This is a genomic window from Massilia sp. P1_C10 (assembly GCF_056406475.1).
The window spans coordinates 57,312-287,997 of sequence record NZ_JBFUAC010000003.1; the positions used below are offsets into that span (position 1 = coordinate 57,312).

196 protein-coding genes, 3 tRNA genes, 1 pseudogene and 1 riboswitch (2 of these 201 only partly in view) are annotated in these 230,686 nt (G+C 63.9%); of the genes and pseudogenes, 101 read left to right on the forward strand and 99 right to left on the reverse strand.

Annotation, left to right across the window (positions count from 1 at the left end):
• From gspE to gpmA, 14 genes are all read right to left on the reverse strand, one after another.
• On the reverse strand, positions 1-430 hold the beginning of the coding sequence (gene gspE / locus AC1D02_RS07915; protein WP_477315470.1) for a type II secretion system ATPase GspE. The gene continues 998 nt to the left of window position 1, outside the view; only the first 430 of its 1,428 coding nucleotides appear in the window; its start codon is at positions 428-430; the stop codon falls past the left edge of the window.
• 2 nt (positions 431-432) lie between these two features.
• Positions 433-2,667 carry a type II secretion system secretin GspD gene (gene gspD, locus AC1D02_RS07920; RefSeq protein ID WP_477315472.1) on the reverse strand — a complete coding sequence of 745 codons (2,235 nt, stop codon included), beginning with the start codon at positions 2,665-2,667 and terminating at the stop codon, positions 433-435.
• Entirely contained in the window at positions 2,667-3,440 is a 774-nt protein-coding gene (gspN, locus tag AC1D02_RS07925) for a type II secretion system protein N (protein WP_477315474.1), read from the reverse strand. The genes gspD and gspN overlap by 1 nt, the downstream gene beginning before the upstream one ends.
• Positions 3,437-3,958, reverse strand: a complete 522-nt coding sequence (gene gspM, locus AC1D02_RS07930) for a type II secretion system protein GspM (protein ID WP_477315476.1) — start codon at positions 3,956-3,958, stop codon at positions 3,437-3,439. Before gspM ends, gspN begins: the two co-directional genes overlap by 4 nt.
• On the reverse strand, positions 3,955-5,169 hold the full coding sequence (gene gspL / locus AC1D02_RS07935) for a type II secretion system protein GspL (protein ID WP_477315478.1): 1,215 nt from the start codon (positions 5,167-5,169) through the stop codon (positions 3,955-3,957). The genes gspM and gspL overlap by 4 nt, the downstream gene beginning before the upstream one ends.
• Before the next feature lie 16 nt (positions 5,170-5,185).
• Positions 5,186-6,187 (reverse strand): type II secretion system minor pseudopilin GspK, encoded by a 1,002-nt coding sequence (gene gspK, locus AC1D02_RS07940; RefSeq protein WP_477315480.1) that lies wholly within the window; start codon positions 6,185-6,187, stop codon positions 5,186-5,188.
• Positions 6,184-6,807: a PulJ/GspJ family protein gene (locus AC1D02_RS07945; protein ID WP_477315482.1), complete on the reverse strand. Its 624-nt coding sequence runs from the start codon at positions 6,805-6,807 to the stop codon at positions 6,184-6,186. Before AC1D02_RS07945 ends, gspK begins: the two co-directional genes overlap by 4 nt.
• Positions 6,804-7,193, reverse strand: a complete 390-nt coding sequence (gspI, locus tag AC1D02_RS07950; RefSeq protein WP_477315484.1) for a type II secretion system minor pseudopilin GspI — start codon at positions 7,191-7,193, stop codon at positions 6,804-6,806. Before gspI ends, AC1D02_RS07945 begins: the two co-directional genes overlap by 4 nt.
• A 2-nt stretch (positions 7,194-7,195) precedes the next feature.
• On the reverse strand, positions 7,196-7,675 hold the full coding sequence (gspH, locus tag AC1D02_RS07955) for a type II secretion system minor pseudopilin GspH (protein WP_477315486.1): 480 nt from the start codon (positions 7,673-7,675) through the stop codon (positions 7,196-7,198).
• 20 nt (positions 7,676-7,695) lie between these two features.
• Complete coding sequence (gene gspG, locus AC1D02_RS07960) at positions 7,696-8,157, reverse strand: type II secretion system major pseudopilin GspG (RefSeq protein ID WP_477315488.1); 462 nt, start codon at positions 8,155-8,157, stop codon at positions 7,696-7,698.
• A gap of 167 nt (positions 8,158-8,324) precedes the next feature.
• A complete protein-coding gene (locus AC1D02_RS07965) occupies positions 8,325-9,092 on the reverse strand; it encodes a HesA/MoeB/ThiF family protein (protein WP_477315490.1) in 768 nt (255 codons plus the stop codon).
• On the reverse strand, positions 9,089-10,597 hold the full coding sequence (locus AC1D02_RS07970) for a S41 family peptidase (protein ID WP_477315492.1): 1,509 nt from the start codon (positions 10,595-10,597) through the stop codon (positions 9,089-9,091). The genes AC1D02_RS07965 and AC1D02_RS07970 overlap by 4 nt, the downstream gene beginning before the upstream one ends.
• Positions 10,598-10,607: 10 nt before the next feature.
• The gene (locus tag AC1D02_RS07975; RefSeq protein WP_477315494.1) at positions 10,608-11,960 is read right to left on the reverse strand and encodes a murein hydrolase activator EnvC family protein; all 1,353 of its coding nucleotides are present in this window, start codon (positions 11,958-11,960) and stop codon (positions 10,608-10,610) included.
• 65 nt (positions 11,961-12,025) lie between these two features.
• Positions 12,026-12,772: a 2,3-diphosphoglycerate-dependent phosphoglycerate mutase gene (gene gpmA / locus AC1D02_RS07980; RefSeq protein ID WP_477315496.1), complete on the reverse strand. Its 747-nt coding sequence runs from the start codon at positions 12,770-12,772 to the stop codon at positions 12,026-12,028.
• A 113-nt stretch (positions 12,773-12,885) separates the two neighbouring features.
• Between gpmA and AC1D02_RS07985 the strand changes: the two genes are divergently transcribed.
• From AC1D02_RS07985 to AC1D02_RS08005, 5 genes are all read left to right on the forward strand, one after another.
• Positions 12,886-13,287, forward strand: a complete 402-nt coding sequence (locus AC1D02_RS07985; RefSeq protein ID WP_477315498.1) for a rhodanese-like domain-containing protein — start codon at positions 12,886-12,888, stop codon at positions 13,285-13,287.
• An 18-nt stretch (positions 13,288-13,305) separates the two neighbouring features.
• Complete coding sequence (gene grxC, locus AC1D02_RS07990) at positions 13,306-13,575, forward strand: glutaredoxin 3 (protein ID WP_477315500.1); 270 nt, start codon at positions 13,306-13,308, stop codon at positions 13,573-13,575.
• 132 nt (positions 13,576-13,707) lie between these two features.
• Positions 13,708-14,181 carry a protein-export chaperone SecB gene (gene secB / locus AC1D02_RS07995; protein ID WP_477315502.1) on the forward strand — a complete coding sequence of 158 codons (474 nt, stop codon included), beginning with the start codon at positions 13,708-13,710 and terminating at the stop codon, positions 14,179-14,181.
• Positions 14,182-14,260: 79 nt separating this feature from the next.
• Entirely contained in the window at positions 14,261-14,704 is a 444-nt protein-coding gene (locus AC1D02_RS08000; protein ID WP_477315504.1) for an SH3 domain-containing protein, read from the forward strand.
• A 4-nt stretch (positions 14,705-14,708) separates the two neighbouring features.
• Positions 14,709-15,722 (forward strand): NAD(P)H-dependent glycerol-3-phosphate dehydrogenase, encoded by a 1,014-nt coding sequence (locus tag AC1D02_RS08005; RefSeq protein WP_477315506.1) that lies wholly within the window; start codon positions 14,709-14,711, stop codon positions 15,720-15,722.
• 39 nt (positions 15,723-15,761) lie between these two features.
• Here the strand turns inward: AC1D02_RS08005 and AC1D02_RS08010 are convergent, their stop codons facing one another.
• From AC1D02_RS08010 to mscL, 4 genes are read right to left on the reverse strand one after another with little or no spacing between them, the layout of a single operon-like run.
• Positions 15,762-16,112 carry a cupin domain-containing protein gene (locus tag AC1D02_RS08010; protein WP_477315508.1) on the reverse strand — a complete coding sequence of 117 codons (351 nt, stop codon included), beginning with the start codon at positions 16,110-16,112 and terminating at the stop codon, positions 15,762-15,764.
• A gap of 15 nt (positions 16,113-16,127) precedes the next feature.
• Positions 16,128-16,823: a DUF2461 domain-containing protein gene (locus AC1D02_RS08015; protein WP_477315510.1), complete on the reverse strand. Its 696-nt coding sequence runs from the start codon at positions 16,821-16,823 to the stop codon at positions 16,128-16,130.
• A 37-nt stretch (positions 16,824-16,860) separates the two neighbouring features.
• Positions 16,861-18,009 (reverse strand): Do family serine endopeptidase, encoded by a 1,149-nt coding sequence (locus tag AC1D02_RS08020; protein WP_477315512.1) that lies wholly within the window; start codon positions 18,007-18,009, stop codon positions 16,861-16,863.
• Between the two features lie 15 nt (positions 18,010-18,024).
• Complete coding sequence (gene mscL / locus AC1D02_RS08025) at positions 18,025-18,432, reverse strand: large conductance mechanosensitive channel protein MscL (protein WP_477315514.1); 408 nt, start codon at positions 18,430-18,432, stop codon at positions 18,025-18,027.
• 286 nt (positions 18,433-18,718) lie between these two features.
• On the opposite strand from mscL, the gene petA reads away from it, so the two are divergent.
• The 13 genes from petA to AC1D02_RS08090 all read left to right on the forward strand — a co-directional run bounded on the left by petA (position 18,719) and on the right by AC1D02_RS08090 (position 26,564).
• Positions 18,719-19,333, forward strand: a complete 615-nt coding sequence (petA, locus tag AC1D02_RS08030) for a ubiquinol-cytochrome c reductase iron-sulfur subunit (protein WP_477315516.1) — start codon at positions 18,719-18,721, stop codon at positions 19,331-19,333.
• 1 nt (position 19,334) lies between these two features.
• Positions 19,335-20,747 carry a cytochrome b gene (locus AC1D02_RS08035; protein WP_477315518.1) on the forward strand — a complete coding sequence of 471 codons (1,413 nt, stop codon included), beginning with the start codon at positions 19,335-19,337 and terminating at the stop codon, positions 20,745-20,747.
• A gap of 23 nt (positions 20,748-20,770) precedes the next feature.
• The gene (locus AC1D02_RS08040) at positions 20,771-21,532 is read left to right on the forward strand and encodes a cytochrome c1 (RefSeq protein ID WP_477315520.1); all 762 of its coding nucleotides are present in this window, start codon (positions 20,771-20,773) and stop codon (positions 21,530-21,532) included.
• Between the two features lie 90 nt (positions 21,533-21,622).
• The gene (locus AC1D02_RS08045) at positions 21,623-22,234 is read left to right on the forward strand and encodes a glutathione S-transferase N-terminal domain-containing protein (protein WP_054265664.1); all 612 of its coding nucleotides are present in this window, start codon (positions 21,623-21,625) and stop codon (positions 22,232-22,234) included.
• An 88-nt stretch (positions 22,235-22,322) separates the two neighbouring features.
• Positions 22,323-22,814, forward strand: coding sequence for a ClpXP protease specificity-enhancing factor (locus AC1D02_RS08050; protein WP_477315522.1), 492 nt, complete (start codon positions 22,323-22,325; stop codon positions 22,812-22,814).
• Between the two features lie 18 nt (positions 22,815-22,832).
• Positions 22,833-22,908: transfer RNA gene (locus AC1D02_RS08055), tRNA-Thr, on the forward strand.
• Between the two features lie 138 nt (positions 22,909-23,046).
• Complete coding sequence (locus AC1D02_RS08060; protein WP_477315524.1) at positions 23,047-23,421, forward strand: cupin domain-containing protein; 375 nt, start codon at positions 23,047-23,049, stop codon at positions 23,419-23,421.
• 154 nt (positions 23,422-23,575) lie between these two features.
• Positions 23,576-23,947, forward strand: coding sequence for a hypothetical protein (locus AC1D02_RS08065; protein WP_477315526.1), 372 nt, complete (start codon positions 23,576-23,578; stop codon positions 23,945-23,947).
• A 200-nt stretch (positions 23,948-24,147) separates the two neighbouring features.
• Positions 24,148-24,417 carry a hypothetical protein gene (locus tag AC1D02_RS08070; protein ID WP_477315528.1) on the forward strand — a complete coding sequence of 90 codons (270 nt, stop codon included), beginning with the start codon at positions 24,148-24,150 and terminating at the stop codon, positions 24,415-24,417.
• 111 nt (positions 24,418-24,528) lie between these two features.
• Positions 24,529-24,816 carry a hypothetical protein gene (locus AC1D02_RS08075; RefSeq protein WP_477315530.1) on the forward strand — a complete coding sequence of 96 codons (288 nt, stop codon included), beginning with the start codon at positions 24,529-24,531 and terminating at the stop codon, positions 24,814-24,816.
• Positions 24,817-24,928: 112 nt separating this feature from the next.
• Positions 24,929-25,327, forward strand: a complete 399-nt coding sequence (locus tag AC1D02_RS08080; protein ID WP_477315532.1) for a YXWGXW repeat-containing protein — start codon at positions 24,929-24,931, stop codon at positions 25,325-25,327.
• 220 nt (positions 25,328-25,547) lie between these two features.
• Positions 25,548-25,751, forward strand: coding sequence for a hypothetical protein (locus AC1D02_RS08085; RefSeq protein WP_477315534.1), 204 nt, complete (start codon positions 25,548-25,550; stop codon positions 25,749-25,751).
• Positions 25,752-25,787: 36 nt separating this feature from the next.
• Positions 25,788-26,564 carry a GIN domain-containing protein gene (locus AC1D02_RS08090; RefSeq protein ID WP_477315536.1) on the forward strand — a complete coding sequence of 259 codons (777 nt, stop codon included), beginning with the start codon at positions 25,788-25,790 and terminating at the stop codon, positions 26,562-26,564.
• A 74-nt stretch (positions 26,565-26,638) separates the two neighbouring features.
• Here the strand turns inward: AC1D02_RS08090 and AC1D02_RS08095 are convergent, their stop codons facing one another.
• The 12 genes from AC1D02_RS08095 to AC1D02_RS08150 form a co-directional block, all read right to left on the reverse strand.
• Entirely contained in the window at positions 26,639-26,950 is a 312-nt protein-coding gene (locus tag AC1D02_RS08095; RefSeq protein WP_477315538.1) for a BON domain-containing protein, read from the reverse strand.
• Positions 26,951-27,044: 94 nt separating this feature from the next.
• On the reverse strand, positions 27,045-28,169 hold the full coding sequence (locus AC1D02_RS08100) for a LytR C-terminal domain-containing protein (protein ID WP_477315540.1): 1,125 nt from the start codon (positions 28,167-28,169) through the stop codon (positions 27,045-27,047).
• Positions 28,170-28,189: 20 nt separating this feature from the next.
• Entirely contained in the window at positions 28,190-29,134 is a 945-nt protein-coding gene (locus AC1D02_RS08105) for a type II secretion system F family protein (RefSeq protein WP_477315542.1), read from the reverse strand.
• Between the two features lie 8 nt (positions 29,135-29,142).
• Positions 29,143-30,123, reverse strand: coding sequence for a type II secretion system F family protein (locus AC1D02_RS08110; RefSeq protein ID WP_477315544.1), 981 nt, complete (start codon positions 30,121-30,123; stop codon positions 29,143-29,145).
• A 16-nt stretch (positions 30,124-30,139) separates the two neighbouring features.
• Positions 30,140-31,486: a CpaF family protein gene (locus tag AC1D02_RS08115; RefSeq protein WP_477315546.1), complete on the reverse strand. Its 1,347-nt coding sequence runs from the start codon at positions 31,484-31,486 to the stop codon at positions 30,140-30,142.
• Between the two features lie 21 nt (positions 31,487-31,507).
• The gene (locus tag AC1D02_RS08120; protein ID WP_477315548.1) at positions 31,508-32,674 is read right to left on the reverse strand and encodes a CpaE/TadZ family protein; all 1,167 of its coding nucleotides are present in this window, start codon (positions 32,672-32,674) and stop codon (positions 31,508-31,510) included.
• Positions 32,675-32,757: 83 nt separating this feature from the next.
• A complete protein-coding gene (locus tag AC1D02_RS08125) occupies positions 32,758-33,033 on the reverse strand; it encodes a hypothetical protein (RefSeq protein ID WP_477315550.1) in 276 nt (91 codons plus the stop codon).
• Between the two features lie 9 nt (positions 33,034-33,042).
• Entirely contained in the window at positions 33,043-34,572 is a 1,530-nt protein-coding gene (locus tag AC1D02_RS08130) for a type II and III secretion system protein family protein (protein WP_477315552.1), read from the reverse strand.
• A 32-nt stretch (positions 34,573-34,604) separates the two neighbouring features.
• Complete coding sequence (cpaB, locus tag AC1D02_RS08135) at positions 34,605-35,462, reverse strand: Flp pilus assembly protein CpaB (protein ID WP_477315554.1); 858 nt, start codon at positions 35,460-35,462, stop codon at positions 34,605-34,607.
• Positions 35,462-36,868, reverse strand: coding sequence for a P-loop NTPase family protein (locus AC1D02_RS08140; RefSeq protein WP_477315556.1), 1,407 nt, complete (start codon positions 36,866-36,868; stop codon positions 35,462-35,464). Before AC1D02_RS08140 ends, cpaB begins: the two co-directional genes overlap by 1 nt.
• 110 nt (positions 36,869-36,978) lie before the next feature.
• Complete coding sequence (locus AC1D02_RS08145; RefSeq protein ID WP_477315558.1) at positions 36,979-37,512, reverse strand: A24 family peptidase; 534 nt, start codon at positions 37,510-37,512, stop codon at positions 36,979-36,981.
• A gap of 64 nt (positions 37,513-37,576) precedes the next feature.
• A complete protein-coding gene (locus AC1D02_RS08150; protein WP_477315560.1) occupies positions 37,577-37,756 on the reverse strand; it encodes a Flp family type IVb pilin in 180 nt (59 codons plus the stop codon).
• Between the two features lie 415 nt (positions 37,757-38,171).
• Here AC1D02_RS08150 and AC1D02_RS08155 point away from each other — a divergent pair, with 415 nt between their 5' ends.
• Together AC1D02_RS08155 and icmF are read left to right on the forward strand one after the other, a co-directional pair.
• Positions 38,172-41,738 carry an indolepyruvate ferredoxin oxidoreductase family protein gene (locus AC1D02_RS08155; RefSeq protein WP_477315562.1) on the forward strand — a complete coding sequence of 1,189 codons (3,567 nt, stop codon included), beginning with the start codon at positions 38,172-38,174 and terminating at the stop codon, positions 41,736-41,738.
• A gap of 92 nt (positions 41,739-41,830) precedes the next feature.
• Entirely contained in the window at positions 41,831-45,121 is a 3,291-nt protein-coding gene (gene icmF / locus AC1D02_RS08160; RefSeq protein WP_477315564.1) for a fused isobutyryl-CoA mutase/GTPase IcmF, read from the forward strand.
• Positions 45,122-45,208: 87 nt separating this feature from the next.
• On the opposite strand, the gene AC1D02_RS08165 is transcribed toward icmF, so the two are convergent.
• The 4 genes from AC1D02_RS08165 to AC1D02_RS08180 form a co-directional block, all read right to left on the reverse strand.
• Positions 45,209-47,056: a GtrA family protein gene (locus AC1D02_RS08165; RefSeq protein WP_477315566.1), complete on the reverse strand. Its 1,848-nt coding sequence runs from the start codon at positions 47,054-47,056 to the stop codon at positions 45,209-45,211.
• 17 nt (positions 47,057-47,073) lie between these two features.
• Positions 47,074-48,111, reverse strand: a complete 1,038-nt coding sequence (locus AC1D02_RS08170; RefSeq protein WP_477315568.1) for a glycosyltransferase family 2 protein — start codon at positions 48,109-48,111, stop codon at positions 47,074-47,076.
• Positions 48,112-48,188: 77 nt separating this feature from the next.
• The gene (locus AC1D02_RS08175; protein ID WP_477315570.1) at positions 48,189-49,277 is read right to left on the reverse strand and encodes a WD40/YVTN/BNR-like repeat-containing protein; all 1,089 of its coding nucleotides are present in this window, start codon (positions 49,275-49,277) and stop codon (positions 48,189-48,191) included.
• Positions 49,278-49,547 (reverse strand): MoaD/ThiS family protein, encoded by a 270-nt coding sequence (locus tag AC1D02_RS08180; protein ID WP_477315572.1) that lies wholly within the window; start codon positions 49,545-49,547, stop codon positions 49,278-49,280.
• A gap of 77 nt (positions 49,548-49,624) precedes the next feature.
• Here AC1D02_RS08180 and AC1D02_RS08185 point away from each other — a divergent pair, with 77 nt between their 5' ends.
• The 7 genes from AC1D02_RS08185 to AC1D02_RS08215 all read left to right on the forward strand — a co-directional run bounded on the left by AC1D02_RS08185 (position 49,625) and on the right by AC1D02_RS08215 (position 58,283).
• The gene (locus AC1D02_RS08185; RefSeq protein WP_477315574.1) at positions 49,625-49,930 is read left to right on the forward strand and encodes a hypothetical protein; all 306 of its coding nucleotides are present in this window, start codon (positions 49,625-49,627) and stop codon (positions 49,928-49,930) included.
• Positions 49,931-50,093: 163 nt separating this feature from the next.
• Entirely contained in the window at positions 50,094-52,874 is a 2,781-nt protein-coding gene (prsT, locus tag AC1D02_RS08190) for an XrtA/PEP-CTERM system TPR-repeat protein PrsT (protein ID WP_477315576.1), read from the forward strand.
• A 120-nt stretch (positions 52,875-52,994) separates the two neighbouring features.
• A complete protein-coding gene (locus tag AC1D02_RS08195; protein ID WP_477315578.1) occupies positions 52,995-53,762 on the forward strand; it encodes an N-acyl amino acid synthase FeeM domain-containing protein in 768 nt (255 codons plus the stop codon).
• An 86-nt stretch (positions 53,763-53,848) separates the two neighbouring features.
• Positions 53,849-54,724, forward strand: a complete 876-nt coding sequence (locus AC1D02_RS08200) for a ThiF family adenylyltransferase (protein WP_477315580.1) — start codon at positions 53,849-53,851, stop codon at positions 54,722-54,724.
• Complete coding sequence (locus AC1D02_RS08205; RefSeq protein ID WP_477315582.1) at positions 54,721-55,791, forward strand: nitroreductase family protein; 1,071 nt, start codon at positions 54,721-54,723, stop codon at positions 55,789-55,791. The genes AC1D02_RS08200 and AC1D02_RS08205 overlap by 4 nt, the downstream gene beginning before the upstream one ends.
• Positions 55,792-55,857: 66 nt before the next feature.
• Entirely contained in the window at positions 55,858-57,069 is a 1,212-nt protein-coding gene (locus tag AC1D02_RS08210) for a glycosyltransferase (protein WP_477315584.1), read from the forward strand.
• 341 nt (positions 57,070-57,410) lie between these two features.
• Positions 57,411-58,283 carry a PEP-CTERM sorting domain-containing protein gene (locus AC1D02_RS08215; protein WP_477315586.1) on the forward strand — a complete coding sequence of 291 codons (873 nt, stop codon included), beginning with the start codon at positions 57,411-57,413 and terminating at the stop codon, positions 58,281-58,283.
• Positions 58,284-58,371: 88 nt separating this feature from the next.
• On the opposite strand, the gene AC1D02_RS08220 is transcribed toward AC1D02_RS08215, so the two are convergent.
• The 8 genes from AC1D02_RS08220 to AC1D02_RS08255 all read right to left on the reverse strand — a co-directional run bounded on the left by AC1D02_RS08220 (position 58,372) and on the right by AC1D02_RS08255 (position 65,626).
• Positions 58,372-59,166 carry an SDR family NAD(P)-dependent oxidoreductase gene (locus AC1D02_RS08220; protein WP_477315588.1) on the reverse strand — a complete coding sequence of 265 codons (795 nt, stop codon included), beginning with the start codon at positions 59,164-59,166 and terminating at the stop codon, positions 58,372-58,374.
• A gap of 28 nt (positions 59,167-59,194) precedes the next feature.
• A complete protein-coding gene (locus tag AC1D02_RS08225; protein WP_477315590.1) occupies positions 59,195-60,835 on the reverse strand; it encodes a GMC oxidoreductase in 1,641 nt (546 codons plus the stop codon).
• A 78-nt stretch (positions 60,836-60,913) separates the two neighbouring features.
• Complete coding sequence (locus AC1D02_RS08230; protein ID WP_477315592.1) at positions 60,914-62,002, reverse strand: nucleotidyltransferase domain-containing protein; 1,089 nt, start codon at positions 62,000-62,002, stop codon at positions 60,914-60,916.
• On the reverse strand, positions 61,999-62,916 hold the full coding sequence (locus tag AC1D02_RS08235; RefSeq protein WP_477315594.1) for an HprK-related kinase A: 918 nt from the start codon (positions 62,914-62,916) through the stop codon (positions 61,999-62,001). Before AC1D02_RS08235 ends, AC1D02_RS08230 begins: the two co-directional genes overlap by 4 nt.
• Positions 62,913-63,185 (reverse strand): HPr-rel-A system PqqD family peptide chaperone, encoded by a 273-nt coding sequence (locus tag AC1D02_RS08240; protein ID WP_477315596.1) that lies wholly within the window; start codon positions 63,183-63,185, stop codon positions 62,913-62,915. The genes AC1D02_RS08235 and AC1D02_RS08240 overlap by 4 nt, the downstream gene beginning before the upstream one ends.
• Before the next feature lie 21 nt (positions 63,186-63,206).
• Complete coding sequence (locus AC1D02_RS08245; RefSeq protein ID WP_477315598.1) at positions 63,207-63,764, reverse strand: hypothetical protein; 558 nt, start codon at positions 63,762-63,764, stop codon at positions 63,207-63,209.
• Between the two features lie 290 nt (positions 63,765-64,054).
• Entirely contained in the window at positions 64,055-64,675 is a 621-nt protein-coding gene (locus AC1D02_RS08250; protein WP_477316257.1) for an XrtA/PEP-CTERM system exopolysaccharide export protein, read from the reverse strand.
• A gap of 171 nt (positions 64,676-64,846) precedes the next feature.
• Positions 64,847-65,626, reverse strand: a complete 780-nt coding sequence (locus AC1D02_RS08255) for a S1 family peptidase (RefSeq protein ID WP_477315600.1) — start codon at positions 65,624-65,626, stop codon at positions 64,847-64,849.
• Between the two features lie 125 nt (positions 65,627-65,751).
• On the opposite strand from AC1D02_RS08255, the gene AC1D02_RS08260 reads away from it, so the two are divergent.
• From AC1D02_RS08260 to AC1D02_RS08320, 13 genes are all read left to right on the forward strand, one after another.
• Positions 65,752-67,641 carry a hypothetical protein gene (locus AC1D02_RS08260; protein WP_477315602.1) on the forward strand — a complete coding sequence of 630 codons (1,890 nt, stop codon included), beginning with the start codon at positions 65,752-65,754 and terminating at the stop codon, positions 67,639-67,641.
• A 280-nt stretch (positions 67,642-67,921) separates the two neighbouring features.
• The gene (locus AC1D02_RS08265; RefSeq protein ID WP_477315604.1) at positions 67,922-69,460 is read left to right on the forward strand and encodes an XrtA system polysaccharide chain length determinant; all 1,539 of its coding nucleotides are present in this window, start codon (positions 67,922-67,924) and stop codon (positions 69,458-69,460) included.
• Between the two features lie 21 nt (positions 69,461-69,481).
• Positions 69,482-70,495, forward strand: coding sequence for an XrtA-associated tyrosine autokinase (locus AC1D02_RS08270; RefSeq protein WP_477315606.1), 1,014 nt, complete (start codon positions 69,482-69,484; stop codon positions 70,493-70,495).
• On the forward strand, positions 70,488-72,065 hold the full coding sequence (locus AC1D02_RS08275; RefSeq protein ID WP_477315608.1) for a TIGR03016 family PEP-CTERM system-associated outer membrane protein: 1,578 nt from the start codon (positions 70,488-70,490) through the stop codon (positions 72,063-72,065). Before AC1D02_RS08270 ends, AC1D02_RS08275 begins: the two co-directional genes overlap by 8 nt.
• Positions 72,066-72,081: 16 nt before the next feature.
• Complete coding sequence (locus AC1D02_RS08280) at positions 72,082-73,098, forward strand: XrtA/PEP-CTERM system-associated ATPase (RefSeq protein ID WP_477315610.1); 1,017 nt, start codon at positions 72,082-72,084, stop codon at positions 73,096-73,098.
• On the forward strand, positions 73,095-73,970 hold the full coding sequence (locus AC1D02_RS08285) for an XrtA system polysaccharide deacetylase (RefSeq protein WP_477315612.1): 876 nt from the start codon (positions 73,095-73,097) through the stop codon (positions 73,968-73,970). Before AC1D02_RS08280 ends, AC1D02_RS08285 begins: the two co-directional genes overlap by 4 nt.
• Positions 73,967-75,052 carry a FemAB family XrtA/PEP-CTERM system-associated protein gene (locus AC1D02_RS08290; protein ID WP_477315614.1) on the forward strand — a complete coding sequence of 362 codons (1,086 nt, stop codon included), beginning with the start codon at positions 73,967-73,969 and terminating at the stop codon, positions 75,050-75,052. The genes AC1D02_RS08285 and AC1D02_RS08290 overlap by 4 nt, the downstream gene beginning before the upstream one ends.
• 5 nt (positions 75,053-75,057) lie before the next feature.
• Positions 75,058-76,251: a TIGR03087 family PEP-CTERM/XrtA system glycosyltransferase gene (locus AC1D02_RS08295; protein ID WP_477316259.1), complete on the forward strand. Its 1,194-nt coding sequence runs from the start codon at positions 75,058-75,060 to the stop codon at positions 76,249-76,251.
• Positions 76,242-77,783 carry an exosortase A gene (xrtA, locus tag AC1D02_RS08300; RefSeq protein WP_477315616.1) on the forward strand — a complete coding sequence of 514 codons (1,542 nt, stop codon included), beginning with the start codon at positions 76,242-76,244 and terminating at the stop codon, positions 77,781-77,783. The genes AC1D02_RS08295 and xrtA overlap by 10 nt, the downstream gene beginning before the upstream one ends.
• Before the next feature lie 22 nt (positions 77,784-77,805).
• Complete coding sequence (locus AC1D02_RS08305) at positions 77,806-79,419, forward strand: polysaccharide deacetylase family protein (protein ID WP_477315618.1); 1,614 nt, start codon at positions 77,806-77,808, stop codon at positions 79,417-79,419.
• Complete coding sequence (locus AC1D02_RS08310) at positions 79,416-80,591, forward strand: TIGR03088 family PEP-CTERM/XrtA system glycosyltransferase (protein WP_477315620.1); 1,176 nt, start codon at positions 79,416-79,418, stop codon at positions 80,589-80,591. The genes AC1D02_RS08305 and AC1D02_RS08310 overlap by 4 nt, the downstream gene beginning before the upstream one ends.
• Positions 80,576-82,474, forward strand: coding sequence for an XrtA/PEP-CTERM system amidotransferase (locus tag AC1D02_RS08315; protein WP_477315622.1), 1,899 nt, complete (start codon positions 80,576-80,578; stop codon positions 82,472-82,474). Before AC1D02_RS08310 ends, AC1D02_RS08315 begins: the two co-directional genes overlap by 16 nt.
• Before the next feature lie 186 nt (positions 82,475-82,660).
• The gene (locus AC1D02_RS08320; RefSeq protein WP_477315624.1) at positions 82,661-84,370 is read left to right on the forward strand and encodes a hypothetical protein; all 1,710 of its coding nucleotides are present in this window, start codon (positions 82,661-82,663) and stop codon (positions 84,368-84,370) included.
• Positions 84,371-84,440: 70 nt separating this feature from the next.
• Here AC1D02_RS08320 and AC1D02_RS08325 read toward each other — a convergent pair whose 3' ends face one another.
• The 3 genes from AC1D02_RS08325 to AC1D02_RS08335 are packed head-to-tail and all read right to left on the reverse strand — an operon-like array spanning position 84,441 to position 89,158.
• Positions 84,441-86,282 carry an asparagine synthetase B family protein gene (locus tag AC1D02_RS08325; RefSeq protein ID WP_477315626.1) on the reverse strand — a complete coding sequence of 614 codons (1,842 nt, stop codon included), beginning with the start codon at positions 86,280-86,282 and terminating at the stop codon, positions 84,441-84,443.
• 57 nt (positions 86,283-86,339) lie between these two features.
• Positions 86,340-87,575 (reverse strand): pyridoxal-dependent decarboxylase, exosortase A system-associated, encoded by a 1,236-nt coding sequence (locus tag AC1D02_RS08330; protein WP_477315628.1) that lies wholly within the window; start codon positions 87,573-87,575, stop codon positions 86,340-86,342.
• The gene (locus AC1D02_RS08335) at positions 87,572-89,158 is read right to left on the reverse strand and encodes an acyl-CoA ligase (AMP-forming), exosortase A system-associated (RefSeq protein ID WP_477315630.1); all 1,587 of its coding nucleotides are present in this window, start codon (positions 89,156-89,158) and stop codon (positions 87,572-87,574) included. The genes AC1D02_RS08330 and AC1D02_RS08335 overlap by 4 nt, the downstream gene beginning before the upstream one ends.
• A gap of 294 nt (positions 89,159-89,452) precedes the next feature.
• Here AC1D02_RS08335 and AC1D02_RS08340 point away from each other — a divergent pair, with 294 nt between their 5' ends.
• From AC1D02_RS08340 to AC1D02_RS08385, 10 genes are all read left to right on the forward strand, one after another.
• Positions 89,453-90,760: a putative O-glycosylation ligase, exosortase A system-associated gene (locus tag AC1D02_RS08340; protein ID WP_477315632.1), complete on the forward strand. Its 1,308-nt coding sequence runs from the start codon at positions 89,453-89,455 to the stop codon at positions 90,758-90,760.
• 5 nt (positions 90,761-90,765) lie between these two features.
• Positions 90,766-91,794: a polysaccharide deacetylase family protein gene (locus AC1D02_RS08345; protein WP_477315634.1), complete on the forward strand. Its 1,029-nt coding sequence runs from the start codon at positions 90,766-90,768 to the stop codon at positions 91,792-91,794.
• Positions 91,795-92,008: 214 nt separating this feature from the next.
• Positions 92,009-93,124 carry an aminotransferase class I/II-fold pyridoxal phosphate-dependent enzyme gene (locus AC1D02_RS08350; protein ID WP_477315636.1) on the forward strand — a complete coding sequence of 372 codons (1,116 nt, stop codon included), beginning with the start codon at positions 92,009-92,011 and terminating at the stop codon, positions 93,122-93,124.
• The gene (locus tag AC1D02_RS08355; protein WP_477315638.1) at positions 93,121-94,206 is read left to right on the forward strand and encodes a GNAT family N-acetyltransferase; all 1,086 of its coding nucleotides are present in this window, start codon (positions 93,121-93,123) and stop codon (positions 94,204-94,206) included. Before AC1D02_RS08350 ends, AC1D02_RS08355 begins: the two co-directional genes overlap by 4 nt.
• A gap of 2 nt (positions 94,207-94,208) precedes the next feature.
• Positions 94,209-94,460 (forward strand): acyl carrier protein, encoded by a 252-nt coding sequence (locus AC1D02_RS08360; RefSeq protein WP_477315640.1) that lies wholly within the window; start codon positions 94,209-94,211, stop codon positions 94,458-94,460.
• Positions 94,457-95,299 (forward strand): hydrolase 2, exosortase A system-associated, encoded by an 843-nt coding sequence (locus AC1D02_RS08365; protein WP_477315642.1) that lies wholly within the window; start codon positions 94,457-94,459, stop codon positions 95,297-95,299. Before AC1D02_RS08360 ends, AC1D02_RS08365 begins: the two co-directional genes overlap by 4 nt.
• Positions 95,296-96,150 (forward strand): hydrolase 1, exosortase A system-associated, encoded by an 855-nt coding sequence (locus tag AC1D02_RS08370; protein WP_477315644.1) that lies wholly within the window; start codon positions 95,296-95,298, stop codon positions 96,148-96,150. Before AC1D02_RS08365 ends, AC1D02_RS08370 begins: the two co-directional genes overlap by 4 nt.
• An 11-nt stretch (positions 96,151-96,161) precedes the next feature.
• Positions 96,162-97,451, forward strand: coding sequence for a glycosyltransferase (locus AC1D02_RS08375; RefSeq protein WP_477315646.1), 1,290 nt, complete (start codon positions 96,162-96,164; stop codon positions 97,449-97,451).
• Positions 97,452-97,453: 2 nt separating this feature from the next.
• Positions 97,454-98,095, forward strand: coding sequence for a tetratricopeptide repeat protein (locus AC1D02_RS08380; RefSeq protein WP_477315648.1), 642 nt, complete (start codon positions 97,454-97,456; stop codon positions 98,093-98,095).
• Complete coding sequence (locus tag AC1D02_RS08385; RefSeq protein WP_477315650.1) at positions 98,092-100,545, forward strand: hypothetical protein; 2,454 nt, start codon at positions 98,092-98,094, stop codon at positions 100,543-100,545. Before AC1D02_RS08380 ends, AC1D02_RS08385 begins: the two co-directional genes overlap by 4 nt.
• Here AC1D02_RS08385 and AC1D02_RS08390 read toward each other — a convergent pair.
• The 7 genes from AC1D02_RS08390 to AC1D02_RS08420 all read right to left on the reverse strand — a co-directional run bounded on the left by AC1D02_RS08390 (position 100,491) and on the right by AC1D02_RS08420 (position 110,006).
• Positions 100,491-101,864, reverse strand: a complete 1,374-nt coding sequence (locus AC1D02_RS08390) for a right-handed parallel beta-helix repeat-containing protein (protein ID WP_477315652.1) — start codon at positions 101,862-101,864, stop codon at positions 100,491-100,493. The genes AC1D02_RS08385 and AC1D02_RS08390 overlap by 55 nt on opposite strands.
• Positions 101,865-101,887: 23 nt before the next feature.
• A complete protein-coding gene (locus AC1D02_RS08395) occupies positions 101,888-102,643 on the reverse strand; it encodes a YdcF family protein (RefSeq protein WP_477315654.1) in 756 nt (251 codons plus the stop codon).
• A 16-nt stretch (positions 102,644-102,659) separates the two neighbouring features.
• Positions 102,660-104,018: a PEP-CTERM-box response regulator transcription factor gene (gene prsR / locus AC1D02_RS08400; protein WP_477315656.1), complete on the reverse strand. Its 1,359-nt coding sequence runs from the start codon at positions 104,016-104,018 to the stop codon at positions 102,660-102,662.
• 18 nt (positions 104,019-104,036) lie between these two features.
• Positions 104,037-106,112, reverse strand: a complete 2,076-nt coding sequence (gene prsK, locus AC1D02_RS08405; protein WP_477315658.1) for an XrtA/PEP-CTERM system histidine kinase PrsK — start codon at positions 106,110-106,112, stop codon at positions 104,037-104,039.
• 31 nt (positions 106,113-106,143) lie between these two features.
• The gene (locus tag AC1D02_RS08410; RefSeq protein WP_477315660.1) at positions 106,144-107,544 is read right to left on the reverse strand and encodes a TIGR03013 family XrtA/PEP-CTERM system glycosyltransferase; all 1,401 of its coding nucleotides are present in this window, start codon (positions 107,542-107,544) and stop codon (positions 106,144-106,146) included.
• A 70-nt stretch (positions 107,545-107,614) separates the two neighbouring features.
• Complete coding sequence (locus AC1D02_RS08415; protein WP_477315662.1) at positions 107,615-108,652, reverse strand: SDR family oxidoreductase; 1,038 nt, start codon at positions 108,650-108,652, stop codon at positions 107,615-107,617.
• A gap of 64 nt (positions 108,653-108,716) precedes the next feature.
• A complete protein-coding gene (locus AC1D02_RS08420; RefSeq protein ID WP_477315664.1) occupies positions 108,717-110,006 on the reverse strand; it encodes a nucleotide sugar dehydrogenase in 1,290 nt (429 codons plus the stop codon).
• A 520-nt stretch (positions 110,007-110,526) separates the two neighbouring features.
• On the opposite strand from AC1D02_RS08420, the gene AC1D02_RS08425 reads away from it, so the two are divergent.
• Positions 110,527-111,027 (forward strand): hypothetical protein, encoded by a 501-nt coding sequence (locus AC1D02_RS08425; RefSeq protein WP_477315666.1) that lies wholly within the window; start codon positions 110,527-110,529, stop codon positions 111,025-111,027.
• Between the two features lie 83 nt (positions 111,028-111,110).
• Positions 111,111-112,376 carry a hypothetical protein gene (locus tag AC1D02_RS08430; protein ID WP_477315668.1) on the forward strand — a complete coding sequence of 422 codons (1,266 nt, stop codon included), beginning with the start codon at positions 111,111-111,113 and terminating at the stop codon, positions 112,374-112,376.
• 23 nt (positions 112,377-112,399) lie between these two features.
• Here AC1D02_RS08430 and AC1D02_RS08435 read toward each other — a convergent pair whose 3' ends face one another.
• Positions 112,400-113,842, reverse strand: a complete 1,443-nt coding sequence (locus AC1D02_RS08435) for a lipopolysaccharide biosynthesis protein (protein WP_477315670.1) — start codon at positions 113,840-113,842, stop codon at positions 112,400-112,402.
• A gap of 387 nt (positions 113,843-114,229) precedes the next feature.
• Here AC1D02_RS08435 and AC1D02_RS08440 point away from each other — a divergent pair, with 387 nt between their 5' ends.
• The 4 genes from AC1D02_RS08440 (at position 114,230) to AC1D02_RS08455 (ending at position 121,597) form a co-directional block, all read left to right on the forward strand.
• Positions 114,230-115,546, forward strand: a complete 1,317-nt coding sequence (locus AC1D02_RS08440) for a nucleotide sugar dehydrogenase (RefSeq protein ID WP_477315672.1) — start codon at positions 114,230-114,232, stop codon at positions 115,544-115,546.
• Positions 115,546-116,793, forward strand: a complete 1,248-nt coding sequence (locus tag AC1D02_RS08445) for a glycosyltransferase family 4 protein (RefSeq protein ID WP_477315674.1) — start codon at positions 115,546-115,548, stop codon at positions 116,791-116,793. The genes AC1D02_RS08440 and AC1D02_RS08445 overlap by 1 nt, the downstream gene beginning before the upstream one ends.
• A 154-nt stretch (positions 116,794-116,947) precedes the next feature.
• The gene (locus AC1D02_RS08450; RefSeq protein WP_477315676.1) at positions 116,948-117,490 is read left to right on the forward strand and encodes a PEP-CTERM sorting domain-containing protein; all 543 of its coding nucleotides are present in this window, start codon (positions 116,948-116,950) and stop codon (positions 117,488-117,490) included.
• Between the two features lie 396 nt (positions 117,491-117,886).
• Positions 117,887-121,597 (forward strand): hypothetical protein, encoded by a 3,711-nt coding sequence (locus AC1D02_RS08455; protein WP_477315678.1) that lies wholly within the window; start codon positions 117,887-117,889, stop codon positions 121,595-121,597.
• Positions 121,598-121,660: 63 nt separating this feature from the next.
• Here AC1D02_RS08455 and AC1D02_RS08460 read toward each other — a convergent pair.
• Positions 121,661-122,434, reverse strand: a pseudogene (locus tag AC1D02_RS08460) (IS1595 family transposase); the annotation flags it as partial.
• 542 nt (positions 122,435-122,976) lie between these two features.
• Between AC1D02_RS08460 and AC1D02_RS08465 the strand changes: the two are divergent.
• Positions 122,977-124,320 (forward strand): tyrosine-type recombinase/integrase, encoded by a 1,344-nt coding sequence (locus tag AC1D02_RS08465; RefSeq protein WP_477315680.1) that lies wholly within the window; start codon positions 122,977-122,979, stop codon positions 124,318-124,320.
• Positions 124,321-124,478: 158 nt separating this feature from the next.
• Here AC1D02_RS08465 and AC1D02_RS08470 read toward each other — a convergent pair whose 3' ends face one another.
• Both AC1D02_RS08470 and AC1D02_RS08475 read right to left on the reverse strand, forming a co-directional pair.
• Positions 124,479-128,048 (reverse strand): DUF3987 domain-containing protein, encoded by a 3,570-nt coding sequence (locus AC1D02_RS08470; RefSeq protein WP_477315682.1) that lies wholly within the window; start codon positions 128,046-128,048, stop codon positions 124,479-124,481.
• Between the two features lie 433 nt (positions 128,049-128,481).
• The gene (locus AC1D02_RS08475) at positions 128,482-129,516 is read right to left on the reverse strand and encodes a hypothetical protein (protein WP_477315684.1); all 1,035 of its coding nucleotides are present in this window, start codon (positions 129,514-129,516) and stop codon (positions 128,482-128,484) included.
• A 385-nt stretch (positions 129,517-129,901) separates the two neighbouring features.
• Between AC1D02_RS08475 and AC1D02_RS08480 the strand changes: the two genes are divergently transcribed.
• The gene (locus tag AC1D02_RS08480; RefSeq protein WP_477315686.1) at positions 129,902-130,522 is read left to right on the forward strand and encodes a hypothetical protein; all 621 of its coding nucleotides are present in this window, start codon (positions 129,902-129,904) and stop codon (positions 130,520-130,522) included.
• 672 nt (positions 130,523-131,194) lie between these two features.
• Positions 131,195-131,812, forward strand: coding sequence for a hypothetical protein (locus AC1D02_RS08485; protein WP_477315688.1), 618 nt, complete (start codon positions 131,195-131,197; stop codon positions 131,810-131,812).
• 17 nt (positions 131,813-131,829) lie between these two features.
• Here the strand turns inward: AC1D02_RS08485 and AC1D02_RS08490 are convergent, their stop codons facing one another.
• The gene (locus AC1D02_RS08490) at positions 131,830-132,711 is read right to left on the reverse strand and encodes a hypothetical protein (protein WP_477315690.1); all 882 of its coding nucleotides are present in this window, start codon (positions 132,709-132,711) and stop codon (positions 131,830-131,832) included.
• 529 nt (positions 132,712-133,240) lie between these two features.
• Here AC1D02_RS08490 and AC1D02_RS08495 point away from each other — a divergent pair.
• Positions 133,241-133,477: a hypothetical protein gene (locus tag AC1D02_RS08495; RefSeq protein WP_477315692.1), complete on the forward strand. Its 237-nt coding sequence runs from the start codon at positions 133,241-133,243 to the stop codon at positions 133,475-133,477.
• A gap of 60 nt (positions 133,478-133,537) precedes the next feature.
• Here the strand turns inward: AC1D02_RS08495 and AC1D02_RS08500 are convergent, their stop codons facing one another.
• The 4 genes from AC1D02_RS08500 to AC1D02_RS08515 all read right to left on the reverse strand — a co-directional run bounded on the left by AC1D02_RS08500 (position 133,538) and on the right by AC1D02_RS08515 (position 139,236).
• A complete protein-coding gene (locus AC1D02_RS08500) occupies positions 133,538-135,010 on the reverse strand; it encodes a recombinase family protein (protein WP_477315694.1) in 1,473 nt (490 codons plus the stop codon).
• Positions 135,011-135,098: 88 nt separating this feature from the next.
• Positions 135,099-136,634: a recombinase family protein gene (locus tag AC1D02_RS08505; protein ID WP_477315696.1), complete on the reverse strand. Its 1,536-nt coding sequence runs from the start codon at positions 136,632-136,634 to the stop codon at positions 135,099-135,101.
• Positions 136,635-136,784: 150 nt separating this feature from the next.
• On the reverse strand, positions 136,785-138,320 hold the full coding sequence (locus tag AC1D02_RS08510; protein WP_477315698.1) for a recombinase family protein: 1,536 nt from the start codon (positions 138,318-138,320) through the stop codon (positions 136,785-136,787).
• A gap of 103 nt (positions 138,321-138,423) precedes the next feature.
• Positions 138,424-139,236, reverse strand: a complete 813-nt coding sequence (locus tag AC1D02_RS08515) for a hypothetical protein (protein WP_477315700.1) — start codon at positions 139,234-139,236, stop codon at positions 138,424-138,426.
• Positions 139,237-139,607: 371 nt separating this feature from the next.
• Between AC1D02_RS08515 and AC1D02_RS08520 the strand changes: the two genes are divergently transcribed.
• The gene (locus AC1D02_RS08520; protein WP_477315702.1) at positions 139,608-140,171 is read left to right on the forward strand and encodes a recombinase family protein; all 564 of its coding nucleotides are present in this window, start codon (positions 139,608-139,610) and stop codon (positions 140,169-140,171) included.
• Positions 140,172-140,233: 62 nt separating this feature from the next.
• Positions 140,234-141,265, forward strand: coding sequence for a PIN domain-containing protein (locus tag AC1D02_RS08525; RefSeq protein WP_477315704.1), 1,032 nt, complete (start codon positions 140,234-140,236; stop codon positions 141,263-141,265).
• A gap of 1,720 nt (positions 141,266-142,985) precedes the next feature.
• On the opposite strand, the gene AC1D02_RS08530 is transcribed toward AC1D02_RS08525, so the two are convergent.
• The 4 genes from AC1D02_RS08530 to AC1D02_RS08545 all read right to left on the reverse strand — a co-directional run bounded on the left by AC1D02_RS08530 (position 142,986) and on the right by AC1D02_RS08545 (position 150,234).
• Complete coding sequence (locus AC1D02_RS08530; RefSeq protein WP_477315706.1) at positions 142,986-147,950, reverse strand: DEAD/DEAH box helicase; 4,965 nt, start codon at positions 147,948-147,950, stop codon at positions 142,986-142,988.
• 285 nt (positions 147,951-148,235) lie between these two features.
• On the reverse strand, positions 148,236-148,616 hold the full coding sequence (locus AC1D02_RS08535; RefSeq protein WP_477315708.1) for a hypothetical protein: 381 nt from the start codon (positions 148,614-148,616) through the stop codon (positions 148,236-148,238).
• A gap of 141 nt (positions 148,617-148,757) precedes the next feature.
• Complete coding sequence (locus tag AC1D02_RS08540) at positions 148,758-149,960, reverse strand: LAGLIDADG family homing endonuclease (RefSeq protein ID WP_477315710.1); 1,203 nt, start codon at positions 149,958-149,960, stop codon at positions 148,758-148,760.
• Positions 149,961-149,967: 7 nt separating this feature from the next.
• Positions 149,968-150,234 carry a hypothetical protein gene (locus tag AC1D02_RS08545; protein ID WP_477315712.1) on the reverse strand — a complete coding sequence of 89 codons (267 nt, stop codon included), beginning with the start codon at positions 150,232-150,234 and terminating at the stop codon, positions 149,968-149,970.
• 87 nt (positions 150,235-150,321) lie between these two features.
• Here AC1D02_RS08545 and AC1D02_RS08550 point away from each other — a divergent pair, with 87 nt between their 5' ends.
• A complete protein-coding gene (locus AC1D02_RS08550; protein ID WP_477315714.1) occupies positions 150,322-150,648 on the forward strand; it encodes a helix-turn-helix domain-containing protein in 327 nt (108 codons plus the stop codon).
• 188 nt (positions 150,649-150,836) lie between these two features.
• Here AC1D02_RS08550 and AC1D02_RS08555 read toward each other — a convergent pair.
• A tRNA-Arg gene (locus tag AC1D02_RS08555) sits at positions 150,837-150,912 on the reverse strand.
• A gap of 189 nt (positions 150,913-151,101) precedes the next feature.
• Between AC1D02_RS08555 and AC1D02_RS08560 the strand changes: the two genes are divergently transcribed.
• Complete coding sequence (locus AC1D02_RS08560; protein WP_477315716.1) at positions 151,102-151,956, forward strand: c-type cytochrome; 855 nt, start codon at positions 151,102-151,104, stop codon at positions 151,954-151,956.
• 248 nt (positions 151,957-152,204) lie between these two features.
• Complete coding sequence (locus AC1D02_RS08565) at positions 152,205-154,421, forward strand: hypothetical protein (protein ID WP_477315718.1); 2,217 nt, start codon at positions 152,205-152,207, stop codon at positions 154,419-154,421.
• Between the two features lie 58 nt (positions 154,422-154,479).
• Here the strand turns inward: AC1D02_RS08565 and AC1D02_RS08570 are convergent, their stop codons facing one another.
• Positions 154,480-155,529 carry a glycosyltransferase family 2 protein gene (locus AC1D02_RS08570; protein ID WP_477315720.1) on the reverse strand — a complete coding sequence of 350 codons (1,050 nt, stop codon included), beginning with the start codon at positions 155,527-155,529 and terminating at the stop codon, positions 154,480-154,482.
• Positions 155,530-156,466: 937 nt separating this feature from the next.
• On the opposite strand from AC1D02_RS08570, the gene AC1D02_RS08575 reads away from it, so the two are divergent.
• The 3 genes from AC1D02_RS08575 (at position 156,467) to AC1D02_RS08585 (ending at position 158,699) form a co-directional block, all read left to right on the forward strand.
• Positions 156,467-157,570: a sugar-transfer associated ATP-grasp domain-containing protein gene (locus AC1D02_RS08575; RefSeq protein ID WP_477315722.1), complete on the forward strand. Its 1,104-nt coding sequence runs from the start codon at positions 156,467-156,469 to the stop codon at positions 157,568-157,570.
• 120 nt (positions 157,571-157,690) lie between these two features.
• The gene (locus AC1D02_RS08580) at positions 157,691-158,440 is read left to right on the forward strand and encodes a class I SAM-dependent methyltransferase (RefSeq protein ID WP_477315724.1); all 750 of its coding nucleotides are present in this window, start codon (positions 157,691-157,693) and stop codon (positions 158,438-158,440) included.
• Between the two features lie 182 nt (positions 158,441-158,622).
• Positions 158,623-158,699, forward strand: a tRNA-Thr gene (locus AC1D02_RS08585).
• 219 nt (positions 158,700-158,918) lie between these two features.
• Here AC1D02_RS08585 and AC1D02_RS08590 read toward each other — a convergent pair.
• From AC1D02_RS08590 to AC1D02_RS08605, 4 genes are all read right to left on the reverse strand, one after another.
• Positions 158,919-160,955: a M13 family metallopeptidase gene (locus AC1D02_RS08590; protein WP_477315726.1), complete on the reverse strand. Its 2,037-nt coding sequence runs from the start codon at positions 160,953-160,955 to the stop codon at positions 158,919-158,921.
• Positions 160,956-161,075: 120 nt separating this feature from the next.
• Complete coding sequence (locus AC1D02_RS08595) at positions 161,076-163,118, reverse strand: M13 family metallopeptidase (RefSeq protein ID WP_477315728.1); 2,043 nt, start codon at positions 163,116-163,118, stop codon at positions 161,076-161,078.
• A gap of 79 nt (positions 163,119-163,197) precedes the next feature.
• Positions 163,198-165,405, reverse strand: a complete 2,208-nt coding sequence (locus tag AC1D02_RS08600; RefSeq protein WP_477315730.1) for a TonB-dependent receptor plug domain-containing protein — start codon at positions 165,403-165,405, stop codon at positions 163,198-163,200.
• A 123-nt stretch (positions 165,406-165,528) separates the two neighbouring features.
• On the reverse strand, positions 165,529-166,071 hold the full coding sequence (locus AC1D02_RS08605) for a hypothetical protein (RefSeq protein ID WP_477315732.1): 543 nt from the start codon (positions 166,069-166,071) through the stop codon (positions 165,529-165,531).
• 307 nt (positions 166,072-166,378) lie between these two features.
• Between AC1D02_RS08605 and AC1D02_RS08610 the strand changes: the two genes are divergently transcribed.
• The gene (locus AC1D02_RS08610) at positions 166,379-167,152 is read left to right on the forward strand and encodes an FkbM family methyltransferase (RefSeq protein WP_477315734.1); all 774 of its coding nucleotides are present in this window, start codon (positions 166,379-166,381) and stop codon (positions 167,150-167,152) included.
• Between the two features lie 65 nt (positions 167,153-167,217).
• Here the strand turns inward: AC1D02_RS08610 and AC1D02_RS08615 are convergent, their stop codons facing one another.
• Positions 167,218-168,270, reverse strand: a complete 1,053-nt coding sequence (locus AC1D02_RS08615; RefSeq protein ID WP_477315736.1) for a bifunctional UDP-4-keto-pentose/UDP-xylose synthase — start codon at positions 168,268-168,270, stop codon at positions 167,218-167,220.
• 286 nt (positions 168,271-168,556) lie between these two features.
• Here AC1D02_RS08615 and AC1D02_RS08620 point away from each other — a divergent pair, with 286 nt between their 5' ends.
• From AC1D02_RS08620 to AC1D02_RS08630, 3 genes are all read left to right on the forward strand, one after another.
• Complete coding sequence (locus AC1D02_RS08620) at positions 168,557-169,786, forward strand: glycosyltransferase family 4 protein (RefSeq protein ID WP_477315738.1); 1,230 nt, start codon at positions 168,557-168,559, stop codon at positions 169,784-169,786.
• A gap of 106 nt (positions 169,787-169,892) precedes the next feature.
• A complete protein-coding gene (locus AC1D02_RS08625) occupies positions 169,893-171,314 on the forward strand; it encodes a S41 family peptidase (protein WP_477315740.1) in 1,422 nt (473 codons plus the stop codon).
• A 21-nt stretch (positions 171,315-171,335) separates the two neighbouring features.
• Complete coding sequence (locus AC1D02_RS08630) at positions 171,336-172,457, forward strand: beta-ketoacyl-ACP synthase III (protein ID WP_477315742.1); 1,122 nt, start codon at positions 171,336-171,338, stop codon at positions 172,455-172,457.
• A 57-nt stretch (positions 172,458-172,514) separates the two neighbouring features.
• Here the strand turns inward: AC1D02_RS08630 and AC1D02_RS08635 are convergent, their stop codons facing one another.
• The gene (locus AC1D02_RS08635; protein WP_477315744.1) at positions 172,515-174,545 is read right to left on the reverse strand and encodes a 2,4-dienoyl-CoA reductase FMN-binding domain-containing protein; all 2,031 of its coding nucleotides are present in this window, start codon (positions 174,543-174,545) and stop codon (positions 172,515-172,517) included.
• Between the two features lie 102 nt (positions 174,546-174,647).
• Between AC1D02_RS08635 and AC1D02_RS08640 the strand changes: the two genes are divergently transcribed.
• Positions 174,648-175,202, forward strand: a complete 555-nt coding sequence (locus AC1D02_RS08640; RefSeq protein ID WP_477315746.1) for an SRPBCC family protein — start codon at positions 174,648-174,650, stop codon at positions 175,200-175,202.
• Here the strand turns inward: AC1D02_RS08640 and AC1D02_RS08645 are convergent.
• The 7 genes from AC1D02_RS08645 to AC1D02_RS08675 all read right to left on the reverse strand — a co-directional run bounded on the left by AC1D02_RS08645 (position 175,199) and on the right by AC1D02_RS08675 (position 181,350).
• Positions 175,199-175,657, reverse strand: a complete 459-nt coding sequence (locus AC1D02_RS08645) for a hypothetical protein (protein WP_477315748.1) — start codon at positions 175,655-175,657, stop codon at positions 175,199-175,201. The genes AC1D02_RS08640 and AC1D02_RS08645 overlap by 4 nt on opposite strands.
• A 32-nt stretch (positions 175,658-175,689) precedes the next feature.
• Complete coding sequence (locus AC1D02_RS08650) at positions 175,690-176,136, reverse strand: DUF2721 domain-containing protein (protein WP_477315750.1); 447 nt, start codon at positions 176,134-176,136, stop codon at positions 175,690-175,692.
• A 46-nt stretch (positions 176,137-176,182) separates the two neighbouring features.
• Positions 176,183-177,139: a prolyl aminopeptidase gene (gene pip, locus AC1D02_RS08655; RefSeq protein WP_477315752.1), complete on the reverse strand. Its 957-nt coding sequence runs from the start codon at positions 177,137-177,139 to the stop codon at positions 176,183-176,185.
• A gap of 50 nt (positions 177,140-177,189) precedes the next feature.
• Positions 177,190-178,512 (reverse strand): amino acid deaminase, encoded by a 1,323-nt coding sequence (locus AC1D02_RS08660; RefSeq protein ID WP_477315754.1) that lies wholly within the window; start codon positions 178,510-178,512, stop codon positions 177,190-177,192.
• The gene (locus AC1D02_RS08665; RefSeq protein ID WP_477315756.1) at positions 178,509-179,243 is read right to left on the reverse strand and encodes an AAA family ATPase; all 735 of its coding nucleotides are present in this window, start codon (positions 179,241-179,243) and stop codon (positions 178,509-178,511) included. The genes AC1D02_RS08660 and AC1D02_RS08665 overlap by 4 nt, the downstream gene beginning before the upstream one ends.
• Before the next feature lie 145 nt (positions 179,244-179,388).
• The gene (phbB, locus tag AC1D02_RS08670) at positions 179,389-180,129 is read right to left on the reverse strand and encodes an acetoacetyl-CoA reductase (RefSeq protein ID WP_477315758.1); all 741 of its coding nucleotides are present in this window, start codon (positions 180,127-180,129) and stop codon (positions 179,389-179,391) included.
• A gap of 42 nt (positions 180,130-180,171) precedes the next feature.
• Positions 180,172-181,350, reverse strand: coding sequence for an acetyl-CoA C-acetyltransferase (locus AC1D02_RS08675; RefSeq protein WP_477315760.1), 1,179 nt, complete (start codon positions 181,348-181,350; stop codon positions 180,172-180,174).
• Positions 181,351-181,824: 474 nt separating this feature from the next.
• On the opposite strand from AC1D02_RS08675, the gene minC reads away from it, so the two are divergent.
• The 3 genes from minC to minE are packed head-to-tail and all read left to right on the forward strand — an operon-like array spanning position 181,825 to position 183,681.
• Complete coding sequence (minC, locus tag AC1D02_RS08680) at positions 181,825-182,586, forward strand: septum site-determining protein MinC (RefSeq protein ID WP_477315762.1); 762 nt, start codon at positions 181,825-181,827, stop codon at positions 182,584-182,586.
• Between the two features lie 26 nt (positions 182,587-182,612).
• Positions 182,613-183,428 (forward strand): septum site-determining protein MinD, encoded by an 816-nt coding sequence (minD, locus tag AC1D02_RS08685; RefSeq protein ID WP_477315764.1) that lies wholly within the window; start codon positions 182,613-182,615, stop codon positions 183,426-183,428.
• Between the two features lies 1 nt (position 183,429).
• Positions 183,430-183,681, forward strand: a complete 252-nt coding sequence (gene minE, locus AC1D02_RS08690) for a cell division topological specificity factor MinE (RefSeq protein ID WP_477315766.1) — start codon at positions 183,430-183,432, stop codon at positions 183,679-183,681.
• Positions 183,682-183,709: 28 nt separating this feature from the next.
• On the opposite strand, the gene AC1D02_RS08695 is transcribed toward minE, so the two are convergent.
• On the reverse strand, positions 183,710-184,216 hold the full coding sequence (locus AC1D02_RS08695) for a hypothetical protein (RefSeq protein ID WP_477315768.1): 507 nt from the start codon (positions 184,214-184,216) through the stop codon (positions 183,710-183,712).
• Positions 184,217-184,458: 242 nt separating this feature from the next.
• Here AC1D02_RS08695 and AC1D02_RS08700 point away from each other — a divergent pair, with 242 nt between their 5' ends.
• The 9 genes from AC1D02_RS08700 to AC1D02_RS08740 all read left to right on the forward strand — a co-directional run bounded on the left by AC1D02_RS08700 (position 184,459) and on the right by AC1D02_RS08740 (position 194,241).
• Complete coding sequence (locus AC1D02_RS08700) at positions 184,459-185,148, forward strand: response regulator transcription factor (RefSeq protein WP_477315770.1); 690 nt, start codon at positions 184,459-184,461, stop codon at positions 185,146-185,148.
• 322 nt (positions 185,149-185,470) lie between these two features.
• On the forward strand, positions 185,471-186,745 hold the full coding sequence (hemA, locus tag AC1D02_RS08705; RefSeq protein ID WP_477315772.1) for a glutamyl-tRNA reductase: 1,275 nt from the start codon (positions 185,471-185,473) through the stop codon (positions 186,743-186,745).
• 68 nt (positions 186,746-186,813) lie between these two features.
• Entirely contained in the window at positions 186,814-187,890 is a 1,077-nt protein-coding gene (gene prfA / locus AC1D02_RS08710) for a peptide chain release factor 1 (protein WP_477315774.1), read from the forward strand.
• A gap of 48 nt (positions 187,891-187,938) precedes the next feature.
• On the forward strand, positions 187,939-188,409 hold the full coding sequence (locus AC1D02_RS08715; protein ID WP_477315776.1) for a disulfide bond formation protein B: 471 nt from the start codon (positions 187,939-187,941) through the stop codon (positions 188,407-188,409).
• On the forward strand, positions 188,406-189,224 hold the full coding sequence (gene prmC, locus AC1D02_RS08720) for a peptide chain release factor N(5)-glutamine methyltransferase (RefSeq protein WP_477315778.1): 819 nt from the start codon (positions 188,406-188,408) through the stop codon (positions 189,222-189,224). The genes AC1D02_RS08715 and prmC overlap by 4 nt, the downstream gene beginning before the upstream one ends.
• Positions 189,225-189,287: 63 nt before the next feature.
• Positions 189,288-191,042: a DUF885 domain-containing protein gene (locus AC1D02_RS08725; protein ID WP_477315780.1), complete on the forward strand. Its 1,755-nt coding sequence runs from the start codon at positions 189,288-189,290 to the stop codon at positions 191,040-191,042.
• Between the two features lie 90 nt (positions 191,043-191,132).
• Positions 191,133-192,725, forward strand: a complete 1,593-nt coding sequence (gene gshA / locus AC1D02_RS08730; RefSeq protein WP_477315782.1) for a glutamate--cysteine ligase — start codon at positions 191,133-191,135, stop codon at positions 192,723-192,725.
• Positions 192,726-192,727: 2 nt separating this feature from the next.
• Positions 192,728-193,771 (forward strand): histone deacetylase family protein, encoded by a 1,044-nt coding sequence (locus AC1D02_RS08735; RefSeq protein ID WP_477315784.1) that lies wholly within the window; start codon positions 192,728-192,730, stop codon positions 193,769-193,771.
• A gap of 17 nt (positions 193,772-193,788) precedes the next feature.
• The gene (locus tag AC1D02_RS08740) at positions 193,789-194,241 is read left to right on the forward strand and encodes a GNAT family N-acetyltransferase (protein WP_477315786.1); all 453 of its coding nucleotides are present in this window, start codon (positions 193,789-193,791) and stop codon (positions 194,239-194,241) included.
• On the opposite strand, the gene AC1D02_RS08745 is transcribed toward AC1D02_RS08740, so the two are convergent.
• Positions 194,238-195,464 (reverse strand): sensor histidine kinase, encoded by a 1,227-nt coding sequence (locus AC1D02_RS08745; protein ID WP_477315788.1) that lies wholly within the window; start codon positions 195,462-195,464, stop codon positions 194,238-194,240. The genes AC1D02_RS08740 and AC1D02_RS08745 overlap by 4 nt on opposite strands.
• Positions 195,454-196,776, reverse strand: a complete 1,323-nt coding sequence (locus AC1D02_RS08750) for a sigma-54-dependent transcriptional regulator (protein WP_477315790.1) — start codon at positions 196,774-196,776, stop codon at positions 195,454-195,456. Before AC1D02_RS08750 ends, AC1D02_RS08745 begins: the two co-directional genes overlap by 11 nt.
• A gap of 181 nt (positions 196,777-196,957) precedes the next feature.
• On the opposite strand from AC1D02_RS08750, the gene AC1D02_RS08755 reads away from it, so the two are divergent.
• Genes AC1D02_RS08755 through AC1D02_RS08765 form a run of 3 tightly spaced genes read left to right on the forward strand, consistent with a single transcriptional unit; the run spans position 196,958 to position 201,369 of the window.
• On the forward strand, positions 196,958-198,244 hold the full coding sequence (locus AC1D02_RS08755) for an efflux RND transporter periplasmic adaptor subunit (RefSeq protein WP_477315792.1): 1,287 nt from the start codon (positions 196,958-196,960) through the stop codon (positions 198,242-198,244).
• 16 nt (positions 198,245-198,260) lie between these two features.
• Positions 198,261-198,941 carry an ABC transporter ATP-binding protein gene (locus AC1D02_RS08760; RefSeq protein WP_477315794.1) on the forward strand — a complete coding sequence of 227 codons (681 nt, stop codon included), beginning with the start codon at positions 198,261-198,263 and terminating at the stop codon, positions 198,939-198,941.
• A gap of 7 nt (positions 198,942-198,948) precedes the next feature.
• Positions 198,949-201,369: an ABC transporter permease gene (locus tag AC1D02_RS08765; RefSeq protein ID WP_477315796.1), complete on the forward strand. Its 2,421-nt coding sequence runs from the start codon at positions 198,949-198,951 to the stop codon at positions 201,367-201,369.
• Between the two features lie 99 nt (positions 201,370-201,468).
• Here the strand turns inward: AC1D02_RS08765 and AC1D02_RS08770 are convergent, their stop codons facing one another.
• The 3 genes from AC1D02_RS08770 to AC1D02_RS08780 all read right to left on the reverse strand — a co-directional run bounded on the left by AC1D02_RS08770 (position 201,469) and on the right by AC1D02_RS08780 (position 205,996).
• Positions 201,469-201,858 carry an FKBP-type peptidyl-prolyl cis-trans isomerase gene (locus AC1D02_RS08770; protein WP_477315798.1) on the reverse strand — a complete coding sequence of 130 codons (390 nt, stop codon included), beginning with the start codon at positions 201,856-201,858 and terminating at the stop codon, positions 201,469-201,471.
• 95 nt (positions 201,859-201,953) lie between these two features.
• Positions 201,954-203,831 (reverse strand): potassium transporter Kup, encoded by a 1,878-nt coding sequence (locus AC1D02_RS08775; RefSeq protein WP_477315800.1) that lies wholly within the window; start codon positions 203,829-203,831, stop codon positions 201,954-201,956.
• Between the two features lie 89 nt (positions 203,832-203,920).
• On the reverse strand, positions 203,921-205,996 hold the full coding sequence (locus AC1D02_RS08780) for an HzsA-related protein (protein WP_477315802.1): 2,076 nt from the start codon (positions 205,994-205,996) through the stop codon (positions 203,921-203,923).
• Between the two features lie 124 nt (positions 205,997-206,120).
• On the opposite strand from AC1D02_RS08780, the gene AC1D02_RS08785 reads away from it, so the two are divergent.
• The 4 genes from AC1D02_RS08785 (at position 206,121) to AC1D02_RS08800 (ending at position 211,302) form a co-directional block, all read left to right on the forward strand.
• A complete protein-coding gene (locus tag AC1D02_RS08785) occupies positions 206,121-207,716 on the forward strand; it encodes a hypothetical protein (RefSeq protein ID WP_477315804.1) in 1,596 nt (531 codons plus the stop codon).
• A gap of 125 nt (positions 207,717-207,841) precedes the next feature.
• Entirely contained in the window at positions 207,842-208,717 is an 876-nt protein-coding gene (rarD, locus tag AC1D02_RS08790; protein ID WP_477315806.1) for an EamA family transporter RarD, read from the forward strand.
• A 268-nt stretch (positions 208,718-208,985) separates the two neighbouring features.
• Positions 208,986-210,653 carry an energy-dependent translational throttle protein EttA gene (gene ettA / locus AC1D02_RS08795; protein WP_477315808.1) on the forward strand — a complete coding sequence of 556 codons (1,668 nt, stop codon included), beginning with the start codon at positions 208,986-208,988 and terminating at the stop codon, positions 210,651-210,653.
• 172 nt (positions 210,654-210,825) lie between these two features.
• The gene (locus AC1D02_RS08800) at positions 210,826-211,302 is read left to right on the forward strand and encodes an REP-associated tyrosine transposase (RefSeq protein ID WP_477315810.1); all 477 of its coding nucleotides are present in this window, start codon (positions 210,826-210,828) and stop codon (positions 211,300-211,302) included.
• 78 nt (positions 211,303-211,380) lie between these two features.
• Here the strand turns inward: AC1D02_RS08800 and AC1D02_RS08805 are convergent, their stop codons facing one another.
• From AC1D02_RS08805 to AC1D02_RS08850, 10 genes are all read right to left on the reverse strand, one after another.
• Entirely contained in the window at positions 211,381-211,935 is a 555-nt protein-coding gene (locus tag AC1D02_RS08805) for a porin family protein (RefSeq protein WP_477315812.1), read from the reverse strand.
• Positions 211,936-212,129: 194 nt separating this feature from the next.
• Positions 212,130-212,723, reverse strand: a complete 594-nt coding sequence (locus tag AC1D02_RS08810; RefSeq protein ID WP_477315814.1) for an alpha-ketoglutarate-dependent dioxygenase AlkB family protein — start codon at positions 212,721-212,723, stop codon at positions 212,130-212,132.
• A gap of 94 nt (positions 212,724-212,817) precedes the next feature.
• A complete protein-coding gene (locus AC1D02_RS08815) occupies positions 212,818-213,180 on the reverse strand; it encodes a hypothetical protein (RefSeq protein ID WP_477315816.1) in 363 nt (120 codons plus the stop codon).
• A gap of 233 nt (positions 213,181-213,413) precedes the next feature.
• Positions 213,414-213,935, reverse strand: coding sequence for an N-acetyltransferase family protein (locus tag AC1D02_RS08820; RefSeq protein WP_477315818.1), 522 nt, complete (start codon positions 213,933-213,935; stop codon positions 213,414-213,416).
• The gene (locus AC1D02_RS08825) at positions 213,932-214,747 is read right to left on the reverse strand and encodes a Rossmann-like and DUF2520 domain-containing protein (RefSeq protein ID WP_477315820.1); all 816 of its coding nucleotides are present in this window, start codon (positions 214,745-214,747) and stop codon (positions 213,932-213,934) included. Before AC1D02_RS08825 ends, AC1D02_RS08820 begins: the two co-directional genes overlap by 4 nt.
• A 1-nt stretch (position 214,748) precedes the next feature.
• Positions 214,749-215,327, reverse strand: a complete 579-nt coding sequence (locus AC1D02_RS08830; RefSeq protein WP_477315822.1) for a DUF924 family protein — start codon at positions 215,325-215,327, stop codon at positions 214,749-214,751.
• A 14-nt stretch (positions 215,328-215,341) separates the two neighbouring features.
• Positions 215,342-216,085: an MgtC/SapB family protein gene (locus AC1D02_RS08835; RefSeq protein WP_477315824.1), complete on the reverse strand. Its 744-nt coding sequence runs from the start codon at positions 216,083-216,085 to the stop codon at positions 215,342-215,344.
• Positions 216,072-216,338 (reverse strand): hypothetical protein, encoded by a 267-nt coding sequence (locus AC1D02_RS08840; protein ID WP_477315826.1) that lies wholly within the window; start codon positions 216,336-216,338, stop codon positions 216,072-216,074. The genes AC1D02_RS08835 and AC1D02_RS08840 overlap by 14 nt, the downstream gene beginning before the upstream one ends.
• Positions 216,338-218,155: an aminopeptidase P family protein gene (locus AC1D02_RS08845; RefSeq protein WP_477315828.1), complete on the reverse strand. Its 1,818-nt coding sequence runs from the start codon at positions 218,153-218,155 to the stop codon at positions 216,338-216,340. Before AC1D02_RS08845 ends, AC1D02_RS08840 begins: the two co-directional genes overlap by 1 nt.
• Before the next feature lie 79 nt (positions 218,156-218,234).
• Positions 218,235-218,921, reverse strand: a complete 687-nt coding sequence (locus tag AC1D02_RS08850) for a Crp/Fnr family transcriptional regulator (protein ID WP_477315830.1) — start codon at positions 218,919-218,921, stop codon at positions 218,235-218,237.
• Positions 218,922-219,039: 118 nt separating this feature from the next.
• Here AC1D02_RS08850 and AC1D02_RS08855 point away from each other — a divergent pair, with 118 nt between their 5' ends.
• From AC1D02_RS08855 to AC1D02_RS08895, 9 genes are all read left to right on the forward strand, one after another.
• A complete protein-coding gene (locus AC1D02_RS08855) occupies positions 219,040-220,998 on the forward strand; it encodes an AMP-dependent synthetase/ligase (RefSeq protein WP_477316261.1) in 1,959 nt (652 codons plus the stop codon).
• Positions 220,998-221,816 carry an ABC transporter ATP-binding protein gene (locus tag AC1D02_RS08860; RefSeq protein ID WP_477316263.1) on the forward strand — a complete coding sequence of 273 codons (819 nt, stop codon included), beginning with the start codon at positions 220,998-221,000 and terminating at the stop codon, positions 221,814-221,816. Before AC1D02_RS08855 ends, AC1D02_RS08860 begins: the two co-directional genes overlap by 1 nt.
• Positions 221,813-222,709, forward strand: a complete 897-nt coding sequence (locus AC1D02_RS08865) for a branched-chain amino acid ABC transporter permease (RefSeq protein ID WP_477315832.1) — start codon at positions 221,813-221,815, stop codon at positions 222,707-222,709. Before AC1D02_RS08860 ends, AC1D02_RS08865 begins: the two co-directional genes overlap by 4 nt.
• The gene (locus AC1D02_RS08870; protein ID WP_477315834.1) at positions 222,710-223,768 is read left to right on the forward strand and encodes a branched-chain amino acid ABC transporter permease; all 1,059 of its coding nucleotides are present in this window, start codon (positions 222,710-222,712) and stop codon (positions 223,766-223,768) included.
• A 50-nt stretch (positions 223,769-223,818) separates the two neighbouring features.
• On the forward strand, positions 223,819-225,123 hold the full coding sequence (locus AC1D02_RS08875; RefSeq protein WP_477315836.1) for an ABC transporter substrate-binding protein: 1,305 nt from the start codon (positions 223,819-223,821) through the stop codon (positions 225,121-225,123).
• Positions 225,124-225,195: 72 nt separating this feature from the next.
• Positions 225,196-226,011 carry an ABC transporter ATP-binding protein gene (locus AC1D02_RS08880; protein WP_477315838.1) on the forward strand — a complete coding sequence of 272 codons (816 nt, stop codon included), beginning with the start codon at positions 225,196-225,198 and terminating at the stop codon, positions 226,009-226,011.
• An 11-nt stretch (positions 226,012-226,022) separates the two neighbouring features.
• Entirely contained in the window at positions 226,023-226,370 is a 348-nt protein-coding gene (locus AC1D02_RS08885) for an MmcQ/YjbR family DNA-binding protein (protein WP_477315840.1), read from the forward strand.
• Positions 226,370-227,623, forward strand: a complete 1,254-nt coding sequence (locus AC1D02_RS08890; RefSeq protein WP_477315842.1) for a phenylacetate--CoA ligase family protein — start codon at positions 226,370-226,372, stop codon at positions 227,621-227,623. Before AC1D02_RS08885 ends, AC1D02_RS08890 begins: the two co-directional genes overlap by 1 nt.
• 90 nt (positions 227,624-227,713) lie before the next feature.
• A complete protein-coding gene (locus tag AC1D02_RS08895) occupies positions 227,714-228,274 on the forward strand; it encodes a hypoxanthine-guanine phosphoribosyltransferase (protein ID WP_477315844.1) in 561 nt (186 codons plus the stop codon).
• 13 nt (positions 228,275-228,287) lie between these two features.
• Here AC1D02_RS08895 and AC1D02_RS08900 read toward each other — a convergent pair whose 3' ends face one another.
• From AC1D02_RS08900 to AC1D02_RS08910, 3 genes are all read right to left on the reverse strand, one after another.
• Entirely contained in the window at positions 228,288-228,761 is a 474-nt protein-coding gene (locus tag AC1D02_RS08900; RefSeq protein WP_477315846.1) for a 6,7-dimethyl-8-ribityllumazine synthase, read from the reverse strand.
• A gap of 175 nt (positions 228,762-228,936) precedes the next feature.
• Positions 228,937-229,096, reverse strand: a riboswitch (FMN riboswitch).
• A 108-nt stretch (positions 229,097-229,204) separates the two neighbouring features.
• Entirely contained in the window at positions 229,205-230,158 is a 954-nt protein-coding gene (locus tag AC1D02_RS08905; protein ID WP_477315848.1) for an NAD(P)H-dependent flavin oxidoreductase, read from the reverse strand.
• Positions 230,159-230,227: 69 nt separating this feature from the next.
• Positions 230,228-230,686: the 3' portion of an MBL fold metallo-hydrolase gene (locus tag AC1D02_RS08910; protein ID WP_477315850.1), read on the reverse strand. 453 nt of this gene lie beyond the right edge of the window; the window shows 459 of its 912 coding nt (coding positions 454-912); its start codon lies beyond the right edge, outside the window; it ends in the stop codon at positions 230,228-230,230.

Sequence of the window (230,686 nt, forward strand, 5' to 3'; positions counted from 1 at the left end):
TGCGAAAGCGCACCACCGACGTCTGCTCGAACGGCTCGATGTGGATGTCGGACGCGCCTTCGCGCAGCGACTGCGTGAGCAGCGCGTTGATCATGCGGATCACGGGCGCGTCGTCGGACGATTCGAGCAGGTCCTCGATCGCCGGCACGTCCTGCAGCAGCTTGGTCAGGTCGAGGTCGGCGTCGAATTCGTCGACCACCTGCGAGGCGTCGCCGCCGGCGCCGGCGTAGGCGGTGGCGATGGCCGCCTCGAGGTCGGCGCGCTCCATGCGGCGCAGCGCGATGCGGCCGAAGCGGCGCGACACTTCCGCGATCGCGGCCGGCGCGGTGGCGCCCGAGATCCACACCTCGACCGGATCGGCGCCGCCGTCGACGCTCTTGGCCAGCACGCCGAAATCGCGCGCGAATGCGTAGGGCAGCAGGTTACTCATGACTATTTCTGCACCGGGCGATACAGCGGTGCCTCGGCCGGCACCGGCTGTTGCTGTTGTTGGCGCGGCGCCGTCGCACCCGGACGCGCAGGCGTCGGCGCCACGACCGGCTTGGGCGGCATCGCGACCATGGTGCCGCTGGCCGGCGGCTGCCCATCGACCAGCGGCGGCAGCACCGGCGCACCGAGTTCCTTGACCAGGCCGGTTGTGTCGTGCGGCTGGGCCTGGAGGCCGGAAGAACGCATGTAGTCGTAGCGGTTCAGCGAGATGGCGTTGCTGTCGTCCTTGCTGCGCACGATGACGGGACGCAGGAACACCATCAGGTTGGTCTTGGTGCGCTTGCGGGCCTGGTACTTGAACAGGTTGCCGATCACCGGGATGCTGCCCAGGCCAGGCACGCGCTCCTCGTTGCTGGCCGCGTCGTCCTTGATCAAGCCGCCGAGCACGATGATCTGGCCGTCGTCGGCCAGCACGTTGTTCTCGATGATGCGGATGTCGGTGGTCACGCCGGCCGGGTCGGTGCGGCTGGCCTGCACCACGCTCGAACTCTCGTTGTAGATCGCCAGCTTGATGGTGCCGCCTTCGGAAATCTGCGGGCGCACCTTGAGCGTCAGGCCGACGTCGCGCCGGTCGATGGTCTGGAACGGATTGGCGTTGGCGCCGCCGGCCGCGGTGGTGAACTGGCCGCTGATGATCGGCACGTTCTGGCCGACCTTGATGGTCGACAGTTCGTTGTCGAGCGTGAGCATGTTCGGCGTCGACAGGATGTTGCCGCCGTTTTCGTTTTCCAGCGCGTGGGCGACCGCGCCCAGGCCCAGCGCGCCGTTGATCTGCTTGAACACGCCGACCGAAATGCCCGGCCCCGGCGTCTTCGAGGCGATCAGCGCGGCCAGGCCGTTGGCCGGCGTGACGGCGCTGGCGTTGAAGTTCTGCACGCCGCCGATGCGGTAGCGGCTGGTTTCGTCGCCGCTGGCGCCGAGCCACTGCACGCCGAATTCGGAGGCCTTGTCGGAGTTGACCTCGACCACCAGCGCTTCGATGTAGACCTGGGCGCGGCGCACGTCGAGCTGGTCGATGACGGCGCGCAGGTTGCGGTAGACCGCTTCGCTGGCGGTGATGATCAGGGTGTTGGTCGAGGCGTCGGCCTGGATGAAGCCGGCGCCGGCCGCGCCGCTGCCGCCGCCGACCGTCTGGCCGGGGCTTTGCGCGCTCATGGTGCTGGTCGGGCCGCCCAAGGTGCCGCCCGGCTGCTGGCCGCCGCCCGCGCCTTGCGTGCCGGACGCGACCGAGCCGCCCGCGGTGCCCTGCTGGGCCTGCGGCAGCGAGGTGTCGGACGAGACCACCGCGCGCAAGGTCTGCGCCAGCTTGGTGGCGTCGGCGTTCTTCAGGTAGATCACGTGGATGTTGCCCGCTTCCGCGGTCGGCTGGTCGAGCTTGGCGATCAGCGATTTGGCCAGGTTGGCGCGCGCGGCCGAGGGCGCGCGCACGATCACCGAGTTGGTGCGCGGATCGGCCAGCACGGACACGCGGCCCGAGTCGCCGCCCGGCGCCGGCTCCATCATGCGCTGGACCATCACGGCGACGTCGCTGGCGACGGCGTAACGCACCGGCACCACGTCGACGCCGGCGCCGACCGGCGCGTCGAGCGCGGCGATGATCTTGGCAAGGCGCGCCAGGTTGTCGGCGTAGTCGGTGATCACCAGGCTGTTGTTGCCCGGGTTGGCCATGATCGAGTTGTTGGGCGCGATCAGCGGACGCAGCACCGCCGTCAGGTTGGCGGCCGACTCGTAATTGAGGTGGAAAATCTGGGTCGCGATCTGGTCGCCGGCGACGCGCTTGGCGCCCACGCCGACGCGGGTCGGCGACGGCTGCAGCTTGGCTTCCGCTTCCGGCACCACCTTGGCGAAGCCGTCGCCGGTGACGACCGCGTAGCCCTGCAGGCGCAGCTGCGAGGTCAGCAGGCTGAACGCCTGCGACTTGGTCAGCGGCTTTTCCGACACCAGCGTCAGGGTGCCCTTGACGCGCGGATCGACGATGAAGGTCATGCCGGTGTAGTGGCCGACCGCCTTGATCACCGATTCCATGTCGGCGTTGACGAAGTTCAGCGCGGCGCCGGCGCCCGGCTCCTGCGCGAGGGCCGGGGCCACCACGGTGGCTGCCGCGCAGCACAACATGACGCCGGCGGCGAGCCGGCGCAGCGCCGGGACGGGAGAGGTGTTGCCTGCAGGTTTTTTCATTATTTGAACTCTAACGCGATAATATTCTTGCCGCCCACCATACGGCGCTGGCCCAGCAAATTAAGCAGGTTGCCCAGCGTCTCTTCATATCCGTTGGCCGCCGATGCCTGGCCGGAAAACTGCAGCCGGCCCTGGTTCAGCGATCCATTACCCGACAGCAGCAATGCCCCGCGCACCGTCGTCAAATTCAATTGCGCCTGCTGGCCCTGCCAATCCATCGCCAGCCGGTAGCTGCCGAGGGGATTGACCGGCGTCATGCGCGAGCCCATGTCGTCCAGCGCCAGCGTGGTGCGGCCGATCACTTCCACCGCCTGCTGCCGGCGCACCAGCTCCAGCGAGGTCCACGACAGCCGCATCACCCCGCTTGGCGCGAGCGTGTTGAGCGGCGCGCCCAGGCCGGCCAGTCCGCCGGCCGGCAGCATCAGCTCGCCCGGGCTGACCTGCCAGTGCGACCAGTTGCCTTCCGCGTGCACCGGCTGCGCCAGCGCCTGCGGGTTTTCCAGCGACAGCGCCACATGGCCCAGCAGCACCAGCGGCGACAGGCGCCACGTGAAGCGTCCCGGCAACAGCGGCGTGACCGATCCGCCCTCGCCCGGCGCGCCGCCGATGAAGGCCGAGCCGCGCCACAGCGTACCTTGCGCATCCCCGAGAGTCAAACGTCCGCCGGTCTGCCGCTCGACCATCGGCCCCAGCCATGCCGCAGGGAAAAACACCAGCACCGTCAGCGCTACCGCCAGCAGGATGGCCGCACACCATAGCACGAGTCGCTTCACCGCGGCCCCGCGCCCGCATCCTGGCGCAGCGTTAATGTGGCGTCGACCTGGCCGAGCGCGCCCTGGGCGCCGATCACGGCGTCCTGCACCGAAATGCGGTTCTCGCGGCGCTGCGCGTCAAGCCACATGACCAGGCTGGAAAAGGCCACGCCGTTCAGCTGGACCTTGGCGAATTCGCCGGTCATGGCCACCGTCGCCGGCGTCATCGACAGCGCCGCCAGGCTGGTGGTGAGGCTTTGCGGCGACATCGGCGAGACCGCGCTTTGCGGCGCGCGCGCCAGTTCGCCCGCTTCGAGCGCCATCGCGCGCAGCTGGGCCGACTGCTGGCGCAGCACCGGCAAGTCCTTCTGCAGGCGCGCGCGGCCGGACAGCGCCGGGTCGACGAACAGTGAATAGACGATGGCGGCCGCGGCCACCGCGAAGCCGATCGCCAGGTACTTGCGCTCCTGCTCGGTGCGCGCCATCCAGGCCACGGTGGCGCGCTCCCTCCATTGTGCTACGGTGCTGACGGCGCTCATGGCTTGCCTCCTGTGCTGCGGATCTGCCACGTGGCGGGGGCGGTTTCGGTCAGGCTCAGGCCGCGCGCGGCCAGCGAATTCTTGACCATGGACAGCGCGCCGGGATCGGCTGACTCTGGTTTGACCTTGACGGTCAGCGCATGTTCCCGGTATTCGAGGCCGATCACGCCAAGCGGACGCGGCAGGATGCGCGCGGCCTCGCCGAAGGCGGCGGCCAGCCAGTTGAACTCCTCGGGACCGAGCTCGCCGCTGGCGGCGCGGGCGCGCGCGTTGTTCATGCGCATTTGCGCGATCGGGTCCTGGATCACGGTTTCCTTCGGGTACGCGTTCTTGAAGGTCTGCAGGTTGGACTGGCGGATCGCGTCGGCTTCGCGCTTCATGCCCAGCCACTGGATGTTCAGGCCGGCCAGGTTGACCACCAGCGCCAGCAGCGCCAGGCGCAGCGGCCATTTCCAGCGCTTCCAGTCGGCGGCGCGCGCGCCGGCCGCGCCGAGCGAGGGCACCAGGTCGAAGGCGGTGGTCTTGGCGCCGGCCAGCCAGTGCGGCCACTGGTCCGCTTCGAGCGCGATGGCGGGACCGGCGTCCTGCGCCAGCGCCTGGTACTCGCCCAGTTCGTCGGCCGGCACGAACAGCGTCAGCGGGGCGTCGCCGGCCAGCGATCGGACGGTCTGCAACGCCAGCTCGGGCGTCGTGGCCATCGCCAGGCCGAGGCCGTGGTACAGGCCGTCGCGCAGGGTGATGTCGGAATGGCCGACCGCGGCGCTGACGTGGCCCGGCTGCAGCGGCAGGCACAGCTGCGCGGGCAGCGCGGAGACGGAGCGCGCGCCGAACGCGAGGATGGAACGCACCAGCGGCTCGAGATAAGCGCGCTGGACCACGGCGACGCTGCGCAGGCCGTCGGCCGACAGCGCCGGCGCGGCGGTCAGCACGCAGTCGGCCGGGTCGCCCAGCACCTGTTCTTCGACCAGGCCCGGCAGCGCGGCTTTCAGGCGCGCGCCCGACAGCGGCGGCGCCTTGACGTGCAGCATCGTGACGTCGGCGGCGGCCAGCAGCAGCACCACGCGGCGCGCGGCGGCAACGATGTCGCCCATGCCGCGCAGCGCGCCCTCGCCCTGCTGGTCGATGGCGCCGCTGTCGGCCACCAGCGCGAAGCGCGACAAGGCGGCATCGCCGTCGGCCCGCGCCGGCAAGCGGATATATAAAGTAGTCAAACGGTCTCGCTTTCTTCTAGTTTTGCCGTACCCATTCCAGCGTCGTCTTCGGCTGTCCGCCCGGCCGGTTGATCAGCGCCTCGGCGTCGAGCGCGGCGCGATCGAGCCGGATCCGGCTGTGGATCAGAAAGTAATCGCTGCGCACCCCCACCGTGTCCGGCAGCACAATCGCCGGCGCCACCTCGGTCGTGAAGATGCCGATGTCGCGCCACGGCACGTTCTTGCGGCGCGCCACCAGCGAGCTGGCCGCGCCCATCGACAGGTTCTGCACCACCGCCGCCAGCACTTCCGGCGCCGCCGTGTTCACGTTCACCATGGTCCGCTCCGGCAGGACGATGACGAACTCGCGCAGCCGGTTGACCACCTCCAGTGTATAACCCGGAATCGCCAGCAGGTCATCCACTTGCATCATGCGTACCGGCGCTTCGGTGGCGGAGACCGGGATCGGCGCCGCCGGCGTGCCGGTTGCGCCGCCCTGCCCGCCGCCCTGCGCGCCGCCCGCCGGCGGCCCCGCGTTCGGCTGGATCACCTGCGCCCTGGCCACGGCCTGCGCGGTGCGCAGCGCCAGGTTGGGATCGAGCCGCAGGTTGGTGAGCAGTTGCTTGTAGATGCCCAGCTGGGCCTGGTCGACGGTGCGGTTCTGCGCCAGGTTCGCCAGATTGTACCGCGAGGTCGCGTCGATAATGTTTCCCGACAAGGTGGCGTCAAACACCTCGCCCTGCACCCGCTCGCGTTCGATGTACTGGTCGAGGCGGGTCTCGGCCAGCGGCGTGGCCCAGACGTGGGTCAGCGCGGTGTAGTTCGGGTTGTCGGCGCCGTCCTGGCGCAGCACCAGGCCGGCCCAGTCGAGCGCGCCGCGCAGGATCCACTTGGTCTGCAGGTGCAGGCGCTGGTTCTCCATCGAGCGCACCTGCACTTGCTGGGCCCAGAACAGGCTGGCGACGATGGTGATCGCCAGCGTGGTCAGCAGCAAGGCGGTGATCACGGCGACGCCGCGCTGGCGGTGCAGCTTGCTCATAGGCCTCCCAGCAGGAAGGCTTTGATCATCGGCGCCTCGACGCCGCGCACCGCCAGCGCCACCTGCAAGCCGGTCGGCTCGAGCGCCGCGGCGGCCACGGCGCCCGCGGCGACTGGCTGGGCGGGCTGCGGCTGCTGGCGCCACTGGTTCACTTCGAAGGTCTGGATCGTCATGCCGGTCACGCCGGCCTGCAGCGCGACCGGCGCGGTGGTGTCGGCGTCGGACGTGGCCGCGGTCCACAGCACGTCGAGCTGGACCAAGTCGCGCGTGCCCATCGACTCGCGCCGCGACAGCACGCCGTCGCGGATGCGGTAGGACACCACCTGCAGCCGCATCGGCTCGTTTTCCACAAAGCTCTGGCGCACCAGGGTCAGGCGGTCGTTGGCAGCCTGCAGGTAGGGCCGCCTGTCGAGCAGCCGGCTGCTGGCCATGTGCTCGCAGTCGCTTTGCATCTGGGCGAACGCGAGCTGCATGCCGCGCGTGGTTTCCATCTGCTCGGTCAGCGACACGCGCGCGCGCACGATGCCGTCCAGGCCGCGCCAGCCGAGCACGGCGACCATCGCCAGGATGCTGATCGCCACCAGCAACTCGATCAGGGTGAAACCGCGCGCGCGCTTCATAGCTGCCTCATGACCAGTTGGACCAGTTTGAGGATGCGGCGTTCCGGGTTGGCGCTGTCGACCACGCTGACCTCGACGCGTCGCAGCAGCGGGTTCGGGCTGGACAGCACTTCTTCCTCGCACATCAGCTTGAGGTCGCCCTGCGGGCATTCGAAGCTGCGCTTGCCGACGGCGGGAAACTCGCGCGACAGGCGAATCTGGACCAGCCGGTTTTCGGCCGACCAGGTGGCCATCATCGCGGTGCGCAGGCCGGCGCTGTTCGAGGCCAGACTGCCGACCGCGCGCAGCGAGGCGCCCAGCGCGGTGCCGACGATGACCAGCGCCACCAGCACCTCGAGCAGGGTGAAGCCGGCGGATCCGGCGACGGGGCGCGAGCGCATGGTCATCGTCATTCGACCACGAAATGGCCGACCCCGTCGGCGCGGATCGCCACGCGGGCGTCTCCGCTGGCCAGGGTCAGCACGAAGGGTTTGTCGACCGGCTCGCGGCCGAAGGTCACGCGCAGCGGCACGCCGGCGCCGGCGCCCGGCGGGTCGATCAGCACCGCCACCGGGGCGTTGTTGAAGGGGCGCTCGCGCAGCAGGTCGTCGCCGGCCACGGGATCCCAACGCGTCTCGTTGCGCACCAGGAAGCGGTAGCGTTCGCCGTCGGCCTCAAATGCAACCAAACGGTTGCGTACGATCGCTTCGTCACGCGCCAGCTGCAGCAGCAGGGCGAGGCGCTGGGCTTCCTTCTGCAGGTTCTGCTGCGGACTGGGGATCGCGTTGAGCGACACCATGCCCAGCGTGATGCCGATGATCACCATCACGATCATGATCTCCACCAGGGTGAAGCCACGTTCGCGCTGGCGGGCAGGAAGGACGGGCACGCAACCCTCCGTGGCTGAGATTATTCCCAGGAACCGATGTCGGCGTCTTCGCCGGTGCCGCCAGGCTGGCCGTCGGCGCCCAGCGAGAACAGGTCGACTTCGCCGTGCAGGCCGGGCGACAGGTACTGGTAGGCGTTGCCCCACGGGTCTTTCGGCAGCTTGTCGATGTAGCCGCCGGCCTTCCATCCCTTGGCGGCCGGGCCGGCGGTCGGCGCGGTCATCAGCGCCTGCAGGCCCTGCTCGGTGGTCGGATAGCGCTGGTTGTCCAGCTTGTACATTTTGAGCGCGCCCATCAGGGTCGAGATGTCGACCTTGGCGGCGGTCACGCGCGATTCGCCGGTGCGGCCCATCAGCTTCGGCACGACCAGCGCGCCGAGGATGCCGATGATGACCACCACCACCATGATCTCGACCAGGGTGAAGCCGCGCGCGAAGCGCCGGCGCAGGGTGGGTTGGGACTTGCTGCGGGAAACAATTTGCATGGTCATGTCAGTCAGGACGGAAAGATTGCAGAGTATATGACGGTTTCACGGGCCGGGGCCAGTTTGTCATTGTAAGGCAGGGGCGCGGACGATGGCCACGCATCCCCGAAGTCGTTCCCACCATTGGCGGGAACGACTTCCAGCGGAGGCTGGAACCTAGGGTGCGCTCAGCATGGGTTCCAGCCTTCGCTGGAACGACATACGGGACAGTCGGGATTGCGGGCGATGCCGATGCTGGTCCATTCCATCGCGCGGCCGTCGAGCAGCAGCAGCCGGCCGGCGAGCGAGGGCTGGATGCCGATCAGGAGCTTCAGCGCTTCGGCCGCCTGCGTCGCGCCGATCACGCCGACCAGGGGCGCGAACACGCCCATGCTGCTGCACGCGACGTCCTCGAAGCCGCCATCCTCGGGGAACAGGCAGGCGTAGCAGGGAGATGCGTCGCTGCGCGCGTCGAACACGCTGATCTGGCCGTCGAAGCGGATCGCCGCGCCCGACACCAGCGGCACGCGCGCGGCCACGCAGGCGCGGTTGACGGCGTGGCGGGTGGCGAAGTTGTCGCTGCAGTCGAGCACCACCGAGGACGCGCGCACCAGTTCGGCCAGCCGTTCGCCGGCGGCGCGCTCGCGCAGCGCGACGATTTCGATGCCCGGATTGATATCGAGCAGCGCCGCGCGCCCCGACACCACCTTGGGCTGGCCGATGCGGCTGGTCGCGTGCATGACCTGGCGCTGCAGGTTGGTCAGGTCGACCTCGTCGTCGTCGACCAGCACGATGCGGCCGACGCCTGACGCGGCCAGGTACATCGCAGCCGGCGAGCCGAGGCCGCCGGCGCCGATCACCAGCGCGCTGGCGTCGAGCAGGCGCTGCTGGCCCTCGATGCCGATTTCGTCGAGCAAGATGTGGCGCGAGTAGCGCAGCAGCTCGTCGTCGGTCACTGCTTGAGGGCTTTCGCCTTCAGTTCCGGCGGCGCCTGCGGCGGCACCACGCCGGGACGGGCGACGTCGCCCTCGGCCACTTCCATCGCCGGCCCCTGCGCCAGCTTCACCGGCAGGCCCTTGAAGTGGTTGATGGCCTGGGCCAGCTGGAAGTCGTCCTTGCCGCCGAATTCGAGCGGCTTGCGGTTCTTCAGCGCGGCGGCGATGCGACGCTCTTCTTCCAGCTCGTCGCGCTTGGCCGCGGCCGGCGCCGCCTTGTCGCCCTCGGTGCCGAGGTGGCGCTGAAGGTCGGCTTCGCGCACGCGCAGCGCGTTCAAGCCGTCGCCGTCGGCGTTTTCGTCGACCAGGATGTCGGGCACGATGCCGGTGGCCTGGATCGAGCGGCCCTTCGGCGTGTAGTAGCGCGCGGTGGTCAGCTTGACCGCGGTGTCGGCGCTGATCTGGCGCAGCGTCTGCACCGAGCCCTTGCCGAAAGTCTGGCTGCCCATGATGATGGCGCGCTTGTAATCCTGCAGCGCGCCGGCGACGATTTCCGAGGCCGACGCCGAGCCGGTGTTGACCAGCACGACCATCGGCACGGTCTTCAGGCCCGCCGGCAGCTTGGCCAGCGGATCGCGGGTGCCGCGGCCGATGTAGAACTCCTTGCGGCCGTAGAAGGTCTGGTTCGAGTCCGGCAGCTGGCCGATGGTCGAGACCACCACCTGCTCTTTCGGCAGGAAGGCCGAAGTGACGCCGATCGCGCCCGGCAGCAGGCCGCCCGGGTCGTTGCGCAGGTCGAGCACCAGGCCCTTGATGTTCGGATCCTGCGCATACAGCGCGTTGGCCTTCTGCGCCAGTTCGTCCAGCGTGAGTTCCTGGAACTGGCTGATGCGCAGCCAGGCGTAGCCCGGCTCGACCAGTTTCGCCTTGACGCTGTGAACCTTGATCTCTTCGCGCACCAGCGCCACCACCAGCGGCTTGTCCTCGCCGCGTCGGGCGATGGTCAGCGTGACCTTGCTGCCCGGCGCGCCGCGCATTTTCTTGATCGCTTCGTCCAGCGCCATGCCCTTGATCGGGGTGGCGTCGATGCGGGTGATCAGGTCGCCCGGCTTGATGCCGGCGCGGTAGGCCGGCGAATCCTCGATCGGCGAGACGATCTTGACGTAGCCGTCCTCGGTCGACACTTCGATGCCGAGGCCGACGAAGCGCCCCTGCATGGTTTCGCGCATTTCGCGGTAGGCCTTCTTGTCGAGGTAGACCGAGTGCGGGTCGAGCGAGGCGACCATGCCGGTGATCGCTTCGGACAGCAGCTTCTTGTCTTCGACCGGTTCGACGTAGTCGGACTTGATCAGGCCATACACGTCGGCCAGCTGGCGCAGCTCGTCGAGCGGCAGCGGCGCGCCGCCGGCCTTTTGCGCGACGGCGGGAAACTGCAGCGACAGCGCGATGCCGGCCACCATGCCGACGGCGACCAGGCCCGCGGTGCGGACGCCCTGGCGGGTCTTGCCAGAATTGAATTGCTTCATGTGCTCAACCTCAGAATTTGATCCAGCTGGCCGGGTCGAACGCCTGGCCCAAGTGCCTCAGTTCAAAGTATAGACCCGATTCCTCGCGACCGCCTGTGTTGCCGGCGCTGGCGATCGGATCGCCGCCTTTGACGGCGTCGCCCTCGTGTTTCAGCAAGGTCTGGTTATTGCCGTAGATCGACAGGTACTGGCTGCCATGGTCGACGATGATCAGGTTGCCGAAGCCGCGCATCCACTTGGCGAACACCACCCGGCCGGCGGCCACGGCGCGCACGTCCGACCCCTCGGGCGCCTGGATGAACACGCCCTTCCAGCTCGCTTCGCCGCGCTTGGCGCCGAAACGGGCAGCCAGCTTGCCGCTGACGGGCGCACGCATCTGGCCCTTAAGGCTGGCGAAGGCGCCTTCCGGCGCGGCCGGCGCCAGCGCGATGTCGGCCGGTTTGGCGGCTGCGGGATCTGGCTTCGTGGCCACCTTCGGCGGCGCGTCGTCGTCGATCGGATCGGGCTTGAACACCGGCTTGGCGCCCGGCTTCTCTTTGGCAAGACGCTCGCGCTCGGCCTTCTTGCGCGCGTCGGCCAGCGCCTTCGCCTCGGCGTCGGCCTTGGCCTTGGCGGCGGCAACGGCGGCCAGGCGGCGCTGTTCGGCGGCGGCCGCTTCGGCCTGCTGGCGGATCAGCTTCGCCAGGTTGTCGACCAGCGCGTTCATCCGTTCCTCGTCGCGCGCCAGCTTGCCCGCTTCCTTGCGCTGCGCGGCCAGTTGCTGCGACAGCGTGCCCAGCAGGGCGGCGCGCTTGGCCTTCTCTTTTTCCAGCGCGACCTTCTGCTGCTTCTGTTCCTCGGCGATTTCTTCCAGTTCGTCCTTGGCGTTCTGGGCCTGCTCGCGGTTGGCCTCGACCGCGGCCAAGTTGCCGCGCAAGGACGCGAGCAGGCGCGCCTGCGCCTGCGACAGGTAGGCCATCAGCTGCAGGTCGCGGTTGATGCGGTTCGGGTTGTCGCCCGACAGCAGCAGCTTGATGCGGTCCTCGTTGCCGGCGACGTAATGCTCGCGCAGCAGCTTCGCTATCTGCTTCTTCTGCGCCTCGATGGTGGCGGCCAGCTTCTCGCGCTCGGCGTCGAGCCCAAGCAGCCTGGCGTTGGTGTCCTGCTGCTCGCCGGCCAGCTCGCGCAGCGCGCGGTTGGCGTCCGAAATCGCCTCTTCCGACTCGGCCAGCGTGTCGGCCACGTCTTCCTTCTGGCTTTCGGTGCGGCTGATGTCCTTCTTCAGCGCCTGCAGTTTCTGCTGGATGCCGGCGCGGCTCGCTTCGGCCGCGGCCTTCTGCTTGCTGCGCTCGGTCGGCTTGGTCGCGCCGTGCGCGCCGCCCATGGCAAACGCCAGGACGAGGCAGCACAGCGCCCGGCTGGCGCCCTTACTCGATGCTGGATGCAAAATTACTTGGCCTTCCCTTGATTCGCGACCGCGGCGGTGGCGGCGGCGATCGCATCCTGGTCGCCCAGGTAGTAGTGGCGGATCGGCTTCAGGTCGGCGTCCAGTTCATACACCAGCGGCTGGCCGTTGGGGATGTTCAGGCCGACGATGTCTTCATCGCTGATGTTGTCGAGCATCTTGATCAGCGCGCGCAGGCTGTTGCCGTGGGCCGAGATCAGGATCTGACGGCCGGCGCGGATCGCCGGGGCGATTTCGTCGTCCCAGGCCGGCATCACGCGCGCCACGGTGTCTTTCAGGCATTCGGTCAGCGGGATCGCCTCCTTCGGCAACTGGGCGTAGCGCGGGTCGTGGAACGAGGTGCGCTCGTCGTCGGCGGCCAGCGGCGGCGGCGGCGTGTCATAGCTGCGGCGCCAGACCAGCACCTGGGCGTCGCCGTACTTGGCGGCGGTCTCGCCCTTGTCGAGGCCCTGCAGGGCGCCGTAGTGGCGCTCGTTCAGGCGCCAGTCGTTGACCACCGGCAGCCACATCATGTCCATCTCGTCCATCGTCAGCCACAGCGTGCGGATCGCGCGCTTGAGGACCGAGGTGTAGGCCAGGTCGAAGGTGAAGCCGGCGTCCTTCAGCACCTTGCCGGCGCTCTTGGCCTCGGCCACGCCCTTGGCGGTCAGGTCGACGTCGGTCCAGCCGGTGAAGCGGTTTTCCAGGTTCCAGGTCGATTCGCCGTGGCGCATGAAGACAATTTTGTACATAAGCTCTTGAATAGTGGGTTCAACAGGGCGCGCTGGGCAAAAACGCGGCGGAATGTGAGGCTGTCAGCTTCTATTTTATAATGCGCGAGTTAACTTAGCCCATTGGATCCTTTGTGAAATTTATTATTGACCATATTTTTACCGTCGCCGTGGTCGTTCTGTCGGGCGCCTACCTGCTGATTCCGGCCCTGATCCCGCGCGGCAAGCGCGCGTCGGCGCTGCAGGTGACCCAGATCATCAACCGCGGCAAGGGCACCATCGTGGACGTGCGCAGCGCTGAAGAATTTGCCAAAGGGCATTTGCGCGACGCGAAAAACATTCCGCTGGCAGACTTGTCGTCGCGGATCGGCGAACTGGAGAAATCGAAGGCGCGTTCCGTGGTCGTCGTGTGCCAGACCGGCGCGCGCGCCGACAAGGCGGTCCGGCAACTTGCCGCGGCCGGATTTTCCGACGTGGTCGCCCTCGATGGCGGCGTCGCAGCGTGGCAGGCCGCGGGCCTGCCGATCGCGAAATAAAGAACAAGGAGTCTATTTATGGCTAACCAGGCCCATGTAGTGCTGTACCACACCGCCGCCTGCCCCTACTGCGTGCGCGCCGAGCGCCTGCTCGAAGCGAAGGGCGTCACCAACATCGAGCGCATCCGGGTCGACCTCGATCCCGAGCAGCGCGTCGTGATGATGCAAAAGACCGGGCGCCGCACCGTGCCGCAGATTTACGTGGGCGCCACCCACGTCGGCGGTTTCGACGACTTGTATGCGCTCGATCAGGCCGGACGGCTCGATCCCTTGTTAAATGGGGCTTGACCGGATTTAACCGGGTCAATCGAAGGCTATTGCAAGCAGGTTGGTTTTGATACAATTGCCGTCGCGTTTGATCATAAGCCCATATGGAACGGCGAAAAAGCCGTTCTTCATTTCATACAACGAAAGCGTTCCATGTCTGACGAAACCCTGCAACCCGTATTTCAAATCCAACGCGTCTACCTGAAGGACATGTCGCTGGAGCAGCCGAATTCCCCGGCCATCTTCCTCGAGCAGGAAGCGCCGACCATCGAAGTGTCGCTCGACGTGGGCGCCGAAGCCATCGCCGAAGGCATCTACGAGTCGACCGTCACCATCACCGTGACCGCCAAGGTCAAGGACAAGGTTGCTTTCCTGGTTGAAGGCAAGCAAGCCGGTATTTTCGAAGCGCGCAACATCCCAGCCGACCAGATGGATCCGCTGCTGGGCATCGGTTGCCCGAACATCGTTTACCCTTACCTACGTGGCAACATCGCCGACGTGATCACCCGTGCCGGCTTCCCGCCAGTGCACCTGGCCGAGATCAACTTCGAAGTGTTCTACCAGCAGCGCCGCCAGGCGATGGCAGACGCGGCGGCCGCAGCGCCCGCCACCGATGCCGTCAACTAAGTACTAGTACGTAGAAGTAGTATCATCAGCGGGACGGGCCATCGGCCTGTCCCGTGTCACTTCCAGACCAAGGTTCGCGATGCACCTTTCCCGTTGTTGCGCCGCCGCGCTGCTGTTGGCCGCTTCGGCCTGTGCATCCGCCATCGATTTCAAGACCGTCGGCGCGGCTCCGGCCATCCTGTACGACGCGCCTTCCGCCAAGGGCGGCAAGCTGTTCATCGCGCCGTCCGGCATGCCGGTCGAAGTGGTGCTCGGCTACGGCGAATGGGTCAAGGTGCGCGACGCCAACGGCGACATGGCCTGGACCGAGGCGAAAGCGCTTTCCAGCAAACGCAATGTGGTGGTGCGGGTCGCCGGCGCCAAGGTGCGCGCCACCAGCGACGACGCCGCCCCGGTCGTGATGACCGCCGACAAGGGCGTGCTGCTCGAATTGGCCGATCCGCAGGCAAGCGCCTGGCTCAAGGTGCGCCACAAGGACGGCATCTCCGGGTTCATCAAGGCCTCCGACGTCTGGGGCATCTGATTCAATGAAAACAACGAACTCCAAAATTACCGTGCTGGGCGCGGGCGCCTGGGGCACCGCGATGGCGATCACGCTGGCCGCGCGCCACGACGTGCTGCTGTGGGGCCGCGACGGCGCCGCCATGCGCGAAGTCGACGCCGTGCGCGAAAACACCCATTACCTGCCGGGCTTTCCCCTGCCGCCGGCGCTCAAGGTCAGCGGCGATTTCGACGCCGCGCTGGCCCATCTCGATGGCGACCAGCCCTTGCTGATCGCGGCCTGTCCGGTGGCGGGACTGCGGCCGCTGCTGGGACAATTGAAAGCGCATGCGATTCCGAACGTGGTCTGGCTGTGCAAGGGCTTCGAGTACGGCACCGGCATGCTGCCGCACCAGGTGGTGCGCGAGGTGCTGGGCGACGCGGTGCCGGGCGCCGCGCTGTCAGGCCCGTCGTTCGCGCAGGAAGTGGCGCGCGGGCTGCCGTGCGCGCTGACCGTGGCGTCGGATTCGAAAGCGCTGTGCGAGCGCGTCGTCAAGCTGGTCCACGGCGGCAACCTGCGGGTCTATTCGAGCGACGACGTGGTCGGCGTGGAAGTGGGCGGCGCGGTCAAGAACGTGCTGGCGATCGCCACCGGCGTGGCCGACGGCCTGGGTCTGGGACTGAACGCGCGCGCGGCGCTGATCACGCGCGGGCTGGCCGAAATCACGCGGCTGGGCGCCGCGCTGGGCGGCAACCTGAATACCTTCATGGGGCTGACCGGGATGGGGGACCTGATCCTCACCTGCACCGGCGATTTGTCGCGCAACCGGCGGGTCGGGCTGGAACTGGCGCAGGGCAAGAAGCTCGAGCAGGTGGTCGCGGAACTGGGACACGTGGCAGAAGGCGTGCCGTGCGCGCGCGCGGTGCGGGAACTGGCGGCCAGGCTGGGAGTGGACATGCCGATCACCAATGCGGTGGCGGAGGTGCTGTTCGACGGCGCCGATGCGAAGGCGAGCGTGGTGCGGCTGCTGGCGCGCGATCCGCGCGGCGAGTCAGCGTAGCGCACGATGGGGTCAGGTCCGACGGACCTGACCCCATTTTTACGCGACCGCGGTTTCGTCCTGGTGCGTCAGCAGGATTGTCATCAGCGCAACCGCATCTTCCACCGCGCGCACCGAATGCGGCACGCCGCCATCGAGGAACAGCATCTCGCCCGGCGCCAGCGCCACCGTCCGTCCGTGCGCATCGACCTCGATCTGCCCTTCCAGGCATTGCAAGGTGACTTCGCCGTCGACCTTGTGGGTCGGCATCGGCCGCTCCTTCGGCAGCACCAGCCGGATCAGTTCCATGTGCGGTGTCTTGGCCAGCGCCACCGAGGTGAAAAAGGCGATGTCGCCGTCGTCGCGCGCCAGCGGAATCTTCTGTCCCGATACTGCGTGTTGTAATGCCATAGTGTCCGTTCCCGTTTAAACGTCTGCCTCTTCGGCGTTATCCTTTACGCCGCGCAGCCAGGTGACCAGCGCGAACGCATCCTTGAACCCGCTCGCCAGCGTCGGCACCAGCTTCTCCGGTGCGTTCAGCGGCAATTTGACCTCGGTCCACACGAAGAAACTTTTCATCTTCAGGTAGTCGATGTGCTGGTGCTCCGGGTCGAATCCCTTCGGCGGGCGCTGCAGCGCGCCTTCCAGGTCGAATCCATCGAAGGTCTCGCGCAAGGCTTTATTTTTCAACACTTTCGCAAAGCCTGTCGCATCGTTGACCACGTGCTGGCGAATCGCCTTCAGGCGCGCCGGCGGCGGGATGTATTCGCCCACGCCGAAACCGAGCGTGCCGTCGCCTTCGATGTGGAAATAATAGGTCGGGCCGGCGCCGGCGCTCGGACGCCGCTTGTCGTTCGGCGCGAAGCCGGCCGAGAAGCGCGTCTTGTACGGGCTCTTGTCGTTGGCGAAGCGGATATCGCGGTTGATGCGGAACATCGCTTTCTTCGGGTTGCAGGCCGCGACCTGCTTGTCGAACCTGGACAGCTCGGCGATCAACTGCGTGACCACGTCGAGGAACTCTTCGCGCAGGATGTCGTAGCGCGGTTTGTTCATGATGAACCAGGGACGGTTGTTGTTGGCTTTTAGCTCGGTGAGGAACTGCGTCAGGTCGCGCAAATGCATTCGGATCACTTCCAGTCAATTGAATATGGGCGCTAGTTTACTCGGTTGCGCGCGGACGCTTGCCGACCATCACGTCGAGCGTGGACTGGCGGTCCTTGCGCATCACCGTCATTTTGGCTTTTTGCCCCGGCGGCAGTTGCGCGATCAGCCCGAGCATCTCGTTGGTGTTGGCCACCGCCTTGCCCTGTACCGCCAGCAGGATGTCCCCCGGCTTGATGCCGGCGCGGTCGGCCGGGCCGTTGCGCACCACGCCGGCGATGATGGCGCCGGACTCGCGCGACAGGCCGAAGCTGTCGGCCAGCTCCGGCGTGATGTCCTGCGATTCGATGCCGATCCAGCCGCGCACCACCTGGCCGGACTTGATGATTTCTTCCATCACCGATTTGGCGGTGGTGACGGGAATCGCGAAGCCGATGCCGACCGAGCCGCCGGTCTGCGAGTAGATCGCAGCGTTGATGCCGATCAGGTTGCCGCTGGTGTCGACCAGCGCGCCGCCCGAGTTGCCGAAGTTGATCGCGGCGTCGGTCTGGATGAAGTTCTCGAACTGGTTGATGTGCAGGTTGTTGCGCCCGACCGCGGAGATGATGCCCATGGTGACGGTCTGGCCGACGCCGAACGGGTTGCCGATCGCCAGCACGACGTCGCCCACGCGCGCCTGGTCGGCCCGGCCCAGCACGATCACGGGCAGGTTTTTGGCGGCGATGCGGATCACCGCCAGGTCGGTCTCGGGATCGGTGCCGACCACCTTGGCCGGCGCCTTGCGCCCGTCCGCCAGCACCACTTCGATTTCGTCGGCCGCTTCGACCACGTGGTTGTTGGTCAGGATGTAGCCGTCGGGGCTGACGATGACGCCCGAACCGAGGCTGGAAAGCTGCTCGTCGCGCGGCAGGCGGTCGCCGAAAAACTTGCGGAAGAAGGGATCGCGCAGCAGCGGGTGGTTTTGCCGCAGCGCCTTGCTGGTGAGGATGTTGACCACCGCCGGCATCGCGCGCCCGGCCGCCTCGCGGTAACTGCCGGCTGCGGGGAGCGCGGGCGCCTGCAGCACGGCGACCGGAGTCGCCGCGCCGACGCTCTCGAGCCGCGGCGCCGGCCGGGCCAGCCAGTCGGGACGCATGGCGTGCACCACCGCGTACAGCGCCAGGGCGACCGTGACGGTTTGCGCAAACAGCAGCCAGAGGCGTCGCATGGTGTCCTGCCGGCGCTATCGCTTCAGCGAGTCGCGGATTTCGCGCAGCAGCACCACGTCTTCCGGCACGACGACGGCCATCGGCGCCGGCCGGTGCAGACGGTTGATGAAGCGCACCATCAGGAAGACGACGAAAGCGAGGATGATGAAGTTCAGCAGCACGGTGAGGAAGTTGCCGTAGGCGATGACGGCGCCGCCCTTCTTCGCTTCCGCCAGCGCCAGCCCGTAGGCCTGGTTGTTGAGCGGAACGTAATAGCTGGCGAAGTCGAGGCCGCCGAACAGCTTGCCGATCGGCGGCATGATGACGTCGGACACCAGGGAATCGACGATCTTGCCGAAGGCGGCGCCGATGATCACGCCCACCGCCAGGTCCATCACGTTGCCCTTCAGCGCAAACTGCTTGAATTCGCCCATCATGCTCATCGCTCTCTCCCGGAAGGTTAATTTGCAAAAATTGCTTCTCAATCATACATCCAAATGTTCGAAACCCGCCCTGACTTGCGGTTCCCGCCTGGTCAAAATTCTCGGTTAGCGCCATTTTGACCGGCGTTAACACGGTTTTCGCGACGGAAACATGCAAATTGCCCGCCTCAATAGGGGAACAGCAACATTTTTGTTTAATTCGCTTTCCTGTTCACCTATAATCGACGGTTGCTAGGAGCTCTGCACGGCTTCTGGGATTTCGATTTTTGACTGATTGGGGTTGGGTATGAGTAACGGAAAACAGGTCGATCCAGGCCGACGCGTGTTGCTGTCCGCCACATGTGCGGCTGGAGGAGTAGTCGGGCTTGCCACGGCAGGCGCCTTGGTCAGCACATTTCAGCCGTCGGAGCGGGCCAAAGCCGCCGGCGCGCCGGTAGAAGTTGATATCTCGGACGTTGCGCCGGGCACGATGAAAGTAGTGGAATGGCGCGGCAAGCCCGTGTGGATCCTGCGCCGCACGCCGGAGATGATGGCCTCGCTGGCCAAGAACGACGACAAGGTCGCCGATCCGAAATCGGACAAGTTCTACCAGCTGGAGGTGCCGTCCTACGCCAAGAATGAAGCCCGCGCCCGCGCCGAGCACAAGGAAGTGCTGGTGGTGGTCGGGATCTGCTCGCACCTGGGCTGCTCGCCGTCGTCGCGCTTTGCCGAAGGCGCCCAGCCATCGCTGCCGGACGACTGGACCGGCGGCTTCCTGTGCCCTTGCCATGGTTCGACCTTCGACCTGTCCGCGCGCGTGTTCAAGAACAAGCCGGCGCCGACCAACCTCGACGTGCCGCCGCATATGTATCTGTCGGACAACCGGATCGTGATCGGCCGCGATGAGAAAGGCGACGCATAACATGGCAGCTTTTAAAGAGACCAAATTCCCGGCCAACGCGCCGGCCACCGTCAAGGCGGTCGGCTGGATCGACGACCGCTTCCCGCTGACCAAGCTGTGGAACGACCAGTGGGGCAAGTACTACGCCCCGAAGAACTTCAACTTCTGGTACATCTTCGGCATCCTGGCGACCCTGATCCTGGTGCTGCAGATCGTCACCGGCATCTTCCTGACCATGCACTACAAGCCGGACGCCAACCTGGCCTTCGGTTCGGTCGAATACATCATGCGCGAAGTGCCGTGGGGCTGGCTGGTGCGCTACATGCACTCGACCGGCGCGTCGGCGTTCTTCATCGTGATCTACCTGCACATGACGCGCGGCCTGCTGTACGGCTCGTACCGCAAGCCACGCGAACTGATCTGGCTGTTCGGTTTCGCCATCTTCCTGGCGCTGATGGCCGAGGCGTTCTTCGGCTACCTGCTGCCATGGGGCCAGATGTCGTACTGGGGCGCCCAGGTGATCGTCAACCTGTTCGGCGCGATTCCGTTGATCGGGCCTGACCTGTCGCTGTGGATCCGCGGCGACTACGTGGTGTCCGACGCCACCCTGAACCGCTTCTTCGCCTTCCACGTGATCGCCATTCCGCTGGTGATCCTGGGCCTGGTGGTCGCGCACCTGATCGCGCTGCATGAAGTGGGCTCGAACAATCCGGACGGCATCGAAGTGAAAGACACGCTGGGACCGGACGGCCATCCGCTGGACGCTGTGCCGTCGCATCCTTACTACACCTTCCACGACCTGTTCGGCGTGTCGGTGTTCCTGGTGATCTTCTCGGCGGTGGTGTTCTTCGCGCCGGAGATGGGCGGCTACTTCCTCGAGTACAACAACTTCATCCCGGCCGATTCGCTCAAGACGCCGCTGCACATCGCGCCGACCTGGTACTTCACGCCGTTCTACTCGGTGCTGCGCGCCACCACGGCCGACTTCATGTACGTGCTGATGGCCGCCATCGCCGCCTATGTCGTGTTCATCTGGCTCAAGTCGCGCCTGTCGTTCCTGACCAAGATCATCATCGCCGTGATCGGCCTGGTGATGATCATCGGCATGCTGCCGCAGATCCTCGACGCCAAGTTCTGGGGCGTGGTGCTGTTCGGTTCGTCGGTGGTGATCATCGCCTTCCTGCCGTGGCTGGACCACTCGCCGGTCAAGTCGATCCGCTACCGTCCGGACTGGCACAAATATGTGTACATCCTGTTCGGCCTGTCGTTCGTGACGCTGGGCTACCTCGGCACTCAGCCGCCGAGCCCGATCGGCGGCATCGTGTCGCAGGTCTGCACCTTGCTGTACTTCAGCTTCTTCCTGCTGATGCCTTGGTGGAGCGCAATGGGTACCTTCAAGCCGGTCCCTAAACGCGTGACGTTCCATCCGCACTAACTGACGACATCAAGGACCATTACATGAATTTTCCGAAGAAGATGATTGCACTGCTGGCGTTGCTGCCGGCGTTGGCCTTCGCCAGCGAAGGCGGCATCCCGCTCGACAAGGCGCCGGAGCGCGCCAGCCTGGCGTCGCTGCAAAACGGCGCCAAGCTGTTCGTCAACTACTGCCTGAACTGCCACTCGGCGTCGGCGATGCGCTACAACCGCCTGAAGGACCTGGGCCTGAGCGACGACCAGATCAAGGCCAACCTGCTGTTCTCGGGCGAGAAGGTGGGCGACATGATGACGACGGCGCTCAAGCCGGCCGACGCCAAGGCCTGGTTCGGCGCGCTGCCGCCGGATCTGTCGGTGATCGCGCGGGCCAAAGCGTCCGGCGCGGGCAGTGGCGGCGACTACCTGTATACTTACCTGCGCAGCTTCTACAAGGACGACACCCGTCCGACCGGCTGGAACAACATGGTGATGCCGAACGTGGCGATGCCGCATGCGATGTGGCAATTGCAAGGCGTGCGCACGGTCAAGATGGTGGAAGAAAAAGACCCGCACGATCACACGAAGACCGTGCACAAGTTCGGCGGCTATGACATGGTGGCGCCTGGCACCATGAGCCCGACCGAGTTTGACACCGCGACGGCCGACCTGGTTGGCTATCTCGAGTGGATGGCCGAGCCGGCCCAGGGCACGCGCAAGCGCCTGGGCGTCTGGGTGCTGCTGTTCCTGTCGCTGTTCTCCGTGTTGTGCTGGCGCCTGTCCGCGTCTTACTGGAAAGAAGTCAAGTAAGGTTTTCTCGCCCGCAGCGGTTGCGCGGGCGATCATTTTGGGGTGAGCGCTGGTCGTGTCACCCCCTTTGTTTCTAAGGAACTATAAACCATGATGGTTCTATATTCAGGCACCACGTGCCCATTCTCCCAACGCTGCCGCCTGGTCCTGTTCGAAAAGGGCATGGACTTTGAGGTGCGCGACGTCGACCTGTTCAACAAGCCGGAAGACATCTCGACGATGAATCCGTACGGCCAGGTGCCTATCCTGGTCGAGCGCGAGCTGATTCTGTACGAATCGAACATCATCAACGAGTACATCGACGAGCGCTTCCCGCATCCGCAGCTGATGCCGGCCGACCCGCTGATGCGCGCGCGTGCCCGCCTGATGCTGTTCAATTTCGAGAAAGAGCTGTTCGTGCACGTGCACGTGCTCGAGAGCGAGCGCGCCAAGGCCAACGACAAGAGCCATGACAAGGCGCGGGCGGAAATCCGCGATCGCCTCACCACGCTCGCGCCGCTGTTCCTGAAGAACAAGTACATGCTGGGCGACGAGTTCTCGATGCTCGACGTGGCCGTTGCGCCGCTGCTGTGGCGCCTGGACCACTACGGCATCGAGCTGTCGAAGACGGCCGCGCCGCTGATGAAGTACGCCGAGCGCATCTTCTCGCGTCCGGCCTACATCGAAGCGCTGACGCCGTCCGAAAAGGTCATGCGCCGTTAATTGCAGCATGTTGCACGCCAGCGGGCGACGCCGAACGGCGAATCGCAGTAGACTGGCGTGCAAATCCGTAACACTCTCCACACAGAACATGCCTGAGATCTCAACCAAGCCCTACATGCTGCGCGCCATTTACGAGTGGTGTACCGACAGCGGCTTCACGCCCTACCTGGCGGTGAAGGTCGACGCCGCCACGACGGTGCCGATGGAGTACGTGAAGAAGGGCGAAATCGTGCTCAACATCAGCTTCGGCGCCACCTCGGGACTGAAGATGGACAACGACGCGGTGCGTTTCAACGCGCGCTTCGGTGGCGTGTCGCGCGAAATCTACGTCCCGGTGCAAAACGTGCTGGCGATCTATGCAAACGAGAACGGCCAGGGCATGGCGTTCGAAGTGACGACGACGGCGGCCGAGAGCCCCGCTGCTTCGCCTGCGGACGCGCCGGCGGCCCCTGCGCCGGCGCTCGCCGCGGTGCCGAGCGCCGCGCCCGAGAAGCCTGCCGCCGAGCTGTCGCAGATTCCCGACGATCCCAACGAACCGCCCAAAAAAGGCGGCCGGCCAACGCTGACGGTCATCAAATAGCGGTATAATCCTGCCCACGCCGACTTAGCTCATTTGGTAGAGCAGTTGATTTGTAATCATCAGGTGGCCAGTTCGAAACCGGCAGTCGGCACCATAGAATCAAGCACTTGGCCCAACCCTCATCGGTTGGGCTTTTTGCTTTCTGCTAGCGTCCCAAGAGTAAGATGGAAACGCGCATACCGCGCCCTAACTCACCTGCGGGGTCTCCATGACAATGCACAAGCCATCCATCATGTTCGCCACCTCATCGCTCTCGCTCGGCATTCTGGTCTCAACTGGCGCCTCGGCCCAGATCAAGCGCACGCCGATATTGACGGCGGACGTGGCGGCGCCCGGCCATCAGGCCGTCGTGGTCCGCGGAGAAATCGATCCCGGCGTCAGCGCGCCCCGTCACACGCATCCCGGCGATGAAATCAGTTATGTGCTGGAAGGCGAAGCCGAGTTGCTGATCGATGGCGAACCGCCACGCCTGGTCAAGGCCGGTGAGGCGTTCGTAATTCCGGCAGGGAAAGTGCATGGCGCGCGCAACCCGGGCGAAACGCCGCTGCGCTTCATCGGTGTCTATGTGGTCGAAAAAGGCAAGCCGTTGGCCGCTCCGGCCAAGTGATTCAGGCGCCGGCCCGCAGCGCATTTGCCGCCGTGTTCGTTGTCGCAGAAAAATTTTCGGTTCGCCGAATCCGGCGGGTTAATTGACTAGCGGAAATGAACTCAGGTAAATTCGTAAATATGACATGATGCGGAAAAATACGGTGGAGGCGGCCATGTCAAATTACAGTTACGAAGAAGTTACCGCCATGGTGGCACGCACCATCCGAGCGCTGACTCAACGATCCTCCGAGGAATCGGATGACCTCGATCTGTCCTTCTGGGACATGGCCCGCGGCGCGGCACACCTGTGGGAGTCGCTGGCTGGAAATGCGGCGACAGTTTCCGATCGGGCGATGCTGCACAAATTGCTTGCAGACATGCCGGGCTACCACGAAACGGACCTGGCTTCTGACGGCATGCTGTATGACTACCGTGTCCCGGCTTACTGGTCGGTGGAAGACTCCAATTACCATCGGCGCGCTAGTGACAACACGACCGAAGCCTTCCCGCACCATCGCCGTGCGGCTGGGGCCGACGCCCACTAACGGCGCACCGAAGCCTGCAGGAGATCCCGCCAACGGCGGCGCCGGCGTGCGCGCGCCCCATTTCTCATTCTTTGCAGTCCGGAAAAAACGTGAGCCCATCCCTACATGCAGGGTAGGAGTTGGCTTACTCCGGCTTGCGCAGCAGTCCTTCTTTGCATAAGCGGTCTCATCTCTATACTCGAACCGAGTTTAACCACGAGATGATCACCATGAAACCTTCCGATTTGCAAAACCAAGTTGACCTGACCCAAATCGCCAGCGCGCTCGGCGTGACCGAAGTATCCGTGTTTCTCACCGGTGTGGAAGATGGCCTGTTGCAAGGCACGGAGCCCGCGGTGGTGATGATGTATGACGAGCCGGCCCTGCAGTGGGAATACGACACCGGCTGCCACGTCGGCGCCTGCCTGGCATTGCGCGAGCCCGCCGAGCGCCGTTCGTTTTACCTGCCGGCCGGCGGACTGATCCACTAAGCATCCCGCCGGAAACTCCGGCGTGTAACGAAGTGTGTAATGGGATGGCGGAATGCCGAAGATGCACTAATGTGAATTTAGTGCTTCTTCGTTTTTTGGCATCAGAGCGCCATGAATACCATCCTGAAACGCGCGGCGAAACGCCTGACATTTTCGCTCATCATCGCAAGCTCCCTCGGCGGCTGCGCCGTGTACGACCCCGGCTACTACTCCGGCTATTCGGCCTACGATCCCAACTATGCATATGGCGCGCCCGCGTATTCCGGCGCGCCATATTACGTCGGGCCGCCGATCTCGCTCGACCTGTGGTGGGTCGGCGGCGGCGGACACCGGCACGGTTACGGCCATCACGGGTTCCGCGGCGGACATCGCGGCGACTGGGGCGGCCGGCACCGCTGACGCCAGCGCGGCGATTGTGGCGAAATGTATATCCTGTAAGCGCAGGCATCATTTCCGCATGCGCCCGCTGCAAACTCTATAGTGAAGTCACATCAACTTCATTTGGAGAACCATGATGAAAGCTACGATCCTCGGTACTGCGGCAGCGTTGCTGATCGGCTCGGCCGCACTTGCTCCAACCCAGGTGTTCGCACGCGACGTCGTTGTCGTGCGCACCGCGCCGCCGGCCCCGCGCCATGAAGCGGTGCCGCATGCGCGACGCGGCTACGAATGGGTACCTGGCTACTGGAACTGGAACGGCCATCGCTACATCTGGATGCGCGGACATTGGGAGCGCGTGCGCCATGGCTATGTCTACCATCGTCCCGAATGGCGCCAGGAGGGCGACCGCTGGCAGATGGAGCGTGGCGGCTGGCGCCGCGGCGAGCGCGCCGACGGCATGAGCGATCGCGATCGCGATGGCGTGCCGAACCGGTACGACTCGCGGCCGAATAATCCGAACCGCAACTAGGCGCTACGGAATCTTGCGCGGCGACGTCTCTGTCGCAGTGCAAGGCGGGGTCAGGTCCAGCAGATCTGACCCCTAATCACATCTGCATCGCGCGCTTTACCGCGTTTCTTGCACTCCATCCCGTCATTCATGCAGTCTGTCGCAATCCGGTATGGTTGCGAATGGCACCTGGCTATAGTTCACTCAACCCAACGAACTTATCGCGCCAAGGAGCCACAAAATGAACATCGCAAAAAACATGGAAGTCATCTTCATCGCCGCCCTCGCACTGGCATCGGCAACCAGCCTGGCGCATGCCGCCGTGCCCGCACATCGCGTCATCAACCCAGTCGTGCAGCAGGCCGTTTCAGTCGCGCCGATGGCGGTCGTGACCATCACCGGAAAACGCCTCAGCGCCGCACAAAAAGCAGCGCTGGGCAACTAATCGACGCATCGATCCACGACCTTCGGAGAACAGAACATGAATAAATTTTTCGGCGCGGCTTGCATGGCCATCACGATGTCGGCAAGCGCCGGCGCAGCGCTCGCGGCGGAACCGCAAGCGAGCGAAACGCGCGCCGTCGATGCGCGTGTGATGAAAGTGAAGCTGGGCGGCATCATCGACCTGCGCGTCAAGCAGGGGCCGACCGCCTCGCTCGTCATCGCCGGCGACCAGCGCTACGTGCCGAAGGTGGTGACGACGCAGCAAGGCGACACGCTGCTGATCGATATCGAACGCAACCGCCACATCCACTTCGGCACCAACAACAAGGAGCAGCTGCGCGCCGAACTGACGCTGCCGAACTTTAACGAGCTGGTATCGCAAGGCGTCGGTTCCACCGAAATCAGCGGCTTCTCCGGCGAGCAGATTCGCCTGGCGCTCGACGGGGCCGGCGCCGTCACCTTGACCAGCCGCTATCGCAACATCGACGCCAACCTCGGCGGCGTGGGCAGCATGACGCTCAACGCGCCGGACAGCGATCGCGTCGAGCTGAGCCTGCGCGGCGCCGGCCGCATCGAAGTCAATGGCACGAGCAAGCTGCTGCGCGCCAAGCTCGGCGGGGTCGGCAGCCTCGAAGCGCGCGAGCTGCGCGCCGATGCGGTCGACCTGAACATGACGGGCCTGGGCAGCGCAACGGTGTATGCAAAGACCAGCGCCAACCTGAACCTGAACGGCCTGGGCTCGGCCAGCGTGTACGGCAAGCCGGCCAATCGCAAATCCACCGCGAGCGGACTGGGCAGCGTCAGCTGGGAATAAGGCGCACGCAAGATCCCCGCAAAGCCGTCCGCATCGGACGGCTTTTTTGTGTCCGAGAACGGCGCCTCCCTGCCCTACTTCACGGTCATGTCGTTTTTCACGCCCTTCACGCCCGACACGCCGCGCGTGATCGCCGCCGCCTTGTCGATCGCCTCCTTCGACGAGACGAAGCCGCTCAGCTGCACCGTGCCCTTGAACGTCTCGACGTTGACCTCGGTCGCCTTGACATCGGGATCGGCGGCCAGCGCGGCCTTGACCTTGGTGGTGATCAGCGCGTCGTCGATGAATTCGCCGGTGCCTTCGCGCTTGGCGGTCGGCGCGCAGCCGGCCAGTGCGAGGACCAGCACGCTGACAATTGCGGATTTGAGGAAGTGAGCGAGGCGCATGGCGGTACTCCGGTAGAGTTGGATGACCGCCCCATTTTCGCGTGGCGCCCCGGCGCACGTTTGATATGCGACAAACGTGTCCGATGCGGCGCCGTCAGCCCGCCCGCGCCGCGCGCGCCAGCGCGGCCTTGATGATGCGGCGCGCCTCGGCCTTGCTGCGCAGCAGGTCGCGCCCGATCACCAGCCGCACGTCGGCGCCGCTGCCGGTGTCGACTTCGCGCACGTCGGCGCCGCCGAAGCGCTCGGCCAGCCGCGCCGCCGCTTCGCGGAACGGGGCCTGGTATTCGACCCGCGTATGCGCGACGTTGAAGCCCCTGTGATTCGACAGCCGCACCACGCGCAGCCGCGGGTCGTCCATCTTTTGCGCCAGCGAGCGCGCCATGCCGGCCACACCGTTGCCATTGCGAATTTCAAGCCTGGCTTCTTCCGCCGTCGCGTCCGCGCTCTCGGCCGTCACGACCTCGGGCGCGGCGACCGGGACCGTGGTCAGCGCGCTCGACCCTTGTTCCGGCTCGGGCTGGGGCGCGGCCGCAACCGGCGGCGGCGCGGCGTGGCGCAATTCGAAGGTGCCGCTGCCGGTCTGACGCACTTCGGTCCTGGCAAAGCCGTCCTGGGCGGCGACCGCCTTGTCGACCGCGGGTCCGGCCGAGCGCTTGGCCAGCGTGTAGTCGCTGTTGAAATCGTGTTGCTCGAGGGCGCTGGCCTGGCGCGCCATCAGCCTGGCCCGATCGTGCTGGCCCAGCTTCTCGAGCGCGCTGCCGAGATGGCTCCAGGCGCGGGGGTTGAGCGGGTCGAGCACGCAGGCGCGCTCCAGCGCGGCGACCGCTTCCTGGTAATCGCCATTGAGCAGGTGCGCGTAGCCGAGATTGGAGAACAGGAAGGCGCTGCCGGGACCGGCCTGGGCCGACGGCGCGCTGGTCAGGTCGCGCCACAGCGCGATCGCCTTCGGCAGGTTGCCCTGCTCGGCGTACAGCGTGGCCAGCCCGTTGGTGGCGTTGACGTGGCGCGGATCGGCGCGCAACGCGGCATGGTAGTTGTCGATCGCCGCCGGATAGCGGTTGGCCAGGTGCTGCTGGCGCCCGAGCAGGTAGGCGTCGTCGGCCGATCCGGCCTGCGCCGCCGGCGGCGCAGGCAATTCGCCGCGGTGGCCGAGGTCGGCGCAGGCGAACAGCAGCGCGCTGGCGCAGGCGGTGGACAGGGTCTTGACGATCGGACGCATGGCAGTCTCCGGTGACGCGGTTAGTGGGTTCCGGCCATCGCCGGCATCAGGGTGCGCACGATCTGGATCACGGCCGGGCCGATCAGCACCATCAGCACGGTCGGGAAGATGCAGAAGATCAGCGGGAACATCAGCTTGAGCGCGATCTTGGCCGCGGTCTCCTCGGCCGCCATGCGGCGCTTGGTGCGCAAATTGTCAGAGTGGACCCGCAGCGACTGGCCCATGCTGGTGCCGAAGCGCTCGGACTGGATCAGCATCGCGACCAGCGTGTCGACGTCCTCGACCCCGCTGCGCAGCGCGAAATTGCGCAGCGCCTTTTCCTTGGTGAAGCCGGCGCGCATCTCCATCAGCACCAGCTGCAGCTCCTGCGCCAGCACCATGCTCTTGATGTGGATCTCGCCGGCCACCTTGATCAGCGCGCGCTCGAGCGACAGGCCGGCTTCGACGCACACCGTCAGCAGGTCGAGCGCGTCCGGGATGGTTTCGAATATCTCCCGCTGGCGCCGCCGCGCGATGCGGATCAGCACCAGGTTCGGCAGGTAGTAGCCGAAGGCGGCGCAGGCGAACAGCAGCAGCATCAGGCGCTGGCCTTCGAGCTGGCGGTCCGACAGCACCATCGCCAGCGCCGCCCCTGCCGGCACGCCCAACGCCAGCAGCGTCTTGGACGCGAAGTACAGCGTCGGCGCGGCCGGCGTGCGCCAGCCGGCGTTCATGAAGCGGGTGCGCAGCGCCGATTTTTCCCATCCTTCCTCGGGCAGCGACAGCTTGGTGAAGGGCTGCGCGACCTTGGCCACCTTCTCGACCCAGCCGCCGGTTTCGAGCTGGCTGGGAGCGGTCGGCGCGCCCATGAAGCCGTCGAGGCGCTCGCGGATCGTGCGCGGCGAGAATACGACCATCGCCAGCGCCGCGAGGCCGCCGACGATCGCGAACACCAGCAGCAGGAATAGCAATTGCGATGCGGTCATGGCGGCTCCTAGATGCGAATGTGGATCAGCTTGCGCAGCCACAGCACGCCGACCAGCAGCATGCCGGCGCCGTACCACAGCAGGCGCACGCCGGTCGGATCGGTCCACAGCACCTCGATATAAGCCGGGCTGCTGATCACCATCATCGTCATCACGCCGAACGGCAGCAGGCCGAGCACCCAGGCCGACATGCGCCCTTCGGCCGACAGCACGCGCACCTGCGCCACCAGTTTCAAGCGCTGGCGGATGATGTGGCTGATATTGCCGAGGATTTCGGCCAGGTTGCCGCCGGCCTCGCGCTGGATCAGCACCGCGATCACCAGGTAGCGCAGGTCGGTCAGCGGGATGCGCGCGGCCAGGTTGGTCAGCGCCTCGTGCATCGGCACGCCGTAGTTGATCTCTTCGTGGGCAATGCGGAATTCGCCCGACAGCGGCTCGGGCAGTTCGCTGCCCACCATCTGCAGCACGTTGGTGAACGAGTGGCCGGCCCGCATCGCGCGCGCCAAAAAATCGGCCGCCTCGGGCAGCTGCTCCTCGACCTTCTGCAAGCGCAGCCGGCGCGCGCGCCGCAGCATCCCGTACGGGATCGTCATGAATAGCAGCGCGATCATGCAGCGGATCGGCAGCGGCGCCGCGGGCCACATCTGCGCCAGCAGCAGGCCGGCGCAGGTCAGGCCCGCGGTCCAGGCGCCGAACTGCGCCACCGACCATTTCACGCCGGCCTGTTGCAGCAGCGCGTCGATGCGGCGCGCCGGCGGCAGCCGGTGCAGCACCGCGTCGAGCCAGTCGATCTTGCTGTAGCGGCGCTGCTTGAGGATCGAGATGCGCTCGCTGCCGCGGCTCTGGCTGTCCGACATCAGGCGAAGGCGCCGCGCGATGCGCTGGGCGCCGCCGCCATGGGTGTCGGCCCACCACAGGTAGGCGCCTTCGACCAGCAGGATCACCGCGGCGAACATCAGCACCGCGAAGCCGTAAAAGACACTGTCCATCGAGGCCTCCTGGTGGCTATTCGAACGTGCGGTCGGGGTCGAACGCGGCATCGGCCACCGCGGCGCCGAACAGGCGCAGGCGATCGGCGAAGCGCGGCCGCACGCCGGTGGCGCAGAAGTGGCCCAGCACCTTGCCGTCCTGGCTCACGCCGGTCTGCTCGTAGCGGAAGATCTCCTGCATCGCGATGATCTCGCCTTCCATGCCGGTGATCTCCTGCAGGCTGACCAGCTTGCGCGCGCCGTCGGTCAGGCGCGTCACCTGCAGCACCACCGTGATGGCCGAGCAGATCTGCTGGCGCGTGGCGCGCGCGGTCAGGTTGGCGCCGGCCATGCCGACCATGTTCTCGAGCCGCGCCAGCGCGTCGCGCGGCGAGTTCGAGTGGATCGTCGCCAGCGAGCCTTCGTGGCCGGTGTTCATCGCCTGCAGCATGTCCATCGCCTCGGCGCCGCGCACCTCGCCCAGGATGATGCGGTCGGGCCGCATGCGCAGCGCGTTGCGTACCAGCGCGCGCTGGGTGACCTCGCCCTTGCCCTCGATGTTGGGCGGGCGCGTCTCGAGCCTTACCACGTGCGGCTGGCGCAGCTGCAGTTCGGCCGCGTCCTCGATCGTGACGATGCGCTCGTTGCTGGGAATGAAGCCCGACAGCAGGTTGAGCAAGGTGGTCTTGCCGCTGCCGGTGCCACCGGAAATCAGGATGTTAATCTTGGCCATGCCGAGCGCCTGCAGCACCTGCACCATCGGCGGCGTCAGGCTTTTGTAGTCGAGCAGGTTCTGCACCGTCAGCGGATTGACGGAAAAGCGCCGGATCGACAGCAGCGGTCCGTCCACAGCCAGCGGCGGGATGATCGCGTTCACGCGCGAGCCGTCCGGCAGGCGCGCGTCGACCATCGGGCTCGATTCGTCGACCCGGCGCCCGACCCGCGAGACGATCTTCTCGATGATCTTCATCAGGTGCGCGTTGTCGTGGAACGAGACGTCGGTCAGTTCCAGCTTGCCGCGCCGCTCGACGTAGACCTTGGCGTAGGTGTTGACCAGGATGTCGGACACGCTGGGATCGGCCAGCAGGGTTTCGAGCGGGCCGAAGCCGAGCATCTCGTGCTGGATGTCGAGCACCAGGTTGTGGCGCTCGCTCTGGTTCAGGACGATGCGCTCTTCCTCGATGATGCGCTGGATCAGCAGCGCCAGCTCGTGCTTGAACTGTTCGGCAGTGAGGCGCTTCAGGCGCTCCAGGTCGATCCGGTCGAGGATCATCTGGTGCATGTTCTTCTTCAGTTCCTGGTAGGCCTGGTTGACCGCTTCGACCAGCGCCGGCGGCGGCGCCAGCGCTTCGTCGGCCACGGCCAGGCGTTCGCGTAAAGTCATGATACACGCTCCATGTGATTGCTATTCGGGCTCGCCGCGCCCGAACAGGCGGTCGAACAGGCCCTTGTTTTCCGGCGCGCGGCGCGCCGTCACCAGCTCGACCAGTTCGGCCAGGCTGCGCGCCACCGCGGAAGAGCGCGACAGCTGCAGCACCGGCACGCCCTGGTTGACCGAGTCGGTCACCGCCATGTAGTCGTTCGGGACGGTGTGCAGCACCTCGGCGCCGAGCGCGGACTGCAGGTCCTGCAGGCGCAGCTTGCCGCCCTTTTCGTAGCGGTTGACGATCAGGCGCGTGTTGTCGGCCGAGTAGCCGAGCGAGCGGAAGATGTCGAGCAGGCGGCGGCCGTCGCGGATGTCGGGCAGCGCCAGCTGCAGGATCGGATAGATCGCGTCGGCGTTGTCGAGCGCGCGCAGCGAGATCGCGTCGATCTGGCGCCCGACGTCGAGCACGATGAAATCGTAGTGCTGGCGCGCCACGCGCAGCAAGGTGTCCATCTGCTCGGGCTTGAGGTTGACCGCGTTGCCCGGATCGTCGGCCGCGGCCAGCACGCCGAAGCCGGGCGCCACGTGCACCAGGCACGATTCGAGGAAGGGGCCGTCGACCCGCGCGATCTGGCTGCACACGTCCGACAGCGTCATCGCCGGCTTCTGGTCCGACACGTACAGCGCGGCATCGCCGAACTGGCCGTGCAAGTCGATCAACAGCACCTTCTTGTCGGCCAGCGTGGCCAGGCCGTAGCCGAAGTTGGTCGAGATGAAGGTGGCGCCGCTGCCGCCCTTGCAGGAGATGAAGGCCAGCACCTTGCCGTCGCGCATGGCGACGAAGCCGGCGGTGTTGGCGATCCGGTCGAGCGCCTCGTGGAAGGCGGCGTGCACCAGCGGCAGCTGCAGCACCTCGCGCACGCCGGCGCGCATCGCGCGGATCAACAGGTCCTGCTGCGCCGACCCGGTGAGCAGGATGAAGCTGGCCGACGAATACTGCTTGCACAGGCGGTCGAGCAGGTCGGCGTCCTCGCCGTCGCCGGCGTCGATGATCACCAGCGCGGGCGAGTCGGTCGGGAGCCGGTCGAGCGCCTCGCGCAGGCTGGCGCGGATCGCGCCGACGTTCAGCGGCGGCACGCGCGCGGCGCCCTGCGACGCGATCTCGGCGTGCAGCTGGCTGTCTCGACTAATCAGTAAGGCTTTCATTGCGCATCCTCTGGGCATAACACTGGCAAGACTTTACGGAGCGATGACGCCAGGCTTGCCGAGGGCCGGCGCGGCATGCTGGCTCACCGGGTCCCGAGCATGCTGGGCGGCGCGGCCGCCGCTTCCGGCTTGGCGAACGAGCGCTCGTAGCGCTCCTGCGCGGCGCGCGCGGCCTGGCCGTCGACCCCGGACACCGGATTGGCGTTGCGCACCGCGGCCGGCTGCGCCACCTGCGCCGCCAGCGCCGCGCGCACCGACTGGCCGAAGCGGGCGTCCGCCTGCGGCGTGGTGGCGGCGCAGGCAGACAGCAGCAGCGCCAGCGCCGCCGGCGTCAAAACACGAAGCGAGAACGTGATCACGGGACCTCCCTATTTGAGTTCGAAGCCGCGCGCGGTCTCGGGCGAGAGCGCGGCGCCTGACGGGGCGGCGGGCGGCGGCGCGCGGCCTTCCAGGCGCCCCATCAGCATCAGATCGGTGCGCGACGGCGCCGCCGCGGCGTCGGTCGGCAGCGAGTAGTTCGGCGGCAGCGGCTTGACCAGGCGCGCGGTGACGACGAACAGCAGCTCGCTGCGGTCCTGCTGGTAGTCGGTGCTTCGAAACAGCGCGCCGAGGATCGGCACTTCGCCCAGCACCGGCAGGCCTTTCAGGCTGGTTGTCAGGTTGTTCTTGATCAGGCCTCCGATCGCGAAGCTCTGGCCGTCGTACAGCTGCACGGTGGTGCTGGCGCGCCGCGTCGTGATCAAGGGCAGGATCGCGGCGCCGGGGATGCCCGAGGCGGTGAAGCCGGCGCCCTCGCGCGACAGCTCCGACACCTCCGGCGCCACCTTCAGGTTGATGCGCCCGCCGGCCAGCACGGTCGGGGTGAAGCGCAACCCGACGCCGAACTCCTTCTCTTCCAGCGTGACCTTGTTGTTGTCCTGGGCGACCGGGATGAAGATGCGCCCGCCCGCCAGGAACGAGCCCTCCTGGCCGCTGATCGCCATCACGTTCGGCTCGGCCAGGATGCGCACCAGGCCGTCCGTCTTCTGCGCTTCGAGCGTGAGCTGGTTGCCGTTCGACTTGCGCGCGTCGAACAGGCCGCCGGCGCTGCCGGTCAGGAAGTTCGACAGCAAGGTGGTGGCCCAGCTGCCCGACGCATATTTCAGCGTCGCGCCGGCCTCGAGTTTTTCCAGCAGCGTCTTCGACACTTCGGCGATCTTCACTTCCAGCATCACCTGCTGCGGCGCGCTCACGGAAAGCATGTTGATGACGCGGCTGCCGGCCTGGGCCGACCCCGGCGCGCTCGATTTGTCGGCCTGCGCGCCAGGATCGGCCTTGCCGATCGCGTTCAAGGGCTGCACCGGGCGGCGCACGAAGGCCTGCGCCAGCTCGCCGACCCGCGCCAGGGTGCCGGCGTCGGACACCGTCCCGGTCAGCACCAGCGAATCGGCGGCGGCGGCCACGTGGACGTTCTTCTCGTCGGGCAGCACCGCGGCCAGGCTGGCCTGGAAAGCGCCCGGATCCATCGCCACCACGATGTCGACGATGCTGCATGCGCCGCTCTTGCCCTGGATGATCATGTTGGTGCTGCCGACGTCGATGCCGGCGATGTACAGCGTGTCGGGCGAGACCAGCATGGCCTGCACCACGCCGGGATTGCCGACACTGCGGTGCAGCACCGGCTCGGGCATGCGCATCATCGCCGACTTGCCCAGCTGGAGCTGCAGGTTGCCGGGGCGCGCGCCTTCGCCGCTGCAGCGCGGGCCGACGTCGCCGCGCTGGGCCACGGCCGGGCCGTGCGCGACCGGCTTGTCGGCGGCCGCGGCGGCGAAGGCCGAGCCGGCCGTGGCCGCCAGCGCGACGCTGCCGAGCAAGCGGCGGGCGCGGAACAGGCGCTGCTCTCTGACGGATCTGTCCATGGCGTTCATCCTGAAGTAAAGACGGTTGGAGTTCAGAAGCACTCTTGCGACACGTTCACGCCGTTCAGCACGCCGACGCAGTGACGCTTGACCAGCACGGCCGGGCGCATCACCGACGCTTTCGGCGCCGGCCTGGACGGCACGGCGGCCACGGCCGCCTTGACCAGCGGTGCCTCGACCTCGTGCAGCAAGGTGCGCTTGGTGGCGCCATCGGTGCGGGCGTCCTGCGGATCGACCTGGTTGCGCAGCGCCAGCGACAGGGTGCCGACGCTGCGCGCCAGGTCGAGGTTCTCGGCTTGGGCGGGCGTGACTTCCAGCGTGACGGCGTTGACCACGCGCGGCTTGGTCTCGTCGCGGCTCACTTCCTGCGCCACCGCCAGCACCAGGATGCGCTCGAGGACGATCTTCGAGATGCTTTGCGGCGGTCCGCCGCGGTCGCTGGCGGCCTGCTCCTTCTGGGTGCTGACGATGATGTCGACGTAATTGCCCGGCAGCGCGAAGCCGGCCACGCCGATGACGTCGTTGACGCGCACCGTGATGGCGCGCTTGCCCTCGGTGATCAGGGCCGACAGGCCGCCCAGGGTGCCGGCCGGCGCCAGCTTGGCGTCGCTGACCGGCTCGCCGCGCAGCACGCTGCTTTTGAGCACGCGCCCGGTCAGCTTCTGGGTGTCGTCGTAAGCGCCCTTGGGCAGGCTGTCGACCGGCCAGTCGGCCAGCTTGAGCATGTCCGGCGTCAGGCGCTGGCCCAGGTTAACGTCGCCGGCGGCGACCACGATGCGCCCGGCGTTGCCGGCCGGCTGCTTGAGCAGCCAGCGCGACGCCAGCACCACGGCGGCCAGGCCGAACAGGATGGCGATCGCCATCATCACGATTGCACGCTTGTTTTTCATCATCTCTCTCCAGACAGGGCCGCGCCGTGGGCCGGCGCCGCAGGAATTGGCGCCGGCGCCGCGCAGCAGGCGAACATGCTGGCCCAGGCCTGCTCGAGCGCCGGCACCGTCAGGCGCGGCGCGGTCCCGGCGAAGCTGGCGAAGTCGGCCACCCGGCCCAGCAGTTCGCGCGGATAGCTGGCCAGCAGCGGCCGCCCGGCCGGCGCGTGCAGGCGCTGCAGCAGGTAGTCGGCGGCGTCCTCGTCATAGGGCACGCCGAGCATGCCGCACTGCAGCCGCAGCAGCGCCCGGTAGCTCGGCTCGGACAGCGGGCCCAGGTGGATCTTGTAGCCGATACGGCGCAGCATCGGCTCGTCGAGCACCGCCAGCGGCGCCAGGTTGGTGGCGAACACCAGCGTGACGCCGAACGGCACCGTCTCGGCATGGCCGCCCTGCAGGGTCAGCACGTCGGCGCCGCTGTCGAGCGGGCCGATGAAGCGGTTCAGCAGCTCGGACGCGGCGACCCGCTGGCGCCCCAGGTCGTCGACCACCAGCAGGCCGCCGCTGGCGCGGAAATGGGGCGGCGCGTGATAGATGCCGTGGGCGGCGTCGAAGCGGAAATCGAGCATCTCGCGGCTCAGTTCGGCGCCGACCTGCACCACCGGGCGCTGGCACAGCGACCAGCGGCTGTCGTTGCGGCGCTCGTCGAACTGGCGCGCCTGCTGCGGCGCCGGCGCCTGGTGCAGCAGCGGATCGTAGAACTGGACGATCTGCTGGTCGACCAGGATCGCGTGCGGCACCACCACCACGCCTTGCAGCAGGCGCCCCAGCTTGCGCGCCAGCGAGGACTTGCCGCTGCCCGAGGCGCCGTGCAGCAGGATCGCGCGGCCCGAGTGCAGCGCCGCGCCGAGCTGCTCGCGCACCGCGCCGTCGAAGCCGTCGTCGGCGAACGCGGCGGCCAGTTCGCCCGGGCTGATGCGGCCCGACTGCGCATGGCGCCCGGCGTCGCGCGCCACCACCGCGCGGAAGGCGTCGAGCGTGACCGGGGCCGGCCCGCAGTAGCGGCACTGCGCAAGGCACGCGGCCGCGTGGGCCTTGCCGAAGCCGGTCAGCTGGTATTGCGCGTCGATGTCGGAATCGCCGCTGCGCGACACCTCGACCAGCTGCTCGGCCATCATCAGCTCGAGTGCCTCGCGCAGCACGCTCATCGACAGGCGCAGCTTGCCGCCCAGCGCGGGCAAGTGCGCCTTGCCGAGCTGCAGGATGGCCTTCGACAGCAAGGCCAGCACCAGCTGCCGATCGAGCCCGGTATCGCGGATCGACTTCGGCTGCGGCGGGACGATGGCGGTCACATCCTGCTCGGGCGGCGCGGCGCGGGCCGCCGACAACAGCGGCTCGGCGACGGCGATGGGTGCGGCCTCAAGCATCGGTTTCTCCTTCGGTGGACGCGGGATATTTCCAGAAGACATTGAGTCGATTGTATCCAGCGGGCATCTATTCCATTTGACGTGCAGCAAGGAACGGACTATCGCGGAAATCAGCCGTGGCGCTGGGCCAGCAGCAGCAAGGTGCCGCTGGCGATCGCCAGGCCGTAGGGGATGGAACCGACGCTGGCATGGGGCATCGGCTCGGGCGCCAGCGGCATGCCGGCAGCGCGCATCCACAGCGGCCGCAGCAGGCTGCGCACGTTGGCGCAAGCGGCGCGCATGCGGCCGCGGGCGATCACCGTCGCCAGCGCCATCACGCCGCCGGCGCACACCGTCAGCACGGCCAGGTAGAGCATTTCCCTGGGCGAGCTGAACATGCCGGCGGCGGCCATCAGCTTGACGTCGCCGGCGGCCATGCCGCGCAGGCAGTACAGCGGCAGGAACACCGCCAGGCCGGTGGCGGCGCCGGCGAAGGCGCCCAGCAGCGCGGCGGTCGGCGCCGGGCCGGACAGGTGAAGGCCGACCGCGCCCAATGAGCAGGTCAGCAGCAATAAATTGGGGATACGGCGGGTCAGCAAGTCGTTGCCGGCGGCCAGCACGACCATCAGCATCAGCAGCAAATCGAGGGACAGTTGGAGCGGCATGGCGGATACCTTCTCGAAAAATGCTTTCCGGACGGGGCCCCGCCCGGAAAGCGCGACTGCGGAGTTAGGCGCCGGACATCTTCGTCTTGATGGTGTCGAACGTCGTGCTGATCTCACCGCCCAGCGCCTTCACTGCCACCACGATGGCCACGCCGACCAGTGCGGCGATGAGGCCGTACTCGATGGCGGTGACACCGTTTTCGTCGGCAACGAAGGCTTTGACTGCGGATGCGATTTTGCTCATGATTTACTCCATGTGTGAATGGAAAGGACAAACCCTGACGCAGTACCGCTGTGTTCTCAGTGGGGAACTAATCTTGCCGCTCATCACTGCTGCGCCATTGAAGCCACTATAGGGTTTGATTCCATGTGGCAAGTTGATTGTGCGCAAGTTTTCCGTGCGGCATTATTCAATGCTTGCGGTAACGAAAAAAAGGGATTGGGTGATGCGCGCGGCGCGACCAACCCGGGGTCACCATTTATTTCCAGGATGCGGTCTCAAAACGACATTTCGGCGAGCTTTCCGGATGCCGGCCGGGCGCCGTCGCGGTAAAATAGCCGGTTGTCGCAAACCGCGACCGCCCACCCCGCCACCCACGCGACCTACCCGGCGCCGTCATGGCGGGAGAAATCCGATCACAATTTTGGAGCCTCACCTCATGCCAGATACCACGGCGCACGTGCCTGCCGCAGCGCAGGACGTCTCATCCCGTCTCACTACCGTCAGCCTCGACGATAAATACACCGCCAAGTCGGGCAACATTTTCCTGTCGGGTATCCAGGCCCTGGTGCGGCTGCCGATGATGCAGCGCGAACGCGACCTCGCCGCCGGCCTGAACACCGCCGGCTTCATCTCCGGCTACCGCGGCTCGCCGCTGGGCGGCCTCGACGAGACGCTGTGGAAGGCCAAGAAGCACCTCGAAGCGCATCATGTCCAGTTCGTCCCGGGCGTGAACGAAGACCTGGCCGCCACGGCCGTGTGGGGCACCCAGACCGTCGACCTGATCGGCCCGGCAAAGTACGACGGCGTGTTCGCCATGTGGTACGGCAAGGGCCCGGGCGTGGACCGCTGCGGCGACGTCTTCAAGCACATGAACCACGCCGGCACGGCGAAGCACGGCGGCGTGCTGCTGGTGGCCGGCGACGACCACGGCGCCTACTCGTCGACCCTGCCGCACCAGTCCGACCACATTTTCTCGGCCTGCATGGTGCCGATGCTCTACCCGTGCAACGTCCAGGAATACCTCGACCTCGGCGTGCACGGCTGGGCCATGTCGCGCTTTTCCGGCTGCACCGTCGCCTTCAAGGCGCTGGCCGACACGGTCGAATCGAGCGCCTCGGTCGACGCCGACCCGCATCGCGTGCAGGTGAAAATTCCGACCGATTTCGTGATGCCGGAAGGCGGCCTGAATACGCGCCTGTCCTCGGTCCCGCTGGGCCAGCAGGCGCGCAACCAGGAAGCGCTGATGCAGGACTACAAAATCTACGCGGCGCTGGCGTATGCGCGCGAGAACAAACTCAATCACGTCACGATCGACAGCCCGAACGCCAGGCTGGGCATCATCGCCTCCGGCAAGTCCTACCTCGACGTGCTCGACGCGCTGGCCGACCTGGGCATCGACGAGAAGATGGCGCAAGAAGTCGGGCTGCGCCTGTTCAAGGTCGCGATGCCATGGCCGCTCGAGCCGGACAGCGTGCGCGAATTCGCCCAGGGCCTCGAAGAGATCCTGGTGGTCGAAGAGAAGCGCCAGGTCGTCGAGTACCAATTGAAAGAGCAGCTGTACAACTGGCGCGACGACACCCGTCCCCACATCGTCGGCAAGTTCGACGACAAGGGCGAATGGGTCGCGCCGCGCGGCGAATGGCTGCTGACGTCGAAGGCCGACTTCTCGGTCTCGCAGGTGGCGCGCGTGATCGCCAGCCGCGTCTCGCGCCTGATCACCGACGAAGCGACCTGCGACCTGATCAAAGCGCGCCTGGCCTTCCTCGACGCCAAGGACGCGGTGCTGAAGAAGGCGATCAACACGCCGTTCCGCCCGGCGTTCTACTGCTCGGGATGCCCGCACAACACGTCGACCAAGGTGCCGGACGGCTCGTTCGCGCTGGCCGGCATCGGCTGCCACGTGATGGCCACCTCGATCTACCCGGAGATGAACAAGCTGACCACCCACATGGGCGGCGAAGGCGCGCCGTGGATCGGCCAGGCCGCGTTCTCGAAAGTGCCGCACGTGTTCCAGAACCTGGGCGACGGCACCTACTTCCACTCGGGCTACCTGGCGATCCGCGCGACCGTCGCGGCCAAGGTCAACATGACCTACAAGATCCTCTACAACGACGCGGTCGCGATGACCGGCGGCCAGCCAGTCGACGGCCAGACCTCGGTGCCGCACATCGCCCAGCAGATGGCGGCCGAAGGCGTCAAGCGCATCGCGCTGGTCACCGAAGACCTGTCGCGCTACACCGACCGCTCGGCGCTCCCAAGCATCGTCACCCTGCACGACCGCAAGGAGATGGACGCGGTCCAGCGCGAGCTGCGCGAGATCGAAGGCGTGTCGGTGCTGATCTACGACCAGACTTGCGCGGCCGAGAAGCGGCGCCGCCGCAAGAAGGGCGAGTTCCCCGACCCGAACAAGCGCATGGTGATCAACGAAGCGGTCTGCGAAGGCTGCGGCGATTGCGGCGTCAAGTCGAACTGCACCTCGATCCTGCCGAAGGAAACCGAATTCGGTCGCAAGCGCACCATCGACCAGTCCTCGTGCAACAAGGACTACTCGTGCGTGAAGGGCTTCTGCCCGAGCTTCGTCACGGTCGAAGGCGGCACGCTGAAAAAATCGAAGACCGGCGTCACCAAGGACAACGCTGACGACGGCTTCGGCGCCCTGCCCGAGCCGGTGCTGCCATCCTTGGCCGCGCCGTACAACATCCTGATCAACGGCATCGGCGGCACCGGCGTGATCACCGTCGGCGCGCTGATGGGCATGGCCGCGCACCTGGAGGGCAAAGGCGCCTCGGTGCTCGACATGACCGGCATGTCGCAGAAAAACGGCTCGGTGACCTCGCACGTCAAGGTCGCGAAATCCCCGTCCGACCTGCGCGCGCAGCGCATCGCCACCGGCGAAGCGGACCTGGTGCTGGGCTGCGACATGCTGACCGCCGGCGCGCAGGACGCGATCTCGAAGATGCGTCCGGGCCGCACCATGGCCATCGTCAACCTGCACGAGCAGCCGCCAGGCACCTTCGCGCAGAACGCCGACTGGCAGTATCCGGTCGACGAAGTGCGCGCGCTGATCCTGGAATCGGTGGGCGGCGTGGCCGGCAACAGCGCCGACTTCCTCGACGCGACCAAGCTGGCCACCGCGCTGATGGGCGACTCGATCGCCGCCAACCTGTTCATGCTCGGTTACGCGTGGCAGAAGGGCCGCATCCCTTTGACCGAAGCTTCCCTGATGCGCGCGATCGAATTGAACGGCGTAGCGATCGCGTCGAACAAGAAGAGCTTCCTGTGGGGCCGCCGCGCCGCCGTGGACTTCAAGCGCGTCGAGAAGATCGCAATGCCGACCCAGGCGATCGTGATGCAGATGCCGCAGTCGCTGGAAAGCGTCATCAAGAAGCGCGTCGAATTCCTGACCGGCTACCAGGATGCGGCCTACGCGGCGCGTTACGAGACGCTGGTGTCGCAGGTGCGCGCGGCCGAAACCGCGCACGGCCTGGGCAACAAGCTGTCGACCGCGGTCGCCAAGTACTACTTCAAGCTGATGGCCTACAAGGACGAATACGAAGTGGCGCGCCTCTACACGGACGGTCGTTTCGTCGAGCAGCTGAAGTCGCAGTTCGAAGGCGACTTCTCGCTCAAGTTCAACCTGGCGCCACCACTGTTTGCGAAAAAGGATGGCAAGGGCCACCTGGTCAAGGCCGAATTCGGCTCGTGGATGTGGAGTGCGTTCAAACTGCTGGCCAAGATGAAAGGCCTGCGCGGCGGTGCGTTCGACGTCTTCGGCTACACCGAAGAGCGTAAGATGGAGCGCGCGCTGATTGTGGAATACCGCGAAATGATCGAGTCCCTGCTGGCCGGGCTGAATGCCGCCAACGTGGGCAACGCGGTTGCGCTGGCGAGTTTGCCGGAGCAGGTGCGCGGCTTCGGGCACGTGAAGGAGGCTTCGGTCGAGACCTTCCGCGCGGAGAAAGCGCGTTTGCTGGCTGCCGGCAAACAGCAGCAGGCAGCCTAAGAGCTACCGCGTCGTTCCTGCGCACGCAGGAACGACTTACGGTTGACGTTAACGTAAACGTCATATAACGTACAAGATCACCAAGGATCAACATGAACGACAACACTTCCGCCGCCAAACTGAACGTTGCTGAACATCCGAAGCTGGCCAACAAGGTCCGCTTCGTCACCGCCGCCTCGCTGTTCGACGGCCACGACGCCTCGATCAACATCATGCGCCGCATCCTGCAGTCGAACGGCGTCGAAGTGGTCCACCTCGGCCACAACCGCTCGGTCGACGAAGTGGTCACCGCGGCGCTGGCCGAAGACGTCCAGGGCATCGCCATCTCGTCCTACCAGGGCGGCCACGTCGAATACTTCAAGTACATGATCGACCTGCTGCGCGAGCGCGGCGGCGCCCACATCAAGGTATTCGGCGGCGGCGGCGGCGTCATCGTCCCCGAAGAAATCGCCGACCTGCACGCGTACGGCGTCACCAGGATCTTCAGCCCGGAAGACGGCCAGCGCATGGGATTGGTGGGCATGATCCAGTCGATGATCCAGGCTTGCGACATCGACCTGACCGAATACTCCCCTACTTCGCTCCAGCCGCTGCAAACCGGCGAAATCGCCGACCGCCACCGTCCACTGGCCCAGCTGATCACCGCGCTGGAAAACGGCAAGGCCGCGCCGGAACTGCGCGCGCAAATTACCGAAGCCGCGTCCGCGCGCCGCGTGCCGACGCTGGGCATCACCGGCACTGGCGGCGCCGGCAAGTCGTCGCTGACCGATGAACTGGTGCGCCGCATCCGCCTCGACCAGGGCGACACCGTCAACATCGCGATCATCTCGATCGATCCGTCGCGCCGCAAATCGGGCGGCGCGCTGCTGGGCGACCGGATCCGCATGAACGCGATCAATCCATGGAACGGCCAGGCGCGCGTGTTCATGCGCTCGCTCGCCACGCGCGAAGCCGGCTCGGAAATCTCGCACGCGCTGCCGGACGTGATCGCCGCCTGCAAGGTGGCCGGCTTCGACCTGGTGATCGTCGAGACCTCCGGCATCGGCCAGGGGGACGCGGCGATCGTGCCGCACGTCGACCTGTCGATGTACGTGATGACGCCGGAATTCGGCGCCGCATCGCAGCTGGAAAAAATCGACATGCTCGATTTCGCCGACTTCATCGCCATCAACAAGTTCGACCGCAAGGGCGCGCAGGACGCGCTGCGCGACGTCGCCAAGCAGTACCAGCGCAACCGCGAAATGTGGAGCGTCGCGCCGGACCAGATGCCGGTGTTCGGCACCCAGGCGTCGCGCTTCAACGACGACGGCGTCACCGCGCTGTACCAGGGCGTGCTGCCGAAGCTGGCCGAAAAGGGCCTGCAGGTACAGCCGTCCAAGCTCCCGGCCGTCGCGCAGAAACACTCGAGCGGCAAGAACGTGATCGTGCCGCCGGCCCGCGCGCGCTACCTGGCCGAAATCGCCGACACCGTGCGCGGCTATCACAAGAACACCCGCAAGCAGGTGACGCTGGCGCGCGAGCGCCAGCAGCTGCTTGAGGCCAAGCGCATGCTGGCCGCGGCCAGCAAGGCCGCCGACTTCGACGACCTGATCACCGAGCGCGATCACTCGATGGACGTCGGCGCCAAGAAGCTGCTGGCGATGTGGCCGGACATGCAGGCCGCCTATGCCGGCGACGATTACGTCGTCAAGATCCGCGACAAGGAAATACGCACCAAATTGGTGCAAAAAACCCTGTCCGGCACCACCATTCGCAAGGTCGCTTTGCCGAAATATGAAGACCACGGCGAAGTGCTGAAATTCCTGATGCTGGAAAACGTGCCGGGCTCGTTCCCGTTCACCGCCGGCGTGTTCGCCTTCAAGCGCGAGAACGAAGACCCGACCCGCATGTTTGCCGGCGAAGGCGACGCCTTCCGCACCAACCGCCGCTTCAAGCTGGTCTCGACCGGCATGGACGCCAAGCGCCTGTCGACCGCGTTCGACTCGGTGACCTTGTACGGCGCCGACCCGGCGCTGCGTCCCGACATCTACGGCAAGGTCGGCAACTCCGGCGTGTCGATCGCCACTCTCGACGACATGAAGGTGCTGTACGACGGCTTCAACCTGTGCAGCCCGTCGACGTCGGTGTCGATGACGATCAACGGCCCGGCGCCGACCATCCTGGCGATGTTCATGAATACCGCGATCGACCAGCAGGTCGACAAGTTCGTGGCGGACAACGGCCGCCAGCCGACCGCCGACGAAGCGGCCAAGATCCGCGAGTGGGTGCTGGCGAACGTGCGCGGCACCGTGCAGGCCGACATCCTGAAGGAAGACCAGGGCCAGAACACCTGCATCTTCTCGACCGAGTTTTCGCTGAAGGTCATGGGCGACATCCAGGAGTACTTCGTGCACCACCAGGTGCGCAATTTCTACTCGGTGTCGATCTCGGGCTATCACATCGCCGAAGCGGGCGCGAACCCGATCTCGCAGCTGGCGTTCACGCTGTCGAACGGCTTCACGTTCGTCGAAGCGTACCTGGCGCGCGGCATGCACATCGACGACTTCGCGCCGAACCTGTCGTTCTTCTTCAGTAACGGCATGGACCCGGAGTACACGGTGCTCGGCCGCGTGGCGCGCCGCTTGTGGGCCGTCGCCATGCGCGACAAGTACGGCGCCAACGACCGCAGCCAGAAGCTCAAGTACCACGTGCAGACCTCTGGCCGCTCGCTGCACGCGCAGGAGATCGACTTCAACGACATCCGCACCACCTTGCAGGCGCTGATCGCGATCTACGACAACTGCAACTCGCTGCACACCAACGCGTACGACGAGGCGATCACCACGCCGACCGACGAATCGGTGCGCCGAGCACTGGCGATCCAGCTGATCATCAACCGCGAGTGGGGCCTGGCCAAGAACGAGAACCCGAACCAGGGCTCGTTCATCATGGAAGAACTGACCGACCTGGTGGAAGAAGCGGTGCTGCAGGAGTTCGAGCGCATCGCCGAGCGCGGCGGCGTGCTGGGCGCGATGGAAACCGGCTACCAGCGCGGCAAGATCCAGGAAGAGTCGATGCTGTACGAGCACCAGAAGCACGACGGCACGCTGCCGATCATCGGCGTGAACACCTTCCGCAATCCGAAGACGGAAGGCATGGCGCCGCAGAAGATCGAGCTGGCCCGTTCGACCGACGACGAGAAGCAGTCGCAATTGACGCGCCTCGACGAGTTCCACCAGCGCCACGCTGGCGAAGCGCCGCAGGCGCTGGCGGCCTTGCAGCAGGCGGCGATCGACAACGCCAACGTGTTCGAGAAGCTGATGGAAGCGGTGCGCGTTTGCTCGCTGGGCCAGATCACCACCGCGCTGTTCGAGGTGGGCGGGCAGTATCGCCGCAATATGTAGCGCACCTGAGGCCGGCCCGTCGGGTCGGCCCCTTGAAAGGCCAGCGAAAAAAGCCCGCCGAAGCGGGTTTTTTTTCGCCTTCGCCCATCAGCGCGCGCCGATGCGATAGAGACCGCACTCGCCACGCCGCGCAATCGCTTCCAGCACGACCTCGCTCTTCACCTTGTCGATCAACTGCGCGCCGCAAGCGAGCAGCGTGGATGCACCGGCGCCGATTTTCGCCGACGCCGGCTGAATCACCACTTCATTGCCGGCCGCGCGCAGCGCCGTCACGTAGAACAGCGTGGGCGCGACGTAGAACGGATCGCCATGCCCGTTCTCGTAACCGGGATGGACGATCACCAGGTGGCGCAGGTCGGCGTTCGCCACGGCGCTGTCGCGCAGCATCAGGCTGTAGCCGTCGATCTCGCCGTCCACCTTGGCGACCGCGCGCTCGACCAGTCCGATGTTCAGCGCCACCACGCACGCCAGCGCCGCTGCGCCGCTGACGGCGAGGTTGCGCGGCGTGGCGCGCAGGCGCGCGAACGCCATCCCGACCAGCAGCGCCATCCACGGCGCGAGCGGCGCCGCGTACCACGCCAGCTTGGTCGACGCCGATGAAATCACCAGCAGGTAGAACAGCGCGGCCGCGCCGATTAGGCGCGCGGTCTCGCGCTCTTCGCCCACGCCGCGCCGCAGCAGCGTCCAGCCGCAGGCGATCGCCGGCAGCATCCACGGGAACAGCGGCAGCTTGCCCAGGTACCAGTAGAACGGACCGTCGTGATGCTCGATCACGGTGCCGTAGCGCCCTCCCAGGTCGTTGGCGCGGGCCGCGGCGAAGTAGCCCGGGTCGGCCTGCTCGCGCAGCACGTAATAGCCGACGCAGGCGGCCGCGATCAGCGCCACGCTGACATAGAACGCGCGCATGCGCAGCAGCGCCGGCAGGCGCCCGCGCAGCACGGCGTAGCCCACCAGCACCGGCAGGAAGATCAGGCCCTGGACGGTCTTGGTCATGAAGGCCAGCACGATGCAGGCAGTGCACAGCGACAGCCACAGCGCCTGGCGCGCGCGCGCGGCGTGCACGAACAGGTAGCCGGCCAGCAGGTAGCCGGTGGTCCACAGCGTCAGCAGGGCGTCGTAGTCGCCGGCGCGCGCGCCGTGGGCGATCACGTAGCCGGGCGTGGCCAGCAGCACCAGCACCGCGGCGAAACCGGCGAACGGCCGCCGCAGATGCAGGGCGCAAAACCAGTACAGCAGGTTCGCCGTGGCGAAGGCGGCCAGCACCGACGGCAGGCGCAGCGCCCACTCGCTGGCGCCGAGCGCGCGGATCGACAGCGCCATCAGCCAGATCAGCAGCGGCGGCTTGGTGTTCCAGTGGTCCGGCAGGCCGTCGTAAGTGGTCACCAGCGACAGCCCGTGCTGCGCCATCTCGATGGCGTTGTTGGCCAGGCGCGATTCGTCCCAGATCGCCACCGGCGCGGCGCCGAGCCGGTACAGCAGAACGGCGCCCAGCGCCAGCACCGCGCCGCCGTACCAATGCCCGGCGTGGGCCGGCAGCGCGCGCGCCTGCGGCGCGGCGACCGGAAACGCCACGTGGCGGCAGCCCAGGTAGAATGCGACCGAATAGAACGGCATGCCGGCCATGTGCGCCAGATAGTTGTTCAGGCCCAGGCGGATCAGGCCAAGCACGATGGCGATGTTGAGCAGGTAGGACACGCCGAACACCAGCAGGAAGCGCGCCAGCGCCGGCAAGGCGGCGGCGTCGCTGCGAAAGGTCCAGCGCCGGTTCAGCACGAAGCTGAACGCCAGCCCGGCCAGGTAGCCGGCCAGGTTGGCGCGCGCGTCGCCCACGCCGAACCAGGCGGTCAGGCAGAAGATGATGGCCAGCGTCAGCAGGGTATTGAGCACGCCGACGCCGGCGAACTTGACGACAGCGTGGCGCAACAGCGGTGACAACCGCGCCGCGGCGGCCGTCACAGAACGACCGCGTCGACTTCGCGCGCAACGGCGCCCGCAACGGCTGGCGCGCTGGCCGGCGCCGGCTGGGTGACCTGCTCGATCACGTAGCGCGGGCGCGATTTGACCTCGCCGTAAATCTTGCCGAGGTAGGCGCCGATCACGCCGAGGCAAAGGATCTGAATCCCGCCCAGCACCGTCATCGGCAGGACGGTCGAGGCCCAGCCCGGGACCGCGCGGTCGGTGAACAGCGCGGTCCACAGCACCCAGGCCGACACCGCCATTGCGCCGGCGAACACCACGAAGCCGGTGACGGTGATGATCTGCAGCGGCACCGTCGAAAAAGAGGTGATCGCCTGCATCGCCAGCTTGATCATTTTGCTCAGCGGGTATTTCGATTCGCCGGCAAAGCGCACGCGGCGCTCGTATTCGACGATCGCGCTGCGGTAGCCGATCAGCGGCACGATGCCGCGCAGGTAGAGGTTCACTTCGCGGTAGTCGCGCAGCGCCTCGATGGCGCGCCGGCTCATCAGGCGGAAGTCGGCGTGGTTGTGCACCAGTTCGACGCCGAAGAAGGCCAGCGTGCGGTAGAACAGCACGGCGCTATGACGCTTGAAGAAGGTGTCGGTGGCGCGTTCGTTGCGCACGCCGTAGACGATGTCGGCGCCTTCCAGGTGGCGGTCGACCATGCGTTCGATCGCCTCGATGTCGTCCTGCAGGTCGGCGTCGATGGTGACGACGGCGTCGCCGTCGGCGCTCATCATCCCGGCCAGCACCGCGTTCTGGTGGCCGCGGTTGCGCGACAGCTTCAGGCCGGCCACGCGCGGGCGCTGCTGCGCGGCCTGCGCGATCAGGGACCAGGTCGCGTCGCGGCTGCCGTCGTCGACAAAAATGATGCCGCTGCCGGCGCCGATCTTGCCCTTGTCGATCAGGCGCCCGAGCAGCGCGTCGAACTGGCGGCACGCCTCTGGGAAAACTTCCTGCTCGTTGTAGCAAGGAACGACAATCTGAAGCTTGATGCGCTTGGCTGCGCCGCTACCGCTCGAAATGCCCATGTTTCGCTGCTTCCCGCTGGAAAATTACCTGAAGTAATAACGTAGCAGAGCGGAAATAGCAAGGTCAAATCGATCCCTCAGCCAAAGCACACCGCGTACACCGGCGGCATGGTCGCCGAGATAGTCAGCCAGTGGTCGCCCCCATCCTCCGACAGCCACACCCCGCCGGTGGTCGAACCCATCGCCAGCGTGCGGCCGTCGTCCGCCACCGCCAGGCCATGGCGATACACCAGGTCGTAGCACTGCTGCTGCGGCAGCCCGCTGCGCAACACCTCGAAGCTGGCGCCGCCGTCGGTGCTCCGGGTCACGGCCAGCGCGGCGTCGACCGGGATGCGGCGCTGGTCGGCCACCGCCGGCACGAACCACGCCGTGCGCGGGTCGGTGGGATGGGCGGCTACGGCGAAGCCGAAATGCGAGGGCGCGGCGCCCGGGATTTCGTTCCAGTGGCGGCCGCCGTCGTGCGAGCGCCACATGCCGCAGTGGTGCTGGCACCACAGCACGTCGGGATCGGCGCCGCAATTGACCACCCGGTGCGGATCCTGGATCGCCTCGTTCTCGTTCTGCTCGGGCGGCATGTAGTCGGCGCGCATGCCGGTGGAGCTGACCTGCCAGCTGGCGCCGCCATCGAAGGTCTGCCACACGCCGCCGCAGGACACGGCCACCAGCACATGATCGCTGTCGCGCGGATCGACGACGATGCTGTGGATGCCAGGCGCGTCGTAGCCGCCGCCCATCCATTCGGCGCGCTGCGGCACGTCCCACAGCGCCTGCACCAGCTGCCAGCTGTCGCCGCGATCGTTTGAGCGGAACAGCCCGCCGGGGATCGTGCCGGCCCACAGCACGCCCGGCCGGTCGGCCCCGCCCGGCACCAGCGACCAGATCAGCTTGCAGCTCCAGTCGACCGGGTCGGCGCTGCCGGCCGGCTTGGGCGGATAGGCCGGCGCGGCGATTTCGGTCCAGCCCTCGCTGCCCGCATCCCTGCGCTGCAGCTTGACGCCGAAGTGGCCCAGGTTCAGCGCCGCATATAAGGACCCGTCGCGCCGGTCGGCCAAGGTGAACGACACCGGCTCGCCGAGGAAGTGGCTGGTCCCGATTGCCCAGCCGGCGCCCGTGCGGTCCAGTTCGAACAGTCCCTTGCGGGTGGAAAGATAGGCGCGCTGGTGCATTCAGCCTCCGGAAAGGGCTTGCAGGACGTAGACCTGGCTGTCGGGTTGAAGGGGATCGTCGAGCGCGGCGCGGTCGGTGCAGCGGCGCCCGTCGACGAACACCACCACGTTCTCTCGCAGCCGGCCCTGGTCGTCGAGCACGTAGCCGCGCAGGCGCGGGTTGGCGTCGAACGCGGCCTCGAGCCCGGCGCGCAGGCGCGCGGCCCCGGTCTCGACCTGCGGCAGCGCCGTGAAGCGTGCCAGCTGCTGGGTAAAGTGGAGGGTCGCCATGCGCCGATTCTATGCCGGTTTGCTGGTCGTGTCGCCATCCAACTAGAATGGAGGCGTCCCCACCAGCGGAGAGCGACATGACCATCCTGCCCGAGCAACTGGCCGCGCTGATGCACGAAGTCGAACAGGAGGATCCGATCGATTTCGCCGACTTGCCGTTCGCCGAGCACGAGCTGCGCGAACTGGTCGCCTCGCACCTGTGCGAAATGGCCGGCGCGATGGAGCAGTTCAGCACCGAGGACCGCCTGCTGACCCTGCTGGCGGTGTCGGCCAAGCTGGTGCTGGAGAACCTGGTGCTGCACCTGCAGCTGCTGCGCCGCCATGGCCTGCCGGTCGGCGACGATGTCGAAGCTCTGCTCAGCCGCCTGCGCAAGCCGGAGTAGGCACGGCGGCCGACTGTGGCGGCCAAGCATCGAATTTTTCCCGCGGGAGGCAGAAACACGCCTAAATAGTGCAATCCATCAGGTATTATTGGCAACTAGGAAACGAAATGCCGATCCGGCAGCTGCCTCCGTGCCAGCGCCAACCAACCGAAGGAACCCTCATATGCAGCGCAGCGCAAACTCCACGGCCGTCCGCGCCTCACTCATCCTCATCTCCCTGTTGATGGCCGCCGGCTTGACCGCGTGCGGCAAGACCGAGACCGCCGCATCGCTGATGGCTGAAGCCCAGCGCTACGAGCAAAGCGGCGACAACAAGGCCGCGCTGATCCAGTTGAAAAACGCTGTCGCCAAGAATCCCGAAGACGCCGAAGCGCGCGCCCGCCTGGCAAGCCTGTACAACGTCATGGGCGACCCGCTGTCGGCCGAAAAGGAAATCCGCAAGGCAGCCAGCCTCGGCGTAGCCAGCGCCCGCACCGCGCCGCAGCTGGCCAAGGCCTTGCTGGCTCAGGGCCAGGCGCAGAAGGCGCTCGACGAGAGCGCAGCGGCGGCCGCCGGCGGCGATCCCGACCTGCTGGCGATCCGCGGCGAGGCGTGGCTGGCGTTGCGCGAGCACGACAAGGCGAAGCAATCATTTACCCAGGCGCTGGCGGCCAAACCGGGCCAGGCCGAAGCGCTGATCGGCTTGGCGCGCCTGGCGATGGCCAACAACGATCCGGCGGCGGCCACCGTGCTGATGGATCAGGCCACCAGCGCCAATCCCAAATCGGCCAAGGTTTTCTACTTCAAGGGCATGCTGCTCCGGACGCAAAACCGGCCGGCCGAGGCACTGGCGGCGCTGTCGCAGGCCATTACCCTGCAGCCCGATTTCGTGGCCGCGCGGCTGGAGCGCGCCAACTTCGAGATTGGCACCAGGCAGTTCGATGCCGCCAAAGCCGACCTGGAAGCCGCGCGCAAGAGCGCACCGGGCGGCTTGCAGCTGACGTATAACCAGGCCCTGCTCGACTTCTCGCAGGACAATGCCGCCGCGGCCCAGAGCGGGCTGCAAAAAATCCTCGGCGCCGCACCGGACTATCCACCGGCGCTGCTGCTGTCCGCTGCAGTCGAACTGAAACTGCGTGCGCTGCAACAGGCCGAGCAACACGCCAGGCGCTATCTGGAACTGGACCCGGGCAATGCCTATGCGCGCAAGCTGCTGGCACAGATCCAGCTCAACGGAAAGGAGCCGGAGTTGGCCGCCGCGACGCTGGCACCCTTGCTGCAAGCCGGCTCGCAAGACTCGCAGTTGCTGGCGCTGGCTGGCGAATCGTCGTTGCGCCGCCGTGAATTCGGCAAGGCCAGCGAATATTTCGCCCGCGCTTCGGCGCTCGCGCCCGACACTGCGTCTTTGCACACCCAGCTTGGCATCGCCAAACTGGCCCAGGGCGACCAGGCCGGCGGGCTAAGCGAACTGGAGCGCGCGACCGCGCTCGATCCGAAATCCCAGCAGTCGGGCGTGGCGCTGGTGCGGACCGAAATTGCGCTCAAACATTTCGACAAGGCGCTCAAAGCCACCGACGCGATGCTGGCGGTGACGCCGAACGATGCGGAAGTGCATAACCTCAAGGGTGGCGTCCTGATGGGCATGGGCGATCGCACCGGCGCCCGCGCCAGCTTTGCCAAGGCCGCCGAACTCAAGCCGACACTGCTGGCCGCCCAGGCGAACCTGGCCCAGCTGGACTTGCAGGACAAGCGTCCCACCGATGCCAGGAAGCGTTTCGAGACCGTGCTGGCCGGCGACAAGAAAAATATCGGCGCGATGAACGCGCTGGCCGAACTGGCGGGGCGCGAGGGCAAGGCCGCCGAGGCCATCGGCTGGTTCGAGCGCGCCAGCGCGGAAAATCCGGAGGCACTGGCGCCCGCGATCAAGCTGGGCGCGATCTACTTGCAGGCCAACGAGCCCGCCAAGGCGCTCGCCATTGCACGCAAATACCAGACCAGCAATCCGACCAATCCGGAATTGCTCGACTTGCTGGGCCAGGCCCAGATGGCGACCAAGGATGCGCCCGGCGCGCTGGAAACCTACGGCAAGCTGGCCAGCGTCGCGCCCAAGTCGCCCGGCGTGCAATACCGCCTGGCAGTGATCCATATGGCGTTGAAAAACCAGGCGGCCGCCAGTGAGGACCTGAAGCGTGCGCTGGCGCTACAGCCCGACTTCCAGCCGGCCCAGGTGGCGCAGGTGCAACTGGCAATGATGAACAAGCGCTACGACGATGCCTTGTCGATCGCCCGCGCGATGGAAAAACAAAAGGGCCACGAGGCGGCCGGCTACGCGCTCGAAGGCGATGTGCTGATGGCCCAGCAGAAGAACGCTGCGGCATTGGCAGCCTACGAAAAAAGCTACGCGCTGGGCCAGGCGCCACAATTGCTGGTGCCGCTGCACCGCGCGATGCAGCTGACGGGCAAAGAAAAGGAAGCCGACGCACGCCTGGTGCAATGGATTGGCGCCCATCCGGAAGACGCGCGCACCGCGTCCTATCTGGCCGAAAGCTACATGGCGCGCAAGCAGATTCCTGCCGCGGCCGCGCTGTTCGAAGCCATGCTTAAGCGCACACCGAACAATCCGGGCTTGCTCAACAACCTGGCCTGGTGCTATCAGCAAGTCAACGATCCGCGCGCGCTGGCGACGGCCGAACTGGCGCTGAAGGCGGCGCCGGACCTGCCTGCGGTGATGGACACCGCGGGCTGGATATTGCTTCAACAGGGCAACAGCGCCCGGGCGCTGCCGCTGCTGCAAAAAGCCGCAGCCCAGGCGCCGGCGTCCACCGCCATCCAGTACCACCTGGCCGTGGCGCTGCAAAAAACGGGCGACAAGAAGGGCGCAAAAATTGCTGCGGAGAAATTGCTCTCAAACAATAAAGAATTCCCGGAAATGGACGATACTAAGGCATTGCTGAAAGTGTTGTGAGGAAATGTCTCTTAGATTAATGCAACAATACGGGCGCGCCTCCGCTTTCAGGCGCACCCGCCGGCCGGTGCGGCGATCGACGCCGGCGCCGCATGCAAGCACCCGATCAGGAGAACGGCAGTGACCACCACCATGATGTTGTCGCCCGACGACGTAACAGACGGTAACGCGAACGCACAGGATGTTACGGAACAAGTTACTATTACACCCATCGAATATGAGGATGTAATAGTGAACCAGAACAACTTCGGGATCCGGCTGACGGACACCCCGGATGGTCGCAACTCGGCAAGTTTGCTGATCAGTAAGATGTATGCCTGGCGCGGTTATGCCGGCACCCATCAGTTCAACGACGATCCGAACCGCATCACGCTCACCGCGACCGACCAAGGCGAAGTAGTCGGGACGCTGACCATCGGCGTCGATTCGCCGATCGGACTAGCCGCCGACCAGATCTTCAAGGAAGAGCTGGCGGTGTATCGCGCGCGCGGCGCCAAGATCTGCGAGTTCACCAAATTTGCCTTCGACACCACCGTCAAATCCAAAACGGCGATCGCCAACCTGTTTCACCTGGCCGTCATCTACGCGCGCGACATTCATCACTGCACCGACATCTTCATCGAGGTAAACCCGCGCCACCGGCGCTTCTACGAGCACATGCTCGGCTTCAAGCGCGAGGCCGACCTGCGCCTGAACCCGCGGGTCAATGCCCCGGCCTACCTGCTCAGCGTGAATCTCGAGTATGTGACGGAACAAATCCAGCGCTTTGGCGGCACGTTCCGCGAAGGCTGCCCGGAACGCTCGTTCTATCCCTATTTCTTCTCGCCGCGCGAGGAAACCGGGATCATCAACCGGCTGCTGCGCGCCGACAACGAATTGGCCAACTGACAGCGGGCCGCCATCCGCCACACGGCGTGATACTATTTCGAGATGGAAATTATATTGCAATGGCAAGTTGACCGGGTCGCACCGCGATGAGCGACCGGTTTCCCTACGAAAAAGCGTTCGCCCGTAACATCGGCTGGGTGACCGCGGACGAGCAGGCCAGCTTGCGCGGCAAACGGGTCGCCATCGCCGGCGGCGGCGGCGTCGGCGGGGTCCATTTGCTGACCCTGGCGCGGCTGGGCATCGCCTCCTTCCATATCGCCGATTTCGACCGCTTCGACATCGCCAACTTTAACCGCCAGGTCGGCGCCAACATGTCGACGCTGGGCCAGCCCAAGGTCGACGTGCTGGCCAACATGGCGCGCGACATCAATCCGGAGATCGACATCAAGGTGTTTGGCGACGGCATCGACAGCGCCAACCTGCCCGAATTTCTGGCCGGCGTCGACCTGTACGTCGATGCGCTCGACTTTTTCGCCTTCGATATCCGCCAGAAAACCTTCGCCCTGTGCGCCGAACTGGGCATCCCGGCGACGACCGTGGCGCCGCTGGGCATGGGCGCGGCCCTGCTCAATTTCATGCCGGGCAAAATGACGTTCGAACAATACTTCCGCTGGGGCGACCTGCCGGAAGCGGACAAAGCGATCCGCTTCGTCGTCGGCCTGGCGCCCGCCGGCCTGCACCGCCCTTACCTGATGGTGCCGTCGGCCGTCAATTTTGCAGAGCGGCGCGGGCCGTCCACCTTCATGGCCTGCCAGTTGTGCGCCGGCATCGCCGCGACCGAGGCGTTGAAGATCCTGCTCGGCCGCGGCGAGGTGCTGGCGGCGCCGCGCGGCATGCAGTTCGACGCCTACCGCGGCAAGCTGGCGCGCACCTGGCGCCCGGGCGGTAACAACAACTGGCTGCACAAGCTGATGATCATGATCGGCAAGCGCCAGTTCGCCAAGATGGCGGCGGCGAAATGAGCGGCGCCGATCCGGTCGTCCAGATCCTCGATCTGGCGCGCTGGGCGCCCAGCGGCGACAACACCCAGGTATGGCGTTTCGAAATCGCCGGGCCGGGCCACGTGGCCGTGCACTGCTACGATACCCGTGAGCATTGCGTCTACGACCTGGACGGCCACCCCAGCCAGATTTCCTACGGAGCACTGCTCGAGACCATCGCGATCGCGGCCAGCGCCCATGGCCTGCGCGCCGACGTCGCGCGGCGCGCCGCCAGCGCCGAGGACAAGCCGGTGTTCGACGTGCATTTCACGCCCGACCCCGCCGTGGCCCCGAGTGCGCTGATCGGCGCGATCACACGGCGCAGCGTGCAGCGCCGGCCGATGCGCACGCGCGCGCTGACCGGGCCGGAAAAACAGGCGCTGGAAGCGGCCGCCGGCGGCGCCTACCGGGTCCAGTGGATCGAGGGGTTCGGCCCTAAACTGCGCGCCGCGCGGCTGATGTTCGACAACGCCAAGCTGCGCCTGACCATGCCGGAAGCCTACGAAACCCACCGCCGCGTGATCCACTGGGGCGTGGCGCGCAGCGCCGACCGGGTGCCCGACCAGGCGCTTGGCGTCGATGCCGCCACGCTGCGCCTGATGAAGTGGGCAATGGTCAGCTGGAAGCGCCTGTCGACACTGAACACGCTGATGGGCACCTGGGCGCCGCGCCTGCAGATGGACCTGGTGCCGGGCGTCGCCTGCGCCGCTCACTTCGTGATCCGGGCCAGGCAGGCGCCGCGCGGCATCGACGACTATGTCGCGGCGGGACGCGCGCTGCAACGCTTCTGGCTGACCGCCACCGATCTCGGCCTGCAGATGCAGCCGGAGATGACGCCGCTGATCTTTTCCGCCTACGCCCGCGACGGCGTGCGCTTTTCGCGGGTCGACAAGCTGCTGGCAATGGCGCGCACATTGCAGCGCCAGCTCACCGACCTGATCGGCGACGACGCGGCCACGACGCCGGTCTACATGGGGCGCATCGGCAGCGGGCCGGCGCCGCATGCGCGCTCGGAGCGCAAGCCGCTGGCGGAATTGATGCTGAAGTAGGCGGCGCCGACGCCGAACAAATTTCGGGCCCGTTTCGGGCCTTTTTTTCCCGCGCAAGGGCTGCCCATGCAACGCAAGAAAATCCTCTTTATCGCCGAAGCGGTCACCCTGGCGCACGTGGGCCGCGGCCTGGCGCTCGCCGCCACGCTCGACCCGGCCCGTTACGAAGTCCATTTCGCCTGCGCCGACGGTTACGAGCGCTTCTTCGCGGGCACCGATTTCATTCGCTGGACCATCAAGAGTATTCCCAGCGAACAATTCCTGCAGGCGCTCGCCGCCGGCAAGCCGGTGTATAGCGAGGCCACCCTGACCAGCTACGTGGTGGAGGATCTCGGCCTGCTGGGCGGCGTCAAGCCCGACCTGATCGTCGGCGATTTCCGGCTGTCGCTGTCGATCAGCGCGAGGCTGGCCGGCGTGCCCTACGTCTCGCTGACCAATGCCTACTGGAGCCCGTTCGTGCGGCCGCACTATGCCGTGCCGAACATTCCGCTGACGAAAATTCTGCCGATCCATATCGCCAACGCCTTGTTCCGCATGGTGCGCCCGGTGGCCTTCGCGTCCCACTCGCTGCCGCTGAACCGGGTACGCCGCAAATTCGGCCTGCCCGCGCTGGGCCTGGACGTGCGGAGGGTCTACACCGACGCCGACTACACGCTCTACATGGATGTGCCGGAACTGTTCCCTGCGTCTAACATGCCGGTCAACCATGCGTATCTCGGTCCGGTGATCTGGTCGACGCCGATCGCCGCGCCGTCCTGGTGGGATGCGCTGCCGGACGACAGGCCGGTGATCTACGTCACGCTGGGCAGTTCCGGCCAAGGCGGCTTGCTGCCGCTGGTGCTGGAGGCGCTGGCGGACTTGCCGGTCACGGTGCTGGCCGCCACCGCGGGCAATATTGCGATGAACGCAGTCCCGGCCAATGCCCGGGTCGCCGACTACCTGCCTGGCGAGGCGGCGGCGCGGCGCGCGCGCCTGGTGATCTGCAACGGCGGCAGCCCCACCAGTCAGCAGGCGCTGGCGGCCGGCGTGCCGGTGATCGGCATTGCCAGCAACCTGGACCAGTTCCTCAACATGCAGGGCGTGGCCAAGGCCGGCGCCGGGGTGCTGCTGCGCGCCGACCGCTTCAACGGCGCGCGCCTGCAAAAAGTGGTACGCGCCATGCTCGCCGAGTCGCGCACCGCCGAGGCGGCCCAGCGCATCGCGGCATCGTTCAGCCAGTACGATGCGGGCCGGCGCTTTGAAGAATTGCTTCCGAAGATGATTTCCAAAAGTAATTAATTCGTGTTGCAGCATTTAAATACCGTCGAGCATGTTCGCTTTATGGGCACCCAACGCTGATAAGGCGAATGCACTGGTATTTTCCGTTCGGAAATTAATCTTCGGACAGCCTCCAGCCGACTGTCGAATTTCTTTACAGTTCATTCCGATCCGATTTGTTTTCCGTCGCAGGTCATTGATTTCAATGAGGTTTATTTTCTGGCATGCGAATTGCTTAATAGTCCATGTGCCTTGGCAAGCGGCTCTCAACACAACACTGTATTGATCACGCAGCAATAAACTTACTAATTGGAGTCACTATGAAATTCTCGAAACTTATCCCGATGGCCCTGGCAATTGGCATGACCTTCGCCACCGCCGCCCACGCGGACGCCATCACCAAGTTTAACCTGAAAAACGGCGCGGGCAGCACCATCGTCGCCGGCGCTGACGGCCTCGACTGGAATGAACGCGGCAGCGGCGTTGCCATCGGCGTCGGTCCGTTCCAGGACAATGCGCTGCTGCCGCCTGGCGCGATGTTCGACTTCCGCTACCAGGCTAACCTGGCTGCGGTCAGCGGCGGTTCCCCGACCGCGTTAGTCCTCGGCTTGGATACCACCTCCGACGGCGATCCCCAGTCCTTCCAAAGCTATGAGTTTACGATTGCCGCGAAATTGAAGGAAGTGGTGACCGGCTCGGGCACCGTGGACGGCAAGCCGACTGCTTTCTTCGGCCTGGGCGGCACCAATGCGGACAACAAAGTCGCCATCTTCTACGATGTCGCCCATAACTCTGATACCGCGACCGGCACCGGTTTCGACGACGGCATCATGATTGCGCTGCTGACGATCACCAGCGACGGCACCACCTCGCAATTCTCGACCCTTCCAGGCACCGGCACGGGTCAGGGCTCGGCCAAGCTGAGCGCTTCGATCGTCGAAGCGGGCGACTTCATCAACGCCGCTTATCTCGAGGGCATTTCAAAGCTGCTGTTCGGCATGAAATTCGAATCGAACCTGAACTACCCATCGGGTACCTCGCTGACCGACGCTTTCCACCTGGGCGGTTCGGCACTGTTCGCCGACTACACCGTCGGTACTAACGACATCGTGTTCAAGGTCGATGGTTCGAACCGCTTTACCGTCGTGCCAGAACCAGGCAGCATGGTCCTGATGGGCATTGGCCTGCTGGGCTTCGTCGGCGCCGCTCGTCGCCGCAGCGCCAAGAAGGCCTGATTCAGCCAGCCACGCGACTCGTCGCTCAATGCCGTTCAGCCTGGCTGAACGGCATTTTTTTATCGGGGAACCAGAAATTGGCGGCCGGTCAGGCAGCGGGCGGAGTGAACATCTTGCCGACTTCGCGGATCACCATACTGGGCGGGAACAAGCCGGCGAAGAATCGCTGCTTCCAGGTGCCGGCGGCCGCGGTCACCACCGGCACGCCGCGCGCCAGCCCGGCCAGCGACGCGGCCACCACAGTGGCCGGGGCGTCGCGCCGCGCCAACGCGCTTGCATAGGCACCCGCCCTGTCGTCGAACTCGCTGTCGGTCGGGCCCGGCACCAGCGTTTGCACAAGCACGCCGCGTTCGCGCCACTCGCCGTGCAGGGCCTGGCTGAAGCTCTGGACGAAGGCCTTGGTGGCGGCGTACACCGCCATGTAGGGCACCGGCTGGTAGGCCGCCGCCGACGACAGATTGATGATCGCGCTGGAAGGGAAGGCGGCCAGGTCGGGCAGGAACTGTTCGCACATGCCCACCAGCGCCGCGGTATTGAGCTGGACCATCTGCTGGTAACGGCCCGGTTCGGCTTCTTCGAACCTGCCCCACTTGCCGCAGCCGGCGCTATTGCACAGCAGGCGAATGCGAACGCCGGCCTCGGCCAGCGAGGCGCCGATCCTGGCCGGCGCGCCTGGCTGCGCCAGGTCGGCTGCCACCACCGCGGTGCGCACGCCGTATTCCTGCTGCAGCGACGTCGCCAGCGCGTCGAGCACCTCGCCGCGGCGCGCCACCAGCACCACGTGCATGCCGGCACGCGCCAGCTGGCGGGTAAATTCCCGCCCGATGCCCGATGACGCGCCAGTGACCAGCGCCCACTCCCCTTTTGCTTCGGCCAGTTTCATGGCGCTTCCCCTTGTGTGCGCGGCGCATTCATGCCGCGTGGATCAGATGGCTGGCGACGCGCAACGCGTTGGCGGCGATCGTCAGGCTTGGATTGGTGCCGCCGCTGGACGGAAAGAACGAGCCGTCGACGACATACAGATTGCCGAGCCCGTGGGCCCGGTTATTCTTGTCGAGCACGCTGTTCGCGGGATCGTCGCCGAACCTGCAGGTGCCGCAGGCATGCGCAATGCGCTGGTTGTTGTCGGCCTGCTTGACGACGCTGAACTTGTACGGTTTGAGCGCGCCGTTCAGCAGCGTGCGGAAGGCGCCGATGCGCTGCCGGTCGTGCGCGCGTACGCGGTAATCGATCGCCAGGCGCACACCCTGCGCGGCGGCCTCACCCGGCGCGAGGGTGACGCGGTTTTCGGCATACGGCAAATCCTCGAGCGTGCTGGCCAGGATCATGCGCTGCTCGACCAGTTGTTTCAGGAAGGGCTGGACCAGCGGCCCGGCGGCGTTGAACAGCGGCGCCGTCCATGGCAGCGGTCCCTGGCGCAAGTCATCGGCCATCGAGGCCGCCAGCACCGGCGCCGGCGGAAGGCGGCCGAACGACTGCACCGATCCCAGCTTGGCGCCATTCGCCTGATAGAAATCGTTGAAGGCAAATTCCTTGTGGCGGTTGTCGAATCCGCCCGGCGTTTTCGGCACCACCAGGTAGAGGTCGATATGATGGCGCATCAGGTTGCGCCCGACCATGCCGGAAGCGTTGGCCAGGCCGTCCGGCCATGTGTCCGACGCCGATCGCAGCAGCAGGCGCGGCGTCTCGAGCGCGCCCGCGGCCAGGATGATGCGCTTGCCGCGCAGCGTCACCGCGCGTCCGCGCCACGTACACTCGAGCGCCGTCACCGCGGCGCCGCTCGCCTCGAGCCGCAGCACTTCGCATTGGTCCATCAGGCGCGCACCATGCTGCGCCAGTGCCGGTTCGAGGCAGATGCGCGCCGCATCGTTCTTGCACTTGCGGTCGCACAGGTAACCCTGGCAGGTGGCGCAGCCGTCGACGAATTCGCAGGCCATCGGCAAGCGGTAGGGATGGAGCGCTTTGCCCTCGAAAAAACTGAACAATTCTGCCGCCGCGGGCGTCAGCGCCGGCGGCGCCATGAAATGGCCCGGCGCCGCCTCGCCGCGCAGCGGATCGGCGCTGCCGCGTACGCGGTACAGCCGTTCCGCCGCTTCATAGAACGGCGCCAGTTCAGCATACGAGATCGGCCACTGTTCGGGCAGGTTGGCGTCGACGGCGCCGGGATGCTGCCGGCGCGGCGCGAAATCGGCGGGGAAAAAGCGTTCCAGCGCCATGCCGTACAGCGCCGTCGAACCGCCGCTGCCGCTGCCGATGAACGGCACGAACCGGCTCGCGCGGCGCTCCGACCGTTCGTCCACCAGGTCCGGGTAACGCCCGGCCTCGGCCAGCACGGCGCGGTGCGGCGGCGCCGGCGCCGCTACGTTGTTGAATGCGGTTTCGGCGTAGCGGCCGGTCAGCGCGGCCGGATTGTTCAGGTGCGATGTGCCTTTTTCGCAGAACAGCACGCGCTGGCCGGCACGCGCCAGTGCGTAGCCGAGTGTGGCGCCGCCCATGCCGGTGCCGATCACGATCGCATCCCAGTGCTGGTCCAGTTCCTGCGGCTCGTACATGATAGTCCCGCGGCGTCGCGCCTCACTGTTAAACCGCCAGAGTACCATAGCCATCAGGAAAGAAAAGCAGATCCCGCCCTAGACCGCGTCGGGTTCCGCATTCCTCGGCGAAATGAAGGCCTTGTGCGCCAGGTGCCGGGCCAGCATCAGCGGCGGCATGCGCAGCCAGTTGCCGCGGATATACAGCAGGAAGCGCGCCGCGCCTGACAGCGGGCCGCTGCAGCTGGCATGCATCGGCAGCAGCGCGCGTTCGAACAGCCCGTCCATCAGCGCCAGAAGCGGCGGCGCCGGCCGGTCCAGCGGCGCCGCCAGCAGCGCGGCCGGCACCGGCGTGCCCAGCAGCCGCTCGCTGTAGCGCAGCGCATAGAACAGCGGGCGGGCAATCTGCAATTGCTCGGCGCGGCGCGGCAGCGCGGCCCAGAACGCCGGATCGCGCCCGAAGTCGAGCAGCAGGCGGTGAATGTCGAGCAGATCGCGCAGCCCCTTGTCGAATTCGCCGTCGCAGAACAGGTGGACCGCACTGTGAAGCACCATGTCGACGGGGGCGAACACGCGCAGGCCCGTTTCGCCCGCCACCGGCAGCGCGGCGGCGCGCAGCTTGTCCGGGTCCGGCCGCGCGCGCGCCGTTTCAGGAAGGATCGCGTGGTGGACGTCGATCAGGCTCCCGCGCCTGACATGCTGCATCGGCGGCAGCTCGTGCATCCATTCGCGGTAATAGCGCTGGTCGTAGGCATCGGTATGGTGCGACACCCAGCCGTGCATCATCAGCGCCGCCTCCACTTCGGACAGACGCTCCTTCGGCACCATGATGTCGATGTCGGAAAACAGCCGTCCCGGCGCCGGCGCCAGGCCCGCCATTGCATAGGCGGCGCCCTTCATCAGGATCAGCGGCAGGTCCAGGCCGGCCAGCGCGCGTTTGATCTCGCGCACCTCGAAGCGCACCGCCTGGCGGTGGCGCTCGCCGTGGACGCGGGCCCAGTCGAGATGGGTGCGCGCGGGCGCCGGCAGGCTGTCCAGCACCCCGGCCTCCTCGGCCAGGTAGTACAGCGCGGCGGACAGGTTGGCCACCGCCGCCTGGCGCAGCATCAGGTCCCACTCGGCCAGGCTGAAGCCGGCCATGGCGGATGGCGCGCGCAGCGCCTGGACTAGCAGCGGCGCCGGCGTCACGGCGCGCCCGGCGCCAGCCGGGAAAACAGCGCCACCGCGTCGTCCAGCGAACTGTAGCTGAAAGCAAAAGCGGGCGCCGCGTCGACCAGCTGGCCCAGCGCCGCGAAGCCCTGGTAGCCGAGCAGGTGGTAATTGAAGGCGTTGTCGGCCAGCCGCATGAAGGCGGCGGCCGGCGCCACCGGCGCCAGCGTGGCCGCGGCGCCGGCCTGGTATTGCGGGAAGATGATCCAGGCCGGGCGCGCCGGCTCGAGCGCGCGCGCGACGCTGTCGGCCGGCGCCTTCATATGGGCCACGCTGCCCTTCAGGGTGTCGTGCACGGCGGGACTGAACACCGCCTGCGGCGCGTACGCGCGCATGATGCCGATCGAGGCGTTCTTCAGGCTGACCGGGCGCGGCAGCGGCGCCAGCTCGCCGCTGTCGAGCCGCAGCAGGGCCAGCTCGTCCGACAGCAGGCGCCAGCCGCGCGAGACCAGCGCCGCGCACAGCGTGCTCTTGCCCGAGCCGGACGGCGCCGGCAGGATCGCCGCGCAACCGTCCTTTTCGACCACTGCTGCGTGCACGATCAGGTAGCCGTTGGCGCGGCTCGACACGCAGGAGTTGAGGCCCCACTCGAACATCGGGAAGGCCTGTGCGATCGGCAGCGGCTTGAACGGAGCGATGCCGTCGTTGTCGAACAGTACCTGGCGGCGCACCCAGCGGCGCAGGCCGCCGGACGGCTGCAGGCTGAAATGGAAGTCGGCGAAGTCGGCGCCGTCCGCCAGCGGGTAGTCGCCGTACAGCAGGCCGATACCGTCGGCGACGGCGGGAATGGCGCTGTGAATGCAGGCGGTGAAGGCGCCGGTGCGCAGGCGCAGGCCGCCGTGCGCCAGGCGCCGCCCCAGTTCCTCGCGCGACAGCGCCGCCAGCGTGGTCATGCGGCCGCTTCGACCAGCGCCAGCGCTTCCAGCTCGCCCAGCAGGGCGGCGACGTCGGCCTCGCCCACTTCGCCGTCCTCGGCGTCGAATTCGGCGCGCATGGCCGCTGTCAGCGCGGCGCCGTCGGCGGGCCGCTCACGCAAGGCGTGCAGCAGCCACAGCGCGCTGTCGTTGAGCACGTGGGTATCGCCGGACAGGTCGTTGTAGAGCACATGCTCGCCTTGCCATTCGCGGCTGCGCAGCATCTGCCCGGGGGTGAGGCACCACATCAATGCAGGATCCGCCGGGCCTTAGGCCATGGTGCTTTTAAGATAGGCCACGATCTGCGCGCCGTTCCACGAGGTGTTGGCGATCGGCGTGTAGTAGCCGGTGGCGGCGTAGGAATTCCAGATCGCCAGGACCTGGTTCTCGGTCAGGAAGCCGATGCGCTTCGAGCGCACGTTGAGCAGGGTCGCCATGATGTGCATCGCCACGTTGTCCTTGTCGGCGCCGTTGGTCACGATGCCCGGATCGACGATGTCGAAGCAGCTGTACGGCGACAGCTGCGAGCAGCGCGAGGTCAGCGGGAAGGTCAGGTTGAACTTGGCCGTGCCGTTGGTCAGCGCGCCGCGCCAGGCGTAGTGGTGGGTCTTCCAGTAGCCTGGCGACACGCCCGCGCAGGCGACTGTCGGCTTCTTGTGGCTCATGTTTCCGGAACACGCGGCCGACGGCGCCAGGCAGACCAGCGTCGCCATCGCGTTCTGGCTGGCCACGGTGGCGATGACGCCGGCCGACGCGCCGGCGCCGTTGCGCGCGAACCGCCGGCGCGCCGCGCCCTTGGCGCTCAACCCTTCCAGGGGAGCTTGCATGGGAGGCATGCCCGCCTCTCCGTCTGGGTGTTCAATATTAGCCACGGTCGTTCCTCAATTAGGTGCCACATCCCTTCCTGGTCGCTTTTTGCGCAGGGCGCCCGCCAGGTTCGTTCGAGATCTACTCTGGTAGCAAGGTAAGCAATATCTGTTCCACAAGTGCGGAACGAACAATAATCGCTTTTACTTCAAGGGCTTACGAAATCATTATAAGCGCCCGCCGGAGCCGTGTCGAATTTGGCCCCGGTTTTGTAAGAAATTTCGACATGCGGCGCGCAGCGCGCCGCCGGTCAGAAGAAGCTTTCCGGGATCACCAGCACGTCGCCCGGGCGCATGTTGACGTTGGCCGAAATGTCGCCGTCCTTGATCAGGTCGTTCAGGCGCACCGGCAGCCTCACCATCTTGCCGTCGACATTGCGCAGGATGCTCGCCTTGTTACCGGAGGCAAATTCGGTGACGCCGCCGACGGCGATCAGCACGTCCATCAGCGACATGTCGCGGCGGTAAGCCAGCGCCTGCGGCTTGGCGGCCTGGCCGATCACGCGGATCTGCTCGCCGTAGGTGCCGACGAAGCCGGTGACGATCACCGTCACCACCGGCTGCTGGATGAACTTGGCCAGCGACTTCTCGATGTCGCGCGCCAGTTCGGTCGAGGTCTTGCCGCTGGCCGGCAGGTCTTCCACCAGCGGGGTGGTGATCTTGCCGTCAGGGCGCACCGGCACCGCCATCGACACTTCCGGATTGCGCCAGACGATGATGTTGACCGTGTCGCCAGGACCGATCAGGTAGTCCGGGGTAGCCTGGGCCGGGCCGGGCGCGGCGCCCGTGCGCGGACCGGCGCAGCCGCCCAGCGCCAACGCCGACAGCGCCACGGCCGCCAGGGCCAGCCATTTGATCGATTTCAGTTGCAGTTTGTTCACGTCGATATCCCCTTGAAGGCGCGCGCGGGGCGCCCGTCCGAATTGTTTGCCTGAGTGCACCTGCTTCGGCGCGAAAGAATTGTAATAAAAATATTTTTTGCCGACATGTATTTTATACCATCGCCACCGGGGAAACGGCGGCCGTGGTCGACAAATATTTGCTTACGGCGATTTTCGTTGCAACAGGTCACGGACGTACTTGACCGGGATGGCGTAGGAAATGCCGCTCGGGCTAGTGATCGCGCTCTCCTTGAGCCCCTTCACGAACGTCATGTTGATCACGCCCAGCACGACGCCGCTGGCGGGGTCGTACACCGGGCTGCCGCTGTTGCCGGGATACACGGTGCCGTCGAGCTGGAAGATCTGGAACGGCGCTTTCTGCAGCTGGGCGATCATGCGCGCGTCGAGCGTGCGCGAGGTCAGCGACGGCAGCACGATCGGGGTGATCGCCGCCAGCGTCGCGCGATGGGTGGCTGGATGCAGGCCCAGCACCATGCCCAGCGGGAAGCCGGTGAGCGCCAGGTCCTGGCCTTCGACCGCGCCGTCGGAGTCGCCCAGCTTGAGCGCCGGCAGCGGCGCACCGCCGATGCGCAGGTGCGCCAGGTCGTGCGCGCGGTCGAGCGCGACCACGGTGGCCGGGCGGAATTCGATCTGGTCGCCGCGCGCGATCACCACGCCCAGCGTCTCCCTGTTTTCGCTGTCCAGAATCTGCGGCACCACGTGGGCGTTGGTGATCACCGACAGGCCGTCGTCGACGATGAAGCCGGTACCGTTGAAGGTCGTGGCCGGGCTGCGCGTCTTCAGGTAGCTGCCGACGCCGACCACCGAACCCTTGACGGTGGCGATGGTGCGCGCCAGTTCGGCGGCCTGGGGCGCCGCAGCGGCGCAGCAGGCGGCCAGCAGCGCCAGCGCGCGCAGCAGGGAAACGGGAACGAGTCGCATTGTCTGTTTACAAGAAAGGTTAGTCGGCGGGCCCGGCATTTCACGCTATCATTGTTGCATCCGGTCACGCCCAGGCAAGATTGCCGTGCCCGCCAACCATAACAGATTTTCTGGGTGACTCGTTCTTGATCGCAACCTGGACTGACCCGGCCCGCCTGCCCCGCACGCGGGCGGCGCTGAGCGCGCTGCCTTGCGCGCTGGTGCTCGCCGCCGTCGTGCCGGCCTATCCGCTGGGGCCGGCGTGGCTGGCCGCGGCATTGCTGGCGTATGGCGCGATCCTGTTGCGCTGGCCCAACGCCTGGCTGCTGCTGGTGCCGGCGGCGCTGCCGGTGCTCGACCTGACGCCCTGGACCGGGCGCTTCTACCTCGACGAATTCGACGCCCTGCTGGCCGTCACCGGCCTGGTGCTGGCCTGGCGCGGACCGGGCGCGCCGGCCGAGGCCGGCATCGGCCGCACCGCGCGCGTTTGGCTGGCGCTGCTGTGCCTGTCCACCGTGGCGGCGCTGGCGATCGGCGCCTGGCCCTGGCACGCCCCCGGCCTGAATTCGTTCAACAACTATTACAGTGCCTGGAACGGCGCGCGCCTGGCCAAAGGACTGGGCTGGGCGCTGCTGCTAAGGCCGGCGCTGGGCGCCGCGCTGGCGCGCGATGTCGTAAAAACGCAACGCCGATTCGCGCTGGGCATGGGGCTCGGCGTGGCGGCGGCCGCGCTGGCGGTGATGTGGGAGCGCGCCGCCTTCCCTGGCCTGCTCAATTTCGACAGCGGCTACCGCGTGGTCGGGCTGTTCTCGGCGATGCACACGGGCGGCGCCTGCATCGAGGCGTATTTCGCGCTGGCCCTGCCGTTCGTCGCCTGGTGGACCCTCGGCAGCCGGCGCTGGCCGCAGCGCCTGGCCGGCCTCGCGATGCTCGGCGCCGGCAGCTACGCGTTGCTGGTGACCTATGCGCGCGCCGGCTACCTGGCCGCGCTGGCGGCGCTGCTGGTGCTGGCACTCGCACCGCTGCTGCAACCGCGGCGCCGGGCGCCGCGCCGCGCGCTGCGCGCCGCCGTGCTGGTGGGATTGCTGTTTACACTGGCGTGGACCGTGGCCAGCGGCGTGGCGATGCAGCGCCGCTTCGCCGGCAACTTGCACGACCTGGAGGTGCGCGCCGGCCACTGGGTCGACGCGCTCGGCATGATCGACCGCACTCCGGCCGCGTGGCTCGCCGGCATGGGGCTGGGACGCTATCCGCGCACCTATTTCCAGCGCAGCGACGAGGGCGTTGCGCCGACCTACATTGCGCTGCACGAAGAAGCCGGCAACCGCTACGTCGCGCTGGCCGCGGGCGCCCCGCTGTATCTCGAGCAGTTGGCCGACGTCGCGCCCGGGCACGGCTACCGGCTGCGCCTGCGCGTGCGCAGTGCCGATGCCGACGCCGAGATCAGCGTGCCGGTGTGCGAGAAATGGATGCTGTACTCGCGCCGCTGCAACTGGCTGCGCTTCCCCGTGGGCGATACTGGCGGCGCCTGGCGCCAGCTCGACGCCTGGTTCATCCGACCGGCGCGCGCGCCGGCCAAGCATGGCATCGCCGCGCCGGCCAAGCTGTCGCTGTTCAGCGAGGCCGAAGGCAGCCGCATCGACATCGACGACGTGTCGCTGCGCGACGCCGGCGGCCGCGAACTGCTGCGCAACGGCGGCTTCGGCGCCGGCATGGACCGCTGGTTCTTTGCCAGCGACAACCACCTGCCGTGGCACCTGGAAAACACCTGGGTGCAGCTGGCGTTCGAGCAGGGCCTGGCCGGGCTGGCCGCCTTCAGCGGCCTTGCCTGCTGCGCGGCGCTGGCGCTGTGGCGCCGCCTGCGCGCCGGCGACCCGTACGCGCCGGCGCTGGGCGCGGCGCTGGCGGCCTTCGTCGCGCTGTCGTTGCTGGACAGCCTGTTCGACTTCCCGCGCATCAGTTTATTGGTGTATTGGCTACTGTTTCAGGCCATGTTGAATGACAAAAAAACCATGCCGAAAGGAATTCAAGGATGATGCACCGAACACGTTTTGTTCCAAATGCATTAAGAGTGGCGTTTTTTTCGAGGCAACAATACAATGTGCAAACCCCGTTCTTGCTCAGAGTCACAGTCTTGCGTGTGGGCAGTTTCGATAGCAATGAGCAATAATGATTGTCCCGGATGTCGCAATACGTGGCTTTTATTGCACGTACGGCGAGCTTTTTCCATTACGCAATTGCAATTGCTCTCAGTACAAGCGATGATATGTTGAATTTCCTGCGCGCACCCGCGCATCCCCAACCGAGATTGACGAGATGGCAGAACTGACAGCCGTAATTTTGAGTTTCCTCAAGGCGATTGGCAAATACCGCTGGTATGCCGTCGTCATTTCGTGGGTCGTCGCGGTGATCGGCTGGGCGGTAGTCTACAAGCTGCCCAACGACTACCAGGCCTCGGCCCGGGTCTACGTCGACACCCAGAGCATCCTCAAGCCGCTGCTGTCGGGCATGACGACCCTGCCGAACCTCGACCAGCAGGTGGTGTTCATGCGCCGCACGCTGATCAGCCGGCCGAACGTCGAGCGCGTCATGCGCATGGTCGACCTGGACGTCAAGGCCAGCAACGCCAAGGACCATGAAAAGATCGTCGACGACCTGATCGACAAGATCAAGATCATCGGCACCGAGCGCGACGACATCTACACGATCACCTACAACAATCCGAATCCGAAGCTGGGCAAGGACGTGGTGCAGTCGCTGCTGACGATCTTCGTCGAAGGCAGCTTCGGCGGCAAGAAGCAGGACTCCGAAAAGGCCGTCCAGTTCATCGACGACCAGATCAAGAGCTATGAAGAGAAGCTGGCGGCGGCCGAAGCGGCAATGAAGGACTTCAAGATCCGCAACATGGGCATGTTGCCGGGCAAGGGCGGCGACTACAGCTCCAAGATGATGGAGACTACCGAGCTGCTGAGTGCCGCACGACTGGAACTGTCGGAAGCCGAGCAAGGGCGAAACGCGATCAAGCGCCAGATCGCCGGCGACGACCCGGCCCCGGTCACCTCGACCGCGGAAGCCGATCCGGACGCCAATCCCGAACTCGACGGTCGCATCCAGGCACTCAACAAGCAGCTCGACACGCTGCGCCTGCAATACACCGAGCAGCATCCCGACATCCTGGCGGGCAAGCGCCTGCTGGCCCAGCTCGAAGAAAAGAAGAAGGCCGAGGCCAAAAAGCGCAAGCCGAGCGGCGACATCGGCGCCAATTACAGCCCGATGCTGCAGCAGATGAATGTCGCGCTGTCAGTGGCCGAAGCGCGCGTCGCCTCGCTGCGCGCCCGCGTCGACGAGTACAGCGCCCGGATGGGCCGCATGCGCAGCGAAAGCACCGCGGCGCCGGAAATCGAAGCCCAGCTGGCGCAGCTCAACCGCGACTACCAGGTCAATCACGACAACTACCAGAAGCTGGTCGAGCGGCGCGAGGCGGCCAAGCTGTCGGGCGACCTGAGCTCGGCGACCGACATGCTGACGTTCCGCGTGATCGACCCGCCGACCGTGCCGCTGACGCCGGCCGGGCCGAACCGCCCGCGCCTGTTCTCGCTGGTGTTCGTCGCCGCCCTGGTGGCCGGCCTGGTGGTGGCGCTCTTGATGAGCCAGGTCCGTCCGACCTTCCTCAGCCAGGCCGCGCTGCGCGAAGTGACGGGCATCCCGATCCTCGGCACCATCGGCATGAATTGGACCACCGAACAGAAAGTCAAACGCAAGCGCCGCCTGTACGCGATGGGCGCCTCGGTATTAGCGCTGTTCGGCGCGTACGGGGCGGTCATGGCGGCCATTCTGATCCGACCTGCGCTGTAAACGACGATCCCGGGAGCAAATGTGAGCATTATCGAAAAAGCCGCCAGTCGGATTGATCAAACCAAGGAAGCGGCCGCGCCCGCTGCAGTCGCCGCCACGCCGGTCGCCGGCGTCGACACCCCGTCTCCGATCATCGTCGCCGCGATGGCCGCTGCGCCTGCCGCCGCGCTGGTCGCCGCCCAGGCTGTGGCGCCGGCCGAGGCGCCCGCCGCGCAGGCCGTGGCCGTTCAGGCCAGCGCGCCCGTCATCGCACCGCCAGTCCAGGTGGTGGTCGCCGAGGCCGAGCCGGCCAAGCCGCGCAAGCAGAGCACCCGCAAGGTCGACCTCGACCTGAACCGGATGCGCGACATGGGCATGGTCACCGCCGCTGGCGGGCGCACCCTGCTGGTCGAGGACTTCCGCATCATCAAGCGCCCGCTGCTCAAGCGCGCGTTCGCCGAGCGTTCGCCCGACACCCCGCCGGCCAACCTGATCATGATCACCAGCTCGCTGCCGGGCGAAGGCAAGACCTATTGCGCGATCAACCTGGCGATGAGCATCGCGATGGAGCTGGACCACACCGTGCTGCTGATCGACGCCGACGTGGCGCGCCCGTCGGTGCTGCGCACGCTCGGCCTGCCGGCCCAGCGCGGCCTGATGGACATCCTGCTCGACGACAAGATCGACGTCGCCGACGTCATGCTGCGCACCAACGTCGACACCCTGTCGATCCTGCCGGCCGGCACCAGCACCGCGCGCGCCACCGAGCTGCTGGCCAGCCAGACCATGAAGTCGCTGGTCTACGAGATCGCCAACCGCTATCCGGACCGGATCGTGATTTTCGATTCGCCGCCGCTGCTGTTGACCAGCGAAGCGCACGTGCTGGCCACCCACATGGGCCAGATCGTGCTGGTGGTCGAAGCCGAAACCACTACCCAGCATGCGGTGAAGGAGTCGCTGCGCCAGCTGGAGGGCTGCAGCAACGTCAACATCATCTACAACAAGACGCGCGAATTCCCGGGTATCGAAGAAACGTATGACTATCACTATGGCTAGACGCGTCACGGCGCCGCGCATGGGCGCGACAGCGCTGCCCGTGGCCGCGCCGCTGGCGATGCTGGCCCTGCTGATGTCGCCGTCCGCGCGCGCCGAGATCAAGTTCGTGCCCACGCTCGACCTGCGCGAAACCTATTCCACCAATCCGGGCCTGCAGCCGGGCGACCTGGCGCGTCCCCAGTGGATCACCGAAGTGGCGCCGTCGCTGCGCATCGCCGCCGACGGCCCGCGCCTGAAAGGGTCCGCCGTCATCACCGAGCGCCTGTACGCGTTCTCGGGCGACCGCATCGACGACACCAACCAGTCGCAGCTCAATTTCCAGGGCAACGGCAAGGCGCGCCTGGTGAGCGACCTGCTGTACGTCGACGCCAACGCCATGATCGGCCAGCAAAGCCTGTCGCCGTTCGCGCCGCCGGCCAACACCAACGGCTACTCCAGCGCCAACCGCGCGAAGATCCGCACCTGGAGCATCAGCCCGTACCTGACCCACCGCTTCGGCCGCAGCGCCGTGAGCGAACTGCGCTACACCCACGATGTGGTCAGCTCGCCGGCCAACGGCTTCGGCGACAGCCATGGCGACTCGCTGGCGCTGTCGGCCGGCACCACCAGCGACGGCCAGCGCCGCCTCGGCTGGAACCTGCGCGCTTACCGCCAGGACGTCGAATTCAGCCAGGGCAACCAGACCAGGACGCGCGAGGAAAACCTCTCCGCCACGGTGTCGCTGCGCAGCAGCGAGCGCTTCAAGTTCAACCTGAGCGGCGGCTACGACAGCTACAGCTTCGACGCCGAAGGCACGCCGAACAAGGGCCGCAGCTATGCGGCCGGCTTCACCTGGACGCCGTCGTCGCGCACCAGCATCGACGCCAGCGGCGGCCGGCGCTACTACGGCAACAGCTATTCGCTCAACGCCACCCACCGCAGCCGCCGCACGGTGTGGGTCGCCACCTACAACGACGCCGTCACCAACACCCGCTCGCAGCTGCTGATCCCGAAATTCATCGAGACCGCCACAGTGCTGGACCGCCTGTTCATCGCCGACATTCCCGATCCGGACGCGCGGCGCCAGGCGGTCGAGGCCTACATGCGCGCCAACGGCCTGTCGCCGACCCAGCCAGACGGCAGCTACAACTACCTGAGCAACCGCTTCGTGCTGCAAAAGCAGCTGCTGCTGTCGACCGCCTTCAACAGCGCGCGCAGCACCGCGCTCATTTCGGTCAACGGCGTGCGCCGCACCGCGCTGACGCCGTCGACGGTCGACCAGGTGCTGCTGGGCGATCGCCTGGCCGGCCTGAACGACAGCACCCGCCAGGTCGGCGCCACCGCCGCGCTGAACTACCGCATCACCTCGCGCAGCGGCGTGACGGTGACGCTGGCGCGCAACCGCACCGAATCGCTGACCGGCGGCTTCACCAACAACGTAACCCAGGCCAGCGTGATCGCCAGCACCCAGCTGCGGCGCAAGATCAAGGCCAGCGTCGAACTGCGGCGCAACCAGGGCAACGCCGGCGGCATCGGCGCCTCGACCTACCACGAGAACGCAGTCAGCGCGTCCCTCTCATTCATGCCATAGCGGAGTCGAACCAGCGATGTATGAAACTTATTACGGCCTGAGCGCCAAACCGTTCCGCCTGCGGCCCGATCCGCACTTCTTCTATGGCAGCAAGGGCCACAAGCGCGCCATGGCCTACCTCGATTACGGGCTGTCGCAGGGCGAGGGCTTCATCGTCATCACCGGCGAAGTCGGCGCCGGCAAGACCACGCTGGTGCGCAACCTGCTCAACAACCTGCCGTCCGAGCAGATCATCGCCGCCCACATCGTCAACACCAATCTCGATTCGGACGACACCCTGCGCATGGTGGTGTCGGCCTTCGGCCTGCCCTACGAGAACGTCAGCAAGCCCGACCTCCTGACCCGGCTCGAGCAGTTCCTGCGCAGCGCCGACCAGCAGGGCAAGCGCGCGCTGCTGGTGGTCGACGAGGCCCAGAACCTGACCGCCCGCACGGTCGAGGAACTGCGCATGCTGTCGAACTTCCAGACCGACGAGAAGTCGCTGCTGCAGACCTTTTTGCTGGGCCAGCCGGAATTTCGCACCACGCTGCACAGCGCCAGCATGCTGCAATTGCGCCAGCGCGTGATCGCCAGCTACCACCTGGGGCCGATGGACGCGGCCGAGACCCAGGCCTACATCGAGCACCGCCTGGCCACCGTCGGCTGGAACGGCGATCCGGCGTTCTCGCTGGGCGCCTACGGCGCGATCTTCGAGTACACCGGCGGCATCCCGCGCAAGGTCAACACCCTGTGCGACCGCCTGCTGCTGATGGGCTACCTGGAAGAGATGCACGCGTTTACCGAAGCGGACGTGCAGACCGTGATTCGCGACATCGACGAGGAATTCCAGCTGCCGCCGGGCGCCGAGCAGGCCGCGGCGAACGAAGCGGCCGAGCCGATGGCGGCCGAAACGCCGGGCAGCGGCGGCCAGATGGACGAGCGCATGGTGCGCCTCGAGAAGTCGATCGTCTCGGTGCTGTCGATCCTGAAGAAAATCGTCGCCACCGCGCCGCCGGCCAACAACGCCCAACAGCACGAGACGCGCGAACAATGATGATGCATGAACTGCCGGCGCGCCCGGCCGGCGCGGCCATCCGCAATGCGATGACCTGCGACGTCGAGGACTACTTCCAGGTGTCGGCGTTCGCGCCGCACATCGACCGCGCCAGCTGGCCGGAGCGCGAGTGCCGCGTAGAAGCGAACATCGACCGCATCCTGGCGCTGATGGCCGACAACGGCGTGCACGGCACCTTCTTCACGCTGGGCTGGATCGCCGAGCGCTATCCGCAGCTGGTGCGCCGCATCGTCGACGGCGGCCACGAGCTGGCCAGCCACGGCTACGGCCACCAGCGCGCGTCCGACCAGGACCGCGCGGAATTCACCGACGACATCGTGCGCGCCAAGGCGCTGCTGGAAGACATCGGCGGCGTGCGCGTGCGCGGCTACCGCGCACCGAGCTTTTCGATTGGCACGGCCAACCTGTGGGCGCTCGACGCGCTCAAGCAAGCCGGTTACGACTACAGCTCGTCGATCTACCCGATCAAGCATGACCACTACGGCATGCCCGACGCGCCGCGCTTCGCGTTCTATCCGAACGGCCCGGACGGCCTGCTGGAAGTGCCGGTGACCACCGTGCGCATCATGGAACGCAACCTGCCGGCCGGCGGCGGCGGCTATTTCCGCCTGCTGCCCTACGCGCTGTCGCGCTGGATGATGAACCGGGTGAACCAGGCCGACGGCCAGCCCGCCATTTTTTACTTCCATCCGTGGGAACTCGATCCCGGCCAGCCGCGCCCGGAAGGCGTCGACGCCAAGAGCCGCTTTCGCCACTACGTCAACCTCGAACGCATGGAAGGACGCATCCGCGCCCTGGCGCGCGATTTCGAATGGGACCGGATGGACCGCATTTTCCTGGGTACCCAATGAATTCGATGGTAGCAGCAACCGACATCGCGCCGGCAGTCGCCGCCGCGCCCCTCGCCGTCAAGCTGATGGCGCCGCACGACCATGCGCGCTGGGACGCCTTCGTCCGCGCCTGCCCGGACGCCACCTTCTTCCACCTGTCCGGTTGGCAGCGCGTGATCGAGCAGTCGTTCAGGCTCAAGACCTGGTTCTACTACGCCGAGCAGGACGGCCAGATCGTCGGCGTGCTGCCGCTGTGCGAAATCAAGAGCGCGCTGTTCGGCCACTCGCTGGGCGCGATGCAGTTCTGCGTGTACGGCGGCGTGGCCGCCTTGTCCGATCAGGCGCGCGTGCTGCTCGACGGCGCCGCCGACAAGCTGGCGCGCGAGCTTGGCGTCGGCCACCTCGAATACCGCAACATGGCCGCGGCCCATCCCGGCGACGCCGCCTGGCACACCAAGGAGCTGTACGTCACGTTCCGCAAGGCCATCTCCGGCGACGACGAGGAAAACCTCAACGCGATCCCGCGCAAGCAGCGCGCGATGGTGCGCAAGGGGATCAAGCTGGGCCTGGTGGGCGAAGTCGACGACAACGTCGACCGCATGTTTACCGCCTACGCCAGCAGCGTGCACCGGCTCGGCACTCCCGTGTTCCCGAAGAAGTATTTCGCCCTGCTCAAGGAAACCTTCGGCGACGAATGCGAAGTGCGCGTCATCACCCAGAACGGCGTGCTGGTCGCCGCGGTGCTCAGTTTCTACTGGCGCGACGAGGTGGTGCCCTACTACGGCGGCGGCATGCCGATCGCGCGCGACGTCGGCGGCAACGACTTCATGTACTGGAACCTGATGCAGGCCGCGGCCGCGCGCGGCGCCCGCCTGTTCGACTTCGGCCGCAGCAAGCTCGGCACCGGCGCCTACGACTTCAAGAAGAACTGGGGCTTCACCGCCCAGCACCTGCCCTACGAATACAAGCTGTACGCGGCCAGCGCGCTGCCGGACAACAATCCGCTGAACCCCAAGTACCAGCTGTTCATCAAGATGTGGAAGAAGCTGCCGCTGCCGCTGGCCAACCTGATCGGTCCGCACATCGTCAGAAGCCTGGGTTGAACGACGTGGAAGATCTCCTACTGCTGATCCATCGGATGCCGTACCCGCCCAACAAGGGCGACAAGATCCGCTCCTACCACCTGCTCAAGCACCTGGCGCAGCACTACCGCGTCCACCTGGGCACCTTCGTCGACGACGCCGACGACTGGCAGCACGTGCCGACCGTGCAGGCGCTGTGCGCGAGCAGCCATTTCGCGCCGCTGAACCCGAAGCTGGCGCGGCTGCGCAGCCTCGGCGCGCTGCTGGCCAACCGTTCGCTCTCGCTCGACTACTACCGCGACGCCGGCATGCGCGCCTGGACCGCGCGCGCCATGCGCGAGCACGACGTCAAGCGCATCGTGGTGTTCTCGTCGCAGATGGCGCAGTACGCCGATGGCTGGCCGCAGGCGCGCCGGGTGGTCGACTTCTGCGACGTCGATTCGGACAAGTGGCGCCAGTACGCCGAGAAGAAATCCTGGCCGATGAGCGCGCTATACCGGCACGAGGCGCGCCAGCTGCTCGCCTACGAGCGCAAGGTGGCGCGCGAATGCGACGCCTCGCTGTTCGTCTCGCAGCCCGAGGCCGACCTGTTCAAGCAACTGGCGCCCGAGTCGTCGGCCAGGATCGGCTTCTTCAACAATGGCGTCGACACCGATTATTTTTCGCCGGCGCGCGACTATGCCAGCCCGTACGCGGCCGGCGAGCGCGCGATCGTGTTTACCGGCGCGATGGACTACTGGCCCAACATCGACGCGGTGCAGTGGTTCGCCGCCGAAGTGTTCCCGCAGCTGCGCGCGCGCTATGACGACGCGCGCTTCTACATCGTCGGCGCGCGTCCCTCTGGCGCGGTGCAGGCGCTGGGCCAGCTGCCGGGCGTGGTGGTGACCGGCACGGTGCCGGACGTGCGTCCCTACATCGCGCACGGCGCGGTGGCGGTGGCGCCGCTGCGCATCGCGCGCGGCATTCAGAACAAGGTGCTCGAAGCGATGGCGATGGCCACCCCGGTGGTGGTGTCGCCGCAGGCGCTCGAAGGCATCGAGGCCGAACCGGGCGCCGACCTGCTGCTGGCGGCCGACGCCGCGGCTTTCGTCGATCAGATATCGGCATTGCTGGACAAGGACGGCAGCGCACTGGGCAAGGCCGCGCGCGCCACGGTAGAACAGCGGTACAGCTGGCCAAGCAACCTGGCCCGCATTGAAGCGAGGCTCGAATGCATCTGACTCCCCCACCTGACTTGGTACGCGCCGCGCCGGCGCGCCTGGACCGCGCCGCTGTTGCGCTGATTGTGCTGACGATGCTGGCGCCGTTGGTCCTGTACTTTGGCACCGCCAAATCGATCGTCGACATCTGGAACAGCTCCGAGACCTTCGCACACGGCTACATCATCCTGCCGATCAGCCTGTGGCTGATCTGGCGCCGCCGCGCCAACTTCGGCGCGTATCCGCCAACGCCGTGGTGGCCGGCGCTGGTTCCGCTGGCGCTGGCCGGCGCCGGCTGGCTGCTGGGCAGCATGGCTGACGTGAACGTGGTCCAGCACTATATGCTGGCCGCAATGCTGCCCCTGACCGCTTGGTCTCTGTTCGGCCGGCGGCTGGCCACTTCGCTTGCCTTCCCGCTGCTGTTTGTGCTCGCCGCCGTACCGTTCGGCGAAATCTTCATCGCCCCCCTTATTTCGTTTACCGCCGATTTCACCGTGCGCGCGCTGCAGCTGACCGGCATACCGGTGCTGCGCAACGGCACCATGTTCGAGATCCCCAGCGGAAGCTGGTCGGTAGTCGAAGCGTGCAGCGGCGTGCGTTACCTGATTTCATCTGTCACCCTGGGCATGCTGTACGCCTACCTGACCTTCCGCTCGTTCAAGCGACGCGCCGCCTTCATGGCAGCCGCAGTGCTGGTGCCGATCATCGCTAATGGCCTGCGTGCCTACATGATCGTGATGATCGGCCACCTGAGCGGCATGAAGCTGGCCGTTGGTGTCGATCATCTGATCTACGGTTGGCTATTCTTCGGCCTCGTGATGTTCCTGATGTTCTGGATCGGCAACATCTGGCGCGACGACGGTCCGATATCGGCGCCAGCGCCCGTGCCGCCAGCGGAGGGCCCGCGGCGCGGCGCGGCCGCGCTGTTGCCGATGACCGCGGCCGTGCTGGCGCTGTTGGCCGTATGGCCCGCGCTCGGCGCCTACATGGTCAGTGCCAGCCATAACCCGAAACCGGTTCAGCTGGCACCTGTCGCAGTCGCCTGGGAACCGGTACCGGCGTTCTCCAGCTGGACCCCGGCCTACATGGCGCCGGATGCGCGCTTCGATGGCGTCTACCGCAGCGCCGGGAAGCCGGTCGCACTGACCTTGCTGTATTACCGCAACCAGCGGCCCGATAAAACACTGATCAGCTCAGTGAACCGCCTCACCGCCGAGCATGATCCTTGGCATCAGACTGCGACGGCCGGCCGCGTGGAGACCATCGGTGGCAAGCCGTTCACCCTGCGCGAATCCCGACTTACCGGCCCGCAAGGGACAATTCTCGTGTGGCATTGGAACTGGATCGACCAGCGCGCGACCGCCAACGATTATGCCGCCAAGCTGTGGCAGGCCAGCGCCAAGCTGCGCCTGCGTCCCGACGACGGCGCCACCGTCATGCTGTCAGCGCCGTTCGCCGAGCATCCCGACGAAGCACGCGCCGCGCTGCGCGCCTTTCTGAATGCCAACATAGCACCTGTGGAAGCGGCGCTTGCCTCGACCCGAGCGCGTTAACTATTTTTTAGGCGCCAACCCAATGGAAACTCAACTCGTCGTCTTTACCACCGGGCTCGACTTCAACGTCCGCTGGAATGTCGTGCGGCTGGCGAACAAGTTTCCCGATGCACATATCACAATCATGGTGCATGCCCCTGCCAAACGCATTGCGAAGCTTTGCTCAAATCAGCTGCGTAACATCAAGCGACACGGATGGCGCTGGATTCCCTATCAGCTTGGCGAAATCACCGGGATATTCGCCGACAAGGCGCTCCGCCGCCCCCCCCCCAGCGCTGACCGCCCGGGTCAGATGTACGACCAAGATGCCTTGGAGCATCACCCTAAGATCACGTTGCGGCGATTCGAGTCGATCAACGGCCCTGAGGCATGCGCGTTCGTTCGCGCGCTTGACGCCACGTTGGGGATTGCGCTAGGTGCGCCGATTCTTAAGGGAGCGTTATTTTCTCTACCTCGACTCGGAACCATCAACTTGCACAAGGGGCGTTTGCCTTACTACCGCGGCATGCCTGCGGCGTTCTGGGAACTGCAACGGGGTGAATCGTCGGTGGGCTGCACCGTCCACACAGTCGAAGCCGGGCTGGACACCGGCGCCATCATTGTCGAAGGCGCCGTTCCAGTCGATCGCTTCTCCACTGTGGGCGGGGTGCAACTCAAACTGCACCGACTCGGTGTCGAGCTTGTCTGCGAAGCGGTCGCACAGGTGTTGAACGGTTCCGCCACGTTCACTCCGCAGGTGGCCGGTGGAACAACCAACACACGCCCGACCTTACGCGCCGCCGCCGAGCTGACGCGCAGACTGGAGGCCGCGGAGCCCTCCGAGAGCAGCATGCTGAAAAAAGCTCTCAAACGCACGGTCTTTTTCGGCTATGGCACTTTGCTGAGGCCGGTCGTCAATTACTGGCACGGTTTGACTGGACGGCAAAGGGTGATCATCCTGCTGTATCACCGCGTCAGCGACGAGTTCCGCGACAACGTGACAATCGGCATCGAGCGCTTCGATCAGCACATGGCTTATATTTCTAAACATTACCAAGTTGTCTCGCTCAAGCAGGTGGTGGAGAACGACATCCCGCGCAACGCTTCCAAACCTGTACTGGCGGTTTCTTTCGACGATGGATATCTCGATAACTTCGAAAATGCCGCCCCGATCTTAATGAAACACCAGATACCCTGCACTTTCTTTATTAGCACCGATATGATCCGCGAAAACAAGCCGTTCGACCATGATTTGCGCGCACTTGGTTTTGGGCTGGACAATATGAACTGGGCGCAGGTGCAGACCATGCACCGGTGGGGTTTCCACTTCGGAAGCCATACTAGAAATCACGTCAATCTGGCCGAGATAAGCGACGATCTCGCCTTTCAGGAACTGCAAGGTTCGCTTAACGATATCCGTACTCAACTTGACCAGGAAGATGTATTCATCGCCTTCCCCTACGGCCGCAAGCACAACATAAACGACGCCAAGCTGGACATGATGAAGATGCTGGGATACCGCGCCTGCTTCTCGGCGTATGGTGGCCAGAACGGCCTGGACATGGACCCATTTAACATCAAGCGAATAGGCGTCAACTGGGCATTCGACAGGTTTGCCCTAGCGGCGCGCACGCGCGGATGGGACAAGACCCGATGAGCCAGATTCCATTGATCGTGCACCTGACCTATATTCTGGATTTCGGCGGGCTAGAGAGCCTGATGATCGAACGCATCAATCGCATGCCGGCTGACAAATACCAGCATGCAGTGATCGCGCTCACCAAGTACACCGACTTCTCCAAGAAAATCACCCGGCCAGGAGTAAAAATTTTTGCGCTGAACAAGCAGCCAGGGCCGGCGCTCGGGCTGCACTTGGATCTCTGGAAGCTGTTGCGCGAACTGAAGCCGGCCATCCTCCATACCTACAACCTGTCAGCGATTGAATACGCACCGACTGCGTTGCTAGCGGGGGTGCCGGTACGCATCAACGGCGCCCACGGCCGCGATGCAGATGACCCGGATGGCAGCAGCCGTAAGCACAACTTTCTACGCAGGATGATGCTGCCATTCTACGATTGCTGTTACGCCAATTCGGCGGACTTAGTGGCCTGGAACCGCAACGTCATCGGCGTTCCCGCACACAAGAGTATCCTGCTGTCCAATGGCATCGATGCTGAGAAGTTCCAACCGCGCTCCGAGCGTCAGGCCAATTCCGTCATCCCGTTCGGGCCCGACTGCATTGTCATCGGCACGGTCGGGCGCGTTCAACTTGTGAAGGACCACGCCGGCCTGATCGACGCCTTCATCCTTTTGCGAGCAAGCCTGCCCCAATTAGCCGACAAGTTGCGCCTGGTCATCATTGGCACTGGCCCGCTGCTGCCTGCCCTGCGCGAGAAGGCTGCCGCCGCTGGGCTTGCGGACGCCCTATGGCTGCCGGGTTCGCGCATGGACGTCGCCGACATCTTGCGCGGTCTCGATATTTTTGCCATGTCATCGATTGCGGAAGGCACCCCCGGCTCAGTGCTGGAGGCGATGGCCACCGGCTTGCCTGTGGTCGGTACCCGAGTCGGCGGCATCCCGGAAGTGATCGACGACGGCGTCACGGGCCTGCTGGTGCCGCCGTCGGACCCGGCCGCCATGGCCGCGGCGCTGGCACGCTACGTGACTGAACCGGCAATGGGTCGCGCACACGGCAATGCGGGCCGCGACCGCGTGCACCTTAAATACAACATGGCGGCAATGGTCGCCGCGTATGAATCCCTGTACGACACCCTGTGTGAGCGTAAAACTAAATTCAGAAAGCAAGCTAAATCATGTGTGGAATCGTAGGAATCTTCGACATGCGCGGCGTCCGCGCTATCGATCCGGAACTGCTCAAGCAGATGAATGAAACCCAGCACCACCGCGGTCCTGACGAAGGCGACATCTACACCGAGCCGGGCGTGGGCTTCGGCCACCGCCGCCTGTCGGTGATCGACATCGCCAGCGGCCAGCAGCCGATGTTCAACGCCGCCGGCGACGTCGGCGTGGTGTTCAACGGCGAGATCTACAATTACCCGGAGCTGACCGAAGAACTGCAGCAGCTCGGCTACGTGTTCCGTACTAAGAGCGACACCGAAACCATCGTGCATGCGTGGGAAGCCTGGGGCGAGGACTGCGTGCACAAGCTGCGCGGCATGTTCGCGATCTGCGTGTGGGACCGCCAGAAGCAGACCATGTTCATGGCGCGCGACCGCCTCGGCGTCAAGCCGTTCTACTACGCGCTGCTGCCGGACGGGATGTTCATCTTCGGCTCCGAGCTGAAGTCGCTGCGCGCCCACCCGGACCTTCCGCGCGCGATCGACCCGACCGCCATCGAGGACTACTTCGCCTTCGGTTACGTTCCGGAACCGAAGACAATTTACGCCGGAGCGAAAAAGCTCTCGCCCGGATTCGCGCTGACGGTACGGATCGGCCAGCCGCTACCCGAGCCGAAGCAGTTTTGGGACGCGCCGTTCAAGCCGCACGAAAAGATGACCGAGAAGGATGCCGAGGGCGAGCTGATCGTGCGCCTGCGCGAAGCGGTGAAAATCCGCCTGAAGGCCGAAGTGCCGCTGGGCGCCTTCCTGTCGGGCGGCGTCGATTCGAGCGCGATCGTGGCGATGATGGCCGGTCTCATGAAGGATCCGGTCAACACCTGCTCGATCGCCTTCAACGAAAAATCGTTCGACGAATCCGAATACGCCGCCCAGGTCGCGCGCCAGTACAAGACCGAGCACCACACCGAGACGGTTGACACCGACGACTACGCGCTGCTCGACACCCTGGCCGACCTGTATGACGAACCGTACGCCGACAGTTCGGCGATTCCGACCTACCGCGTGTGCCAGCTGGCCAGGAAGCGCGTGACGGTAGCGCTGTCGGGCGACGGCGGCGACGAGAACCTGGCCGGCTACCGGCGCTACCGCTACGCGATGGCCGAGGACAGCGTGCGCTCGAAAGTGCCGCCGTCGCTGCGCAAGCTGGTATTCGGGCCGCTCGGCAAATACTATCCGAAGGCCGACTGGGCGCCGCGTATCTTCCGCGCGAAGACAACCTTCGAGGCACTTTCGCGCGACTTGGTCGAGGGCTACTTCCATGGCGTCTCTCTGATGTCCGACGCGATGCGCGCGCGCCTGTTCTCGGACAAGTTCCGGCGCGAGCTGCAAGGCTATGGCGCGATTGAGGTAATGCGGGGCCATGCAGCAAACTCGCCGACCGACGATCCTTTGTCGATGATCCAGTACCTGGACATGAAGACTTACCTGCCGGGCGACATCCTGACCAAGGTCGACCGCGCCAGCATGGCTCACGCGCTCGAAGTGCGGGTGCCGTTGCTGGACCACAAGCTGGTCGAGTGGATCTCCGGCCTGCCGCCCGACATGAAGCTGCGCGGCAGCGAAGGGAAGTATGTCTTCAAGAAGGCGCTCGAGCCCTATCTGACCGAGGACATCCTGTACCGCAAGAAAATGGGCTTCGCCGTGCCGCTGGCCAGCTGGTTCCGCGGCCCGCTGCGCCAGCGCGTGCGCGAGTCGCTACTCGGCCCCCTACTCGCTGAAACGGGCATATTCAACCAGCAGTTCTTAGCGGAACTGGTCGAGCAGCACCAATCGGGGCGGCGCGACTACAGCGGGCCGATCTGGTCGGTGCTGATGTTCGAGGCGTTCCTGCGCAAGGAAATGCTAGGCACGTAACTTTTCGGGCTTAAGTGACTGCGCAACCCAGCAGGCAGCGGCCACCGCGCGAAATCGGCAACTTGTGTGCGAGGTATTCGAAAGGAAGCACCTCGGGTACCCATTTTCGTGACGGATCGACCGCTGCAATATTACTCAATTAATACATCGCGCCCCGACCAGCGCGATTACTCTAGCAGGAAAAAATTGAAAACCGATCTCCAGGCAATTTCCGAAAAATTTTTCAATGTAGAATTCTTCGTTGCCTGCCTATTTCCCGACGAACCGTTTGGCGTAATCGGGCCAATTCCGGATGACCTAGAAGTAATATCAGATGCACGGTTTTGGAGCGTTACTTCAAGGTCTAAGGAAGGCGGTCGGGGCCTGATGAACAAATGTGGGAGCGAACACATTCTGTTTCGAGGTTACGATAGCGATGTATGCGTGCATTCCTACACCGAAGGGCAAGACCAATTCAAACTACTCGATTCTGCTGGGTTATGTAACGGCGTATTTTCCTATATTCGCATCGATCCGATGACAGATTGTGCCGTCGTGCGGACTGATGCGCTGGGTGTAGCACCTTTTTTCTATCGAAAAATCGGCGAGAGTTACTTGTTTTCGTCCCATGCGACATTGCTACATCTTGCGGGGGATTCACCTAATCTATACACGTGGATCACTTTGTTACAAACGGGCTGTCCGGTTGGGGATGACGGTTTCTATCAAGAAATAAAGCGATTTCCCCCAGGCACTGAGGCGGTGATTGGCAGGAATGATGCCCATTTCAAGTGCTGGTTCGACATCCGATCGCTGCCTGATGCGTCCGCCCGCGTCGACGACTCCACGTATGTTGCTATCGAATCCGCAACGTCCGAGGCGATTCAAAAATGTCTCAAACTACGACCAGGGCCAATAACATTACCATTTTCGAGCGGATATGATTCCCGCCGTTTTTTTGCATGTTTGCACGCCAACTCGATAGAATTCAACGCTATCACGTGCCAGACTTTTCATTGGAAAATGGGGGGATGGTACGATCTTGATCTACCGTGCGCTCCAAAAATCGCCAGCGCGTTCGGCGTGCCGTGCACGACACTTGAAGCCGCCGTCGGTCAAAAAGCCATTGATTACAGTCAAAAACGACTAGGCCTCGTCGGCACCGAGACGTTCATGCATACTTGGGCGATGCCGCTAATGGATTGGTTTGCCGATCAACCACCCTCCCTAATTTTCGACGGACTCGCTGGCGACGCCCTCGGCAACCATGGTTATGAATTCTCAGGATTGCATGAAACGCCTGAAAAGGATCTGCGAATCCTCGTCGATGAACGCTCAAATCCAAAGTTTTTTAGAAATTTATCGTCGCTATTTCCTAATGTGAGTGAATATCGTGCGTTTTACGAGAGCAAGATCACGTCCCTAGCACCAACGCTGGCTCGCTCAGAAATTCTATATTTGCAGGCGCGCACGCGTCGCGGTATCAGTACCTGCATCACAATGATGCATCCTCCTGGTCAGCTTCCGGTGTTTCCTTACTACGATATGGGTTTCGTTCGCGCAGCACTCACTTATCACCCGGGAGATAAGTATCAGCTGTTTTTTCAGGAGGAATGTTTGCGCCGTTTTTATCCCCAATATTTAGATTTCGAGGGGACGAGAAATATTCCTATCGGATTTCCAAAAGTGCCTCGGCAAGTCCATAGGCGCCTTGACCGAGAAGGTGACGTGTTCACATTTGGAGACCTGCGTACGGTTCTGGCGGCTCTCAAGTACCTGAGTGTATCGAACCGATTGCTTTTGTTGTTGGCATTGGTGTCGAAGACAATACGCAATAAACGCAAGTGGCTTTATCAACCACTCTTGTTGCTAGTAAAAGCAGCAAGGGAAAATCGTCCTTTTATCCACATCGATTGACTCAGCGAATCGGCTTCGCCGATTCGAATTTCTGAGCCGCTTGGCTTACCTTGAGGCCCAAAATTCGGGTTTACTCGCGCTGCTTGAACCACTGTTCCAGCATCATCAGCACCCACACCATGGTGCCGTGATAGCCGGCGTGCTCCTGCAGGTGCTGGCTGAACAAGGAGTCAATGAACTCGGGGCGCACGATGTTGCGCTTCTTCAGGTCGGAGAGGCTGTCGAGCGACAGCTGCTTCAGGCCAGGTTCCTGGGTCAGCCACACGCCGAACGGCAATCCGAATCCGTGCTTCTGCTTGGTGATAATTTCATCTGGCAGGAAGCCGCGCAACGCTTCCTTGAAGAAGTAGCGCAGCTTGGTGCCGTTGAGCTTTTGCTTGGCCGTCAGCTGCGACGAAAAGGCGACCATCTGGTCTGACAGGAACGGGAACGCCGTCTCCACGCCCGCCAGTTCGCACGCCTTCACCACTTTCGGCAGGTCGTTGTCGGCCAGCGTGATCTTCATGTCCAGCGCCAGCATCCGGTTGATCAGGCTGACCGCCTCCTGCTGGCCATACGTCGCGCGCAGGCTGGCCAGCGGATCATTGACGTCGGCGCCGGCCAGGAAGTCGGCGGTAAACACTTGCGAGGGCCCGTAACGGCCCAGCAGGTTGTACGTCTCGAGCCGCGCCGGCATCGGCACCGACGCCTGCTCGATATAGCTGCGTGCCTTGCGCATCAGGCCGATGCGGTCGCCGCCGGGGAAATTGAAGATGGCCGGCTCGAGCAGCGCCTTGCGCAGCAGGCCCGGCACCTTGTCGTAGCGGGCGAACACGTGCTGCTTGGCGTAGCGCTCGTTGCCGCCGAACAGTTCGTCGCCGCCGTCGCCGCCCAGCATGCGGGTGATGCCGTCGGCGCGCGCCAGGCGCGAGCAGTAGAACGCCGGCACCGCCGAGGCGTTGCCGAAAGGCTGGTCGAACACCGCGGCGATCTGCGGGATCGCGGCGACCACGTCGTCCGGCGTGACGTAGTACTCGTGGTGGTTGGTGCCGAAATGGCGCTGGGCGATGCGGGCGTAGCCGGTCTCGTCGTAGCCTTCGGCGGCAAAGCCGATCGAATAGGTGTCGGCCGGGCGACCGGCCACTTCGGTCAGGATGCCGGCGATGGTCGAGCTGTCGGTGCCGCCGGACAGGAAGGCGCCGACCCGGCTGGCGCCGGCCGCTTCGCGCACGCTGCTTCGGAGCACGTCACGGAATTCATCGCGCAGTTCCTCGAACGGACGGTCGGCCCGTTCATCGAAGGTCATTTTCCAGTACTGGCGCTTGCTGATCCGGCCCTTGCTGTAGCGCAGGCATTCGCCCGGCAGCAGGCGCTCCTGGCCGCGATAAATCGCCCGCGGCGCCGGAATCATGTGGAAGTAGACGTAGTTGTAGACCGCCTGCGGATCGATCTCCCCGCGCGCCAGCGGATGGCGCAGCAGCGCATCGGCGGAACTGGCGAACAGCAGCGCCTCGCCGTCCAGGCGGTAGCTCACCGGGTGAGTGCCCATGCGGTCGATCGCCAGCATGGCTTCGCCGGCGTTGTCGTCGACGATGCAAAGCGCAAACGCGCCGCTCAGCTGCGCGCACACCGCGTCGGGATCGCGCCGCCAGGCGTCGGCCACGGTCTTGCCCAAGCCTTCAGCGCCGGCCTGCTGCGCCAGTACCGCGTCGGTCAGGCGGACGTCGCCCCACAGCGCCACCATCAGGCCATCGCGCTGGTACACATGGACGCTGCCGGCGCCGGCCGCCACTGCGGCCGCACTCTTGCGGCCGTGCAGCGCCTGTACCGGTGCGCCATCGAAACGCACCAGCGGCGCGGCCATCGCTTCAATCAGCGCGCCATTGTCGGCGGCGCTGGCGCCATAACCGATCCATCCGCATACGCCGCTCACAGCGCGCTCTCCATTGCTTCAATCATTGTCGTACCTTGCATTGTTCGTTGAAATGGTTCAGACCAGCACTTCCGGCGCCATCGGGTGGCTGAGAAAAGCGACCGGACTGGCGGTCAGGCCGTAGGCACCCGACTGGAACACCACCACCAGGTCGCCCGGCTCGGCGTGCGCCAGTTCCATCTTGTCGGCCAGCAGGTCGAGCGGCGTGCACAGCGGTCCCACCACCGACACGTTCTCGCGCGCCGCGCCGGTCATCTTGTTGCCGATCGCCACAGGGTAGTTCTTGCGGATCACCTGGCCGAAGTTGCCCGAGGCCGACAGGTGATGGTGCAGGCCGCCGTCGGTGACCAGGTAGACCTGGCCGCGCGACTCCTTGCGCTCGATGACGCGGCTGACGTAAATGCCGGCCTCGGCCACCAGGTAGCGGCCAAGCTCGATCACGATCTGCGCCTGCGGCAGCGCCTTCTTGACGTCCGGCAGCAGCAGCTTCAGGTTGGCGCCGACCGCTTCCAGGTCGAGCCGCTCCTCGCCGGGGAAGTACGGAATGCCGAAGCCGCCGCCGATGTTCAGCGTCAGCACCGGGCTCGGCGCGTGCTCGGCGAGGCGGATCGCCAGCGCGAAGGTCTTCTCATGCGCTTCCTGCAGCGCCGCCACTTTCAGGTTCTGCGAGCCGCTGTAGATGTGGAAGCCCTGGAACGCCAATTCCAGCTCGCCGACCCGGGCCAGTAGCGCCGGCACCTTCTCGGCGTCGACGCCGAACTGCTTCGGCCCGCCGCCCATCTTCATGCCGGACGATTTCAGTTCGAAGTCGGGATTGACCCGCACCGCGACCTTCGGCTGCAGCTGCAGGCGGCGGCCGATCACGGCGATGCGCTCCATCTCCGCTTCCGACTCGACGTTGAGCACCACGCCGGCGGCGATCGCGCAGGACAGGTCGGTGTCGCTCTTGCCGGGGCCGGCGAAACTGACCAGGCCCGGGTCCATCGGTGTGTCGAGCGCGACCCGCATCTCGCCGCCGGAGGCGATGTCGATGCCGTCGACCAGGCCGGCCATGTGCTGCACGACGGCCGGCATCGGGTTGGCCTTCATGGCGTAGTGCAGGTGCACCTCGGGCGGCAGGTTGCGGCGCAACAGCGCCACGCGCTCGGAGAGGCGGGCGCGGTCGTAAGCGTAGAACGGGGTGCTGCCGACGCGCTCGGCGAGGCGGGTCAGCGGCATGCCGCCGATCTGCAGGCAGTCGCCTTCGACGTCGAATTGCACCAGCGGCGCATGCTGGGGGCGCGGTGCGCTCATTGGGTATTTTCCATAAAAGTGTTTTCGTATTGCATGCTCAGCAGCTTGCGGTCGATCTTGCCGTTCGGGTTGCGTGGCAGGCTGGTTTCGGCCATCACCACCTTGGCCGGCAGCATGTAGGCCGGCAGGTGCGGCTTGCAGGCGGCCAGCAGCTCGGCGGCGGTGAGCGCGGCGCCTTCCTTCGGATAGGCGATCACCACGATCGCCTGGCCCAGCGCGGGATGCGCTACGCCGATCGCCGCCGCTTCGGCCACGTGCTCGCGCGCATAGACCACTTCTTCGACTTCGCTCGGGCTGACCCGGTAGCCGGAAGTCTTGATCATCTCGTCGTTGCGGCTGATGAAGTACAGGAAACCGTCCTCGTCCTTGCGCACGGTGTCGCCCGACCACACCGCCATCTCGGTCAGCACCAGGCCCTTGTGCACCGACACGAAGGGCTTGAAGCGCTCGGCCGTCTTGGCGGGGTCGTTCCAGTAGCCCAGCGAGACCAGCGCGCCGCGGTGCACCAGTTCGCCCGGCTCGTGCGGATCGCACTCGGTGCCGTCGGCGCGCAGCACCATCACTTCGGCGTTGGGAATGGCCTTGCCCATCGAATCGGGGCGGCGGTCGACTTCATCCGGCGGCAGGTAAGTCGAGCGGAACGCCTCGGTCAGGCCGTACATCAGGAACGGCTTGGCCCGCGGCAGCGCGGCGCGCAGCGCGTCAAGGGTCGGACGCTGCATGGCGCCGCCGGAATTGGTCAGGTAGCGCAGAGTGCAATCCGCAGGCCACGGCAGTTGCGCGACCTGAATCCACAGCGGCGGCACTGCCGCAAGGCCGGTGATGCGCTCGGCTTCGACTGCCTTCAGAATGTCGCGCGCCAGCAGGTGGTTGATCAGCACGGCGGTGGCGCCGACGGAAAAGGCGGTGGTCAGCTGGCTCAGGCCATAGTCGAAACTGAGCGGCAGCACTGCCAGGATGCGATCAGCTGGGGTGTTCTGCAAATAGCTGGCGACGCTGTTGGCCCCGGCCACCATGTTGCGGTGCGACAGCACCACACCCTTCGGCTTTCCGGTGCTGCCGGAGGTGTACAGAATGGCGGCCATGTCGGTGTCGATGGCGCGGTGCGGCTGGCGTGCCGCGACGGCGGCGCCCATGGCGTCGTCCCAGCCGATGACCTCGATGCCATCGAGCGCCGCCGGCGCACCGGAGCCGACCACGATGACCGTCTTCAGGTCGGGGCAGCCAGGCAGGGCGGGAGCCAGCTGGCGCAGGCGATCGACCGAGGTGACCAGCACGCGCACATTGCAGTCGGCCAGGATGTAGCCGACCTGCTCCGGCTTGAGCAAAGGATTAACTGGCACGAACACGCCGCCGGCGGCGCCGGCGCCGAACATCGCCACCACGTTCTCGATGCGTTTTTCCAGGTAGACGGCGACACGCTCACCGCGCCCGAGGCGGGTGGCCAGCAAGGCCTGGGCGGCTTGGCCGACCGCCGCCGAAAGTGTTGCGTAATCCAGACGGTTATTACCGTACACCAAGGCTTCGGCCTGCGGCGTTCGGCTGGCCGAACGGAAAATAAATTCGTGAATCAGATCGCTCATTACAACCTTGTCTGTCGTGCGGTCGGCGCCGTCGGGCGGCGTGACGGGAAAACTAACGGAAACCCCATGATATCATTATCATTTTATTATTCGTTATATCCAGCGAAAAATATTTCCTTGCAGCGTCAAACGTTTCGCGCAAAGATCAAAAATGCGTTATCGTTTGCACCTTTGCACAACATTTTAGCGGGAAAACGCCGCCGGAAGCGGGCGCACAACCGGATCGGACCCCGCCACCATCCTATTCGTGCTAAAAAGCAACTAAGTGGCGCGCATTACTTACCCGGACTACCCATGAGAGACGTCATCATCACCTTAATCGTGTTCGGCTCGCTGCCCTTCGCGCTCAAGCGTCCCTACATTGGGGTGCTGATGTGGGTATGGATCAGCGTGATGAACCCGCACCGCCTGAGCTGGGGCTTTGCCTATTCTTTCCCGTTCGCGGCGATCATCGCCGGCGTCACCCTGGTCGGATTGTTCTTCACCAAGGATCCGAAGCAGTTGCCTAACAGCCCGATGGTTTGGACCCTGGTCGCGTTCGCCGCCTGGATGGCGATTGGCGAGCCCTTCGCGATCTTTCCCGGCACCGACATGCTGACGCGGGTACTGAAGATCATGCTGATGACCTGCGTGACGATGATGCTGATCAAGACGAAGCGCCAGATCCACCTTCTGCTTTGGGTGCTGGCCGGCTCGCTCGGGTACTATGGCATCAAGGGCGGCATTTTCACTGTCGTCAGCGGTGGCAGCTTCCGTGTATGGGGCCCGGAGGGCTCCTTTATAGAAGGCAACAACGAAGTCGCGCTGGCCCTCATCACCATCATCCCGATCTTCTATTACATGTTTCTCACGACAACCACGAAATGGCTGCGTTATGCCTGCGCCGCGGCCATGGTGCTCTGCGGTCTGGCGGCGCTTGGTTCGTATTCGCGCGGCGCCCTGCTCGGAATCGGCGCGATGGCCGCCTTCTTGTGGCTGAAAAGCCCAAAGAAAATGTTGCTCGGCATCATCATGGCGATCGTGATCCCAGCGGCGGTTGCCTTCATGCCTTCCCAGTGGACGTCACGCATGGACACCATTAAGGAATACAAGGCGGACGACTCAGCGATGGGCCGCATCAATGCGTGGAGCATGGCGTTTAACCTCGCCTGCGACCGGCCGCTTGCTGGCGGCGGTTTCGACATTTATAACCCCCCAACGTTCGCGCGCTACGCGCCGGTACCTGCCGACATCCATGCCGCTCACAGCCTGTATTTCCAGGCACTGGGCGAGCATGGTTTCGTCGGCCTCGGGCTCTACTTGCTCCTCGGAATTCTCACCTGGCGTAAGGGCAGCAAGATCATCAAGGCAGCGAAAACCCGGCCGCACCTCGCTTGGGCCGGCATTCTTGCCAACATGCTGCAGGTTGGCATGATCGGTTTCGCCACCGGCGGTGCCTTCCTGAGTTTGCTGTATTTCGACGTGCCCTATTACCTGATGGCAGTGATGGTCGCCACCGGCAGCATTGTCGATGCCGCGCTCACCGCTGAGACCGATGAGGAAAAGCGGCGCGATGCGGAACAACGCGCCGCACCTCCTGTGCTCACCGCTTCAATGAATTGATTGCCATGCCCCTTGCCCTCTTGAATCCTGGCGCCAAGCGGCGCTCGCTCACCATTTTGTCCGCTGCGTGCCGCGCGCTGGCCGGCATGGTGTCGCTCACCCCGCTGCGCAATCGGCTGTCGATCCTGATTTACCATCGTGTACTGCCGCAGCCAGACCCGCTGTTCCCAGGCGAAATCGACGCCGCGCGCTTCGATGAGCACCTGCGTTTCCTGAAGCAGAGCTTCAACCTGATCCCGCTGAGCGAAGCTGTGCACCTGCTAAAGCGTGGAGGCCTGCCGCCGCGCGCGGCCTGCATCACCTTCGACGACGGCTACGCCGATAACGCAGAAATCGCTTTGCCAATCCTGCAGCGCCACGGTGTGGGCGCCACTTTTTTTGTGGCCACCGGCTTTCTTAATGGCGGGCGGATGTGGAACGACAGCGTCATCGAACTGGTGCGCAACGCGCCGGCGCACATTGACCTCGGCCCGCTAGGGCTGGGCCAGTTTACGCTCGACAGCGTGGCCAGCCGCCGTAGCGCGATTGACACGCTTCTGAACGCGCTCAAGTACCTGCCGCTTCAAGAGCGCCAGGAGCGCGTCGATGCGATGTGCGACTTGCTTGGCGCCAGCCTGCGTAAGGATTTGATGATGACAAGCGAACAGGTGCGCGAAATGCACCGGGCCGGCATGGAAATCGGCGGGCACACCGTCAACCACCCGATCGTCGCCCGCCTCGACCGCGCGGCAGCACGCGCCGAAATCGCCGACGGCAAGGCCGAACTGGAACAGATGATTGGGGACAAGGTGCGCCTGTTCGCTTATCCAAACGGCAAACCCGGGCAGGATTATCTCGCCGACGATGTGGCGATCGTCAAGGAGGTCGGTTTCGAGGCTGCGGTCAGCACCTCGTGGGGTGCAGCATCGAGCAGTAGCGACCTGTTCCAGTTGCCACGCTTTACCCCGTGGGACCGTGACGAACTGCGATTCACCGTTCGCATGTTGCGCAACTTGCCCCATCACGGGCATACAGTTGCGCTCGACCGTACTTAAAGTGGCCGTTATACTTGCAATGTTAAAATTGAAATTTTTTGCGAAATCAAAGCATCAATAGGAACCCATGGCCAGTCCCCCCATCAGCTGCGCAATCGCGGGCCCCGATCCGTCAGCTACGAACCAATATTCTCCCGCCGATTTCCCTCCAGCCCGAATACCGACTCACCCGGTACTCTCGCTCGCCGCATTCCTGCCGCGCTTGGGACGGCGTGTGCCGTCGGTGCTCGATGCGGGCGACCGCCGCCTTCTCACCAGTGGCCGCGTCGCGATCGCCGAGGCGCTGCGCCAGATGAATATCGGCCCGGGCGACTCGGTGCTGGTCCCTGCCTACCATTGCGCGTCAATGATCGAGCCCGTGGTGTGGTCGGGCGCGACGCCCATTTTCTACCGTGTGAAACCGGACACCTCGGTCGATCTCGGCGATGCTGCCACCAAAATCACCGGTTCGACCAAGCTGATCCTTGCCGCGAATTATTTTGGGTTTCCGCAAGACCTATCGGCCATCCGCGCATTCTGCGACGAGCATCGCCTGCTGATGCTCGAAGACTGCGCCCATTGTTTCCTCGGTGAGCACGACGGGCGTCCGGTGGGCTCATTCGGCGATTATGCGATCGCCAGCAGCATGAAGTTTTTCCCGATGTTCGAAGGAGGAGCGTTGATTTCGGCGCGCCATTCGCTCAGCGCGCTCAAACTCGATTCCGCCGGCCTGGGGTTCGAAGTGAAGTCGGCGATCAATACGCTTGAGGAAGCGTTCGAGTACAAGCGACTCGGCCTGCTCAAACTATTACTCTTGTTGCCAATGGCATTAAAAGACCTGTTGTGGGGAAAAATGAAGGCGCGCAAGGGCATTGCCGACCCCGGGCTCGCCCCAGGCTCGTCCGATGGCAGCTTCAGCTTCGACCCCAAGTGGATTGGCAAACGCTCCTCGGCGATGTCACGCTTGCTGCTGCGGGTCGTGTCGCGACGCAGAATGGGCGCCCGGCGCCGCCAGAATTACCTCAAAATGGAAGCTGCGCTGGGGGGCACCCTTGGCTGCCGTCCGCTGTTCCCGGCGCTGCCTGATCGGGTGTATCCGTGGGTGTTCCCGCTTCAGGTAGACAACGCGCACGCGGTGTTCATCGCGCTCAAGATGCAGGGCGTGCCCATCATCCGATTCGGAGAATTTTTGTGGCCGGGGGTGGATGCCAGCGTGTGCGCGAACAGCGTCGACTTGTCGCGCCGCATCATATCGTTTTCGTGTCACCAAGAGCTAACAGATGAGGAAGTTGATTGGATGGTCGGTCAGATAAGACAAGCGATGCTTTCGCACGGAGCGCCCTCAACATGAGCTGGACTCTGCTGCCAATTGCCCAGTTCGATTCCCTTGCGGGTGTCTGGGCGCAATTCAATGCCGAAACCTGCGCGTCCCCTTTGCTGCAACCCGAATTCGTGCAGCCACTGATCGCCGAATTCAGTACCGGTCAGGAGTTGCTGGGGGTGTACCGGAGCGGCGGCGCCATCGCCGCGATGGCGATCATGGCGCCGCGCCGTCCCGCCAAGTGGGACACCTTCCAGCCGTCCCAGGCGCCGATCGGCATGTGGATGCACCGTCCCGGCACCGACCTCGGCGCCGCGCTGGCCGAGTTGGCGCGCGCCCTGCCGGGTTTCCCGCTAGTGATCGGACTGACCCAGCGCGATCCGGCGCTCGAACCGCGTCCTGCGGACGGCGAAGCAATCAAGACTGTCGATTACATCCAGACGGCGCGCATCAAGATCGAAGGCACCTTCGACGAATACTGGAACGCGCGCGGCAAGAATCTGCGCGCCAACCTGAAGAAACAGCGCACCAAATTGCTCAAGGACGGCGTGACGACGCATTTGGAGACCTTGCGTGCGCCGGAGGGTGTCGCCGCGGCGATCGCCGAGTACGGACGGCTCGAAAGTACCGGCTGGAAGGCTGGAATCGGCACGGCAGTAAATGCCGACAATGCGCAGGGACGCTTCTATCAAAAAATGATGGAAAACTTTTGCGCGCGCGGCGCCGGCAGCATCCTTCTCTACCGCTTCGATGGCGACGTGGTAGCAATGAACCTGTGCATCGAAGGATTTGGCTGCATGGTCGTACTCAAGACAGCCTACGACGAATCGCGCGGCAATCAGTTCTCGCCCGCCTTCCTGATGCGCGAGGAAACTTGCCAGCAGCTTTTCGATGAACGCCGATTCAAGTCGCTCGAATTCTACGGCAGGGTGATGGAGTGGCACTTGCGCTGGACCGACGACGTCCGCACCATGTACCACCTGACCGGCTATCGCTGGCCGGCCTTGCGCCAGCTTCACACCTTGATCAACAACCGGGCCGCCTCGCTTTCGCGGCGCCGTTCCACATTGCCCCAAACGCTCCCTGTCGAGCAGGGCAAACTATCGGAGTAATTATGTATTTTGACGAAGTAAAAAATATCCTGGGCGACGTCCTGAGCCTGAGCAATGAAGCAAAAGCCGAACTGAATCCGGATTCGGCGCTGCTCGGCAGCATTCCAGAACTCGACTCGATGGCGGTGGTGAACTTGATCACGGCCCTCGAAGAGCAATTCGGTATCGTGGTGGAAGACGACGAGATCAGCGCGAGTACTTTTGAGACAGTCGGCACACTGAGCGCGTTCGTCGCGCAAAAACTGGCGGCATGAGCGAAGCGGGTGCGGCCGGGGGCGCCGAAGCGTTTTTCCTCGATGTAGAAGGGGAGCAGCGCTTCTGCCTGTTCCACCCGCCGGGCGGCGCCTGCCGCGGCGCGGTGCTTTACGTCCATCCCTTCGCCGAAGAAATGAACAAGACACGGCGCATGGCGGCCATGCAAGCGCGCGAACTGGCCGCCATGGGTTTCGGAGTGCTGCAGATTGACCTGCACGGCTGCGGCGACAGCAGCGGTGATTTCGGCGACGCGCGCTGGTCCATCTGGAAGAGCGATCTGGCCCTCGCGCACAATTGGCTGCTCAAGCGGCTGGAGCGCCCCATAACGCTGTGGGGATTAAGGCTGGGCGCTCTGCTCGCCACGGACTACGCCGCCTCCGCAGCCGAGCCGGTGGCGGCGCTGGTGCTGTGGCAGCCTGTACTGAACGGCAAGACTTTCATGACGCAGTTCCTGCGCCTGCGCGTGGCCAGCGACATGATCGGCGAAGGCAAGGAAGGCGGCGGCACCCAGGCCTTGCGCGCGAGCCTGCAGGCAGGCGCGACGCTGGAAATTGCCGGCTACTGCCTGGCGCCAGAGCTGGTCGCCGCCATCGACGCGCTCGACTTGGCCGCGCTGACGCCTCCGACCGTCCCGGCCCACTGGTTCGAGGCCGTTTCCGCGACCGACTGCCCATTGCCGCCAGCCGCGGCGCGGGTCACTGACGCCTGGCAGAAAGCAAATGGCGCCGTGCGCGTTCACGCAGTGCCCTGCCCGCCATTCTGGGCGGCCCAGGAAATCACCGAGTCGCCGGCGCTTCTGGCGGCCACAAGAACGGTCTTTTCCGGTGGCGCGCTATGACTTACCGTGATCTTGCGCTGAATTTTTCCTGCCGGGGTGAGCATCTGTACGGCGTGGCTAGCGTGCCATCACAGCCGGGAAAGCGTGGCGTGCTAATCGTCGTCGGGGGCCCTCAATACCGAGCCGGCAGCCATCGTCAGTTCACCTTGCTGGCGCGTAGTCTGGCGCAGCAAGGCATCGCCGCGATGCGCTTCGATTATCGCGGCATGGGCGACAGCGAAGGCGATGCGCGCACCTTCGAATCGGTCGACGAGGACTTGGGCGCGGCGATCGACCACTTCCAGCGCGCCGTCCCGGAAGTATCCGAAGTGGTGATCTGGGGCCTGTGCGATGCCGCCTCGGCCGCATTGTTTTACGCCGCGATCGATGCCCGAGTCACCGGCATTGTGCTGTTGAACCCTTGGGTCCGCACCGACGCCGGCCTGGCCAAGGCCACTATCAAGCATTACTACCGGGACCGCCTGTTCAACCCGGCACTGTGGAAAAAGATCGCCAGCGGCCGTTTCGACTTCGGCGCTGCCGCTGCCGCATTCCTGCGGGTCGCGAGCAGTGCGGCCAGCGCTCCTGCCGCCGCCGGCATAACTCAGGCGGCCTGCGCGCTCGCCCTGCCGGCGCGCATGCTCGCCGGCATCACCGATTTTAAAGGAAAAGTATTGTTGATCATCAGCCCCAAGGACCTGACGGCCCGCGAATTCCTCGATACGGTGGATGCTTCTGAACCATGGAGGCGCGTATTAGCCGAACCGCGTGTCCGGCGCGAGATGCTGGCCGACGCCGACCACACCTTTTCGCGCCGGGACTGGCGCGACCAGGTTGCGGCATGGACGTTGGACTGGGTCACATCATGGTAAGACGCGTCCTGATGATCGCCTTCCACTTTCCACCGCTGCGCGGCAGCAGCGGGATCCAGCGCACGCTTAAATTCGCCCAATACTTGCCGCAATTCGGCTGGCTGCCCGCGGTCCTGTCGGCTTCCCCGCGCGCCTTCGCCAACCAAGGGCCGGACCAGCTGGGAGAGATTCCTTCCGACGTGCCGGTGCACCGTGCGTTTGCGCTCGACACCTCGCGCCACCTGTCGTTCAAGGGCCGCTATCCCGGCTTGCTGGCGCTGCCCGACCGCTGGGCATCGTGGCTACTGGGAGCGGTGCCGGCCGGCCTGCGCATGGTCCGCCGTTACCGTCCCGAAGTGATCTGGTCGACCTACCCGATCGCCACCGCGCACCTGATCGGATATTGCCTGCACCGGCTCACCGGCATCCCCTGGGTGGCCGACATGCGCGATCCGATGACCGACGAAGCCTATCCGTCCAATCCCGCAATGCGCCGCGTTTATCGATGGATCGAAACCAGGACGGTGATGCACGCCACCGTGGTGGTGTGCACCACGCCCGGCGCAATCCAGACCTACAAGAGGCGCTTCCCGGACGTCCCGCTGTCGCGTTTCGCGCTGATCGAAAACGCCTTCGACGAGGAGAACTTTGCCGATGCCGAGCGGCGCCCCCGGCCCGCGTCGCTAGTCGGCCGCCCATTTACGATGGTCCACAGCGGCGTGATCTATCCGTCCGAACGCGACCCGGTGCCCCTGTTCGAGGCGCTGACGGCACTCAAGGCGGATGGCACAATCTCCGATGCGAAGTTCCGCCTGCTACTACGCGCCACAGGGCATGACGGCTATCTGGCAACCTTGATCGAAAAGTATGACATTGGCGGAATCGTGTCGCTGGCGCCGCATGTCGCCTACCGCGCGGCACTCGAGGAAATGCTCAGCGCCGATGCCCTGCTAATACTTCAAGCGAGCAATTGCAATCATCAGGTTCCGGCCAAACTGTATGAGTATTTACGGGCCCGACGTCCGATCCTGGCGCTCACCGATCCCATCGGCGACACCGCCGCTACGCTGCACGCCGCCGGTATCGACACAATTGCCCCACTGGATGAGAAAGATGCCATCATTGCCACAATTACCCGTTTCCTGAAACTGGCTGAATCGAACTTGGCACCGGTGGCGAATGCTGAGACTATCGGCGCTAACTCGCGCCTTACGCGCACTCGGGTGTTGGCGCAATTACTCGACAAGATAGCGCTGGGCGCCGACGTGAAAGCTAGTTTGTCAACGAGCGATCCCGCGCTAAGATGTGATCGAAAGGACTAACGATGAAAAACCGCATTTCGCTTGCTCTCGCTGTGCTCGCCTTGTTGGCAACCGGAACCGCCCACGCCCAGTTGAAACTGTGCGGCAGCTTAAAGACAGCGTTCGGGCCGTTCGATTATAGGAAGGCTGCTAGCATGCCCTTCGAAATCGATATCGTCGAACGTGCCCATTTTACGCCCGAGGTGGAGAACAACATTAAAGGCAACTCTTCGTGGATCGCGGGCGACCTTAGCTACACTTTGGTCGTCTGGCCGAACCACCACAGGGCGCTGGCGAGCATGTCGCGCCAAGGACTGATCGAGAAAAAGATGCAGCCGTCAGGCGCCAAATATCCGGTGGATTGCTATTTTCTGCGCGCGTTTGAATTTGCGCCGAGCGACGGGATGGTACACGCGATCTATGGCAACCACATGTTCGCCCATGGCAAGGTCGAAGAAGCAGTGCGCGAATTCAAGCGCGCCGTGGAACTGGAGCCGGACAATCCGACGATCAATTACAACGCCGGGCTCGCCTACCTCCGAACCAAGGATTACGAGAAGGCGCTGATGCATGCGAAAAAAGCGTACGCACTGAAATTTCCCCTGCCGGGATTGAAAAACAAGCTCATCGCCCTGGGAAAGTGGGATGACAAGCCGACCGAGTGATGCGGCCGTTCCTGCCCAAACTCTGCGCCGTCCTTCTGCTCGCCGCGCTGGGCTGGGCTGCGAACTATTTTCCGTTCAATAAATTCGCGCTCGCCGCCGCGCTGATCGCGTATGGCGCACTGCTGTGGCGCCGGCCGGATTCGTGGCTGCTGGTGGTGCCGGCGCTGCTACCGGTGCTCGACCTGGCGCCCATCACCGGCTGGTTCTACCTGGACGAGCTTGACCTGCTGCTGATGGCCACGGCGGCCTTCGGCTTCGCACGCTTCCGGCGCGACGACCGCCCGGCCGCGCTGCCGGCATTTTTTCGCTGGTCGCTTGCGCTGTTTGCGCTGTCGTTCGCCATCGCCGCCGTCATCGGACTGCTGCCGCTGGCGCCGCTGGACGCCAATGCGTTCGCCAATTACTCAAGCCACTTCAACAGCCTGCGCGTGGCCAAGGGCCTGGCTTGGGCGCTGCTGCTGCTGCCGCTGCTGCGCCGCGCCGCGGGCCACGACCTGTCAGGGCTGGCGCGCTATTTTATTCCGGGCATGCTGCTCGGGCTGGCCGGCGCCTGCCTGGCGGTGATATGGGAACGCCTGCTGTTTCCCGGCCTGTTCAATTTCGCCAGCGATTACCGTCCCACCGCGACGTTCTCAGCCATGCATACCGGCGGCGCGGCGCTCGATGCTTATCTGGCCATCAGCTTCCCCTTCGTCGCCGCATGGTTTGTGGAGGTCCGGTCGCGCGTGAAAGCGGCGTTGGCGATGCTGCTGTTACTGCTGGGCTGCTACGCGGGACTGACGATTTTTTCACGCGACATTTACCTCGCTTACGGCGTTTCGGGCGCCATCGTGTTGATCCTGCTGCTGGCGCGCCGCGCGCGCCAGGGCGAGCTGGGCGCCGCGACGGCGTTCGGGGCCGCCGCGCTGCTCGCCATCGCGGCGATCGCGCTGGTCCAGGTGTTCGCCAGCGGCGGCTACCGCAGCCTCGCCTGTGCGCTCGTGCTGTTGGCGGCGACAGTCGTGGTGTCCGGCGCCGCGGCGCGGTTCGACAAGCCGGCCCTGAGCGCCGCCTGCGCGCTCGGCCTGGTCGCCATCACGGTGCTGCTGGCATGGATGCTTGGTCAGGGCGTGTACATCGGCTTTGCGCTGAGCGCCGCGGTCTTTGCCGGCGCCAGCGTATTGCTGCTGTGGTCCGATCCGACGCGTGCCGCACTGGGACTGGCGCTGGCCGGCGGCGCCCTGCCCGCGCTGGCACTTGGCGGCTGCCTGGTCGCCGCGCACTGGGGCGGCACGCCGGCGCTGGTCGACGCGGCCGTCGTCGTTGCACTGGCCGGCGCCGCGGTGGTGGCCAACCGGCGCATGGCGCGCCCCTTCGTGCGGCTGAACCGGGGCAGCCTGACGCTCATGTTCTTTTGCGCGATCGTGCTCGCCACCGTGATTCCGGTAACGTCCAGCTACTACGCCGGCGCCCGCTTCGCCACCGTCGGCGACGACCTCGCCGTGCGCATGCGCCACTGGCGCGAAGCGATAGGGATGATGGATCCGGATGCCGCCACCGGCCTGTTCGGCATGGGACTGGGGCGCTATCCCGAGACCTACGCCTGGAGGAATACCCACAACGAGCTGCCGGGCGCCTTTAGCTATGAGCGGGAAGGCGGCAACCGGTTCCTGCGGCTGGGCGCGCCGCAATACGCGGCGGGCTTCGGCGAGGTGCTGCGCCTGCTGCAGCGAACGCCGGTCAAGGCGGGCGCACGCTACCGTCTGGGTGTCGACGTGCGCCACACCGGAAGCACGGCGGCTATCTCAATTGCGCTGTGCGAACGCTGGATGCTGTACGCGGAGAACTGCGTCGCGGCGCCCGTGAAGTTGTCGGAGGTCGCCGGCGCGTGGCATCGCTACGAGGCGGACCTGCAAGCCACCGCTGGCGGGGGCCTGCTGGCGCGCCCAGTGCAGATGGAAGTGTCGATCGCCGGCGCCGGCACGGTGGACATCGGCAAGTTGAGCCTGCGCGACACGGGCGGCGCAGAGCTGCTGCGCAACGGCGACTTTTCCGCCGCCAACGACCATTGGTTCTTCAGCAGCGACCGCAACCACTTCCCCTGGCACGTCAAGAATTTCGCCGTCAATACCATCTTCGAACAGGGCTGGCTTGGACTGGTGACGATGGCGCTGTTGCTCCTGTATTTATGCGGCGAGCTCGCCACCCGCGCGCTGCAGGGCGAGTCCGCGGCGGCGATCTACCTCGCTTCGCTGGCCGGCTTCCTGACGGTCGGCGCCTTCGACAGCCTGTTCGACGTGCCGCGCCTGACCCTGGTGTTCTTCCTGGTGGCCTCGGCCGCGATGCTGCGTCCGGCCAGGGAGCCGTCCGCGCGAGGCGCCAGCCGGCGCCGGGTGCGGCGCGAAGGCGTCGCGGATCACCTGGTAGAGGCAGCCGCGCGGCAAGCGGAAAAGTCTTCGAACGCGCCATAGGTCGGCGCCGCGGGCCGCGTGGCGCCGCACAGGTCCGAGGGAGGCGCCGCGGCCGGCGCACGCCGCGGCGCGGCGCCGATCCACGCGAGGCCGTCAGCACCCAGCCATCCCCGCTCCAGCCCGAAATAGCGCCAGGCGACCGGGCGCGTCAGGTTGTCGGACGCGTGGGCGATCGCGCCGCCGCGGCTGCGCAGCGGCCCGTCCACCAGGTTGCCTTCCAGGTTCGCGGCGGTGGTGGGCGCGCTCAGCGTCATGCCGGCGGTGCCGGCCAGCGTGTTGTGCACCACCGTTGCGCGCGCCGCGCTGTTGAGGTACACCCCGTCATCCGAGCACGACGCGACCAGGTTCGAGGCGATCACGCTGTCGTCCTGCTCGGTGACGCACCTGGCGTCGCGGCAGTACTGAGGCGCGGTCCCGCCGCCGCCCAGCGACAGCCCGACGCGCTGGCCCGGCAGGCCGCGCAGCCGCCGTTCGCACCAGACGATGTTCTGCTCGAACAGGTTGTGCGCGCCTCCGCCCTTGGCGAAGGCGCCGTAGCTGATGCCGTCGCCGCCCAGCTTGATGAAGTCGGCAATCAGGTTGCGCCGGATGCGCCAGTGGCTGGCCGCAACCAGGTCGATCGGCGTGACCGGGTTCGCAGTGTCGCGCGGCGCGTTGTTGTCGAGCGTATTGGTGTCGATCGTGCCGTAATCAGGATACTGTCCGTCGCTGCCGTTGATCTTGAAATGGGCGTTGAAGTCGGCGATCGCATTGCCGAAAGCGGTGAAATGATGGGCGCCGCCAACCACATGGAAGGCGTGCTCGCAATTGCCGTGGCGGCCGCACACGCCGCGCAGCGACAGGTGCTCGAAGCGCCAGTACGGCGCCGATACGACGAAGCCTTCTACCGTGTCGATTTCGATGACGGCGCCGCCCGCAACGGGGCCACGCACGGTGATCGGCGCGGCCGCGGCGCCCGGCCGGTGGACCGCGATCGCGGTGCCTGCGATCCGGTAGCTGCCCGCCGCCAGTGTGATCACGTCGCCCGGCAAGGCCGCCGCGATCGCCAGTCGCAGTGCGGTGGCGCTGGACACCGCGACCGCGCGGCTCTGCGCGGCGGGCGCGCGCCCCGCCGGGCCTGCGCCGATCGTCAGGGGATCCATGGCGATGACGCCGCCGGCGCGCCGTTCCACAGCCAGCAACGCCGGGGCGGCCCATGGCTGGTCGCGCGCCAGCATGCGCGGGGTCACGCCCTTCCAGTCGAGAAACCAGAGCGCGCAGGCAGCGGTGAATGCCAGCAGGACCAGCGCGCCGCCCGCGCACTTTCCGATTGTGGTCAATAAGCGCATCGTGGTGTCCGACTTCAGTGAAAATGGTAGCGCAGCAGCCCAAGCCACTCGTACAAGGCGTAACAGGAGCGGCGCAGGTGTTCCGCGGTCGGCAGCAGGTCGAACGGGTCGAACTGGCGCGAAGCGAGATAAAAAGTCGGAGCGGGCGTCACGGTCATGCCTTCGCGTTCGAATGCGCGGCGGGCGCGCCGCATGTGCATCGCGTCGGTGACGAGGATCATGCGCAAGACCCCGTCGCGCTTCAGGATGGCCGCAGACAGGCTGGCGTTTTCCGCCGTGTTGGTCGAGGCATTTTCGGTCCAGCGCACCGGCAGCCGGTAGGCGTCCTGGAATACCCGTTGCATGCCCAGCGCCAGCGGCTCCTCGTCGGGATGGTCGGTGAGCAGCCCACCGGTCATCAGCACAGGCAACCCGGTACGCCGCGCCAGCGTTGCCGCGTAGGCCATGCGTTCATGCGCTACGAAGTCGGGAACCGGGCGGTTGCCGAACTCAGGGCTGTGCCTGATCCTGCCCGCGCTCAGCACGACGATCGCCTGCGCTTGCGGCGCTGGCCCGGCCAGGGCCGGTTCGAGCACTTCGAGCGGATGGCCCAGCAGCCAGGCGCCGGCGCCGGTGCTGAGCAGGTAGAGCAGCGCCACCGCGCCGTGGCACAGGCGCCTGCCGAGGCGGGGCCGGCGCCGGGCGGCCAGCGCGCCGGCCGCGTACAGCAGCAGCAGGCTGGCCGGCGGCAGCAAGAGCGCCTTGACCAGCGCGGCGGGTGCGCCGCTCACGTCCATCGCATCGGGCTCAGTTGCCTGCCTTGATCGCGTGCCGGTTCAGCAGATCGTACATGGTCGGCCGGCTGATGCCGAGCAGCTCGGAGGCCTTGACGATGTTGCCGTCGACCCGCGCCAGCGCCTTGATGATCGCCTTGTACTCGGCTTCGTCGCGCACCTGGCGCAGGTTCAGCGGCTCGTCCTCTTCCGCCACCGACAGCCCGAGGTCGTCGGCGCCGATGGTCTGACCGTCGGTCATGATGACGGCGCGCTTGATGCAGTTTTCCATCTCGCGCACATTACCCGGCCAGCGGTGCGCCTCGATCGCCACCAGCGCCTCGTTGGAAAAGTGCAGCGCCGCGCGCGATTCGGCCGCGCTGAACTTGTTCTTGAAGTGGTGCGCCAGCAGCGCGGCGTCGCCAATGCGGTCGCGCAGCGGCGGAATCGTGACGACGATCTCGGACAGGCGGTAGTACAAGTCCTCGCGGAAGCGCCCGGTGGCGGTCAGGTCCTTCAGTTTCTGGTGGGTCGCGCAGACGATCCGCACGTCGACCGGAATTTCCTCGTGGCCGCCGACGCGCTCGATCACGCGCTCCTGCAGGAAGCGCAGCAGCTTCGACTGCAGCGCCATCGGCAGATCGCCCACCTCGTCGAGGAAGAAGGTGCCGCCGTGCGCCAGTTCGACCTTGCCCTTGGTCTGCTTGGCCGCGCCGGTGAAGGCGCCCTTTTCGTAGCCGAACAGTTCGCTCTCGAGCAGGTTCTCCGGAATCGCCGCGCAGTTGATCGCCATGAAGCGCTGCGAAGCGCGCGGGGACAGCGCATGCAGCGCGCGCGCCAGCACTTCCTTGCCGGTGCCGCTCTCGCCCAGGATCATCACCGACGCCGAGGTCGGCGCCACTTTCTCGATGTTGCGGCACACCTTGAGCATGCCGCCGTCGCGCGAGATCACGCCCGACATCGGCGAATCGGCCTGCGACTGCTGCATGCGGCGGTTTTCCTGCTGCAGAGCGTTCAGGAAGAAGGCGCGCTCGATGACCAGGCCCAGCACCTCGGGGTCGCATGGCTTCTGGTGGAAGTCGTAGGCGCCCAGCGCGATGGCCTTGACCGCGTTGCCGCGCTCCTGGTTGCCTGTCAACATGATCACCCGGGTGTCCGGGGCCAGCGCGAGAATTTGCTGCAAGGTCGCAAGGCCTTCGGTCGAGCCCTCGGCGTCGGGCGGCAGTCCCAGGTCGAGCGTGACCACCGCCGGCTCGTGGCGACGGATCTGCGCCAGCGCGCTTTCGCGGTCGCCCGCCACCACCACGTCGTAAGCGTCGAGACTCCAGCGCAGCTGCTTTTGCAGACCGGGATCATCCTCGATGATCAGCAGTTTTTGTTTGGTCAGGGTCACGGATCTATCCTCGGTGCTTCATGCGGCTTGATTGATGAAGGGCGCTTCCTGCCGCAACAGCGGCAGGGTGATGGTAAAGGTCGAGCCCAGCGTCGGCACGCTCGTCACGTTCAGCTCGCCGCCCAGTTCGCGGATGTATTCCTGGCTCTCGAACACGCCGATGCCCATGCCGGCCGACTTGGTCGTCTCGAACGGCTTGAACAGGCGCTCGCGGATGAATTCCTCGCTCATGCCCTCGCCGGTGTCGCTGATGCGGATCAGCACCGTCTGGCAGTCGCGCGCCAGTTCGATCCCGACCCGTCCGTTCTTGGCGGTCGCCTCGATCGCGTTCTGGATCAGGTGGCCGACCACGCGTTCCAGCCGCTCCCAGTCGGCGTTGACGACCAGGCCTGGGTCGACCACGGTAAGCACCGGCTTCGGCTCGAACGCCGCCTTTAGCGCCACCGCCTGGCGCAACAGGCTCTCCATCGGCAGCGCGCCGGCGCGCTCAGGCGCGACGGTGCGGCTCAATTTCTGCAGCAGCAGCTTCATCTTCTGCACCGAAAAATTGACCGTCTCGATCATGTCCTGCTGAAATTCCGGGTTGTGCTTGTGGCGCTCGGCGTTTGACATCAGCAGCGACAGCTGCGACACCAGGTTCTTCAGGTCGTGCACCACGAAGGTCGACATCCGGTTGAACGACTCGAACTGGCGCGCCACCATCAGCGCGTTGGCCGCGTCGTACTGCGCCATGTAACTGGCGGCCTGGCTGCCGGCGATCTTCAGCAGGTCGATCACTTCCCAGTTCAGCTTGATGGCGCTGCGCGGTTGCTGCAGGACGATGAAGCCGAACAGGCGCCCCTGCATCATCAGCGGCACGATCAGCCAGGCGCGCGGCAGGGTAGCCAGCCAGTCCGGCATCGGCACGTCGTCGTACTTCTCGGGCACCAGGGCATATTCCTGCAAATCGACCACCCACTGGCTCGACTCGAGGTAGCGGCAGAACGCCGAATCGGCAGGTTCGACCACGTGGGACGGCGCCACCTGCCAGTTCGCGGACGGTTCGAAGTTGCCCGACTCGCGCCCCACCCACAGCAACCCACCCGGGCTTTCGACCAGCGCGCCGACCGCCTGCACCGCGCGGTCGCCCAGCCCCGGCCCCGGCTGGGACAGGGTGGCCGTGAAGCGCAGCCACTCTTCGCGGTAGTCGTAATTGTAGCTGTAAAAATGCTTGCTGATGAACACCTTCAGCCAGGCCCGGAAGGTGCCCGAGAACAGGATCCCGACCAGCAGCGCCAGCGCGCCGAACGAGAACGTCACCTGCATCACCGATCCCCAGCTGCCGCCAAAGTAGCGCAGGTAGTAGCCGGCCGAGCCCATGGTCAGCAGGTAGATCGCCGAGCCGAACAGCGCGGCCGAATGGAACATCACGCGGCGCGACAGCGCCAGCTCGGTGGCCCAGGTGGCGCTGCGCCCGACCGATACGGCAATCAGCGGCACCGTCAGCGCATTGACCGCGCCGCGCGCGGCCCATATTTCCGGATTGACCCTGTGGAACAGCATGGCGTCGCTGAACATGTAGAAATCGTAAGCGAACATGCCGCCGATGCCCAGGCAGGCGAACTTGATGGCCCAGCGCTCCTGCTCAGACTTGTTGCGGTACAGCTGCTCGACCAGCAGCATGCCCAGCACGGACAGGCCGACGCGCGCCGCCACGCTGGGCATGAACCCCAGCTCGGTGACTGTCTCGAGGTTGATCTGGCCGGACACGGTGGCGCCGAGGAACAGCAGATAGGCGGCGCCGATCAGCAGCAGGCTCGGACGCAGCGGGTACGGCAGCGCGCTGTCGGCATCGCGGAAGTGGCCGATCAGGATGACCAGGAAAGCGGTCCAGGCGCCGTTGCGCAAGATGTCGGCGCTGTCGGTCAGTACCGACCACGGGTTGCCCGCCTGCGCGTCCCATGCCAGCAGCGCGCTCGACACCGCCGTGGCGACCGAGGACAGCAACAGTGCAATGCCGTGGGTGCGGGCGCGCCAGCTGGTCATCAGCAGCACGCTGAGCAACGCGAACGCCAGCGCGGCGATCGCGTAGCTGACACTGGTGACATTAATCACTATCGGCTATCCCGGTGGTCGGTGAGGCAGGTCAGCGGCCGCTGCGGAACAGTACCACCTTGAGGGTATCGATCAGCACCAGGACGTCGAGAAACAGGCTGTTGTTCTTCACGTAATACAGGTCGTACTGCAGCTTTTGCAGCGCGTCCTCGGCCGACGAGCCGTAGCCATAGCGCACCTGGGCCCAGCCGGTGATGCCCGGCTTGATGCTGTGACGCACGTTATAGTAAGGCACCACCTCGATCAATTGCTCGACGAAGAACGGCCGCTCCGGGCGCGGGCCGACGAACGACATCTCGCCCTTGAACACGTTGAACACCTGGGGCAATTCGTCGATGCGCACGCGCCGGATGAAGTTGCCGATGCGCGTCACGCGCGGGTCGTTCTGCGCCGCCCACTGCGGCTTGCCGCCCTTTTCGGCGTCGTTGCGCATGCTACGGAACTTGAGCACGTTGAACGGCTTGCCGTCTTTGCCGACCCGTTCCTGCGAATAAAACACCGGCGATCCGTCTTCCAGGTAGATCAGCAGCGCAGTGACCAGCATCACCGGCAGCGACACCACCAGGATGATCACGCTGCACACCAGGTCGAAGCCGCGCTTCATGAAGGTGCGCATGAAGCTCTGGTCGAAGCCGCCGCCGAACACCAGCCACGACGGCTGCAGCGAGTCGACCCGGATCTGGTTGGTTTCGCGCTCGAAGAAGGTGGCCGCGTCGGTCACTTTCAGGCCCTGCAATTTGCAGTCGAGCAGTTCCTTGATGGGGAAGCCGCCGCGCCGGTTCTGCACCGACACGACGATCTCTTCGACGTGGTACTGGTTGGCCAGCGACAGCAGCGAGTCGCCGTCGCGCACCTGCAGCAGGTTGTCGGCGGGCACGCACAGTTCTTCGGTGGGAATCGCGATGAAGCCGGCGATGTCGTATTTGTGGTACTTGTTGCTCTGGGCCGCCAGGTCGCTGCATTCCTTGGCCAGCGGGCCGCCGCCGAGGAAGATGATGCGCGACTCGAGGAAGCGCAGCTCGGACGTCTTGAAGAAGATGATGCGCGCGAGGAAAATCCCGCAGGCGGCGATGACGAACACCAGCAGCAGGATGCCGCGCCCGAAGTACAGTTCCGGCGCGATGTAGAACACCAGCGTCAGGATCACGAAGCCCATCAGGAAGGACGGCATCAGCTTGAGGAAAAAGGGATTGCGCAGCCCTTCGCTGAAATTGAGCTGGTACATACCCATCGCGCTCATCGAGAACACGATGGCGACGGCGAACGCGGCGGCCGAGGTGAAGAAGTGATCGAGGTGGGCCAGTTTCGGCGCGCTCGGGTCGAGCAGGCGCACAGCGGCGCCGGCGTAGGCGGCGCCGAACAGCACCAGCACTTCGACGAACAGCAGCACGAAGACGATCTTCGACACATAGTGATTGGATATTTTTAACACATCAATCTCCCGCTTCTTCTTGTCAGTCCAGTGCCGCTTGCCAACCCGGCCTGGCTGCCTTGCTGATCGATCACTTGGTGTTACTTGTCAGATTGTCGACGTACCAGTCCATCGCCTGCTTAAGCCCCGCGCCGATCCGGTGGCTGGGAGCGTAGCCGAGCAGGCTCGCCGCTTTCGAAATGTCGGCCTGCGAATGGCGCACGTCGCCGGCGCGAAAGCCCGCATGCTCCGGCCGGTGCGCGCGCACATGCGGGAAGCGTTCGGCCAGCAACTCGCACATCATCGCGTGCAGCTGGTTCAGGCTGGTGCGTTCGTTGAGCGCTACGTTGTACACCTCGTTCGCCGCTTCCGGACCGGCCAGCGCGGCCAGCAGGTTGGCCTGCACAACGTTGTCGATAAAACAGAAATCACGGCTAGTCTCGCCATCGCCGTTGATGCGCAAGGGCTGGTTGGCGATCAGCTGGGCGACCCACAAAGGGATCACCGCGGCGTAGGCGCCGTGCGGGTCCTGGCGAGGACCGAAAACGTTGAAATATCGTAAGCCTATCGACTCACAGCCGTAAGTGCGCGCAAACACATTGGCGTACATTTCGTTGACGTATTTCGTGACGGCGTACGGCGACAGCGGATTGCCGATCACGGCTTCGCGCTTGGGCAGGTCGGGATGGTCGCCGTAGGTGGAGCTTGACGCGGCGTAGACGAAGCGCTTGACCTTGGCGTCGCGGCTGGCGGTCAGCATGTGGAGGAAACCGCTGATGTTGACCTCGTTGGTGGTGATCGGGTCGGCGACCGAGCGCGGCACCGATCCCAGTGCGGCCTGATGCAGCACGAAATCTGCGCCTTCGCAGGCGCGCGCGCAATCGGCCAGCTGGCGGATGTCGCCTTCGATGAAGGTGAAGCGGCGCCAGGCGTCGGCGCCGACCAGCGCTGCAACCTGGTCGAGGTTGTGGCGGTGACCGGTGGCGAAATTGTCCAGCCCGGTCACGCGCTGGCCCAGCTTGAGCAGGGCCTCGACCAGGTTCGAGCCGATGAAGCCGGCCGCGCCGGTTACCAGCCAGTGGTATTCATGGGCCCGCAGTTGCCGCTGGATGTCGTCATATTTCGTCACTGTACTTTTCCTAAACTTGGTGCATCCAGCGCCGCGCTGCCGCCGCGCTTCAAAACGTGAGCGCTTACAGGCGCCAGACGCTGAAACCGGCTTCCGCGAGCGCCGGCTGGTCGAACTGGGACTTGACGTCGATGAAGCAGCCGCCGTCGTTGAGCTTGGACTGAATGTCGGCCAGGTTCAGTGCCACCACTTCCTTGTGCGGCACCGCGGCGATAAAGGCGTCGGCGCGCGGCAGGTCGGCCCACTCGGTCAGCGCGATGCCGTACTCGTGCTGCGCCTCGGCGCTCGATGCGACCGGGTCGAACACGGTCACTTCAAGGCCATACGACTGCAGTTCAAAGACGATGTCGGCCACTTTCGAATTGCGCAGGTCCGGGCAGTTTTCCTTGAAGGTCAGGCCGATGACGTTGACCTTGGCGCCCTTGACGTGGAAACCGGCGGCGATCATCGACTTGACGGTCTTTTCGGCTACGAATTTGGCCATGCCGTCGTTGATGCGGCGCCCGGCCAGGATCACCTGCGGGTGGTAACCGATCATTTCGGCCTTGTGGGTCAGGTAATACGGATCGACGCCGATGCAGTGGCCGCCGACCAGGCCCGGGCGGAAGGGCAGGAAGTTCCACTTGGTGCCGGCCGCCTTCAGCACTTCCAGCGTGTCGATGCCGATCTTGTCGAAAATGATCGCCAGTTCGTTCATCAGCGCGATGTTCAGGTCGCGCTGGGTGTTTTCGATCACCTTGGCCGCTTCGGCTACCTTGATGCTGGAGGCGCGGTGCACGCCGGCGGTAATGATCGACTCATACAGCGTGGCGACCAGCTCGAGCGTGTCGGCGTCGTCGCCGGACACCACCTTGGTGATCGTCGTCAGGGTGCGTTCCTTGTCGCCCGGATTGATGCGCTCCGGCGAAAAGCCGACGTTGAAATCCTGCTTCCATTTCAGGCCGGAATGCTGTTCCAGGATCGGAATGCAGACTTCCTCGGTGGCGCCCGGGTACACGGTCGATTCGAAAATGACGATCGCGCCCTTCTTCATGTGCAGACCGACGGTCTTGCTGGCGCCGGCCAGCGGCGTGAAGTCGGGATTGTGGGCAGCGTCGACTGGGGTCGGCACGGCGACCACAATATAGTCGGCCTGGGCCAGGGTCGCGGCGTCGGTGCTGACCGACAGGTGGCGCGCCGCCTTCAGTTCCTCGGTCGACAATTCGCCGGTCGGGTCGACGAATTTCTTGTAACTGTCGATCTTCGGCTGCGACAGGTCGAAACCGATGGTGTTGCGCTTCTTGCCGAATTCCACTGCCAGCGGCATGCCGACATAACCAAGTCCCACTACCGCTACGATGTCATCTGATTTCATTATGGCGTTCCGTTCAAGAATCAATTTTTGCTATTATATTAACTTTCAATATAGCACATAAGAGCGCACGACTCAACTGTAAGCAATTAGTTTTATCAAAAGGTAACGCGATCCGCAGGATAATGTTGCCTCTCAGACAACCTGTCGGACACATCCCGCGTTACCGTAGTCCTCCTCCAAGGCAAACCGGCCAGACACGGATCGAGCAGCATCGATACCGACAGTATATGCGCTGCAGCGGCCCCAACAATATTACTTTGTCCAGCTTAGCCTAAGGCGAGAAGGCTGCAATCTTAGCATCCCGGTTCGTCAAGTAAGGCTTGCCCACGTGCACTGTGGCGCAGAGGATACGGTTCTATACAATAACATTTCCCCGTCTTTCATTCTATAGGGCAACATTTTCCGCATTTTGTTACTAATGACTTGCGGCAACATGCACTGATTTGTGCGAAGCTTGAGATAATTCCAGACGGAAACTTTATGCTTTGAGAGCATCGCTTATCTCTTACACAAATTGCAAATGAAACATTTTACCGAATCGTCATCACCTTCCACCGTCCAGCACGGCGTCCCCACCACCGTCTCGAGCGGCCTGTCGCGGCGCGGCTTCATCGGCCTGCTCGGCGCCAGCGCCGCCTCGCTTGCGCTCCAGGGGTGCGGCGGCGGGGCCAGTACGACAGCAACTGCGACACCTGCGCCGGCGGCCCCCGCGCCGGTGCAGCCGGCCACGCCAGTAGCGGCGCCTGCCGCGCCAGTCGCCGTAGTTTCCGTCGTCGAAATGACGCCGGCGCCGACGTGGCTGCCGATTCCTCCGCTGTTGTTCACGCAGGGGGCGGCCTCGAGCATTTCGATTGCCGGTTATGTCAGTGCGGCGAACGTTAAAGCGTTCTCCCTGTCCCTCGCCGGAACACCTTTGCCGGCCGGCGTGACGTTCAACAGCGCGACCTCCGCCTTCGATTACGATGGCCGAGGTACGATGGCGACAAGTGACGGTCATGTGCTGGTGGCCGCGGTCGAGTAACGTTTCCAGCCCCTGGCTGGCGCCGCTTTGCGGCGGGCTGGGGCATAGTTCCTTAACAGCTCTTCCTCGTAAGGCGATCCGCTATGACACAAGTAGCTTCTTCCAATCCGTTTTCCATCGTCATCCAGCCACCGAGGGCAGGCTCGCCTGTGCCTGCCTGGGTGCCGCCGGCTGGCTATTTCGCCGATGTCCCGATGCTCAACATGCCCCAGGATGTCGCTCCCGCCGTCTTGACCGGCGGCGAGAGCGGAATGAACGCGCCTTTTATTTTGTGGGGCGGCAGCGCCTTTTTGCGCGATTTCAGCCCACTCGGAGCGCAGGTTTATTACTCAGGCGGCCATGAATCAAGCTCGACAGCGCCGAATATGCAACAGACCTTGATCTGCGACTTCACGACTTTGCGGTGGAGCACCGCGAACCTGCCGCTCGCGCCAAATCCCTCGAAGTCATTCGGGACGGACGGCCTGGCTTCAGACGGTACTCCCTACTGCCCGCATAGCTATCTTGGCTTGCAGGAAATTCCCGCAGGATGGGGGGGCGGAAAAAGGGGATCGTTGGCGTCTTTCTTTTGGGGAGGCAGCAATTTTGCGAACAAAATTAACGTTATGGATGTATCGCACGCGACGATGGGTTATTCCCAGCTGGCGTCCGTGCAGCCTGAAAATGACGATCCTACCAAAATCCGGTTTTACCAGAATGCGCAGGGTGGCAACTATCCAGTTACGGTAATGGATGAGAAAAGGCAAGGCTGGTGGGCCACTGTCAATGCCGGGAGCCAGTACACTCTCTTTATCAGCAAGACAGGTAGGATCAGCCAGTTCCCCGCGCTAGGTGGTAACCTGCAGAGCGGTTCGATGGTGCTGTGCGCTGCTTTGGATCTTTTGATTGTCATCGACGGGGGATATCCAGGGGGCCCGTACGGCAGCAACGCATATCGGACCTTATTTATCCGCAACCTGCAGACTGGCGCGATGAGCCGCTCACTCACCGAAGGAATCGTCCCGTCACTGCATGACGGCTACAGCGGTGAAACAAAGGACTTTTACCGGCCGAACATGATGGGCCTGCAGTGGGTCGACGAACTCGGATGCATCGTCGGTCTGGACGAGTCGGTAAATCCACCTGTACTGGTAAAACTGAGTCCGCCAGCGACCAATCCGGATACCTTGCCATGGACCTGGAGTACAGTGGCGCCCCTGAGCCATTGGCCGCACGACGTTGGCGGGCAGCCAGTATTGCAATCGTCACTCAACGGGGTTTGGTCGAAACTGCGCTGGATTCCGTCACTACAGGCGCTGGTGTATGGCACCGCCAAGGATCGCCGCCCCCAAGTTGTCCGGCTGTCCTGAACGGGCCGACACCGCGGCGGCAGCTAGGCGCCGCCGGGGCGCAGCATCAGTTTGATATCGGCCAGGATCGTGCGGTTAAGCATCAAGGTCATCAGGATATAGGCCGCCGCCCCGGCGGCTATTTCGATTGCCAGCAGCACCGGCGGCTTGCTCACGGTGTGGAGCAGGCTGCGCACCAGCCAGACCGACGCATACATGACGGTGGCGCAGACCAGCGGCAGCGCCAGCTTGGCGGCGAGTGCCTCGACCGATAGTCCGACCACCGCAAGCATGCGTTTCAGGTTGATGAACAGAACGAAGGGGTAAGCGCAGACCCACGCAAGCGAGACGCCGACCATGCCCCAATGGGATCCGGCAAAAAATGCAATCGGCATGACCAGGCAACCAAGAATCACGTTGTGCAGGCCGACGTCGGGCCGGCCGACCGCATCGGTCACGGTGGGCAGGAAACCGGCTATCGCGCGGAAAGGCATGACCAGGGTGAGCACCTGCAGCGGCAGGCTGGCCTCACTCCAGCCCGGTCCTAGCAACACCGCGACCAGTTCGGGCGCCACGCTCGACATGCCCCACAACACCGGGAACGCGACAAAGCCGATCAGCCGGAACGCTTGCAGCAGTTGCGAGGCAATCACTTCCCGTTCGTGCTGAAACCGCGCGACCGCGGGAAACACCACCTGGTTCAGAATTGCCGACACCCGTTGCACCGGCAAGGTGGCCAGGTGCATCGCGACCGAATACATGCCCAGCACATGCTCGCCGAGCACGCGGCCGACGATGACGGTGTCCGCCTGGCTATAGAAAAACCATAAGAAACGCGAGGCGGTCACCTGGCCGCCGAACGACAGCACCTGGCGCATCCCGCTGGCCGAGAAGCTGGGAAACACTCGGAACGGAGCAGCCAGGTTGACGGCGATCATGCGAGCCAACATCCCGGCAAGGTTACCGCAGACCAGCGCCCAGATGCCGAAGCCTCCCAGCGCCAGCGCTAGCGTGGCGAAACTTGCCAACACAGCGGTCCCCAGCTCGATCAGGGAGCGCCGCTTGAATTCCAGTTGCCGTTGCAACAGCACGTCGGGGATCACACTGAACGGGCTGATCAGGAACTGCAGCGACAGCACGCGCACCACATCGACCAGCCGGTCTTCCGCGTAAAACCTGGCCAGTAGCGGGGCAAGCAGGTTGAGCGCGCCGAACAAGGTCAGGTTCACCAGCAACACGATGGCGAATGCCTGGCTCAATTTCTTTTTGCTCACTTCGGCCTGCTGGATCAGCGCCGGTCCTAGTCCCGCTTCGGCAAACATCCCCAGCAGCGCCAGCATTACCGTGGCCATCGCCAGCAGTCCGTAATCGGACGGCGCGAGCAGTCGCATCACAAATATCGTGATGCCCCAGGTGATTACCTGGCCCGCGAATTTCGCGCCGGCGGTCCATTTCAAGCCGCGATGTACCTCAGTCTTGAATTTCATAGGGCGCAGCGGTGGCGTTGTAAGGAACGACAAATTGAGAACAAGACTGGCTCACTTCGAGTAAAGAGGAACGGCGACTTGGGAATGCCAAGCAGAAAAAATTTGAAGGGAGCTTACCATGTAATTTTGCTCAGTGGATTCACGCGGACCGTGATGAGTGTGGTCAATATGGCACCGATTCGCATATCATCCATCGCGCGCGGCGTCGGCAAATTTTTTTTGCGGCCATAGTTTACGCTTAGCTACAGTACTTAGGGCAATGACAACTTTCCGTTGACCGTGCGCTGCACCGCGGCCATACTGGTCGGAAATGCATTGTCGAATACCGGTCCGGCATATTGTCTGCCTCGGTCCGCCGAATTTCAAATTTATAAATGAGGGACGCACGTGAGAATTTCAGTTTTCGGCTTGGGCTATGTGGGCGCGGTGTCGTGTGGATGCCTGCCCGAACTGGGCCATGAGGTGATTGGTGTCGACACCAATCCGCTCAAAGTCAAGATGATCAACGATGGCCAGTCGCCGGTCGTGGAAGAAGGCATCAATGAGCTGATCACCAAGGCCGTCAACGCCGGCAAACTGCGGGCGACCCACGATGTCGAAGACGCGGTACTGAATTCCGACATCTCGTTGATTTCGGTGGCAACGCCGTCCAACCCCAATTATTCGCCTAACCTGACCGCGGTCGATGCGGTGGTGCGTTCGATCGGCGCGGTGCTGCGCAAGAAGAACGGCCCCCACGTCGTCGTGCTGCGCAGCACTGTGCAGCCCGGGATGACGCAAGAGCGCATCCTGCCGATCCTGCTGGAGAGCTCGGGACGAGAGATCGGCGACAACCTGGCGCTGGTGTTCAACCCGGAATTCCTGCGCGAAGGCAGTTCGGTCAAGGATTTCCACAATCCGCCGCAAACCGTCGTCGGCAGCCTGGGCGAATCCGGCTACGTGGCGATGGAACAGATGTATGCCGGCCTGCCCGGCGCGTTCGTGCGCACCACCACCGAGATTGCCGAGTCGGTCAAATACCTGTGTAACGTGTTCCACGCCCTCAAGATCGTGTTCGCCAACGAGGCCGGCTCGGTGCTCAAGGCCTGCAACCTGGACGGCCGCGAGGTGATGAAGATCTTCTGCCAAGACACGCAACTGAACATTTCGGCGGCCTACCTGCGTCCCGGCTTTGCCTTTGGCGGCTCTTGCCTGCCTAAGGAAGTCAAAGGCTTCCTTACCATGGCGCGCGACCTCGACGTGCCGATTCCGGCGCTGTCCGCATTGCTCGACAGTAACGAAGCGCACATCAAGCGCGCCTACGACATGATTGCTCGCGACGGCCGCCGCAAAGTCGCCCTGTTCGGCCTGGCGTTCAAGCCGGGGACCGACGACATGCGCGATTCGCCGCTGGTCGCGCTGGCCGAACGCCTACTCGGCAAGGGGTTCGAGCTGTCGATCTTCGACCGCTTCGTCAAGATCAGCCGCCTGCTCGGCAAGAACAAGGAATTCATCGAACATGAAATTCCCCACCTCGACCGCCTGCTGGCCGAAACGCCGGAAGCTGTACTCAAGGATGCCCAGGTGATCGTGATCGGCCATGCCGACCCGGAAGCGCGCCAAGCCATCATTGCCCACGCGGAAGGGAAACGCATCATCGACCTGTCCGGTTATGCCGACTTGCGCGACGCCCCAGCCGCGCAGTACGAAGGCATTTGCTGGTAATGGGTACCCGGCCGCGCCTCGTCTTCATCTCGCCCGTCTTCCTGTTTCCCAACGACGCGGGCGGGAAGATCCGCACCACCAACATCCTGCGCGGTCTCAAGGGCGGCGCTTTCGACGTTACTCTGCTCAGCCCGGCGACGCCCGAACAGATGCGTCGCTGGGCGAAAGAGCTCGACGGCGTGTGCGCCGAATTCATCGCATGGGAGCCGGCTCCCGTGCGCGCGAAATGGCTGCGCGCCATGGACCTGGCGGACGAACTGCCGATCAACGTGGTGGCCGACCGCACAGCGCAAGGCATGGCAGCGGTGCTCGCGGTTGCCGCACGGCCGGACGTTGACCTGATGGTGTTCGACTTCGTGCACTCGGCGGTCCTGCGCCCGCCAGCGCTGCGCTGCCGCAGCGTTTGCTTCACGCACAACGTCGAAGCGGAAATTTTTGCCCGCCACGCCAGCCAGGCGCGCGACCCGCTGCGGCGCTGGATGTGGGCGTCGCAGCACAAGAAAATGGAACGCTTCGAGCGCTCGGTGCTGCGCGAATTCGACGCGGTGGTCGCCGTATCGGAACGGGATGGCCGGTTTTTCAAGGACGCTTACGGCGTGGCGGAATCGCACGCGATTCCCACCGGCGTCGACCTCGAGTTCTTTCATTTCAGCCCACCGCCGCCGGTCGGCCCCGACACCCCGCCCACGGTGGTGTTCACTGGCTCGATGGACTGGGCCGCCAACATCGACGGCATCGAATTTTTCCTGAGCAAGGTATGGCCCCTGGTCGTGGCAAGCCGACCCGAGGCGCGCTTTCAGATCGTCGGCCGCAATCCGCCGCCCGCGCTGCTCGCCCGCGCGCAAGGGTTGAAGAACGTCGAGTTCACCGGTTTTGTCGACGACGTGCGCACATATGTGCACGCCGCGCACGCATTCATTATTCCGCTGCTGGTCGGCGGCGGCACCCGCATCAAGGCATTCGAAGCGATGGCCATGGGCTGTCCGGTGGTGTCGACCGCGATCGGCATTGAGGGCCTGGGCGCGGACAAGGATCAGCATTACCTCGAACGCGACGATCCGGCCGAGATGGCCGGCGCACTGCTGGAGCTGATGCGCGACGAGCCGCTCAGGAACACGTTGGCGCGCCAGGCCCGCAGCCTGGTTGAGGCGCGTTTCGGTCATGAAAAGGCCGCGCGAGCGTTCGAACAAATTTGCCTCGACGCACTTGATGCGGCCGTTGTGAATGAGGCACTACCGGTTCTTTGATCGCGTTGCAGAGTTTGTCGATATTTTTTACACAAGCTCGGCTATATGCGCGCACCGATTATCCAAGCTCATGATTTAAAAGCAAATTTTTTATTGGCTCGATCCTTGCTTTCCAGTTCATGACCAACATTGCAAGCATGTTAAGGAGCGCTACATGAAAGCTGGCCAATCAAGAACCGGTTTTGCCCTGTTTGCTGTCGCCTTCACCGCGTTGATGTTCATCGTCAAGCCAGCAGCAGCAGACCAGTTGTTCTATTTCACCTTTTCGGGCGCAACGGTCTCCGGCGCCGGCACCTTGACCGCCAGCGACAACGGCGACGGGTCATTTACCGCCATTTCAGGCACCGGCACCCAAACCGTGAATGGCGACAGCAACACCCTGACGCTCATCGCGAACCCGGATGCCCCCGCAGTTCACACCGGTGACAACTTTACTTACGACAATCAGTTATTTCCAAGCAACTTTCCTCTCATCAGTGACGCGGGCCTTCTGTTCGCCAGTTCCACGGGCGAAGTCAACCTTTTCAGCGTGGTAGGAGATGGCTACGTATTCCTGAATCAGAACCAATTCAGCGAGTCGATCACATTCACCTTGTCCGATACCCCGCCGGTGCAAGGTGTTCCTGAGCCCGCTTCGCTCATTCTGGTTGGCATCGGCCTGAGTGTATTGGCCGCACGCCGCCGCCGATTGTTGTAAAACGTAGGTACCCCACTTCGACACTGCCCGCACGATGCGGGCATTTTTTTGCGTTCGCCCCTTCTTCCCCCGCAACGGGAAACCCCTCTGACTGAGCGTGGTTTCTCGACAACTCCAGCCCGCTTTTTTCTTGAATTTTAGATACTACACAAAAATATTTGCGTTACATCAGAGCAACTTAAGATTATTTCGCGAAAGTTTGATGGTATCGTGCCTCAAAGCATTAACGTACTTGCCGGAAACGATTCGGCCGATATAGTCAAAAGGCTCGGCCAGGTCGCTTCCCCTTCCCTCTTGGAAACAAGACGGCGCTTGACCAGGTATGCCTGGCCTGTACGACCCCTCATTCAATTGACCAGTCGAAGTTTCGACTCTTTGCGGATTCTATTCTCAGCCATGAAAAAACTTGCCCTTGCCAAAGCCGGTGTGACCAGCCTGTTCAAAATCGAGCGTCTCCCTTCTGAATGCGTGTTGCCGCGTCGCAGCTTTCTCAAATACCTGGGCGCCAGTGCCGGTGGCCTCGGTCTGCAGGCATGCGGCGGCAGCGCCGTTCCGGAAACGCCGAACGCAGGCGCGGCCGATCAGCCAACAATGCTGCTCGGCTCGATTACTCAGTCCGGCACATTGCCGATCTGGAGCCCGGTGCCGACCTTGACCTTCACCGTCGGCGCCCCCGCCAGCATCTCGATTGCCCCGTACGTCACGTCGAAAACCGCGAGCGAGATGCGCATCAGCCTAAACTCCGGCACGCCACCGGCCGGCGTCACCTACGACGCGATCAAGCAGACGTTTAACTATGACGGCGTCGGCACGCTCGGCAATTCCACCGGGCTGGTGATGTACGCCAGCGCGCTCAACAGTCTCTCGCAGGTGGCGTCGAATCCCTTTGGCATTAGTATTTCCAACACCTTTGGGGCGTTCCAGCTGTTGTCTGCGGCCGGCGGTACCAACCTGCCGTTTTCGATCGGGTATGCCTGCAAAAAAGGCGATGTACCGACCGGCACTTTCGTCGCGACCAGCATCCCGGGTGCACAGGTGGTTGCGAAGAACTATTGGCCGGACGGCTCGCTGAAGTTCGCGACGATTTCGGGTCGCGCCACGCTGAGCCCGGGCGTCGCGCGCGCGGTGACGCTAAGCATCGGAAGTCAGGCCGGCGGCGCAGCATTAACCACCAATGATCTAAAAGCGACCGGCATGACCGCTGCAGTCGACGCTGCGGGTATTGGCGCTGCAGCCTGGGCAGCGACCGATTGGACTTCACCGTTCATGAATTGGATCGCCGGCCCCCAGATGAGTTCGTGGATTTACCGCAAGCCGATTGGCAACGACCCGCATCTGGTCGCCTGGCTCGAAGTCCGCTTGTATACCGGCGGCGCGGTTGAAGTCTTGCCGTGGATCGAAAATGGCTACCTGAACGTTGCAGGGCCGGTGAACAAGAACGCGGTTTATGCCTTTTCGCTCGGTGGCACCAAGCGCTTTAGCGGCGCGATCGATCTCCCTAGCCACTGCCGTACGGTGCTCACGTCCGGGACAGTGTTGAGCCATTGGCTCGGCGCCCCTGTCGACGTGGTCGCGACCCACGACAAAGCCTATCTGCAGGCGACCCAACTGGTACCGGCCTATCGCGCCAAAGTATCCGCCACTGCACCGGCGTGGGCCTCTTTGGCAAAAACCTACACTCCTCTACAGCAGGGCGATTACTCCCCTGAAATGGGGATGACCGGTTATCACGGCGCTATCGGTCTCCTGCCGGAATGGGATGTGCTGTACTTGGCGAGCAACGATGCGCGCGCGTACGCTGGTGTCATTATCAATGGCTATAGCGCTGGTCGCTTCGGTACCCATTACCGCGACGAAACCACCTTACGACCACTGAAGTTTTCCAGCTACCCCAACCTGGTGGCAAATGGCGGCAGTGGCACTGGCATTTCCGACACTGGTGGTTCGACCAAGAACACCTTCACTCCAGCAGTCGCCGGAACGCGCCCGGCTACCTGGGATACGCCGCACCACCCATCGGTGGGCTTCACTGCGTATTTGCTGACCGGTCGATTCTATTTTATGGAAGAAGTGCAGTTTAGCGCTACGACCAACTATCTAAAAACCACTGATTCGGCCCGGCTCTTTGGTACGGCCGTGATTAAGTCGAGTTCCGCCAACACCACACGAGGAGCTGCGTGGGCAATCCGCACCCTCGCCCAAGCAGCTTGCGTCACGCCGGACGACGACAGTGCTTTGCGGGCAGAGTTCATCGGTTCCCTTGTCGCCAACGTTGATTTTTACCACGCAAACTATGTAGCGAAGCCGAACAACCCCCAAGGGATCGTCGAACCTTTCTCAAATTATGCTGCGGGCAGTGGTACGTATACGACGGCTACTTGGCAGGAAGATTTCTTCACCGCAGCAACCGGTTACGCGCTCGCCCTGGATATCTCCATGCCTGCTGCGAGCAAGAACAAATTGGCCGCATTTTTTGCTTGGAAGGCTCAAAGCATCATCGGTCGACTCGGCGGAGGCGGAGCCAATGAGTACCTCTATTGCGACGCAGCCACCTACACGATGGCGATCGCACCGTCCGAGAAACCTGACTTTGCAACCGGCGCAGGTCCGTGGTATGCGACTTGGGGCGACGTCTATAAAGCGACAAAAGGCGTGGCTAACCCGGGCGTGGGAGGTGCGCTGCGAGGTGCATACTTTCCTGACCCAACCAGCTATTGGGGTAATCTGCAGCCAGCAATTGCCTATGCAGTTCAGCACAACGTGCCGGGAGCGCAGGCTGCTTACCTGCGCATGGTAACGGCGCCAAACTGGGGTGATATTGTCAGCGGTTGGAATCAGGCGCCCGTGTGGAGCGTGATGCCAGATCCGCTCGCCGTTCGCGCCGCGCCAGTCACGGCGCTGCCGACATGGGTGCCGCCTGTAGGCTACTTCGCGGATGTTCCGATGCTGAACAATCCTCAAGATGTCACACCAGTGCTGTACAAGATCGGTGGGGGGAACGACAGCTTTTACATGAACAATCCTTTCGCCATCTGGGGCGGCAGCGCCATTCTAAATGACTACAGCCCGTTGGGCGCGCAGGTTTATTACGCTGGCGGACATGAATCCTCGGCTTCCCTGCCAAATGTCCAGTTCTCGCTTATTTGCGACTTTTCCACATTGCTTTGGAGCACAGCCAATGTGCCCGCCGCAATCAACCCCGCAGGCTCATTCGTCAACGGTTATGCGCCCGACGGAACGCCGTATTGCCCACATACCTATCTGGGTCTACAAGAGGTACCCAAGGCATGGGGCGGCGGGCCGAAAGGGTCGCTCGCGTCGTTCTTCTTTGCGGGCGGCAATATGGAAAACAAAATTAATCTGCTCGACGTTTCGCGCGGAACCAACGGATATTCCGTGATGTCAACCCGCCAACCACAGAACGTCGACCCCTCGAAGATCCGGTTTTCCGCTACCACCCAAGGCGGCAACTATCCGATTACGGTGATGGATCAGGCTCGACAGGGCTGGTGGGCATGCGTCGGTGGAACTATTGACTACCTCTTGTTTATCTCAAGGGGCGGCACCATTACTCAATATCCAGCTTTGGGCGGCAATCTTCAAAGTGGCTCTTTGGCGCTCTGCAGTTCATTAAACTTGCTTGTCGCAATTGACGGCGGCTATACGGAGGGTCCTTATGCAAGTAATGCATTTCGTACCTTGTACATCCGCGACCTTATAACCGGTGCGGTAACGAAAAACGTCACCACGGGAACTGTACCTTCGCTTACCCAAGGGTACGACGCCAGCGGCGCTCTGGTTTATCATCATCCCGACGTAATGGGTTTGCAATGGGTAGATGAGCTAGGTTGCATTGTGGGTTTCGATCAGACGACTGTTCCACCATCCATTGTCAAACTTACGCCCCCATCTGTGAACGCTGCGATTGCGGCATGGACATGGAGCAGAGTGCCGCTCCTGCATTGGCCGCAGGATGCCAATGGTCAAACAACGTTGCAGACTGTTGAGAACTATTGCTGGTCCAAGTTCCGGTGGGTACCTTCGTTGCAAGCATTCGTCTACGGCTCCGCGAAGAACCGCAAACCGCAAGTCATCAGATTGGCGTAGCGGCCCGCTCGAGCCGGGACTTCCCCCCGGCTCGAGCTTAGTCCGCCTACGCGTTTTAATTGGCTATGTCTCCGCTAAATGTGGGAAAAAGCCAATGGCTGCTCGCTGCATTGTCTCGGGTGAATCAACAGTGCGTCGAGCGCCCAAAGCCATCCCAAATAGTTGGGCAGATGATGCGTTGTGACTCCGTGAAACTGATCCCCCCCGAAACCGACTGTGGTAGGCATTCACGTTTTGCACATGAACAGCTCCCTTCAATCGAATTTTTTTCTTAGATTGATGGCTTGATGGGAAATGCCCGCGTCGCGTGCAAAGTATCGGTACGAAGCATTCCCACCCGAGACTAGCAGTACATCTTCGGCTAACATCAGCGATAAAGCAGCGGCGCAATGGGGCCTTCGACACCGGGTCTCGCCCAGTGAAACCAAGCGTTCGTCCAATTCGGTCGCGGCCAACCAGGACACATATCTGCTCTTTCGAAGTGCCACGCTGACTGGCCGCGCCGCCTTACGCGGGTCCCGCTGAAAGTTGCGTGCCGCCTTCTCTGACTCGAGAAAGTAGATCTCGTCGGCTTCTACGATTCCGCTTAATCGTAAAAGCCTGTCGGTTTTAGGAAGGGTCAAAAATCGATGCCGCGAACGAAAGCTGGTATTCCTATGGTTTCCCACTGCCGCAGCGGCGCGGCCCACTGTGGTCGCCATAAGCAGGCAGCCCATGTAGTCTAGCCACTCGCTCTTGTGCCTTAAGCGGGCCGGCGGCTCCCAGTGAGGCGTTGAATGTATTCGAGCAGACGATGCAACGAAATCTCTGAAGTCAATGGGCTTGTCCATGTCGATGAAACCTCTTCTATCGGCAACGAGAACATTCCAAGCTCTCCGCACCAGCCCTTTCAACGACGTCCGCGACTCTGATTTCCGCTCAACCATGGCTTAAAAGTGTAGTAACTTTATGCATCTGCTGCCTAGTCAACGTGCTCAACAGCTCGACAAACTTTTCAAAGGAATGCGCATCCATGGCGGTTCTCCGGAGGTTCGGTCTCTCTTCATTCAGACCTGCTTCATCCGGAGTAATTCAGCACTTAGCGGCAACAGAGCCTTGTAATTGCTCATGCAATAACGCCACCGGCGCGAGTTGGTGCGACGGTGTCGCCTTGCCGCGCACGTAATAAAATCAATGAGGGATTGGTGCGGCTGGCGGGGATCGAACCCACGACCCTTGGCTTCGGAGGCCATGCAACAAGCAGTAAATTTCTGTTGATTAATATTTCACTTACTTGACATCATATATAAAACAAAGACTTATGAAAAATCCTATGTTGATCGTTGTCACTGCCGATTGACTGGGTTACAATTAATTCCCTACACAGCCCCTACACGACAATGAAGTGGGAAAATTTTACTGCCGGCCGCGTTAACGAGTTCAAGTGCGCCGAAGGCAAGACGCAGAGCATTTTTTGGGATGGAAAGACGCCTGGGCTTGGCGTCAGGGTAACTGCCGGAGGCGCCAAGTCATACGTATTCGAGAGCAGCCTGAACGGTAAAACGATTCGTATCACCATCGGCAACACGAAGACCTATTCGGTCGCCGAAGCGCAGCAGGTGGCGGTTGCATACAAAATGCAGACTAACATGGGTATTGACCCGCGGGCGGTAGCGGCAGATCGCGCTGCGGGCGAAGCCGCCAAGGCGGTCGCCATTGAGACCGAACAGCTCGCGCGGGCCGAAAGCGCCGCCCTTGAGCGTAACAAGCGTGAGCTGATCGCCCGCGAAGCCTGGGACGTATATCTAGCCGCGCCCCACCCCAAGTGGGGCGATCAGCATCGTGCCGATCACGCTATCGCAGCCAGTCCTGGTGGAGCAACGCCAAAGATCGGGAAAAAGATGACGAAACCAGCTCCCCTTGCCGCCTTGCTCAAACAACCGCTGCATGCGATTACGGCACGCACGGTCCAGGAGTGGCTTCAGGTCGAGTGCGCAACTCGCCCGACATTCGCACATAACTCCTATCGAAAGTTCCGCACATTCATCCGGTGGTGCACAAAACAACCGCAGTACAGTGAGGTGGTTCAGGCGGATTGCTGCCTTGCCGACGAGGTCAAAGAAATCATTCCTGAAAATAAGACAAAAGATGGCGACAGCCTTCAGCGCGAGCAGTTGGCAGCGTGGTTTGCTGGAGTATTGCAAATTAGCAACCCGGTAATCGCCGCCTATCTGCAAGGACTGCTCATTACCGGAGCGCGCCGGAACGAACTGGCGATGCTGCGATGGAGCGACGTGGAGTGGAACCCGAGCTGGAGCAGCATTACGATTCGCGACAAAGTGGATGGCAAGCGCACCATCCCTCTGCCGCCCTACCTGATGCAGCTTCTGACGCGGCTACCGCGCCGGAACGAATGGGTGTTTAGCAGCCCGGCCGCAGAGAGCGAGCATATCACCGAGCCGCGCATAGCCCACACGCGCGCGCTCAAAGTGGCGGGATTGCCGCACGTGTCGCTTCATGGGTTGCGGCGTTCGTTCGGTACCCTGGCAGAATGGGTGGAAGTGCCCAGCGGGGTCGTAGCGCAGATTCAAGGACACAAACCTAGCGCGCTCGCGGAGAAGCATTACCGGCGCCGGCCGCTCGACTTGCTGCGGATGTGGCACGTCAAGATCGAAGAATGGATGCTGGGTCAGGCGGGGATCGTCTTCATGTCGGAACCAGCCGGGTTGAAGGCGGTGGCATAGCGCGGTGGGGAGGAACAAGGTCGCCCGACTCGGCAATCTCGGGCGTTGCTACTGCTACAGTGGCTACTTCCGCTACAGGTGGCCATATGTTTGGCTTTGACGTAGCGGGGTAGCTGAAATAGCAGTAGCGCGACCGGCACCGGCCGGTCGCTTTGAAGTTAGTTCAGCAGCGTGGGGTTGAGGTAGACCGTGCGCGCAGGTGCGCCGCTGACCTTCACACGGCCGAGGCGTTCGAGTTCTTCGAGCACCGGAGTGTGCGCGGGCTTCTTGCGCAAGGCCGCCGGGCCGCGCTGGCTGATGGTCTTCCCCGACACTTCTGCCACGCCGTAGTCCTGGCAGTACGCCAACAGCCAATCTTCGAGCTTCTGTGCGTCGCTTTTGCCTGCCGACGCGATACCGCCGGCGAAGACGCGCTGGGACTCATTCAAATGCCACTTGGCCACACGCGCTCCGCTGCGCATGCAAGTCTCATTGATCGAGCCGGCCTCACCTGCCAAGACATGGAACAGTGCAGCAATGCGCGCCGCGTTGTCCGCCGTCTTGCTCGCGACGTCACGTACGTCCCGCAGGTTGCCGCCCTTTCCGAGCTGGACCTCGATCTCATTATAGAAATCGATCCACACCGACATCGCGTCATCACCCAAATAAAGCATGGTAGGCTTGAGCGCGCCGTCCTCGATCACGGGCGTGGTCGCGAAAAGGTCAGCGATACGTTGACGGAAAGGGTCCAAATTCGGCCAATTGGACGGTGACTTCTTGTACGCGCGCGTCCCTTGGGTGGACTCAGGAAAGCACGTCAAAAAACGTGCGATGAAACCCGAACCGCGTGCCAGAGGGCCGGACCCCTCCATGAACGCGCCGAACGTCGCCGGTTGCACCTGCACAGCGACCGTCAGACGTGCGCCGTTCACGGTATAGGACGCGGAGGTACGGCGGTCGATGCGAATCGGCTTGCCGTCCCACAGCTCGTTGAGTACCGCCAGGTTACGCATTTGGCTCTCCTTATTCATGCCGTGCCCGCCGAACACTGCGCCTCCTTCGGAAGAGATCACGCCGCCCGACGGCCATTCGGATGCCAAGCCGCGCGTCAGTGCTTCTGGAGTGGCATCACTGTAGATGACACGCGGGATGACAGGCGCCAAGGGCTGGGCTGCCGTGTGCGAAGCCAAGCTTTTTTCGGCGACCGACGTGTCCTTGTCGTTTGATGCCAGTTTAGTGATCTGATCCAGAATGCCCTTCTTTTTCGCCTCCCATGCCATCGAATCGGTATTAAACTTCAACAACTCCGGCGCTGCCGCGACTGCGCATGCTACCTCGTATTCGCGCGCTGATTTAATGAAGAACGTGTCCAGCGTGCTCTTGCGCTCGCCAGATTCCGCAATAGCGAGCATGTAGAGCGAGATCGGGCCGGTGAGGCCCACGTCGCGCTGAACGTCGTACAACCCTTGAGCCGCCAACGAGAGGCTGGAAAGGGCTGAACACGCTACCAAGGCCATCGGGGCCATGGAGTAGTCGTGCACCTCCCTGACAGCCTCCTGCATGATCATGGGCAGCGCATCCAGCGGATACGCGCGGGCAGGATCGCTCGACGCGATCGGTTGTGGTTCAGGCCACTTGCCGCCCTCAACTACCGGCTTACAGACAGGTTCGTTCATGAGGTTGCTGATGTCAACGTCGGAGTTAGGCGTCGCTGCAGCCGCGAGCCGCTTGAGGCTCTTAATCGTGATTCCGCCCTCAGCTTTGATGCTTTTCCATGTGCGGCGAACCGCCTCGACTCCTTCATACCCCGCCTTCTTGCTCCATTCGTCTGCCAGGTTAAACATTTGATCCGACTCGCTACGGCTTTTCAGCGCCATCAAGACTTTGAGCCAGATGTCACGATCAATCGGGGAGATCATTTCCAAGTACGTTTTGTAGGCGGCAATCTCATCATCAGGGATCTCATCGTTGCCCGACGCCACTGGCGCATCCAACAAGGTAGCGGACGACTTCGTGACATCTCGCCGGCCGAATTTTTCGTGCATCCACTCCGGCATGTCGGCGATCTCCTGACCGTTGAAGAGGTCGCTGGACGCCTCAAAGTCGTAGCGCAGACCGGACTTGTGCATGCTGCCCGGCCCGATCACATAGCCGCCCACACCTTTGATGTCGATGCCCGGACCGGCAGTCTGCGCGAATTTCGTATTTGCCTGAGCCAAGTAATACAGGTGGCGGCCACCTCCACCGGTCAGAACTTCCGCGGTATCGGGGAAAAAGTAGCCGGCCTGCTCAAGGTCTTCCACCGTCTGCCGCGCTTGCGGCTTGTACCAGTCGATATCGACCACCACGAGAATCTTGCCAGTGGCGCCAAATTGACGGCCGGTCGAGACACCGTAATTCATCTTGGGGTTGTACTTGGCCCACATGCTGATGGCAACCTCCTTAGTGGTGGCACCATTGAACGAATCGGTATGACGGGGGTGCTTGCCGGCGGAGCACTTCCCCGATTCGATGCTATTACCGCAGGTGCAGTGGTCGCCATCGATGCCGAACAGCGGGAACACGGGGATGCCGCGCTCGACGAATTTCAAGGCCATGGCGAGTGCCGGGTTCGCTGCCGGCGACGACGCAACGACTGTCGCGAGCGTATCGGCCGGCACGGGTTTCGGGTCAAGGGGCAGCGACACCTGTGCTGCTGGCTCGGCGCTATCTTGAAGCGGCGCCGGGGACACCGGCGTCGCAGCGCTTTCGGCATAGGTCGGAACTGGCGCTTCGCCTTCCGGTTCGGTCAGCTTCTCGACTGCGATGCCCGCCGGCGCCCCGCCCGCACCATAAGAGTTGTTCGAGGTCATGTTCACCGCATTGGCCACTTGCGTGGCCAATGCGGTGACCTCGTCCGATTCCGATGCGGAAAACGTTGCGGGCGCAATTTCCGGCACGTTGGCCGAAGCTGGCGCTCCGAGTTGGGGTGGGGGCGGGCATACGCACGCTGGCACAGGTTCGGACACGGTCATCGTCATAGCGACCGTCTCGCCCATGCCAATCGTGTCCACTACTGCCGGTTCCGAGGACCCGGGCGTAGCCGGTGCGGGGTTTGGCTCGTCGGGCAGGGCTGCCGGAATTTGTTCCTGCGGCACCTCGGCATATTCAGCCATGCTAGTCACTGTGATGCTCGCCGCGCTTCCGCATTTGGTCACGGCAGGCGCGTCGCATTCCATCGTGATCTTCGCTTCTACTGCGGTCGGGGCCGCGGTGGCGACCTCAACGTAGGTTGCCGACGTGATCAGTTCAATGATTTCTTTGGTGCCCGTGATATCCGCGTCGGCCGCATGCGTCACGATGACGTCCGCCGTTATGGAATTCGGCTCGTCGGCCAGACTGGGGGGTTCGCCTTCCGTTGCGCTCGTCGCTTCGATTTCGATAGGCGTCGAGACGGCGTACGTGGGCACAGGGGCAGGAATATGAACCAGCACTTCGGCGACCTCGTCCATGTCCAACGTGTCAACCGTCTGGTCCGTTGCGTCCGTGGCAGATGGAGCGACTGCCGACTCATCGGACGGCGACTGCTGCGGCATTACGCCGGCCGAATCCATCGCGTGTTCGATGACCTCCGTAGCCTCAATGCGGGCCAACACCGCGCCCAAGTCGCTAAGCGCTGCCAGCGATTCAGGGTGGGCTTCGAAGTGCGCCACGGAATCATCCGCAATTTCCATGGCGTCGGTCATGTCCAGGTCGTGGGAGGCGATCATTTTGCGCTCCCTTCGTTCAGCACACGCTGGAGGTCGGTGACGCGCCACGCCAAGCGGCCATTGATACGGACGGGCCGGAGCGGCCCGTCTTCGTAGCACGCCCATTTACGGAGGGTTTGCGGCTTCCGACCGAGGTGGAACGCCGCCTCGTCGGTGCTAACCGTGCTGCGGACTTGCGCTGCGAGTGAGACAAAGTCAGGGTTGTGTTGCGGAGCGCAGTGGGTGGTGGTCTCGTGCAGGCTGAGGGTGGCTTTCGGGCACTGATTCATTTGAAACTCCTGATTGGTTTTTGGAGTTTGCAGAATTAGTTACCGCTAGTTTTGTACTGTGCTTAACGGTATGCCGAACACGTGTTCACGCGCGTTTCGCGGGACCTGAGCGGTATGTCAGCGGTATGAGGCTGCGGTATGTGCGCCCCCTGGAGCGAGAAAATTTAGGGCAGGTGTTCAGATTTCTCATCCCATTTATCCAGCCACAGCCGCAAAAACGCATGGTCGGTGAAGACCCTGTCGAGCTTCTTCTTCGGAATGCGGTACATTTCATAGTAAGAAACGGCAAGATAAATCGGATCCCAACGAGCCAAGTGCCGGCGATCCTTGGTGCCCCGAGTCAAGCGGGCCTTCCCCTCGCCGTAAATCCCTTTTCCATCCGCCAAGGCGCCTGCCAAATCCTTGATCGGAATCAGCGGCGCGAATGCAGTGACTACTTCAGTCTTCGTGATGCCAAGGATTTCATCTGGCGGACGAGCAGCGGCTGGTTTCGGCACCACCGGCGATTCGTGCATGTCCATCTCGACCGTTGCGGAATCATCGCGCGTGGCGGTGCCGTCTGGTACCGCCCCCGGGGCGCCAGTAGAAGCGGCCGTCGAGCCATCCAGCGCTGGGCCAGAACGTTTAGGCTCAGTCGCACCAGCATCGTGCGGCCACGATTCGGCCGGGGCGAGAGGCGCCGAAGGTATGGGAGCGTTTGCTGGCTTGGCCTTGGCCAATTCCGCGATCGTGTGCCTTGGCACGACCAGCGTTGTGTCCGGTGTAACGCCAATGGGCCTGTCGAAGAAATAGATGCTGGATTGCCCCATCCATTCGCCCTCTTCGGTGTCCCAGTGGTTGACGACGCGGTGATTCGCTGCGCGGTACGCCTGAATTTCGCCCCAGGAACGGTACGGGACGTCCTCGAACAACCAAGCGGGACGGTTTGTAATTGTCTGTCCGCCCAAGCTGAGTTGCTCGATCTCGTCCTGCAACAAGGTCACGTAGTCCGCTTTCAAGTCGGGACGGGGCGTAATTACGAGCTTGCCATCAACCCGCTCCGTAGAGACGATCGAGTGGCCGTCCGGCGCGACTGCGTACAAGGGGAGGCGAAGGCGAATCACCTCCCGCGCAAACTCTGCTTCGGTCCAGCGGCGCTGGGTGAGCCTGCTCAGGTAGAAAATTGCATCGCCGATGGAAGAGACTTCGTTGATGTGCATCCATTTCTTTCCATCGACAAGTAGGACGGCGACAGTAGCAGTGCCGCAAAATGTCGTCAATGTCAGATATGACAATCTGGCCGCCCCGGACGCGCAGTGAAGGGCGCGCGAGGCTGGTGGCCGGTAGCAAAGTAGCCGAAATAGCGGTAGCACGTGGGATGCAGAACAGATCGCGCGCACGTCGACGCCACGAACGACTGGGTAGCGTTGTAGCATAAGTAGCAGTCGCAACTTAGCCTGTCAGCGTTGACTAAATGATACTCGTATGTGAGACTTAACCCATGATATCGATGAGTTGATCAAGCGCAGGTAGAAAATACAAGGGGGCTTGGCCGCATCTAATAATCAAGGTGTGTTGGACGCACAAAATATTGCCGGAAAGTCAATGATGATCAATCTTTCGGAAGTGGAGCCTGATGAAATCAGAGCGGCCTATGTAGATATTCTTCCGCATCCTGCGGACAGGAACCTAATGTGCGCGCAACTGTTGCGGTCCATTGGTTACTGCGAAAGCACAGGAAGCGAGGCTTGGTCCGTCTCGTTGCTCGATAGCGGATTTAGGCTGAACGTAGGACAAGTGGAAGTCTTAACTTGCTTTTATACGCCTTGGGATCACGGGGAATCCGGTCCACCCACCGGTATGGGAATTCTAGATTTCAGGTTTCTAATTTCGGGGCAAGACGCGCCGTTGCTGATACAACAGATTGATCCAGCTTCAGTGAGCGAAATGCACTATCGTTCTGTCGGCAAGCCGCACTGGGCCGTTACTGCGACACTCATCGTTAACGGAGAGGCCGCGGAAAACGAACGGATTCAAACACTAGCATTTATGGAGGCCCTCCAGGCTTTTCATAAAAATTTCGTAATCGCTGCCGCGCATTCGCCAACGGGATCGCTCCGCAAGCGGTCGAACTTCGCGCGATTCCATTGCGAAGCGCTGATATCTTACGCGCGTCACGAGCTTGCGTCGGATTCGCTGCCAATAGGGCTTGGAGTGCTTCCGTGACGCCGCCTGATTGGCGGAGTTCGTATCAGAGCGCTTTGTTTAATGATAGAAAAGCTGTAGCAAAGTAGCAAAAATAGCGGTAGCAGGCGGCAGCTCAAGAAACCGGAGTGACCACCGATCGCGTCACGGCGATCCCAGTAACGACTCATTGCCTTGCGCCTAAACTGGGTTTCAGCTCAGGGAAAGGGGAGGGGGAGAATTTAGAGAATTTATATATTATTTGTATAGATCACTACTACTTTCTCCTATGAGAGAGGCCTCTGAGGACGCCGCTTTTGCGTTCTCTTAATGCAGGTGGAAGGCAGTCAAATTCCACTAAATTTTATCCAAGGATGCGGGGTGGTTTTGGGGGCTGGACCGCCGATGCGTCTTGCACGACGTTCGCGCGCGCGCGGACGAATTTCCGATCGACATTGATCTAGGTGATAGGTCTCAAACCGCATGGTGTTGTCCGGCCCAGCTGGCAGTCCGGCATTTTTGTTGCCTTGCAAGTGGCCAAGTAGAGGGTTTCACGGACCCAGTCACGGTGCCGTTCGGGACAACCATAGTTTAAGGTCGCACCGGGATTTCGGTATCCGCCTCGCGTTGATATGATGTCAATCACACGCAGCGAAGCCGCGCTTGGTGCAAGTTTGCAGTGAATTTTCCGAATTGAGAGGCTTGTCGAGCAAAATGAGCGAATCTACTGTCCAGATTTCCCCCGCCGTTCCGGCCGCACCATCGGTCTGCCCCTCGACGCTGACCTTTTTGTATGCGTCCATCAACGACATGCAGGCAGTGATACGGGCACTCGACGCGAAACTATCAGTGGCGTTAGTGATCTTTTCGATTGCGCTTACCAAGTTCGACGTTTTATACGAAGGCGGCGGAAAATTCGTTTCATCTCATCCTCGCGCCGGTCTCGTCCTGGTATCAATTTTTTTCTTGGCATGGGCGATCGGTGTGCTATCTGCGTTCCTCGGCCTTATTGCAATCAATAACCCAGAAGCGCACATTGAATTCTCGGGGATTTCGGGAGCATTCTATGGAGGCGGGCTGTTTCCACTGAAATTTCTGGATTCATTTTTTAATCGATATGCCGCTGCTCGCCCCAAGTTGATTTCGCATCAGATGAATATCCCCAAGGACGATGCATCGGTCGTGGCGGAGTTGTCATTTGAGCAAATGAAGCTCGCGTATATTAGGGCTATTAAATTGCGTAGAGTAAGGACCGCATTCTTTGCTTTAGTGACTTGGATTTCGATCGGCATTACATGTTGGCTCGTTACCTTATCGGATCTCAAACTCTGAAAAATCGATGTTAATAATCAGGCTAGTTCCAGTAACGGTAACAATGTCTGCCACTTTAAGTCATAACCAATCACTTCCGCGTATACCGGGACCGTGGTGATGATCGGTAAATTAGCGACCCCAGCCTGCTGTGCGCTCGGTTGCCGCATTCCTCGTCCATACAACGCATCAGCGAGCGGATTCTGCGGGGGAAGCCGCGCAGGCATGCCGAGCTGTCTCAGCAGGGAGGAAGCGCTTGGCTGGGACAGTTCATTACAAGTATGCGCGGGTGCCACTTCCGCGGGAGCGGGGAGGTACACCGCGCTCAGATACCTTTTCTCGGCGGGCGCCAACTGCCTAAAAAATTCACGTGTCGCGCGCCCCGTACCAGACATGATTTCTTTTTCGAGTTTAGCAACACGGTGAATGGGAAATCCGATTGCCGTAATAAAACTGCTAGCCCGTGGCCCAATTCTCGCCATGGTCAGCGCATCGTAATGTAGGACTATCTTGCATGCGAGCGGAAGTGACCCTAGGGTGCGGTCCATTGATCGCATCTGCTCCACCGCGACCTTCGCAAAGCAAGCCGCTTTGACGACGTCAAAAGCATTAACCGAATCAGGGAAATATGCCAATACGCTGTCTCCTGCGTACTCAACTTGCTCGGCATCCGCTCCAAAACTTTGAGTTATGCGGTCCACGGTGGACAAGAAAGTGTGCGCGTATTTGAGGTACGTTTCTGGTCGCCGCCCACGGAGCATCACAGTAGAATTCACGAGATCAATCTTTAAAATATAGTAGTTCTTTCTGGTCCCTTCGCCGCGTGCCAAGCGAGATGGCGACTTCTCGACAAGACCATCCGCGGCCTCGTCGTAGTGAGTTTGTAATACGTCACGGATTAGGTCCAAGTTCTTTGCCATATCGAATCCCATCTACTGTTCCAAGGTTTGTAATCATTGTAGACCTATCATTACTTGTCAGGACGGCAAATTTGTATTGTTGAAAAACGACCGGTTTTTACCGTTTTTCAGGGGGCACCACGGATGCCACGTCCGCCCATTTCGTTCGCCCACGTCGAACTTTCGGGCGCGCGCATCCCCAGCGGTTATACATTCATAACCACTAGCTATCGAGGCTTCGCCAAGATTAATAATGCCAAATTGCTGCCGCGCATCATTACGTTATACTGATCTCCCGTGTGGGTGTTCGGGAGGCTAAGCATGTCAGATTTTTCAGGTGCAGAGAGGAGACGCGATCGCGAACTTTCACGCCTTGTCAACCAGGCGCTTGATTGCTTCGACGCGTTCGACCCGCAAGTCGCACGTTCCTTTTTCGTGGACCACCACATCCCATCGACCGTGGCTGCGCGGGTGCTTTTTCATCGGAACCAGCGGCGCGCCCAAGTCCTATAAATGCCGATCCCGAGTTCGTGGACCCGAAAGGATAGCTATGGATACTGCGAAATATGTTGCTGGTGTTGAGCGCGACGGGCGCGTCGTAGCGGCTCTTCAACAAGCACTCGAAGCGATGCGCCTTACGCATGGTGCGCGGATCACAATGTGCGGAGTTTCTGGAACATTAAATTACGAGCAACAAATGCTGGCGGTGCGCGATGCGCTTTTCCTTCTCTGCGTGGATCCTGACGAGTCGTTCTCCCCGGAGACTACCGGCGTAGAACCGAAATAGCCCACCTTGGTCGCAAAACGTCTCAGCGGAGGGCGGTGTTATTAGTCGCAAGCGCTGTTCTTAGATCAGACCGAACAAATGGCGGAGAGATGCATGCGTAAATCGTTCGTATGTTGGCAAGGTTCGCGTTGAGGGCCAAACGAATCGATGGTCGGGAAATGACGCCAACGGTATCAAGTATATTTGCGCGGGCAGCTCGTTTAGTTCATCCATCCGAACCCAGAGGACGAAGTCCACTTCGGTCAGATAGCGCAGGGTCACCTTCCAGCACGGATGACTACGCTCATATCGGCATCGAGTGCAGATAATGCGGACTAAGACGTTTTTGACGCGATAGGTCCGAGGGGTGACGCGCTCCGCCAAAGCGTCCGCCAGCGCGGCACACCGTTCAAATTCCTGACACAGATCCTTGGTGATGCAACGTAGACGATACCGCGTAATCGTCGCGCGCGACAGCGATAGGTTTGAAACACCCGCCGCCTCAAATGCCGCCACAAGGCCATTAAAGCGGTGGGCGTACGACGAAGCGGACGGTAGATCGCGGGCATTGATCAGGTCCGCGGTAACGTGGCCACTCTCAACAAAAATTTCACGGAGTCCGTGAAGCATCTCATCGTCTGACCAATGGCGCCGACGTCGCGCTCTTTCTGTTTGGGCCTCCTCGAATCGCTTCGGCTGGACGATCGCGTCAAACACGTTTAGGGTCTTCAGCCAGGATTCTGGCTTATTCGGGCGCCGTGAGGTTCGCAGCCGCTGGGTGCTACGGTTGAAAACGAGGGTGCCACAATATTTCTCGTTTGTGAGAATATTTTTGATGTTGTAGTTGGACCATGGGGCGCCCTGTTCGCTTCGCACCCCTTCTACATTCAACCGCGTAGCGATGGCGGTATCCGAGAGCAGTTCGTCGATGTACATCGAGTAAATTCGCCGGACGATAAGAGCTTCGGCATTGGGTCCCGTTATAAAGACCACGCGGTCCGTCGGGACGCTTTTCCGTTCACCCTGCACGAGCACTCGACCGGGCACCCCGAGGGCCGAGACCGTCATGCGCCGTAGTCCGAAACCGGCGGAGCCTCCTTGTTTGAACCCTAGCGACGTAAAACGGCACTGCGCCGAAAACACTTTGTCTGATAGTTCACGGCTGTACTCCGCAGCCATGGTGCGTTTAATGCCCTTGAGTAAGGCCCCCAACGGCGAGGTATCGTGCGCGAAGGGTTCCTCACAGTAGATGATACGAACGCCAGCTTGCCGGCAGACATATTCGTAGTAGGCACTTTCGTCCACATCCTGAAAGCGTCCCCAGCGGCTGACGTCGTATACCAAGATTGTCGCGAAGCCTGCGTCGCCACGGAGAGCATCAGAGAGCAGTTTTGATAGCGCCGGCCGTGACTTGATGCTGAGGCCGCTCCTGCCGCCGTCGAGGTACTCCGCGACTATCGTCAGCCCCAGATCGCGCGCGTGCTCTTGCAGCTTTGCTCGTTGATGGTCGGGCGAATATATTTGACGCTCTGTGGACATACGAATGTAGGTCACTGCGCGGCAGTCTGGGGGAATTCGAGTCACGAGCCAACCTTTCAGAGCGATGATCCAAAGCAATGACCTGAGAGAAAGGCAGCATCGCTCAAGTCTCACGAACTGGGCATCCGAACGCCTCGTCGAGAGAACGAAATTGGAGGATGCCCGACGGGAGCGGCCATGTGGGACGCAAATAGATGTGGCCCGATGGAAGGGAATGAGTAGGGATCACGAGGTAATCGAGGGCGGTTCGGTTGTTGCAGTCCAGTCTGGCAATCAAAAGGAAGTCGGCCTCCGCGTACGCAGTGATCATCCAGAATGGCGCCTCGCTTTTCCGGCACGCTGCCGTCTGCACTCGAATCCGAACGTCGCTGCTCGTGGTGAACACAAAATTAAGCGGATCAATGTGAAGCAGCAGGCAAAGGGAATCAGCCAGGCGGCAGCTTTCGGCGAAAAGCTCTGCTCTAATTGACTGGACCACGTGCCTAGTGATTGCGAATTTACAGTCAGCGCTCTTGGAGATCCCAGCAAGTCGATATGCGTTTGAAAGTGATCCGAAGCGTCGCACGAAAGTGGAAGAGTGTGGCATTGTGCGATCCTCATCAATCAGTCGTTCGTTTATTTTCCCGTGCGCTCTGAAGTACGACCTGAGCATCTCTAACATTTGCGGAACGGCCGCGCGGCGCCGGCGCCGTTCATCCTGCGCTGCCTTGAATAGCTGAGGTGAAACCAACGGCTCGTACGCCGCCTCTTGTACGATCCACTTGAAGGAAGGATTGTGTTCGCACCGCGCCGATAGCTTGCATGTCTTCCGGTTGAAAACAAGCGTCCCGACATACTTCAAGTTGGTCAGCAGGGTGACGACGTGGTGCTTCGACCAAGCGCAGCCGGGTTGGCTCTCGATCCCCTCGGAATTCAACAACCCGGCAATACCGGCATCCGTCAAATGCGCATCGATATAAAGCGAATAAATTCGGCGAACTATGGCGACCTCGTCGGCCGGACCGAGAATCAACACCACCCGGTCAGTTGCTGCTGGTTTCAGCTCGCCGCGGTTTAAGATTCGTCGCGGAATGCCATCCGCTGAAACAGAAAGGCGTCTGAGTCCGTAACCCGCCGGCCCGCCCTGTTTGTAGCCCATTTGCGCCAAGCGGCACTGTGCTGCAAACACCTTGGAGGAAAGCTCCCTGCTGTATTCCGCTGCCATAATCCGTTTGACGCCCTTGAACAAAGAAGACATCGGGGAGCCATCATTCGAGAAATGCTCCGCACAATATGCGATGTCGATTCCAGCACGTCGGCAGGTGTATTCATAAAACGCCGCTTCGTCCGCATCTTGGAATCTGCCCCAACGACTCACGTCATAGACAATAACGACCGAGAAGTCTGCTGCACCGGAAAGCACATCAGCCATCAGCCGCGATAGCCCAGGGCGTCCCTTGACGCCGAGAAGTCCGCTCTTCCCATCGTCCGCGTATTCTCTTACTACAAGCCAGGCTCGACTGCTGACGTACTCCTCGATCTTCGCTCTTTGAAGGTCCACTGAGCAATCCTGCTTGTCGCTCGACATGCGAACGTAACTGGCTACCCGCTGTTTGGGAGCGCCAACATCAGCAGCTATAGTGCCGGCCGCGTTTGACATGTCCAGACTCCTTCACCTTGTTTTCAGTCGTTTGGGTCCGTTGGCTCGCCCCCGCCATTTTACAAACAGGTTTTCGCGCTTCCGTCCGGCAGTGCTTTTTTGCCACGCGCACCAGCTGAACTTGGTTAACACGCGCTCCGCCCTCGGCGCCTACGCTGGTTGCGCTCCGAAAGCGGCGTCGAGCGAAGCAAATTGCATGCAATCGGCAGGGAGCGGTGTCTTCAATCTTAGGTAGATCGCCCCCCGGGACAGGACACGAGCGGGGATGAGCAAGTAATCAAGCACTGTCTGGTTCTTGAAATCAAACCTGGCGATCAAAGTGAAGTCCACGTCTGGGAAAGGGAAAATCTGCCAGTAAGGTATCCCACGATCAGCGCGCCGGCAGGTCGCCGTTTCGACCCGCACGCGCACGCTGCCATCGATTGTCAGGATCTTTAAGTGCGGCGCCTCTTGGATGATTTTTCCGGACGTCCTGATGAGCACGCCCGCGTCCGCAAACATCGACTCACGAAACGCCTTTATCCTCCGCTTCGTTTCCACAAAGGGATGCGGACTCACGTTCGTAATCCCGGCAATTTCGTAAGCCTTAGCCAATGATCCGAAGTATCGGGCGAACGTTTGGGGAGTCGGGACGGAAGGATCCGAGACGATGATTTTAGCGGTGATCCTCCCGTGCCTCTGGTAACACGACCGTAGGGTCCGAAGCAGGTCGATCGGATCAAACGATTGTGCGCGGTGGGCACGTTCGATCTGGGCACGTCCGTAAATTTCTGGCGGCAGGATTTTTTCAATTGCACCCTCGTTGATGATCCACGCATCGGTAGAGTTCGACGTACGGGCACTAGACAACTTGCACGATTTTCGATTGAAGACGAGCGCTCCGTCGTATTTTCGATTTGTCAAAATGGTATTCACGAGTGCTCGCGTCCACCGGGTGCCAAATTCATTTTGGATCTGCTCGACGTTCAGCAGCCTCGCAATCGAAGCGTCGCTCATGCCATTGTCGAGATAGAGGGCGTAGATTCTGCGCACGAGCGCAATTTCTTCTTTGGGGCCGGCGACAAGCACGACGCGATCTGTGACCTTTGTCTTTCGATCTAGATGTGCGAGGATCCCGCGTACGACGCCTGCGTCCGTAATCGCGACTCGACGAAAGCCGTACCCGGCGCTGCCACCCTGCTTGAAGCCGAGTGAAATAAATCGGCATTGCGCATTGAAGACCTTGGCGGAGAGGTCTCGACTGTACTCTGCGGCCATGGTGCGCTTGATGCTTTTTAGGAGTGCCCCGAATGGCGACCCATCGTTTAGAAATTGCTCTGCGCAATAGTCAACACGTATTCCGGCACGACGGCAGGTATGTTCATGGTAGGCAGCTTCGTCAATGTCTTGAAACCGGCCCCACCGGCTGACGTCGTATACAACAATCACGGAGTAGTCAGCCTGACCCGAGTGAACATCGTGAATCAACTGCGACAGTCCCGCCCGGCCCTTCATTCCAAGCCCACTTTTCCCCTCGTCCGCATATTCGCGGACCAGCCGCATGCCCATTCTGGTGGCATATTCCTGAATCGTCGCTCGCTGGTGGTCCGTGGAATAGTTCTGATTCTCGGTCGACATGCGAACGTACAATGCCGCCCGCGTCTGCGGCAAGTCTAAGTCATCATCAGCGAGCACATCGACGCGCATCAAAACCACCTCAAAATCCCACAACCCACGACGGCGGGCCGGGTGTCGCCAGGTCCGCAGTACGTCATGCGTAGTGCAAGCGGCTGCGACGTCAAAAAATCGATCAACGTGCAATCCCGAACTTCGCTAACTCCGGGATCCAATGCTGCTCAACGATCTCAGCAAACCCGCTGTTTGTCGGGTGCATCTCGTTCGTCCAATCCTTCTTGTAGGTCGCCCCAGAGGCGGACAAGGTGCCGCGGCTGTCGATATGTACAACTTGGTTCTGCGGCGAATGGAATTGCATGAAAACTTCTTCGTTAAGGCGATCTATCAGCGCCCGCGCCACAGCAACTCGAAACTTCAGGTCCGGGTCAACGCGGGATGCATCCATTGCAGGTTTAAGCCACGCCGTTCGTCCTGCGAATCCGCGCCCGTCGGGGACAGGGTAATCGTACCCATGAAAAAAAATCGGCTGCTTTGCTGCTGCATCATTTCGGTACGCCCAGCGAATGTCATGAATCAGCCCACCCAGAGCAGTGGAGATTTTGCGCAGCAATGTATCCAAGCGCGCTTCATCAAGGCACGCCTTTGGATCAGAGATTCCGCTGCAATCCTCCGATAACGCCAAACCGTAATCGACTGCGTCGTTCCCCGCGCCGCTGATATAGAACTCTCCAAACCCATGGCGAAAATTCGGGCTGAGGTAATGCTGCACTGCTTTGGCGTGTCTCCCAGCACCGACATAGTCCTGAAGTTCTGCGCCGTTGAAACCGAGATTTTGAATGAACGAGTGTTCGGGCCGGATATCTGGATGATGTACGAGCGTACCCAAAATGTTGTTGTTCGGGTACCAAAACCACGAATCGCCTATCGCGAGGGCGGCGGCGAATTCACCAGGCTCGTACAGGTCTCCGGGAGCATATACACGGGGCATATTAATTCCTTCGCGCTATACGCCGCCACGACAAACTCGACGGCCGGCCGCCTGTTGGTAGACAACAGAAGGGTTATCACCACGCTAACATAAACCGTCAGCTAAAATTCTTTAACAACTGTTCAGTTGCGAAAAAAAGCATGAAGATGAGACACGCTGACATGGCGCGGCATCTGTGAACCGGCAGGTCTTGTTGCTGGTCGCGCAGCCACACTTGCACGTTGTGACCGATCCCGGATAAAGGCAAAAAACGACCGGTTTTCAACACCTATCTACACACCAATATTTGACAGTCAGAAAATTAGCCTTTACATATATCAACATGTTGATTTATATTGATACCGTTTTCCAACAACGAACTGGAGCGGATCATGGCAATTTTCGGGTACGGGCGCGTCTCCACGGCTGAACAGACCGCTGACAACCAGCGATTCGAAATCGAGCGGGCCGGATACGCTGTGGAGTACTGGTTTGCCGATACGGTCAGTGGCAAGGCCCACGCCGCGCAGCGCAAGCACTTCGGCGACTTGTTGGCCAAGTTGCGAAAGAAGGACATCTTGGTGGTGTCCAAGCTCGACCGCCTCGGCCGTGATGCGCCGGATGTGTTGGCGACAATTAAGGCACTGGCGGCGCTAGGCGTCGAGGTAGTCGTCCTCCAGCTCGGCAAGCTCGATTTGACCTCGACACCTGGCAAGCTCATGCTGGCCATGTTGGCGGCCGTGGCAGAGATGGAGCGCGACCTGATTGTGGAGCGAACACAGGCGGGGTTAGCTCGCGCCAAGGCCGAAGGCAAGACGCTCGGGAGACCAGCTAAAACGACGCCAGAGCAGCGCAAGGCGATGATGGAAGGGTATGCGCGCAAGCAGAGCGTTAGCGCCCTTGCGAAGCTCTACGGCGTTTCCAGGGCTACAGTGCTCACCATAGTCAGGGTGTAGATGAATCGGAAGGATAGCTGCCCCATTCAACCAATAACGCGAGGGTAAGACGGATGTTCAACGTGTTAATCGACACCAGTGTGTGGCTGGACTTCGCCGAGGACCCAAAGCAGACTCCGTTGCTCGATCTGTTGCTTGAGCTGATCGCTGAAGGACGGGTGAACTTGATCGTGCCGCGCATCGTGATTACGGAATTCCGCAAGAACCGCAGCCGGGTCGCAAAATCTAGCGCCAAGAGCCTGTCAACGCATTTCAACCTCGTCAAGGATGCCGTCCGCAGAGCTGACGGCAACGCCAAGCAAAAACAAGCTGTGCTCGGGTACCTGTCCGATGTCGATCACCGCATTCCGATTATCGGCGGAGCGGCGGAAGGCACGCTGGCAAGAATTGATACGGCTCTAGCAGCGGCAACCTGCATCGAGGTGAGCGATAGGGCCAAGATACTAGCTGCTGACCGCGCGCTGCATCGCAAGGCCCCGTGCCATCACGAGAACAAGAATTCGATGGCTGACGCGATGTTGATCGAGACGTACTTCGAGTGCGTTAGAACTAGCGGGGCGCCAGGTCAGCGGTTCGCCTTCGTCACGCACAATAAGCATGATTTTAGTCTACCGAACGGCAATCAGAAGCTGCCGCACGCCGATTTGGCGGGGTCGTTCTCGAAAATCAAGTCGATGTATTTCATCAATCTGGTCGAGTGCTTGCGGCGCATTGATCCCACGCGGGTCACCTATGCGATGTGGGAGCAAGAGTGGGAACAGGAACCCCGTAGCCTCAGTGATATTCTCGGCGCGATGGACCTGCTGACTACTCAGGTTTGGTACAACCGCCACAAGTATCGCGCCTGGCAGATCGAGAAAGGTAAGCTCAGGCTTGTTAGCCGCGAACAGTGGGATAAGAAGCGGTTATCCACCCAAACGCACATCATTGACGAGATTTGGAAAGGGGCGCTCAAGGCGGCCAGGAGGGCGGAACGCGAGCTTGGCCAAGGCAACTACGGCCCATGGACTGACTTCGAGTGGGGAATGATAAATGGGAAGCTCTCCGCTCTTCGCTGGATGCTCGGCGAAGACTGGGACGAGCTGTACACCTAGCGCGAAGCGCGCCGATCCAACATTCGGGTCGTGATACTACTTCTCAGGTCATTTATAAACTGCTGGTTCGACCGCGTGTAGCCAAATTGATACACCGATGCCTTGTGGAGGTCTTGTCGCCGTTCTGTCGATGTGATGTGAGCGAACCGCCGCATGGCTGGTCCCTCTCTTCCGATTCTCCTGCGAATTCTACCGTCCCGACCTCTTGAAACCCGCATGGGTACTCACTTTGCTCCAAATTCTACGATTCTCCCTGGTCCTGTGGGGCACCCCCGTCCGGTAAGGGAAGAAAAAGAAGGAAAAAGGAAGGGGTAGAGAATAAGAGAATTAATATATATTTTTACCTATTATTTGTACTATTTCCCCTATGACGGCCACCTCCCTGGGCCGTTCTCTTAATGCATGCGAAATCCAGGTATGTTCTCCTGAATTCTACGGATTTGAAGTGGTTCGCCCGGCTCGTTCGACAGCGATGACTTTAAAGCCAACGTAGAGCGAAGGCGAAAATTAACTTGCTCGAATCAAAAAGAGCTGGCTTAGAATAAATCCTGACTCGACGAACCGCGCTACCCACCTACCTATCCGGCCTCCGACCTCAAGCGCGTCCGCCCTGCCGATCTCATCGCGATCCACATAGCCTATCCGTCACCAGCGCAGCACCAACCTACCCACCCACCTCCCAGACCTACCACCGACCGCCTCTAGTCATGCACCGACACACCTCGCGCACCAACCCACCGACCGACCCAATCTCAACCGTTTCACACGGTTTTCTACACAGATTACGCGGATAGCCCTCAACCACAGGCCTTGCGGCTTCCTAAATCAGGAATAGGGCAAATGGATCACTGCCAAGATCGACAGCGGGTGCTGGTGCACAAAAGCGTAGCGGACACCGCGATCTCCGCGCAAGGCAAATGGCCCGCGAATGGCTGGAAAAGCTTGACTGCACGCGCAAGTTGGTCCGGCAGCGGAGCGCCCAAAGGCATGGCGCGCTGTAGGGATATGGAGCGGCCGGCGTGATTCGCCAAGCGATCACCAAGGCCTGGAGGGAGCCGGCAAGCCGGTATCCGGCCGCAGATGCGCCGAACTGGCCAGCCTGCCCTACAAGGTGGCCATTGATGCACTAGGCCGCATGCACGACACCGGCCAAGTGGTCCGATTCGGCCGCAAGTGCAGCGCAATGTGGGCGCTTGCGGGCACGGTTGCAGCGCTGCCGTACGACGCTCTCGGCGCTGTTGAGGCGCTTTGGCACGCGCGCCCACCCCACCCCCGCGGGGGGAGGCCGAAGGCCACCCCGGCCTCTCGTGCAGTTCTATAGGTCCGCGCCTCAAAAATTTTTCGGCATAAAAAACGAAAAAATTTTCGGCGGCTCTTGTTGCCCACTACTGCGCCCCAGCGATCTCAGCGTTTGCATCGACCTTGCGCGTGCTGCATTCCAGCGCAAGGCTAGGCGCTCAGCCGGTTAGCAGTCATCACGCCGGCGGCGACGCACCTCTCGCAGGGTGAGCTTCGGGCCATCATCAACGACATCGCCGCTGACTGGCATTCGGCAAGTCAGGCAGCGGTAGTCGCTGTGGCCATTGCCGAACAGCTTCCAGCGAAGATTAAAGAGTACGCGGCCGAGACGGACACGCCACTGAGTTCGATTCGGGGTGTTATCCATAAGGGCAAGGTAGCAGGATGTCGTCCTATTCACGTCAATTCGCTTCCCTATACGTCATGCCGCTACTTTCGACACTTCTAACGCTACTTGCGCGTTGCCGTCAGCCAGCACGAGGGCGGGCAACCCGCGAACTATTTTCATCGTTTCCAGGCTGACCGTGACCACCCGCAGGAAAAGATCGAGCGGATACTTCGGGTCGTCCATGGTGTCATCGGCCCAGTCGTTGGCGTCGTTGACAATGCCGCTGTCGCCGTCGGTTTTAACGCATTGGCGCTCCACCACCCAGTCGAGTGCCGGCTTCCCGTTGACCACATATTCGTATGCCTCGAGTGGGATCCCGGTGACGGTTATCTTGCTGTTGTAATGCAAGGTGGTCAGGTCCTTTTCCTTGCCCTCCCTGCCGTACTTCATCTTCGTGACCCGGTAGTCCTCTGGCTGGTTAGGCCCGATGACCTTCGCCGGATAGGGTTTCAACGATTCGTAGTTCAAGTGAAGCTCGGCGAGGTCCCGGCCTGCCTTGCTGAACCCCCAGAAATCGATCGGCCGCTTCACAAGCGGAATGCGCGGCAGTTCTTTGGCAAGATTGTCGGCGTAGCGCGAACGGTACTCCAGCGAGTGCAGCATGCCGTAGGTGTAGTAGAACACGTCCTCCTTGCCGATCGTCTCTCCCGGGTAGACCTGCTGGAAATGGGCCAGTCCCTCGTCGGTCAGCGCATCGCGCCGCTGGCGACTGGCGGCTGGCGGCTCCTCAAACAGCGCGCCTTGGAAGGTGGCAGGCTCGCTCTCGGCCGCATCCTCGTAAACGTAGAGTGGGAAGCATTGCGAACCGTCGATGTCGACCATATGAAGGCTCGGCACGGTGTCGGCTATCAAAGCACTGAAGGCGACCTTGTCTCCCTTGCCGGAGACGCAGATGACGCGGTTCAGCGCGTCGGCGTCCGGGAAAAGAGTCGGCATCAAGTACACCCTCTCGTTGAAGCGACGGTTGTAGTAAAGCCACTGCTTGGTGAAGGGACGATAGAGGCTCGGCGTCAGGCAAGTGGGGTCGAACGAGAATTCCCGCCCCTTCCTCAACTCCTGTTTCAAGGCGTGAGTCCAACTGATCCTTGTCGGGTCGGTGTTCACAAAAGTGTCGACGTGCACATCGCGGGCCTTCTTGTCGAGTCCGGCGCAGGCGGCCTCGACACTCGCGACCTCGGAGTTGTAGAAGCCGATCATGCGCGTCATGTTGGCCGCGACTGCCTCCTTGGAGGCGTTGTAACACCAAGCATCACGCTGGGTCTTCACTCCACTGGAATAATTGACGAACAGCTTGAGAGACGCGGAGCCGCCCTTGTCCCCCATCGCAACAAAATCGGTAAAACTGTTATCTCGCTGCCTCAGCCAGTCACCGTGCTCATCCGGGACGATGATCTGCCAGCCGCCGGCGGTCGAGATGCCGTCAATGCTGGCGAAGCCGTTGATCTTCTCCAACTTCTCCTCCCGGCTCAGGTAGTCACCAATGTCGTGGAAGAAAATACGACCTTGTTCAGCTGCATTCGGGTTCTTCACCAGCAGCGAGATCGCAATTGGCGCCCGGCTTCCACTACCAAAGATCTTGCCCGCTTCCCTGCGGGACTGTTCTCCAGAAGTACGCTGATCGCCACGCAGATGGAACACGTACACGCTGGAAAACTCTTCCGCCAGGCATTGCCGCAGGCCGTCCGTAGTGTTGGCATCGACGAAACCCGCATTGGTCACGAAACCGATCACGCCGCTGTCGCCGATGCGGTCCGACGCCCATCGGATGGCCCGGATGTAACTGTCGTAGAGCGAGTTCTTGTTGGTGGCATTGGACCGTTCGGCGTAGGTGCCGCGAATCCGATCGTCCAAATGCGGGTACGCGACATTCTGGTTGTTGGCGTTGGCGTCGCCTTGCCCTACGGAGTACGGCGGATTGCCGATGATCACCCGGATGTCCAGCTTCCTCTGGCGGTTGCGGCGCTCGCTGTTCTGCTCCAGCTGCGCGTTGACTAGGTCCTCCTTCTCGTACATCTGGAACGTGTCGGTCAAGCAGATGCCGCCGAAGGGCACGTATTCGCCACCAACCAGGCCATGGTAGACGGACTCGATGTTAATTGCCGCGATGTAGTACGCCAAAAGCACCAGCTCGTTCGCGTGGATCTGGTCTTGATACTTCTTTCTAATCTGCTCGCGTGTCATGAGGCCCGACTGCAGTAGCCGGGTAATGAAGGTGCCCGTCCCGGTGAACGGATCGAGGATATGGACATCATCGCTGCCCAAGGTCTGCTTGAATTCGGCCTTCAACACGTCATTGACGCTATGGATGATGAAGTCTACGACCTCGACCGGAGTGTAGACGATACCCAGCTTGTCGCGCAGACGGGGGAACGCCTTGGAGAAGAACTTGTCGTACAGCTCCACCACGATCTTCTGCTTGCCCTCCGCGTTGTCGATGCCCTCGGCTCGCAGCTTCACGCTGTCGTAGAATTTCTGGAGAGTGTCGGCCTCCTTGTGCAGGTGGTGTTCCTGCAAGAGGTCGAGCACATCCTGCATCGCTATGGACATCGGGTTATGGCTGGCGAAGCTGTGTTCGCTGAAGAGCGAGTCGAACACCGGCTTGGTGATCAGGTGCTGGGCCAACATCTCGATGATGTCGGGATCGCTGATGCTGTCGTTCAGATCGTCACGCAGCTTGCTTGCGAAACCGTCGAACGCGGCGCGCTCGCGTGCGTTCGACGGATTTTCTAAGATCGTTTCGATGCGCGCGATATGCGTCTTGGCGATCTTGGCGATATCGACAGCCCAGTCCTCCCAGTGCGAGCGGTTGCCGCACCTCTGGACCACCTTGGCATAGATGGCGCGCTCGATCTCGCCGATCTCGAATTCCAGACCCATCTGCTTTTCCGCGTCGCCCTTACCTTTCGACTTACCCAGCGTGCCAATGTGCTTCGTGCCACGCCCCGGTACCTTTTTTTCCTTCCCATCTTTATTAGTTCTACGGGCGATCTTGTCGCTCACCGCAATGACTTCCATGCGCTGGATGTCTACGCCGTTCAAATCGAGCTTGTTGATCATCGCATCGAAGCGGTCGTCATGCGAGCGCAGCGCCTGGAGAACCTGCCAGACCACTTTGTATGTCTTGTTGTCGCTCAACGCAGCGTCCGGCTCCATCCCGGATGGAATGACGACCGGCAGCACGATGTAGCCGCGCCGTTTTCCCGGCGCCAGTCGCATGACGCGCCCGACGGCCTGCACCACGTCGACCTGGGAGTTGCGCGGCGTCAGGAACAACACGGCGTCCAGCGACGGAACGTCCACCCCTTCAGATAGACAGCGCACGTTGCTCAAGATGCGGCACGTATTGTCGGGGATGTCGGCCTTGAGCCAGTTGAGGCGGTCTTCTTTCTCCGACGCTGACATGCTGCCGTCGACATGCATCGCATCGCACCCGAGGGTCGCAGCTGCACCGTCGTCCTCGTCGCTGTTCGCCTTGTACTCCTCGACGACTGCCTCGAACATGTCGGCAATCTTCTTGGAGCTGATTTTATGGGTCTTGCCACCCGCGCCCTGATATTCGATGACCTGACAAAACGCAACCGCCCGCTTCATTGGTGTCTCGTCATCCGCCAGGTCGTCATGAGTATCCTGTTTGCTCAAGGCTTTCCAGCATCCGATGATCTTGGCCGCATCCTCTACCTTGACCTGATTGTCGCCGTCCGAGAGCAGCTTCTGGATCCGGCTGCTGACGTGCTTTTCGTCCATGGCCAGCACGACGACCTTGTAGTCGACCAGCAGGCCCGCCTTGACGGCCTCATTGAACGTGATGACGAACAGCTCCTTCCCGTACAGGGCCGGATCATCCATCGAGCACAAGACGACGTTGTTCTGGTCCGCTGTGGCACGCGCGGTCTCGCCATAAATGCGCGGCGTGGCCGTCATGTAGAGGCGTTTGGCACCTCGAACATAGGCCGCATCGTGGACGCGGACGAACGCGCTTTCGTCCTCGTCGTCGAAGGTCTGGCCTGTGGTGCGATGGGCCTCGTCGCAGACGATCAGGTCGAATGGGGGCAGACCATGCGCATGCTGGGCTTGATGCACCACGTCGATCGAGTGGTAGGTGCTGAACACCACGCTCATATGGTCGGCATCGTGGCGGGCGGACATTGCGCGCGCCAGTCGGTCCGGTTCCGTCGTGGCAGGGTAGCGCAGCTCATGCGCAAAGGTCTGAACGACGTCGTCGTCTTTCTTGCGCTTCTTGCCAACGTCGGTGTCGGAACAAACGGCGAAACTGTGCAAGGGGATATCCGACTCTTGCGTCCATTCGGTCAAGGTCTGGGACAATAGGGACAGGCTTGGCACCAAAAAAAGCACCCGTTTCCCTTGCCCTGCCAGCCGCTGCGCAATCTTGAGGCTGGTTAGAGTCTTGCCGGTGCCACACGCCATGATCATCTTGCCGCGTTCGGCCGTCGCCAGCCCCTGGTCGACGGCGTTTAGCGCACGCACTTGGTGATCGCGCAGGACCTTCTTGGACTTGAGCTGCACCGCCGCTCGTGGCTGGTAGACCGACCAGTCGATCTGGCTAGACTCAAGCGCCGACAGGTCAATCTTGATGCATGGTGGCTGCTGGCCCTGCATCGCATCGTTCGCGTGTTCGTTCCAGTTGCTGGTCGTCGTGACGATCACGCGGAGACTAAAGGGCTTCTTGCCCGATGCGGTGAAAAAGCTGTCAAGGTCGCCCTTGCTGACGCGGTAGTCCTCCGCGTAAAACTTACACTGGATCGCGTGGAATTCGTCGGTGGCCGCCGTCTTTGCTACCAGGTCAATTCCGACGTCGCGGCCATCCAACCCCTGTAGCTTGGCCCACTGCGCGTAAGTCCACACATGACTATAAAGGTCACGGTAGGTCGCCTCATTCCGCAGGTAGGCAACGATCAGCTCTTCAAAGTAGGTGCCTTTCTCGCGCTCGCTGACCGCTGCGTTCCGAAAGGTAGCGAGAAGATTTGACAGATTGGACATGCTTGATAGTTTCCTTTTATGCACGAGCGAATCCACCGCCCGAGGTCATCGACAACGGTTGGGCGATACTTTACCTTACCAAGAGGAAACCTTCCCGGAAATTGTGGAGAAGCCACGGTCGGCCGGCCACCCTGAAAGGCGGAGCACGCCTGGGCACATGAAGGAAATTGCCGATCGCTTGGACCAGAAGCGACTGGAAGCCAGCCAGCGGCTCGCTGGCGCCGATGTCTGGACTACGACGAGATTAGTGCCGAGTCTGCCGCTGAGCACGATTGGAGTCGCCGGTCATAAGGGCAACTCCAGCGAACCGTGATCACCGATGCCGTCGATGTCCGCCGTCCACATTTCGCGGGTCGAGATGTCTGAATATCCGCGTTCGGCAGCCTGCCGCGTGTAGTGGTCATTTGCGCCGCGCGGGGACATGCGAAGGCGCAGGAGACCATTAGCACCGTTTAGATAGACGCAGCGCCCAGATGACGATGGCCTGGGCTTGGTCAGATCCGGGTCGTCACGGTCATTCAGCGCACCGCAGCAATACTCGCGTGGGCACAAGTAACAGCCGGTCGCGTGGTGCTCGCATGCCTTGCGCGGCTGCTGGTGGACCGGCTGCTTCAACACGCTCAACGCGAACCAAGCCTTTAGGGCTTCCCACTGAATATTTGCCATGCACTCCCCACCAAATTGGACATTAATGCGGCACGAGCTGGCATTTATTTGAACAAGGCGCCAAGGCAGAAACGCGACGGTGAATCCGCCCGCACAGTCTGAACGGCGACAGACAAAAAATCCGCCAGCTCGCTCTCATGACTACGCTCGCATCGCCCGTGGCACCAACTGCGACCCCGGCACGTCCGATCTATCCAGCGGGATGGTGCAGTCATGGGCGACAACCCCTTTGTCGACGAGAAAGGTATGGGAAGCACTGTCAACCTCGATTGCAGTGCAGTCGGCGGTGCCGGCTTCCTCCATCGACCACAACACCCGCTCGTCGCAAGTTGACACTGGCCGAACCAGCCGTTCGACCTTTCTGCCCAATCGAAATGGGACAACCTGCGGCAGCCTTATTCTAATTCGGAAAGACTCGGCGCCATCCTTTTTCTGGCCGTACTTATCTGTGAAGCGCGTAATGCGCCGGCTGGTCACCGATTTCCCGCCAAAGCTCGCGACAAGGTACTCGATGGCAGACGCCAGGTATGGGCTAGTACTACTGAACTCAATGGCTCCTTGAGTGGGCGCGATGCCGCCATCCGTATCGAGCAATCCCTGCAAAATGGCCAATCGCACAGCCGGCAAGTTGAAAAGATACCTTTCGGGGACAAACTTGTCTGCCGAAAGTGCGCCATGAACCCCAAGGCCGCGAAGTAAGTTCGTCAGCGGATTTCCCCGGCCGGCGAAGCCGCCGCCCTGCCCGTGACCCTTTCCGCCGGATACGACCAGTCCGTAGTCATATCGGCCCAAATGTCTAATTTCGACACCGTTCGGGAGGGCTGCGGCGACTGATTCGACAATTTCATGGTCTGACGTGGATAGAAACGTGCAGCCGTTTCGGAGACATCCATCGCCAAGTAGTACCCCCAACAGGTAAGGATCAAGTGGCACTTCCTGTGCGTCCATCTGCACCGCCTCTGTCGCCGGGATTAGGAAACGCCGACGAGGCCGCGAGAACGTCCCCGACGTGGCAAATATCGTCTGGGTCTCCAGGACCTCCCAACGATCGAATCTCGGATTTGGCTCGACCTTGCCATGGCTATGACGGGTCGGGAAGCGCGCAGCGGGGTGCAAGACCAACCATGGCTGTTTCGATGCGCACTTGATTGTTACGCCGCGATCAAACCCGAGCATCAGACACTGCTGTCGAGCTACTGTAAAGGCTGTGATGACGCGGCAGGGCTTACCATCGCCACCGATGACCGCGTCACCCACGCGCAAGGTCTCGATATGGCTGAAGCCCTTTGGCGTCCAAATACAGGTCCCGTGCGCCAGCCCGCCGGTGGGGGCGTCGCGCGGCATGCCTAGCTTACACGCAAGTGAACTGCAACGTGGTCGCCGGGAACTGGCCGAATGAACGAGGCGTGTCGCTCTCCTTTGTCACTTGCATCGCCTTACCCTGACCCGAGCAAAACGCGCCGGCTTCCTTGAACGTCGAGGCTTTGATCGTGCCGAGCGATGCTGCAGGGCCGTTGTCTTCGCGAGCGATCATGTAAGTGTCTTTGCCCATTGAGACGATCCCGGTCGTAGAGGCACAGCCGGTCAAGAAGAAGGCGACGATAAGGGATTTTTTCAATTGGCGCACCGGAATAAAAGTTAATAAGAATGCCAATTCTACGATTAACGTAGAGAAATATACAAGGCAATCTACGATTATCGATGGATGCCGCTTCGCCCATCGCAGAACCCCTCCACGTTTGCACGTCGCCTCCGCGAGGTCAGGCTGCGTTCGGACCTGCCGCAAGACAAGTTGGGCGTTTTGGCGGGCTTGGAGGAGTCATCCGCAAGCGCGCGGATGAGTCGGTATGAAAACGGCGTCCACGAACCACCACATAAGTTCGTCGAGGCATTAGCCAAGGTGCTGGGGGTGCCCGCAGCATATTTTTACTGCGGCGACGACCGGCTGGCCGAGATAATGTTGGCGTACTCCGACATGCCTGAGGTTCAACGGCAGGCCCTGCAACAGCGCGCGGCTGAGTTGCTTCGATAGTCTCCCCGCCCCTTGGTTGGGCAAGAAAATTCCAAAACTGCACCGAAGGACGGCTCAAAAATGCCGTTTTATGGATGAGTATTGACCAAAAAACCCTACACCGCCCCTACATGACGGAAACTCGACGACCACCATCGAACACGCGCGAGTGTGACTCGCATGCAACCTATTGATTTAGTAAGAGAATTTGGTGCGGCTGGCGGGGATCGAACCCACGACCCTTGGCTTCGGAGGCCAATACTCTATCCACTGAGCTACAGCCGCGCTGGAATTTCTGAAGAGATGCGAAGGATACAGTTTTTCCTGCGCGACGTCCATGCAAAGTATCTGGCGCCGGGCAATTTCCGTTCCAAAACAGGAATGTTCAGTCTATAATCGCCCGTTTGCGGGTGTTTGCATACATTCAAGCAAATGACTCTGGCCGGGCAGTTTCGATACTTGTTTAAGGACATCATGAGCGACGCACATAACCACCACGAATCCGCAATCCGTACTCCCAAGCAGCTGGTCGCAGCTGTCGTGGGCTTCTTCTTCGTCACCGTCGTCGGCATCATCCTGCTGGTGTCGTTCGTCACCACCACCAAGCTGACCGGCGCCGGCACCGAGAGTCAGAGCGCTGAAGCGGTCGCCGCGCGTGTGCGTCCGGTCGCCGACGAAGGCTACACCCTCAAGGACATGAACGCACCGAAGGTGCTGCAGTCGGGTGAAGCCGTTTTCACCGCGGTCTGCGCGACCTGCCACACCAGCGGCGCGGCCGGCGCACCGAAGCTCGGCGATGCAGGAGCATGGGCGCCACGTATTGCACAAGGTTACGACAGCATGGTCAAACATGCGCTCGAAGGCCTGCGCGCCATGCCGGCCAAGGGCGGCAATCCCGACCTCGACGACGTCGAAGTGGCGCGCGCGGTGGTTTACATGGCTAACAAGGGTGGCGCCAAGTTCAAGGAACCGACTGCTCCAGCCGCCGGCGCACCTCCGGCGGTTGCCGCAGCACCGGCGGCACCTGAAGCCACCCCGGCAGCCGCGGCTGCGCCGGCAGCAGTACCGCAACAAGCGGCCGACGCCGGCAAGAAGCTGTTCGACGCCTCTTGCGTTGCTTGCCATGGCGCTGGTATCGCCGGAGCTCCCAAATTCGCGGACAAGGCGGCATGGGCACCACGGCTGAAGCAAGGCAGCGCAGCACTGTACGAGCACGCGCTCAAGGGCTTCCAGGGCAAGGCCGGCATGATGCCACCGAAGGGCGGCTCATCGGCGTCCGACGAGGAAGTTAAAGCCGCGGTGGACTACATGGCCAATGCGGCGAAATAGCAGCCTCCATGGTAAAAGCCGCTCCAGGTGAGCGGTTTTTTTTCGTCCAGACCTTCCCATCGAACGGCCCCACCCTTAACAACAGAGCATGTAAATCGACAAAATTAACTAGCAAAAGCACATTTTTCTCGTTGTATTTGTGTGGAATCTTAAAGTTCGTTACAAAATTTCCGGTTGGCACCTATTTCCGTACGGTAATCTCTCGGCTGAGATTTTGAATCCATCCGCACCGTAACCACGAGAGACAGATGAAACTACCAATTTTCACCTTCGGCCGCCGACTCTTCGCGCCCCTGATTCCTTCCCTATTCCTGGTCGCCTGCGGCGGCGGTGGTCAGACTGAGTCCCAGGCCCCCACGGTAGTTGCCGCGCCGTCCGCCCCTGTCGCAGCTCCCGCGCCGGCCGTGACCGAGGTGCCGACAGCCCCTCCTGTTCCTCCCCAGCAGTCCATTGCCTCGCCAGGCACGATCGGCAATGTTGTCACGGACCTGAGTTTCGAGAGCACGAGTTCTACCGCGCAATCGAATGTTCCCGTCACTTTCGGCCAGGTGTTTGCGCCGGGCGACCTGCTGGCCGGTGTCTCGGTGGCCGGACAAATGGCCGATGGCTCGTTGATTCCCTTGCAAATGGACGCCAAGGCGAGGCACGCGGACGGATCTGTACGTCACGCGATTTTTTCCGCTGTGCTGCCAAACCTGGCTGTCAACGACGTGCGCGTGCTAAAACTGGCCAGGACCACCGCGGCGACGTCGGATGCCACTCCGGCCACCCCAGCCACTCTGCTGGCAGCCGGCTTCAGCGCATCCGTCAAAGTGATTGTCGACGGCCTGACTTACAGCGTCGCTGCCGACGACCTGCTGAAGGTGACCGGCTACAAGACTTGGCTGGCAGGGCCTGCCGCCACTGAATGGCAGGTGTCGTCGCCTTTGAAAACCGCCGCCGGTGTGGCGCACCCGCATTTGGCGGCCCGCTTTGCGGTCCGCTGGTACGGCGCGGCCAACAAGGCGCGCGTCGATGTGACGGTGGAAAATGATTGGGCGTATGAAGCAGCACCGCGCAACTTTACCTACGACGCTCAAATCTTGGTCGGTGGTCAAAAAGTCTACGACAAGGGCGCAATGACTCATTACCACCACGCGCGCTGGCGCAAGACGTTCTGGTGGGGCGAGGCGCCGCAAGTGCACATTCGGCACAACAGCAAGTACCTAATTGCGTCGCTCGCAGTGCCAAATTACGATCAGTCGGTCGTCACGACCGAAGCGAACTTAGCCGCGCTCTCGGCACAATATACCGGCGCGAAAACCGAGCCTATGGGTGTTGGCTTGGCCAGTTCCTACATGCCCGAAACCGGCGCGCGCCCGGACATTGGTATTTTGCCAGGCTGGTCGGCGCAGTATCTGCTCAGCATGGATAAGCGTGCTAAGGACGGCATGCTCGGTACCGCCGACCTTGCCGGAAGCTGGTCGTTGCACTATCGCGACCAGAAAACCGACCGGCCAATTAGCGTGTTGAACTACCCATACATGACTGTTATGGGGAACCAGAGCGACACCTTTAATCCTGCAACGCAAAAATTCGAGGCATTTCCGTCCTGTGCAACTGCCGGCGGGTGTACAACGCCGAACCAGCACGACACTTCGCACCAGCCAGGGCTCGCCTACCTGCCGTACTTGGTCACGGGCGATCATTACTATCTGGAAGAACTGCAGTTCTGGGCCATGTACGACGTTTTCGCTTCCAACCCAGGCTATCGTGAGAACATCAAGGGCTTGCTGATTTCAGACCAGATTAGGGGCATGGCTTGGAGCTTGCGTACACTTAGCGAGGCCGCATATATTTCGCCAACCCAGGATTCTCTCAAGTCGCATTTTGACACCTTCCTTTCGAATACTTTGGACTGGTACAACAACAAATATTCCGACAACGCCACGGCGAACTCACTCGGCTTCATCGCCAACGGCACTGTGTACGCTTACGCCGACGGCACGGGCATCGCACCATGGCAGGACGACTTCTTTACTGCGGCAGTCGGCCGCGCTGCGGAGCTGGGCTTCAGCAAGGCCGTGCCGCTGCTGACGTGGAAAGCCAAATTCCCCATCGGGCGAATGACGGCGCCAGGAGCGTGTTGGATCAAGGCTGCTATGTATCGGATGGTTGTGCGCGATACGGCTACCGCACCGGTGTACGCCACTATGGCACAGGCATATCAGTCCAGTGTACCGCCGGAATTGCATGCTATGGCCTGTGGTAGCGCGGAGATGGCGGCAAATCTGCAGCTGCGAGTGGGTGAAATGACCGGCTACTCTTCGGAGTCTACAGGCTACCCGTCGAACCTGCAGCCGGCGCTCGCCTACAGCGCGCGCGCCGGCGGACCAAGTGGCAGTGCCGCTTGGGCGCTTTTCATGTCGCGATCGGTCAAACCAAACTATGCCGCGCAACCCCAATTCGCCATCATGCCTCGATAAGAATCGCCTGTCCCCGGCCGCTCACTATCGGCTGGGTCAATTCTATTAGCATCGAATTTCAAGCACTTCGAAACGTTCGACGTTGCAAAATAATCGCCGCTGCCAGCGGCACGAAGCAAAGCAGACTGAGTGGGTCTACGGCGAACTGGCCCCTTAGAAGTTTCCATTCGATTGGGGTCCGATTTTTCAACCTGTGGAGCACATCGGTGACGAAACTTCGTCGTAGGTTTCGCACGCTAATCTCATTGGTCTTCAATTGCGATTCGTTAAGTCGAAACAATTTTGGGAGTGCCCGTTTGTATTTCATTTCGTAGTGCAGTCGTGTTAGCGATTTTTCAGTACCCCATCCAGAACCGGCAAAGATGTTTACTCCGGCGCCATACGTACATTCGCAAAGGGATGAGAATACGATCTTGTCGCTCAGTGCAGAGAGTTCCAACCAGAAAAGATAGTCTTCGCCCGCATAGACGAACTCTTCCCGAAAGCGCAACCTCGGAAACTTTGCAAATCGGTAGACAACGGTCGAAGTACCGATGATATTCCCCGTTAGGATCTGATCGAACATATCCCCGGCGTATTTGCGCAAGTGCTCCGCATTCCCTATTTGCGGGTGCTGGCCTACCTCAATGCGCTGTGCGCGATTGAAGGCGCTCACCGACTGATTCAACTGAAAGTGGTCGGAAAAATAGAAATCGTTTCCGAGAGCCAGCGCATCGAGCGCGTTTGACAGGTGAGAACCAGTCCATTCATCGTCGGAATCGAGGAAGGCCACGTAAGGAGTTTCCAAAGGAACTTCGTCCAGACCGCGATTTCGCGCCGCTGCAGGCCCCCCATTTGGTTGCTCGACAATTACAATACTGCCCGGATTTAGAAGGATAATTTCGGCTAACTCTTCCTTCGCGGATACGGGCGACTCATCATCGATGATGAAGACGGTCACCGGCCCCGTGTTTGCCTGCGCAAGCGCTGAGCAAACCGCCTTGGCGAGGATGCCGGTCTTTCTCTGGAAAAAGGGAATTATGACCGCAACCGCATCATCCCTCGAGCGCGGTGACGCTGCGTCGGTGTGTGGAGTAATGGGAGATGCGGTGGGGTGAAATATGGTCATAAAAATTCTCGAGGCAGGTATGGGTGTTATACGCGTGCGCGTGCCGGCAGCGCATTAATAAGTAGACGATCAGATCGCAAATGCTGCCGTGACCAATCATTTTTCTAATGACATTAGCATAAATTCCGAAAGGTGCGCGTGGTACGTCGTTATTTTCTCATAGCAATTTAGTCCATCTGATGGACTGGCGATCGGTGCATCTCCGCAACAAGGCACGCATCCGCTTTGTGAGCAAGCTTTTCCAGTACAACTCCGCACTAATCGTGCAGCGAAGTCGTTCAGTTCCCAGACGACCGGGCTCACCTCGGTTGATACGAAGCCCGAGTAGTGGACTGTGGAAGCACCCCGCCGCGAAATAGCAAAACGGTGTCGCGCGACCGGTCATAGTCGGGCAGATAAGCGCAGCCAAAGCCCTGTGGCGACAATTCTGGCTTGGCAAACAACGGAAAATTCGCGTGATTTCGCACGCAGTTGCTGCTGAAGGAGTGGATGTTCGCCGTGCACGTCTGGAAGCACTTCGCGCAATTGAAGCATGCCCGCAGCGTGGACGCAATGCTGGTCGCCGCTGCCACGGTCATGAATGCCAGCTTATCCCAGCCAGCAGGACCGCGTGGCGCGGAGTGAGTGCCCTACTGAGTTCCTGCTCTGACCGCCATCCAGGGAATTCCGGCGACCCGCCCGACCCGAGTGTTCATCAATACCTATCTTTAGTAGACCACCAATCCGCATTTGCCGCCATGGTTGCCATGGGCCCGGATTTCTCGCGGTTATCTTGCTGTGTTTTTCCCAGTTTGCCCTTAGCCAAGGCAGCCCGGGGCGCGAAGGTTTGTTGTTGTACATCCCAGAACATTGCGCACCTGCTATTCCGAAGTGCCTTGTTGCTCAAAGCATACTGCGGTACTCTTCTGTGTCTAAATAACATGCATCAAAGGCACCAATGTCAATCATTAGCAACATGCGAGCAGCGCGCGTCGCGGGCGGAAAGCCCGTGTTTCAGCAGCTTTTGGAAGCTGTCACGCTTCGGTTCAGCGAGCAGGCTGTCGGGATGAGCGAGTACGTCGAATACGGCATGGCTGACCCGGCGATCACGCGCGCAAAGCTCGACGAGTTCATCGGCTGGAAACGGAGTGGCGAACTCGACCGATTGCTCAACAACTTCCAGTCCCGCGTGTTGGCGAACGACAAGCTGATCAACCACGCGATTTTGTTGGCGGCGCGCCTACCATCGCCAACTCCGCTGGCGACGTACACAGCCGGCGGGCGGCGCCTCGGATACGAGCAGCTGCTCACTACCACGGAGGAAGTGCGGAAATTTCTTCGACGTGAGGTTTATCCGTTTTACGTCAAACCGATATCGGCAGGTTACGGCCGCGGCGTAATGGGCGTGGCCGAACGCGAAGGGGAACACCTGAATCTGATGGATGGAACCAAGATCGACATCGACAGCTTTCTAAAGCCTTTCGAGTTCGCCCCTTATCGTGGCATGCTGTTCCAGAAACCGCTCGTCGTCCATCCGGCTATCGCTGAATTGACTGGAACTTCGGCGATCAGCTGCGTGCGATTTATATGCTTCGTTACGTCGAAAGGTCCGGAAATCCACACCGCCTTCTGGAAAATCACCGCCGGAAAAAACATGCTTGATAATTTTTCGCACGGTGATTATGGCAATTGCTTGGGCGCTGTCGACAAGACCAACGGCAAGATCGTCCGCGCTATTTCGAAGATGGGGCCGGCGGGTCAGATTGAAAGACACCCTTCAACAGGCAGGCTGATGATCGGGTTTCAATTGCCACACTGGGAAGATGCTGTTGCACTGGTCAAATCCGCCAGTGCCCATTTCCCGGGCTTGCGACTTCAGAACTGGGATGTCGCCCTGTGCCCTGAAGGCGCGGTGCTGCTTGAACTGAACACGGAGTCCGAACTCGCCGTGCCTCAGGCAATATCTGGCGTCGGCTTTATGGACAGTCATCTGCGCGACATCCTCCAACAGATCGAATCTGACAATCTGACGCATCGTGCAGCGGTGCGCTCGACTAATTAGGCAGCCTGCGCAAAGGGAGAAAATGGCCCGCCACAACGGCCCCCGTCAGCGCTCATGACATCTTGGTTGTGAAAATTGACGATAATGGCGTAGTATGAACATCCCCAACATGGAGGCAGTATGGAAGGTGACGTCGGACCCGTTTCCAAAATTCAAGTGGATATGTACAGAAAGGCCGCGGGAATTGACGCGGTGGGCGGCTACAAAGGACTACGGATACATGCGCTGCCTGGTCTGCACGAATTTACTGCCGAGCGAGTTCGAGAGCATTGCCGGATTGGCGGCACCGTCCTGGACCTCGCTGCCGGATCGGGCGCGATGAGCCAGCGCCTCATAGACGCAGGTTACGAAGTCACCGCGACCGACTATGTGTCCGAGAATTTCAGGTTGCATTCTTCCGTCCCTTTTTTTCAAGCCGACTTGAACAGTCAATTCTCGGCCGGAAGAAAACAAAGTTTCGATGCGATCGTGGCATCCGAAATTATTGAGCACTTGGAAAACCCGCGACACTTCACCCGGGAATGTTTCCAGATGTTAAAGCCTGGAGGGGTCTTGGTGATGTCGACGCCGAATCTTGACAATACCGCATCGATCCTGCGTTTCCTGCGATCAGGTACTTTCGCCTGGTTCGGGGATATGGAATATAAGCGCGACGGACATTTGACACCCTTGACACAATGGCAAATTCGCAAGTGCGCCGAGGAAGCCGGATTTCAGACGGTTCAGTTGACGTCGTTCGGCGACCCGTACGGTACGGTACGTGGTTCGCCCCGACTTTTAATGCTAAGCAAGGTCATGAATCTAATGCGGCTAGGAAAAACTGAACTTGCCGGACAAATTTTCGTCGGCGCGTTTCGCAAACCGGCTTAAACAAATTTCCGGCTCGAAAAATTTGGGTTCAAGAGAAAAATGTACGCGACTTCCAAGCCTAAGACTACATCAATTTGTACTGTACTTTTTTGTTGTGTTGCGGGGACGCTGACACGTTGAACTGCCCGAAAAAACTGAAATCGTTTGGGCTGTAAGTACTTTTTTTGTTAGTATTATTTTATGCCGACTTAGCTCAGGTGGAAGAGCAGATGAAAGGTAATCATCAGGTCGCCGTGTTCGAATCCGGCAGTTGGCACCAGAATTCTACCTCTTAAAAAAGCCGGCGTTGCGCCGGTTTTTTTATAAGTGCGGCCCTAATGCAGAGGCCATCGCTTTCACCACCGAACGGGTGCTCGCGCAGTGTGCCACTAGCTGCCCCATGTCTTGTCAAGCATTCGGCGCGAATTTTCCTGGATTGTCCTGATCGACAAAAAAGGGCGCAGAGTGCGCCCCTTTTTGTCGCTGCCCGTTCAACTGCTTACCAGATAATGACGCGGTCCTTCGGCGCCAGGTACATCTTGTCGCCCGGCTTGACGTTGAAGGCGTCGTAGAAGGCCGGCTGGTTCATCATGGTGCCGTTGGCGCGGAACTGGCCCGGCGAGTGCGGGTCGGTCTTGACCTGGATGATCTGCTGCGGCTCGCGCATCTTGCTGCGCCACACCTGGCCGAAGCCCATGAAGAAGCGCTGGTCGCCGGTCAGGCCGTCGATCACCGGCGCCTTCTTGCCGTGCAGCGAGATCTTGTACGCCTTGTAGGCGATCGCCACGCCGGAGTTGTCGCCGATGTTCTCGCCCAGCGTCAGCTCGCCGTTGACGTTGTAGCCGGCCAGCGGGCTGTAGCCGCTGTACTGCTTGACCAGCATCTGCGTCTTGGCCTTGAAGTTGGCGTGGTCGGCCGCGGTCCACCAGTCGCGCAGGTTGCCGTTGCCGTCGTACTGCGAACCCTGGTCGTCGAAGCCGTGGCTGATCTCGTGGCCGATCGCGCCGCCGATGGCGCCGTAGTTGACCGCGTCATCCGCGTTGGCGTCGAAGAACGGCGGCTGCAGGATCGACGCCGGGAACACGATCTCGTTCATTTCCGGGTTGTAGTAGGCGTTGACGGTCTGCGGCGTCATGCCCCACTCTTCGCGGTCGATCGGCTTGCCCAGCTTGTTCAGCTCGCGGTTCGATTCGACCGCGCGCGAACGCATCACGTTGCCCACCAGGTCGTCGCGCGACACGACCAGCGCCGAGTAATCCTTCCACTTGTTCGGATAGCCGATCTTGGTGGTGATCTTGGCCAGCTTGGCCTGGGCTTCCTTCTTGGTCGCCGGCGTCATCCAGTCCAGCTTGTCGATGCTCTGCTTGTAGGCCGCCAGCAGGTTCTTGACCAGCACCTCCATGCGCGCCTTGCGCTCGGCCGGGAAATGCTTCTCGACGTACAGCTTGCCCAGGCTCTCGCCCATCGCCTGCTCGACCGTGCCGACGCCGCGCTTCCAGCGCGGCTGCATCTGCTTGATGCCCGACAGCGTGGTGCCGTAGAACGCGAAGCGCGTGTCGACGAACGGCTTGGACAGGAAGTTGGCGTACGACGTGATCAGGTGCAGCTGCAGGTAAGCCTTCCAGGTGTCGAGCGGGGTCTTCGCCGAAACGTCGGCGAAGCCCTTCAGGTAGCTCGGCTGGCTGACCACCACGTAGCCGACCTTCTGGCTGATGCCGGCCGCGGCCAGGTAGGCGCTCCAGTCGAAGCCTGGCGCCACTTCGGCCATTTTGGCCAGCTCGACCTTGTTGTAGGTCTTGACCGGATCGCGGTTCTCGACCTTGGTCCACTGCACCTTGGCCAGCTCGGTCTCGAAGCCGACGATGGCCGCGGCGTTGGCGGCGGCGTTCTTGTCGCCGGCCAGCGCCAGCATCTGCTCGGCGTACACGCGGTACTTGGCCAGCGCGTCGGCCATCTTGGCGTCGTCCGCCTTCAGGTAGTAGTCGCGGTCGGGCATGCCCAGGCCGCCCTGCGAAATGTCGGCCACGTATTTGGTCGAATCCTTGGCGTCCTGGTGGATGCCGAAGTCGTACGGCACGCCGACGCCCAGCTGGCCCAGGTGCGCCATCATGGCCGGCAGTTCCGACTTGTCCTTGATGGCGGCGATGCGCGCCAGTTCGGCGTTCAAGGGCGCCAGGCCGAGCGCGTCGACCTTCTGCTCGTCCATGTAGCTGGCGTAGAAGTCGCCGATGCGCTGGGCGTCGGAACCGGCGGCGGCCTTGGTCTTGGCCGCGTCTTCGATGATCGCGCGCAGCTGCGGGCGCAGCGCGTCGTCGAGCATGACGAAGGTGCCCCAGCTGGCCTTGTCGGACGGGATTTCGGTGTTCTTCAGCCACTTGCCGTTCAGGTGGGTGAAGAAGTCGTCCTGCACGCGCACGGTGGGCTCGATGTAGTCGATGGCGATGCCGGAGGTCGGCTTAGCCGGTTTAACGGAGGCTGCACTGGCACTGACGGCGAAGGCGCCGAGGATCAGCGCGCTCAGTAAGGTAGGTTTCAAGGTCTTGTCTCCAAAATTTTATTATTCAGGTCAAAAAGATGGGGTCAGGTCCGCAGGACCAGACCCCAACTTCGGATGCTGCGGCGGGGTCTGGTCCTCGGACCTGACCCCATTTTCGCTTTACCAGATGATGACGCGGTCTTTCGGCGCCAGGTACATTTTGTCGCCCGGCTTGACGTCGAACGCCTCATAGAACGCCGGCTGGTTCATCATCGTGCCGTTGGCGCGGAACTGGCCCGGCGAGTGCGGGTCGGTCTTGACCTGGACGATCATCTGCTCGTCGCGCATCTTGCTGCGCCATACCTGGCCGAAGCCCATGAAGAAGCGCTGGTCGCCGGTAAAGCCGTCGATCACCGGCGCCGGCTTGCCGCCCAGCGAGATCTTGTAGGCCTTGTAGGCCACCGCGACGCCCGAGTTGTCGCCGATGTTCTCGCCCAAGGTCAGCGCGCCGTTGACGTTGTAGCCCTTGATCGGGCTGTAGCCGTCGTACTGCTTGGTCAGCGCGTCGGCCTTGGCCTGGAACTTGGCGCGGTCTTCCTTGGTCCACCAGTCGCGCAGGTTGCCGTCGCCGTCCGACTGGCTGCCCTTGTCGTCGAAGCCGTGGCTGATTTCGTGGCCGATCACGGCGCCGATCGCGCCGTAGTTGACCGCGTCGTCGGCGCGCATGTCGAAGAACGGCGGCTGCAGGATCGAGGCCGGGAACACGATCTCGTTCATCGTCGAGCTGTAGTAGGCGTTCACCGTCTGCGGCGTCATGCCCCACTCTTCGCGGTCGATCGGCTTGCCCAGCTTGTTGACGCCGCGGTTGTACGCGAAGGTACGGGCGCGCATCATGTTGCCGGCGAGGTCGCCCTGCTTGATCGTCAGCGCCGAGTAGTCGCGCCACTTGTTCGGGTAGCCGATCTTCGGCTTGAACTTGGCCAGCTTGGCTTGCGCTTCCTTCTTCGTCTCAGGGCTCATCCAGTCGAGCGTGTCGATGCTCTGCTTGTACGCTTCGAGCATGTTCGCCACCAGCTGCTCCATGCGGGCCTTGCGCTCAGGCGGGAAGTACTGGCTCACGTACTGGCGGCCGACCGCTTCGCCCAGCACGCCTTCGACGGTGGCCACGCCGTTCTTCCAGCGCGGCTGGTTTTCCTTGGTGCCGGAAATGACCTTGCCGTAGAAGTCGAAGTTGGCGTCGTAGAACGCCTGCGACAGGTAAGGCGAGTAGGCGCGCAGCAGGTGCCAGGCGAAGTACGACTGCCAGGTGGCCAGGTCGGTCTTTTCCAGCACCTGGTTGAAGCCGGTCAGGTAGCTCGGCTGGTTGACGATGATGTAGTCGGTCTTGCCGGCCACGCCGGCCGCGGCCAGCGCCTGCTTCCAGTCGTAGCCTGGGGTCAGCGCGCCCAGCTGCTCGAAGCTCATCTTGTTGTAGCGCTTGACCGGGTCGCGATTCTCGACCTTGGTCCACTGCGCTTCGGCCAGCGCGGTTTCCAGCGCGACGATCGCCTTGGCGGCGCCGGCCGGGTCCTTCTCGCCGGCCATGCCCATCACCTTGGCCACGTGCAGCTCGTACTTGGCACGCGCGTCGGCCAGCTTGGCGTCGTCCTTCTTCAGGTAATAGTCGCGGTCCGGCAGGCCCAGGCCGCTCTGGCTCAGGTTGACGGCGTAGCGGGTCGATTCGCGCGCGTCCTGGCCGACGAACATGGCGTAAGGGGTGCCCACGCCGATCTGCGCCAGGTGCGCCATCAGCGCGGGGATCGCCTTCTTGTCGCGCAGCGCGTGGATGCGCTGCAGTTCGCCCGTCAGCGGCTTGTAGCCCAGCTTGTCGAGCTGCGCCTGGTCCATGTAGCTGCCGTACAGGTCGCCGATCTTCTGGGTGTCGGTGCCGGCCTTCTTCTTGCTGTCCTTCTGCGCCGCTTCGATGATGCCGCGCAGCTGGGGCGTCAGGTCGTCGCGCATCTTGGCGAAGGTGCCCCAGCTCGACTTGTCCGACGGGATCTCGGTGGTGCGCAGCCACTCGCCGTTCAGGTAAGTGAAGAAATCGTCCTGCGCGCGCACGGACGGCTGCATGTATTCCTTGGCAATGCCGGAGATCGGCGCGGTCGGCGCGGTGTTGTCCGCGGCCACGGCGAAGGCGGCGACCAGGCTCAGGGAAAGGGTGCTCAGCAATAATGGCTTCAAGGCGATGTCCTCATGGGGCAGTGAAAAGGGGTCGGCGGATAGCCGGTGGGCAAATGTATCATAGGCGCGGGGCCCGTGGTTACAGCTTCATTTCAAGTTTTATGCTAAATGTTGCATAAGTGTGCGCGGTGGTGAAGGCCGACTGGGCCAGGCCGTTGCTGCTGACCGTGCGGCCGCTGTCGTAATCGTCGGCGAACAGGTTGTTGGCCGACAGCCGCAGCTGGTAGCGCGGATTGAATTTCCACAGGCCGTACAGGTCGAGCTGGCGCTTCACGCCCGTGCTGACCAGCTCGCTCGTGGTGGTCTGCACCAGGATCGCCGGCGTCCAGTTCAGGCCGCCGCCAACGGTCAGCGGCAAGTCCTTCAGGCGCCAGTCGAGGCCGAAGTTGGCGGTTTGCTTCGCTTGCTGGTCGAGCCGGTTGTTCGGGCCGGGAATGCCGTCCACATTCGACCAGAACCGGCTGTAGTTCGAGCGCAGGTCGATGTTCGGCGCGCCGGCCATCACCTCGGTCAGCGGGAACTTCGCTTCCAGTTCGACGCCGCTGGTGCGCGCATGGCCGATGTTGACCGGGCTCGACACCCAGCGTGGGCCGAGGCTGGTCTGGCGCAGCGTGGTTTCGCGCCGCATCAGGTTGTCGATGTCGCGCACGAAGGCGCTGGCCGACACCAGGCCGCTCTTGCCCAGGTAGTGTTCGTAGGCGACGTCGATGCCCTTGGCCAGCTCGGGCTTGAGGTTCGGGTTGCCGGTGCGGTCGGGGCGGGTCGGCCGGTTGTCGGTCGAAAACGACGGCGTGGCGATCAGGTCGTTCAGGGCCGGCGCGCGGTAGCTTTGCGTCAGCGCGGCGCGCACCTGGTCCTTCTCGTGGCCGGGAATCCGGTACACCGTGTGCAGCACCGGGCTCCACACACGGCTGGTGTTCTGCACGTCGGCGCCGCTGCTGGTCGAGGTGGTGCGGATGCCTTCCCAGCGCAGGCCGAGGTAGGCCGACCACTGCGGCGTGATGTCCCACTCGTCCTGCACGAAGGCCGCCATGCGGCGCGTGTCGGCGGTCAGGTTGGCGCCCGAGTCGTCGAACTGGACGTCGCCGGTGTCGAGCGCGACGTGGGTCTGGCCGCGGTGGTTCGCTTCGATGTCCCAGCCGGCCGCCAGCAGGTGGCCCGTGCCCATCGGCGTGGTGTACTTGCCGCCGGTGTTCAGGCCATGGTCGCGCGTACTGTCGCTGTCGGTATAGGTTTTCTTCGCGACGCCGGCGCCGTCGAAGGTGCGGCGCAGCGTGTCGCTGTCGCTCTTGCCGCCGCCGAAACCGAACTTCACGTCCAGCTTGGCGCCGGCGTCCATCCGGTGCACCCAGTTGCCGAAGCCGCGCAGGAAGGTCGACGTGGACGACGAGTCGCCCAGCTGGCGCGCATATTCCGGCGCCACGGCGCCGATCGACTGCGTCACGTCGCTTTGCGAGTTGCTGGTGTTTTCGTTATGCACCAGGAAGGGCTGGAAGGTCAGCGTGTCGCCGCTGTCGAATTTGTACGAAAGGCGCGGCGACAGGTGCACGCCGCGCGATTTGCCCGCGCTCTGGTCGTGCACTTCCTGCTCGCGCACGACGGCGCCGGCCGCCGTCTGGTCGAGGTTGTGGGTGTGGCTGTCGTCATGGCGCCGGTTCTCGAACACCGAGCCGCTCATCAGCCAGGTCAGCTTGCCGATCTTGCCCGGCGCCGTCACCGACACGTTCGGGCTGTGGCGGCCCTGCTCGATGCCGTCGGTCAGGCGCAGCTGGATGTCCTTCTGCTGGTAACCTTCGCGCAGCACGATGTTGATGGTGCCGGCGATGGCCTGGGTGCTGTGCTCGGCGACCGGGCCGCGGATCACTTCGATGCGCTCGACCTGGTCGGGCGACAGCGACTCGAGAGAAAAGCCGCCGGGCGGGCGTTCGCCGTTGACCAGCATCTGGGTGTAGCCGTTGCCCAGGCCGCGCATGCGCACGCCGCCGCCGCCGCGCCCCGGGCGTCCGCCCACGGTCACGCCGGGCAGGCGCTTGAGGATCTCGCCGACGCTGCTGTCGCCGTTGCGGTCCAGCTCCTCGCGGCCGAACACCATCTTCGAGGCGGTCGACAGGCGCCGCGTTTCGGTGTCGTCGGCGCGCGTGCCCTGCACCACCACGCTCTGCACCTTGGCGGCGGGCTTTGCCGCCTTGGCCTTGGAGTCCGGCGTGGCGGGTTCAACTGTTTGTGCGTGCAGGTGGGGAACGGCGCCGATCAGGGCGAGGCAAGCGAGGGGAAGCAGTTTGTTCATGGAATGGAGCAAAGCCCGGGCGAAGCCCAGGCGGGGTGATCAGGATTGAGGGGATTCTAGCCGCGGAACTACGACGGCGGCCGGGCCGCCGCCGTTTTTTACTTAACGATACACAAGCGTTGTTTATTGGGCGCCGGGTCCGCCCATGGCGCCGCCCGGCTTGCCGCGCCCGCCGCCGCGGCGCTGCTTGCCCTCCTCGCCCCCGCGCGGCGGCCCGGACCGCTGTTCGCCGGCCGGCACCCGCATCAGCTGCTCGGCCGCCATGGTCGCGACCTGCTGGCGCTGGCCGTCGTCGAGCGCGTCGTTCACGCCCAGCCACCACTCGCGCAGCTGCTGGTCTTCCTGGCGGCTGGCCGCCTGCTCCGCCTCGAGCGCGGCGTTCAGTTCGCGCAGCTCGGCCTTCGGCGCGCCCAGTGCGGTTTTCAGCGCCGCCTGCAGCCGCTCGCGCCGCGCGACGCGCTCGCGCAGCAGCGCCTTGCTGCGCCCTTCCACCTGCAGCCACAGGGTCTGCTGGTTGGCGTTCAGCTTCAGTTCCTGGCGAAATTCGGACGCCATCGGCACCAGGTCTTCGGCGCGCATCTCCATCACGGGAGTGGCGAAGGCGGCGGCGCCGGCAGCGGCCAGCATGACGGCGGCAAGGGTGCGGCGGATCGGGAAACGGCTCATGGCACAGGCTCCGGGCGAAAAAAAGCCCACGGGGGGCCATGGGCTAAACCACTTCAAGGGTGGGGGAGAGAAAACGAATTCACTATAGGCTGACATTTCGACAATGATGCCGACAATTACATTTGCTTACTGCACGAGTGTAAATCGATACATGGCTATACGTTTTGCTACCTGCGCCACGATTTCCACCGCCGCGAATGATGTGTTGTCTGGATGCTACCAATCGGAACGTCATTCGGAGTAAAGTCGTTCCCTGTGGTCGCAGTTTGTCCCCCTTTCAATAACGCCTTGGCGAATGGATGAGCAGATGAACATGTTGAAGAAAATGATCAAGAATGCGATGCCTGAACGGCTCGTGCTGCATATGCAGGCGCTGGATCACTATCTGCATGGCGAGGCAGAAATCCGGTTGATCTCCCAGCTTTCCCCGGCCGGCCGCGACGCAATCGACGCCGGCGCAAACATCGGCACCTACACCTATTTTCTGCAAAAGCACGCACGCCACGTCTATGCGTTCGAGCCGAATCCCCGCCTCGCCTCTTCCCTGAGCAAGATGTTCCCGCATGTCAGCGTGCGGAACCTGGCACTCTCCGACTGCGCCGGCGACGTAGTGCTGTCCATTCCACTCGATTCGAACGGCAACGACCTGCATGAATTGGCGAGCATCGCGCAGGAGTTCGACGGGCCGATCAAAGAGTTCCAGGTCAAATCGGTCACCATCGATTCCGCCCAATTCGACAATGTCGGTTTTTTGAAAGTGGATGTGGAACAGCACGAGCGCGAAGTACTGCGCGGCGCGCTGGAAACCATCAAGCGCTGTCGGCCGACGATCATGACCGAGGTGTCGCCGCTGAAATATGACCAGGACCTGCCGCAGGTGTTCGACTTCCTCACCGAACAGCAGTACGCCGGCTGGTTCCGGTTCGGTAGTCGCTGGATACCGCTGCACGACTTCAAACGCGACATCCACTCGAACAGCGCCCACTTCGGCGACAAAGAGCGCTTCATGGGCGGGAACATGCTCTTTTTTCCCACCGAGCATGCGCTTTCGCGGTCCGGCCCGATGGTCAGGATGCATTAGCGCCTCGGGCCGAACGAAGAAAACGGGCTGCACTGGCAGCCCGTTTTCTCTTAGGGGTTCAAACCTCAGTCGTTCAGCTGCTTGGCATCGCCCAGCTTGTCTTTGTACGAATCGAAGATGCCGACCAGCGCATCGCGCATCGTGAAGGTCGGCTTCCAGCCCAGTTCGGATATGGTGTTGTCGATCTTCGGCACGCGGTTCTGCACGTCCTGGTAGCCCTTGCCGTAGTAGGCGCCCGAGCTGGTCTCGACCAGCTTGACCTGTTTACCCGACTCACGGTATTCCGGGTATTCGGCGGCCAGTTCCAGCATCATGTTCGCCAGTTCGCGGATCGAATAGTTATTGCTCGGGTTGCCGATGTTGTAGATCTTGCCGGTGGCGACACCGCCTTCGTTGGCGATGATGCGCACCAGTGCATCGATTCCATCATCGACGTAGGTGAACGAGCGCTTCTGCTCGCCGCCGTCGACCAGCTGAATGTTCTCGCCGCGCACGATGTGGCCGAGGAACTGGGTCAGCACGCGCGACGAACCTTCTTTCGGCGTGTGGATCGAATCGAGACCGGCGCCGATCCAATTGAAAGGACGGAACAGCGTGAAGTTCAGCCCTTCCATGCCGTAGCCCCAGATCACGCGGTCCATCAGTTGCTTGGAACAGGCATAGATCCAGCGCGGCTTGTTGATCGGGCCGTACACCAGCGGCGAATTCTCCGGATCGAACTCGGCGTCCGGGCTCATGCCGTACACCTCGGAGGTCGACGGGAACACTAGGTGCTTCTTGTATTTGTGCGCCGAACGCACGATCGGCAGATTCGCCTCGAAGTCCAGCTCGAACACGCGCAGCGGATCGGTGACGTAGGTCGACGGGGTGGCGATCGCCACCAGCGGCAGGATCACGTCACACTTCTTGACGTGGTACTCAACCCACTCCTTGTTGATGTTGATGTCGCCTTCGAAAAAATGCAGGCGCGCCTTGTACGATTCGTCGGCCAGCAAGTCCTTGATGCGCTCGGAATGCATGTCCATGCCGTACACATGCCAATCGGTTGTTTCGAGGATGCGCTTGGAAAGGTGGTGGCCGATGAAGCCGTTGACACCGAGGATGAGGACTTTTTTCATTGTTGGAGGGCGCTACACAGGCCGAATAGTTGACCCGCGATTATAGCATTCCCAAAAAACGCCCCAGACCCATTTCCAGGAGTGGCCGGTGGGTCGCCCACCTACTTGCGCAAATGACAAGCATCAACATGCGGCGCGGATACCTCGACAGGATGCCTCGGATGCGCCTCGATGAGCGAGTGGGTCCCGGAGTCCCAGTACGTGTGAATTTGCAACAACTTTTGCCGGCGCCATACGGTAAGATGACGGCGCCTGATGCAATCCAGCCTCACGTCCCGAGGAATCGATGAAGTTACTGACTTTTAGCACCTTGTTCCCGAACACCGAGCAGCCCAATCACGGTATCTTCGTCGAGACGCGCCTGCGCTACCTGGTCGCCAGCGGCAAGGTCGAATCGAAGGTCGTGGCCCCGGTCCCTTGGTTTCCTTCAGCCAATTCACGCTTCGGCAGTTACGCCCGTTTCGCCCGCGTGCCGGCCCAGGAAGATCGCAATGGCTTCGACGTGCTGCATCCGCGGTTCGTTTCGATCCCGAAAATCGGCATGGAGATGGCGCCCTGGCTGATGACCGAAGGGGTCAAGTCGGCAATCGGCCGCCTGATCGACGAGGGATTCGACTTCGATGCCATCGATTCGCACTACTTTTATCCCGACGGCGTCGCCGCGGTTGCACTGGGGCGCTATTTCAACAAGCCGGTTGTGATCACGGCGCGCGGCTCCGACATCAGCCTGATTCCCCAGCACCGCATCGCGCGCAAGCTGATCCAGCACGCCGCCGCCGGCGCCGACGCCATCATCACGGTCTGCACCGCGCTCAAGACCGAACTGGTGCAGCTTGGCGTCGACGCCCGCAAGGTCACGGTGTTGCGCAACGGCGTAGACCTGCAGCGATTCCAGCCTGGCAACCGCGCCGCCCTGCGCGCCGCGCTCGGCGTCGACGGTTTCGTGCTGCTCTCGGTAGGGAATCTTCAGCCGGTCAAGGGGCATGACCTGGCGATTTCGGCATTGCCGCTGATCCCGGATGCGACCTTGATGCTGGCCGGCGCCGGTCCCGAGCTGGCCCGGCTGCAGGCACTGGCGCGGCAGCTTGGCGTTGCCGATCGCGTTCGCTTCCTGGGATCCGTGCCGCAAGTGGACCTGGCGCAGTACTACGGCGCCGCCGACTCGCTGGTGCTGGCGTCCTCGCGCGAGGGCTGGGCCAACGTATTGCTTGAATCGATGGCCTGCGGCACCCCGGTGGTGGCCAGCAACGTCTGGGGCACGCCGGAAGTGGTGGCGGCGCCCGCAGCGGGCGTCCTGATGCGCGATCGCACCGCGCGTGGCGTGGCCGACGCCGTCAGCGCGCTGCGGGCCAGCTATCCCGACCATGCGGCGACCCGGCGCTACGCCGAGAGCTTCAGCTGGGAAGACACCACCCAGGGCCAGCTCGACCTGTTCACGCGGGTGATCAATGCGCGCGCCGGGACGCGCGCCGCGGCCGCTGCCGCTGCCGCACTCAAGTCGGTCGTGTCGAAATAACAGCGCCGGCCCCGCGGCCGCGCAATTTTTGCGCTGGCCGATGGGCTGGCGCGGCGAACGCGTTTATACTGGACCGGCGCCGCTTCGGCGCGGCATGAGGAACAGCATGGGCTCTACCCTGAAGAACTCCGGACTCGTCGGCCTCGGGCTGGTGGCCGGCGTCGCCATCTCGATGCAGTTTTCGGCACTGGCGCAAAAGCCGGTCGATCCCGGCATGCCGATCGAAGAACTGCGCCAGCTGGCCGACGTGTATGGCCTGATCAAATCCGACTACGTCGAGCAGGTCGAAGACAAGAAGCTGCTGACCGAAGCGATCGCCGGCATGGTCGCCTCGCTCGACCCGCACTCCGCCTACCTCGACAAGAACGCCTGGCGCGAACTGCGCGAAGGCACCGAAGGCAAATTCGTCGGCCTCGGCATCGAAATCGCGGCTAGCGCCGACGGCAACATCGAAATCGTCGCGCCGATCGAGGACTCGCCGGCCTGGCGCGCCGGCATCAAGCCGGGCGACCTGATCGTCCGGATCGACGCCGCCAGCGTGCAGGGCCTCGCGCTCGACGAGGCGATCAAGAAGATGCGCGGCGCCCCGCGCAGCAAAGTCACCCTCACCATCGCCCGCAAGGGCATGGCGGCGCCGCTGACGTTTGCCATCGCGCGCGAGGAAATCGTCCAGAAAAGCGTCAAGGCCAAAATCGTCGAGCCCGGCTACGGCTGGCTGCGCGTGTCGCAGTTCCAGGAGCCGACCGTCGACGACCTGGCCGCGCGCCTGCTCGCCCTGTACAAGCAGGAGCCCAACCTGAAAGGCCTGGTGCTCGACCTGCGCAACGATCCGGGCGGCCTGCTGCAGGGCGCGATCGGCGTGTCCGCGGCCTTCCTGCCGAAGGACGCCGAAATCGTCTCGACCAACGGCCAGCTGCCCGACTCGAAGCAAAGCTTCTACGGGCGCCCGGAATTCTATTCGCTGCGCGCCGACAGCGACGCGCTGGCGCGCCTGCCGGCCGCGGTCAAGAGCGTGCCGCTGGTGGTGCTGGTGAACACCGGCTCGGCCTCCGCGTCCGAGATCGTCGCCGGCGCGCTGCAGGACTACAAGCGCGCCATCATCATGGGCAGCCAGACCTTCGGCAAGGGCTCGGTGCAGACCATCCGGCCGCTGTCGAACGACGCCGCGGTCAAGCTGACCACCGCGCGCTACTACACCCCGTCCGGCCGCTCGATCCAGGCCAAGGGCATCGTGCCCGACTTGCTGGTCGACGAAAACGCCGACGGCGACGGCCTGAACGGCCTGCGCACGCGCGAGGCCGACCTGCAGCGCCACCTGTCGAACGACCGCGACAAGGAAGAACGCAGCGCGGCGCGCGACGACGCCGAAGAAGAACTGGCGCTGATCGCGGCCGAGCGCAAGCGCAAGCCGCTCGAATACGGCGGCGCCGACGATTTCCAGCTGCGCCAGGCACTGAACCACTTGAAGGGACTGCCGCTGCAGACATCGAAGCAGCTGGCGGCGCACGCGCCCGCGAAACCGCGTTAGATTCATTTTGAAAGCACCCCCATGAAAAAAGTCGTCATCAGCGGCACCGGCCTGTTCACGCCTCCTTACTCGATCTCCAACGAAGAACTGGTGGTCGCGTTCAACGCGTATGCGGAGCAGTTCAACGCCGACAACGCGGCCGCAATCGGCGCCGGCGAAGTGACGCCTATCGAAGCGTCGAGCGCCGGCTTCATCGAAAAGGCGTCCGGCATCAAGTCGCGCTACGTGATGGAAAAGGAAGGCATCCTCGACCCGGCGCGCATGACCGCGCGGATTCCCGAGCGCGGCGACGACGAACTGTCGCTGCAGGCCGAGATGTGCGTCGCCGCCGCGCGCCAGGCGCTCGATCGCGCGGGACGCACGCCGGCCGACATCGACATGGTGCTGGTCGCCTGCAGCAACATGCAGCGCGCCTACCCTGCGATGGCGGTCGAAGTGCAGGACGCGCTGGGCATCGAAGGCTACGGCTTCGACATGAACGTCGCCTGCTCGTCGGCGACCTTCGGCATCCAGACCGCGCTGGCGGCGGTGCAGAGCGGCCAGGCGCGCGCGGTACTGGTGCTCAATCCCGAAATCACCAGCGGCCACCTGAACTACCGCGACCGAGACAGCCACTTCATCTTCGGCGACGCCTGCACCGCGATCGTGGTCGAAGCGGCCGACCAGGCGGTCAGCGAGCACCAGTGGGAGATCCTCGAGTCGAAGCTCAAGACCTCGTTCTCCAACAACATCCGCAACAACTTCGGCTTCATGAATCGCTTCGACGAAGCGGGCGTGGGCAAGCCGGATAAGCTGTTTCGCCAGCAGGGCCGCAAGGTGTTCAAGGAAGTGTGCCCGATGGCGGCCCAGATGATCAAGGACACGGTGCACGCGGCCGGCCTCGAGATCCCCCAGGTGTCGCGCTACTGGCTGCACCAGGCCAACCTGAACATGAACCTGCTGATCGCGCGCACGCTGCTGGGGCGCGACGCCGAGCCGAACGAAGCGCCGGTAATTCTCGACACCTATGCGAACACCTCGTCGGCCGGCTCGATCATCGCCTTCCACAAGTATCAGGACGACATGGCGAAGGGAAGCCTGGGCGTGATCTGCTCGTTCGGCGCCGGCTACTCGATCGGCTGCGTCGTCGTAAGAAAACTTTAGCCGAAACCGGGAACTAATCGGGTGATTTTGGGGTCTGACCTAGGTCAGACCCGCACTTCACAAGCTAGCCGCCAGTTCCGCACCCTCCCTGATCGCCCGCTTCGCATCCAGCTCCGCCGCCAGCGCCGCGCCGCCGATCTTGTGAAAGCGCGGCCCGCCGCTTTCCCCTTGCGCCGGCACCAGATCCGCCAGGCTCTCCTGGCCCGCGCAAATTACCACATTGTCGACTTCGAGCAATCGCTGCTCGCCGCCCACGGTGATATGCAGCCCCTGGTCGTCGATACGGTCGTACTGGACGCCCGCCATCATCACGACGCCGTTGCGCGCCAGCGTGGCGCGGTGCACCCAGCCGCTGGTCTTGCCCAGGCCCGCGCCCGGCTTCGACGTCTTGCGCTGCATGAGCCAGACCTGCCGGAACGGCGCCGGCGCTTCCGGCTTGACCAGTGCGCCGCCGGCGCCGGCCGCCAGGTCGACGCCCCACTCGCGCGTCCACTCGGCCACCGGCATGGGCAGCGCATGCGCGGGATCGTGCACCAGGTATTCGCCGACGTCGAAGCCGATCCCGCCAGCGCCGATGATGGCCACGCGCTTGCCGACCGGCGCCTTGTCGCGCACCACGTCGACATACGAGAGCACCATCGGATGATCGATGCCGTCGATTGCCGGCTTGCGCACCCGGATTCCAGTGGCTACGATCACGTGGTCGTAGCCGCCGGCGAGAAGCTGCTCGCGCGTGACCAGATGCCCCAGCCGCAGCTTCACGCCGGTCGTTTCCAGCTTGCGGGTGAAGTAGCGGATGGTCTCGCTGAATTCTTCCTTGCCGGGGATCTGCATGGCGATCTTGAATTGCCCGCCGATGGCGTCGCTGCCGTCGAACAGCGTGACGTCGTGGCCGCATTCGGCCGCCACCGTCGCCGCCGACAGGCCGGCCGGCCCGGCGCCGATCACCGCCACTTTTTTAGGCGTCGAAGCTTTCGCGTACACCAGCTCCGTCTCGTGGCAGGCGCGCGGGTTGACCAGGCAGCTGGCGCGCTTGTTGGCGAAGGTGTGGTCGAGGCAGGCCTGGTTGCAGCCGATGCAGGTATTGATTTCGTCGGCACGGCCGGCCGCGGCCTTGGCGACGAACTCCGGATCGGCCAGGAACGGCCGCGCCATCGAGACGAGGTCGGCGTCGCCGCGCGCGATGACGCCTTCCGCTTCGGCCGGCATGTTGATGCGGTTCGACGCGACCACGGGGATCGACAGCTCGCGGCGCAGGCGCCCGGCCACGCCGGCGAACGCGGCGCGCGGCACCGAAGTGACGATGGTCGGGACCCGGGCTTCGTGCCAGCCGTAGCCGGTATTGAGGATGGTCACGCCCGCCTGCTCCAGCCCCTTGGCGACCGCCACCACTTCGTCCCAGGTGTTGCCGCCTTCGACCAGGTCGAGCAGCGAGTGGCGGTACATGATGATGAAGTCGGGGCCGACGCGCGCGCGGATGCGCCGGACGATTTCGAGCGGCAGGCGCATGCGGTTCTCGATGCTGCCTCCCCAGCGGTCGGTGCGCTGGTTGGTGCGCGCGCAAAGAAACTGGTTGAGCAGGTAGCCTTCGCTGCCCATCACCTCGACGCCGTCGTAGCCGGCCGCCTTGGCCAGCCGCGCGCATCGCGCATAGGCGGCGATGGTCTTCTCGATGCCGCGTTCGGTCAGCGGGCGCGGCTTGAACGGCGAGATCGGCGACTTCACGCCGGACGCTGAAACCACTAATGGCTGGTAGCCGTAGCGGCCCGCGTGCAGGATCTGCATCAGGATCTTGCCGCCTTCTTCATGCACCGCGCGAGTGACCCGGCGGTGATTGAACACGTCGCCGGCGAAATTCAGGGTGCCGCCGAACGGCAGCAGCCAGCCCTGGCGGTCCGGCGAGATGCCGCCGGTGACGATCAGGCCGACGCCGCCGCGCGCGCGTTCGCGGTAGAACTCAGCCAGCTTGCCGTAGTTGTAGAAGCGGTCTTCGAGGCCGGTATGCATCGAGCCCATGATGACGCGGTTGGGCAAGGTGGTGAAGCCGAGATCGAGCGGCGCGAGCAGATGGGGGAAGGTGATTGTCATGACGGCATTAGACCGTACTTCGGTAGATGGCGGCTTCTAAAATCCTGTGTTGACAGCGCACGATTGAAGACGGGCCGCGTAGCCGCATGCTACGCTGGCCCCATGATTGCCCGATTAATTTTTCCGCTGCTGCTCGCAGTCTGCCTGCCCGCCATGGCGCAAGAACCCGCCGTCACCCTCACCGTCGAACGCGTCGATGCCGAAGAAGGCCAGGTGTACCAGATCGAGGCGCAGGGCGAGGTGGCGGCGCCGCCGGCCACCGTGTGGCGCATCCTGACCGACTACAACCGCATGGCCGAATTCGTGCCGGACCTGCGCAGCGCGCGCGTGATTTCGCGCAGCGGCGACCAGGCCGTGGTGGAGCAATTCGGCTCGGCGCACATGCTGTTCTTCCGGCGCGACATCCACCTGGTGGTGAAGGTCCGCGAACAGCCGATGACGCATATCGACGTCGGCCTGCTCGATGGCGACATGAAGGTGTATCGCTGCAGCTGGCAGTTGATCCCGGTCGCGGCGACCGGCGGCACGCGTGTCGTCTACCGCGGCACGATGGCGCCCAAGTTCTACGTGCCGGGCATGTTCGGCGTGAAGTTCATCCGGTCGGACATCGACAAGATGCTGCGCGCCGTGCTGGCGCGCCTCGACCGCGAAGACTAGGCCGCGTAGCTTTCCCGTCCGCGCAGTTCGGCGAACGATTCGATGCTGCCGATTTTGATGGTGATCGGATTCAGGCGCGACTGCGGCGTCATCGGGCGCCAGGCGAACTGCCACTCGTGTTCGTGCGCTTCGGCCAGCGTCTTGGTGAACGCGGCGCCGAGCGCGGCGCGCGCGCCGTACTCGATCTCGCCGTCGATGCCCGCCCAACTGGGCAGGGTGCGCTGCACCGCGCGATGCAGGCGCTCGCCGAATTCTTCGGTGTTGTGGATGACCAGGCAGCTGCCGTCGTTGGGCGCCAGCAGGTCGAACAGCGATTTGTCCCACACCGTCGAAAACGACAGGGTCAGGAACTGGCCGGCCGGGACCAGGCGGAACTGGCCTTCGCGCAGCGACAGTTCGAGTTCGGCGCGCGGCGCGTAGCGGTGCAGGGTTGGGGGGCGTTGATAGTCGTGCATGTCAGGTGGTCCGGTAAAAAGTGTCGGCTGGCTTATTTCAGCAGCTCGCGGCGCACGTTGTGCGCGAGCCGCATGTGATGGGAAGCGATGAAGATCTCGCGCAGCAGGAACACGAAGCTGCCGATCAGCGCAACCATCGCCAGCACGAAACAGCCGGCGATGTATTTGTCGAGCGGCAGGCTGGTGGTGTCGCCGAGGAACAGCATCGCGATGACCAGGCAGACCAGCAGGCCGCAGCCGGTCGACAGCGTGATCGCGGTGTTGATCAGGTGCGCGCGGCCGTACAGGACATCGAGTTCGGACGTGTAGTCGTCGTGCGGCCCGATTTCGAGGCGGTCCTCGAGCACGCGCGAGCGGTCGATGATGCGCGCCAGCCGGTTGGTCAGCACGGTCAGCTTGGTGGCCACGCCGGTCAGCAGGAACACCGGCGCGATGGCCAGCTGGATCACGTGGCCGATGTCGCTGATCTGGATATTCATGATCGTATTCTTGTTGGATTAGGCGCCAGTGTAGCAGCCCGGCCGTTCATTCGAAGCGGCCGAGCCGTTTGAACTGTTCGGTCGCCGCCACCAGCGCGGCCGAAATCCCCTTCTCAAGCGCGCCGTGGCCGGCGTCGGCGATCATGCGCAGCTGCGATTTCGGCCAGGCCTGGTGCAGGCGGTAGGCCGACACCGGCGGGCAAATCACGTCGTAGCGGCCCTGCACGATCACGGCCGGCAGGTGGGCGATGCGGCCAAGGTCGCGCATCAGCTGGCCCTCTTCCATGAAGCCGAGGTTGGCCATGTAGTGCGACTCGAGGCGGCCGACGCCCAGGTCGAGCGTATCGGACACCGCTTCTTCCGGCTGCGGCAGCAGGAACACGCGCCGCCCTTCGAATCGGCTCCAGGCGCGCGCCGCGGGCCAGTAGACGTCCGGGTCGTCGCACAGCATGCGCGTGGTGTAGGCCTTGAGCAGGTCGCCCCGCTCGGCTTCGGGAATCGGCGCGATGAATTCGTCGTACAGCTCCGGATAGAACCACTGGACGCCGTGCAGGAACCAGTCGATTTCGGTGGCGGTGCACAGGAAAATCCCGCGCAGGATGAAGCCCAGGCAGCGTTCGGGATGGGCCTGGCCGTACGCCAGCGCCAGGGTCGAACCCCACGAGCCGCCGAACACCAGCCACTGCTCGATGCCGAACTTGACGCGCAGCGTCTCGATGTCCTCGATCAGCAGCTGGGTGGTGTTGTTGCGCCACTCGCCAAGCGGCGTCGATTTGCCGGCGCCGCGCTGGTCGAACAGGATGATGCGGTAGTGCTCGGGATCGAAGAAGCGGCGGTGCTGCGGCGACAGGCCGGCGCCCGGGCCGCCGTGCAGGAACAGCACCGGTGCGCCGTTCGGATTGCCGACCTCCTCCCAGTAGATGGTGTGGAGCGGATCGACTTCGAGCATGCCGTGGCGGATCGGCAGGATGGTCGGGAACAGCGACGGCGGGGCTTCGTGCATGGTGAATCTCTTCGATGAGGTGAGTCGATTGTAGCGCACCCGCCCCCGACTCAGAAGAAGGTATTGACGGCGTAGCGCACGCCGTAATCGTCGTCCACCGCCAGCAGCAGCGGCCACTTGTCGAACGTGGTGCACGGATGGGAAATGCCGCAGCCGACCAGGTCGCCCACCTGCAGGTCGAAGCCGGCCGGTAGCGTCAGGTACGCGTGCTGGTCGTTCATCTTGGCGATGCTGCAGCCGGCCGGCAGCGCGGTCGGCACGCCAGGGCCGGGACGATGCGTGAACAGCGGGATCGGCAGGTCGATGTCGTACGAGGCGTCGCGCTTGCCCATCGTGAGGATCGCCAGCTGCGGTTCGGGGCGCGACTGCACCATGCTCCACACTTCCAGCGCCGGCTTCAGTCGTTCGCCGCCGAGCGCCGTATGGCCGCCCTCGCGCGCATCGAGGTCGCCGATCTGGCGCAGGTAGGAGCCGTGGTCGCTGGTGAGGTAGCAGCCGCTGCGCAGCACCGGCAACACGGGACGCGACAAGTCGCCCACGCCGGCAAAGCCGCGCGCGACCAGGTCGAAGTATCCGGATCCACCGGCCGACAGCAGGATCTGCGCGCAGCCCATGAACAGCTGCTCTTCGTCGGCGGCGCGCACCAGCGCGGCGAGGCGCGCGAGGAAGTCGTCGACCTGCCTGACGTCGCCGGCGCGGTCATCCGACACCAGCAGGCCTTCGTAGCCTTCGAAGCCCGCCAGTTGCAGGCCGGGCGCGCGCCCGACTTGGCGTGCCAGCGCCAGCGCGTCGGCGTCGCTGCGGCAGCCGGCGCGCTTGCCGGGCAGGCCCAGTTCGACCAGCAGCGGCAAGGGACGCGCGATCGGATGCGCGGCCACCGCGGCGGCCAGGCGCGCCACGCCTTCGCTCGAGTCGACCAGCGCGAAAAATTCGAAATCGGGATCCTCGTGCATCAGGGTCAGCACGCTGTGGATGTCGGCCTTCGACACCAGCTGGTTGGCCAGCAGCACGCGGCGCACGCCGAAGCGGTGCGCCAGCTGGACCTGGGTGGCGCTGGCCAGCGTGATGCCCCAGGCGCCGTTGGCCAACTGGGCGCCGAACAGCTGCGGGCTCATGGTGGTCTTGCCGTGCGGCGCAAGCGTGGCGCCGTATTGCGCGCAGAAGCGCCGCATCCAGTCGAGGTTGTGGCGCAGCGCCGACGACTTCAGCACCGCGACCGGGAAGCTGGTGTCGCCGTGCAGGACGTTCCAGCCTTGCACGCCGATCGCGCCCTGGCGCAGCGGCGCGGTGATCGGCAGGCCCTTCACGCCTGGCTGCAGCAGTTGTTCTTCGAGTGCGGCCAGCGCCAGTCCGTCGTGCGGCAAAGTGTTCATTTGGTGTCCTGGTCGTCTCCCAGCAGTTGCTGCAGCCGACGCTCGTAATGGTTGAGGAAGTCGCGGGTGACCGCGTAGTGCTCGGTGTCTTCGTAAGCAGTCTCGATCAAGCCGCTTTGGTCGAACACCAGTATTTTAGCGTTCGGATAGGCCAGCAGGATAGGCGAGTGGGTGGCGATGACGAATTGCGAACCTCGCTTCACCAGCTGGTCGATCGCAGACAACGCAGCCAGCTGGCGGTTCGGCGACAGCGCCGCCTCCGGCTCGTCGAGCAGGTAGAAGCCGTCGTCGCCGAGGTCGAGCAGCAGCTGCATGAAAGCTTCGCCGTGCGAGCTTTCGTGCAGCGAGGGCCGCGGTCTCGGATCGGGCAGCGAATCCATGTAGGTGATCACGTCGAACGCGCTTTCGGCGCGCAGGAAGTAGGACCAGCGCGGCTGCTTGTACCCCTTCACCAGCTTCAGTGCGCGCTGCAGCGCCGAGACTTCCTGCTGCTGGCGATTGACGTTGCGCGAGCCGCCTTCGGCCGGCAGGCCCATCGCCACGGCGATCGCTTCGAGCATGGTGGATTTGCCGGCGCCGTTTTCGCCGACGAAAAAAGTGACGCCGGGGTGCAGCTTCAGCGTGCCCATTTCGCGCACGGCAGGGATGCTGAACGGATAGCTGCCGCTGTCGATGTCGGCGTCGCCGCGGATCGACACTTCGCGCAGGTAAGGTTTGGCGGTGAGCGCCATCGTCGGCTCCAGAACGAAGATGGGGTCAGGTTCGCTGAACCTGACCCCGGTGTTCATCGCTGCCGCCGGATGAAATGGCGAACCTGGTTTCATCCGGCGGCGACAAAGGCGGGGTCAGGTCCGCAGGACCTGACCCCAACCCCGCTTACGACATGTGCTGGCCGCCGTTGATGGCAATGTTGGCGCCGGTGACGAACGCCGCTTCGTCCGACGACAGGTAGGCCACCAGGCCCGCCACTTCTTCCGGCTTGCCCAGGCGCGCCATCGGAATCTGCGGAATGATCTTGGTGTCGAGGACTTCCTTGTCGATCGCCATCACCATCTTGGTGCCGATGTAGCCCGGCGAGATGGTGTTGACGGTGACGCCCTTGCGCGCCACTTCCAGCGCCAGCGCCTTGGTGAAGCCGTGGATGCCGGCCTTGGCCGCCGAGTAGTTGGTCTGGCCGAAGGCGCCCTTCTGGCCGTTCACCGACGAGATGTTGATGATGCGCCCCCAGCCCCGCTCGACCATGCCGTCGCAGACCGGCTTGGTCATGTTGAACACGGAGTCCAGGTTGGTGCTCATCACGGCGTCCCAGTTGGGCTTGTCCATCTTCTTGAACGTCATGTCGCGCGTGATGCCGGCGTTGTTGACCAAGACGTCGACCGGGCCGACTTCCTCCGTGATCTTGGCGATCGCGCGCTGGGCCGAATCGTAGTCGGCCACGTCGCACTCGTAGGCCTTGAAGTTGAAGCCCTGCTCCCTGGTCGAGGCCAGCCAGCTTTCCACTTTCGGATTGCCCGGCGAGTAGGTCGTCACGACCGTGTATCCCAGCGCCGCCAGCTTGATGCACACCGCTTCACCCAAACCACCCATCCCGCCGGTTACTAATGCCACTCGTGCCATTTCTGTTCTCCTAGTTTTGGTATCGTTCGAATTAATGCGGGATCAGTCCCGTTCCACCGCCAGCGCCACGCCCATGCCGCCGCCGATGCACAGGCTGGCCAGTCCCTTCTTGGCGTCGCGCCGGATCATCTCGTGCAGCAGGGTCACCAGGATGCGCGCGCCGGACGCGCCGATCGGGTGGCCCAGCGCAATCGCGCCGCCGTTGACGTTGATCTTGCTGGTGTCCCAGCCCATCTCCTTGTTGACGGCGATGGCCTGGGCGGCGAACGCCTCGTTAATTTCCATCAGGTCGACGTCTTCGTGGGTCCAGCCGGCTTTTTTGAGGCACATCTGGGTGGCCCTGACCGGGCCCATGCCCATGATCGACGGGTCGAGGCCGGCCGACGCGTAGGCCTTGATGCGCGCCAGCGGCTTCAGGCCCAGTTCCCTGGCCTTGGACGCCGACATCATGATGACCGCGGCGGCGCCGTCGTTCAGGCCGGACGCATTGCCGGCGGTGACGGTGCCTTCCTTGTTGAACGCCGGGCGCAGGCCGGCCATCGATTCGACCGTGGTGCCGTGCTTCGGATATTCGTCGGTATCGAACACGGTGGCGCCCTTCTTGGACGGGATTTCCACCGGGATGATCTCGTCCTTGAATTTGCCGGCCTTCTGCGCTGCTTCGGCCTTCTGCTGCGAAGCGGCGGCGAAGACGTCCTGCTCGGCGCGCGACACGTCGTACTTCTTGGCGACGTTTTCCGCGGTCACGCCCATGTGGTACTGGTTGTACACGTCCCACAGGCCGTCCGTGATCATGGTGTCGACCAGCTTGGTGTCGCCCATGCGGAAGCCGTCGCGCGAGTTCGGCAGCACGTGCGGCGAGGCGCTCATGCTTTCCTGGCCGCCGGCGATGACGATGTCGGCGTCGCCGGCCTTGATGGCCTGGGCCGCCAGGTGAGTCGCCTTCAGGCCGCTGCCGCAGACCTGGCCGATGGTGAGCGCCGGCACCGTGTCCGGCAAGCCGGACTTCATGCCGGCCTGGCGCGCCGGGTTCTGGCCGGCGCCGGCGGTGAGCACCTGGCCCATGATGACTTCACTGACGCTGGCGGGATCGATCCCGGTCTTGGCGAGCAGGGCCTTGATGACTTGCGCGCCCAGCTCGACGGCCGGGATCTTGGCGAGGGCGCCGCCGAATTTGCCGACGGCGGTGCGGCCGGCGGCGACGATTACGACATCTTCCATGTGAATCTCCGAGGGTGCTGGTGGGGCCAGCGGGTTGTCAGACGGCGCCGATGGTAGGGCATGGCGCCACCGTTTTCGGGTGAGGCTGGCCGGCGCGCCGCAGTATTGGGATCGTCCAACCGCGACAGGTCCGGTTTAAAAATGCACCAAAATGGTGCATTTTCGTTTCTAGATACGAAAACACATGTTTGCCAAGGTAGGCAAACGTTGATGCTAGGTCGCGCAATGGGTCGGCGTTTGAGCAAAATCAATCTTATCAGCTTATTCACCAAAAACAATCGGTGTTTACCCTTAGACCACGTTTTCAGCCTGCGGTTCGATAAAAAACCCACCCCGCATGGCGCGGGGCCAGTCGCGCCTAGGGTTTGTTGCCTTTGAGAACGTCCCGCCAAAGCTCCCCTTTCCGCAATTTTCACAGTAGAATGCACGGGCCTGATCAATTGGGCGAACCCGCCCAACAAGAACGAAGCGTTTATGCCAAAAAGCCCGGCCCTGCCCATCGAAATCAAGATCTCCACGGTCGTCGCCATTTCGACGATCCTTCACTCGGCCGATCCGCTGGCGATCGACGCCGCGCTCAAGCAGATGACCGGCGGCGTGTCCGACTTTTTCGAAGATGAATTCGCCGTGATCGACGTCGGCGCGATCGCCGCCGACGTCCCGCAGATCGACTGGCGCGCGCTGGTCGAGCTGCTCAAGAAATACCGTTTGAACGCGGTCGCCGTGCGCGGCGCCACCCCGGATATGGCGGAGGCGATCCGCGCGCGCGGCCTGTCGCTCGACGACGGCAGCAGCGGCGCCAAGCCGCTGGCCGGCGAAGCGCCAGCGGCCCCGGCCAAGCCGGCCCCGGTCGCCGCGCCGGCGCCGCAAGCTGCGCCGGCTGTGGCGCCCGGCGCCATGATCATCGACACGCCGGTGCGCGCCGGCCAGCGCATTTACGCGCGCGGCTGCGACCTGATCATCACGGCGGCCGTCAACAACGGCGCCGAAGTGATCGCCGACGGCAGCATCCATATTTACGCACCATTGCACGGGCGCGCGCTGGCCGGCGCCTCGGGCAACGCCGAATCGCGCATCTTCGCGCTGTCGATGCAGCCCGAGCTGGTGTCGATCGCCGGCGTGTACCGCACTTTCGACGACGGCTTCCCGCCGGAGTTGGCGCGCCAGCCGGCGCAAATCCGCCTGGTCGGGGATCGAATCGATATACTGTCGCTCAGTCCGGCAGCCCGCGCCTGAACTCACCCACTATAAAGGACCTCTTTGTGGCAAGAATTATTGTTGTGACATCCGGCAAGGGCGGCGTCGGCAAGACGACCTCCTCGGCCAGCTTCTCCACCGGCCTGGCAATGCGCGGCCATAAGACTGCAGTACTCGACTTCGACGTCGGCCTGCGCAACCTCGACCTGATCATGGGTTGCGAGCGGCGCGTGGTGTATGACCTGATCAACGTCGTCAACGGCGAAGCGACCCTGAACCAGGCGCTGATCAAGGACAAGCACTGCGACAACCTGTTCATCCTGCCGGCGTCGCAGACGCGCGACAAGGACGCGCTGTCGGAAGAAGGCGTCGAGCGCGTGCTGCACGACCTGATCAACATGGGCTTCGAATACATCATCTGCGATTCGCCGGCCGGTATCGAGCACGGCGCGCTGATGGCGCTGACGTTCGCCGACGAAGCGATCATCGTGACCAACCCGGAAGTGTCGTCGGTGCGCGATTCGGACCGCATCCTGGGCATCATCCAGGCCAAGTCGCGGCGCGCCCAGACCGGCGCCGAGCCGGTCAAGGAACACCTGCTGATCACGCGCTACTCGCCGAAGCGGGTCGAGAACGATGAAATGCTGTCGTACCAGGACGTGCAGGAGATCCTGCGCATTCCGCTGATCGGCATCATTCCGGAATCGGAGTCGGTGCTGCACGCTTCCAACCAGGGCAATCCGGCGATTCACTTCAAGGGTACCGACGTGGCCGAGGCGTACGAGGACGTGGTGTCGCGCTTCCTCGGCGAAGACCTGCCGCTGCGGTTCACCAGCTACGAAAAGCCAGGATTCCTGCAGCGCATTTTTGGGACCAAGTGATATGGCCTTGCTTTCCTTCCTGTTCCCACCCAAAGCGAAAACCGCGAGCCAAGCCAAGGAACGGCTGCAGATCATCATCGCGCGCGAGCGCACGGTGCGCGACGGGCCGGACTTCCTGCCGGCGCTGCATCGCGAGCTGATCGAGGTGATTTCGAAGTACACCAAGGTCAGCGCCGACAATATCAAGCTGTCGCTCGACCGCCAGGGCAACCTGGAAGTGCTCGAAGTGAACGTGGTGCTGCCGGACGCGTGATCGACATGGGGACTTCGGTCCCCATTTTTCATGCGCCCGGCCTGGCCGGCTTGAGTTTGTCGGCCACCTTGGCGCACGCCTCCACGTGCTGGTAGCCCAGCTGGCGGAACACGGCGAACCCGATCGCCGCCGACACCGCCGATCCGGCGACCGGCACCAGCTTGGCGGCCGTCTTGGTCGCGATCTTCACGCCGACCTTCTTGAACAGCCTGAGCAGCAGCTCGCGCGTGACCAGCCTTCCGACCAGCATTCCGCCCATCCCCACTGCCGCCTCGTAGGCGATCATGCGGAACTTCGGCTGCAGCCGGCCGACCTGTTCGGGCGTCAGGCCGAACGCTTCGTTGACCTCTTCGACCAGCTTGGCGAACAGCGACAGGTCGGACACCACGTCCAGTCCCGGCACCGGCACGGCCGAGAAACCGGCGGCGAAAGTGGCGCGCCGGCGCACCATGCGGCGGCAGCGTTCGCGCACCGTGGCGATGTCCTGGTCGGTCCCGGGAATCAGGGTCCAGTCGGTTGAAAGCGTGTCTGCCATGACAATTGACCCCCTCTTTTGTGAAATTTCCTACTGACTAAAATGATGATTGAAAACCTAACTTTTCCAGTGTACCTTGTAATTGTTCGGCCAGAAGGCACCGCTGAACGGGACCCGGAACAGCGCAAGAGATTGTCTTTTTTGTAGCAATTTTTTGTAAAAGTCTGTTATATTTACAATAACTATTCATCTGTAATCGTAGGATAGATCCTACAACACAACTACCGTTCCCCAAGGCCATCATGAGAATAGCCGTCCTCGACAATGACCGCAGCCAGGCGGACCTGATATGCCAGGTGCTGACCGGCGCAGGCCATACCTGTCAATCGTTTGACAACGGCAAGGAAATGCTCGGCGCGCTGAAGAAGGACAGCGCCGACATGCTGATCCTCGACTGGCACGTGAACGACCTGCCGGGCGCCGACGTGCTCAAGCGCGCGAAGGAAAAGCTGGCCGCGCACGCGCCGACCATGTTCCTGACCAACAACTCGGGCGAGGACGACATCGTCGCCGGGGTGGGCGCAGGCGCGGACGACTACATGATCAAACCGCTGCGGCGCGGCGAACTTCTGGCGCGGGTGCAGGCGCTGCTGCGCCGGGCCTACCCGTCGCAGAACGGCGCCGAGCAGCTGCAGTTCGGCCAATACGTGTTCGAGACGCGGCCCGGGCGCCTGCTGAAGGACGGCTCGGTGATCGATGTCACCCATAAAGAGTTCTACCTGGCGCTGCTGTTCTTTCGCAACATTGGGCGTCCGCTGTCGCGCGCCTACATCCACGAGGCGGTGTGGATCCGCGAAACCGCGGTGCCGTCACGCACCATGGACACCCACGTGTCGCGGGTGCGGAACAAACTTCAGCTGAAGCCGGAAAACGGCTTCCGGCTGGTGCCGGTGTACAGCTACGGCTACCGCTTGGAAAAGATGGGCGCGTGACGCCCCCAAACCATTGGAACGACGGGGTCAGACCCGCTTTTTTGACGGTCCTTTGCCAAAAAATTGCGCGAAAAAACGGGTCTGACCCCGCCGGTTCGCGCGTCTGACCTCGCCGGTTTGCCGCCGCTCCGACCGGCTACCGCCTCGAAAAAATGGGCGCCTGACGCCTCAAAACAATTGGGGTCAGACCCGTTTGTTTGATGGTTGTTTGATCAAAAAACGAGCGAAAAAACGGGTCTGACCCCCATGGGGCAGACCCCGGACCCGGACTCCGCACACGCCTCGCGGTATAATGTGGGCTCACGCTGCCATTCGCCCCCACATGCAACTGCTTGCCGTCGGCCTCAACCACACCACTGCTCCGGTCTCGCTGCGCGAGCAACTGGCGCTGGCGCCTGACCAGCTCGGCCAGGCGGTGCGCGCGGCGCGCGGCTGGTTTGCCCGCATCGACCAGCAGGGCGGCGACGAGGCGGCGATCCTGTCGACCTGCAACCGCACCGAGATGTACGCGGCCAGCCAGGTGCCCAACCCGCTCGACGCCAGCGCCCATTTCCTGGCCGATTATCACAAACTCAACGTTGCCGAACTGCGCCCGCATCTGTATATGCTGCCGCAGGACGCCGCCGTGCGCCATGCCTTCCGCGTCGCCTCCGGGCTCGATTCGATGGTGCTGGGCGAGCCGCAGATCCTCGGCCAGATGAAGGACGCCGTGCGCCTGGCCGACGAAGCCGGCGGCCTCGGTACCTATCTGCACCAGATGTTCCAGCGCAGCTTCGCGGTCGCCAAGGAAGTGCGCACCACCACCGCCATCGGCGCCCACAGCGTGTCGATGGCCGCCGCCGCGGTGCGCCTGTCGCAGCGCATTTTCGACAAGATCGCCGACCAGAACGTGCTGTTCATCGGCGCCGGCGAAATGATCGAACTGTGCGCCACCCACTTCGCCGCGCAGAATCCGAAATCGATCACCGTCGCCAACCGCACGCTGGAACGCGGCGCGGCGCTGGCGCACCGCTTCGACGGCCGCGCCATCACGCTGTCGGCGCTGCCCGAGCAGTTGGCGCAGTTCGACATCGTCATCTCCAGCACCGCCTCGACCCTGCCCCTGATCGGCCTGGGCCTGGTCGAGCGCGCGATCAAGACGCGCCGCCACAAGCCGATGTTCATGGTGGACCTGGCGGTGCCGCGCGATATCGAGCCGGAAGTCGGCCGCCTCGACGACGTGTTCCTGTACACCGTCGACGACCTGGGCACCGTGGTGCAGGCCGGGATGGAGAACCGCCAGGCCGCCGTCGCGCAGGCCGAGGCGATCATCGAAACGCGCGTGCAGTCGTTCATGCACTGGGTCGGCGACCGCGCCGTGGTGCCGGTCATCCAGGACCTGCACGAGTCGAGCGAGGCGATGCGCCTGTTCGAGCTCGAACGCGCGCGCAGGATGCTGGCGCGCGGCGACGACATCGAGGACGTGCTCGACGCGCTATCCAAGGGCCTGACCGCCAAGTTCCTGCACGGCCCGCAGCAGGCGCTGCACCGCGCCCAGGGCGACGAGCGCGCCCGCCTCGCCGCGCTGCTGCCCCAGCTGTTCCGAAGCCGCCGTTAGCGCCGCCTCGCTTCGCCGCACCCGGGCGCTCCCGCGCGCCAACTCCCTTCACCTGATCAGAACACCCTATGAAACCATCGATGCTGGCCAAGCTGGACCAACTGGCCAACCGACTCGCCGAACTCGACGAACTGCTGGCGCACGAAGGCGCGACGTCCAACATGGACAGCTATCGCAAGATGAGCCGCGAGCACGCCGAGATCGGTCCGCTGGTGGCGCTGTACGGCCAGTTCGGCCAGGCCAACGCCGACATGGCCGAGGCGCAGCAGATGCTGTCGGACCCGGACATGAAGGAGTTCGCGCAGGAGGAAATCGAGGCGGCCAAGGCGCGCCTGGCGGAGCTGGAGATGGAGCTGCAGAAGATGCTGCTGCCGAAAGACGCCAACGACGACCGCAATATCTTCCTGGAGATCCGCGCCGGCACCGGTGGCGACGAGTCGGCGCTGTTCGCGGGCGACCTGCTGCGCATGTACACCCGTTTCGCCGAGCGCAATCGCTGGCAGGTCGAGATGGTGTCGGAGTCGGCGTCGGACCTGGGCGGCTACCGCGAAGTCATCGTGCGCCTGGTCGGCAACGGCGTCTACTCGAAGCTGAAGTTCGAGTCGGGCGGCCACCGCGTGCAGCGCGTGCCGGCCACCGAGACCCAGGGCCGCATCCACACTTCCGCTTGCACGGTGGCGGTGATGCCGGAAGCCGATGAAGTCGAAGACGTCAACATCAACCCGGCCGACCTGCGCATCGACACCTTCCGCGCGTCCGGCGCCGGCGGGCAGCACATCAACAAGACCGATTCGGCGGTGCGCCTGACCCACCTGCCGACCGGGATCGTGGTCGAGTGCCAGGACGACCGCTCGCAGCACAAGAACAAGGCGCAGGCGCTGAAGGTGCTGGCCGCGCGCATCAAGGACGTGCAGCTGCGCGAGCAGCAGTCGAAGGAAGCGGCCACGCGCAAGAGCCTGATCGGCTCGGGCGACCGCAGCGAGCGGATCCGCACCTACAACTTCCCGCAGGGCCGCATGACCGACCATCGCATCAACCTGACCCTGTACAAGCTGGATTTCATCATGGACGGTGACCTGACGGAGCTGACCAACGCGCTGGCGGCGGAGCACCAGGCCGAGCTCCTCGCTGCGCTGGGCGACTAAGCCTCGTCCCATGCGAAAATAATCGTGTTTCTATAACCTGCGAAAATCATGATCAAATCCCGTAGCCTGCTGCTCGCCATCGGCACCACCTGCCTTGCCCTCGTCGGCGCCGCGCTGTACTTGCAGCACGTGAAATACCTGCTGCCCTGCCCCCTGTGCGTGATCCAGCGCTACCTGTTCCTCGCGATCGCGCTGTGCTGCTTCGTCGGCGCCATCGGCGACAAGCCGCGCCTGGGCGCGGGCCTGGGCCTGGCCGGCGCGCTGGGCGGCCTTGGCGTGGTCGGCAAGCACCTGTGGGTGCTGGCTCACCCCGGTTTCTCATGCGGGATCGACCCGATGGAGACGATCCTCAACAAGATCCCCACCGCCACCGCGCTGCCATGGCTGTTCCGTGCCGACGGCCTGTGCGAAGACGCGCGCGACACCCTGCTCGGCCTGTCGATCCCGCAATGGTCGGCCATCTGGTTCGTGCTGCTGACCGGCGCGCTGGTCTACCTGCTGGTGCGACGCCAGCGATGATTCGCGCCGGCGCCACCGTCGGCGCGGTGCAGGCTGCGCTGCCGCTCGACCCGCTCGAGAACCGCATCCTGCTGTGCCACGCGCTCGGGCTCACGCGCGTCGGCCTGGTCACGCAGTCGCACCGCGTGCTGACGGCGGCCGAAGCCAGCGTCCTCGACGCGCTGGTGGCGCGCCGCGTCGCCGGCGAACCGATCGCCTACATCGTCGGCAAGCGCGAATTCTACGGCCTCGATTTCCAGGTCACCGAGGCGGTGCTGATCCCCCGTCCCGACACCGAACTGCTGGTCGAACTGGCGCTCGAGCGGCTCGCGCCGCGCGCCTCGGTGCTCGACATGGGCACCGGCAGCGGCGCCATCGCGGTCGCCATCGCCCACACACGGCCCGACGCCTTCGTCACCGCGCTGGACGCCAGCACCGAAGCACTTGCGGTCGCACGCGCCAACGCCGCCGCCAACGGCGCGCGGGTAGCCTTCCTGCACAGCGACTGGTACGGCGCGCTGGCCGGCGAGATGTTCGGCATGATCGTCTCGAATCCGCCCTACATCGCGAGCGGCGACGCGCACCTGGCCGAGGGCGACCTGCGCTTCGAGCCGGTGTCGGCGCTGACCGACCATGCCGACGGCCTGTCGGCGCTGCGCGCCATCATCGGCGGCGCGGGGCCGCATCTCGCCCCGGGCGGCTGGCTGCTGCTCGAACACGGCTACGACCAGGCCGCGCAAGTGCGCGCGCTGCTGACGGCGCACGGCTACGACCAGGTGCAAAGCTGGCGCGACCTGGCCGGCATCGAGCGCGTTTCCGGCGGCACGCTGGGCTGAGCCAAGGCGGCGCTGCGCGCTGTCCGCCTTTGATAAAATGGTTCTCCGCCCCCGGAGCCGCGCATGCGTAAACTGTTCGCCATCTGTGTTTTCATGTTCGCGCCCGGCGCCGCCTGGGCGGCCGACACGGCGGACCAGCAGGCGCGCGCGCTGTTTTCCGCCGACTGGCAATGGCGCCTGCAAAACCAGCCCGAATTCGCCACCGCCGCCGGCGACGCGCGCTACAACGCGGCGCTGTCGGACACCTCGCTCGCGGCCAGCCGCAACGCCACCGCGCACGAGCGCAAGATGCTCGACCAGGCGCGCCTGATCGAACGCGAGCGCCTCAGCGGCCAGAACCAGCTTTCCTACGACCTGTTCGTCGAGCAGAAAGAGCGGCGCCTGAAGGCGGCCAACTTCTATCCCTACAATGCGCAGCCCTTGAGCGCGCAGGACGGCATCCACGTCGGCTTCGCGCGGCTGGTGGCGCAGATGCCGTTCGCCACCGAGGCCGACTACCGCAACTACCTGGCGCGCATCGACGCCCTGCCGGCCCACGTCGACGGCGTCATCGAACAGATGCGCGAAGCGATGCGCAGCGGCTGGACCTCACCCAAGGTCGTCGTGCAGGCCGTGCCGGCCATGCTCAAGCAGCTGCGCGAGTCGCTGCCCAACGGCGCGCTCGGCCTGCCGTTCCGCGAGATCCCCGCAACCATTCCAAAGCCGGTGCGCGACGAACTGGCGGCCGCCGGACCCGCCGCGCTGAAGGCCAAAGCGGCGCCGGCGCTGCAAAAACTGGAAGAGTTCGTGCGCACCGAATACCTGCCGGCCGCGCGCGACACCATCGCCGCGTCGAGCTTGCCGGGCGGCGCCGAGTGGTATCAGTTCCTGCTGTCCGACAGCACCGAGCTGGCGCCGGCCGCCGTCCATGCGCTCGGCCTGAAGGAAGTGGCGCGCATCCGTGGCGAGCTGCGCGGAGCGATCGCGCGCACCGGCTTCCGCGGCTCGTTCGCCGAATTCTCCGCTTTCGCCAACAGCGACCCGCGCCTGTTCTACGCCAATCCGGACAAGCTGCTGAAGCGCTACCGGCGCCTGATCGCGCGCGCGACCGACGGCTTGCCGCGCCTGTTCGCCAGCGTGCCGGCCGAACCGCTGGTGGTGCGCCAGGTGCAGGGCGAGAACCAGGGCGCGGCCTATTACGAAGCCTCCGGCAACGGCAGGCCGGCCGCGCTGGTGGTGAACACCTCGCTGCTGGCCACGCGCGCGCTGTGGGAAACCGAAACGCTGGCCCTGCACGAAGGGATGCCGGGCCACCACCTGCAGGTGGCGCGCGCCCACGAGCTGGCCGACCTTCCCGAGTTCCGCCGTTTCGGCTGGTATCGCGCATTCGGCGAAGGCTGGGCCTTGTATGCCGAAAGCCTGGGACCGGATCTGGGCTTCTTCGCCGATTCGTTTTCGGCGTTCGGACACCTGAACTCCGAGCTGCTGCGCGCCGCGCGCATGGTGGCCGACACCGGCATCCATGCGATGGGCTGGACGCGCCAGCAGGCGATCGACTACCTGGCCGCGAACACGGCCAACGCGGCCGCCGACAACGAGGTCGAAGTCGACAGCTACATCGCCCAGCCGGGCCGCGCGCCGGCCTATAAAATGGGCCAGTTGCGCATCAAGGCGCTGCGCGACAAGGCGCAGGCGGCGCTGGGCGAGCGCTTCGACATCCGGCGCTTCCACGGCGCGGTGCTCGACAACGGCCCGCTGCCGCTGGCGATGCTCGAACAGCAGGTCGAGCGCTGGATCAAGGCGGCGGCGCCGGCGCCCAAGCCGGCGTCCCCGGGGTAGCGGCGATTTTCGGGCCCGCTCCGGCGAAAAAGGCTGTTTTCGGTTACTCTCTGCACCAATTCATCGAGCAGTACAAGAAAGGATTCCAACGTGTCGAACCAATTGACCCGCCGCCTGGCACTGCTGGACGACGACGCGCACCGCGCCCTGCTGGGACAGGGACTGCGCGGCATCGAACGCGAGACGCTGCGCGTCGACTCCGCAGGCCACCTCGCGCGCACGCCGCATCCGCGCGCGCTCGGCTCGGCCCTGACGCATCCGCAGATCACCACCGACTATGCCGAAGCCCTGCTCGAGTTCATCACGCCGGCCGATCACGACATCGGCCTGACCTTGCAACAGCTCGACACCATCCACCGCTACGCCTACACCAAGCTGGGCGACGAAATGCTGTGGAGCGAATCGATGCCGTGCGAGCTGCCCGACGAAGCCGACATCGAGATCGCCAACTACGGCACCTCGAACATCGGCATGCTGAAGCACGTGTACCGGCGCGGCCTGGCGCTGCGCTACGGTAAAGCGATGCAGTGCATCGCCGGCATCCACTACAACTACTCGCTGCCCGAGAAGCTGTGGCAGGTGCTGCTGGCCAGCGACGGCATCCCGGAAGAACGCCGCACCGCGCTGCGCGACTTCCAGTCCGAGAGCTACATCGCCCTGATCCGCAACTTCCGCCGCTACAGCTGGCTGCTGATGTACCTGTTCGGCGCCTCGCCGGCGCTGTCGACCGGCTTCCTGCGCGGACGCCAGCACAAGCTCGAGACGCTGTCCGACGATACCCTGTACCTGCCGTACGCGACCAGCCTGCGCATGAGCGACCTGGGTTACCAGAACGACGCGCAGTCCGGCCTGACGCCGCACGAGAACAGCCTGGAAAGCTACGTCACGACCCTGATGGACGCTGTCAGCCGGCCATATCCGCCGTACCAGGAGCTGGGCACCAAGAAGGACGGCGAGTGGATCCAGCTGTCGACCAACGTGCTGCAGATCGAGAACGAATACTATTCGACCATCCGGCCGAAGCGCGTGATCCGCACCGGCGAGCGTCCGGTGCAGGCGCTGTGCCGGCGCGGCGTGCAGTACATCGAAGTGCGCTGCCTCGACGTCGACCCGTTCGAGCCGGTCGGCATCTCGCTGGAAACCGGCCGCTTCCTCGACGCCTTCCTGCTGTTCTGCGCGCTCGACGAGAGCCCGCTGATCAACGTCGGCGAAAGCGCCATCCACGCGCGCAATTTCGCGCGCACCGTCAAGGAAGGCCGCCGGCCAGGCCTGAAGCTGACACGCAATGGCGAGGAAGTGGCGCTGAAGGACTGGGCCAATGAGCTGATCGAGCGGATCCGCCCGGTCGCCGCGCTGCTCGACGACCAGCACAACGACGGCGGCGTGCATGCGGCCTCGCTGGCGGCGCAGCAGGCCAAGATCGACAACGTGGCACTGACGCCGTCGGCGCGGGTGCTGGAAGAAGTGCGCGCCATCGGATCGTCCGCGGCGTTCGGCCTGAAACAGAGCGAGCTGCATGCGGCCTACTTCCGCGACGGCGCACTGATGCCGGCCGAGCAGATGATGTTCGACGAACTGACCGCATCCTCGCTGGCCGAGCAGGCCGCGATCGAAGCGGCGCCGGGCCCGAACTTCGACGACTTCGTCGGCGCCTATAACACCAGCACCCTTTGCTGTGAGTAGCCATGCTGGCCTTCTATAACGAGCACCATGCACAGCACCGCGGACGGCACGAGATGTTCCGCGGCGAGCTGGTGCCGTGCTTCGAAAAGCCGGAGCGGGCCGACATGGTGGTGGCCGAATTCGCGCGGCGCGGGCTGGGCAAGATCGTCACGCCGCACGGGGTGCCGCTGGTGTCGCTCGAACGCATCCACACGCCGCGCTACCTGCATTTCCTGCGCACCGCGTGGAACGAGTGGACCGCGCTCGATCCGGCCAACGCCGGCAAGGACGCCTTCCCGTCGGTGTGGCCGATCCGCGGCATGCGCGCCGACGTCGAGCCGGACAACTTCGCCGCGCGCATGGGGCTGTATTCGATGGACAGCGGCACGCCGCTGACGGCCGGCACCTGGATCGCGGCCAAGACCGGCGCCGACTGCGCGGTCAACGCGGCGCACGCGCTGCGCCTCGGCGAGCGCGGCACGTTTGCCTTGACGCGGCCTCCGGGCCACCATGCCGGCGCCGACTTCTTCGGCGGCTACTGCTTCCTGAACAACGCCGCGCTGGCGGCCCAGCACCTGCTCGACGACGGCGCCAGGCGCGTCGGCATCCTCGACATCGACTACCACCACGGCAACGGCACCCAGAGCATTTTCTACAACCGCGCCGACGTCGTGTTCACTTCAATCCACGCCGATCCGCGCAGCGAATATCCGTTCTACCTCGGCCACGCCGATGAAACCGGCGAAGGCGCCGGCGCCGGTTTCAACATGAACCTGCCGCTGCCGGCCGGATCGAGCCCGGCGCAGTGGTTCGCCGCGCTGGAATCGGCCTGCATCAAGCTGCAGACGACTGGCGTCGAAGCGCTGGTGGTGTCGCTCGGCGTCGACACTTTCGCCGGCGATCCGCTGTCGCACTTCGCGCTGGCCAGCGGCGACTTCCTGCGCATCGGCGAGCGCATCGCCCATCTCGGGCTGCCGACGGTATTCGTGCTCGAAGGCGGCTATGCGGTGGCCGAAATCGGCATCAACGTCGTCAACGTGCTGGAAGGTTTCGAGACGGCGGCATGAGCAATCCAGGATCCAGCATGACCGAATGGCAGTGGCGCACTTTCGCAGAACTCTCCAATTACGATGTGTACGAATTAATGGCCGCGCGCCAGCACGTGTTCGTGCTCGAGCAGCAATGCCTGTGGAACGACTTCGACGGCCTCGACCTCGACGCCCACCACCTGCTGGGCTGGCAGGTCATCGACGGCAAGCGCCAGCTGGTGGCTTACCTGCGCTGCCTGGCGCCGGGCGCCAAGTACACCGAGATGTCGCTGGGGCGCGTGATGACGTCGAAAGAGGGCCGCGGCTCCGGCGTCGGGCGCAAGCTGGTCGCGCTGGGTATCGAACATGCGGAACGGCTGTATCCGGGCCACCGGATCAAGATCGGCGCCCAGATGTACCTTGAGAAGTTCTACGCCAGCTTCGGCTTCGTCACCATCAGCGCACCGTATGAGGAAGACGGCATCATGCACGTCGACATGCTGCGCTAGAAACTGATGATGAAGCGTGCTCCCGCGCTGACCGATTTGGCGTGCCGCACCGTGCCGCCATTGCCGTGAATGAGCTGGCGAACCATCGCCAGGCCGATGCCTCCGCCCTGCTTCCTGGTCGTGAAGAACGGCGTGAAGATATGTGCGGCCAGCGCATCGGGCACGCCGCCGCCGTTGTCCGCCACTTCGATGCGCAGCCGGCCGCCGCGTCCCAATCGGGCCGAGACCAGCGCCTCGGCATTCGGCGTTTCGCCAGTCGCTTCAAAAGCGTTCTTCAGCAGGTTGATCAAGGACTGCTCCAGTTGGCCCGGATCGACCATCAGTTCCAGCGAGCCCGGCTCCACCGTGAACGCAGTGCGACCGCCGCGCGCGCGCCAGGCCGGGTCTACCAAGACCGAGATCCGCTCGAACAGGTCCCCGAGGCGCACCAGCTCCGGCCGCGCGGCCGGCACGTTGGACAGGCTGCGGTAGCTGCCGACGAAATCGACCAGGCTGTCGGCACGCCGGCTGATCGCGTCCAGCGCGGTCACCAGGTCGGCGCTGACGTCGGCCGGCAGGGCGGCGCGGAATTCATCGAGCAGCGCGTGCGCCGTGCGCGACAGCGACGCCACCGGCGTCAACGAATTCATGATTTCGTGGGTCAGCACGTGCACCAGTTGGCGCCAGGCGTTTAGCGCCTCGGCTTCCAGCTCGCTTTCCACCGGCATCAGCGCGGCCAGCCTTTGCGCGCTGCCTTGCAGGGTCAGCGCCGATACCGACACCAGCGCGCGCTCGGCGCCGCGCTCGGTGTCGAATTCGATCATGCCGCGCTGGTCGACCGGCTGCGCCGCCAATTGCCGAAACAGGTCGGCCGGATCGCTGGCCCTCCCCGGCGCCACCAGCCGGCGCGCATTCGCATTCAGCGGTGCAACCGTCCCGGCAGGATCGACGCGGAACAGCGCGATCGGCGCATGTTCGAGGCGCGCCTCCACGGCCAGGGCGTTGTCGAGCAGGTGCTGGCGGTCGATCGGCAGCGGGTCGCGCGGCGCGACGGCACGCAATGCGCTGCGCGGTACCAGCCGGTTCAGGCCATGCCACAGGAAGGCCAGGCACAGAAGCATCCCCAGCACGCACAGCACCACCTGCCGTGGCTCTTGGCGCACGACGCCGGCGCCCCATGCCAGCGCGATGGCGCCGCCGAGGCCCACTACCACCGATATCTTCGGGGAGCGTTCAGATGCCATGCTTGCCCAGCTTGCGGTACAGGGCCGCGCGACTCACACCCAGCATCTTGGCGGCATGGCTGATATTGCCCCTGGCCTGTTCCAGCGCCGCCGCGATGGTGTCGCGTTCAACGGCCCCGAGGCGCAGGGCTGGCAGAGGTGCGGACACTGGCGCCGCCACAGCGGCGCCCAATCCGAAGTCCGGGAAGTGGTACTGGTCGGCGCCGCCCAGAATCACCGCGCGTTCGCAGGCGTGGCGCAGCGCGCGCACATTGCCGGGCCAGGCGAAGCGGCACAGCTGGTCCAGAGCGACGGCGTCGATCGCGCGCGCCGGCCGCTGGTACTGGCGCTCGTACAGCACGATGTAATGGGTCAGCAAGGCGGGGATGTCGCCGGCGCGCTCGCGCAGCGGCGGCACGCGCAGCACGATGGTATTCAGGCGAAACAGCAGGTCGGGCCGGAACACCGACGGATCGAACAGGCTCGGTTCGTCGAGGTTGGTGGCGCTGACGATGCGCACGTCGATCGCTTCGGCGCGGTCGGCGCCCAGCGGCGTCACTTCGCGCCGTTCCAGCGCGGTCAAGAGCTTTGCCTGGCCGGCCAGCGGCATGTTGCCGATCTCGTCGAGGAACAGCGAACCGCCGCGCGCGGCCTGGAAGCGGCCGGGCCGGTCGCCCCTAGCGTCGGTGAAGGCGCCGCGGCGGTGGCCGAACAACTCGCTCTCGAAGGTCGATTCGGGCAGCGCGCCCATGTCGACCGCAAGGAAGGTGGATGCGGCGCGCGGCGAGGCCTGGTGAATTGCGCGCGCGACCAGTTCCTTGCCGACGCCGTTCTCGCCCAGCACCATCACGTTGGCTTCGGTCGGTGCGACGCGCGCGATCATTGCCTTGAGCTCGCGCATGGATTCCGAGTCGCCCATCAAGGCCGACGCCCCGGGTGCGGGCTTGCGGCGCGCCAGCGCGTTGTCGACCGCGGCCACCAGGCGTGCATTGTCCCAGGGCTTGGTGATGAAATCGCCGGCGCCGCGCTTGAGCGCTTCGACCGCAAGCGGCACATCGGCATAGGCGGTCAGCGCGATTACAGCCGGCGGACGCGCCTGCGCGCGCAGCTGGTCCAGCACTGCGAGGCCTTGCGCGCCGTCGATGCGGCCGGGCGTGAAATTCAGGTCCAGCAGCACCACGTCGGGCACGCCGGCGGCCAGCAGCGCGGCCAGTCCCGCCGGATCGTTCAGCGTGGCGACCTTGCCGTAGCGGCGCCGCAGCAGCAGTTGCGCGGCGCAGGCCACATCGGGGTCGTCGTCGAGGATCAGGATGCTGGCGGCGGGATCGGTCATGCGGCATTCTAGCAGCAGGTTTCCGGCGCGGCGACGACCATTTTGAAGTGTTCATTTCCGAACACCTGCGACTGTCCGGAACCGGACAAACAGGCAGTAAAGGCAGCCGCAAACCCCGCAAAAGGGGCTGGCACGGCGCTTGCAATGGCGAGGGTAAGCCCATTTTTCACGGACCACATCGATGGATAGAATTCCCGAACAAGTAGCCGCCACCGGCGCCGCGATGGACGTGCGCGTGCCGAAGAAGCGCGGGCCGCTGATTGCGCGCATTGCGGCCGGCGCGGTCGCGCTGGCCGCCTGCGGCTTCCTCGGCTGGCACTACATGCCGCGCGGGCTGCAGGTCGCCGCCAAGGACGTGCGCATCGCCAGCGTCGAACAGGGCGTTTTCCTCGACGATATCGTGGTGCGCGCCAGCGCCGAGCCGCTCAACTCCGTCATTCTCGATTCGGTCGAGTCGGGCCGCGTCGAGGAAGTGTTCGCGAAAGACGGCGCGATGGTCAAGAAAGGCCAGCTGCTGTTCCGCCTGTCGAACCCGCAGCGCAACCTGGAGCTGCTGGCGCGCCAGGCGGAACATGCGCAGCAGATTTCCAACCTGTCGAACCTGCGGGTGGCACAGGAAGCCGGCCGCACGGACCATCAGCGGCGCCTGTCAGACCTGGCGTTCGCGCTGGCCCAAGCCGAGAAACAGCACGCGCGCAATGTGAAGCTGGCGCAGCAAGGCTTTATCTCGAATGTGGCGCTGGAGGAGTCGGTCGACAAGCTGGCGCAGCAAAAGCGCGCCTGGCAGCAGGAGCGCGACAGCACCGACACCGAAAACCGCGTGCGCGGCGACGCGCTGGCGCAGATGTCGAATGCCATCAAGGGCCTGCAATCGGGCCTGATGCTGGTCAATGCGACAGTCGATGCGCTCGCCGTGCGCGCGCCGGTCGACGGCATGCTAACCGGGTTTCGCCTGCAGGTCGGCGAGACCGTCAAGACCGACCAGCACATCGGCCGCATCGACGATCCGAACCGCTTCAAGCTGGCGGCGCAGGTCGACGAGTTTTACCTGAACCGGGTCGCGGTCGGCCGCCACGCGACGGTGCGCATCGGCGAGCGCAGCTTCGCGGCCGGCGTCAGCACGATCTACCCGCAGATCAAGGAGGGCCGCTTCACCATCGAGCTGGTGTTCGCGAAAGAGCAGCCGCCGGTGCTGAGCCCTGGACAGAGCCTCGATGTGCAGGTGACACTGGGCGAACCGGGCAAGGCGACGCTGCTGCCGAACGGCGCCTACCTGAACGAGACCGGCGGCGCGTGGGTGTTCGTGGTCGGGCGCGACGGCGAATCCGTGACGCGGCGGGCGATCCGCGGCGGGCGCCGCAGCAATACGCAGGTGGAAGTGCTGGCCGGGCTCGCGCCGGGCGAGCAGGTGATCGTATCTAGTTACGCGGCGTTCGAAAAAACCGAACGCCTGCAATTGACCAAATAAGAAAAGGAAGAACAGCATGTTGAAACTTGTAGGCGTCAGCAAGATCCATCTGGCCGGCGAAGTCCAGACCACCGCGCTCGACCGCATCGACCTCGATATCGACGCCGGCGAATACGTCGCCATCACCGGGCCCTCCGGCTGCGGCAAGTCGACCCTGCTCTCCCTTCTCGGCCTGCTCGATGTACCGAACAGCGGCGAGTACTGGTTCGAAGGCCAGAACGTGGCCGGATGGAGCGAGGCGAAGCTGAACGCCCTGCGGCGCGGCCGGGTCGGCTTCATTTTCCAGAGCTTCAACCTGATCGAGGAGCTGTCGGTGTTCGAGAACGTCGAACTGGCGCTCGAATACACCGGCACGCCGGCCGCGGAGCGGCGCAAGCGGGTCGGCGCCATGCTGGAACGGCTCGGCATCGCGCACCGCGCCACGCACCGGCCATCGCAGCTGTCCGGCGGCCAGCAGCAGCGGGTGGCGATCGCGCGCGCGCTGGTGGCGGGACCGGCGATGCTGCTGGCCGACGAACCGACCGGTAACCTGGACACCGCGCATGGCGACGAGGTGATGCGCCTGCTGCGCGACATCAACGCCGAAGGCACGACGGTGGTGATGGTGACGCACTCGCCGGCGCACGCGGCGCAGGCGTCGCGCACCCTGCACTTGCTCGATGGCCGCATCGTGGTCGATGCCCTGCAGGCGGCTTGAGGAGAGCATGATGAAATTTCGCGATTTTCGTATCGGCTGGCGCCTGCTGATCCAGGAGCCGGCGTATTCCGCGGTCGTGGTGTTCGGCCTGTCGATCGGCTTCGCCGCCTGCTTCCTGCTGCTGGGCTTCGTGCGCCATTCGTTCAGCTACGACGCGCAGGTGCCCGACGCGCAGCAGGTCTACCTGGCGAAGTCCCGCTTCAACATCACCGGCGACACCAAATGGTTCGAACTGGCGCCGCTGCCCTACCTCGAAGAGGCGCGTCGCAGCCCGCTGGTGGCCGATGCGACCATGCTGTTCCCGCTGGGCGCGGCGATGAAGGCTGGCGCCCAGGTGAAGCCGATCCGGCTGGTCGTCGTCAACGAGGGCTTCGGCGCGATGTTCGGCGTGCGGCCGATCGAAGGCGACCTGCGCACCGTGCTGACTGAGCCCGGCAGCCTTGCGCTGACCGCCAGCACCGCGCAGCGCCTGTTCGGCCGCGCCGACGTGCTGGGGCAAACCGTTGGCATCGAGGGCGGGACATTCCGCATCGGCGCCATTCTTCCCGACCCGCCGCCCAACAGCACCATCTTCTACGAAGCGCTGGCGGGGCAGGACACCGCAGCCTGGCCAAACGAGTATCGCAAGAACCTGATGAGCGCATGGGGCGGGATCGGCAGCAGGGTCTATGTAAAGCTCAAGCCTGGCGCCTCGCCGGCGGCGCTGGAACAGGCCTTGCAGGCGGCAGGCAACCGCTCGCCGCTGATGATGCGGCTCGGCGCCGAGGCAAAGGCGAGACTGGCCGGCAGAAATCCGATGGACATCCGGCTCGGCGCCTTGCGCTCGATGTATTTCGACGACGACACCGCCAACGTCCCTGGCAGCAGCGACCACGGCGACCTGAGGGTGATCGGCGGCCTGGGCGCCGTCGCGCTGGTGATACTGCTGCTGGCGGCCACCAACTACGTCAACCTGGCCACCGTGCGCACCGTGCGGCGCCAGCGTGAGATCGCCGTGCGCAAGGTGCTGGGCGCGCCGGCGGGACGGCTCGCCGCGCAGTTCATCGCCGAATCGATGCTGGTCGCGCTGATCGCCACCGGCTTCGGCCTGCTGCTGGCATGGCTGCTGCTGCCGGTGTTCTCGGAACTGGTCGACCGCCAGCTCAAGGACATGTTCGGTCCCGCCAACCTGCTGGCGGCGCTGGGACTCGGCGTGATCACCGGCCTGCTGGCCGGGATCTATCCGGCCTGGGTGGCGCTGGGCGTTCGTCCGCAGCGCACGCTGTCGGGCCGCGGCAGCGCCGAGACCAGCGGCGGATTGTGGCTGCGGCGCGCGCTGACGGTAGCGCAGTTCTCGACCGCGATCTGCCTCACCGCGGTGACGCTGGCGATCGCCTGGCAGTCGCACTACGCGACCAATGCCAGCCCTGGCTTCGATGCCTCCGGCATGCTGGTGCTGGAACTGCCCGAGTCGATGCGCGGCGACCCGACGCAGGCCCTGCGCGCGCAGGTGTCGAACCTGGCGGGCGTGACGAGCGTGGCGATCACGCAGAACGCCATCGGCGAACCGATCATCGGCAACCATGTTCCCTACACCACGCAGAAAGGCGGCAACGCCAACCTGCTGACGCGCGATATCAGCGCCAACTTCTTCGACGTGGTGGGCGTCAAGCCGGTGGCGGGACGGCTGTTCGACGTCTCCCGCGAAACCGACAGCACGATCGACAAGGTGGTGATCGATGCGGCGGCGGCGCGCGCCCTCGGTTTTGCGGATCCGGCGATGGCGGTCGGCCAGATCATTACGGCGAACGCCACCGACGGCGCGCTGGCGGCGCAGGTGGTCGGCATCGCACCGGCGCTGCGCATCCAGTCGCTGCACGAAGCGGTCAGGCCGGTGGTGTGGCGCATCCGGCCGCGCGGGATCGTGCTGCTGATTCGCGGCGACGGCGACATGGGCGCGCTGCAGGGCGCCATCGAGACGATGCTGAACCGCCAGGCGCCGGACAAGGTGTTCGGGATCGAGCGCGCGCAGACCTACCTGAGCAACAACTACGCGGACGACCTGCGCCTGGCCAAGCTGCTCGGACTGGCCAGCCTGGTGGCGATCGCCATCGCGGCATTCGGCATCTACGTGCTGGCGACTTACAGCGTGCAGCGCATGGCGCGCCAGATCGTGCTGCGCAAGCTGTACGGCGCGGGGCATGCGGCGATCGTGCGCCTGGTGGGCCGCGAGTTCGCTCGCCTGCTGGCGATCGGCGCGGCGATCGCGCTGCCGCTGGCGGCGCTGGTCAACGCGCGCTACCTGGCCACTTTCGTCGAGCGCGCGCCGATGGGCGTGTGGCCGCTGCTGGCCGCGCTGATGGTGGCGGCGCTGGTGGCGGCGCTGTCGACGCTGCGCCATACGCTGGGCGCCTTGCGCATGGCGCCGGCGCACGTGCTGCGCGACTGAGGGTTTTTATTTTTTGCGATTATGCGCAATTGCGCATAATCGCCGACACCATCATCGACCGCAACGATCCGCAGGCCCGCATGACGGATGGAGGAACAATCAGTTCAGCGCGACCAGCTCGATATCGAATACCAGGTCGGCGTTGGCCGGGATGCCGGAGCCGGGCGGCGGATTGGCGCCATACGCCTGCGCAGCCGGAATCGTCACAGTCTTTTTGTCGGCGACCTTCATGCCGGTGACAGCCGCTTCAAAACCTGGAACGACCAGGTTTTGGCCCAGCCTGAACGCGAACTGGCCGGTGTCGAACTGGGTGCCCTTGTTGTTGGTGGCGGTGGAGCTGTACAGCCAGCCGGTGTATTTCACGGTGGCGGTGGTGCCGGCGGCGGCCACGGTAGGCGCGGCGGCGCTGCTGCCGCCGGAACCGCCGCCGCATGCGGTCAGGGACATCACGGCGACGAAAGCGGCGATCAGGGGAAGCTTGAATTTCATGGAATTCCTAGGCAGTCGAAAGAGTGCCGAGAGTTTAGCAGAGGATGCCGCGCTTCATCCTCTGCCAACCTGTCCTGCATTTGTATTAATTTGTATCAGATCTCGACCTGGGTTCCGAGCTCGATGACCCGGTTGGTCGGGATCTGGTAGTAGTCGGCGGCGCCGCGCGCGTTGCGCGACATCGCGACATACAGATGCTCGCGCCACGGCGCCATGCCGCCGCCTGGCGCCGAGATCACGGTCTGGCGCGCGATGAAGAAGGAAGTCTCCATCATCTCGAACGGCAGGCCGTGGTGCTCGCACAGTCCGAGCACTTTCGGGATGTCCGGCTCGTCCTTGAAGCCGTACTGCACATTGAGCTGGAAGCAGTTGTGGCCTAGGCCCTGCACCGCCACCTGTTCCGGGGCCGGCACGTACGGCACCTCGCGCATGTGCACGGTCAGGAACACCACGCGTTCATGCAGCACTTTGTTGTGCGACAGGTTGTGCAGCAGCGCGTGGGGAACGCCGTCGCTTTCGCCGCGCAGGAAAATGGCGGTGCCGTAGACGCGCGTGGGCGGCGCGACGAACAGCGACTGCAGGAAGTCTTCGAGGTTGATCGCATGCTTCTGCAGGTTCTCGAACACCAGTTCGCGGCCGCGCTTCCAGGTCAGCATCACGGTGAACAGCACCGCGCCGAGCAGCAGCGGGAACCAGCCGCCGTGGAACAGTTTGAGCGTGCTGGCCGAGAACAGCATGATGTCCATGATGATGAAGAAGCCGGTGGCGCCGAAGCACAGCGCCAGCGGCAGGTGCCAGCGGTAGCGCGTCAGGAAGAAGGTCAGGATCGTGGTCGACAGCATGGTGGCGGTGACCGCGATGCCGTACGCGCCGGCCAGCTTGTCGGACGACTGGAAGCCGATTACCGCGATCAGCACCACGATCAGCTGGATCCAGTTGACCGCGGGGATGTAGATCTGGCCGATCTCACGTTCCGACGTGTGCATCACGCGCATGCGCGGCAACAGGCCCAGCGCGATGGCCTGCTTGGTCATCGAGAAGGTGCCGGAGATGGTGGCCTGCGAGGCGATCACCGCCGCCGCCGTCGACAGCACCACCAGCGGGTAGACGCTCCAGCTGCCAAGCTGGTTGAAGAACGGGTTGGAGATCGCCGCCGGGTTGGTCATCAGCAGCGCGCCCTGGCCCAGGTAGTTCAGCGCCAGCGCCGGGAAGACGACCAGGAACCAGGCGGCGCGGATCGGCTTCTTGCCGAAGTGGCCCATGTCGGCGTACAGGGCCTCGGCGCCGGTGAACGCCAGCACCACCGCGCCCAGCGCGACGAAGGCGATGAAGCGGTTCTGCAGCATGAATGCGAAGGCGTTGAGCGGGTTCAGGGCGGCCAGCACTTCCGGCGCCTTGACGATATTGATTACGCCCATGATCGCCAGCGCGGCGAACCACACCACCATGATGGGACCGAACCAGCGGCCGATGCCGGCGGTGCCGTGCTTCTGCACCGCGTACAGGCCGACCAGCACGACGATCGTCAGCGGCACCACATATTGCGACAGGCCGGGCGCCGCGGTCTCGAGGCCTTCGATCGCGCCGAGCACCGAGATGGCCGGCGTGATCACGCTGTCGCCGTAGAACATGGTGGCGCCGAACACGCCGATCATCATCAGCGGCACGTACCAGCGCGAAGCCTTGGTGACGGAGTTGAGGGTCAGCGCCATCAGCGCCATGATCCCCCCCTCGCCGCGGTTATCGGCGCGCAGCATCAAGGTGACGTATTTGAGCGAGACGATCATCGTCAGGCCCCAGAAGATCAGGGAGACCACGCCGAGCAGGTTGAAGGTGCTCAGCGCAAGCCCGTGTTCCGGGTCGAAGATGGTCTTGAGGGTGTAGAGAGGGCTGGTGCCGATATCGCCATAGACGATGCCGACGGCCGCCAGGGTCATGGCGGCCAGGCTGCTTTTTTTGTGTTCCGCGGTCAAGATTGCACCATATTGTTGTTATGTTGCATTGCACAATAGGCGCACTTCATGCAATTTGCAAGGAGAATTTGTTTCAAAACGAACACCTCTTATTTTTGTAATGTTTTCCAATACTTCAGCAACTCGCGCAGGGCTTGCGGCTTGTTTTGCGGCGCCGCCAACCCCGCCTGATTCGCCGTATTCGTTCCGTGGCAGGACGCGCAGCTGCGCATCTCGCCGGCCTGGAAGGTGATCCAGTTACGCTCCCGCACCACCGCCGCGCCCGACCGGTCGGTAGTCTGCCAGGTCAGCGCGCGGCGCGCCGGCACGAACGCGGCGGTCGAACCGTCTGCGGCGATGCGCACGCTGCCCGCCGGACCCTGCGGATTGGGCGGATTGGCGCCGTCGTGCAGCGGCTGGGCGATCACGCGGCGCCCGGCGCGGCCCGGATAGGCGCGCAGCTGGTCGCCCTGCAACAGCTGGAAATGGGCGATGTCGTAAACCTTGCCGCCGGGCATCGTCTTCGACACCGTTTTCACGCCGCCGGGAACTTGCAAATTGAACGGTTGCTGTAAGTCTGCCCTATCTCGGCTGGTCTGGTCGCGCGTAACGACAAGCGCCAGGTCGCGCCTGAGCAACCAGTCGCGCAGCGCCGCCTCGCTGACCTTTTCCTCGGCCAGCACCGCGCGCTCGGGCGCCTCGAACGCGGCGGCGCGGCGCGGCGGCTGCGGGCGCGGGCGCACTTCGACCGCATCGAGTTCCCACAGGATGCCACGGTAGCCCGGGACGTCCGCCTTGACGCCGGCGGTGAGCGGCGCGCCGGCGCGGTACTTGCCGTCGCGCCCGCGCGCCAGCACGCGCAAGCGCAGGTCGGGCAGCGCGGCGCCCTCTTCCGGCGCGCGGTCGGCGCTGGTGTGGCTGGCCACCAGCGAGCCGTCCGACAGCGGCAGCGGATTGCGGAAACGACCGCCCGCCATCGCGTCGGCCGGATCCATGACGGTGAGCGCGGTGACCGCCATCTGGTCGCCGTTCAGCGAGGGCGCGCCGGAAAGGCGCACCAGCGGGCCGGTGGTAAACGAGCCCGATTCGCGCGCGACGGTGGCGACATAGCTGCCGCGCCGGCGCGGGTCTTCGCGCAGGTGGAACAGGCCGCCCTCGCGCCGGATCGCCAGGCGGTTGGCGTGGTTGGCGTCCACGGTGCGGTTCGACAGGTTCGGGTCGTCGCGAAAGCTCGGGGTCAGGAAGCCGAACGCCAGCTCGTGCTGGCCGATGTGGTTCAGGGTTTCCTCGTTGCTGCCGTCCTCGTTCATCGACCAGATGGTGAAGAAGTTGGTGACGAAAGCGCTGACAGCGCCGTAAGGGCCGGTGCTGCCGCTGCGCGATTCGGGGAAAGGCTCGGCGCGCGAATCGAGCTTGGGCGCGCGCGCGTCTTCGGCGGCGTAATTGAAGGAGCGGAACGGCTGCGCCACGCCGTTGCGCGCGGCGTCGCGGTCGCGCTCGGCCAGCTGGTCCTGCTGCAGGTGGTCCCAGCGCGTGAACAGCACGCGGCCGTAGCTGTCGAGGATGGGCGTGAAGGCGCCGCTGGGCGTGTGGTTCAGGATGCGCAACGCGCTGCTGGCCGGGTCGAGGCGCCAGATGCCGGTCACCGTCGGCGTGGCTTCGTATTCGTCGAGCTGCGGATACAGGTGGGCGGCGCCGTCGCGCGGGCGGTCGGAGGCGAACAGCAGCGCGTCGTCGCTGCCATACAGCGGCGCGACGTTGTTGTAGCCGGCCGGCTGGCGCGCGACCTTGGCGATGGTGGCGCGCTGGCCTTTCGCCAGGCCGCGCACTTCGTACAGCTGCCAGGCGGCGTTGGACGCGGCGCCCGCCAGCATGCTGAACACCGCGCGCGTGCCGCTGCGGTGCACGGCCGGCTCGCGCACGGCGACGGCATCGCCAAAGCCGGCCTCGCGGGTCAGGTCGCGCAGGGTGCCATCGGGATAGCGCAGGATCAGGCCGCCGCCGCGCGGCGCCTGTTTGACGCCGCCCACGTGGTTGCCGAAGGCCGACAGGCGCGCGGCGACGTCGGTATGCAGCGGCACCTGGGTGACGAACAGGATCGGATACGGCGTGGCCGGGGCGGCGGCCACCTCGGTGAACAGGAGCGCCGCCGCCAGGGGCAGGCAGCGCAGGACGGCTATTCTCATGGGAAGCGGGAATCGGGCGACGCGCTAGTGTAGCCCAGCACATTGGAGCGCTTGAGTTTTTTCGCGGATCGGTGCAACCTTGCGTTCGAAATCCCGCTGATGACGATGTCAATACGGAGCGTGTATGCGATCAAAGAACAAGAACGGCAAAAACCGCCTGGCGCTGGCGGCGATATCCTTGCTGATGCTCGGCGCGACGGTGGTGGCGTGCAGCGGCGGCGGGGGCGGCTACGGTGAGAGCAGCACGCCGGCGCCTGTCCCGACGCCGACTCCGGCTCCGGTGAATGGCCCGGCGTGGCTCGGCTACGGCGGCGACTCCCAGCACACCGCGCAGGCGGGCATCCAGACCCAGACCCTGTCGCGCATCGTTTGGCAGGCGCCGGTGGACGTGGCGCCGCAGTACAGCCCCCAGGGCTACCTGCTGGTGCATTACGGCTCGCCGGCGATCACCTCGAAGAACACGGTGCTGATGCCGGTCAAGCGCGGCGTCGCCAATACCTTCCGGGTCGAAGCGCGCAACGGCGCCAACGGCCAGCTGGCGTGGAGCTTCGACAGCGACTACGTGACGCCGCCGCACAACTGGACGCCGCCCTACAACGTCACCCTGACCAAGGCCAATCGCGTGGTGATGCCGGGCGCCGGCGGCAAGGTGTACTACCGCGACGACGCCGATGCGTCGGGCTCCGCCACCAGCAGCCTGGTGTTCTACGGCGCCAGCGTGTACAGCTCGGGCCAGGCCGCGTTCGATGCGGCGGTCTTCATCAACACGCCGATCACGGCCGACAACGCCGGCAACCTGTTCTTCGGCTTCGTCACCACCGGCACCAATCCGGCGGCGCTGGTGAGCGGCATCGCTCGCATCGGCGCGGACGGCGCCGGCAGCTGGGTCAGCGCGGCCACGGCGGCGGGTGACGTCAACATGATCAGGCCTGCGATGGGCGCGGCGCCGGCGATGTCGGCCGACCAGAAGACCGTGTACGTGGTGGTCAAGGGAAGCGGCATCGCCGGCCAGTTGCTCGCGCTTGACAGCACAACGCTGGCACGCAAGGGCAAGACGGCGCTGACCGACCCGGCCACGATGGCATCGGCGCGGGTCAGCGAGGACAGCACGGCGTCGCCGATGGTGGGGCCGGACGGCGACGTGTATTTCGGCGTGCTCGAATCGGTGCAGGGGCAGCACAACTCGCGCGGCTGGCTGCTGCATTTCGACGCGACCCTGGCGACATCGAAGACGCCGGGTTCGTTCGGCTGGGACGACACGCCGTCGGTGGTGCCGGCGGCGCTGGTGCCGGGCTACAGCGGCGGCTCGGCCTACCTGGTCATGACCAAATATAACAACTACTCGCGCTCGGGCAGCGGCGACGGCAAGAACCGCATCGCGGTGCTCGATCCGAACGTGACGATGGCAGACCCGGTGACGGCGGGCGTGCCGGTGATGAAGGAGGTGCTGACTATGCTCGGGCCGACGCCGGATCCGGCCAATGCGGCCGGCGTGACCGAGTGGTGCATCAACACCGCGGCGGTGGATCCGTTCACCAAATCAGTCCTGGTCAACAGCGAGGACGGCTACCTGTATCGCTGGGACCTGGCGACCAACACGCTGAGCCAGAGGATCCGGCTGACGAGCGGGCTGGGCGAATCGTACACGCCGACCGCGGTGGGCGCCGATGGCGCGGTGTACGCCATCAACAACGCGGTGCTGTTCGCGGTCGGGAAGTAAACGTCTCGACGGCCAGGGGCTTGACCCGTCGGGTCAGCCGGGGACGCCTGGCCTGCGGTGTCGCGCTCAGCAGCACTGCGCCAATTGGAGGATAATGTCGGCTCAGCAAAACACCGAGCTCCTCCATGCGCACCGGCATCATCAATGCAACCCTGGCCTTTCTCTGCTGGGGTTCATTTCCCATCTATTTCCATGCGCTCAATCAGGTGCCGCCCGGCCAGATCCTGGCGCACCGCGTGCTGTGGTCGCTGCTGTTCCTGGCCATCGTGCTGACGGTGCGGCGCCAGTGGAAATGGCTGCCGGAGATGCTGGGCAAGCCGTGCGTGATCGGCAGCTTCGTCGCCAGCGCCTTCCTGCTGAGCGGTAACTGGCTGGTGTACATCTGGGCGGTCAACAATGGTCACGTGATCGAAGGCAGCCTGGGCTACTTCATCAATCCCCTCGTCAACATCATGTTCGGCTACCTGTTGCTGAAGGAACGGCTGCGCGTCGGGCAGTGGGCGGCGATCGCGCTGGCGGCGCTGGGCGTGGCGTGGCTGACGTGGCAATCCGGAACGGTGCCGTGGATCGCGCTGATCCTGGCGGCGACGTTCGGCGCCTACGGGCTGATGCGCAAGACTGCGGCGCTGGGCGCGCTCGAAGGGCTGGCGTTCGAGACGATGGTACTGTTTCCGCTGGCGTTGGGCTACGTGATCTGGCTGACGGTGCAGGGCCAGAACGCCTTCATCAACAGCGAGGCCGACAGCACGCGCTGGCTGCTGGCGGCGGCCGGGCCGATCACCGCGATCCCGCTGCTGCTGTTTGCCGCGGGCGCGCGCAAGATCCCGCTCGCGGTGCTCGGCATGCTGCAATACATTTCGCCGACGATCCAGTTCCTGCTGGGCGTGTGGCTGTTCCACGAAGCCTTCACGGCCGAGCGTCTGGTCGGCTTCGCGCTGATCTGGAGCGCGCTGGCGCTGTACGCGGCCGAAGGCCTGTGGCGCAGCCGCGCGCAGCCCTAAAAAACCTCGGGGTCAGACCCGTTTTTTGTTCGCTCAACCCTGGCAAACACGCGCAAAAATCGGGTCTGACCCTGAGACGCCCGACGCGGTCGCAGGCCTATGGCGTGGCCGGGGGTACCGCAAACACCCACGGGGTCAGACCCGTTTTTTGTTCGTTCGAATGAGCCAGAGCACCCGGAAAAAGCGGGTCTGACCCCGGGGGGGAAGACCCCTGAGCACGCTTTTCCGGTATGCTGTGCACCTTCCGTCACACCCTGAGATCACTGCAATGGCAAATTACGTCTATACCATGAACCGCGTGGGCAAAATCGTCCCGCCCAAACGCCAGATTCTGAAAGACATTTCGCTGTCGTTCTTTCCCGGCGCCAAAATCGGCGTGCTCGGCCTGAACGGCTCCGGTAAATCGACCCTGCTGAAAATCATGGCCGGCATCGATACCGACATCCAGGGCGAAGCGCGCCCGATGCCGGGCCTGAACATCGGCTACCTGCCGCAGGAACCGCAGCTCGATCCTGAATTGACGGTGCGCCAGGAAGTCGAGTCGGGCCTCGGCGAGGCGTTCGAAGCGCAAGCCAAGCTCGAAGCGGTGTACGCGGCCTACGCGGACGAGGACGCCGATTTCGACGCGCTCGCCACCGAGCAGGCGCGCCTGGAAGCGATCATTTCCTCGTCCGACGGCGGCAACCTGAACCTGCAGCTGGAAATGGCCGCCGATGCGCTGCGCCTGCCGCCGTGGGAACAGAAGATCGGCGTGCTGTCGGGCGGCGAAAAGCGCCGCGTGGCGCTGTGCAAGCTGCTGTTGTCGAAGCCCGACATGCTGCTGCTCGACGAGCCGACCAACCACCTCGACGCCGAATCGGTCGAATGGCTGGAACAGTTCCTGCTGCGCTTCCCGGGCACCGTGGTCGGCATCACCCACGACCGCTACTTCCTCGACAATGCCGCCGAGTGGATCCTGGAGCTGGACCGCGGCAGCGGCATTCCATGGAAGGGCAACTACAGCTCATGGCTGGACCAGAAGCAGGCCCGCCTGAAGCAGGAAGAATCGACCGAATCGGCACGCCAGAAGGCGCTGCAGAAGGAACTGGAATGGTCGCGCCAGAACCCGAAGGCGCGCCAGGCCAAGTCCAAGGCCCGCCTGGCCCGCTTCAACGAACTGTCGGAGCACGAATACCAGCAGCGCAACGAGACCCAGGAGATCTTCATCCCGGTCGCCGAGCGCCTTGGCAATGAAGTCATCGAATTCAAGAACGTGTCGAAGGCGTTCGGCGACCGCCTGCTGATCGACAACCTGTCCTTCACCATTCCTGCGGGCGCGATCGTCGGCATCATCGGCCCCAACGGCGCAGGCAAGTCGACCCTGTTCAAGATGATCACCGGCAAAGAGCAGCCCGATAGCGGCGAGGTCGTGATCGGCAAGACCGCCAAGGTGTCGATCGTCGACCAGCACCGCGACGAGCTGTCGGACAAGAAGTCGGTGTTCGACGACGTCGCCGGCGGCGCCGACATGCTCACCGTCGGCCGCTTCAACATGCCGTCGCGCGCCTACCTGGGCCGCTTCAACTTCAAGGGTTCGGACCAGCAGAAGATCGTCGGCAACCTGTCCGGTGGTGAGCGCGGCCGCCTGCACCTGGCGAAGACCTTGCTGCAAGGCGGCAACGTGCTGCTGCTCGACGAACCGTCCAACGACCTCGACGTCGAGACCCTGCGCGCGCTGGAAGATGCGCTGCTCGAGTTCGCCGGCAGCGTGATGGTGATCTCGCACGATCGCTGGTTCCTCGACCGTATCGCCACCCACATCCTGGCGTTCGAAGGCAATTCGCAGGTCACCTTCTTCGACGGCAACTATCAGGAATACGAAGCCGACAAGAAGAAACGCCTCGGCGAAGAAGGCGCCAAGCCGAAGCGCATTCGCTACAAGCCGCTGACGGTGTAAGCGCCGCTGCTGCCGAAAGCTCCCTCCGGGGAGCTTTTTCGCTTTTGCGCGCTCCAATCGTGCTTCATCGAAGCATCCCGCACGGTATATTCCCGCTGCGTGATCCGCCAACAAGGCCCGCGCGTTTGCGCCATTCGACATGAATCGGCGGCCATCTTGGCACACTCAATCCATGACCGATTACCGCCACAACCGCGTCCCGGGCGCGACCTGGTTCTTCACCGTGCGCCTGTTCGAGCCGGGCAGCACGCTGCTGACCGACCATTTTTCCGCGTTCGGCGATGCGATGCGCCAGTCGCGCGCGAAGCGCCCCTTCCATGTCGACGCCTGGGTCGTGCTGCCCGACCACGCCCACGCGATCTGGACCTTGCCACCGGGCGACCACGACTGCGCCAGCCGCTGGCGCGCGGTCAAGATTGCGTTCTCGAAAGCGCTGCGCAAGTCGGGCGCCGGCCCGGGCAGCCTGGTGTGGGAGCGCCACTACCGCGAACGCCGCATCGACAACGACGCCGACTACGTGCGCCTGGTCGACTACGTCCACAGCAATCCGCTGCGCCATGGCCTGTGCGCCGACGCCGCCGACTGGCAATGGTCGTCGCTGCATCGCTTCGTCGCCGCCGGCTTGTCAGGGGGACCGGTCCACCAATGAAAAAGCCCACCAGGCATTGGCGGGCTTTTTGGTACGTCTGGCGAGCGGGCAGCCTGAGCCGCCTCTCTCACCCCGTCATCAGAAGGCGTATTTCACGCCAGCCGTGATGACATCGGGTTTCGGACCGAAGTCCGTCTTCTTGCCATAACGCTCGTACTCCAGCGTCAGCGCGACCTTCTGGTTCAGGTTGTACTGCGCGCCCACGCCGGCATACAGTTCGGTCTTGCTGTCGCTGCGCCCGTAGATCGGGTCGTTCAGGGTGCGCTTGTTGTTGGCTGCGCCCAGCTTGCCGTAAATCGAGAATTGCTCGCTGATCGGCGCAGTTGCCTTGCCTGCGACGTAGAACGAGTGGCCGTCCGAGGTTCCAGTGCCGGCCACGCCATTGACGGTGCGGCTGTAGTCGGACTTGCGGAAATCGGTGTAGCCCGCTTCCACGCCCCAGGTTTGGTCGATGTCATAGCCGCCGAAAATTTTGCCGGAGGCCTTGTAGCCGTCGCCATTGACGTTGGTCGCGGTCCCCAGATTGTAGTTGTGGTCGGCCGAAGCGACGCCCACGCCAACGTAAGGGCCGGCGGCCTGGGCCGAACCCATGGCGGTTGCGGCGGCGATTAGTGCAAAAATAAGCTTTTTCATGCGGAATCCTTTGATGTTGTTAATCGTCTGGACCGCAATTCCTGTGAATCGCGGTTATTTCCAAGATAGCATCGTGAATTCGACACGTCCTTGCTGATTAGGTAAGAAATGTAATGAGATGTAAGCGAAAAGCCGCGTTACTGACCTTTCGTTCATTTATATGCATGGCTGAGTTTAGGGCACGATGCCGAAGGTTAGACGATCATCCGGAAGGTTAGGTTCACTCTTGAGCCGACCGGACGGGCGGTTTTGTTAATTCCGTGGGTCCAGTGCTGCTGCAGTTTTCCCGCCATCAAAAGCAGGCTGCCGTCGCTCAACGCAATTTTCAGGCGCTCTCCGCTGGCCTTGTGGAGCAGGATAAAGCTCCGTTCGGCACCGAAACTGACCGACGCGATCGCCGGTTCGGGGCCCAGTTCCGGCTCGTTATCGCTGTGCATGCCCATGCTGTCTCGGCCGTCGCGGTAGTAGTTGAGCAAGACGCTGTTGAAGCGCCGGCCGGTGGCAGCCTCGACGGCCGCCCGGATTTCCTGCTGCAGCGGGGTGAACGGTAGCGGCTCCAGGCGCAGGCCCGAGTAGGTGTAGGCCGCCTCGCCGTGCCAGGCCGTCAGGCGCGGCTGCGGATGCTGCTTGCCCCACACCGTGATGACCTCGCTGCGCCAGGCAGTCTCGTCGATCAGGCGCGCCAGCACCTCGTCATTCGGCAACGCGAGCGGCAACTGCGGCAGGAACGCCAGTTCGCCGTCGCGCACCGGGATCGTCGTCAGTTTGTCAGAGGAGAACAGGTCCATGCCGAATGATTGCCCGAAGAGGCTAATCATGCCATAGACGCACGGTCGAGGGTCAGGTCCGGCGGAACCGACCCATGCCGGTCGCTGCCAGGTGTTACGCGTAGGCTTCAGCCAGCGTCATCACGCGCGGCGCCACCTTCAGGCCGATGCCGGCGAACAGCGCTTCGATGCCGGCCATGTTGGCGGCGCACTCTTCGGTTTTCCAGCCATTGAACAGGTCGGTGCCGTTCTTCTGGAAGTGCATGTCGAGCACCTTGCCCTTGTCCTTGTGGGTGTAGGCTTGCTGATAGGTGTTCTGGAAGCCCAGCAGCGACAGCCCGGTCAGCACCTCGGTCGGCGGATTGTCCGGATCGGTCGCAAGGAAAACGCCGAAGGTCTTGCCCGGCGGTTTCGCGGCGATGTCCAGCTCGTAAATGCCAGGCGCCTTGGTGGCGGCGGTGCTCTTCAAAAACAGCATGTTGCTCTCCTTCGTAAGCCGCCCCGCCGATGCGGGAAGTTGCTCAATTAAAACATCCAGACCGCGTAGCTTATTGCGATTCGACACGAATGTCGATGCTTTAGCGCATCTTTTTTGCATTAGTGCAATAAAAAGACGGATGTAAAAGAGTGGAGAGCGCGGCTTCGATGTTGGCGGACAGCAACAGGCGGCCAAGGGGATGGGGACTGACGGGGACGCCCGGTCCGCGAGGGTCAGACCCCGGTGTTGACTGTGACTGTGGGCCGCAACCAGCCCATCAAGGTGTCGTCTTCAGGAACGCCTAGCGAGTTGTTGACCCGTGCGCGCAGCAGCCCTTCATCGACGAACCCGAGCGAGTGGTACAGCGCCCGCGCCCGAACGTTCGACGAGCGCGCAAACAGCTCGACCCGGTGGATGTGCGGCATGTTCGCGATCACTTCGTCGAGCAGCGCCTGGAACAGGCCGCGCCCCACTCCGCGCCCCTGCGCGTCCGGCGCCACGGCGATCGTCAGGTCGGTCAGCAAATGCGCCAGCGCGGCAATGCCGGGATTGGAGGCGTGGATCTCGCCGAGGATGCGCCCGCCCTCCTCCCACACCAGCTCGACGCCGTTGGCTGACGCCTTGTGCATGAAGCCGTCGATGTACTCGCCGCTCACCTCGTCGGGCGTGCGCGCGATGCCGTCCGGGACCGTCGCCACCAGCTTGTACAGCGCCAGCACCTGGGCGCGGTCGCTCGCCACCGCCTTGCGGATCATGGCTTGTCCCGCTTCGCCAGCGCTGCCGTGGCCTCGGCCAGCGCGCGATACAGCCGTCCCGCCTCGGCGTCCCGTTCATCCAGCGCCGCCTGCTGGCGCGCCACCGTGGCGAAGTCGCCGCGCGCGATCGGGCCGGACAACGCGGCGCGCGGCCCGAGGCGGAACACGTTTTCCAGCGTTTCGCTGGCCAGCGGCCGCGCCAGTTCGCGCGCCACGTCTTCCGGAATGCCCGCCGCCTGGTAGGCGCGCAAGGCCGCATCGAGCACGGTCACCAGGTAGTTGGAGGCGAACACCGAGGCCGCGTGGTACACCGTCTTGGCGGCCGGATCGATCGCCACCAGCCGCGCGCCGATCGCGGCGAACGCCGGCTCGAGCAGCGCCAGCGCGCGCGCATCGCCCTCGACGCCGCACCAGGTGCCGGCGAAGTCGCGCGCCACGCTGTCGGGATCGGCGAAGCTGCGCACCGGATGCACGCTGGCCGTCAGCGCGCCTCTCGCGGCGGCCGACTCCAGCGCGGCCGACGATTTGGCGCCGCTGCAGTGAAATACCAGCACGCCGGCGACATCGGGCAGCGCGTCGCAGGCCGCCTCGATCTGGTCGTCGCTCACCGCCAGCATCACCGCATCGGCCGGGCGCAGCTGCGCCGCCGATTCGACCGCGCGGCCGGCGCCGATGAAGGCCGCCGCCTCGGCCGCGCTGGCGTGCGACCGGGTCAGCACGTCCTGCACGGCGAAGGCGCCGCCGGCGGCGAACAGCCGGCCCAGCGTGCGGCCAAGGTGCCCCGCGCCGACGATGTTGAGCGTGGGCGTCACGTCAGAAGCCGGAGCCCGGCTGGCTAAGGAACGCCAGTTCTTCCGGCGTCGATGCGCGTCCCAGGATCGCGTTCCGATGCGGGAAGCGGCCGAAGCGCGCGATCACGCCGCGGTGCCGGTGCGCGTAATCGAGCGCGCTGCCGAAGTCATCGCTTTCCTGCGCCAGCTCGGCGAACAGCATGACCGATTTCTCCTGCATGCGCGCGTCCTCGGCGTGCTCGAACGGCATGTAGGCGAACCAGCGCTCGGTCGGCGTCAGGCTGCGGTCGGCGCCGGATTCGTGCAGCTCGATGGCGGCGGCCAGCGCCAGCGCGTCGCCGCTGAACGATTCCGGCGTGCCCCGAAAGGCGTTGCGGGTGAACTGGTCGAGCAGCAGAATGCGCGCCAGCGTGCCCCTGGCGCCCTGGCGGTCCCATTCGCGCAGTCCGCCGGCTTTCGCCATCGCGATGGCGGCGCCGAAGCGCTCGGCGATCGCGGCGTCGAAGCGCGCGTCCTTGCGAAACCATTCGTCGCGCGGCTTGCCATGCCCTTCCGCCAGCGGCGGCAGGAACCAGAAATCGAGTACTTCTTGAGGATGCATTGTTTGAGTTTTCCTTAATTGCGGGCGTGCGACAGCTGGAAGCTGTCGATGCCGTCGAACCTGGCCAGTTCGTCGGCCAGCGCCGACAAGGTCGCGCCGCTCTTGCGCGACAGCGCCAGCGCCACGAATCGCCATTCCTGCGCGCCGTTGACGGCGCCGATGGCGAGCGAGCCGCCGGCGATTTCGTAACCGCGTTCGAGCGCGATCCGGCGCAGCGTTGCCTCGACCGGCGTGAAGTCCTTCTTGAAGCGCATCATGATGGCGACCGCATGGCGCGACGGCAGGTACGCCTCGATGCGGTGCAGGTAGATCATGATCATCGACGACAGGAAGGCCAGCCCAATCGCCGCCAGGTAGAAGCCGACGCCCACCATGATGCCGATTACCGACGAGGCCCAGATCGACGCCGCGGTGGTCAGGCCGCTGATGTTGAAGCCCTCGCGCATGATCACGCCGGCGCCCAGAAAGCCGATGCCGGTGACCACGCCCTGGATGATGCGGGTAGGGTCGGCCACGATCAGCGGCCCGGCATGGGCGCCGTACCACAGGCCCGGATAGCCGCCGATGATGGTCAGCGCGGCCGACGCCATGCACACCAGGCCATAGGTGCGCATGCCCGCGGCGCGGCCGTGGTACGAGCGCTCGTAGCCGACCAGCAGGCCAAGCAGCAGCGCGCCGATCAGATTGAGCAGGATGATGCCGTTGGCGGCCATCTCGGGGCCGGTCCAGTAGGCGGCCAGCATGTCAGCCGTCGGCATTTTTCTTGACCAGTTGTTTTTCGAAGGCGACATCGAGCTTGCTGACGCGCCGCGCCACCTGCGGCCCGAGCGCGTTGACGAAGGCGACGAAGGCATCCAGCTCGAGCGGTTCGCACAGCGGCGGCAAGCCCGGCTTCTCGCTGATGAAGAACAGGCCGTCGCCGGTGCGCGCCATCGAATAGCCTTGATTGCCGCTGCGGTTCTTCAGGCGGTCGACCGCGGCGCTGGCGCGGGTGGAACGTGGACTGGCCATCAGATCTCCCGCGTGCGTTCGTCGAGCCACGCTTTGGCGGCGCCATCGACGTGCGGCGACAGGCGCGCGCGCACCGTCGCGTGGTAGTCGTTGAGCCACTTGATCTCGTCCGGACGCATCAGCGACAGGTCGAGGCAGCGGGTGTCGATCGGGCACAGGGTCAGCGTTTCGAAGCGCAGGAAGTCGCCGAACTCGGTTGTCTCCGCATCGACGTTGAGCACCAGGTTCTCGATCCGGATGCCCCAGCGGCCCGGCCGGTAGATGCCCGGCTCCACCGAGGTGATCATGCCGGCCTCCATCGCCGTGTGCGGCTCAGGCATGGTGGTCGGCGAGATCGATTGCGGGCCTTCGTGGACGTTAAGGAAGAAGCCGACGCCGTGGCCGGTGCCGTGACCGTAGTCGACGCCGGCGGCCCAGATCGGCGCGCGCGCCAGGGCGTCCAGCATCGGCGACCTGGTCCCGCGCGGAAACTGCGCCGACGATAGCGCGATGACGCCCTTGAGCACCAGCGTGAAGTCGCGCTTCTGCGCATCCGACGGCGTTCCGACCGGGACCACGCGGGTGATGTCGGTGGTGCCGCCCAGGTACTGGCCGCCGGAGTCGATCAGCAACAGGCCGTCGCCTTCGATTTCGGCGTGCGACGCCTCGGTGGCGCGGTAGTGCATCACCGCGCCGTTGGCGTTGAAGCCGGCGATGGTGCCGAAGCTCGGGCTGACGAAGCCGGGCCGGCGCGCGCGCGCGGCGCAGATGTGGGTGTCGATGTCGATTTCGGTGGCCGGCCCGCGGCGCTTGTCGGCCAGGCGCACCTCGAGCCAGGCGAAGAACTCGCACAGCGCGGCGCCGTCCTGCTCCATCGTGGCGCGCACGTGGGCCGCTTCGTCGTCCGACTTTTTCGACTTGGCGAAGGTGCTCGGGTTGATCGCTTCGATGACCTTGACGTTGGCCGGCACCGCCGCGCGCATGCCCGCGGTGATGCGGCGCGGGTCGACCAGCAGGACCTCTTCGGCGCCAAGGGCGGCCAGTGCGGCGGCGGCCTGTGTGTAGTTGGCCAGCTCGACGCCGTCAAGGCGCAGGCGTTCGGCCACATCGTCCGGCACCTTGTTGTCGCCGACGAACAGCGTGGCGCGTTCCGGGCCCACCAGCGCGTGCGCCAGGAACACCGGGTTGTAATTGACGTCGGCGCCGCGCAGGTTGAACAGCCATGCAATGTCGTCGAGGGTCGAAATGAAGTGACGCGTGGCGCCAAGCTTCGCCATCTCGGCGCGCACCTGCGCCAGCTTGTCGGCGCGGCTGGCGACGGCGTGCGGCGCGGTGTGTTCGAACACCAGTTCGAGCGGCAGCGCAGGACGGTCGGTCCAGACTTCGTCCAGCAGGTCGACGTCGGTGCGCAGCTTGATGCCGCGCGCGCCCAGCGCGTCGGCCAGCAAGCGCGCGGTGGACAGGCCGAGGACGCGCGCGTCGACGGCGACGGTCTGGCCGCTCCGCAGGTTCGCGGCAAGCCAGTCGATGTACAGCAGGCTGGCGCCGGACGGGATCTTCATCAGCGAAACGGCACTGCCGGCCAGTTCGACTTCAGCCTGGTCCCAGTAGCGGGCGTCGGTCCAGACGCCGGCGAAGTCGTTGGTGGCAATGAAGGCGCCGACCGAGCCGGTGAAGCCGGACAGCCACTCGCGGCCCTTCCAGCGGCCGGGCAGGTATTCGGACAGGTGCGGGTCGGCCGACGGGATCAGGACGGCGTCGATGCGCTCGCGGCGCATCACCTCGCGCAGCTGGTCCAGCATGGCGGCGCGCTCGGAGAGGGAAGATGGATTTTGCATGTCTCTATGATACTACCAACACGCTGGAATATGGGGTCAGGTCCGGCGGACCTGACCCCGGATTTGACGGCGCCATTACTCAGGCCTGGAAGTGGCGCAGGCCGTTGAGGTCCAGCACCCGGATGCCGCCGTAATCGAGCCTGACCAGCCCTTCCTTCTCGAGCAGCTGCAAGGCCTGGTTGGCGCGCTGGCGCGAGGCGCCCGACAGATAGCCGATCTCCTCCTGCGAAATCTGCACCATCGCCTCCAGTCCAGGATACAGGTGCGAGTTGAACATCGCGGCCAGGCAGCGCGCCACCCGCGTGTCGACATCGAGCATGCGGTCGCTTTCGACCAGCCCGATGAACTGCCCGAGCCGCTCGTTAAGCTGCATCAGCAGGAAGCGGTTGAACGGCAGGCTGGTCTCGAGCAGCCAGTCGAAGGTCGCGCGCGGCATGCGCGCCACCCGCGTGTCGCGCAGCGCCATCGCGTCGTATTTGCGCGCCTCGTCCTTGAGCAGCGAGCCTTCGCCGAACCAGCCGCCGGCCGGCACGCCGGCGAAAGTCACGTTCTTCCCCGACGGGGAAAAATTGTTGATCTTGACCAGCCCGTCGATGATGCCGATCCAGCACTCGAGCGCCTCGCCCTTGCGGCACACGAAGCCGCCCCTCGGCACGAACTGCTCGAAGCAGTCCGCTTCGACGCGCGCCATCTCGGCCGCGGAGAGGCCGCGGGCCCAGATGGTCGATCTCAGGTGTTCGGTCAGTGTTTGTGCAGGTGGAGTCATTTGTGCGACGCAGCATCGAAAGTCTCCCAATTGTCACTCAAAAGACAACATGGGTTCCATCCTCAAGCTAATATCATCACACAAAAATTGCGTGAAGCGCATCAAAACAAGAGGGGACCTGGTGGATTCATCGGACGGCTCGCAACTGCAGACTTTTCCGCGGCGCCTGCGCGCGCACGGCCAGGTGCGCCCGGCGCGCCCGGCCTTCCGCGAAAAGAATCTCGGCATCTGGCAGACCTGGAGCTGGAGCGAGGTCAATCGCGAAGTGCGCGACCTGGCCTGCGGGCTCGCCTCGCTCGGCTTCGCGCGCGGCATGAACCTGGCCATCGTCGGCGACAACCGTCCGCGCCTGTACTGGGCGATGCTGGCCGCGCAATGCTTGGGCGGCGTGCCGGTGCCGCTGTACCAGGACGCGCCCGCCGCCGACATGGCCTACGTGCTGGGCGACGCCGATGTCGCCTTCGCCGTGGCCGAAGACCAGGAACAGGTCGACAAGCTGCTCGAACTGACCGAACTTTGCCCGAAGCTGCGCCACATCGCCTACGAGGACGAGCGCGGCATGCGCCACTACAGCCAGGCCGGCGTGATCTCCTTCGCCAGCCTGCAAGAACTGGGGCGCGCCTGGGACCAGGCCAATCCGGGGGCGTTCGACGCCGCCGTCGAAGCCGGCCAGGGCAGCGACCCGGCCATCATCCTGTACACCTCCGGCACCACCGGTAAACCAAAAGGCGTGGTGCAGTCGCACGCCGCCCTCATCGCCGCCGGAACCGGCGGCGTCGGCTTCGACAAGCTGACCGACCACGAAGACATCCTGTCCTACCTGCCGATGGCGTGGGTGGGCGACTGCCTGTTCTCCCTGGCGCAGGCGCTGGTGGCCGGTTTCACGGTCAACTGCCCCGAGTCCGGCGACACCGTGCTGACCGACCTGCGCGAAATCGGGCCGACCTACTACTTCGCGCCGCCGCGGGTGTTCGAAAACATGCTCACCACCGTGATGATCCGCATGGAGGACGCCGGCGCCATCAAGCGCCGCATGTTCCAGCACTTCATGGACGTGGCACGCCGCTGCGGCTCGGCGATTTTGGACGGCAAGCCGGTGTCCGCGAGCGACCGCCTGCAGTACGCCATCGGCCGCGTGCTGGTGTACGGCCCGCTGAAAAACGTGCTCGGGCTGTCGCGCGTGCGCGTGGCCTACACCGCCGGCGCCGCGATCGGCCCCGACCTGTTCCGCTTTTACCGCTCGATCGGCGTCAACCTCAAGCAGCTGTACGGGTCCACCGAAACCTGCGCCTACGTGTGCCTGCAGCCGGACGGGAACATCAAGTTCGACAGCGTCGGGCTGCCGGCGCCCGGCGTCGAGGTCAAGCTGGCCGACAACGGCGAGGTGCTGGTGCGCTCGCCGGCGACCATGGACGGCTACTTCAAGCGGCCGGACGCCACGGCCGAGGTGATCGACGCGGACGGCTATTTCCACACCGGCGACGCCGGCATGTTCGACCGCGACGGCCACCTGAAGATCATCGACCGCGCCGCCGACGTCGGCAAGATGAACGGCGGCGCCATCTTCGCGCCCAACTACATCGAGAACAAGCTGAAGTTTTTCCCGTTTATCAAGGAGGCGGTCGCCTTCGGCAATGGCCGCGACCAGGTCTGCGCCTTCATCAACATCGACATGGATGCCGTCGGCAACTGGGCCGAGCGGCGCAACATCGCCTACTCGGGCTACACCGACCTGGCGGGCAACCCGCAGACTTATGACCTGGTGCGCGACTGCGTCGAAAAGGTCAACGCCGACCTGGCCTCCGAGCCGGGCATGGCCGACACCCAGATCCACCGCTTCCTGGTGCTGCACAAGGAGCTCGATCCGGACGACGACGAGCTGACCCGCACCCGCAAGGTGCGCCGCAAGTTCATCGCCGAAAAATACGCGGTGCTGATCTGCGCCCTGTACGAGGGCAAGGCCTCGCAGTTCATCAGCACCCAGGTGCGGTTCGAGGACGGCCGCGTCGGCACCGCCAGCGCCGACCTGCGCATCGCCGAAGCCAGGACTTACCCGCCGATGGAGGCCGCCGCGTGATGGACATGGACCAGCAGGCGCTCAGGCGCAAGGTCGGCCCGGTGATCCTCGACCTGGCGAACATTTCGCTGGCGTTCGGCGGCGTGAAGGCGCTGACCGACATCTCCTTCGACGTTCGCCAGCACGAGATCCGCGCCATCATCGGGCCGAACGGCGCCGGCAAGAGCTCGATGCTCAACGTGATCAACGGCGTGTACCGCCCGCAGCAGGGATCGATCTCGCTGCGCGGCGTCCAGCGCCGCAACATGGACTGCTACAGCGCGGCCAAGGCAGGCATTGCGCGCACCTTCCAGAACATCGCGCTGTTCAAGGGCATGACGGTCCTCGACAACATCATGACGGGCCGGAACCTGAAGATGAAGTCGAACTTCCTGATGCAGGCGCTGCATATCGGACCGGCGCGGCGCGAGGAACTGGAGCACCGCGCGAAGGCCGAGGAGATCATCGACTTCCTCGAAATCCAGGCGATCCGCAAGACGCCGGTGGGGCGCCTCCCCTATGGCCTGCAGAAGCGCGTTGAACTGGGACGCGCGCTGGCCGCCGAACCGGACATCCTCCTGCTCGACGAGCCGATGGCCGGCATGAACGTCGAAGAGAAGCAGGACATGTGCCGCTTCATCCTCGACGTGAACGACCAGTTCGGCACCACCATCGTCCTGATCGAGCACGACATGGGCGTGGTGATGGACATCTCCGACCGCGTGGTGGTGCTCGATTACGGCCGCAAGATCGCCGACGGCACGCCCGACGAAGTACGCGCCAACGCGGAGGTGATCCGCGCCTACCTCGGCGCCGGCCACCAGGAAGTGCAACCATGAGCTTTTTCTTCGAAGTGCTGATTGGCGGCCTGCTCTCCGGCGTGATGTACGCGCTGGTGGCGATCGGCTTCGTCCTGATCTACAAGGCTTCCGGCGTTTTCAACTTCGCCCAGGGCGCGATGGTGTTCTTCGCCGCCCTCACCTGCGTCGGCATGGTCGACAAATTCCACGTGCCGATGTGGCTCGCGATTCCCGCCACCGTCGTGGTGATGATCGCGCTCGGCCTGGCGATCGAACGCGTGGTGCTGCGCCCGCTCGTCAACCAGCCCGAGATCACGCTGTTCATGGCCACCATCGGCCTGGCCTTCTTCATCGAAGGCCTGGCGCAGCTGATGTGGGGCTCGCAAGTTCACAAACTGGAACTGCCGATCGAGGACGTGCCGATCCCCTACCTGATGGACAGCTTCAACATCATCGTGTCGCAGTTCGACATGACCGCGGCCGGCATCTGCGCGGTGCTGGTGACCGCCCTCGCACTGATGTTCTCGAAGACCAAGGTGGGACGCGCCCTGCGTGCGGTGGCGGACGACCACCAGGCGGCGCTGGCGGTCGGCATCCCGCTGCAGCGGATCTGGGCCATCGTGTGGTCGGTCGCGGGACTGGTCGCGCTGGTCGCGGGCTTGCTGTGGGGCGCCCGCAACGGCGTGCAGTTCGCCCTCACCTTCCTCGCGCTGAAGGCGCTGCCGGTGCTGATCCTCGGCGGCTTCACCTCGGTCCCGGGCGCCATCGTCGGAGGACTGATCATCGGCGCGTCCGAAAAGCTGGCCGAGGTCTACATCGGGCCAATGGTCGGCGGCGGCATCGAAGGCTGGTTCCCGTACGTGCTCGCGCTGCTGTTCCTGCTGGTCCGGCCGGAAGGCCTGTTCGGCGAAAAAATCATCCGGAGGATCTAGATGTTCTACCGTGAAGCCGGCCAGTTCAAGACCAGCTACCAGTCCGACAACCAGATCTTCCCGATCCGGCAGGACCGCATCGCCCTCGGCGCGCTGCTGGTGCTCGCCGTGGTGATAGTGCCGCTGTTCGCCACGCCCTACCTGCTGTCGGCGATCCTGATCCCCTTCCTGATCTTCGCGCTAGCCGCGTTGGGCCTGAACATCCTGACCGGGTACGCCGGCCAGCTTTCGCTCGGCACCGCGGCCTTCATGGCGGTCGGCGCCTACGCCTCGTTCAACTTCATCGCCCGCGTTCCCGGCATGCCGTTGCTCATCGCCTTCGTGCTGGGCGGCCTTTGCGCGGCGCTGGTGGGCATCGTGTTCGGCCTGCCTTCGCTGCGCGTGCGCGGCTTCTACCTCGCCGCCGCCACACTGGCGACCCAGTTCTTCGTAGTCTGGTGCCTGACCAAGATTCCCTACCTCACCAACTACAGTTCGTCCGGCGTGGTGACGGTGCAGAAGATGCAGATCTTCGGCTACCAGTTCAATTCGCCGGCAAGCAAATACCTGCTGGTGCTCGGCATCGTCGCCTTCCTCGCGCTGCTGGCGAAGAACATGATCCGCTCGAACGTCGGCCGGTCCTGGATGGCGATCCGCGACATGGACATGGCGGCCGAAGTGATCGGCTTCCGGCCGCTGCCGACCAAGCTGATGGCGTTCGCGGTCAGCTCCTTCTACTGCGGCGTGGCCGGCGCGCTGTACGCCTTCGCCTACCTCGGCACGGTGGAGCCGGAGGCGTACAACCTGGACCTGTCGTTCCGCATCCTGTTCATGATTATCATCGGCGGCGTCGGCTCGGTGCTCGGCTCCTTCCTCGGCGCAGCCTTCATCGTGCTGCTGCCGGTGTGGCTGAACATCTTCGGCCATTTCCTGGGGCTGCCGACCAGCTTTGCATCGAATTTGGAGTTGATGGTGTTTGGCGCGTTGATCATATTTTTCCTGATCGTGGAGCCGCATGGCCTCGCGCGCTTGTGGCAAGTGGGTAAAGAGAAGTTGCGCCTGTGGCCGTTCCCGCATTAAGGCCGACGGTAGCAATCGAAGTCAAATGCAGTGACAATGAGGAGACGAGAATGAAAGGCTTCAAATCGATCATGCTGTGCGCGACCCTGTTCGGCGCATACACCCAGGCGGCGCAGGCGGCCGACCAGTTCGTGGCGCTGCCGTCGTACCGGGTCGGCGCCTACGCGGCCGGCGGCTCGGGATTCTACGGCGGCGCCATCGACTACTTCAACCTGGTCAACGCCAACGGCGGCGTCAATGGCGTGAAGATCCTGTGGGAGGAATGCGAGACCGAGTACAACCCGTCGCGCGGTGTCGAATGCTACGAGCGCCTGAAGACCCAGCACGGCGGCGCCACGCTGGTCGAACCGCTGTCGACCGGCATCGCCTACGGCATCCTCGACCGCGTCGCCAACGACAAGATCCCGATGACGATGCTGGGCTACGGCCGTTCGGACGCGGCAAACGGCAAAGTGTTCCCGTACGTCTTCCCGCTGATTACCAGCTACTGGGACCAGGCCGCGGGCATGGTCAAGTACCTGGGCGACAAGGAAGGCGGCATGGCCAAGCTGAAGGGCAAGAAGATCGCCTACCTGTATCACGACTCCCCGTTCGGCAAGGAGCCGCTGCCGGTGCTGGAAGCGCAGGCCAAGCAGTACGGCTTCGAGCTGCTGAAGATCGCCGTCGCGCCGCCGGGCAACGAGCAGCAGTCGCAGTGGCTGCAGATCCGCCAGGCCAAGCCGGACTACGTGATCCTGTGGGGCTGGGGCGTGATGAATTCGGTCGCCATCAAGACCGCGCAGCGCAACGGCTTCCCGCGCGAGAAGATGCTGGGCGTGTGGTGGGCCGGCTCCGAGGAGGACACCATCCCGTCGGGCGAAGCGGCCAAGGGCTACAGCTCGATGACCTTCAACACGCCGGGCAACTACCCGCTGATCGACGACATCCGCAAGAAGGTCTACGCGGCCGGCAAGGGCAACCTGGCCGACCAGTCGCGCATCGGATCGGTGTACCACATGCGCGGCATGACGCTGGGCGTGCTGTGGGTTGAAGCGATCCGCACCGCGCAGGAAAAATTCGGCAAGGGCAAAGTGATGACGGGCGAGCAGATTCGCTGGGGCCTGGAAAACCTGAACATCGACGCGGCGCGCCAGAAAGCGCTGGGCGTGTTCGGCATGTTCCCGACCGTGAAGACCAGCTGCGACGACCATGAAGGCTCGGGCGCCGTCAAGGTCCAGCAGTGGAACGGGTCCAAGTGGGTCGCCATCACGCCGAACTGGATCGTCGGCGACCGCGCGCTCACCCGCAAGCTGCTGGAGGAATCGTCGATGGCGTATGCGACCGAGAAGAAAATCACCCCGGCCTGCATGAACTAAAGCGCACCACGGGGCCAGGTCCGGCGGACCTGACCCCATCTTGAGCGTGAACCGGGAATCAATCGAGGAATTATGACCAACGCAGACGTGCCCTATCTTTCGGTGAACAACATCGAAGTCATCTACGACCACGTAATCCTGGTCCTGAAGGGCGTTTCGCTGCATGTCCCGAAAGGGAAGATCGTGGCTTTGCTGGGCGCGAACGGCGCCGGCAAATCGACCACGCTGAAAACGATTTCAACTTTGCTGCGCGGCGAGCGCGGCGACGTCACCAAGGGCGAAGTGCGCTTCAACGGCGAGCGCATCGACCAGCTGACGCCGAACGCGCTGGTCAAGCGCGGGCTGTCGCAGGTGATGGAAGGCCGCCACTGTTTCGGCCACCTGACCATCGAGGAAAACCTGCTGACCGGCGCCTACACGCGCACCGATTCGCGCGCGGACCAGAAGGCGTCGCTGGAAGCGGTGTATCACTACTTCCCGCGCCTGAAGGAGCGCCGCTCCAGCCAGGCCGGCTACACCTCGGGCGGCGAGCAGCAGATGTGCGCAATCGGCCGCGCGCTGATGGCCAAGCCGTCGATGATCCTGCTCGACGAGCCGTCGATGGGCATCGCCCCTCAGATCGTCGAGGAGATCTTCGACATCGTGAAGGACCTGAACCAGAAGGAAGGCGTGTCCTTCCTGCTGGCCGAACAGAACACCAACGTCGCGCTGCGCTACGCCGACTTCGGCTACATCCTGGAAAACGGCCGCGTGGTGATGGAAGGCGCCGCCGCGGAACTGGCGGCCAATGAAGACGTCAAAGAGTTTTACCTCGGCGTGTCCGGGGCGGGACGCAAGAGTTTCAGGGACATGAAATTTTACCGCCGCCGCAAACGCTGGCTGGCTTGAAGGAAGCAACAATGGATTTCGAAAAAGCGAAGGACGTGTGCCGCAGCTTTCCCGGCGCGACCGAGGACATCAAGTGGGGCGCCGACGTGGTGTTTTCGGTGGGCGAGAAGATGTTCATGGTGACCGGTTCCGACGACCCGCAAGGCATGAGCTTCAAGGTCGAGGACGAGCGCTTCCTCGAGCTGACCGACCGGCCCGGGATCATTCCGGCGCCCTACCTGGCGCGCGCCAAGTGGGTGCGGGTCGAAAACGCCGATGCGCTGGGCGACCAGGAAGCGGAGCAGCTGCTGCAGCGCTCGTATGAACTGGTGTTCGCCAAGCTGACCAGGAAACTGCAGCGGGAAATTGGAGAAGCCTGATGGCCGATACGCTCGACGAGCTCGAAACGCGCGAGCCAGATGCGCGTGAACGCGACCTGATGGCGCGCCTGCCCCAGCTTGTCGCGCGCGCGCAGCAGGCGCCCGGCTGGGCACGCATCCTCGACGGCGTCGACGCGGCCGGCGTGACCACGCGCGCCGCGCTGGCCGCACTGCCGGTCACGCGCAAGTCCGAGCTCAAGGCATTGCAGCAGGCGGCGCTGCCGTTCGGCGGCCTGGCCGCGACGCCGCCAAGCGAACTGCGGCGCGTGTACGTGTCGCCGGGCCCGATTTACGATCCGGAGGGGAAAGGGCGCGACTGGTGGCGTTTTGCGCGGCCAATGCACGCCGCCGGCGTGCGCTCCGGCGGGCTGCTGCAGAACTGTTTTTCGTATCACTTCACGCCGGCCGCGTTCATGGTCGAAGGCGGCGCCGCTCGCATCGGCTGCGCGGTGATCCCTGCCGGCGCGGGCCAGACCGAAATGCAGGTGCAGGCGATGGCCGACCTGCGGCCCGACACCTACATCGGCACGCCTTCCTTCCTGCGCATCATCATCGAGAAGGCGCGCGAGATGGGCGCCGACATCAGCAGCGTGAAGAACGCGCTGATGGGCGCGGAAGCGCTGCCCGAATCGCTGCGCTCCTGGTTCCACGCCAACGGCGTGCCGAACGTGTTGCAGACTTACGCGTCGGCCGACATCGGCAGCATCGCATATGAAACCGAGAGCGGCGGCGTGCTCGATGCCGGCATGGTGGTGGACGAAGACGTGATCCTGGAGATCGTCCGTCCCGGCACCGGCGAGCCGGTAACGCCAGGCGACATCGGCGAGATCGTCGTCACGTTGTTCAACCACGACTATCCGCTGATCCGCTTCGCGACCGGCGACATGTCGGCGTTGCTGACCGATACGCCGGCGCCGGGCGGCCGCACCAACGCGCGCATTCGCGGCTGGCTGGGACGCGCCGACCAGACCACCAAGGTGCGCGCGATGTTCGTGCATCCGGCGCAGGTGACCAACATCGTGCGGCGCCATCCCGAGATACTGAAGGCGCGGCTGGTGGTGACCGGCCGCATGGCGAACGACGTGATGACGCTGCATTGCGAGGTGGCGCAGCCGCTGTCGGCCGAACAGCTAGCCGCGATCGTCGCCTCGATCCGCGACGTGACGAAGCTGCGCGGCGAGGTGGCGCTCGAGGCGCCGGGCGCGCTGGCCGACGACGGCAAGGTGATCGAGGATCGGCGCGACTACAGCTGAAGGCGGGCTGTGGCGTAAAACCAACTGCGCGCCCGGCGTTTTTCGCGATATGCACGATAATTGGCCATGTACTTTTTCGAGTAGATCGCCATGCAAGAGTTCAACCTGGCCCGCGCCAAATCCCTCCTCGCCCACGCGGAAGAAATCGTCGATGAAGAAGCGGTGCAGGCGGCCGTGCGCGGTGTCGCGGCGGCGCTGAACCGCCGCTTCGGCACTCCTGACGAAGAACACTTCCCGCTGGTACTCGGCGTGATGGGCGGCGCAGTGGTGTTCACCGGCCAGTTGCTGCCGCAGCTGCGCTTTCCGCTCGAATTCGATTACATCCACGTCAGCCATTACGACGGCAAGTGGAAAGTGGTGCCGCGGCCGAACGTGGCGGGCCGCACGATCATACTGCTCGACGATATCCTCGACGAAGGCGAGACGCTGGCGCAGGTCAAGGCGCGGCTGCTGGAGATGGGCGCGACCGAAGTGGTGATGGCGGTGTTTGCCGACAAGGCGCACAAGCGCGCCAAGCCGGTGAAGGCCGATATCGTCGGAGTGAGCATTCCGAACCGCTTTGTCGTCGGGTTCGGGATGGATGCGGAAGGCTACTGGCGCAACCTTCCGGGCTTGTGGGCGTTGAGGCCCGAAGACCTCAAGCCGCGCTGACAGAAACAGGGTGCTACGCGGCGCGCAGTTCGTGCAGCGAGTTCATCGTCGCGACGCACGCTCGCGCCACCTCCACACCCTTCACCTTGAAGTGATCGAAGAAGAACTGCCGATGCTCCTCGCCGGCATGGAAGTGGTGCGGGGTGAGCACTGCGGAAAGCACCGGCACGCCCGTGGCCAGCTGCACCTGCATCATTCCCGAGATGACGGCATCGGCGACGAATTCATGCCGATAGATGCCGCCGTTGACGACGAGGGCGGCCGCGACGACCGCGCCGTAGCGGCCGCTGTTGGCCAGCCGTTGCGCGTGCAGCGGGATCTCGAAAGCGCCGGCGACATCGATTAAGTCGATGCCCGATTCGAGGTAGCCGAGCCTGGCCATTTCGGCCACGAACGACAGCCTGCATTGCTGCACGATGTCGCCATGCCAGCCAGCCTGGATGAATGCAACGCGCGGTGTTGGTGTTACGAATGGAACGTGAGACATGTGATTACTCCTGTTTTTAAATGTATAAAAAACAGGGCATGTGGATCGAATGGGATGGAAGTCATGCGACAGCATGCCTGAAAATGCACGCGCAACGCCGCAACCGCGGACCGGCCAACGTTCGATGAGAACCGTCGATCCGGGCTGCGACCGCCACCCTGGCATGCATGATCAATCCCGCTCTCTCTTTATCCGGACTATACCGTCGGCCCCGGAATCAAACCGGGTCTGCTGACCTTGTCGCCGAAGGATCGCCGACAAGCGCTCGCGGGCTAGGCGCGCTTGCGTGCGCCATTACCGCCGGTGGGGAATTGCGCCCCGCCCTGAGAACGTGCGCTGCCGTCACAAAGGTGCGGCGACAGCGCGTGGTGATTCTAGCATTATTGGACGGGACAGCTGCGGCGACAGAACCGAGGTCAGGTCCGACGGACCTGACCCCGTTTTCACAGCGCGAGGCGGGCGCGCGCGGCGTCGTATTCGGACTTCAGGCGCGCGACCATCTCGGCCACCGTCGGCACGTCGTCCATCATGCCCACGCCCTGCCCCGCGCCCCAAATGTCGCGCCACGCCTTGGCGCTGCCCGAGCCGAAACTCATTTTGCTCTTGTCCGACTCGGGCAGCGCTTCCGGATCGAGACCCGCGTTGACGATCGACTTCTTCAAATAATTCCCGTGCACGCCGGTGAACAGGTTGGTGTACACCACGTCCGCGGCCGCCGATTCGACGATCGCATCGCGGTAGGCGTCGCTGACGTTCGATTCCTTGGTCGCCAGCCAGCGCGAGCCGATGTACGCGAAGTCGGCGCCCATCGCCTGCGCCGCGAGGATGGCGTCGCCGCTGGCGATCGCGCCCGACAGCGCCAGCGGACCGCTGAAGAATTTGCGCACTTCGCCCACCAGCGCGAACGGCGACAGCGCGCCGGCATGGCCGCCCGCCCCCGCCGCCACCAGGATCAGGCCATCGACGCCCGCTTCCAGCGCCTTCTTGGCGTGGCGGATCGAGATCACGTCGTGCAGCACGATGCCGCCGTAGCTGTGGATCGCGTCGAGCATCTCTTTCGGCGGCGCACGCAGCGAGGAGATGATGATCGGGACCTGGTGCCTGACGCAGACTTCGACGTCGTGCGCCAGCCGGTCGTTGGACTGGTGGACGATCTGGTTCACCGCGATCGGCCCCACTTTCGCGTCCGGATTGGCGGCCTGGTAAGCCGCCAGCTCGGCCTGCAGGTCGGTCAGCCAGGTGTCGAGCAGTTCCGCGGGGCGCGCGTTCAGCGCCGGGAAGGCGCCGACGATGCCGGCCTTGCACTGGGCTGCCACCAAGGCCGGGCCGCTGGCGATGAACATCGGCGAGCCGATGACGGGAAGGGTCAGGTTTTGCAATGCGACGGGCAGCGCCATGGCGAACTCTCGAATACGGGATTGGTCGGTCCAGCCATTATGAACCAAAAAAGAACGATCGTGCGGGAATTAACCGGCGTTGGCCAGCATGTCGCCTTCGCGCGTCGCGGCGCCGGCTTTGACCAGGGCGGCCGCGGCCCACTCGGCCAGTTCGCCGGCCGGGCGGTGGAAGAAGCGTGCGTTGGCGCCGGTCAGCACCGGGATCGTCGCGAACATCGCTGCCACTTCGGGCATCGCGATGCGCTGGCGCTCGAGCAGCAGGAACTTGAGCAGTACCTTGACCGCGTTTTCGGCGTTGCGCTTCGGGTCCACCTGCAGGTAATCGAGCCGCGCGTTGGCGCGCGCCAGCGCGGCGCCGGCATTCTCGAAGGGCGCGCCGTGGCCGGGGATCACGAGGCGCACATCGAGTCCGCCGATCAGCGCCAGCGTGGCGCGCGCCTCGGCGAAGCCGGACTCGCCTTCGAGTTCGGGGAAGATCACGCCGAAGCCGTTCTCCCACAGCGCGTCGGCCGAGATCAGGATGCCTTC

What these genes read in the sequence shown, in the direction of transcription:
- gspD (WP_477315472.1), bottom strand. Translation starts at nt 2,667, where the DNA reads ATGAAAAAACCTGCAGGCAACACCTCTCCCGTCCCGGCGCTGCGCCGG.
- gspM (WP_477315476.1), bottom strand. Translation starts at nt 3,958, where the DNA reads ATGAGCGCCGTCAGCACCGTAGCACAATGGAGGGAGCGCGCCACCGTG.
- gspK (WP_477315480.1), bottom strand. Translation starts at nt 6,187, where the DNA reads ATGAGCAAGCTGCACCGCCAGCGCGGCGTCGCCGTGATCACCGCCTTG.
- AC1D02_RS07945 (WP_477315482.1), bottom strand. Translation starts at nt 6,807, where the DNA reads ATGAAGCGCGCGCGCGGTTTCACCCTGATCGAGTTGCTGGTGGCGATC.
- gspI (WP_477315484.1), bottom strand. Translation starts at nt 7,193, where the DNA reads ATGACCATGCGCTCGCGCCCCGTCGCCGGATCCGCCGGCTTCACCCTG.
- gspG (WP_477315488.1), bottom strand. Translation starts at nt 8,157, where the DNA reads ATGCAAATTGTTTCCCGCAGCAAGTCCCAACCCACCCTGCGCCGGCGC.
- AC1D02_RS07970 (WP_477315492.1), bottom strand. Translation starts at nt 10,597, where the DNA reads ATGAAGCAATTCAATTCTGGCAAGACCCGCCAGGGCGTCCGCACCGCG.
- AC1D02_RS07975 (WP_477315494.1), bottom strand. Translation starts at nt 11,960, where the DNA reads ATGGGCGGCGCGCACGGCGCGACCAAGCCGACCGAGCGCAGCAAGCAG.
- gpmA (WP_477315496.1), bottom strand. Translation starts at nt 12,772, where the DNA reads ATGTACAAAATTGTCTTCATGCGCCACGGCGAATCGACCTGGAACCTG.
- grxC (WP_477315500.1), top strand. Translation starts at nt 13,306, where the DNA reads ATGGCTAACCAGGCCCATGTAGTGCTGTACCACACCGCCGCCTGCCCC.
- secB (WP_477315502.1), top strand. Translation starts at nt 13,708, where the DNA reads ATGTCTGACGAAACCCTGCAACCCGTATTTCAAATCCAACGCGTCTAC.
- AC1D02_RS08000 (WP_477315504.1), top strand. Translation starts at nt 14,261, where the DNA reads ATGCACCTTTCCCGTTGTTGCGCCGCCGCGCTGCTGTTGGCCGCTTCG.
- AC1D02_RS08005 (WP_477315506.1), top strand. Translation starts at nt 14,709, where the DNA reads ATGAAAACAACGAACTCCAAAATTACCGTGCTGGGCGCGGGCGCCTGG.
- AC1D02_RS08010 (WP_477315508.1), bottom strand. Translation starts at nt 16,112, where the DNA reads ATGGCATTACAACACGCAGTATCGGGACAGAAGATTCCGCTGGCGCGC.
- AC1D02_RS08015 (WP_477315510.1), bottom strand. Translation starts at nt 16,823, where the DNA reads ATGCATTTGCGCGACCTGACGCAGTTCCTCACCGAGCTAAAAGCCAAC.
- AC1D02_RS08020 (WP_477315512.1), bottom strand. Translation starts at nt 18,009, where the DNA reads ATGCGACGCCTCTGGCTGCTGTTTGCGCAAACCGTCACGGTCGCCCTG.
- mscL (WP_477315514.1), bottom strand. Translation starts at nt 18,432, where the DNA reads ATGAGCATGATGGGCGAATTCAAGCAGTTTGCGCTGAAGGGCAACGTG.
- petA (WP_477315516.1), top strand. Translation starts at nt 18,719, where the DNA reads ATGAGTAACGGAAAACAGGTCGATCCAGGCCGACGCGTGTTGCTGTCC.
- AC1D02_RS08035 (WP_477315518.1), top strand. Translation starts at nt 19,335, where the DNA reads ATGGCAGCTTTTAAAGAGACCAAATTCCCGGCCAACGCGCCGGCCACC.
- AC1D02_RS08040 (WP_477315520.1), top strand. Translation starts at nt 20,771, where the DNA reads ATGAATTTTCCGAAGAAGATGATTGCACTGCTGGCGTTGCTGCCGGCG.
- AC1D02_RS08045 (WP_054265664.1), top strand. Translation starts at nt 21,623, where the DNA reads ATGATGGTTCTATATTCAGGCACCACGTGCCCATTCTCCCAACGCTGC.
- AC1D02_RS08050 (WP_477315522.1), top strand. Translation starts at nt 22,323, where the DNA reads ATGCCTGAGATCTCAACCAAGCCCTACATGCTGCGCGCCATTTACGAG.
- AC1D02_RS08060 (WP_477315524.1), top strand. Translation starts at nt 23,047, where the DNA reads ATGTTCGCCACCTCATCGCTCTCGCTCGGCATTCTGGTCTCAACTGGC.
- AC1D02_RS08065 (WP_477315526.1), top strand. Translation starts at nt 23,576, where the DNA reads ATGTCAAATTACAGTTACGAAGAAGTTACCGCCATGGTGGCACGCACC.
- AC1D02_RS08070 (WP_477315528.1), top strand. Translation starts at nt 24,148, where the DNA reads ATGATCACCATGAAACCTTCCGATTTGCAAAACCAAGTTGACCTGACC.
- AC1D02_RS08075 (WP_477315530.1), top strand. Translation starts at nt 24,529, where the DNA reads ATGAATACCATCCTGAAACGCGCGGCGAAACGCCTGACATTTTCGCTC.
- AC1D02_RS08080 (WP_477315532.1), top strand. Translation starts at nt 24,929, where the DNA reads ATGATGAAAGCTACGATCCTCGGTACTGCGGCAGCGTTGCTGATCGGC.
- AC1D02_RS08085 (WP_477315534.1), top strand. Translation starts at nt 25,548, where the DNA reads ATGAACATCGCAAAAAACATGGAAGTCATCTTCATCGCCGCCCTCGCA.
- AC1D02_RS08090 (WP_477315536.1), top strand. Translation starts at nt 25,788, where the DNA reads ATGAATAAATTTTTCGGCGCGGCTTGCATGGCCATCACGATGTCGGCA.
- AC1D02_RS08095 (WP_477315538.1), bottom strand. Translation starts at nt 26,950, where the DNA reads ATGCGCCTCGCTCACTTCCTCAAATCCGCAATTGTCAGCGTGCTGGTC.
- AC1D02_RS08100 (WP_477315540.1), bottom strand. Translation starts at nt 28,169, where the DNA reads ATGCGTCCGATCGTCAAGACCCTGTCCACCGCCTGCGCCAGCGCGCTG.
- AC1D02_RS08105 (WP_477315542.1), bottom strand. Translation starts at nt 29,134, where the DNA reads ATGACCGCATCGCAATTGCTATTCCTGCTGCTGGTGTTCGCGATCGTC.
- AC1D02_RS08110 (WP_477315544.1), bottom strand. Translation starts at nt 30,123, where the DNA reads ATGGACAGTGTCTTTTACGGCTTCGCGGTGCTGATGTTCGCCGCGGTG.
- AC1D02_RS08115 (WP_477315546.1), bottom strand. Translation starts at nt 31,486, where the DNA reads ATGACTTTACGCGAACGCCTGGCCGTGGCCGACGAAGCGCTGGCGCCG.
- AC1D02_RS08120 (WP_477315548.1), bottom strand. Translation starts at nt 32,674, where the DNA reads ATGAAAGCCTTACTGATTAGTCGAGACAGCCAGCTGCACGCCGAGATC.
- AC1D02_RS08130 (WP_477315552.1), bottom strand. Translation starts at nt 34,572, where the DNA reads ATGGACAGATCCGTCAGAGAGCAGCGCCTGTTCCGCGCCCGCCGCTTG.
- cpaB (WP_477315554.1), bottom strand. Translation starts at nt 35,462, where the DNA reads ATGAAAAACAAGCGTGCAATCGTGATGATGGCGATCGCCATCCTGTTC.
- AC1D02_RS08140 (WP_477315556.1), bottom strand. Translation starts at nt 36,868, where the DNA reads ATGCTTGAGGCCGCACCCATCGCCGTCGCCGAGCCGCTGTTGTCGGCG.
- AC1D02_RS08145 (WP_477315558.1), bottom strand. Translation starts at nt 37,512, where the DNA reads ATGCCGCTCCAACTGTCCCTCGATTTGCTGCTGATGCTGATGGTCGTG.
- AC1D02_RS08150 (WP_477315560.1), bottom strand. Translation starts at nt 37,756, where the DNA reads ATGAGCAAAATCGCATCCGCAGTCAAAGCCTTCGTTGCCGACGAAAAC.
- AC1D02_RS08155 (WP_477315562.1), top strand. Translation starts at nt 38,172, where the DNA reads ATGCCAGATACCACGGCGCACGTGCCTGCCGCAGCGCAGGACGTCTCA.
- icmF (WP_477315564.1), top strand. Translation starts at nt 41,831, where the DNA reads ATGAACGACAACACTTCCGCCGCCAAACTGAACGTTGCTGAACATCCG.
- AC1D02_RS08170 (WP_477315568.1), bottom strand. Translation starts at nt 48,111, where the DNA reads ATGGGCATTTCGAGCGGTAGCGGCGCAGCCAAGCGCATCAAGCTTCAG.
- AC1D02_RS08175 (WP_477315570.1), bottom strand. Translation starts at nt 49,277, where the DNA reads ATGCACCAGCGCGCCTATCTTTCCACCCGCAAGGGACTGTTCGAACTG.
- AC1D02_RS08180 (WP_477315572.1), bottom strand. Translation starts at nt 49,547, where the DNA reads ATGGCGACCCTCCACTTTACCCAGCAGCTGGCACGCTTCACGGCGCTG.
- AC1D02_RS08185 (WP_477315574.1), top strand. Translation starts at nt 49,625, where the DNA reads ATGACCATCCTGCCCGAGCAACTGGCCGCGCTGATGCACGAAGTCGAA.
- prsT (WP_477315576.1), top strand. Translation starts at nt 50,094, where the DNA reads ATGCAGCGCAGCGCAAACTCCACGGCCGTCCGCGCCTCACTCATCCTC.
- AC1D02_RS08200 (WP_477315580.1), top strand. Translation starts at nt 53,849, where the DNA reads ATGAGCGACCGGTTTCCCTACGAAAAAGCGTTCGCCCGTAACATCGGC.
- AC1D02_RS08205 (WP_477315582.1), top strand. Translation starts at nt 54,721, where the DNA reads ATGAGCGGCGCCGATCCGGTCGTCCAGATCCTCGATCTGGCGCGCTGG.
- AC1D02_RS08210 (WP_477315584.1), top strand. Translation starts at nt 55,858, where the DNA reads ATGCAACGCAAGAAAATCCTCTTTATCGCCGAAGCGGTCACCCTGGCG.
- AC1D02_RS08215 (WP_477315586.1), top strand. Translation starts at nt 57,411, where the DNA reads ATGACCTTCGCCACCGCCGCCCACGCGGACGCCATCACCAAGTTTAAC.
- AC1D02_RS08220 (WP_477315588.1), bottom strand. Translation starts at nt 59,166, where the DNA reads ATGAAACTGGCCGAAGCAAAAGGGGAGTGGGCGCTGGTCACTGGCGCG.
- AC1D02_RS08225 (WP_477315590.1), bottom strand. Translation starts at nt 60,835, where the DNA reads ATGTACGAGCCGCAGGAACTGGACCAGCACTGGGATGCGATCGTGATC.
- AC1D02_RS08235 (WP_477315594.1), bottom strand. Translation starts at nt 62,916, where the DNA reads ATGACCACGCTGGCGGCGCTGTCGCGCGAGGAACTGGGGCGGCGCCTG.
- AC1D02_RS08240 (WP_477315596.1), bottom strand. Translation starts at nt 63,185, where the DNA reads ATGTGGTGCCTCACCCCCGGGCAGATGCTGCGCAGCCGCGAATGGCAA.
- AC1D02_RS08245 (WP_477315598.1), bottom strand. Translation starts at nt 63,764, where the DNA reads ATGCAAGCTCCCCTGGAAGGGTTGAGCGCCAAGGGCGCGGCGCGCCGG.
- AC1D02_RS08255 (WP_477315600.1), bottom strand. Translation starts at nt 65,626, where the DNA reads ATGCGACTCGTTCCCGTTTCCCTGCTGCGCGCGCTGGCGCTGCTGGCC.
- AC1D02_RS08265 (WP_477315604.1), top strand. Translation starts at nt 67,922, where the DNA reads ATGGCAGAACTGACAGCCGTAATTTTGAGTTTCCTCAAGGCGATTGGC.
- AC1D02_RS08275 (WP_477315608.1), top strand. Translation starts at nt 70,488, where the DNA reads ATGGCTAGACGCGTCACGGCGCCGCGCATGGGCGCGACAGCGCTGCCC.
- AC1D02_RS08280 (WP_477315610.1), top strand. Translation starts at nt 72,082, where the DNA reads ATGTATGAAACTTATTACGGCCTGAGCGCCAAACCGTTCCGCCTGCGG.
- AC1D02_RS08285 (WP_477315612.1), top strand. Translation starts at nt 73,095, where the DNA reads ATGATGATGCATGAACTGCCGGCGCGCCCGGCCGGCGCGGCCATCCGC.
- AC1D02_RS08290 (WP_477315614.1), top strand. Translation starts at nt 73,967, where the DNA reads ATGAATTCGATGGTAGCAGCAACCGACATCGCGCCGGCAGTCGCCGCC.
- xrtA (WP_477315616.1), top strand. Translation starts at nt 76,242, where the DNA reads ATGCATCTGACTCCCCCACCTGACTTGGTACGCGCCGCGCCGGCGCGC.
- AC1D02_RS08305 (WP_477315618.1), top strand. Translation starts at nt 77,806, where the DNA reads ATGGAAACTCAACTCGTCGTCTTTACCACCGGGCTCGACTTCAACGTC.
- AC1D02_RS08310 (WP_477315620.1), top strand. Translation starts at nt 79,416, where the DNA reads ATGAGCCAGATTCCATTGATCGTGCACCTGACCTATATTCTGGATTTC.
- AC1D02_RS08315 (WP_477315622.1), top strand. Translation starts at nt 80,576, where the DNA reads ATGTGTGGAATCGTAGGAATCTTCGACATGCGCGGCGTCCGCGCTATC.
- AC1D02_RS08330 (WP_477315628.1), bottom strand. Translation starts at nt 87,575, where the DNA reads ATGAGCGCACCGCGCCCCCAGCATGCGCCGCTGGTGCAATTCGACGTC.
- AC1D02_RS08335 (WP_477315630.1), bottom strand. Translation starts at nt 89,158, where the DNA reads ATGAGCGATCTGATTCACGAATTTATTTTCCGTTCGGCCAGCCGAACG.
- AC1D02_RS08340 (WP_477315632.1), top strand. Translation starts at nt 89,453, where the DNA reads ATGAGAGACGTCATCATCACCTTAATCGTGTTCGGCTCGCTGCCCTTC.
- AC1D02_RS08345 (WP_477315634.1), top strand. Translation starts at nt 90,766, where the DNA reads ATGCCCCTTGCCCTCTTGAATCCTGGCGCCAAGCGGCGCTCGCTCACC.
- AC1D02_RS08355 (WP_477315638.1), top strand. Translation starts at nt 93,121, where the DNA reads ATGAGCTGGACTCTGCTGCCAATTGCCCAGTTCGATTCCCTTGCGGGT.
- AC1D02_RS08360 (WP_477315640.1), top strand. Translation starts at nt 94,209, where the DNA reads ATGTATTTTGACGAAGTAAAAAATATCCTGGGCGACGTCCTGAGCCTG.
- AC1D02_RS08365 (WP_477315642.1), top strand. Translation starts at nt 94,457, where the DNA reads ATGAGCGAAGCGGGTGCGGCCGGGGGCGCCGAAGCGTTTTTCCTCGAT.
- AC1D02_RS08370 (WP_477315644.1), top strand. Translation starts at nt 95,296, where the DNA reads ATGACTTACCGTGATCTTGCGCTGAATTTTTCCTGCCGGGGTGAGCAT.
- AC1D02_RS08375 (WP_477315646.1), top strand. Translation starts at nt 96,162, where the DNA reads ATGATCGCCTTCCACTTTCCACCGCTGCGCGGCAGCAGCGGGATCCAG.
- AC1D02_RS08380 (WP_477315648.1), top strand. Translation starts at nt 97,454, where the DNA reads ATGAAAAACCGCATTTCGCTTGCTCTCGCTGTGCTCGCCTTGTTGGCA.
- AC1D02_RS08420 (WP_477315664.1), bottom strand. Translation starts at nt 110,006, where the DNA reads ATGAAATCAGATGACATCGTAGCGGTAGTGGGACTTGGTTATGTCGGC.
- AC1D02_RS08425 (WP_477315666.1), top strand. Translation starts at nt 110,527, where the DNA reads ATGAAACATTTTACCGAATCGTCATCACCTTCCACCGTCCAGCACGGC.
- AC1D02_RS08430 (WP_477315668.1), top strand. Translation starts at nt 111,111, where the DNA reads ATGACACAAGTAGCTTCTTCCAATCCGTTTTCCATCGTCATCCAGCCA.
- AC1D02_RS08435 (WP_477315670.1), bottom strand. Translation starts at nt 113,842, where the DNA reads ATGAAATTCAAGACTGAGGTACATCGCGGCTTGAAATGGACCGCCGGC.
- AC1D02_RS08445 (WP_477315674.1), top strand. Translation starts at nt 115,546, where the DNA reads ATGGGTACCCGGCCGCGCCTCGTCTTCATCTCGCCCGTCTTCCTGTTT.
- AC1D02_RS08450 (WP_477315676.1), top strand. Translation starts at nt 116,948, where the DNA reads ATGAAAGCTGGCCAATCAAGAACCGGTTTTGCCCTGTTTGCTGTCGCC.
- AC1D02_RS08455 (WP_477315678.1), top strand. Translation starts at nt 117,887, where the DNA reads ATGAAAAAACTTGCCCTTGCCAAAGCCGGTGTGACCAGCCTGTTCAAA.
- AC1D02_RS08465 (WP_477315680.1), top strand. Translation starts at nt 122,977, where the DNA reads ATGAAGTGGGAAAATTTTACTGCCGGCCGCGTTAACGAGTTCAAGTGC.
- AC1D02_RS08470 (WP_477315682.1), bottom strand. Translation starts at nt 128,048, where the DNA reads ATGATCGCCTCCCACGACCTGGACATGACCGACGCCATGGAAATTGCG.
- AC1D02_RS08475 (WP_477315684.1), bottom strand. Translation starts at nt 129,516, where the DNA reads ATGCACATCAACGAAGTCTCTTCCATCGGCGATGCAATTTTCTACCTG.
- AC1D02_RS08480 (WP_477315686.1), top strand. Translation starts at nt 129,902, where the DNA reads ATGATGATCAATCTTTCGGAAGTGGAGCCTGATGAAATCAGAGCGGCC.
- AC1D02_RS08485 (WP_477315688.1), top strand. Translation starts at nt 131,195, where the DNA reads ATGAGCGAATCTACTGTCCAGATTTCCCCCGCCGTTCCGGCCGCACCA.
- AC1D02_RS08490 (WP_477315690.1), bottom strand. Translation starts at nt 132,711, where the DNA reads ATGGCAAAGAACTTGGACCTAATCCGTGACGTATTACAAACTCACTAC.
- AC1D02_RS08495 (WP_477315692.1), top strand. Translation starts at nt 133,241, where the DNA reads ATGGATACTGCGAAATATGTTGCTGGTGTTGAGCGCGACGGGCGCGTC.
- AC1D02_RS08505 (WP_477315696.1), bottom strand. Translation starts at nt 136,634, where the DNA reads ATGTCAAACGCGGCCGGCACTATAGCTGCTGATGTTGGCGCTCCCAAA.
- AC1D02_RS08510 (WP_477315698.1), bottom strand. Translation starts at nt 138,320, where the DNA reads ATGCGCGTCGATGTGCTCGCTGATGATGACTTAGACTTGCCGCAGACG.
- AC1D02_RS08515 (WP_477315700.1), bottom strand. Translation starts at nt 139,236, where the DNA reads ATGCCCCGTGTATATGCTCCCGGAGACCTGTACGAGCCTGGTGAATTC.
- AC1D02_RS08520 (WP_477315702.1), top strand. Translation starts at nt 139,608, where the DNA reads ATGGCAATTTTCGGGTACGGGCGCGTCTCCACGGCTGAACAGACCGCT.
- AC1D02_RS08530 (WP_477315706.1), bottom strand. Translation starts at nt 147,950, where the DNA reads ATGTCCAATCTGTCAAATCTTCTCGCTACCTTTCGGAACGCAGCGGTC.
- AC1D02_RS08535 (WP_477315708.1), bottom strand. Translation starts at nt 148,616, where the DNA reads ATGGCAAATATTCAGTGGGAAGCCCTAAAGGCTTGGTTCGCGTTGAGC.
- AC1D02_RS08540 (WP_477315710.1), bottom strand. Translation starts at nt 149,960, where the DNA reads ATGCCGCGCGACGCCCCCACCGGCGGGCTGGCGCACGGGACCTGTATT.
- AC1D02_RS08550 (WP_477315714.1), top strand. Translation starts at nt 150,322, where the DNA reads ATGCCGCTTCGCCCATCGCAGAACCCCTCCACGTTTGCACGTCGCCTC.
- AC1D02_RS08560 (WP_477315716.1), top strand. Translation starts at nt 151,102, where the DNA reads ATGAGCGACGCACATAACCACCACGAATCCGCAATCCGTACTCCCAAG.
- AC1D02_RS08565 (WP_477315718.1), top strand. Translation starts at nt 152,205, where the DNA reads ATGAAACTACCAATTTTCACCTTCGGCCGCCGACTCTTCGCGCCCCTG.
- AC1D02_RS08570 (WP_477315720.1), bottom strand. Translation starts at nt 155,529, where the DNA reads ATGACCATATTTCACCCCACCGCATCTCCCATTACTCCACACACCGAC.
- AC1D02_RS08575 (WP_477315722.1), top strand. Translation starts at nt 156,467, where the DNA reads ATGTCAATCATTAGCAACATGCGAGCAGCGCGCGTCGCGGGCGGAAAG.
- AC1D02_RS08580 (WP_477315724.1), top strand. Translation starts at nt 157,691, where the DNA reads ATGGAAGGTGACGTCGGACCCGTTTCCAAAATTCAAGTGGATATGTAC.
- AC1D02_RS08600 (WP_477315730.1), bottom strand. Translation starts at nt 165,405, where the DNA reads ATGAACAAACTGCTTCCCCTCGCTTGCCTCGCCCTGATCGGCGCCGTT.
- AC1D02_RS08605 (WP_477315732.1), bottom strand. Translation starts at nt 166,071, where the DNA reads ATGAGCCGTTTCCCGATCCGCCGCACCCTTGCCGCCGTCATGCTGGCC.
- AC1D02_RS08610 (WP_477315734.1), top strand. Translation starts at nt 166,379, where the DNA reads ATGAACATGTTGAAGAAAATGATCAAGAATGCGATGCCTGAACGGCTC.
- AC1D02_RS08615 (WP_477315736.1), bottom strand. Translation starts at nt 168,270, where the DNA reads ATGAAAAAAGTCCTCATCCTCGGTGTCAACGGCTTCATCGGCCACCAC.
- AC1D02_RS08620 (WP_477315738.1), top strand. Translation starts at nt 168,557, where the DNA reads ATGAAGTTACTGACTTTTAGCACCTTGTTCCCGAACACCGAGCAGCCC.
- AC1D02_RS08625 (WP_477315740.1), top strand. Translation starts at nt 169,893, where the DNA reads ATGGGCTCTACCCTGAAGAACTCCGGACTCGTCGGCCTCGGGCTGGTG.
- AC1D02_RS08630 (WP_477315742.1), top strand. Translation starts at nt 171,336, where the DNA reads ATGAAAAAAGTCGTCATCAGCGGCACCGGCCTGTTCACGCCTCCTTAC.
- AC1D02_RS08635 (WP_477315744.1), bottom strand. Translation starts at nt 174,545, where the DNA reads ATGACAATCACCTTCCCCCATCTGCTCGCGCCGCTCGATCTCGGCTTC.
- AC1D02_RS08640 (WP_477315746.1), top strand. Translation starts at nt 174,648, where the DNA reads ATGATTGCCCGATTAATTTTTCCGCTGCTGCTCGCAGTCTGCCTGCCC.
- AC1D02_RS08645 (WP_477315748.1), bottom strand. Translation starts at nt 175,657, where the DNA reads ATGCACGACTATCAACGCCCCCCAACCCTGCACCGCTACGCGCCGCGC.
- AC1D02_RS08650 (WP_477315750.1), bottom strand. Translation starts at nt 176,136, where the DNA reads ATGAATATCCAGATCAGCGACATCGGCCACGTGATCCAGCTGGCCATC.
- pip (WP_477315752.1), bottom strand. Translation starts at nt 177,139, where the DNA reads ATGCACGAAGCCCCGCCGTCGCTGTTCCCGACCATCCTGCCGATCCGC.
- AC1D02_RS08660 (WP_477315754.1), bottom strand. Translation starts at nt 178,512, where the DNA reads ATGAACACTTTGCCGCACGACGGACTGGCGCTGGCCGCACTCGAAGAA.
- AC1D02_RS08665 (WP_477315756.1), bottom strand. Translation starts at nt 179,243, where the DNA reads ATGGCGCTCACCGCCAAACCTTACCTGCGCGAAGTGTCGATCCGCGGC.
- phbB (WP_477315758.1), bottom strand. Translation starts at nt 180,129, where the DNA reads ATGGCACGAGTGGCATTAGTAACCGGCGGGATGGGTGGTTTGGGTGAA.
- AC1D02_RS08675 (WP_477315760.1), bottom strand. Translation starts at nt 181,350, where the DNA reads ATGGAAGATGTCGTAATCGTCGCCGCCGGCCGCACCGCCGTCGGCAAA.
- minC (WP_477315762.1), top strand. Translation starts at nt 181,825, where the DNA reads ATGCCAAAAAGCCCGGCCCTGCCCATCGAAATCAAGATCTCCACGGTC.
- minE (WP_477315766.1), top strand. Translation starts at nt 183,430, where the DNA reads ATGGCCTTGCTTTCCTTCCTGTTCCCACCCAAAGCGAAAACCGCGAGC.
- AC1D02_RS08695 (WP_477315768.1), bottom strand. Translation starts at nt 184,216, where the DNA reads ATGGCAGACACGCTTTCAACCGACTGGACCCTGATTCCCGGGACCGAC.
- AC1D02_RS08700 (WP_477315770.1), top strand. Translation starts at nt 184,459, where the DNA reads ATGAGAATAGCCGTCCTCGACAATGACCGCAGCCAGGCGGACCTGATA.
- hemA (WP_477315772.1), top strand. Translation starts at nt 185,471, where the DNA reads ATGCAACTGCTTGCCGTCGGCCTCAACCACACCACTGCTCCGGTCTCG.
- prfA (WP_477315774.1), top strand. Translation starts at nt 186,814, where the DNA reads ATGAAACCATCGATGCTGGCCAAGCTGGACCAACTGGCCAACCGACTC.
- AC1D02_RS08715 (WP_477315776.1), top strand. Translation starts at nt 187,939, where the DNA reads ATGATCAAATCCCGTAGCCTGCTGCTCGCCATCGGCACCACCTGCCTT.
- prmC (WP_477315778.1), top strand. Translation starts at nt 188,406, where the DNA reads ATGATTCGCGCCGGCGCCACCGTCGGCGCGGTGCAGGCTGCGCTGCCG.
- AC1D02_RS08725 (WP_477315780.1), top strand. Translation starts at nt 189,288, where the DNA reads ATGCGTAAACTGTTCGCCATCTGTGTTTTCATGTTCGCGCCCGGCGCC.
- AC1D02_RS08735 (WP_477315784.1), top strand. Translation starts at nt 192,728, where the DNA reads ATGCTGGCCTTCTATAACGAGCACCATGCACAGCACCGCGGACGGCAC.
- AC1D02_RS08740 (WP_477315786.1), top strand. Translation starts at nt 193,789, where the DNA reads ATGACCGAATGGCAGTGGCGCACTTTCGCAGAACTCTCCAATTACGAT.
- AC1D02_RS08745 (WP_477315788.1), bottom strand. Translation starts at nt 195,464, where the DNA reads ATGGCATCTGAACGCTCCCCGAAGATATCGGTGGTAGTGGGCCTCGGC.
- AC1D02_RS08750 (WP_477315790.1), bottom strand. Translation starts at nt 196,776, where the DNA reads ATGACCGATCCCGCCGCCAGCATCCTGATCCTCGACGACGACCCCGAT.
- AC1D02_RS08755 (WP_477315792.1), top strand. Translation starts at nt 196,958, where the DNA reads ATGGATAGAATTCCCGAACAAGTAGCCGCCACCGGCGCCGCGATGGAC.
- AC1D02_RS08760 (WP_477315794.1), top strand. Translation starts at nt 198,261, where the DNA reads ATGTTGAAACTTGTAGGCGTCAGCAAGATCCATCTGGCCGGCGAAGTC.
- AC1D02_RS08765 (WP_477315796.1), top strand. Translation starts at nt 198,949, where the DNA reads ATGATGAAATTTCGCGATTTTCGTATCGGCTGGCGCCTGCTGATCCAG.
- AC1D02_RS08770 (WP_477315798.1), bottom strand. Translation starts at nt 201,858, where the DNA reads ATGAAATTCAAGCTTCCCCTGATCGCCGCTTTCGTCGCCGTGATGTCC.
- AC1D02_RS08780 (WP_477315802.1), bottom strand. Translation starts at nt 205,996, where the DNA reads ATGAGAATAGCCGTCCTGCGCTGCCTGCCCCTGGCGGCGGCGCTCCTG.
- AC1D02_RS08785 (WP_477315804.1), top strand. Translation starts at nt 206,121, where the DNA reads ATGCGATCAAAGAACAAGAACGGCAAAAACCGCCTGGCGCTGGCGGCG.
- rarD (WP_477315806.1), top strand. Translation starts at nt 207,842, where the DNA reads ATGCGCACCGGCATCATCAATGCAACCCTGGCCTTTCTCTGCTGGGGT.
- ettA (WP_477315808.1), top strand. Translation starts at nt 208,986, where the DNA reads ATGGCAAATTACGTCTATACCATGAACCGCGTGGGCAAAATCGTCCCG.
- AC1D02_RS08800 (WP_477315810.1), top strand. Translation starts at nt 210,826, where the DNA reads ATGACCGATTACCGCCACAACCGCGTCCCGGGCGCGACCTGGTTCTTC.
- AC1D02_RS08805 (WP_477315812.1), bottom strand. Translation starts at nt 211,935, where the DNA reads ATGAAAAAGCTTATTTTTGCACTAATCGCCGCCGCAACCGCCATGGGT.
- AC1D02_RS08810 (WP_477315814.1), bottom strand. Translation starts at nt 212,723, where the DNA reads ATGGACCTGTTCTCCTCTGACAAACTGACGACGATCCCGGTGCGCGAC.
- AC1D02_RS08815 (WP_477315816.1), bottom strand. Translation starts at nt 213,180, where the DNA reads ATGCTGTTTTTGAAGAGCACCGCCGCCACCAAGGCGCCTGGCATTTAC.
- AC1D02_RS08820 (WP_477315818.1), bottom strand. Translation starts at nt 213,935, where the DNA reads ATGATCCGCAAGGCGGTGGCGAGCGACCGCGCCCAGGTGCTGGCGCTG.
- AC1D02_RS08830 (WP_477315822.1), bottom strand. Translation starts at nt 215,327, where the DNA reads ATGCATCCTCAAGAAGTACTCGATTTCTGGTTCCTGCCGCCGCTGGCG.
- AC1D02_RS08835 (WP_477315824.1), bottom strand. Translation starts at nt 216,085, where the DNA reads ATGCCGACGGCTGACATGCTGGCCGCCTACTGGACCGGCCCCGAGATG.
- AC1D02_RS08840 (WP_477315826.1), bottom strand. Translation starts at nt 216,338, where the DNA reads ATGGCCAGTCCACGTTCCACCCGCGCCAGCGCCGCGGTCGACCGCCTG.
- AC1D02_RS08845 (WP_477315828.1), bottom strand. Translation starts at nt 218,155, where the DNA reads ATGCAAAATCCATCTTCCCTCTCCGAGCGCGCCGCCATGCTGGACCAG.
- AC1D02_RS08850 (WP_477315830.1), bottom strand. Translation starts at nt 218,921, where the DNA reads ATGACTCCACCTGCACAAACACTGACCGAACACCTGAGATCGACCATC.
- AC1D02_RS08860 (WP_477316263.1), top strand. Translation starts at nt 220,998, where the DNA reads ATGGACATGGACCAGCAGGCGCTCAGGCGCAAGGTCGGCCCGGTGATC.
- AC1D02_RS08865 (WP_477315832.1), top strand. Translation starts at nt 221,813, where the DNA reads ATGAGCTTTTTCTTCGAAGTGCTGATTGGCGGCCTGCTCTCCGGCGTG.
- AC1D02_RS08870 (WP_477315834.1), top strand. Translation starts at nt 222,710, where the DNA reads ATGTTCTACCGTGAAGCCGGCCAGTTCAAGACCAGCTACCAGTCCGAC.
- AC1D02_RS08875 (WP_477315836.1), top strand. Translation starts at nt 223,819, where the DNA reads ATGAAAGGCTTCAAATCGATCATGCTGTGCGCGACCCTGTTCGGCGCA.
- AC1D02_RS08880 (WP_477315838.1), top strand. Translation starts at nt 225,196, where the DNA reads ATGACCAACGCAGACGTGCCCTATCTTTCGGTGAACAACATCGAAGTC.
- AC1D02_RS08885 (WP_477315840.1), top strand. Translation starts at nt 226,023, where the DNA reads ATGGATTTCGAAAAAGCGAAGGACGTGTGCCGCAGCTTTCCCGGCGCG.
- AC1D02_RS08890 (WP_477315842.1), top strand. Translation starts at nt 226,370, where the DNA reads ATGGCCGATACGCTCGACGAGCTCGAAACGCGCGAGCCAGATGCGCGT.
- AC1D02_RS08895 (WP_477315844.1), top strand. Translation starts at nt 227,714, where the DNA reads ATGCAAGAGTTCAACCTGGCCCGCGCCAAATCCCTCCTCGCCCACGCG.
- AC1D02_RS08900 (WP_477315846.1), bottom strand. Translation starts at nt 228,761, where the DNA reads ATGTCTCACGTTCCATTCGTAACACCAACACCGCGCGTTGCATTCATC.
- AC1D02_RS08905 (WP_477315848.1), bottom strand. Translation starts at nt 230,158, where the DNA reads ATGGCGCTGCCCGTCGCATTGCAAAACCTGACCCTTCCCGTCATCGGC.